Source organism: Paraburkholderia edwinii, assembly GCF_019428685.1.
In the GTDB taxonomy this organism is placed as follows: domain Bacteria; phylum Pseudomonadota; class Gammaproteobacteria; order Burkholderiales; family Burkholderiaceae; genus Paraburkholderia; species Paraburkholderia edwinii.
The window spans coordinates 461371-692056 of sequence record NZ_CP080095.1; the positions used below are offsets into that span (position 1 = coordinate 461371).

General features: G+C 63.1%; 200 protein-coding genes, 6 tRNA genes, 3 rRNA genes, 1 pseudogene and 1 riboswitch (2 of these 211 running past the window's edge). Of the genes and pseudogenes, 137 read left to right on the plus strand and 73 right to left on the minus strand.

Translation table 11 applies throughout. The features are described from left to right. From KZJ38_RS01930 to KZJ38_RS01945, 4 genes are all read right to left on the minus strand, one after another. Window positions 1-324, minus strand: partial view of an O-linked N-acetylglucosamine transferase family protein gene (locus KZJ38_RS01930; RefSeq protein ID WP_219798546.1) — the start only. The gene continues 2688 nt to the left of window position 1, outside the view; only the first 324 of its 3012 coding nucleotides appear in the window; the start codon lies at window positions 322-324; its stop codon lies off the left edge, out of view. 288 nt (window positions 325-612) lie between these two features. Further along, entirely contained in the window at window positions 613-912 is a 300-nt protein-coding gene (locus KZJ38_RS01935; protein ID WP_219798547.1) for a flagellar protein FliT, read from the minus strand. 66 nt (window positions 913-978) lie between these two features. Then, complete coding sequence (gene fliD / locus KZJ38_RS01940; protein ID WP_219798548.1) at window positions 979-2532, minus strand: flagellar filament capping protein FliD; 1554 nt, start codon at window positions 2530-2532, stop codon at window positions 979-981. 312 nt (window positions 2533-2844) lie between these two features. Continuing rightward, window positions 2845-4281: a flagellin N-terminal helical domain-containing protein gene (locus KZJ38_RS01945; protein ID WP_219798549.1), complete on the minus strand. Its 1437-nt coding sequence runs from the start codon at window positions 4279-4281 to the stop codon at window positions 2845-2847. A 26-nt stretch (window positions 4282-4307) separates the two neighbouring features. Here KZJ38_RS01945 and KZJ38_RS01950 point away from each other — a divergent pair, with 26 nt between their 5' ends. Together KZJ38_RS01950 and rpsU are read left to right on the plus strand one after the other, a co-directional pair. Next, a complete protein-coding gene (locus KZJ38_RS01950) occupies window positions 4308-4613 on the plus strand; it encodes a hypothetical protein (protein WP_219798550.1) in 306 nt (101 codons plus the stop codon). Window positions 4614-5016: 403 nt separating this feature from the next. Continuing rightward, entirely contained in the window at window positions 5017-5229 is a 213-nt protein-coding gene (gene rpsU / locus KZJ38_RS01955; protein ID WP_075155305.1) for a 30S ribosomal protein S21, read from the plus strand. A 97-nt stretch (window positions 5230-5326) separates the two neighbouring features. On the opposite strand, the gene KZJ38_RS01960 is transcribed toward rpsU, so the two are convergent. Further along, window positions 5327-5962, minus strand: a complete 636-nt coding sequence (locus KZJ38_RS01960; protein ID WP_219798551.1) for a DNA-3-methyladenine glycosylase I — start codon at window positions 5960-5962, stop codon at window positions 5327-5329. Between the two features lie 225 nt (window positions 5963-6187). On the opposite strand from KZJ38_RS01960, the gene KZJ38_RS01965 reads away from it, so the two are divergent. Together KZJ38_RS01965 and KZJ38_RS01970 are read left to right on the plus strand one after the other, a co-directional pair. Then, window positions 6188-7078 carry a glucosamine kinase nucleotide-binding domain-containing protein gene (locus KZJ38_RS01965; RefSeq protein ID WP_219800070.1) on the plus strand — a complete coding sequence of 297 codons (891 nt, stop codon included), beginning with the start codon at window positions 6188-6190 and terminating at the stop codon, window positions 7076-7078. A 57-nt stretch (window positions 7079-7135) separates the two neighbouring features. Continuing rightward, window positions 7136-7957, plus strand: a complete 822-nt coding sequence (locus KZJ38_RS01970; RefSeq protein ID WP_219798552.1) for a Cof-type HAD-IIB family hydrolase — start codon at window positions 7136-7138, stop codon at window positions 7955-7957. A 194-nt stretch (window positions 7958-8151) separates the two neighbouring features. Here the strand turns inward: KZJ38_RS01970 and KZJ38_RS01975 are convergent, their stop codons facing one another. Then, window positions 8152-8445 carry a PXPV repeat protein gene (locus KZJ38_RS01975; protein ID WP_219798553.1) on the minus strand — a complete coding sequence of 98 codons (294 nt, stop codon included), beginning with the start codon at window positions 8443-8445 and terminating at the stop codon, window positions 8152-8154. 738 nt (window positions 8446-9183) lie between these two features. Here KZJ38_RS01975 and KZJ38_RS01980 point away from each other — a divergent pair. Next, window positions 9184-9486, plus strand: a complete 303-nt coding sequence (locus KZJ38_RS01980; RefSeq protein ID WP_219798554.1) for an H-NS histone family protein — start codon at window positions 9184-9186, stop codon at window positions 9484-9486. Between the two features lie 498 nt (window positions 9487-9984). On the opposite strand, the gene KZJ38_RS01985 is transcribed toward KZJ38_RS01980, so the two are convergent. Then, window positions 9985-11052 carry a glycosyltransferase family 4 protein gene (locus KZJ38_RS01985; RefSeq protein ID WP_219798555.1) on the minus strand — a complete coding sequence of 356 codons (1068 nt, stop codon included), beginning with the start codon at window positions 11050-11052 and terminating at the stop codon, window positions 9985-9987. 714 nt (window positions 11053-11766) lie between these two features. Between KZJ38_RS01985 and flhD the strand changes: the two genes are divergently transcribed. The 20 genes from flhD (at window position 11767) to KZJ38_RS02085 (ending at window position 33817) form a co-directional block, all read left to right on the plus strand. Then, a complete protein-coding gene (gene flhD, locus KZJ38_RS01990; protein WP_281425809.1) occupies window positions 11767-12096 on the plus strand; it encodes a flagellar transcriptional regulator FlhD in 330 nt (109 codons plus the stop codon). 123 nt (window positions 12097-12219) lie between these two features. After that, the gene (flhC, locus tag KZJ38_RS01995; RefSeq protein ID WP_219798557.1) at window positions 12220-12765 is read left to right on the plus strand and encodes a flagellar transcriptional regulator FlhC; all 546 of its coding nucleotides are present in this window, start codon (window positions 12220-12222) and stop codon (window positions 12763-12765) included. Window positions 12766-12900: 135 nt separating this feature from the next. Beyond that, window positions 12901-13761 (plus strand): flagellar motor stator protein MotA, encoded by an 861-nt coding sequence (motA, locus tag KZJ38_RS02000; RefSeq protein WP_219798558.1) that lies wholly within the window; start codon window positions 12901-12903, stop codon window positions 13759-13761. A gap of 24 nt (window positions 13762-13785) precedes the next feature. Then, entirely contained in the window at window positions 13786-14880 is a 1095-nt protein-coding gene (gene motB, locus KZJ38_RS02005) for a flagellar motor protein MotB (RefSeq protein ID WP_219798559.1), read from the plus strand. Window positions 14881-14910: 30 nt separating this feature from the next. Continuing rightward, a complete protein-coding gene (locus KZJ38_RS02010) occupies window positions 14911-15282 on the plus strand; it encodes a response regulator (protein ID WP_219798560.1) in 372 nt (123 codons plus the stop codon). A 90-nt stretch (window positions 15283-15372) separates the two neighbouring features. Further along, on the plus strand, window positions 15373-17691 hold the full coding sequence (gene cheA, locus KZJ38_RS02015) for a chemotaxis protein CheA (protein ID WP_219798561.1): 2319 nt from the start codon (window positions 15373-15375) through the stop codon (window positions 17689-17691). A 72-nt stretch (window positions 17692-17763) separates the two neighbouring features. Further along, complete coding sequence (cheW, locus tag KZJ38_RS02020) at window positions 17764-18291, plus strand: chemotaxis protein CheW (protein WP_219798562.1); 528 nt, start codon at window positions 17764-17766, stop codon at window positions 18289-18291. Window positions 18292-18318: 27 nt separating this feature from the next. After that, complete coding sequence (locus KZJ38_RS02025; protein WP_219798563.1) at window positions 18319-20250, plus strand: methyl-accepting chemotaxis protein; 1932 nt, start codon at window positions 18319-18321, stop codon at window positions 20248-20250. A 147-nt stretch (window positions 20251-20397) separates the two neighbouring features. Beyond that, complete coding sequence (locus KZJ38_RS02030; RefSeq protein WP_219798564.1) at window positions 20398-21333, plus strand: CheR family methyltransferase; 936 nt, start codon at window positions 20398-20400, stop codon at window positions 21331-21333. Beyond that, window positions 21330-22100, plus strand: coding sequence for a chemoreceptor glutamine deamidase CheD (gene cheD / locus KZJ38_RS02035; RefSeq protein WP_219798565.1), 771 nt, complete (start codon window positions 21330-21332; stop codon window positions 22098-22100). The genes KZJ38_RS02030 and cheD overlap by 4 nt, the downstream gene beginning before the upstream one ends. A 5-nt stretch (window positions 22101-22105) precedes the next feature. Then, the gene (locus KZJ38_RS02040) at window positions 22106-23203 is read left to right on the plus strand and encodes a protein-glutamate methylesterase/protein-glutamine glutaminase (protein WP_219798566.1); all 1098 of its coding nucleotides are present in this window, start codon (window positions 22106-22108) and stop codon (window positions 23201-23203) included. A gap of 228 nt (window positions 23204-23431) precedes the next feature. Next, complete coding sequence (cheY, locus tag KZJ38_RS02045; RefSeq protein WP_219798567.1) at window positions 23432-23827, plus strand: chemotaxis response regulator CheY; 396 nt, start codon at window positions 23432-23434, stop codon at window positions 23825-23827. Between the two features lies 1 nt (window position 23828). Continuing rightward, window positions 23829-24536 (plus strand): protein phosphatase CheZ, encoded by a 708-nt coding sequence (gene cheZ, locus KZJ38_RS02050; protein WP_075155288.1) that lies wholly within the window; start codon window positions 23829-23831, stop codon window positions 24534-24536. Window positions 24537-24892: 356 nt separating this feature from the next. Continuing rightward, window positions 24893-25495: a DUF2844 domain-containing protein gene (locus KZJ38_RS02055; RefSeq protein WP_219798568.1), complete on the plus strand. Its 603-nt coding sequence runs from the start codon at window positions 24893-24895 to the stop codon at window positions 25493-25495. Window positions 25496-25537: 42 nt separating this feature from the next. Next, window positions 25538-26788 (plus strand): DUF3443 family protein, encoded by a 1251-nt coding sequence (locus KZJ38_RS02060; RefSeq protein WP_219798569.1) that lies wholly within the window; start codon window positions 25538-25540, stop codon window positions 26786-26788. A 208-nt stretch (window positions 26789-26996) separates the two neighbouring features. Then, window positions 26997-28259 (plus strand): flagellar biosynthesis protein FlhB, encoded by a 1263-nt coding sequence (gene flhB / locus KZJ38_RS02065; protein ID WP_219798570.1) that lies wholly within the window; start codon window positions 26997-26999, stop codon window positions 28257-28259. Then, window positions 28256-30364, plus strand: coding sequence for a flagellar biosynthesis protein FlhA (flhA, locus tag KZJ38_RS02070; protein ID WP_219798571.1), 2109 nt, complete (start codon window positions 28256-28258; stop codon window positions 30362-30364). The genes flhB and flhA overlap by 4 nt, the downstream gene beginning before the upstream one ends. Further along, on the plus strand, window positions 30361-32199 hold the full coding sequence (gene flhF / locus KZJ38_RS02075; protein WP_219798572.1) for a flagellar biosynthesis GTPase FlhF: 1839 nt from the start codon (window positions 30361-30363) through the stop codon (window positions 32197-32199). Before flhA ends, flhF begins: the two co-directional genes overlap by 4 nt. Further along, window positions 32192-33061, plus strand: coding sequence for a MinD/ParA family ATP-binding protein (locus tag KZJ38_RS02080; protein ID WP_219798573.1), 870 nt, complete (start codon window positions 32192-32194; stop codon window positions 33059-33061). The genes flhF and KZJ38_RS02080 overlap by 8 nt, the downstream gene beginning before the upstream one ends. A gap of 24 nt (window positions 33062-33085) precedes the next feature. Beyond that, entirely contained in the window at window positions 33086-33817 is a 732-nt protein-coding gene (locus KZJ38_RS02085) for an RNA polymerase sigma factor FliA (protein WP_219798574.1), read from the plus strand. Window positions 33818-33965: 148 nt separating this feature from the next. On the opposite strand, the gene KZJ38_RS02090 is transcribed toward KZJ38_RS02085, so the two are convergent. The 3 genes from KZJ38_RS02090 to flgA form a co-directional block, all read right to left on the minus strand. Next, window positions 33966-34412 (minus strand): flagella synthesis protein FlgN, encoded by a 447-nt coding sequence (locus KZJ38_RS02090; RefSeq protein WP_219798575.1) that lies wholly within the window; start codon window positions 34410-34412, stop codon window positions 33966-33968. 96 nt (window positions 34413-34508) lie between these two features. After that, a complete protein-coding gene (gene flgM / locus KZJ38_RS02095) occupies window positions 34509-34850 on the minus strand; it encodes a flagellar biosynthesis anti-sigma factor FlgM (RefSeq protein WP_219798576.1) in 342 nt (113 codons plus the stop codon). A 148-nt stretch (window positions 34851-34998) separates the two neighbouring features. Further along, a complete protein-coding gene (gene flgA, locus KZJ38_RS02100) occupies window positions 34999-36510 on the minus strand; it encodes a flagellar basal body P-ring formation chaperone FlgA (RefSeq protein ID WP_425518343.1) in 1512 nt (503 codons plus the stop codon). A gap of 571 nt (window positions 36511-37081) precedes the next feature. Here flgA and flgB point away from each other — a divergent pair. The 12 genes from flgB (at window position 37082) to flgL (ending at window position 49760) form a co-directional block, all read left to right on the plus strand. Then, window positions 37082-37573: a flagellar basal body rod protein FlgB gene (flgB, locus tag KZJ38_RS02105; RefSeq protein ID WP_219798577.1), complete on the plus strand. Its 492-nt coding sequence runs from the start codon at window positions 37082-37084 to the stop codon at window positions 37571-37573. 113 nt (window positions 37574-37686) lie between these two features. Further along, window positions 37687-38109: a flagellar basal body rod protein FlgC gene (flgC, locus tag KZJ38_RS02110; protein ID WP_246641615.1), complete on the plus strand. Its 423-nt coding sequence runs from the start codon at window positions 37687-37689 to the stop codon at window positions 38107-38109. A 79-nt stretch (window positions 38110-38188) separates the two neighbouring features. Next, a complete protein-coding gene (locus KZJ38_RS02115) occupies window positions 38189-38854 on the plus strand; it encodes a flagellar hook assembly protein FlgD (RefSeq protein ID WP_219800073.1) in 666 nt (221 codons plus the stop codon). 21 nt (window positions 38855-38875) lie between these two features. Further along, entirely contained in the window at window positions 38876-40129 is a 1254-nt protein-coding gene (gene flgE, locus KZJ38_RS02120) for a flagellar hook protein FlgE (protein ID WP_219798578.1), read from the plus strand. Window positions 40130-40179: 50 nt separating this feature from the next. Continuing rightward, on the plus strand, window positions 40180-40938 hold the full coding sequence (gene flgF / locus KZJ38_RS02125; protein ID WP_219798579.1) for a flagellar basal-body rod protein FlgF: 759 nt from the start codon (window positions 40180-40182) through the stop codon (window positions 40936-40938). 64 nt (window positions 40939-41002) lie between these two features. After that, window positions 41003-41791 (plus strand): flagellar basal-body rod protein FlgG, encoded by a 789-nt coding sequence (flgG, locus tag KZJ38_RS02130; RefSeq protein WP_219798580.1) that lies wholly within the window; start codon window positions 41003-41005, stop codon window positions 41789-41791. 71 nt (window positions 41792-41862) lie between these two features. Further along, window positions 41863-42552 (plus strand): flagellar basal body L-ring protein FlgH, encoded by a 690-nt coding sequence (flgH, locus tag KZJ38_RS02135; protein WP_425518344.1) that lies wholly within the window; start codon window positions 41863-41865, stop codon window positions 42550-42552. Beyond that, window positions 42552-43733 carry a flagellar basal body P-ring protein FlgI gene (locus KZJ38_RS02140; protein ID WP_425518295.1) on the plus strand — a complete coding sequence of 394 codons (1182 nt, stop codon included), beginning with the start codon at window positions 42552-42554 and terminating at the stop codon, window positions 43731-43733. The genes flgH and KZJ38_RS02140 overlap by 1 nt, the downstream gene beginning before the upstream one ends. A gap of 16 nt (window positions 43734-43749) precedes the next feature. Beyond that, window positions 43750-44712, plus strand: coding sequence for a flagellar assembly peptidoglycan hydrolase FlgJ (gene flgJ / locus KZJ38_RS02145; protein WP_219798582.1), 963 nt, complete (start codon window positions 43750-43752; stop codon window positions 44710-44712). A gap of 297 nt (window positions 44713-45009) precedes the next feature. Further along, a complete protein-coding gene (locus KZJ38_RS02150) occupies window positions 45010-45765 on the plus strand; it encodes a flagellar brake protein (RefSeq protein WP_219798583.1) in 756 nt (251 codons plus the stop codon). 728 nt (window positions 45766-46493) lie between these two features. Beyond that, window positions 46494-48506 (plus strand): flagellar hook-associated protein FlgK, encoded by a 2013-nt coding sequence (flgK, locus tag KZJ38_RS02155; protein ID WP_219798584.1) that lies wholly within the window; start codon window positions 46494-46496, stop codon window positions 48504-48506. 9 nt (window positions 48507-48515) lie between these two features. Continuing rightward, window positions 48516-49760: a flagellar hook-associated protein FlgL gene (flgL, locus tag KZJ38_RS02160; RefSeq protein WP_219798585.1), complete on the plus strand. Its 1245-nt coding sequence runs from the start codon at window positions 48516-48518 to the stop codon at window positions 49758-49760. A 66-nt stretch (window positions 49761-49826) separates the two neighbouring features. Here flgL and fliR read toward each other — a convergent pair whose 3' ends face one another. The 13 genes from fliR to fliF form a co-directional block, all read right to left on the minus strand. Continuing rightward, window positions 49827-50618 carry a flagellar biosynthetic protein FliR gene (gene fliR, locus KZJ38_RS02165; protein WP_219798586.1) on the minus strand — a complete coding sequence of 264 codons (792 nt, stop codon included), beginning with the start codon at window positions 50616-50618 and terminating at the stop codon, window positions 49827-49829. Between the two features lie 97 nt (window positions 50619-50715). Continuing rightward, window positions 50716-50985 carry a flagellar biosynthesis protein FliQ gene (gene fliQ, locus KZJ38_RS02170; protein WP_219798587.1) on the minus strand — a complete coding sequence of 90 codons (270 nt, stop codon included), beginning with the start codon at window positions 50983-50985 and terminating at the stop codon, window positions 50716-50718. A 73-nt stretch (window positions 50986-51058) separates the two neighbouring features. Further along, window positions 51059-51829, minus strand: a complete 771-nt coding sequence (gene fliP / locus KZJ38_RS02175) for a flagellar type III secretion system pore protein FliP (RefSeq protein ID WP_219800075.1) — start codon at window positions 51827-51829, stop codon at window positions 51059-51061. A 60-nt stretch (window positions 51830-51889) separates the two neighbouring features. Next, window positions 51890-52492, minus strand: a complete 603-nt coding sequence (gene fliO / locus KZJ38_RS02180; RefSeq protein WP_219798588.1) for a flagellar biosynthetic protein FliO — start codon at window positions 52490-52492, stop codon at window positions 51890-51892. Next, window positions 52489-52986: a flagellar motor switch protein FliN gene (gene fliN / locus KZJ38_RS02185; protein ID WP_425518296.1), complete on the minus strand. Its 498-nt coding sequence runs from the start codon at window positions 52984-52986 to the stop codon at window positions 52489-52491. Before fliN ends, fliO begins: the two co-directional genes overlap by 4 nt. Continuing rightward, entirely contained in the window at window positions 52979-53977 is a 999-nt protein-coding gene (gene fliM / locus KZJ38_RS02190) for a flagellar motor switch protein FliM (protein WP_219798589.1), read from the minus strand. The genes fliN and fliM overlap by 8 nt, the downstream gene beginning before the upstream one ends. A 60-nt stretch (window positions 53978-54037) precedes the next feature. Beyond that, on the minus strand, window positions 54038-54550 hold the full coding sequence (gene fliL, locus KZJ38_RS02195) for a flagellar basal body-associated protein FliL (protein ID WP_219798590.1): 513 nt from the start codon (window positions 54548-54550) through the stop codon (window positions 54038-54040). 194 nt (window positions 54551-54744) lie between these two features. After that, window positions 54745-56340 (minus strand): flagellar hook-length control protein FliK, encoded by a 1596-nt coding sequence (locus tag KZJ38_RS02200; RefSeq protein WP_219798591.1) that lies wholly within the window; start codon window positions 56338-56340, stop codon window positions 54745-54747. A 135-nt stretch (window positions 56341-56475) separates the two neighbouring features. Then, entirely contained in the window at window positions 56476-56925 is a 450-nt protein-coding gene (gene fliJ, locus KZJ38_RS02205) for a flagellar export protein FliJ (RefSeq protein WP_219798592.1), read from the minus strand. 2 nt (window positions 56926-56927) lie between these two features. Next, window positions 56928-58424, minus strand: coding sequence for a flagellar protein export ATPase FliI (gene fliI, locus KZJ38_RS02210; protein WP_219798593.1), 1497 nt, complete (start codon window positions 58422-58424; stop codon window positions 56928-56930). Further along, entirely contained in the window at window positions 58418-59095 is a 678-nt protein-coding gene (gene fliH / locus KZJ38_RS02215; RefSeq protein ID WP_219798594.1) for a flagellar assembly protein FliH, read from the minus strand. Before fliH ends, fliI begins: the two co-directional genes overlap by 7 nt. Further along, window positions 59082-60077: a flagellar motor switch protein FliG gene (fliG, locus tag KZJ38_RS02220; RefSeq protein WP_075158458.1), complete on the minus strand. Its 996-nt coding sequence runs from the start codon at window positions 60075-60077 to the stop codon at window positions 59082-59084. The genes fliH and fliG overlap by 14 nt, the downstream gene beginning before the upstream one ends. Continuing rightward, window positions 60067-61878, minus strand: coding sequence for a flagellar basal-body MS-ring/collar protein FliF (fliF, locus tag KZJ38_RS02225; protein WP_219798595.1), 1812 nt, complete (start codon window positions 61876-61878; stop codon window positions 60067-60069). Before fliF ends, fliG begins: the two co-directional genes overlap by 11 nt. Window positions 61879-62129: 251 nt before the next feature. Between fliF and fliE the strand changes: the two genes are divergently transcribed. From fliE to KZJ38_RS02250, 5 genes are all read left to right on the plus strand, one after another. Further along, a complete protein-coding gene (gene fliE, locus KZJ38_RS02230; protein WP_219798596.1) occupies window positions 62130-62462 on the plus strand; it encodes a flagellar hook-basal body complex protein FliE in 333 nt (110 codons plus the stop codon). A 212-nt stretch (window positions 62463-62674) separates the two neighbouring features. Then, window positions 62675-63109 (plus strand): flagellar export chaperone FliS, encoded by a 435-nt coding sequence (gene fliS / locus KZJ38_RS02235; protein WP_219798597.1) that lies wholly within the window; start codon window positions 62675-62677, stop codon window positions 63107-63109. Then, window positions 63106-63432 carry a flagellar protein FliT gene (locus tag KZJ38_RS02240; RefSeq protein ID WP_219798598.1) on the plus strand — a complete coding sequence of 109 codons (327 nt, stop codon included), beginning with the start codon at window positions 63106-63108 and terminating at the stop codon, window positions 63430-63432. Before fliS ends, KZJ38_RS02240 begins: the two co-directional genes overlap by 4 nt. A 186-nt stretch (window positions 63433-63618) precedes the next feature. Next, on the plus strand, window positions 63619-65151 hold the full coding sequence (gene fliK, locus KZJ38_RS02245) for a flagellar hook-length control protein FliK (RefSeq protein ID WP_219798599.1): 1533 nt from the start codon (window positions 63619-63621) through the stop codon (window positions 65149-65151). Beyond that, a complete protein-coding gene (locus KZJ38_RS02250; protein ID WP_219798600.1) occupies window positions 65148-65552 on the plus strand; it encodes an EscU/YscU/HrcU family type III secretion system export apparatus switch protein in 405 nt (134 codons plus the stop codon). The genes fliK and KZJ38_RS02250 overlap by 4 nt, the downstream gene beginning before the upstream one ends. Window positions 65553-65627: 75 nt before the next feature. Here the strand turns inward: KZJ38_RS02250 and KZJ38_RS02255 are convergent, their stop codons facing one another. After that, window positions 65628-67322, minus strand: coding sequence for an isovaleryl-CoA dehydrogenase (locus KZJ38_RS02255; RefSeq protein WP_219798601.1), 1695 nt, complete (start codon window positions 67320-67322; stop codon window positions 65628-65630). Between the two features lie 227 nt (window positions 67323-67549). Between KZJ38_RS02255 and KZJ38_RS02260 the strand changes: the two genes are divergently transcribed. Next, window positions 67550-69397, plus strand: coding sequence for an ABC transporter ATP-binding protein (locus tag KZJ38_RS02260; RefSeq protein WP_219800077.1), 1848 nt, complete (start codon window positions 67550-67552; stop codon window positions 69395-69397). 54 nt (window positions 69398-69451) lie between these two features. On the opposite strand, the gene KZJ38_RS02265 is transcribed toward KZJ38_RS02260, so the two are convergent. The 5 genes from KZJ38_RS02265 to KZJ38_RS02285 form a co-directional block, all read right to left on the minus strand. Beyond that, window positions 69452-69784 (minus strand): hypothetical protein, encoded by a 333-nt coding sequence (locus tag KZJ38_RS02265; RefSeq protein WP_219798602.1) that lies wholly within the window; start codon window positions 69782-69784, stop codon window positions 69452-69454. An 80-nt stretch (window positions 69785-69864) separates the two neighbouring features. Continuing rightward, entirely contained in the window at window positions 69865-71793 is a 1929-nt protein-coding gene (locus KZJ38_RS02270; RefSeq protein ID WP_219798603.1) for a TRAP transporter large permease subunit, read from the minus strand. Continuing rightward, a complete protein-coding gene (locus tag KZJ38_RS02275; protein ID WP_219798604.1) occupies window positions 71790-72425 on the minus strand; it encodes a TRAP transporter small permease subunit in 636 nt (211 codons plus the stop codon). Before KZJ38_RS02275 ends, KZJ38_RS02270 begins: the two co-directional genes overlap by 4 nt. A gap of 33 nt (window positions 72426-72458) precedes the next feature. After that, window positions 72459-73484, minus strand: coding sequence for a TRAP transporter substrate-binding protein (locus KZJ38_RS02280; protein ID WP_425518298.1), 1026 nt, complete (start codon window positions 73482-73484; stop codon window positions 72459-72461). Between the two features lie 288 nt (window positions 73485-73772). Further along, window positions 73773-74765, minus strand: coding sequence for a LysR family transcriptional regulator (locus KZJ38_RS02285; protein ID WP_219798606.1), 993 nt, complete (start codon window positions 74763-74765; stop codon window positions 73773-73775). Between the two features lie 196 nt (window positions 74766-74961). Between KZJ38_RS02285 and KZJ38_RS02290 the strand changes: the two genes are divergently transcribed. From KZJ38_RS02290 to KZJ38_RS02340, 11 genes are all read left to right on the plus strand, one after another. Then, window positions 74962-75429 (plus strand): CidA/LrgA family protein, encoded by a 468-nt coding sequence (locus tag KZJ38_RS02290; protein WP_219798607.1) that lies wholly within the window; start codon window positions 74962-74964, stop codon window positions 75427-75429. Window positions 75430-75481: 52 nt separating this feature from the next. Then, window positions 75482-76219 carry an LrgB family protein gene (locus KZJ38_RS02295; RefSeq protein WP_219798608.1) on the plus strand — a complete coding sequence of 246 codons (738 nt, stop codon included), beginning with the start codon at window positions 75482-75484 and terminating at the stop codon, window positions 76217-76219. Window positions 76220-76406: 187 nt separating this feature from the next. Beyond that, window positions 76407-76530: riboswitch (S-adenosyl-L-homocysteine riboswitch) on the plus strand. Between the two features lie 30 nt (window positions 76531-76560). Further along, window positions 76561-77982: an adenosylhomocysteinase gene (gene ahcY, locus KZJ38_RS02300; protein WP_219798609.1), complete on the plus strand. Its 1422-nt coding sequence runs from the start codon at window positions 76561-76563 to the stop codon at window positions 77980-77982. A 103-nt stretch (window positions 77983-78085) separates the two neighbouring features. Beyond that, complete coding sequence (locus KZJ38_RS02305) at window positions 78086-78439, plus strand: phage holin family protein (RefSeq protein WP_219798610.1); 354 nt, start codon at window positions 78086-78088, stop codon at window positions 78437-78439. 89 nt (window positions 78440-78528) lie between these two features. After that, window positions 78529-79359 carry a methylenetetrahydrofolate reductase [NAD(P)H] gene (gene metF / locus KZJ38_RS02310; RefSeq protein WP_219798611.1) on the plus strand — a complete coding sequence of 277 codons (831 nt, stop codon included), beginning with the start codon at window positions 78529-78531 and terminating at the stop codon, window positions 79357-79359. A gap of 332 nt (window positions 79360-79691) precedes the next feature. Continuing rightward, on the plus strand, window positions 79692-81323 hold the full coding sequence (locus KZJ38_RS02315) for an ABC transporter substrate-binding protein (protein ID WP_219798612.1): 1632 nt from the start codon (window positions 79692-79694) through the stop codon (window positions 81321-81323). 157 nt (window positions 81324-81480) lie between these two features. Next, window positions 81481-82494, plus strand: a complete 1014-nt coding sequence (locus KZJ38_RS02320; RefSeq protein WP_219798613.1) for an ABC transporter permease subunit — start codon at window positions 81481-81483, stop codon at window positions 82492-82494. Between the two features lie 113 nt (window positions 82495-82607). Further along, window positions 82608-83525, plus strand: a complete 918-nt coding sequence (locus KZJ38_RS02325) for an ABC transporter permease subunit (RefSeq protein WP_219800078.1) — start codon at window positions 82608-82610, stop codon at window positions 83523-83525. Between the two features lie 37 nt (window positions 83526-83562). Then, window positions 83563-84561, plus strand: a complete 999-nt coding sequence (locus tag KZJ38_RS02330) for an ABC transporter ATP-binding protein (RefSeq protein WP_219800079.1) — start codon at window positions 83563-83565, stop codon at window positions 84559-84561. Continuing rightward, on the plus strand, window positions 84558-85583 hold the full coding sequence (locus KZJ38_RS02335) for a peptide ABC transporter ATP-binding protein (protein WP_219798614.1): 1026 nt from the start codon (window positions 84558-84560) through the stop codon (window positions 85581-85583). The genes KZJ38_RS02330 and KZJ38_RS02335 overlap by 4 nt, the downstream gene beginning before the upstream one ends. Further along, entirely contained in the window at window positions 85576-86853 is a 1278-nt protein-coding gene (locus tag KZJ38_RS02340) for a TraB/GumN family protein (RefSeq protein ID WP_246641618.1), read from the plus strand. Before KZJ38_RS02335 ends, KZJ38_RS02340 begins: the two co-directional genes overlap by 8 nt. 114 nt (window positions 86854-86967) lie before the next feature. Here the strand turns inward: KZJ38_RS02340 and KZJ38_RS02345 are convergent, their stop codons facing one another. The 4 genes from KZJ38_RS02345 to pxpB form a co-directional block, all read right to left on the minus strand. Then, window positions 86968-88806 (minus strand): tetratricopeptide repeat protein, encoded by a 1839-nt coding sequence (locus KZJ38_RS02345; protein ID WP_219798615.1) that lies wholly within the window; start codon window positions 88804-88806, stop codon window positions 86968-86970. Between the two features lie 189 nt (window positions 88807-88995). Continuing rightward, a complete protein-coding gene (gene pxpA / locus KZJ38_RS02350) occupies window positions 88996-89748 on the minus strand; it encodes a 5-oxoprolinase subunit PxpA (RefSeq protein ID WP_219798616.1) in 753 nt (250 codons plus the stop codon). A 120-nt stretch (window positions 89749-89868) separates the two neighbouring features. Next, a complete protein-coding gene (locus KZJ38_RS02355; protein ID WP_219800081.1) occupies window positions 89869-91050 on the minus strand; it encodes a 5-oxoprolinase subunit C family protein in 1182 nt (393 codons plus the stop codon). An 8-nt stretch (window positions 91051-91058) separates the two neighbouring features. Continuing rightward, a complete protein-coding gene (gene pxpB, locus KZJ38_RS02360) occupies window positions 91059-91736 on the minus strand; it encodes a 5-oxoprolinase subunit PxpB (RefSeq protein WP_219800082.1) in 678 nt (225 codons plus the stop codon). A gap of 189 nt (window positions 91737-91925) precedes the next feature. Between pxpB and KZJ38_RS02365 the strand changes: the two genes are divergently transcribed. Then, a complete protein-coding gene (locus KZJ38_RS02365) occupies window positions 91926-92438 on the plus strand; it encodes a winged helix DNA-binding protein (RefSeq protein ID WP_219798617.1) in 513 nt (170 codons plus the stop codon). Window positions 92439-92457: 19 nt separating this feature from the next. On the opposite strand, the gene KZJ38_RS02370 is transcribed toward KZJ38_RS02365, so the two are convergent. Beyond that, a complete protein-coding gene (locus tag KZJ38_RS02370) occupies window positions 92458-93069 on the minus strand; it encodes a 5-formyltetrahydrofolate cyclo-ligase (protein WP_246641619.1) in 612 nt (203 codons plus the stop codon). Between the two features lie 80 nt (window positions 93070-93149). Between KZJ38_RS02370 and KZJ38_RS02375 the strand changes: the two genes are divergently transcribed. The 4 genes from KZJ38_RS02375 (at window position 93150) to KZJ38_RS02390 (ending at window position 98238) form a co-directional block, all read left to right on the plus strand. After that, a complete protein-coding gene (locus tag KZJ38_RS02375; protein ID WP_219798618.1) occupies window positions 93150-95117 on the plus strand; it encodes a lytic transglycosylase domain-containing protein in 1968 nt (655 codons plus the stop codon). Window positions 95118-95241: 124 nt separating this feature from the next. Then, window positions 95242-96198 carry a complex I NDUFA9 subunit family protein gene (locus KZJ38_RS02380; protein WP_219798619.1) on the plus strand — a complete coding sequence of 319 codons (957 nt, stop codon included), beginning with the start codon at window positions 95242-95244 and terminating at the stop codon, window positions 96196-96198. 91 nt (window positions 96199-96289) lie between these two features. Then, window positions 96290-96937, plus strand: a complete 648-nt coding sequence (locus KZJ38_RS02385; RefSeq protein WP_219798620.1) for a glutathione S-transferase family protein — start codon at window positions 96290-96292, stop codon at window positions 96935-96937. Next, window positions 96934-98238 (plus strand): multifunctional CCA addition/repair protein, encoded by a 1305-nt coding sequence (locus KZJ38_RS02390; protein WP_219798621.1) that lies wholly within the window; start codon window positions 96934-96936, stop codon window positions 98236-98238. Before KZJ38_RS02385 ends, KZJ38_RS02390 begins: the two co-directional genes overlap by 4 nt. Window positions 98239-98329: 91 nt before the next feature. On the opposite strand, the gene KZJ38_RS02395 is transcribed toward KZJ38_RS02390, so the two are convergent. Together KZJ38_RS02395 and KZJ38_RS02400 are read right to left on the minus strand one after the other, a co-directional pair. Further along, window positions 98330-98524 (minus strand): DUF2905 domain-containing protein, encoded by a 195-nt coding sequence (locus KZJ38_RS02395; RefSeq protein WP_219798622.1) that lies wholly within the window; start codon window positions 98522-98524, stop codon window positions 98330-98332. 25 nt (window positions 98525-98549) lie between these two features. Then, entirely contained in the window at window positions 98550-99749 is a 1200-nt protein-coding gene (locus tag KZJ38_RS02400; RefSeq protein ID WP_219798623.1) for a class I SAM-dependent methyltransferase, read from the minus strand. 13 nt (window positions 99750-99762) lie between these two features. On the opposite strand from KZJ38_RS02400, the gene KZJ38_RS02405 reads away from it, so the two are divergent. Continuing rightward, a complete protein-coding gene (locus KZJ38_RS02405) occupies window positions 99763-100632 on the plus strand; it encodes an SDR family oxidoreductase (RefSeq protein WP_219798624.1) in 870 nt (289 codons plus the stop codon). 85 nt (window positions 100633-100717) lie between these two features. Beyond that, entirely contained in the window at window positions 100718-101113 is a 396-nt protein-coding gene (locus KZJ38_RS02410; RefSeq protein WP_219798625.1) for a dihydroneopterin aldolase, read from the plus strand. Here KZJ38_RS02410 and KZJ38_RS02415 read toward each other — a convergent pair. Beyond that, window positions 101100-101645 (minus strand): RNA polymerase sigma factor, encoded by a 546-nt coding sequence (locus KZJ38_RS02415; RefSeq protein WP_219798626.1) that lies wholly within the window; start codon window positions 101643-101645, stop codon window positions 101100-101102. The two genes, KZJ38_RS02410 and KZJ38_RS02415, sit on opposite strands and share 14 nt — an antisense overlap. Window positions 101646-102452: 807 nt before the next feature. On the opposite strand from KZJ38_RS02415, the pseudogene KZJ38_RS02420 reads away from it, so the two are divergent. From KZJ38_RS02420 to ttcA, 8 genes and pseudogenes are all read left to right on the plus strand, one after another. Then, window positions 102453-103248 (plus strand): annotated as a pseudogene (locus tag KZJ38_RS02420) (alpha/beta fold hydrolase); the annotation flags it as partial. Window positions 103249-103468: 220 nt separating this feature from the next. Continuing rightward, complete coding sequence (locus KZJ38_RS02425) at window positions 103469-104038, plus strand: methyltransferase family protein (RefSeq protein WP_219798628.1); 570 nt, start codon at window positions 103469-103471, stop codon at window positions 104036-104038. A gap of 21 nt (window positions 104039-104059) precedes the next feature. Further along, a complete protein-coding gene (locus KZJ38_RS02430; RefSeq protein WP_219798629.1) occupies window positions 104060-105385 on the plus strand; it encodes a glycosyltransferase in 1326 nt (441 codons plus the stop codon). Further along, window positions 105382-106959: a DHA2 family efflux MFS transporter permease subunit gene (locus tag KZJ38_RS02435; RefSeq protein ID WP_246641620.1), complete on the plus strand. Its 1578-nt coding sequence runs from the start codon at window positions 105382-105384 to the stop codon at window positions 106957-106959. Before KZJ38_RS02430 ends, KZJ38_RS02435 begins: the two co-directional genes overlap by 4 nt. A gap of 35 nt (window positions 106960-106994) precedes the next feature. Further along, window positions 106995-107939 carry a glycosyltransferase family 2 protein gene (locus tag KZJ38_RS02440; protein WP_219800085.1) on the plus strand — a complete coding sequence of 315 codons (945 nt, stop codon included), beginning with the start codon at window positions 106995-106997 and terminating at the stop codon, window positions 107937-107939. Then, window positions 107936-109480, plus strand: a complete 1545-nt coding sequence (locus KZJ38_RS02445) for an efflux transporter outer membrane subunit (protein WP_219798630.1) — start codon at window positions 107936-107938, stop codon at window positions 109478-109480. The genes KZJ38_RS02440 and KZJ38_RS02445 overlap by 4 nt, the downstream gene beginning before the upstream one ends. Beyond that, window positions 109480-110676, plus strand: coding sequence for an HlyD/EmrA/EmrK family protein (locus KZJ38_RS02450; protein ID WP_219798631.1), 1197 nt, complete (start codon window positions 109480-109482; stop codon window positions 110674-110676). Before KZJ38_RS02445 ends, KZJ38_RS02450 begins: the two co-directional genes overlap by 1 nt. 155 nt (window positions 110677-110831) lie before the next feature. After that, the gene (ttcA, locus tag KZJ38_RS02455; protein WP_219798632.1) at window positions 110832-111752 is read left to right on the plus strand and encodes a tRNA 2-thiocytidine(32) synthetase TtcA; all 921 of its coding nucleotides are present in this window, start codon (window positions 110832-110834) and stop codon (window positions 111750-111752) included. Here the strand turns inward: ttcA and KZJ38_RS02460 are convergent. Continuing rightward, complete coding sequence (locus tag KZJ38_RS02460) at window positions 111749-113173, minus strand: cytochrome P450 (RefSeq protein ID WP_219798633.1); 1425 nt, start codon at window positions 113171-113173, stop codon at window positions 111749-111751. The two genes, ttcA and KZJ38_RS02460, sit on opposite strands and share 4 nt — an antisense overlap. A gap of 405 nt (window positions 113174-113578) precedes the next feature. Here KZJ38_RS02460 and glmU point away from each other — a divergent pair, with 405 nt between their 5' ends. The 6 genes from glmU to KZJ38_RS02490 all read left to right on the plus strand — a co-directional run bounded on the left by glmU (window position 113579) and on the right by KZJ38_RS02490 (window position 123271). Beyond that, window positions 113579-114940 (plus strand): bifunctional UDP-N-acetylglucosamine diphosphorylase/glucosamine-1-phosphate N-acetyltransferase GlmU, encoded by a 1362-nt coding sequence (gene glmU / locus KZJ38_RS02465; protein WP_219798634.1) that lies wholly within the window; start codon window positions 113579-113581, stop codon window positions 114938-114940. Between the two features lie 53 nt (window positions 114941-114993). After that, window positions 114994-116811, plus strand: a complete 1818-nt coding sequence (glmS, locus tag KZJ38_RS02470; protein ID WP_219798635.1) for a glutamine--fructose-6-phosphate transaminase (isomerizing) — start codon at window positions 114994-114996, stop codon at window positions 116809-116811. Window positions 116812-117222: 411 nt separating this feature from the next. Then, window positions 117223-117900, plus strand: coding sequence for a YozE family protein (locus KZJ38_RS02475; RefSeq protein WP_219798636.1), 678 nt, complete (start codon window positions 117223-117225; stop codon window positions 117898-117900). A gap of 157 nt (window positions 117901-118057) precedes the next feature. Further along, window positions 118058-122077: a PIN domain-containing protein gene (locus tag KZJ38_RS02480; RefSeq protein WP_219798637.1), complete on the plus strand. Its 4020-nt coding sequence runs from the start codon at window positions 118058-118060 to the stop codon at window positions 122075-122077. A 68-nt stretch (window positions 122078-122145) separates the two neighbouring features. Then, window positions 122146-122454 (plus strand): hypothetical protein, encoded by a 309-nt coding sequence (locus tag KZJ38_RS02485; RefSeq protein ID WP_219798638.1) that lies wholly within the window; start codon window positions 122146-122148, stop codon window positions 122452-122454. 583 nt (window positions 122455-123037) lie between these two features. Beyond that, window positions 123038-123271 carry a hypothetical protein gene (locus KZJ38_RS02490; RefSeq protein WP_219798639.1) on the plus strand — a complete coding sequence of 78 codons (234 nt, stop codon included), beginning with the start codon at window positions 123038-123040 and terminating at the stop codon, window positions 123269-123271. Between the two features lie 31 nt (window positions 123272-123302). Here the strand turns inward: KZJ38_RS02490 and KZJ38_RS02495 are convergent, their stop codons facing one another. Genes KZJ38_RS02495 through KZJ38_RS02515 form a run of 5 tightly spaced genes read right to left on the minus strand, consistent with a single transcriptional unit; the run spans window position 123303 to window position 129589 of the window. Further along, window positions 123303-124925 (minus strand): acyl-CoA synthetase, encoded by a 1623-nt coding sequence (locus KZJ38_RS02495; RefSeq protein WP_219798640.1) that lies wholly within the window; start codon window positions 124923-124925, stop codon window positions 123303-123305. Window positions 124926-124927: 2 nt separating this feature from the next. Beyond that, window positions 124928-125635 carry an ABC transporter ATP-binding protein gene (locus KZJ38_RS02500; RefSeq protein ID WP_219798641.1) on the minus strand — a complete coding sequence of 236 codons (708 nt, stop codon included), beginning with the start codon at window positions 125633-125635 and terminating at the stop codon, window positions 124928-124930. Next, complete coding sequence (locus tag KZJ38_RS02505) at window positions 125625-127442, minus strand: ATP-binding cassette domain-containing protein (RefSeq protein ID WP_219798642.1); 1818 nt, start codon at window positions 127440-127442, stop codon at window positions 125625-125627. The genes KZJ38_RS02500 and KZJ38_RS02505 overlap by 11 nt, the downstream gene beginning before the upstream one ends. Before the next feature lie 15 nt (window positions 127443-127457). Beyond that, window positions 127458-128333 carry an ABC transporter permease subunit gene (locus tag KZJ38_RS02510; RefSeq protein WP_219798643.1) on the minus strand — a complete coding sequence of 292 codons (876 nt, stop codon included), beginning with the start codon at window positions 128331-128333 and terminating at the stop codon, window positions 127458-127460. A 29-nt stretch (window positions 128334-128362) separates the two neighbouring features. Continuing rightward, window positions 128363-129589, minus strand: a complete 1227-nt coding sequence (locus KZJ38_RS02515; protein ID WP_219798644.1) for an urea ABC transporter substrate-binding protein — start codon at window positions 129587-129589, stop codon at window positions 128363-128365. A gap of 473 nt (window positions 129590-130062) precedes the next feature. On the opposite strand from KZJ38_RS02515, the gene KZJ38_RS02520 reads away from it, so the two are divergent. Both KZJ38_RS02520 and KZJ38_RS02525 read left to right on the plus strand, forming a co-directional pair. Further along, on the plus strand, window positions 130063-130287 hold the full coding sequence (locus KZJ38_RS02520; RefSeq protein ID WP_219798645.1) for a hypothetical protein: 225 nt from the start codon (window positions 130063-130065) through the stop codon (window positions 130285-130287). Next, window positions 130277-131692, plus strand: coding sequence for an amidase (locus KZJ38_RS02525; protein ID WP_219798646.1), 1416 nt, complete (start codon window positions 130277-130279; stop codon window positions 131690-131692). Before KZJ38_RS02520 ends, KZJ38_RS02525 begins: the two co-directional genes overlap by 11 nt. A gap of 61 nt (window positions 131693-131753) precedes the next feature. On the opposite strand, the gene KZJ38_RS02530 is transcribed toward KZJ38_RS02525, so the two are convergent. Both KZJ38_RS02530 and KZJ38_RS02535 read right to left on the minus strand, forming a co-directional pair. Beyond that, a complete protein-coding gene (locus KZJ38_RS02530; RefSeq protein ID WP_219798647.1) occupies window positions 131754-132737 on the minus strand; it encodes an AraC-like ligand-binding domain-containing protein in 984 nt (327 codons plus the stop codon). Between the two features lie 213 nt (window positions 132738-132950). Next, window positions 132951-133838 (minus strand): LysR family transcriptional regulator, encoded by an 888-nt coding sequence (locus KZJ38_RS02535; RefSeq protein ID WP_219798648.1) that lies wholly within the window; start codon window positions 133836-133838, stop codon window positions 132951-132953. Here KZJ38_RS02535 and KZJ38_RS02540 point away from each other — a divergent pair. Further along, window positions 133792-134895 (plus strand): DMT family transporter, encoded by a 1104-nt coding sequence (locus KZJ38_RS02540; RefSeq protein WP_246641621.1) that lies wholly within the window; start codon window positions 133792-133794, stop codon window positions 134893-134895. The genes KZJ38_RS02535 and KZJ38_RS02540 overlap by 47 nt on opposite strands. Before the next feature lie 39 nt (window positions 134896-134934). Here KZJ38_RS02540 and KZJ38_RS02545 read toward each other — a convergent pair whose 3' ends face one another. From KZJ38_RS02545 to KZJ38_RS02560, 4 genes are all read right to left on the minus strand, one after another. Continuing rightward, the gene (locus KZJ38_RS02545) at window positions 134935-136413 is read right to left on the minus strand and encodes a heavy metal sensor histidine kinase (protein ID WP_246641622.1); all 1479 of its coding nucleotides are present in this window, start codon (window positions 136411-136413) and stop codon (window positions 134935-134937) included. Beyond that, the gene (locus KZJ38_RS02550; protein WP_219798650.1) at window positions 136410-137084 is read right to left on the minus strand and encodes a heavy metal response regulator transcription factor; all 675 of its coding nucleotides are present in this window, start codon (window positions 137082-137084) and stop codon (window positions 136410-136412) included. Before KZJ38_RS02550 ends, KZJ38_RS02545 begins: the two co-directional genes overlap by 4 nt. Before the next feature lie 126 nt (window positions 137085-137210). Continuing rightward, a complete protein-coding gene (locus KZJ38_RS02555) occupies window positions 137211-137996 on the minus strand; it encodes an alpha/beta hydrolase (protein WP_219798651.1) in 786 nt (261 codons plus the stop codon). Window positions 137997-138269: 273 nt separating this feature from the next. After that, window positions 138270-138458: a CsbD family protein gene (locus KZJ38_RS02560; protein ID WP_219798652.1), complete on the minus strand. Its 189-nt coding sequence runs from the start codon at window positions 138456-138458 to the stop codon at window positions 138270-138272. A gap of 245 nt (window positions 138459-138703) precedes the next feature. Here KZJ38_RS02560 and KZJ38_RS02565 point away from each other — a divergent pair, with 245 nt between their 5' ends. Further along, entirely contained in the window at window positions 138704-139132 is a 429-nt protein-coding gene (locus tag KZJ38_RS02565) for a response regulator (protein ID WP_219798653.1), read from the plus strand. A gap of 52 nt (window positions 139133-139184) precedes the next feature. On the opposite strand, the gene KZJ38_RS02570 is transcribed toward KZJ38_RS02565, so the two are convergent. Further along, window positions 139185-139421, minus strand: a complete 237-nt coding sequence (locus KZJ38_RS02570) for a DUF2442 domain-containing protein (RefSeq protein ID WP_219798654.1) — start codon at window positions 139419-139421, stop codon at window positions 139185-139187. Between the two features lie 452 nt (window positions 139422-139873). On the opposite strand from KZJ38_RS02570, the gene KZJ38_RS02575 reads away from it, so the two are divergent. Next, window positions 139874-141442: a sensor domain-containing diguanylate cyclase gene (locus tag KZJ38_RS02575; RefSeq protein WP_219798655.1), complete on the plus strand. Its 1569-nt coding sequence runs from the start codon at window positions 139874-139876 to the stop codon at window positions 141440-141442. Here the strand turns inward: KZJ38_RS02575 and KZJ38_RS02580 are convergent. Together KZJ38_RS02580 and KZJ38_RS02585 are read right to left on the minus strand one after the other, a co-directional pair. Then, entirely contained in the window at window positions 141414-142250 is an 837-nt protein-coding gene (locus tag KZJ38_RS02580; protein ID WP_219798656.1) for a response regulator, read from the minus strand. The two genes, KZJ38_RS02575 and KZJ38_RS02580, sit on opposite strands and share 29 nt — an antisense overlap. Continuing rightward, window positions 142247-143569 carry a cytochrome-c peroxidase gene (locus KZJ38_RS02585; RefSeq protein WP_219798657.1) on the minus strand — a complete coding sequence of 441 codons (1323 nt, stop codon included), beginning with the start codon at window positions 143567-143569 and terminating at the stop codon, window positions 142247-142249. The genes KZJ38_RS02580 and KZJ38_RS02585 overlap by 4 nt, the downstream gene beginning before the upstream one ends. A gap of 168 nt (window positions 143570-143737) precedes the next feature. Between KZJ38_RS02585 and KZJ38_RS02590 the strand changes: the two genes are divergently transcribed. After that, the gene (locus KZJ38_RS02590; RefSeq protein ID WP_219798658.1) at window positions 143738-144022 is read left to right on the plus strand and encodes a hypothetical protein; all 285 of its coding nucleotides are present in this window, start codon (window positions 143738-143740) and stop codon (window positions 144020-144022) included. A 28-nt stretch (window positions 144023-144050) separates the two neighbouring features. Here KZJ38_RS02590 and KZJ38_RS02595 read toward each other — a convergent pair whose 3' ends face one another. Together KZJ38_RS02595 and KZJ38_RS02600 are read right to left on the minus strand one after the other, a co-directional pair. Then, window positions 144051-145805 (minus strand): phospholipase C, encoded by a 1755-nt coding sequence (locus tag KZJ38_RS02595; protein WP_219798659.1) that lies wholly within the window; start codon window positions 145803-145805, stop codon window positions 144051-144053. A 407-nt stretch (window positions 145806-146212) separates the two neighbouring features. Further along, the gene (locus tag KZJ38_RS02600) at window positions 146213-147748 is read right to left on the minus strand and encodes a UxaA family hydrolase (RefSeq protein WP_219798660.1); all 1536 of its coding nucleotides are present in this window, start codon (window positions 147746-147748) and stop codon (window positions 146213-146215) included. Window positions 147749-147934: 186 nt separating this feature from the next. On the opposite strand from KZJ38_RS02600, the gene KZJ38_RS02605 reads away from it, so the two are divergent. Further along, window positions 147935-148651, plus strand: coding sequence for a FadR/GntR family transcriptional regulator (locus tag KZJ38_RS02605; protein ID WP_219798661.1), 717 nt, complete (start codon window positions 147935-147937; stop codon window positions 148649-148651). Window positions 148652-148747: 96 nt separating this feature from the next. Here KZJ38_RS02605 and KZJ38_RS02610 read toward each other — a convergent pair whose 3' ends face one another. Further along, window positions 148748-149473, minus strand: coding sequence for a GntR family transcriptional regulator (locus KZJ38_RS02610; RefSeq protein WP_219798662.1), 726 nt, complete (start codon window positions 149471-149473; stop codon window positions 148748-148750). A gap of 284 nt (window positions 149474-149757) precedes the next feature. Here KZJ38_RS02610 and KZJ38_RS02615 point away from each other — a divergent pair, with 284 nt between their 5' ends. From KZJ38_RS02615 to KZJ38_RS02630, 4 genes are all read left to right on the plus strand, one after another. Beyond that, the gene (locus KZJ38_RS02615) at window positions 149758-151104 is read left to right on the plus strand and encodes a cation:dicarboxylate symporter family transporter (protein ID WP_219798663.1); all 1347 of its coding nucleotides are present in this window, start codon (window positions 149758-149760) and stop codon (window positions 151102-151104) included. Window positions 151105-151136: 32 nt separating this feature from the next. Further along, the gene (locus KZJ38_RS02620; protein WP_219798664.1) at window positions 151137-152303 is read left to right on the plus strand and encodes an enolase C-terminal domain-like protein; all 1167 of its coding nucleotides are present in this window, start codon (window positions 151137-151139) and stop codon (window positions 152301-152303) included. A gap of 141 nt (window positions 152304-152444) precedes the next feature. Beyond that, window positions 152445-153815, plus strand: a complete 1371-nt coding sequence (locus KZJ38_RS02625; protein WP_219798665.1) for a class-II fumarase/aspartase family protein — start codon at window positions 152445-152447, stop codon at window positions 153813-153815. Between the two features lie 106 nt (window positions 153816-153921). Continuing rightward, entirely contained in the window at window positions 153922-154221 is a 300-nt protein-coding gene (locus tag KZJ38_RS02630) for a hypothetical protein (RefSeq protein ID WP_219798666.1), read from the plus strand. A gap of 29 nt (window positions 154222-154250) precedes the next feature. On the opposite strand, the gene KZJ38_RS02635 is transcribed toward KZJ38_RS02630, so the two are convergent. Further along, on the minus strand, window positions 154251-155036 hold the full coding sequence (locus tag KZJ38_RS02635) for a FadR/GntR family transcriptional regulator (protein ID WP_219798667.1): 786 nt from the start codon (window positions 155034-155036) through the stop codon (window positions 154251-154253). 231 nt (window positions 155037-155267) lie between these two features. Here KZJ38_RS02635 and KZJ38_RS02640 point away from each other — a divergent pair, with 231 nt between their 5' ends. From KZJ38_RS02640 to KZJ38_RS02650, 3 genes are all read left to right on the plus strand, one after another. Beyond that, a complete protein-coding gene (locus KZJ38_RS02640) occupies window positions 155268-157049 on the plus strand; it encodes a gamma-glutamyltransferase family protein (protein WP_219798668.1) in 1782 nt (593 codons plus the stop codon). Between the two features lie 226 nt (window positions 157050-157275). Continuing rightward, complete coding sequence (locus KZJ38_RS02645) at window positions 157276-158718, plus strand: MFS transporter (protein WP_219798669.1); 1443 nt, start codon at window positions 157276-157278, stop codon at window positions 158716-158718. A 57-nt stretch (window positions 158719-158775) separates the two neighbouring features. Next, window positions 158776-159324, plus strand: coding sequence for a GAF domain-containing protein (locus KZJ38_RS02650; RefSeq protein ID WP_219798670.1), 549 nt, complete (start codon window positions 158776-158778; stop codon window positions 159322-159324). A gap of 77 nt (window positions 159325-159401) precedes the next feature. Here KZJ38_RS02650 and KZJ38_RS02655 read toward each other — a convergent pair whose 3' ends face one another. Next, the gene (locus tag KZJ38_RS02655; protein WP_219798671.1) at window positions 159402-159734 is read right to left on the minus strand and encodes a hypothetical protein; all 333 of its coding nucleotides are present in this window, start codon (window positions 159732-159734) and stop codon (window positions 159402-159404) included. A 244-nt stretch (window positions 159735-159978) separates the two neighbouring features. Here KZJ38_RS02655 and KZJ38_RS02660 point away from each other — a divergent pair, with 244 nt between their 5' ends. Beyond that, window positions 159979-161463, plus strand: coding sequence for an MDR family MFS transporter (locus tag KZJ38_RS02660; RefSeq protein ID WP_219798672.1), 1485 nt, complete (start codon window positions 159979-159981; stop codon window positions 161461-161463). 61 nt (window positions 161464-161524) lie between these two features. On the opposite strand, the gene KZJ38_RS02665 is transcribed toward KZJ38_RS02660, so the two are convergent. Next, window positions 161525-162388: a LysR substrate-binding domain-containing protein gene (locus KZJ38_RS02665; RefSeq protein WP_219798673.1), complete on the minus strand. Its 864-nt coding sequence runs from the start codon at window positions 162386-162388 to the stop codon at window positions 161525-161527. Window positions 162389-162528: 140 nt separating this feature from the next. Here KZJ38_RS02665 and KZJ38_RS02670 point away from each other — a divergent pair, with 140 nt between their 5' ends. From KZJ38_RS02670 to KZJ38_RS02715, 10 genes are all read left to right on the plus strand, one after another. Continuing rightward, window positions 162529-163575 (plus strand): ABC transporter ATP-binding protein, encoded by a 1047-nt coding sequence (locus tag KZJ38_RS02670; RefSeq protein WP_219798674.1) that lies wholly within the window; start codon window positions 162529-162531, stop codon window positions 163573-163575. Beyond that, entirely contained in the window at window positions 163572-164762 is a 1191-nt protein-coding gene (locus tag KZJ38_RS02675; protein WP_219798675.1) for an ABC transporter ATP-binding protein, read from the plus strand. The genes KZJ38_RS02670 and KZJ38_RS02675 overlap by 4 nt, the downstream gene beginning before the upstream one ends. Window positions 164763-164815: 53 nt before the next feature. Continuing rightward, window positions 164816-166315, plus strand: coding sequence for an ABC transporter substrate-binding protein (locus KZJ38_RS02680; protein WP_219798676.1), 1500 nt, complete (start codon window positions 164816-164818; stop codon window positions 166313-166315). A 5-nt stretch (window positions 166316-166320) separates the two neighbouring features. After that, window positions 166321-167265: an ABC transporter permease gene (locus KZJ38_RS02685; RefSeq protein WP_219798677.1), complete on the plus strand. Its 945-nt coding sequence runs from the start codon at window positions 166321-166323 to the stop codon at window positions 167263-167265. Next, complete coding sequence (locus tag KZJ38_RS02690) at window positions 167265-168191, plus strand: ABC transporter permease (protein WP_219798678.1); 927 nt, start codon at window positions 167265-167267, stop codon at window positions 168189-168191. The genes KZJ38_RS02685 and KZJ38_RS02690 overlap by 1 nt, the downstream gene beginning before the upstream one ends. A 75-nt stretch (window positions 168192-168266) precedes the next feature. Then, the gene (locus tag KZJ38_RS02695) at window positions 168267-169904 is read left to right on the plus strand and encodes a gamma-glutamyltransferase family protein (RefSeq protein ID WP_219798679.1); all 1638 of its coding nucleotides are present in this window, start codon (window positions 168267-168269) and stop codon (window positions 169902-169904) included. Between the two features lie 325 nt (window positions 169905-170229). Then, window positions 170230-171132 carry an aspartyl/asparaginyl beta-hydroxylase domain-containing protein gene (locus KZJ38_RS02700; RefSeq protein WP_219798680.1) on the plus strand — a complete coding sequence of 301 codons (903 nt, stop codon included), beginning with the start codon at window positions 170230-170232 and terminating at the stop codon, window positions 171130-171132. Between the two features lie 260 nt (window positions 171133-171392). Beyond that, window positions 171393-172586 carry a zinc metallochaperone GTPase ZigA gene (gene zigA, locus KZJ38_RS02705; RefSeq protein ID WP_219798681.1) on the plus strand — a complete coding sequence of 398 codons (1194 nt, stop codon included), beginning with the start codon at window positions 171393-171395 and terminating at the stop codon, window positions 172584-172586. Window positions 172587-172981: 395 nt separating this feature from the next. Beyond that, a complete protein-coding gene (locus KZJ38_RS02710) occupies window positions 172982-173179 on the plus strand; it encodes a hypothetical protein (protein WP_219798682.1) in 198 nt (65 codons plus the stop codon). Then, complete coding sequence (locus tag KZJ38_RS02715) at window positions 173176-173436, plus strand: hypothetical protein (protein ID WP_219800087.1); 261 nt, start codon at window positions 173176-173178, stop codon at window positions 173434-173436. The genes KZJ38_RS02710 and KZJ38_RS02715 overlap by 4 nt, the downstream gene beginning before the upstream one ends. Before the next feature lie 48 nt (window positions 173437-173484). Here the strand turns inward: KZJ38_RS02715 and KZJ38_RS02720 are convergent, their stop codons facing one another. Both KZJ38_RS02720 and KZJ38_RS02725 read right to left on the minus strand, forming a co-directional pair. Then, window positions 173485-174414, minus strand: coding sequence for a DMT family transporter (locus tag KZJ38_RS02720; protein WP_219800088.1), 930 nt, complete (start codon window positions 174412-174414; stop codon window positions 173485-173487). 121 nt (window positions 174415-174535) lie between these two features. Further along, entirely contained in the window at window positions 174536-175312 is a 777-nt protein-coding gene (locus KZJ38_RS02725) for a Mut7-C RNAse domain-containing protein (protein WP_219798683.1), read from the minus strand. Between the two features lie 116 nt (window positions 175313-175428). Here KZJ38_RS02725 and KZJ38_RS02730 point away from each other — a divergent pair, with 116 nt between their 5' ends. Both KZJ38_RS02730 and KZJ38_RS02735 read left to right on the plus strand, forming a co-directional pair. After that, window positions 175429-176298: an NAD(P)-dependent oxidoreductase gene (locus KZJ38_RS02730; protein ID WP_219798684.1), complete on the plus strand. Its 870-nt coding sequence runs from the start codon at window positions 175429-175431 to the stop codon at window positions 176296-176298. Between the two features lie 78 nt (window positions 176299-176376). Next, window positions 176377-176856: a hypothetical protein gene (locus tag KZJ38_RS02735; protein WP_219798685.1), complete on the plus strand. Its 480-nt coding sequence runs from the start codon at window positions 176377-176379 to the stop codon at window positions 176854-176856. Here KZJ38_RS02735 and argC read toward each other — a convergent pair. Next, window positions 176802-177749 (minus strand): N-acetyl-gamma-glutamyl-phosphate reductase, encoded by a 948-nt coding sequence (gene argC / locus KZJ38_RS02740; RefSeq protein WP_219798686.1) that lies wholly within the window; start codon window positions 177747-177749, stop codon window positions 176802-176804. The two genes, KZJ38_RS02735 and argC, sit on opposite strands and share 55 nt — an antisense overlap. Window positions 177750-177974: 225 nt before the next feature. Then, window positions 177975-178616 carry a YbhB/YbcL family Raf kinase inhibitor-like protein gene (locus KZJ38_RS02745; RefSeq protein ID WP_219800089.1) on the minus strand — a complete coding sequence of 214 codons (642 nt, stop codon included), beginning with the start codon at window positions 178614-178616 and terminating at the stop codon, window positions 177975-177977. 307 nt (window positions 178617-178923) lie between these two features. Between KZJ38_RS02745 and KZJ38_RS02750 the strand changes: the two genes are divergently transcribed. Further along, window positions 178924-179673: a response regulator gene (locus KZJ38_RS02750; protein WP_246641625.1), complete on the plus strand. Its 750-nt coding sequence runs from the start codon at window positions 178924-178926 to the stop codon at window positions 179671-179673. 171 nt (window positions 179674-179844) lie between these two features. Here the strand turns inward: KZJ38_RS02750 and KZJ38_RS02755 are convergent, their stop codons facing one another. After that, window positions 179845-180531 carry an orotate phosphoribosyltransferase gene (locus KZJ38_RS02755; RefSeq protein ID WP_219798687.1) on the minus strand — a complete coding sequence of 229 codons (687 nt, stop codon included), beginning with the start codon at window positions 180529-180531 and terminating at the stop codon, window positions 179845-179847. A 375-nt stretch (window positions 180532-180906) separates the two neighbouring features. Between KZJ38_RS02755 and KZJ38_RS02760 the strand changes: the two genes are divergently transcribed. Then, window positions 180907-182136: an MFS transporter gene (locus tag KZJ38_RS02760; protein ID WP_219798688.1), complete on the plus strand. Its 1230-nt coding sequence runs from the start codon at window positions 180907-180909 to the stop codon at window positions 182134-182136. Window positions 182137-182409: 273 nt separating this feature from the next. Beyond that, window positions 182410-184698, plus strand: coding sequence for an NADP-dependent malic enzyme (locus tag KZJ38_RS02765; protein WP_219798689.1), 2289 nt, complete (start codon window positions 182410-182412; stop codon window positions 184696-184698). Between the two features lie 152 nt (window positions 184699-184850). Here the strand turns inward: KZJ38_RS02765 and KZJ38_RS02770 are convergent, their stop codons facing one another. After that, the gene (locus tag KZJ38_RS02770) at window positions 184851-188474 is read right to left on the minus strand and encodes an indolepyruvate ferredoxin oxidoreductase family protein (RefSeq protein WP_219798690.1); all 3624 of its coding nucleotides are present in this window, start codon (window positions 188472-188474) and stop codon (window positions 184851-184853) included. 366 nt (window positions 188475-188840) lie between these two features. Between KZJ38_RS02770 and KZJ38_RS02775 the strand changes: the two genes are divergently transcribed. Beyond that, on the plus strand, window positions 188841-189065 hold the full coding sequence (locus KZJ38_RS02775) for a hypothetical protein (RefSeq protein ID WP_425518301.1): 225 nt from the start codon (window positions 188841-188843) through the stop codon (window positions 189063-189065). A 95-nt stretch (window positions 189066-189160) separates the two neighbouring features. Here the strand turns inward: KZJ38_RS02775 and hppD are convergent, their stop codons facing one another. Continuing rightward, window positions 189161-190276, minus strand: coding sequence for a 4-hydroxyphenylpyruvate dioxygenase (hppD, locus tag KZJ38_RS02780; protein WP_219798691.1), 1116 nt, complete (start codon window positions 190274-190276; stop codon window positions 189161-189163). Window positions 190277-190435: 159 nt separating this feature from the next. Between hppD and KZJ38_RS02785 the strand changes: the two genes are divergently transcribed. Next, window positions 190436-190957 carry an Lrp/AsnC family transcriptional regulator gene (locus tag KZJ38_RS02785; protein WP_219798692.1) on the plus strand — a complete coding sequence of 174 codons (522 nt, stop codon included), beginning with the start codon at window positions 190436-190438 and terminating at the stop codon, window positions 190955-190957. 37 nt (window positions 190958-190994) lie between these two features. Here KZJ38_RS02785 and KZJ38_RS02790 read toward each other — a convergent pair whose 3' ends face one another. From KZJ38_RS02790 to paaA, 7 genes are all read right to left on the minus strand, one after another. Continuing rightward, window positions 190995-191663 (minus strand): GNAT family N-acetyltransferase, encoded by a 669-nt coding sequence (locus KZJ38_RS02790; protein WP_219798693.1) that lies wholly within the window; start codon window positions 191661-191663, stop codon window positions 190995-190997. A gap of 229 nt (window positions 191664-191892) precedes the next feature. Beyond that, complete coding sequence (locus KZJ38_RS02795) at window positions 191893-192498, minus strand: TetR/AcrR family transcriptional regulator (protein WP_219798694.1); 606 nt, start codon at window positions 192496-192498, stop codon at window positions 191893-191895. A 215-nt stretch (window positions 192499-192713) separates the two neighbouring features. Beyond that, window positions 192714-193808 (minus strand): 1,2-phenylacetyl-CoA epoxidase subunit PaaE, encoded by a 1095-nt coding sequence (gene paaE, locus KZJ38_RS02800; protein ID WP_219798695.1) that lies wholly within the window; start codon window positions 193806-193808, stop codon window positions 192714-192716. Window positions 193809-193831: 23 nt separating this feature from the next. Beyond that, window positions 193832-194614 carry a 1,2-phenylacetyl-CoA epoxidase subunit PaaD gene (paaD, locus tag KZJ38_RS02805; RefSeq protein WP_246641626.1) on the minus strand — a complete coding sequence of 261 codons (783 nt, stop codon included), beginning with the start codon at window positions 194612-194614 and terminating at the stop codon, window positions 193832-193834. 114 nt (window positions 194615-194728) lie between these two features. Further along, the gene (paaC, locus tag KZJ38_RS02810; protein ID WP_219798696.1) at window positions 194729-195532 is read right to left on the minus strand and encodes a 1,2-phenylacetyl-CoA epoxidase subunit PaaC; all 804 of its coding nucleotides are present in this window, start codon (window positions 195530-195532) and stop codon (window positions 194729-194731) included. A 21-nt stretch (window positions 195533-195553) separates the two neighbouring features. Next, the gene (paaB, locus tag KZJ38_RS02815; protein ID WP_219798697.1) at window positions 195554-195838 is read right to left on the minus strand and encodes a 1,2-phenylacetyl-CoA epoxidase subunit PaaB; all 285 of its coding nucleotides are present in this window, start codon (window positions 195836-195838) and stop codon (window positions 195554-195556) included. Window positions 195839-195946: 108 nt separating this feature from the next. Then, complete coding sequence (paaA, locus tag KZJ38_RS02820) at window positions 195947-196957, minus strand: 1,2-phenylacetyl-CoA epoxidase subunit PaaA (protein WP_219798698.1); 1011 nt, start codon at window positions 196955-196957, stop codon at window positions 195947-195949. 245 nt (window positions 196958-197202) lie between these two features. Here paaA and KZJ38_RS02825 point away from each other — a divergent pair, with 245 nt between their 5' ends. The 20 genes from KZJ38_RS02825 to KZJ38_RS02920 all read left to right on the plus strand — a co-directional run bounded on the left by KZJ38_RS02825 (window position 197203) and on the right by KZJ38_RS02920 (window position 220495). After that, a complete protein-coding gene (locus tag KZJ38_RS02825) occupies window positions 197203-198474 on the plus strand; it encodes an SGNH/GDSL hydrolase family protein (RefSeq protein WP_219798699.1) in 1272 nt (423 codons plus the stop codon). Window positions 198475-198980: 506 nt separating this feature from the next. Further along, window positions 198981-200511 (plus strand): 16S ribosomal RNA (locus KZJ38_RS02830). 66 nt (window positions 200512-200577) lie between these two features. Then, a tRNA-Ile gene (locus KZJ38_RS02835) sits at window positions 200578-200654 on the plus strand. 92 nt (window positions 200655-200746) lie between these two features. After that, window positions 200747-200822, plus strand: a tRNA-Ala gene (locus KZJ38_RS02840). A 342-nt stretch (window positions 200823-201164) separates the two neighbouring features. Beyond that, window positions 201165-204048: ribosomal RNA gene (locus KZJ38_RS02845) — 23S ribosomal RNA — on the plus strand. A gap of 237 nt (window positions 204049-204285) precedes the next feature. Then, window positions 204286-204399, plus strand: a 5S ribosomal RNA gene (rrf, locus tag KZJ38_RS02850). Together the 16S, 23S and 5S rRNA genes with 5 tRNA genes alongside form the textbook arrangement of a ribosomal RNA operon. A gap of 150 nt (window positions 204400-204549) precedes the next feature. After that, a tRNA-Tyr gene (locus KZJ38_RS02855) sits at window positions 204550-204635 on the plus strand. 40 nt (window positions 204636-204675) lie between these two features. Continuing rightward, window positions 204676-204749 (plus strand) — tRNA-Gly (locus tag KZJ38_RS02860). Between the two features lie 13 nt (window positions 204750-204762). Beyond that, window positions 204763-204837, plus strand: a tRNA-Thr gene (locus tag KZJ38_RS02865). Window positions 204838-204901: 64 nt separating this feature from the next. Then, the gene (gene tuf / locus KZJ38_RS02870; RefSeq protein ID WP_219798700.1) at window positions 204902-206092 is read left to right on the plus strand and encodes an elongation factor Tu; all 1191 of its coding nucleotides are present in this window, start codon (window positions 204902-204904) and stop codon (window positions 206090-206092) included. Between the two features lie 64 nt (window positions 206093-206156). Beyond that, window positions 206157-206232 (plus strand) — tRNA-Trp (locus KZJ38_RS02875). A gap of 35 nt (window positions 206233-206267) precedes the next feature. Further along, window positions 206268-206648 (plus strand): preprotein translocase subunit SecE, encoded by a 381-nt coding sequence (secE, locus tag KZJ38_RS02880; protein ID WP_219798701.1) that lies wholly within the window; start codon window positions 206268-206270, stop codon window positions 206646-206648. 1 nt (window position 206649) lies between these two features. Continuing rightward, entirely contained in the window at window positions 206650-207207 is a 558-nt protein-coding gene (gene nusG, locus KZJ38_RS02885) for a transcription termination/antitermination protein NusG (RefSeq protein ID WP_026121916.1), read from the plus strand. 150 nt (window positions 207208-207357) lie between these two features. Continuing rightward, a complete protein-coding gene (gene rplK, locus KZJ38_RS02890) occupies window positions 207358-207789 on the plus strand; it encodes a 50S ribosomal protein L11 (protein WP_219798702.1) in 432 nt (143 codons plus the stop codon). Then, window positions 207790-208488, plus strand: coding sequence for a 50S ribosomal protein L1 (gene rplA / locus KZJ38_RS02895; RefSeq protein WP_219798703.1), 699 nt, complete (start codon window positions 207790-207792; stop codon window positions 208486-208488). It begins immediately after the preceding gene. Window positions 208489-208806: 318 nt separating this feature from the next. Next, complete coding sequence (gene rplJ / locus KZJ38_RS02900) at window positions 208807-209304, plus strand: 50S ribosomal protein L10 (RefSeq protein WP_219798704.1); 498 nt, start codon at window positions 208807-208809, stop codon at window positions 209302-209304. A gap of 72 nt (window positions 209305-209376) precedes the next feature. Continuing rightward, window positions 209377-209754 (plus strand): 50S ribosomal protein L7/L12, encoded by a 378-nt coding sequence (gene rplL / locus KZJ38_RS02905; RefSeq protein ID WP_219798705.1) that lies wholly within the window; start codon window positions 209377-209379, stop codon window positions 209752-209754. A gap of 369 nt (window positions 209755-210123) precedes the next feature. Continuing rightward, window positions 210124-214230 carry a DNA-directed RNA polymerase subunit beta gene (rpoB, locus tag KZJ38_RS02910; protein ID WP_219798706.1) on the plus strand — a complete coding sequence of 1369 codons (4107 nt, stop codon included), beginning with the start codon at window positions 210124-210126 and terminating at the stop codon, window positions 214228-214230. A gap of 21 nt (window positions 214231-214251) precedes the next feature. Further along, on the plus strand, window positions 214252-218499 hold the full coding sequence (gene rpoC / locus KZJ38_RS02915) for a DNA-directed RNA polymerase subunit beta' (protein WP_219798707.1): 4248 nt from the start codon (window positions 214252-214254) through the stop codon (window positions 218497-218499). Between the two features lie 316 nt (window positions 218500-218815). Continuing rightward, window positions 218816-220495, plus strand: coding sequence for a hypothetical protein (locus KZJ38_RS02920; protein WP_219798708.1), 1680 nt, complete (start codon window positions 218816-218818; stop codon window positions 220493-220495). 22 nt (window positions 220496-220517) lie between these two features. Here the strand turns inward: KZJ38_RS02920 and KZJ38_RS02925 are convergent, their stop codons facing one another. Next, the gene (locus KZJ38_RS02925) at window positions 220518-221057 is read right to left on the minus strand and encodes a nucleoside 2-deoxyribosyltransferase (RefSeq protein WP_246641627.1); all 540 of its coding nucleotides are present in this window, start codon (window positions 221055-221057) and stop codon (window positions 220518-220520) included. 191 nt (window positions 221058-221248) lie between these two features. Between KZJ38_RS02925 and recQ the strand changes: the two genes are divergently transcribed. The 10 genes from recQ to rplB form a co-directional block, all read left to right on the plus strand. After that, window positions 221249-223096 (plus strand): DNA helicase RecQ, encoded by a 1848-nt coding sequence (recQ, locus tag KZJ38_RS02930; protein WP_219798710.1) that lies wholly within the window; start codon window positions 221249-221251, stop codon window positions 223094-223096. A gap of 238 nt (window positions 223097-223334) precedes the next feature. Beyond that, complete coding sequence (gene rpsL / locus KZJ38_RS02935) at window positions 223335-223715, plus strand: 30S ribosomal protein S12 (RefSeq protein ID WP_173256831.1); 381 nt, start codon at window positions 223335-223337, stop codon at window positions 223713-223715. A gap of 195 nt (window positions 223716-223910) precedes the next feature. Continuing rightward, window positions 223911-224381 (plus strand): 30S ribosomal protein S7, encoded by a 471-nt coding sequence (gene rpsG / locus KZJ38_RS02940; RefSeq protein WP_006053291.1) that lies wholly within the window; start codon window positions 223911-223913, stop codon window positions 224379-224381. A gap of 134 nt (window positions 224382-224515) precedes the next feature. Continuing rightward, window positions 224516-226618 (plus strand): elongation factor G, encoded by a 2103-nt coding sequence (gene fusA / locus KZJ38_RS02945; RefSeq protein ID WP_219798711.1) that lies wholly within the window; start codon window positions 224516-224518, stop codon window positions 226616-226618. Window positions 226619-226666: 48 nt separating this feature from the next. Then, window positions 226667-227857, plus strand: a complete 1191-nt coding sequence (gene tuf, locus KZJ38_RS02950; protein WP_219798700.1) for an elongation factor Tu — start codon at window positions 226667-226669, stop codon at window positions 227855-227857. Window positions 227858-227986: 129 nt separating this feature from the next. Continuing rightward, entirely contained in the window at window positions 227987-228298 is a 312-nt protein-coding gene (gene rpsJ / locus KZJ38_RS02955) for a 30S ribosomal protein S10 (RefSeq protein WP_017777154.1), read from the plus strand. Window positions 228299-228507: 209 nt separating this feature from the next. Next, window positions 228508-229167: a 50S ribosomal protein L3 gene (rplC, locus tag KZJ38_RS02960; protein ID WP_219798712.1), complete on the plus strand. Its 660-nt coding sequence runs from the start codon at window positions 228508-228510 to the stop codon at window positions 229165-229167. Beyond that, the gene (gene rplD / locus KZJ38_RS02965; RefSeq protein WP_219798713.1) at window positions 229167-229787 is read left to right on the plus strand and encodes a 50S ribosomal protein L4; all 621 of its coding nucleotides are present in this window, start codon (window positions 229167-229169) and stop codon (window positions 229785-229787) included. Before rplC ends, rplD begins: the two co-directional genes overlap by 1 nt. Continuing rightward, window positions 229784-230098, plus strand: coding sequence for a 50S ribosomal protein L23 (gene rplW / locus KZJ38_RS02970; protein WP_075158350.1), 315 nt, complete (start codon window positions 229784-229786; stop codon window positions 230096-230098). The genes rplD and rplW overlap by 4 nt, the downstream gene beginning before the upstream one ends. 2 nt (window positions 230099-230100) lie before the next feature. Further along, window positions 230101-230686, plus strand: the 5' portion of a protein-coding gene (rplB, locus tag KZJ38_RS02975; RefSeq protein WP_219798714.1) for a 50S ribosomal protein L2. The gene runs 242 nt beyond the window's last position; 586 of the gene's 828 nt are visible here — the first part of the coding sequence; it begins with the start codon at window positions 230101-230103; its stop codon lies off the right edge, out of view.

Here is a 230686-nt window from a genome sequence, read left to right on the forward strand (position 1 = left end):
AAAACCTGCGTTCGCCGGCGTGCTGTGCGCACGGCCGGCGTCGCGCACGCGTGCGGCTTCATCGCGTTGCCCCGTCGCTTCGAGCGCGTCGATGTAGTCGCGCCGGAACTCGGCGTGCTGCGGGCTTGCCTCGACCGCCGCCTTCAAAAAGGGCAATCCCATCGCATGCTGCTCGAGCTGCACCGCGAGCATGCCGAGATGGTGATTCGCCTCCGGATGATCGGGCTGCGCTTGCAGGATCGAGCGGTACAGCCGTTCCGCTTCCGCGAAGGCTTCCGCCTGATGGTGTTGCACGGCCTGCTGCAGGGTGGCGTCGAGTGTCATGGGTTCCATTCCGGGCATGGGCATCGAACGTCAGGCCGACATGCCTGAGCGCACAGTGCCCCATATACAAGTCTAGAGACTTGAGTTCCGGACGATCCGGCGAGCAGATGCGGGATTCACCCGTTTTTCGGCGCGTAGGGGCGCGTACGGGTCGGGCGCCGCGCAGGCTCTTCCGGTCGCGCGCCCATAAAAAAAGCCCGCTGGTAGCGGGCTTGAGCTGAACGAGCACGCCTTGCAACCGGCGCGTTATTCTTATCGATATTCGCTTGGCACCTTACGTCTATGCCGTTACAGCATGCCAACGCGCGTGTACGCGTTGGCGGCCTGCACGCCGCGGACGGCGGTGCCGTATTCCGTTTCGAGTTCCTCGCGCGAGGTTTTCGCGCGCGAACGCAGCGTTTCGATCGATGCCTGCACGCGGCGCAGCGCTTGCAGCGCGGCGGGCGAGGTCGGCAACGTCAGCGATTCGAGCAGCGGCGTGCGCCGCTCCATCAAACGGGCAACGCGCGGCCAGTCGGAGATCGCCGCAGCTTCCTCGATCATCTGTGTCAGCCCGACGACTCGCTCGAGCAATTGATTCTGGTCCATGGCCTCGCGTACTCCTCGTTGGTGAACCGCCGCTTGGTTGCCGCTTAGTTACCGCTTACTTGCCACTTAGTGGCCGCTGTTCTGCGCCAGCGCGCCACTGCTGTTGCTGCCGCCGAACAGCGCCGTCAGGTAGCTCTGGTTCGACTGCGCCTGCGCCATCAGCGTGTTGAGCGCGGTGAACTGGTCGTTGTACTGCGACGTCAGGCGCGCGGCGTAATCGTCCAGATCGTCCTGCTGTTTCGAGAGTGCGGTGATATCCGCGGTGAGCGCGTCCGTGCGCGACGAGATAATACCTTTATCTTTCGTGTACGTGTCCACCAGCGCATTCAGCTGCGTCGCGATACCGTTCGTATCGTTGAACAGCGCGCCGATCAGCGCCGGATTGCTCGAGATCACGCTGTCGAGCGTCGGGAGGTTCGGGTCGGCGTCGATTTGCAGTTCCGCGAACGGCAGGCCGCCCGTGTTTTGCTGGAACGAAATGCCGAGCGCGGCGAGTGTGCCCTGCAAGCCGCCGCTCGACACCTTGCCGCCGACGATGCCGCCGAGCGCCGCGCCGATCTGGTTGATCATTTCGTCGCCGAGCAGCTGGCCGCCGCTGCCCTGTACGCCCGCCGTGCCCGGCGCGGCAAGCGTGTTCAGCTGGTCGATCACGGCGTTGTAGGCCGAGACGAACGCGGACACGTCGCCTTCTACCGAGCTGTCGTCCGACGCGACCGTGAGCGTTTGCGCGTCGAGCGTCTTCGGGTTGTTGGGGTCGAGCGTCAGCGTGACGCCGGGAATCGAGCCGGTAATCGTGTTCGTCGAGCTCGTGACGAGCGTGTTGTTGACGGTGAGCTGCGCATCCTGGGCGGCCGTATTCTGCGACCAGCCGTTGACCGTATCGATGGTCGACGGGGCGCCGGCCGCGCCGGCGGTCGTGCTCACCGCGAGTTGCGACAGCGGGCCGCTGGTGGCGCTCGACGTGACATCGATCGTTTTCGATCCGCCGGTGGTCGTGGACTGCAGCGTGATCGACTGGCCGTTCGCGCCCGTGATGACGGTCGCCTTGACGCCGGGGTTGTCGGATGCCGAGTTGATCGCGTCCGCGATCTGCTGCAGGCTGTCGTTCGACGAGTCGACGTTGACCTGGAACGACTTCGTGCCGGAGTCGCCGCCAAGCGAGATGGTCAGTGTGCCGGTGCCCATTGCGGCCGCGTCGGTGCTCGAGAACAGGCCGGACGTAATCGACTGTGCTTGCGCGACCTGCTTGACATCGATCTGATAGCTGGCCTCCGCGGCGCCATCGCCGGCTTTCGCCGTGATCCCTTCGCCGCTCAGTTTCGCGGAGAACGACGCAAGGGCGTTGCCGTTCAGAAACGGCGCCATCGCCGACTGCAGGCCGGACATGGCGGCGGACAGCGTCGCGAGTCCGGTGATTTCGGTCTGGTCGCTCTTGCCCTGCGCGAGAATCGCCGCTGCCGGACCCGCGGTTTTCGCCTTCACCAGCGCTGACACGAGCGAATTGACGTCCAGTGACGAGTTGCCGGTCGAGCCGCTGATCAGCGACTGGGCAGCGGCCTGAACGGCTGCGGCTGCGGCGGCTGCGGCGGCGGCTGCCGTGGAGTTAACGGGTGAACTCATCTGAGAGGCTCCATGCGGCCCCGCTGGGCCAGGCTAATGTGCAACGATCCGGGTTTGCGACGCGGCTTGCGTCGGGCTACTGCTTCGTTCGGTTGTTCTTTGCTTCGTCAGTATTGCAATGGCTTGACGGTCTGTTTGCGCAATCATTGCGCTCGCTTTCATACCGCCGGTATTCGAAACGGGGCTTTGCCCCCTCAAGACGCGCCCGCGGATGAGCCGTACTGCATGAACTGCCGGCTCACCCGCGTGCGTCACTGCTTGCTGCTCACTACAGACTACTTTCTACTGCCTTCAATTCGCTGGAGGCGAATCTTACTGCAGAAGCTTCAGCACTTGCTGCGGCTGCGAGTTCGCTTGCGCGAGCACCGAGATACCGGCTTGTTGCAGCACTTGCGCCTTGCTCAGGTTCGCCGTTTCCTGCGCGAAGTCAGCGTCCGTGATTTGCGACTGGGCGCTTGCGAGGTCGGTCGACTCGTTCTGCTGCGATTGCGCAATCGCGCCGAAGCGGTTTTGTGCCGCGCCGAGCGATGCCTGGATGTTGGCGATTGCGGCGAGCGCGTTGTCGATCGAGTTCAGCGCGTTGTTCGCACCTTCCGTCGAGCTGATGTCGATCTGCGATACCGACGTCGGCACGTTCAGCGTGTTGATATCCGCGAGTTCGGAACCCGCCGGCTGCGTGCCGGCCGCGGACGAACCGATCGTGCTGGTCGGCACCGTGGCGAACGAGACACCGCCCGTCGTGGAGAACAGGCCTGCCTGTGCGCTCGACGAGAGCGCCTTGCCGTGCTGGTCGACAAACTTCAAACCACCCTTGCCGTCCGACTCGACCGAGACCGACGTGATCGTGTTCGTGTCGCCAGTCGGCGCGTCCTTACCCGTTGACGCATCGACGTTGATGCCCGAGATCACGCCGTAGACCGTGCCGTCGGTTGCCGCGGCGGAACCGGCGCCATACGCAGTCGCGATCGCCGTGATTTCGGCTGCCGGCTGGAGCGCGCTGGTGCTGGAGAGCTTCAGCGACGAGACGCCGTTGGTCGTCGTCGTCGTGAACAGGGCCGCCGATGCGGTCGACGAGATTGCGTTGCCGTTCTGGTCGCTGAACGTGAAGCCGCCGTTGCCGTCCGAGACGATGTTGACCGACGTGATCGTGCCCGCGCCCGACGTTTCCGCGCCGTTTGCGTCGAGGTTCAGGTTCGTGATTGTGCCGAGGACGTTGCCCTTCTGCACGAAGCCGCCGCCGAGCGATGCCGCCGAAACGCCCTGGCTCAGATCGAGCGAAACCGTCTGGCCGACGTTCGCGCCGACTTGCACCTGGATCACGCCAGCGCCGCCGTCCAGCAGGCCGATGCCGTTGAACTGCGTTTGCGAAGCGATACGGTTCACTTCAGCGATCTGCTGCGTGACTTCCTGCTGCAGTGCTTGCTGGTTAGCCGTCGTCAGCGTGCCGCCTGCTGCTTCACCAGCCAGCGAACGGATACGCTGCAGGCTTGCCGTGATCTGCGCGAGGCCCGTGCTGGCCGTTTGCACCAGCGACACGCCGTTGTTCGCGTTCGACACGCCCTGGTTCAGGCCGTTGATCTGCGTTTGGAGCGAGGTGGAGATGGCGAGGCCAGCTGCGTCGTCGGCCGCGCTGTTGATACGCTTACCCGACGACAGGCGCGTGATGGCTTGGGACAGGGCGCTGCCGGAACCGTTCAGGTTTTCCTGAGCGACCAGCGACGGAATATTGCTGTTAATAGAAAGAGACATGTGGTTCTCCGTAGAGGCGTTAGTCTTTGAAACATGGCAACGTTGAGATCGGCGGAAGCACTCGTTCATTGCTGGCCGCCTCAGTGAAGGTTGACGGCGTTGAGAAAAAAAACTTGAGGGAGCGAACAAGATTGCTGGTGTTTATTGGAGAACCGCGCCAGCTAAGGCTTTCCGGGCCCTTTTTGCGCGCCGGGCCGAAAATCTTTGCGATTCAGGTGCTTGGAATCGGGCGCCAGGGTTGTAAGAATTTGTTAATGGCGGAGTTCGCGCCGGTCAAAAAAATAACGGCGCTGCAGCTTGAATGTGGCTCTGCCTGGGCCATCGTCGCGTGAGATAGCGTGGGGTCCTTGCGATTCCGGTCTTGATGATGCACATCGCATCGGTGAGTGCATCGGTTTCGGCGCGGACGGCTTCCCGGGTCCGAAAACAGGTCCGCAAGTCGTTGAACGGGTGGAAAAATGGCTGGTTCAACGTCCGAAATCCTGATAAGATCGCGGATTGGATTGAGATCGTCCTCTGGGCGATGGTGAGTTTTCCGCTTACGGTGACTTCCCACCTCTTTTCCGGCCTCCGGGCCGCTTCGCAAGCTGTTTGTCCCGCTCCGGCCCGTGTGGCTGCGAATTCAGCGGGACATCCCACCGGAGCGCCGGCGCGTGAGGATAACAACGAAGGTCGCGGCGCAGCCGCCTTACCTCACGCTGTTGAAACCGTATCAATGATCGAGTTAGGAACTCCATGACGACCATTTTTTTGAAGGAAAACGAGCCGTTTGAAGTGGCGATCCGCCGCTTCCGCCGCGCAATCGAAAAGAACGGCCTGATCGCCGAACTGCGCGAGCGTCAGTCGTACGAAAAGCCGACGGCCGTGCGTAAGCGCAAGAAGGCAGCTGCGGTCAAGCGCCTGCACAAGCGCCTGCGCAGCCAGATGCTGCCGAAGAAGCTCCACTAAGAAGTGGCGGCTTAACCGCGCGGTAGACCTACCTGGTCACCAACCTGACCATCGGGCGCGCGCGGGGCTCAGATTCAGAAGCGGGGTGAACTTCGGTTCACTCCGCTTTTTCTTTGTCTGTCTCTTTTGCCGCTTTGCGGCCGCGGCTCTTCTTGCCGAGCGCCGCGCATTTCGCGTGAAATTCGCAGTCCGCCTGATGGTCGTTGACCATGCCGACCGCCTGCATGAACGCATAACAGATCGTCGTGCCGACGAATTTGCAGCCGTACGCTTTGAGGCCCTTGCTGAGCGCGTCAGAGACTTCCGTCGACGCAGGCGCGTGCTGGTAGGACTTCCACGCATTCTGTATCGGCGTTTCGTCGACGAACGACCAGATGAAGTTCGCGAGCGACCCATGTTCGTCGCGAATCTGCTGAACCGCGCGCGCGTTGGCCACGGCCGATTCGAGCTTGCCGCGATTGCGGACAATCGACGCGTCGAGCATCAGCGTATCGATCCGCTTCGGCGTGAAGCGGGCGACCGTATCGATATCGAAGTCCTTGAACGCGCGGCGGTAGCCCTCGCGCTTGTTCAGAATGGTCGACCACGACAAGCCGGCCTGCGCGCCCTCGAGCACCAGCATCTCGAACAGATGGCGATCGTCGCGGGACGGGACACCCCACTCGTTGTCGTGATAGTGTGCGAGTGCTTCGCTTGTTGCCCAGGTGCAGCGTGCGATCTCGCGCTGTGTCATGTTGCGGCTCCGGCGTGGTGAATGTGTCGAATGGGTGAAGAAAGGCTTTGCAAGCATAGCCGATCGACATCGGTTCGCAAGCTGGCCATCCGGCCAATAGTCGATCGGCAGATGGCGGATTGGCCAATTGCCCGATCGCCCGATCTCACTGGCGCGTTGCGGCGCGGTTGCGCGATGGCGGCGTCCGGTTCGGGCCACCGCATGACTCTCAACAAACTTTATCCGATGGATACGCACTTCTATCTGATTGGCGTCGATGGTGGCGGCACGGGCACGCGCGTCGTGCTCGGCGATGCGCAAGGGCGCGAACTCGCCATCGCGACGAGCGGCCCGTCGGGCCTCGCGCTCGGCGTCGAGCGCGCGTGGCAGTCGATCGAAGCGGCCAGCGCCGATGCGTTTGCGCGCGCCGGTCTCGCGCTCGACTGGTCGCGTTGCGTGGTCGGTTGCGGGCTCGCCGGCGTGAACAATCGCGACTGGCTCGCCGCGTTTCGCGAGCGGGCGCCGGCGGTGGCCGGTCTTGCCGTCGAAAGCGATGCCTATACGACCTTGCTCGGCGCGCATGGCGGCGCGCCCGGTGTCGTCGTCGCGATCGGCACCGGCAGCATTGCGGCCGCGCTCGATGAATCGGGTGTCTGCCGGATTGCAGGCGGTTACGGCTATCCGACCGCGGACGAAGCCGGCGGCGCATGGTTCGGGCTGCGCATCATTGTGCATGCGCAGCGCGCGCTGGATGGCCGCGCGCCGCTCGACGATCTCGCGCGCGCGTTGCTCGAGAAGGTCGGCGCGGAGGACCGTGACAGCCTCGTGGTCTGGCTCTGTGCCGCGAATACCACGGCCTATGCGAGCCTCGCGCCGGTGGTGCTCGCGCATCGCGATCATCCGGTGGCGGCACGCTTGCTTGCCGAAGCCGGTCAGCAGATCGAACAGCTGGCGGATGCGCTCGATCCCGGTCACGGGTTGCCGGTCGCGCTGTGCGGCGGGTTGTCCGTGCCGCTGCGCGAGTTTGTGCCCGCGGGCTTGCAGGCGCGTCTACGCGCGCCGCTCTCGGACTCGGCGCACGGCGCGCTGCAGCTCGCGCAACGCGAAGCGGCGAAAGTATTCTCCGCGGGAGCATGACCGCAGGGCGGGCGACGATAAAATACGAACTCCGAAAGTCGTTCGCCGCCCACCTCTATGTATAGCGTCATCGCCACCGATCTCGACGGCACACTGCTCAACGCCAACCATCAGGTCGACCCGTTCACGGTCTCGACCGTGCGCAGTCTCGAGGCGCAAGGGCTGCATTTCATCATCGCGACCGGGCGGCATTATTCCGATGTGGCCGGCATTCGCGATGTACTCGGCATTCATCCGTATCTGGTCACGTCGAACGGGGCGCGCATTCACGCACCCGACGGCGCGATGATTCACGCGCAGAACCTGATGCCGGCCACGGTCAAGCGTCTGGTGCAGCCGGACATCACCGGCGCGCACGGGCGCGTGATCGCGAATCTGTTTGCGGACCATCAATGGTTTATCGATCGCGATGCGCCGCATCTGCTGCGCTATCACCAGGACTCGGGCTTCGCGTATGAAGTCGTTGATCTGAACGCGCACGACGGCCGCGATATCGCGAAGGTGCTGTATATCGGCGAGCCCGACGATCTCGCCGCGGTGTCGGCCAATCTCGAACGCGAGTTCGGCGCGTCGCTATACGTCACGTATTCGATGCCGGATTGTCTCGAGGTCATGGCGCCGAATGTGTCGAAGGGACGCGCGCTGCGTGTCGTGCTGAACCGCCTCGATATCGATGCCGCGCGCTGCGTTGCATTCGGCGACAACATGAACGACATCGATCTGCTCGAAACAGCGGGCCATCCGTTCATGATGAATAACGCGAACCCCGATCTGATCGCGAGACTGCCGGCGGTGCTGCGCATTGGCAACAACTTCGAGGCGGGCGTTGCTCACCACTTGCGCAGGCTGTTCGAGCTGCCTGACGAAGTGATGCCGTGAAGCACGGCCTTTCGTGATGCCTGCCGAAGCCGTGATTTAACGGCATCGAAGAAGAAAGCGCGGGCGCAGTATTTGCGCCCGCAATGGCTTGTTGGTCAGTTATGCAATCAGCCACGCCGTTAGCCGATCATGCATCGGCGGCGGTGCATTGATCCGCGCCCGCCACCGCCGCGACGCCTTTACCGGTTACCTTGCTAGTCGCGCCAGTTACCCCACGTACGGCCGTGATCCCAACTGCGGTGATTCCGGTCGCGGTATTCCCAGCGATGATCATCGCCGCGGTTCCAGTCGCGGCGATCCCGATCCCAGCCATGGTTCCAGTGCTGGTAGTAGACCGGCCGCGGCGCCGCATACACGGGCGCCGGCTGCACGTATGCCGGCGTGCCCAGCGAAATCCCGATGCCGACGTTGCTATGCGCCTGCGCGACCCCGCATGCGCCGGCCGCGAGGCCCGCTGCGATAAGCAGATGAGTGACGATGCGCTTCATGTGGATTCCTCCTGTGTCAGGCAGCGAAGTTGCCCCATGCAACCCAGCTGACCGAACGCGACATCTCTGTCGCACAGATTCAATCTACGCATTCCACCCGCAGCGTACTGAGACAGGATGTTACGGAGTGCAAGCCTGGGTTTGTCGTCCCGCGTGTGTGCATAGCGAGCACGCGGCTGCAAAACCGTATGCCCGGCGGGGCTCGCAGGTCTTTCGGGCGCACGGGCAAGGCAATTCACCACATCTGCCGTAAGCCAGCCTTACATCTGTGCCGCGCGATTAATCATCGAGGCTTCAAGTCTGAATAGCTGCGATGCGATGCGCGAGCGGAGCCCGAACGGGGCAACGAGTCTCGCTCGCTTCGTCCAATACAAAGCCGCGCCGCAAATCGCGAGACGATTTGCATGACGAAGCGCCGCCCAACCAAACGCACGACGAAGCGCACAACGCAAATCACAGACAAACGGTTGGTCGACATGTCCTAACAGGACACACGAATTTGCCGATATATTCGGATTGGAGCGTATTCGAACAGACGTATTCGGAATGAGGATGTCAACTTTTGTTAATTCCGCACTCCGGGAGCCCATATTCTTCGTAAAATTTGCAGCTCGTTTAATCGTTTCTTTCGTAAAAATTATCAGAGGATTTCGCGTAAAATGATAATGGTCCGTTGCGGACTTTATTAAACAACGCTAATCTCCGAACCGACGGGGTTGAACAAAAAGGGAGGCCGAAATGTCGCAATATGCTGATCTGAAGAGCCAGATTGCCAAGCTGCAAGCTCAGGCGGAGGAAGCCCGCCGTATCGAAGTCGGCAATGTGATTGCAGAGATTCAACGTCAGATTGCCGAGTACGGTCTGACGCCGCAAGACCTGGGCTTTGCTGCCGCCGCGCGGCGCGGGCGTCCGCCGAAGAAGGCACCGCTCCCGCCGAAATACCGCGATCCGAAATCCGGCAGCACGTGGAGTGGGCGCGGCAAGCCGCCGAAATGGATTGCCGGCAAGAGCCGTGACCGCTTCCTGATCGGCCAGGCGTAATCGAAGTGTATGGATATTGCGTAACCGTTCATGGTCTGATCCATACACGGTTACGCCAATGCTCACACATCTACTGAAATCTGACTCAAGTAGGAGTCAATTCGGAATTTGTGCGAACGCATCGAAGCAGTCTAATGCGTTCTGAAAGGCGATCCAAAAGCTTCGGGCAAACCGTTTGCCCAAAACCTGACCGGCTGCTCAGTGAGCTATACGCGCCTATAGCTCGCTCGAAGCCAACGTAATAAAAAAGCCGCCTTCCAAAGGCGGCTTTTGCATGTCATGCACACTTCTACTGCAATACGAAGGTGCGCAAACGTTTTACATCAGCTAATTCGCTGAAAGCGGACACCTGGTACATTCTCGGAAAGCCGCACAAAACATCGGGAAAACGCTTATTTCCGGGCGAACTAAACCAAACCAAAAGCGAAGCCAAACCAGAATTGAACCCGCACACCTGACGCCGAGGGCGCAAGCCCCGGCGCCATGCGTTGCGCTTCCTTAGCCCGCGGCGGCCACGCGGCGCAGGATCGGCCGGCGCTGCGCTTCGATCAACGTCATATAGCCGTCGACGTAGTTCTGCGCCATCGTCTTTGCGCTGAAGCGCTTCTCGAACTGCGTGCGAATCTCTTCGCGCGACAGTTCATCGATACGCTGGAGCGCGGCGACCGCGCCTTGCACGTCTTCGACGATATAGCCTGTCACGCCATGATCGATCACTTCCGGCACCGAGCCGCGGTTGAACGCGATAACCGGCGTGCCGCACGCCATCGACTCGATCATCACGAGACCAAACGGCTCGCTCCAGTCGATCGGGAACAGCAGGGCCTTCGCACCGGACAGGAACTCGGGCTTCTGCGCCTCGTTGATCTCGCCGATGAACTCGACATGCGCCTGCGACAGCAGCGGCTCGATTTCCGACTTGAAGTATTCCATGTCGACCTTGTCGACCTTCGCGGCGATCTTCAGCGGCAGCCCCGTCTGTGCGGCGATGCGGATCGCCGTGTCGACGCGCTTTTCCGGACAGATCCGGCCGAGGAAGGCCAGGTACTCGGGCTTGCGATCGGTGCGCGGCGTGAGCAACTGGTCCGGCAGGCCGTGGTAAATCGTGTTGAGCCAGTTCGCCTGCGGCAGCGGCTGGCGCTGCGAGTCGGAGATCGAGATGACCGGCGCTTCGCCGAAGGTGTCGAACATCGGCTGCAGCTCAGGCAAGTCGAGCCGGCCGTGCAGCGTGGTGACGAACGGCGTGTCCAGCTGCGAAAACAGCGGGAACGGCAGGTAGTCGAGGTGAAAGTGCAGGACATCGAACTCATGCGCCATGCGGCGTACGCGCTCGAGCAGCAGCATGTGCGGCGCCATCGCGTCGCGGATCGTCGGATCCAGACGCAGCGCACGCGGCCATGCGGCTTCGAGCTTCGCGGACGTCTCGGAATCGCCGCTCGCGAAGAGCGTCACGTCGTGACCCAGGTCGACCAGTGCCTCGGTGAGATAGGACACGACTCGCTCGGTGCCGCCGTAGAGCTTCGGAGGAACGGCTTCGTAAAGCGGCGCGATTTGTGCGATTCGCATTGTATGAACTCCTGTTCAAAGGGCTGGTTCGCACGACGGCGCGAAAGGCGCAGCGGAAGGCGAATGCCGGTCGGACGGATGGGCGGCGCGGACAGGCCACAATGAAACTGACCTGGCTGAAAGCTCCGGGTGCGCTCGCCCGATGGCGGCCTGAAGCCGAATCGGGTTATCCCTTAAGGCTCATTATCGGTATCCAGCGCGATAATTCGACCTATTTTTCAAACGCTTAATGTTGTTACAGCGGGAAACGACCGCCGTTGCAATTGTCACGATCAAGCCCCGATCCTTGCGCGACAAGGCTTTGCGGCCGCCCGACATGATGGGCGAGGCGACCGCATGATGGCAAGAGGCGCGTTTTCCGTTACACGTCGATTGTTGCGGCAGTGTGAAATCATCCTATAATTCGCTCGCCCATCTCCCGCCCAGGCCCGTCCGCCTCGCGCACCCCTATCCGCGAAGCATCCCCGTAGTTACGCCCCTGCTTTTGTAGGAAAAATTCCTACAGCATTAATGGACTAATCCGGCGTCGTGGCGGGCAAATGTCCGCTTTTCGTGCGAAACGGCCAGGGACACAATGCCAGCACGGTCATCACACTGCCGATCGTGTCCCTTGAAAAAAACAGCGGACGCGAAAGAGCAAACGATTTCGTGCAGGCCAGACAAGACCAGTCAAGACCAATCAAGCTTCAATCAGGATTCAAATTCGGGGGAATCATGAGCGCTACCGTCGCTAGTAGTGACATGCTCAATGAGATCAAGGAAGTGAACCTGTCGTATCTGTTGCTCGCACAACGTCTGTTGCGCGACGACAAGCCGATGGGCATGTTCCGCATGGGAATCTCGGAGCAGCTCGCCGACGTGCTCATCAATCTGACGCTCGCGCAGACCGTCAAGCTGTCGGCGTCGAACCAGCTGCTGTGCCGCTTCCGTTTCGACGATCACGCGATCCTTTCTTCGCTCGCCGACAAGGGCAAGCCGACTTCCGTGAGCCAGGCGCACTCGGCCATCCTCATGGCGGGCCAGCCCGTGGAGCAGATCGGCTGATGCGCGCTGCGTTGCAGGTTTGCACGCACTTCGCCGCCCGGCGCGGCCTGAGCGCCGCGATGCGGCCAGCCACGGCTACTGCGGTCGCTGCCGGCGGTTTCCACACGATGGGACGCATCGCGCATGGCCACTAAGAGCGTCGTGCTCGAGGTGCGCGAAATCACGCTGGCGATCGAGCTGATCGAGCTCGGCGCGCGTCTGCAATTGCTCGAGGCCGAAACGAGCCTGTCGCGCGACCGTCTGATCAAGCTGTACAAGGAATTAAAAGGCGAATCGCCGCCGAAGGGCATGCTGCCGTTCTCGACCGACTGGTTCATGACCTGGCAGCCGAACATTCACTCGTCGCTGTTTTACAACATCTACCGGTTCATGTCGGCGCGCGGCGGCTGCGAGACGATTCAATCGATCGTCAAGGGCTACCGGCTATACCGCGAGCATGTGCAAATGAACGGCGAAGAGCCGGTGCTGAGCCTGACGCGCGCCTGGACGCTCGTGCGCTTTTTCGACTCGGGCATGCTGCAGCTGACGCCGTGTACGCGGTGCGGCGGTCATTTCGTCGCGCATGCGCACGATCCGCGCGCGGGCTTCGTCTGCGGGCTGTGCCAGCCGCCTTCGCGAGCGGGAAAGACCCGCAAGGCCGCGGACGAACGGACGCGCGCGGCGGTTTGAGCTTTTCCCCGCAAAGCGCCGCCGCCCCGAGGTTTACACGGGGGCGGCCTGCCGCTTTTCCGTCAAAGGTTTTTCTTTTCCCTGCCGTAAACCCAATTAACGACGATCTCCGTCGCCTAATTTGGGGGCTCCGCGGTGCTGATTTTCCTGGGAACACTCGTGACGCTGCTGTCCGTCTTCGGCGGCTACGTGCTGGAGGGCGGCCATCTGGCTGCGCTTCTGCAGCCCGTCGAGGTGCTGATGATCGTCGGCGCGGGCGTAGGAGCTTTCATTCTCGGCAACGGGATGAAGACCATCAAGGCAACCGTCCGCGTGATCCCGACGCTGTTCAAGGGCTCGAAGTACAACAAGGACGTCTACATGGAGCTGATGGCGCTCCTGTACGTGCTGCTCGCGAAGGCGCGCAAGGAAGGCACGCTCACGCTCGAAGCCGATATCGACGATCCGGAAAAGAGCCCGATCTTCACCCAGTACCCGAAGATCCTGGCCGACCGTCACATCGTCGAATTCCTGACCGACTACCTGCGGCTGATGGTGGGCGGCAACATGAATGCGTTCGAGATCGAAAGCCTGATGGACGAAGAGATCGAAACGCATCACGCGGAAGGCGAAGCGCCGAGCCACGCGCTCGCGAAGATCGGCGACGCGATGCCGGCCTTCGGTATCGTCGCGGCGGTGATGGGCGTGGTCCACACGATGGCGTCCGCCGACAAGCCGCCCGCGATTCTCGGCCAGATGATCGCGCAGGCGCTGGTCGGCACATTCCTCGGCATTCTGCTGTCGTACGGCCTGATCGGGCCGCTCGCGAGCGTCGCGGAACAGCGCGTGACCGAGTCGACGAAGATGTTCCAGTGCATCAAGGTCACGATTCTCGCGAGCCTGAACGGTTACGCGCCCGCGATTGCGGTCGAATTCGGCCGCAAGGTGCTGTTCTCGACCGAGCGCCCGTCGTTCGCCGAGCTCGAAGAGCACGTGCGGCGCGTGAAAGCGAAGTAAGGCAGAGGCAGGCGGAGCAGCGAAATGAGCAAGGATAAAGATCGCGCGATCGTCGTCAAACGCTCCGCGCCGAAAAAAGCCGGACACCACGGCGGTGCGTGGAAGCTCGCGTACGCGGACTTCATGACCGCGATGATGGCGTTCTTCCTGCTGATGTGGCTGTTGAGCTCGGCCTCCACGGTCCAGCTGAAAGGCATTGCCGACTACTTCAACCAGCCGCTGAAAATCACCTTGTGGGGCGGCGACCGCAGCTCGACCGATTCGAGCGTGATTCGCGCGGGCGGCCGCGACGTATCGACCGACCGCCAGGGCGTGATGCGCCAGACCGACGGCCAGACGCGCAACGGCACGCATTCGGTCGCGCACAACGACGACGAGGCGGCCGCGCTGAGCCAGGGCCAGCTCGAGCGGCGCGAACAGGTGCGCCTGCACGACCTGCAAGTCAAGCTGATGGCCGCGATCCAGGCGAACCCGGTGCTGCGCCAGTTCAAGCAGCAGATCCGTATCGACTCGACGCTGCAGGGCTTGCGCATCGAGATCGTCGATTCGCAGAAGCGACCGATGTTCGCCACCGCGAAGGACGAAGTCGAGCCGTATATGCGCGACATCCTGCGCGAGATCGGCAAGACGCTGAACGACGTGCCGAACCGCATCGTCGTGCAGGGCCACACCGATGCCGTGCCGTACGCGGGCGGCGAGAAAGGCTACAGCAACTGGGAGCTGTCCGCGGACCGCGCGAGCGCATCGCGTCGCGAGCTGATCGGCGGCGGCATGGACGAATCGAAGGTGCTGCGCGTGATCGGCCTCGCGTCGACGCAGAACCTCAACAAGGCCGATCCGCTCGATCCGGAGAACCGGCGCATCAGCATCATCGTGCTCAACAAGAAGTCCGAAGACCAGATGAACCAGGACGACACGACGACCACCACGCTGTCGGACGATGCAGGCGGGTCCGCGTCGTTCGCACCGCCGCTCGTGCAGAAGATCGGCCAGGCGACGGCGGCCGGCGCGGCGCCGGCAGTACGGGCGCCGGGTGTTGTCGTGCCGGACGTTGCGGCGCCGGGCATCACGACGCCGCAGCCGGCGCCGGCCGCTCCGGCAGCAGTAGAGATCAAGTAAACCCAATATTCGAGACGCAGCGAGGTTTTCATGATCAGGCACATTCTCGCGATCGACGATTCGGCTGCCATGCGGGAGATTCTCTCCGCGACGCTGACGACCGCCGGTTACGACGTGACGGTCGCCAAAGATGGAGATGAAGGACTTGAGCACGCGCTCGCGATGGCGTTCGATCTCGTGCTGACCGATCAGCACATGCCGGGCAAAACCGGTGTCGATCTGATCGCCTTGCTGCGCGCGAACCCGGCCTACGAGGCGACGCCGATCCTGTTGCTGACAACGGAATCCGGCGAACCATTCAAGGAGGCGGCGCGTGCGGCGGGCGCAACGGGCTGGATCGAGAAACCGCTCGATCCGGATATGTTGACCGAGCTCGTTTCGACGCTCGATGCGCCCGCTTGAACCTGATGCAACCCTGAAGCACCGTCACGCAGCACCAGACAATCCGGCAGCACGAGCCCAGCAGACAGAAATATTCGCGGTGAACCAGGCATGACACTCGATATCACACAGTTCTATCAGACGTTCTTCGACGAAGCGGATGAACTGCTCGCGCAGATGGAGCAGCTGCTGCTCAATCTGAACGTCGGCCAACCCGATCCGGAAGATCTCGCTGCGATTTTCCGCGCCGCGCATTCGATCAAGGGCGGCGCCGCGACGTTCGGCTTTACCGCGCTGACGGAGACGACGCACATTCTCGAATCGCTGCTCGACCGCGCGCGCAACAACGAACTCGTGCTGCGCAAGGACATGATCGACACGTTCCTCGAAACGAAGGACGTGCTGTCCGGGCAGCTCGCCGACTATCGCGCGAGCCAGGAACCCGACGCGGCGGTGGCCGCGGCGATCTGCGCGAAGCTCGAGCGGCTCAATGCGGAGAACCGGTTCGGCGCGGACACGTCGGCAGCTGCCGCGCCTGCTTCCGCGGCGTCCGCTGCGCCAACGATTGCGCCGGCCACAGCGCCGGCCGCCGTGGCGCCCGCGGGCTCGCCGCCCGAACACGTGATCGACCAGGCCGTCGACGCAGCGAATGCGCGTCACGGCATCGACGCGGCAGCATCGGCAACACCAGCAACAGCAGCACCGGCATCGAGCGGCGCAACAGACGCCGCCGGGCCACATCTGAAAATTACGCTACGGGGAGTAGGTGAGAAGGACGAGGCGCTGCTCGCTGAAGAGCTGGGCAACCTCGGTCAGATCGTCGGACAGGTGAAGACCGGCAGCGATCTGACGCTGTGGCTCGAAACCGATGTGCCGTCCGACGACATCGTCGCGGTGTTGTGCTTCGTGATCGACGAGAGCCAGATCTCGGTCGGCCGCGGCAGTGCGCCCGCCGGCGATGAAGAGGCGCCAGCAGGTGCGCCGGCCGCTGCGGCCGCGCAAGCGGTAGAGGCCGCGCCGCAAGCAGCGGCACAACCTGCTGCTGCGCCGGCCGCGCAAACCGCGGCCGTTCCGGCTGCGCCGGCGGCGAGCGCCACGCCGGCGCCCGCCGCACCGGCAGCCGCAGCCCCGGCCGCACCGGCAACCGCAGTCGCAGCACCAGCACCGGCCGCCGCCGCGCAGCAAGCCAACGCATCCGGCGATGGCGACCGCAAGGCGCGCCCGGCTGCAGCCGCGAGTGCCGAGGGCAGCTCGATCCGCGTCGGCGTCGAGAAGGTCGACCAGCTGATCAACCTCGTCGGCGAACTCGTGATCACGCAGGCGATGCTCGCGGAAACCACGAGCACGTTCGATCCGGCCTTGCACGACCGCCTCTACAACGGCATGGCGCAGCTCGAGCGCAATGCGCGCGATCTGCAGGAAGCGGTGATGTCGATCCGCATGATGCCGATGGACTACGTCTTCAGCCGCTTCCCGCGTCTCGTGCGCGATCTCGCGGCGAAGCTCGGCAAGGAAGTCGAACTCGTCACCTTCGGTCAGGCGACCGAACTCGACAAGAGCCTTATCGAGCGCATCATCGACCCGCTCACGCACCTCGTGCGCAACTCTCTCGATCACGGCATCGAAACGGTCGAGGCTCGGCGCGCGGCGGGCAAGGACGGCACGGGTCAGCTCGTACTGTCGGCCGCGCATCACGGCGGCAATATCGTCATTGAAGTGAGCGACGACGGCGCCGGGCTGCGCCGCGACAAGATTCTCGCGAAGGCGATCAAGCAGGGCATGTCGGTCAGCGAATCGATGACCGACGAGGAAGTGTGGAACCTGATCTTCCTGCCTGGCTTCTCGACCGCCGAACAGGTCACCGACGTGTCGGGCCGCGGCGTCGGCATGGACGTCGTGAAGCGGAACATCCAGTCGATGGGCGGCCACGTCGAAATCACGTCGCATGCAGGCAAGGGCAGCACCACGCGCATCGTGTTGCCGCTCACGCTCGCGATTCTCGACGGCATGTCGGTCAAGGTGGGCAACGAGATCTTCATCCTGCCGCTGAACTTCGTGATGGAGTCGTTGCAGCCGCGCGCCGAAGATATTTACACGGTCGCGAACGGCGAGCGCGTCGTGCGCGTGCGCGGCGAATATCTGCCGCTCGTCGCGCTGCACGAAGTGTTCACCGTCGACGGCGCGCGCACCGACCCAACGCAGGGCATCGTCACGATCATGGAAACCGAAGGCCGTCGTTTCGCGATGCTGATCGACGAACTGGTCGGCCAGCAGCAGGTGGTCGTGAAGAACCTCGAAACGAACTACCGGAAGGTGCACGGCATTTCCGCCGCGACGATTCTCGGCGACGGCAGCGTTGCGCTGATTGTCGACGTGGCGGCATTGAACCGCGAGACGCGCGCCGCGCACGGCGCGCTCGCGATGGCCTGAGCGACCGGCGATTCGACCGCTCAATCGACCCTTAGATAAACCCATTCATACCCAACCCTTTTGGGGGCTAACGTGGCAGACATTCAATCGATCAACCCGGCGCTGGGCGGCGCAGTGAGCCGCCGCGGTGCAACGCAGGCCGACGCCGCCGGTCAGGAGTTCCTCGTCTTCACGCTCGGCGCCGAGGAATACGGCATCGATATCCTGAAGGTGCAGGAAATCCGCGGCTACGACAGCGTCACGCGCATCGCGAACGCGCCCGAGTTCATCAAGGGCGTGATCAACCTGCGCGGCATCATCGTGCCGATCGTCGATATGCGCATCAAGTTCCATCTGGGCCGCGTCGAATACGACCACCAGACGGTCGTGATCATCCTGAACGTCGCGCATCGCGTGGTCGGCATGGTGGTCGACGGCGTGTCGGACGTGCTGACGCTGACGGCCGATCAGATCATGCCGGCGCCCGAATTCGGCGCGACGCTGACGACCGAGTACCTGACGGGCCTCGGCACTGTCGACGGCCGCATGCTGATCCTGATGGACATCGAAAAGCTGATGACGAGCCGCGAAATGGAGCTGATCGAGGCGGTCAGTCTCTAAAGGCCGGGACGAGCAGGAGAACGACAAATGAACCGATGGTCGATCCGCGCGGCGCTGACCGTGGTCGGCGCCGTGCTCGTGCTGCTGACGGTGGCGGTCGGCGCGCTCGGCGTCTTTTCGCTGACGCGCGCCACCGGCGCCCTCGACGAAATCGCGAACGGCGATCTGGCGGCCACGCGCGCATTGAGCGATACGTCGACCTATCTGCTGCGCGGCCGCGTCTCGCTCGACCGCGCGAGCGGCCTGCTCAGCGACGGTGAGCTTGATCAGGCGAAGGTGGCGATCGATCGCGCGCAGGAACTGTTCAACAAGTCGAATGAAGGGTGGCAGACGTTTACGTCGCTGCAGAAGGGAGGCATCGATCAGGCGCTGATCGACGAGGCTGTTGCGCGCCGCGCATCACTGCTGCACGAAGGCGTCGAGCCCGAGATCACCGCGCTGCGCGAGGTCGACCTGACCACGTACCGCAAGATCGCGAATACGAAGATCAGCCCGATGTTCGTCGCGTTCGACAACGCAGCGGCGCCGATCGTCAAGGCGTTGCAGGACCGTGCGAACCAGCAGCAGACGGACGCCTCGCAATATATCGCGACCATGAAGGTGCTGATCGGAGTGGGCATTGCGGTTGCGGTGCTGATGATGATCGTCGTGCGCGTCGTGATGAGCCGCATGATCTCGAAGCCGCTCGACGAAGCGATCGAATGCTTCGAGCGCATTGCGACCGGCGACCTGACGCAGACCGTGCGCAATACGAGCCGCAACGAAATGGGGCGGTTGTTTGACGCGATCCGCAAGATGCAGGACGGCGTGGTCACGCTCGTGAAATCGGTGCATTCGAGCACCGAGTCGATCGATACGGGCGCGCGCGAAATTGCGATGGGCAATACGGACCTGTCGCAGCGCACCGAGCAGCAGGCCGCTTCGCTGCAGGAAACCGCGTCGAGCATGGAACAGCTGACCGGCACCGTGAAGCAGAACGCCGAAAACGCGCGGCAGGCGAGCCAGCTTGCCGTCAACGCGTCCGAAATCGCGACACGCGGCGGCGAAGTGGTCAGCGAAGTGGTCGTGACGATGCGCGAAATCGCGGCCAGCTCGAACAAGGTCGTCGACATCATCGGCGTGATCGAAGGCATCGCGTTCCAGACCAACATCCTCGCGCTGAACGCGGCCGTCGAAGCGGCGCGCGCGGGCGAGCAGGGCCGCGGCTTCGCGGTCGTGGCCGGCGAAGTGCGCAGCCTCGCGCAGCGCAGCGCGAGCGCGGCGAAGGAAATCAAGGAGATGATCGGCGACTCGGCCGCGAAGGTGCAGGGCGGCTCGGAACTCGTCGGCCGCGCGGGCACCACGATGGAAGAGATCCTGCAGGCCGTGCGGCGCGTGACCGACATCATGGGCGAGATCAGCGCGGCGTCGGAAGAGCAGTCGGGCGGCATCGAGCAGGTCAATCGCGCGGTCAGCCAGATGGACGACGTGACGCAACAGAACGCGGCGCTCGTCGAACAGGCCGCCGCCGCGGCCGCGTCGCTCGAAGAACAGACGCGGCAGTTGCGTGGCGTGGTCGGCGGTTGGCGCGTGTCGGCCAACGGCTCACCGGATTTCGGAAGCTTTGCGGCGCCGCTGTCGCGCACGGCTGTTCGCCCGCAGTCGGCGGCGCCCGCGGTTCAGGCGCGACTCGTTGCGTCCGCAACGAAGTCCGTGATGCCCGCATACATCGGTTCAAGCGGCGGCGCTGGCGTCGGCGCGGAAGCCGCGGAAACCACGGCGCCGAAGCAGGATGCAGCAAAGCACGACACCGCAAAGCCAGCCGCACCGGCGCGCGGCGATGTACCGGCTGCCCGCCGCGAGCCGGTGCTGAAGCGGCCGGCTATGCGTGCCGCAGCCGCTGTCAAGGCAACGGCAACGGCCCCGGCAGTTTCGACGACGGCAAGTGCAGGCTCCGACGCAGACTGGGAAACGTTCTAGAAGGATTGACGCAAACATGCAGTGGCACGGCTTCGCGCCCGCAATCGGGCGACACGGCACAGCGCGCTTTGTCAGCGCGGTGGGGCGAGGCCGTCCGTTGCCGGCGCACGCCCGTGGCACACACGCAGCGCGCAATCGGGGAATCCAATGAGCGACACGCGCGCAACGCAACGCGGCGGCCGCGCCGACGCACCGCGCGCCGGCGAGCCGGGCCGCGACTTCGAATTCACGTCGGCCGACTTCACGCGCATTCGCGAGCTGATCTATCGCCGCGCGGGCATTTCGCTGTCCGATCACAAACGCGATATGGCGTATAGCCGGCTTGCGCGCCGTTTGCGCACGCTCGGCCTCGATAGCTTCCGCGACTACCTCGACCAGCTCGAAGCGAACGACGATCCGGCCGAATGGGAGGCGTTCACCAACGCGCTGACGACGAACCTGACCGCGTTCTTCCGCGAAGCGCATCACTTTCCGATCCTCGCGGAGTTCGTGAAGAAGCGCCAGCAGCCGGTGTCGGTCTGGTGCTCGGCGGCCTCGACCGGTGAAGAGCCGTATTCGATCGCGATGACGCTCGTCGAAGCGCTCGGCGAATCGGCCGCGCGTCACGCAACCGTGCTCGCGACCGACATCGACACGCAAGTGCTCGCGAAATGCGATGCGGGCGTCTATCAGTACGAGCAGGTGCGGCATCTGTCGCCGGAGCGGTTGAAGCGCTTTTTCCTGCGCGGCACCGGTGCGCATGCGGGGCTCGTCAAGGTACGGCCCGAACTGCGCGCGATGATCCGTTTCGAGCGGATCAACCTGACCGATCGCGATTACGGCTTGCGCAATCCGTTCGATGCGATCTTTTGCCGCAACGTGATGATCTATTTCGACAAGCCGACGCAATCGCAGGTGCTCGCGCGCTTCGAACCGCTCGTCAAGCCGCGCGGCCTGCTGTTCGCCGGTCACTCGGAAAACTTCACCTATGTGACGCAGGCGTTCCGCCTCAAAGGCCAGACCGTCTACGAGCTGACGCGCGACAGCGGCGCCGCGCCGGCTCCCGCGCGCACGCCCGGCGCGATGAATGAGGTGAGTGCATGAGCGCCGCATTGCCGATCGCGAACAATCTCTACTACGACAACCACTTCAAGCGCCCCGGCGTGAAGCTGTTGCCGAACGAGTTCTATACGACGAACGAAGACATGGTGCTCGTCACCGTGCTCGGTTCGTGCGTCGCCGCCTGCATTCAGGACCGCACCGCGGGCATTGGCGGGATGAATCACTTCATGCTGCCCGACGACGGCGCCGAAGTCGTGCAGGCCGCCTCCGACGCGATGCGCTACGGCGCGTACGCGATGGAAGTGCTGATCAACGAGCTGATCAAGGCTGGCGGGCGCCGCGAGCGGTTCGAAGCGAAAGTGTTCGGCGGCGCCGCGGTGCTCGCGGGCATGACGACGATGAACATCGGCGATCGCAACTCGGAATTCGTGCGCCGTTATCTGGCGCTCGAAAAGATCCGCATCCTTGCCGAGGACCTGCAGGGCGCGCATCCGCGCAAAGTCGCGTTTCTGCCGCGTACCGGCCAGGTCATGGTGAAAAAACTCGGGTTGCAGCAGGACCCGGATGTGGCGGAGCGCGAACGCGTGCTGGCCCGGCAGACCGCCGAGCAGCGCGCCGAACGCCTGGCGAAAGCGCGCGCGCGTGTCGAGCTGTTCAGCGCCGGAAAGGCTGGCGGCAGCGCGCCGCGTGCGGGCAGCCCGGCAGCGGGCGCCGCAGCCGGTGGCGCAACGAAGCCACGTATCGAGCTGTTCAACGCGGGCGGCCGCGAGAACGATTCCAAAAATGCGCGGACCGCAGAGGAGGCGTAGCAACTGTGCAAAAGATCAAGGTACTGTGCGTCGATGATTCGGCGCTGATCCGCAGCCTGATGACCGAGATCATCAACGGCCAGCCGGATATGGAAGTGGTGGCGACCGCGCCCGATCCGCTCGTCGCGCGCGAGCTGATCAAGCAGCACAACCCGGACGTGCTGACGCTCGACGTCGAAATGCCGCGCATGGACGGCCTCGACTTCCTCGAGAAGCTGATGCGCCTGCGGCCGATGCCGGTCGTGATGGTGTCGTCGCTGACCGAGCGCGGCTCGGAAATCACGTTGCGCGCGCTCGAACTGGGTGCCGTCGATTTCGTGACGAAGCCGCGCGTCGGCATCCGCGACGGGATGCTCGAGTACTCGGAGAAGCTCGCCGACAAGGTGCGCGCGGCAGCCCGCGCGCGCGTGCGGCAGGCGGCGCCGGCCGCGCATCCGGCAGCGGGCGGTGCGCATCCGGCCGCGGCTGCAGCCGCGCACGCGCCGCTCTTCAACAATCCGCTCGTGTCGACCGAAAAGCTGATCATCGTCGGCGCGTCGACGGGCGGCACCGAAGCGATTCGCGAAGTGCTCGTGCCGCTGCCGCCCGATGCGCCAGCCGTGCTGATCGCGCAGCATATGCCGCCGGGCTTTACGAAGTCGTTCGCGCAGCGTCTGAACGGACTGTGCCGCATTACGGTGAAAGAAGCGGAGCACGGCGAGCGCGTGCTGCCGGGCCACGCGTATATCGCGCCGGGCCATGCGCACTTGCTGCTCGCACGCAGCGGCGCGAACTATATTGCGCACCTGTCCGACGAGCCGCCGGTGAACCGGCACCGACCGTCGGTCGACGTGCTGTTTCGCTCGGCCGCGCAGCATGCGGGCAAGAACGCGATCGGCGTGATCCTGACCGGCATGGGCCGCGACGGTGCCGCGGGTCTGCTCGACATGCGCCGCGCGGGCGCCTATACGCTCGCGCAGGACGAGGCGAGCTGCATCGTGTTCGGCATGCCGCGCGAAGCGATCGCGATGGGCGCTGCCGACGACATTTCCCCGCTTGCCGATATGAGCCGCCGCGTGATGGCGCGACTCAATGCAATGGGCGAACGGGTGCAGCGTGTGTAATCATGCCGGTCGCGGCGCGCTTGCAAACGCGAGCGCGCGGCGGCGGGGTCTTGTGCGGGTCACCTGGGTTACAGAGTAACCGCGGTGCGGCCGATAACCGTTCTATACGGCATATCGATGCGGCTCGCTGCGGTTTTGTCGCATGGGACCGAAGCGCGGACTGGGAACTGAATGACGAACGGGCGGCAGCAGGCCACCCGGCTAGATCAGGTAATTGAGGGGAATCAGATGGACAAGGGAATGAAAATTCTGGTGGTGGACGACTTTCCGACGATGCGCCGGATTGTCCGCAACCTGCTGAAGGAGCTCGGCTACTCGAACGTCGACGAAGCGGAAGACGGCGCGGCAGGTCTCGCCCGGCTGCGCGGCGGCAGCTACGAGTTCGTGATCTCGGACTGGAACATGCCGAACCTCGACGGCCTCGCGATGCTGAAGGAAATTCGCGCCGACGCGAGCTTGACGCACCTGCCGGTGCTGATGGTGACCGCCGAATCGAAAAAGGAAAACATCATCGCGGCGGCTCAGGCGGGCGCGAGCGGCTATGTCGTGAAACCGTTCACCGCGGCGACCCTCGACGAGAAGCTCAACAAGATTCTTGAAAAGATGGGCAAAACCGGGGGCTAATGTGAACCAGCCGACCAACGCGCAGGACGCGGTCGCGCGCGACGACAGCGATCACACCACCGACCGGATTCTCGCCCGGATCGGCCAGTTGACACGCACGCTGCGCGATTCGATGCGCGAGCTCGGCATCGACAAGCATGTCGAGCGTGCCGCGGAAGCCGTGCCGGACGCACGCGACCGTCTGAAATATGTCGCGACGATGACGGAGCAGGCCGCCGAAAAGGTGCTGACCGCGATCGAAGTCGCCAAGCCGATCCAGGAGCAGCTGCAGCAGGACGCGGGCAAGCTCGATGCGCGCTGGGCGCAGTGGTACGCGGCGCCGCTCGAGCGCGACGAAGTGCGCACGCTGATGGACGACACGCACGCGTTTCTCGGCAAGCTGCCCGACGCGACGGCGGCGACCAACCAGCAACTGCTCGAGATCATGCTCGCGCAGGATTTCCAGGATCTGACCGGCCAGGTGATCAAGAAGATCACCGAAATCGTCTACGTGATCGAGCAGCAACTGCTCGGCGTGCTGGTCGAGAACATCGCACCGGAGCGGCGCGAGCAGTTCGCGGCCACGGCCGCCGCGCTCGTCGCGGAAGTGTCGTCGACGGGCAGCCCCGAGGGTCTGCTCAACGGTCCGCAGATCAACCCGGAAGGCAAGGCCGACGTGATGCAGGATCAGTCGCAGGTCGACGATCTGCTCGCGAGCCTCGGTTTCTGAGGCGGATTCCTTCCTCATCATCCTGCTGTCAACCCTGAAGACTTCGCGGCTGCCGGAAGTGCGCGTTTATGCGGCCGCGGAATCTGTCCCACCATCGTATCCGCAGGCATACTAGCCATTACGCAACGCGGGATCCTTCAATGTTCTTAACAACGGGCATCAAGCTTGCGGACCGCTGTCGGGCGCTCGCCAGTCAGGTTACCGAAAAGCGGTCGGCGTAATTAGGAATACGGATCTGAAAGGGCACGTGGCGGTCGCGTGTTATTGCGTGTCACATGTATCGCCGAATATGCAAACCGGGTTCGGGCCGTATGCGACTCGCATGGCGAGCGCGGTCTTCATGGGGGAGGGTGCTGATGTTCGAATCAAACCAGTCGCGGCGTCACGTTTTCGCGCACGCCGCTGCCGCATTTTGCGCGGCCGGCATGCTGGCTGCCGCGCCGATCGCGAAGGCGGCGTTGGGCGGTAGTCCGATGGCGACGCCGCAAGGCGCGAGCGTTACCACATCGAGTTCTTCGGCCACACCGGCCACGTCGGGCAGTTCAGGTTCATCGACCATGGCGACGATGCGCAATGCCATTACCTCGGGCGCATCGGGCACCGCGCCGGCGTCTTCGTCTGGCGCGTCGGGCGCAGCGTCCTACACGGTGCGCTCGACCACGCTTGCAACCGGCACCGTCGTACGCGAATACGTGAGCGCGAACGGCGATGTGTTCGCCGCGTGCTGGAACGGCCCGGCCTATCCGAACATCACCGACATCTTCGGCAGCGACTATTACCAGCAATACGTGGAGGGTGCGCGTGCCGCCCAGGCGACACGCGGTGTCGCGCGCGGACCGGCGACGGTCGAGCACGGCGGCCTTGTCGTCAATGCGGGCGGCCATATGGGGCATTACGTCGGCTGCGGGTATCTGCCCGCGCTGATGCCGGCCGGTGTAACCGGTAACGATATCCGCTAACCGACCGACGACTGGAGAATCCTCGTGCAACGAACAACCAGAATGACGGCCTGGCTGAAAGCCGCCGCCGCTGCGCTTGCCGTAACGCTGATCGTCGCCGGTTGCGGCGGAGGCGGCGGCAGCAGCGACAACAACACCAGTCAGAATTCGCCGTCGAGCCCAGTGCCCGCCGGAGGGAATCAGGTGTCCGCGGTGATCAATCAGGGCGTGTCGGGTATCGCCAATATCCCGACCGTGACCGTCACCGTCTGCGCGCCCGGTTCGGCAAGCGCATGCCAGACCATCAACAACGTGCTGCTCGATACGAAGTCCTTCGGCCTGCGCGTGCTGAACTCATCGCTCGGTTCGACGGCGGCCAGCCTGCCGACGCTGCCGTCCGGTTCCGGCACGCTCGCGCAGTGCGCGCTCTTCGCGCAGAGCTTCACGTGGGGGACGATCCGCACGGCCGACGTTCGTATCGGCGGCGAGACCGCGAGCGGTATTCCGATTCAGGTGGTCGGCGATCTTCCGGACGCGACGATTCCGAGCGACAACTGTACGGACCGTGTGCCGCTGTCGGGTGCCGAAGAGACAGCCGGTACGCTCAATGCGAACGGCATTCTCGGCATCGGTGTCGCGATCACCGACTGCGGCACGGCGTGCGGGGCAGCGATGTCGGCGTCCAATCCGAGCACGTACTTTTCCTGCCCGCCGAACACGACCACGGCCAATTGCACGCGCGTGCCGGCCGGCGTGGCGCAGCAGGTCACGAACCCGGTGGCGCGTTTCGCGAGCGACAACAACGGCGTGATCGTCCAGTTCCCGACTGTGCCGGACGGCGGCTCGAAGACGGCGACGGGCCTCGTGACCTTCGGCATCAACACGCAGGCGAACAATGCGATGCCGGGCACGGTGACAACGATCGCATCCAGCCAGGCGGGCGACCTGCTGCACAGCACGTTCAGCGGCTTGACCAACGTCGACGCGTTCCTCGACACCGGCTCGAACGGTATGTTCTTCGGCCCGGCGCTCACGGCGTGCGGCAGTAATGCGCCGGACTTCTACTGCCCGACCAGCAAGCAGACGCTGAGCGCGACGCTGCAGGGCGAGAGCACGACCGCCCTGGCGGTGACGTTCTTCGCGGATAACGCAAACAATCTCTTTAACAGCGGCAACTTCGCGCTGCCCAACCTGACCGGCGCGGCCGCCAACGGGACGCTCGACCTCGGCCTGCCGTTCTATTTCGGCCGGACCGTGTACCACGGACTCGATCTGCGCGCGTCCGGCGGCCAGGCTCCGTTTATCGCGTTCTAGACCCACGCCTTCGCGAACCACGAAATAGCGGCCCCTCCCCGGGGCCGCTGGCGCGCCACTGCCGGGCTGCCGCCCGGCCGCCTCTTCCATCCGGCGAAATACCCCCGTTTAACGCCCTTTATCCGTCGATCAGCCCTTTACGTCTACGGGAATAATCGCTCTCACCCGGAAAACCGGCAATGGATGCCGTGACCGCCTGGAGAGCCCCGTGGCAGAGGACAGCGACCTCGAAAAGACCGAATCAGCCACCCCCCGTCGCCGTCAGAAGGCGCGGGAGGAAGGGCAGGTCGCGCGCTCGCGCGAGCTCGTGTCGTTCGCGCTGCTGTCGGCGGGCTTCTTCGGCGCCTGGGGCCTGTCCGGCCAGATCGGCGGTCATCTGGAAGGCATGCTGCGCAGTTCGCTCACGTTCGACCACGCCACCGTCTTCGAAACGCGCCGGGCGCTGATTGGCGCGGGCGCTGCCAGCATGGAAGGGCTGAAGGCGCTGGCGCCGCTGCTGTTTCTGACCGGCGTCGCAGCGCTGGTCGCGCCGATCGCGCTGGGCGGCTGGCTGCTGTCGTCGAAATCGCTCGAGCCGAAGTGGAACAAGCTCAATCCGATCTCGGGCCTCGGCCGCATCTTTTCGCCGAACGGCGTGCTGCAGCTCGGCATGGCGCTCGCGAAGACGCTCGTGGTCGGCGTGATCGGCACGCTCGCGGTCTGGAATCACAAGGACGACGTGCTCGCGCTCGTCACGCAGCCGATGGCGGTTGCGCTCGCGAGCACCGGCCATCTGATCGCGGTGTGCTGCGCGATGACGGTCGCGGGCATGTTCCTGATCGCCGCGCTCGATGTGCCGTACCAGATCTGGCAATACGAAAAGAAGCTGCGCATGACCAAGGAAGAGGTCAAGCGCGAGCACCGCGAAAACGAAGGTGACCCGCACGTGAAGGGCCGCATTCGCGCGCAACAGCGCGCGGCCGCACGGCGCCGGATGATGCAGCACGTGCCGAAGGCCGACGTGGTCGTGACGAACCCGACGCACTTCGCGGTCGCGCTGCAATACACGGACGGCAAGATGCGTGCGCCGAAGGTGGTCGCCAAGGGCGTGAACCTGGTCGCGGCGCGCATTCGCGATCTCGCGACCGAGAACAACGTGCCGTTGCTCGAAGCGCCGCCGCTGGCGCGCGCGCTCTATTACAACGTGCGCCTCGACGCCGAAGTGCCGGGCGTGCTGTACGGCGCGGTCGCCGAAGTGCTCGCGTGGGTGTATCAACTGCGCCGCTTCAATACGCACGGCGGCGCGGTGCCCGTGCGGCCGAGCGACCTCGACGTGCCGGCCGAACTCGACAAGCGCGGCCCGGCCGCTGACGAAGACGACGACATCGAAGATATCGAAGACGTGGAAGAAATCGATCCGCAAGCCCGCGGCAACGGCCGTGGCAACAACGGTGGCAACAGCAGTTCGCGCAATGACGGAGGCCGCGCATGAGCACGCCGCCCCGCGCCGGCTTCCTGTCGCGCCGCCCTGACGTGCTGCAGGGCGCGAACCTGCGTGCGCTCGCCGGGCCGATCCTGATCTGCATGATCCTCGGCATGATGATTCTGCCGTTGCCGCCGTTCCTGCTGGATCTGCTGTTCACCTTCAATATCGCGCTTTCCGTGATGGTGCTGCTGGTCAGCATGTACACGATGAAGCCGCTCGACTTTGCCGCGTTCCCGAGCGTGCTGCTGTTCTCCACGCTGCTGCGCCTGTCGCTGAACGTCGCTTCGACGCGGATCGTGCTGCTCGAAGGCCATACGGGCCCGGATGCGGCCGGCAAGGTGATCGAAGCGTTTGGCCACTTCCTCGTGGGCGGCAACTTCGCGGTCGGTATCGTCGTGTTCGTGATCCTGATGGTGATCAACTTCATGGTCATCACGAAGGGCGCGGGGCGGATCGCCGAAGTGTCCGCGCGCTTCACGCTCGATGCGATGCCCGGCAAGCAGATGGCGATCGACGCCGATCTGAACGCCGGCATGATCAACGAAGAGCAGGCAAGAAAGCGCCGCACCGAGATCTCGCAGGAAGCCGAGTTCTACGGTTCGATGGACGGCGCGAGCAAGTTCGTGCGCGGCGACGCGGTCGCGGGCCTGCTGATCATGGTGATCAACATCCTCGGCGGGTTTATCGTCGGGGTCGCGCAACACGGCATGAGCTTCGCGGACGCGGGCACGAACTACACGCTGCTCACGATCGGCGACGGTCTCGTCGCGCAGATCCCGTCGCTCGTCATTTCGACGGCGGCCGGCGTGATCGTGTCGCGCGTCGCGACCAACGAAGACATCGGCACGCAGCTCACCTCGCAGCTGTTCTCGAACCCGCGCGTGCTGATGATCACGGGCTCGATCCTCGTGCTGATGGGCCTGATTCCGGACATGCCGCACCTCGCGTTTCTGGCGCTCGGCGGCGGCGCGATCCAGCTCGGCCGTGTCATGAAGAAGCGCGCCGAGCGGCGCAAGACGGCCTCGGCGCTGGTCGAGGCGTCGCCCGCGACGCTGACCGCGCCGGAAAACACCGAGGCGAGCTGGGACGACGTGACGATGATCGACACGCTCGGACTCGAAGTCGGCTACCGGCTGATTCCGCTGGTCGACCGCAACTCGGACGGCGAATTGCTCAAGCGGATCAAGAGTATCCGCAAGAAGTTCGCGCAGGAAATCGGTTTTCTGCCGCCCGTCATTCATATCCGCGACAACCTCGAACTGCGGCCGAACGGCTATCGCATCACCTTGAAGGGCGTCGAGATCGGCATCGGCGAAGCGTATCCGGGCCAGTGGCTCGCGATCAACCCAGGCCAGGTGAGCGCCGCGTTGCCGGGCACGCCGACCACCGATCCGGCGTTCGGCCTGCCGGCCGTCTGGATCGACACGAATCTGCGCGAGCAGGCGCAGGTGTACGGCTACACGGTGGTCGACTCGAGCACGGTGGTCGCCACGCACCTGAACCATCTGGTGGTGATGCACGCGTCCGAACTGCTCGGCCGCCAGGAAGTACAGGCGCTGCTCGAACGGACCACGAAGAATTCGCCATCGCTCGTCGAAGAGCTGGTGCCGAAGCTGGTATCGATCACGACGCTGCAAAAGACGCTGCAAAACCTGCTCGAGGAAGGCGTGCCGATCCGCGATATGCGCACGATTCTCGAAGCGATCGCCGAGCACACGCCGAAGGTCAGCGATGCGCACGACCTCACGGCTATCGTGCGCCTCGCGCTCGGCCGCGCGATCACGCAGCAATGGTTCCCGGGCGTCGGCGACATGCAGGTGATGGGCCTCGATTCGAATCTCGAGCGCGTGCTCGCGCAGGCGCTGACGACTGGTCCGAACCCGGGTCTCGAGCCGGGCCTCGCGCAGACGCTGCTTACCGAAACACAACGGGCGATGACTCGCCACCAAAGCTTTGGCTATGCACCCGTGCTGCTCGTGCAGCACGCGTTACGCGCCATGCTCGCGCGCTTCCTGCGCCGCAGCCTGCCGCAACTGAAGGTGCTTTCGTACGCGGAAGTGCCGGACACAAGAAACATCAAGGTCGTTAACCTCATCGGGGGTCAAGCTTGAACATCCGTAAATTCACCGGCGCCACGAGCCGCGACGCATTGCGCCTCGTTCGCGAAGCGCTCGGCGCCGATGCGGTCGTGTTATCGAACCGGTCGCTCGCCGACGGCAGCGTCGAGATCGTCGCGCTCGCCGACAGCGAACTGGCGTCGATCGCGCCGGCCGCGGGCAAGAGCGCCGCGGCGGCCCTCGGCGGCGCAGCCGGCGAAGGCGCGGCGCGTGCCGGTGCCGTCTCCGGGTTTGCGAATCCGTATGCGAGCGGTCTGCCCGATGTGTTTTCGTCGGTATTCGGCGCAAGCCCCGAAGCCGGCGCCGACGGCGAACCGGGCATGCCCGAAGCGAAGACCGTGGCCGCGCTGATCGCGCCCGAAGTCGAACTGGTGCGGCCGCGTATCGAAAAGAGCGAACCGGCGCTGGTCACGAAGACGGCCGTGCCCGCGGCATCGATCATGAAGCCGGTGGAGCGGCACCCTGCACCAGCGCCGCGCCCGACGATGGCCGAAACGAATCCGTGGCTCATCGATCACGCGCAGGAGATCGCCGCGAAGCGCGATAGCCAGCCCGGCGATTACAGCTCCAAACAGCCGCCGCTCACGCCTGCCGCCGCCGCAGCGAAGGGCCTCGGCACGCCGGCCGATATGCCGGCGTCCATGTCGGCGTCCGCCGCGCGCCGCGACGATCCGCACGGTGGGGCGCTCGACGCGATCCCGACGCTGACGAACGAGGCGCCGGACTGGGCGCGCGAAGCGGCGCAGCTCGCCGCGCGCCGCGCCACGCAGCGCGTAGCGACGTCGTCCGGACTGCCGGGGCACGTGACCGCCGCCGTCACCGACGCGATCAACGCGCGCATGTCGCAGATCGTCAACGAAACGGTGATGAACGAGCTCGCCTCGCTGCGCGGAATGATGGAAGAGCACTTCGCCGGCCTGCTGTGGGCTGACGGCCAGCGCCGCAACCCGGTGCAGTCGGCGCTCACGCGGCACCTGTTCGCGGCCGGCTTCTCCGCGCAGCTCGTGCGGATGATGATCGACAACCTGCCCGAAGTCGAAAACTTCGACGCGGGCATGGAGTGGGTGAAGTCGGTGCTCGAGTCGAACCTGCCGGTGATGGAAAACGAAGACGCGCTGATGGAGCGCGGCGGCGTGTTCGCGCTGATGGGCCCGACGGGCGTCGGCAAGACCACGACGACCGCCAAGCTCGCCGCGCGTTGCGTGATGCGCTACGGCGCAAGCAAGGTCGCGCTGCTGACCACCGATAGCTACCGGATCGGCGGCCACGAACAGCTGCGCATCTTCGGCAAGATTCTCGGCGTGTCGGTGCATGCGGTGAAGGATGGCGCCGACCTGCAGCTCGCGCTGTCCGAGCTGCGCAACAAGCACATCGTGCTGATCGACACGATCGGCATGAGCCAGCGCGACCGCCTCGTGTCGGACCAGATCGCGATGTTGAGCCGCGCGGGCCAGCCGGTGCAGCGTCTGCTGCTGCTGAACGCAACCTGCCACGGCGACACGCTCAACGAAGTCGTGCAGGCCTATCAGAGCGCGCCGGACAAACAGCCGCTCGCCGGCTGCATTCTGACCAAGCTCGACGAAGCAACGAATCTCGGCAGCACGCTCGACGCGGTGCTGCGTTATCGACTGCCCGTCCACTACGTTTCGACCGGCCAGAAGGTGCCGGAAAACCTCTACGTCGCGACCAAGAAATTCCTCGTTCGCAGCGCGTTCTGCATCCCGCGCGACCATTCGCCGTTCGTCCCGCAGGAAGACGACGTCCCGGGTCTGCTCTCCGCGCTGTCCGCACGCTCGACTGCCGAGCAGCATGAGGTCCGGTTTGGCTAAGTTCGTGTCCGATCAGGCAGAAGGACTGCGGCGCCTGCTCGCACGCCACGGTTCGCGCGCGATCGCCGTGACCGGCGGCACGGCCGGCGTCGGCTGTTCGACGACGGTCGTGAATCTCGCGGCGGCGCTCGCGGCGCAGGGCAAGGATGTGCTCGTCGTCGACGAGCACGCGGGCCAACCGCACGCGATCGTCGCGCGGCCCGACGGCGCGGCGGCTGAACGCTTCGTCGCGTTTACGCGCGGCGAGATGTCGCTCGATGCGGCAACCGATCGCCACAGCGCGGGCTTTGCCGTGCTGGCCGCCCCGCGCAGCCATCGCGACATGTGCAAGCCCTCGCAACTGGCCGCGGTGTTCGACAGCACGGCCGACGTCGTGCTGATCGACGTGCAGTTCGAGCGCGACGGCATGCTGTCGGACCTCGCGCTGCAGGCGCACGACCTGATGATGGTCACGCGCGTCGCCGCGCAGGCGATCACCGATACGTACGCGTGCATGAAGCGCCTGCACTACGCGTACGCGATCGCGCAATTCCGCGTGCTCGTGAATCACGTGCACAGCGTCGCCGATGCGCAGCTCGCGCTCGACAACCTCGCGGCTGTCGCGGGGCGTTATCTGACCGTGTCGCTCGAAGGCGCCGGCTGCGTCGCGGCCGACCCGCTGATGACGCGCTCTGCGGAACTGTCGCGCTGCATCGTCGAAGCCTTCCCTTCGACACCTGCCGCGCGCGACTTCCGGCACCTTGCCGCGGAACTGCAGTACTGGCCGATGCGGCCAGCGATGTCATCGCGCGCGCCGTGGTCGGCGAGCGCGGCAGTCACGACGGCGTCACACGCCGAACAACCGTCCGCACAACACGCCTGACAGGCAGCGGACAAGGGGAGCTCGATGTACAACGCTCAAGGAAAGATTTCTCAGGCCGACGTTCTGACGAAATACACGCCGCTGGTCCGGCGGCTCGGTCTGCAGCTGGTGGCAAAGATGCCGGCGAGCGTGGACCTCGACGATCTGATTCAGGCCGGCATGATCGGCCTGCTCGACGCCGCAAGCCGCTACAAGGAAGATCAGGGCGCGCAGTTCGAAACCTATGCGAGCCAGCGCATTCGTGGCGCGATGCTCGACGAGCTGCGCAGCAACGACTGGCTGCCGCGCAGCGTGCGGCGCACGTCGCGCGAACTCGAGATGGCGGTGCACCAGGTCGAGCAGCAGCTCGGCCGTGCCGCGAGCGAAGCCGAAATCGCGCTGCACCTGAAGATGCCGCTCGACGAATATCAGGCGATGCTGCAGGACCTGCATGGCAGCCAGCTCATCTACTACGAAGACTTCGACCGCTCCGCCGACGACGAACCGTTCCTCGACCGCTATTGCGTCGATCACTCGGACCCGCTGTCGGCGCTGCTCGACGAGAGCCTGCGCGGCGCGCTGATCGAAGCGATCGAGCGGCTGCCGGAGCGCGAAAAGCTGCTGATGTCGCTGTACTACGAGCGCGGCATGAACCTGCGCGAGATCGGCGCCGTGATCGAAGTGAGCGAGTCGCGCGTGTGCCAGCTGCATAGCCAGGCGGTCGCGCGGCTGCGCGCGCGCTTGCGCGAAATGGCGTGGGCGGCTGAGGAGAGCTGAAAAGGGGAGTCCCGTCTGGCAAGGGTTTGCCGGGAATTTATACCCTACGATGAGATCGTGGGGTATAAATTTTTCGCGGGTTTATCGCTCTTGAAGAAGGCGCAGCAGGCGCGGCCACGATTGCGACGGTGACCGCGCCGCAGGTCGTTTACAGCCCCGAATACATCGGTACTTTGCCGTCCGGGCCGTAAAACGACGATGCTTTCTCAGGGGTGCCGCGCAGCACCGCCAGAATGCGGCGGTTGTAGTCCATGCGCGTGCGGATCATCAGGCCGTTGTTGAAGTTGAGCCTGCGGGCGCGTTCCGCCGATTTCTGCAGCAGGCTCCACTGTTCGTTCAGGCGCGCATCCTTGGCCGCGGCGAGATCCATGCCGCGCTTGCCGGCCGGCAGGCCGCGCTCGCGCAGATGTCCTTCGCGCGTGCGCTCGAGCATCGCGAGCTTGTCGGCCATCGAGGATTTCTGCTCGACGATCGGCTTCAGGATTTCGCCCGGGTACGCGGTGGTCAGCGCTTTCTGTTCGACGGCGAGCAAGGAGGCAAAAGCTTCGACCGTCGCGTATTCGTCGATGATGGTGTCAAGCAGGGCGTCTTTCATCTCTCACTCAAACGTTAATCCGCCCGCTGACGCAGGCGACGCAGGTTTCTACATGCGTCCGCCAGTGAGCGCGCCCTGAGAAGAACGTTCGGACGCTCAGCTGTCGGACGACGGCCGGTTGCCTTGCAGCAGGCTGCGTGCGGTTTCGAGCACGCCATCGGCAATCTTCGACGCATCGATCTTCAGCGAGCCATCGCGGATCGCCTGCTTGATCGACTCGACATGCCCGGTATCGATATCGTGCGAGCCTGACACCGCGAGGCTCTGCAGATGGCCCGCGAGCGCCGACAGGCTGACGTCAGCGGCCGCGCCGCCGCCGCTCGAGACCGGCGTACGCGCCGTGTTCGCGCCGGCAGCAGCGGGTTCGCCCTGCTGGCTGCGCTGCACGCCGTTGTTAAGCGGCGTCAGATTCGGGTTGGTGCTGGAATCGACTTTCACGATGGGCTTCCTGAACGATTTGACTGTGATATCGGCAGTCGCCGGCCGAAACTTTAGCGCAATCAAAGCCCGCCGTTTCCCGGTCTTCCGTCACCTTTTCCGTATCTGAAACCCGTTCGCGTCGCGCGGTAACCGCCCGCACGGCCATCTACATCTGGATCTCGACGGTCGAACCGTCCTTCACCACGCCGGTCACGATCTGGCCGTTCGTGGTCTTGACCCGCACCTGCTGGCCCGGCGTCGCGTTGTTCATCGCGCTGCCTTCCGCCGAAATCGAGAATCCCTCGCCCGCCGCGACAACGCGCACCGTTTGCCCGGCTGTGATCGACGACGTGCCGCGGATCGTGTCCTGACGCAGCGGCAGCCCGGCGCCGATGCGCACGAGCGCGACCGCGCCGACCGCCTGCGACGGATCGGTGATCACCGTTTGCGGCAAGGTCGCCAGATCGCCTTCGTGGGCGACGAGATCGGCGGCGGTCAACGTCTCGCCCGGCGCGATCTGCCGCGAGGCCGTGTAGTAGGTCGCCTGCAGCGAGATGCGCGCCTGCAGATAGAGCGTCCACGGGCGCGCGCCCGCGCAACGCACGCCGACCGATGTGCGTCCCCACAAGCGCGCACCGACCGGCATGAACGGCTCGAGCGACGTGCAGGCCGCGAGGCCGCGCGGGAAGGCGGGAGCGACGGTAATCGTGATCTTGCCGGGCAGTCCGGCCGTTTGCTGCTGCAGGAACGTGAACGCGGTGGCGCGGATCGTTTCGCCGTCCTGCTGGCCGGCCGGCACCGGGGCTGCGTTGGGCGTGCTCGCGGCAAGCGCGTTGGCGCCGCCGGCGTTGATCGTGGCGACGGCCGGAACGGTGCCGCCGGCCACGCCGGCGCGCGGGGTGTAACGCACGGGTTGCAATTGGGCGGCTTGTGCGGCTTGTGCGGACTGGGCGAGACGCTGGGGCGCCGGTGCAGTGGCTTGCGCGGTCATCGCCGGCGCCGTCGATTGCGCAGCCGTCCGCGCCGATGCCGCCGCTTGTGCCGCTTGTGCCGCTGCCGTCGCGGTGACCTGCCGCATGGCTTGCGCGTTCGAGCCGGCTTGTCCTGCCGACGCGGGCTGCGACTGTGCGGCCTGCGCCGCCCATTGCTGGGCGGCCTTGATCTGCGCCGCGTTCGCTTGCGCGACAGTTATCGGCGCACCCGTCGCGACATTCATCGGCTGTGCATTCGTCGCCTGCGTCCTGACCGCCGCGGTGCCGCCGGGGCCGCCGAGCTGCGGCGGCTCGCCGCGCGCCGAAAGCGGGTCGATCTGAACCGGCGCCGATGCATCGGCCGCATCGGCCGCGCGAATATCGGAAGCGGGCACGCTGTAGCGCGCTTGCGCATTGCTGACGACCACCGGCGCCACGCCTTGCGCCGGCTGCTGCACGGTCACGGGTTGCAGCGTCACCGGCACACCGGGCAGCGCGCCGGCGGTCATGACACGGCCGCTCGTCACGGTGCCGCTGGTTGCGTTCGCGGCATAGGCGCCGGCCGCCGTGTGCGCGCCCGGCTCGCCGGTTCCGGGAATCACGATCTCGCCGTTCTCCGCGTTGGCGGCGCGCTGTGCGGCCCGTGTCGGACGCAGCGCGGCAAGCGCTGCCGAAGTCGGCTGCGTGGGACGACCGGCCGTGCCCATGCGCGCGACGAGCGCTTGCGCATCGGCGGGATTCTTTTCGCCGGGGCCGGGGATCACGATCGGGCCGCCGTTGGCCTGCGCGTAGGCAAGCGCCGGCATCGCGCCGGCTGCGATCAATGCGACCGGCAAACTCGCGCCCGGCAACGCCACGCCGAGCAACGCCGCAACCGACGACACACGCATGGCGCGCCATACATGCGATGCGTGCAAGCGCAGCCGCGCCGCGCTGTGCAGCCGCGCGGCGCGAGACACGCCGGGCAGGGCAGCAGAAGCGGGCAGGGCCATGGCAACTCTCCAGAATCAGGGACGAACGCGCGAGCCGCGACGGCCCGCAGGTACTGAACGGTACAGGACGCATTCTAGGGAGCGGCCTCCCAGCGCAAACGTTGAATAGAGGGGGCCTTCCCCGGCTATTCGTTCAATTGGCCCTTGCATCGCGCCCCTAAGATGCAGTCCATGCGAAAAAGCCTTTGCGGATTGCTTTCACCGTTGCCGGACACGTGCCGCGGCAAGGATGCGCAAGGGCGGCAGGCGAATATGGCTGCGGACCGTTCATACGGAGAGATGCCCGATGCTTGACAGGCTCGATAACGATTTTGCGTTCAACAAGGAAGCGCTCGACGTGCGCGCGTACCGGCAGGAAGTGCTGTCGTCGAACATTGCGAACGCCGATACGCCGAACTACAAGGCGCGCGACATCAACTTCTCGTCGTCGCTCGCGGGCGCGTTGCGCAAAGCCGGCGGCGATTCGGGCGCGGGTTCGGGCGCCTCGCGGCTCCAGATGGCGCAACCGGCCGGCGTGACGAGCGGCATGACGCTCGCGACGACCGAGCCCGGCCATATGGCGGGCAAGGCAAGGCTGATTCCGACCGGCGGTCCGGTCGAAGACTACGGTCAGTTGAAGTACCGGATTCCCGCGCAGGCCGCGCTCGACGGCAACACGGTCGACCTCGACTCGGAGCGCGTGCAGTTCGCCGACAACACGCTGCATCTGGAATCGGGCATGACGCTCGTGTCGTCGCAGATCAAGGGATTGCTGGGCGCGATTACCTCAGGTAGCTAACCCGGCAGCAAACAGGGCAGCCAACCGGGCAGCTAACAGAACATACCGGCATAACCAGCCAGACAGCAGCACTCATTAAACGCTACGGGACCAATGAAGGAGGTCGGAAGACCATGTCATTAATGAACATCTTCAAGGTGGCGGGTTCGGCGCTGACTGCGGAATCGCAGCGCCTGAACGTCACCGCGTCGAATCTGGCGAACGCGGACAGCACGACCGGTCCGGACGGCAAGCCGTATCGCGCGAAACAGGTGGTGTTCGCAGTCGATCCGCTCGGCGGCGCGCGCTCCGCGTCGGGCCAGCAGGTCGGCGGCGTGCAGGTGACAGGCGTGGTCGACGATCCGACGCCGATGAAGACGACGTACGACCCGAGCAATCCGGCCGCCAACGCGGACGGCTATGTGACCGCTCCGAACGTCGATCCGGTGCAGGAGATGGTGAACATGATCTCGGCGTCGCGCTCGTATCAGGCGAACATCGAGACGCTGAACACCGCAAAAAATCTGATGCTGAAAACGCTGACGATTGGTTCGTGACCAGAAAACTGAGGAGATTTTCTTGAGCACGCCAATTGGAAGCAACGGCACCAATCAGACGAACTCGCCGACCGACACGATGGGCCCGAACGCGGGCACGTCGGCGTCCGATCTGCAGCAGACGTTCCTGAAGCTGCTTGTCACGCAGTTGCAGAATCAGGATCCGACCGCGCCGATGGACAGCTCGCAGATGACGTCGCAGCTCGCGCAGATCGACACGGTGAGCGGCATCGCGCAGCTCAACCAGTCGCTCGGTTCGTTGTCTGCGCAACTGTCGGCCAGCGAAGCCGGCCAGGCATCGTCGCTGATCGGGCGCAACGCGCTCATACCGGGCAATACGTTCACGGTCGCCGCGCTGCCGAACTCGGACGGCTCGGCAAGCGACACGGTGGGTGCGTCGCCGTTCGGTATCAAGCTGAGCGCGCCGGCAACGGACCTGCAGCTGCAGGTCACGAACGCGCAAGGCGTCGTGGTGCGCACGATCGATCTCGGCCAGCAGCCTGCGGGCGTTATTCCGGTGCCGAGCTGGACGCCGGTCGACAACAACGGCAACCCGCTGCCGGCCGGCAACTACACGTTCCAGGTAGCGGACGCGGGCGGCGCGGCCACCGGCAAGAACGCGCCGGTCACGCTGACCGGCATCACGATCATCAGCGTCGTTCAGCAGGCGGACGGCACACCGGGTCTCACATTGTCGAACGGCCAGACCATCCCGCTGAACGGCGGCGCGTCGGCCTTCCTTTAAGCATTCGATACGGAGCGCAACATGAGTTACCAATCAGCCTTGAGCGGTCTGGCGGCCGCGTCGAACGACCTCGATGTGGTCGGCAACAACATCGCCAACGCGCAAACGGTCGGCTTCAAGCAGAGCACGGCGGTGTTCGCCGACCTGTACGCGAACTCGATCGCGACCGCGGTGAACAACCAGATCGGTATCGGTACGCGTCTTGCCGGCGTGCAGCAGGATTTCTCGCAAGGCCAGGTCACGACGACCGACGTCGCGACGAACATGGCGATCAACGGCAACGGTTTCTTCCAGATGCAGAACCCGAACGGCACGGTGACGTACTCGCGTAACGGCCAGTTCGTGACGGACAAGAACGGCTTTATCGTCGACGCCGAAGGCAACAAGCTGATGGGCTTCGAGGCGAACACGCAGGGCCAGCTGCAGGCGGGCGCGGTGGTGCCGATCCAGATTCCGAATGCGAGCCTGTTGCCGCCGGTCGCGACCACCAACGTGACGTTCGGTCTCAACCTGGACGCCGCTGCAACGGCGCCGACCGCCACGCCGTTCGATCCGACCGATACGAGCACCTTCAACTTCTCGACGTCGGAGAACGTGTTCGACTCGCTGGGCGGGGAAACCAAGGTCAACATGTACTTCGTGAAGGGCGCGAACCCGGGCGAATGGGACGTGTTCGGCGGTCCGACGGGCAACGTCGCACAGATGGGCACGATGACGTTCGATTCGTCGGGCAAGCTGGTCTCGGCGACTGATGCGGGCGGTGCTCCGATTACGCCGGCCGGCCAATTCCCGTTGACGATCAACCCGACCGACGGTTCCGCGGTCCAGAACCTCACGATCGACCTGTCCGGCACGACGCAGTTCGGCGGCGGCAGCGCGGGCAGCACCGTGACGTCGGCGCCGACGCAGAACGGCTTCGGCACCTCGCAGCTCGCGACCTTCTCGATCGGCGATGACGGCACGATCACGGGCTCGTACAGCGACGGCCGTACCGCGGTGCTCGGCCAGGTGCTGATCGCCAACTTCACGAACCCGAACGGCCTGCAGAACCTCGGCAACAACCAGTTCGGGCAGACCAGCGAATCGGGCGATCCGCAAGTCGGCGTGCCGGGCTCGTCGAACCTCGGCTCGATCCAGGGTAGCGCGGTCGAATCGTCGAACGTCGACCTGACCGGCTCGCTCGTCGATCTGATCACCGCGCAACGCAACTATCAGGCGAACGCGCAGACGATCAAGACGCAGCAGACGATCGACCAGACGCTGATCAATCTGTAACGCGGCAACGCAAGCTGCCGCGCGAATCCTGAAGAGGACACGAGCTAGTCATGGACCGACTGATCTACACCGCGATGACGGGCGCCACGCAGGCGCTCGACCAGCAGGCCGTCGTCGCCAACAACCTCGCCAACGCGTCGACCACGGGTTTTCGCGCGCAGCTCGCGAACTTCCGTTCCGTGCCGATGAGCTTCGGCGACGGCTCGCAGGTCAACGACGTGACGACGCGCACCTTCGTGCTGTCGGCGACGCCGGGCTCCGACTACACGCCGGGTCCGATCTCGCAGACCGGCAACCCGCTCGACATCGCGATTCAGGGCCAGGGCTGGATCGCCGTGCAGACGCCGGATGGCAATGAGGCGTACACGCGCGGCGGCAACCTGCACGTCGACGAGAACGGCCAGCTCGTCACCGCGAGCAACCTGCCGGTGATCGGCAACGGCGGCCCGATTGCCGTGCCGCCGCAGGCGCAGGTGACGATCGGCAAGGACGGCAGCGTGTCGGTGATTGCCGCCGGCGACCCGCCGAACGCGATCGCGCTGGTCGACCAGATCAAGCTCGTGAACCCGGATCCGAACACGATGTCGCGCGGCGACGATGGACTTTTCCGCACGGCCGACGGTAATCCCGCCGATCAGGATCCGAATGTACAGATCGTCTCGGACTCGCTCGAAGGCAGCAATGTGAACCCGGTCGCCGCGATGGTCTCGATGATCACGAACGCCCGTCAGTTCCAGATGCAGACGAAGATGTTGCAGACCGCCGACCAGAACGAGCAGTCGGCCAATCAGTTGCTGAGTTTCAGCTGAGGCAGCCGGCCTCCAGCGGGCTAGCCCTCTGAAACACATGGTGTGACACCAGGAGAATAAGACCGTGAACCGTTCCCTCTTCATCGCCGCAACCGGCATGAACGCGCAGCAGGCGCAGATGGACGTGATTTCGAACAACCTCGCGAACGTGAGCACGAATGGCTTCAAGGGTTCGCGCGCCGTGTTCGAGGATCTGATTTACCAGACGCTGCGTCAGCCGGGCGCCAACTCGACGCAAAACACCGAGCTGCCGTCGGGCAGCCAGGTCGGTACCGGCGTGCAGCAGGTCGCGACCGAGCGTCTGTACACGCAGGGCAACCTGACGCAGACCGGCAACTCGAAGGACGTGGCGATCAACGGCAACGGCTTCTTCCAGGTGCAGATGCCGGACGGCACGATCGCCTACTCGCGCGACGGTTCGTTCCAGACCGACCAGCAGGGCCGGCTCGTCACCTCGAGCGGCTTCCCGTTGCAGCCCGCGATCACGGTTCCGCAGAACGCGACGAATCTGACGATCGGCCAGGACGGCACCGTGTCGATCACCCAGGGCAACTCGACGAATTCCGTGAACATCGGCTCGATCCAGCTCGCGACGTTCATCAACCCGACGGGTCTCGACTCGATCGGTCAGAACCTGTTCCAGGAAACGCAGTCGTCGGGCGCGCCGAACGTCGGTCAGCCGAGCCTGAACGGCATCGGTTCGCTGCAACAGGGGTTTGTCGAAACGTCGAACGTCAACGTCGTGCAGGAGCTGGTCAACATGATCCAGACCCAGCGCGCGTATGAAATCAACAGCAAGGCCGTGACCACGTCCGATCAGATGCTGCAGACGCTCAGTCAGATGCAGGTTTGAACGTACGTCGTCGCATCGAACAGGTGGTTATCCAGCAGGCGGTTACGAAGATGTCGCAGCTCATCAGATTCATGGTTCGCACCAGCGCCACGCATGCGGCGCTGCGGCTCGCGGTGGCGGGGGCGCTGGCAGGCGCGCTCGCCGGCTGCGCGCTCGTGCCGAAAGAACCGATTGTGCAGCAGCCGATGAGTGCGGTGCCGCCCGTTCCGCCGCAACTGCAGGCGCCCGGGTCGATCTTCAATCCGGGCACGGCGGGTCATCCGCTGTTCGAAGACCAGCGTCCGCGCAACGTCGGGGACATCCTGACCATCGTCATCGCCGAAAATATCAACGCGACCAAGCAGTCCGGCGCGAACGCGAACCGCAACGGCAGCACGACCGTCGCGGTGACGCAGGCGAACGTCCTGGCGGGCCTCCTCAACAAGGCGAACGTTGCCGCGAACGGACAGAATCAGTTCGCCGCGACCGGCGGCGCGAATGCGTCGAATACGTTCAACGGCGTGATCACGGTCACGGTGACGAACGTGCTGCCGAACGGCAATCTGATCGTGAGCGGCCAGAAGCAGATGCTGATCAATCAGGGCAACGAGTGGGTGCGCTTTTCGGGCGTCGTGAACCCGAATACGGTGGCGGGCGACAACTCGGTGTTCTCGACGGAAGTGGCCGACGCGAAGATCGAATACTCGGCGAAGGGCTATATCGACGAAGCCGAGCAGATGGGCTGGTTGCAGCGCCTCTTCCTCAATATCTCGCCGTGGTGATGACGATGAACGCCTCGACTCTTCGTCACGCTTTGACCCGCGCCGCGTTTTTTGCCGTGGCGGTGTTCACGCTCGTCGCCGCATCGCTGCAGCCCGCGCATGCGGAGCGGCTCAAGGATCTCGTCTCGATCCTCGGCGTGCGCGACAACCCGCTGATCGGCTACGGTCTCGTCGTCGGCCTCGACGGCACCGGCGACCAGACCACGCAAACGCCGTTCACGACGCAGACGCTTGCGAACATGCTCGCGAACCTCGGCATCGGCATCAACAACCAGCAGGCCGGCGCGACCAACGGTGGCGTATCGCCGCTCTCGAACCTGCAGCTGAAGAACGTCGCCGCGGTGATGGTAACGGCGACACTGCCGCCGTTCGCGCGGCCCGGCGAACCGATCGACGTGACCGTGTCGTCGCTCGGCAATGCGAAGAGCCTGCGCGGCGGCACGCTGCTGCTCACGCCGATGAAAGGCGCGGACGGCTCGGTCTACGCGCTCGCGCAGGGCAACCTCGCGGTCGGCGGCGCGGGCGCAAGCGCGAACGGCAGCCGTGTGCAGGTGAACCAGCTCGCGGCCGGCCGTATTACGGACGGCGCGATCGTCGAGCGCTCGTTGCCCGTCAATGTCGCGCAGGCTGGCGGCATGATGGAAATGAACCTGAACGACATGGACTACGACAACGCGCAGAAGATTGTCGCGACTGTCAACAATGCGTTTGGTCCGGGCACCGCGACCGCGCTCGACGGCCGCACGATCCAGTTGCACGCGCCAAGCGATCCGGGATCGCAGGTGTCGTTCCTCGCGCAGTTGCAGAACCTCGAGATCAAGCCGGCGAAGGCCGCCGCGAAGGTCATTCTGAACGCGCGCACCGGCTCGATCGTGATGAACCAGATGGTCACGCTCGATAGCTGCGCGGTTGCGCACGGCAATCTGTCGGTCGTCGTCAATACGCAGACCGTGGTGAGCCAGCCCAATGCGTTCTCGAACGGGCAGACGGTCGCCGCGCGCCAGTCGCAGATCCAGCTCAAGCAGGACAACGGCTCGCTCAAGTATGTGACGGCGGGCGCGAACCTCGCCGACGTGGTGAAGGCGCTCAACGCGCTCGGCGCGACGCCGGCCGACCTGATGTCGATCTTGCAGGCCATGAAGGCCGCAGGCGCGTTGCGCGCCGACCTCGAAATCATCTAAGCAGGAAGCACGACCGATGAACGCGGATTCCTCAAAGCCAGCCGATCTCGACCAGCGCTTCGCACTCGACGTGCAGGGCTTCGACGCATTGCGCATGCAGGCGAAGAACTCCCCGCAAACCGCCTTGAAAAGCGCCGCGCGCCAGTTCGACGCGGTGTTCATGCAGATGATGCTGAAAAGCATGCGCGAGGCGACGCCGCACGACGGCCCGCTCGATTCGCGGGAAGGCGACCAGTTCATGTCGATGCTCGACGAGCAGATGGCGCAGCAGATGTCGTCGAAGGGAATCGGCGTCGCGGACATGATGATCAAGCAGCTGGCGCGTCAGGCCAATATCCCGCTCGACGGCAGTGACGCGAGCACGGGCGGTATCGGGGGCGGTGGCATGGGTTCCCTTTCGACGCTGAACTCGCTCGCGCGCGCCTATGCGAATCCGGCCGCGAACGGCGCGCTCACGACGGGCCGCGGCTATTCGGCCAATAACGCGCTGACGCCGCCGTTGCGCGGCAACGGCCAGTCGCCAAAGGTCGACGCGTTCGTCGACAAGCTCGCGGCGCCCGCGCAGGCCGCCAGCGCGGCAACCGGCATCCCGGCGCGCTTCATCATCGGTCAGGCCGCGCTCGAGTCGGGCTGGGGCAAGAGCGAGATCAAGAAGCCGGACGGCTCGACGAGCCACAATGTATTCGGCATCAAGGCGACGAAGGACTGGACCGGCGACACGGTGTCGACCGTCACGACCGAGTACGTGAACGGCCAGCCGCAGCGCAAGGTCGAGAAGTTCCGCTCGTACGGGTCGTACCAGGAAGCGATGAGCGACTACGCGAGCATGCTGAAGAGCAACCCGCGCTATGCCGCGGTGCTGACCGCTTCGCGCGGCAAGAGCGCGGCGGGCTTTGCGGCCGGCATGCAGCGCGCCGGCTACGCAACCGATCCGCACTACGCGCGCAAGCTGATGTCGATCATGCAGCAGATGAGCTGAGTGCGAACTCAACCCGTCGCGTCGATCGGCTTCGATTGATGCGGCGAACCGGCTTTGAAGGCGCTCGCTCCACGCTCTTTCCTTCAAGCGCTGCGCATAATTCCTGAGACGCCGTTCGCTAATTGCGACCGGCGCATGTGCGCGCGCGAAATTTATTTACGGTCGCACTCTAAACTTCGCGGGATAATTGCCGCTATAGCGTAAAGATCGATTGCCGGAGGACACCGGCAAGGCGGTCATAGAATACGCGTTTCGCTGGCGAGGGCCGGCGGTTCGCATCGCGAGACTACGACCATCATGGAACCCAATCTGTCGACCGCACAGACGGATGAAGTCGAACCGACCGAGCATTTCGGCCGCCGCAATCCGCTGGAAATCGGCGTGCAGCTGCGCAACCTCTTCAACCGTGGCGACTTTTTGACCGTTCAGTACAAGGGCGGCCAGCTGGTCACGCGTATCCTCGACGTCGACGTGCGTACGCAGACCTTCGTGTTCGACTGGGGCGCGCTGCCCGAGCAGAACCGCGGCCTGCTCGCGGCGCCGCATTGCCATTTCCTCGCGGCGCCGGAAGGCGTGCGCGTCGAGTTCGGCACCGGCACGCCGCGCGAAACCTCGTTCGAAGGCCGTCCGGCATTCGAAGCGGCGTTTCCCGAGGTGCTGTACTACATTCAGCGGCGCGAGTATTTCCGCGTCGAGACGCCGATCCTCAACCCGTACTACTGCTCGGGCAAGCTGCCCGAAGGCGATTCGTTCCGCTTCGAGATTCACGATCTCTCGCTGGGCGGCATCGGGTTGCGCACGAACGACGACCGCGTGGCGACGCTGCCTTTGAGCACCGTGTTGCCCGATGTCGAAGTGAACCTCAATGGCAGCGGCACGCTTTCGCTCGATCTGCAGATCGTGTCGTTGCGCGCGACGCCGTTGCCGCATGGCGGTGGCACGCGCTACCTGCTTGGTTTGCGTTTCATGTCGTTGCCGGGCAGCGCGGAAAATACGCTGCAGCGTCTGATTACACAGCTCGAAATGAAGCGCCGCTCGCTCGTGCGGGCTTAAAAGTAATCGGAGTAACCTGAGTAACCGGGTAACACGCAAAAGCGCGGCGGCATGCCGCGCAGTCAATTCGACCGTTTGACCTAGGCCATCTGGCCGAACTGTTTTCGATTCACGGCGTCCGCGAAAAGCCGCCTACGTTCGCGACCCGGCCAAGAAAAAACCCGGCCTTCCGCGTAGCCGCCGCGGACGAATCAAGTTCGCTGTCATGGCCGCCAAGATTCTGCGCGGAGAACCGATTCGCGATCCTGGGCAAAACTGATAAGGATGGGATAGACAGCGGAAATTCGCGGCAGAAATGAGTGAGGCCCCGTGAAGGGGCCTCGGTATTTCGCGGGTACGCTTGCCTGGAGAACCAGGATTAACCGGCACGGCCGGAACCTGCTGGAGCAGGCGGTAGGTAGACGTCCTTGTGGAACCCCGAATAATCTACTTGCAAGGAGTATAACCGTTCCCGCGGTCCCTCGCTACTAGCCGAATGGCCTTTCGTCCCGCACACGCGCGATATAAGCCCCGATTCCCCGTCTCCTCCGCGTTTTGACTTGCGCGCCCGCTGCCGATAATGCAGCGTCGGCAAAGTCCGACATGGACCGCCGACTGCAGCGCCGACGTCGTTCGACTCGCGAGCTCTGAGTCCGCGCAATTTCTAAACTTCCGGCATTCGGCGCCGATATACCGCTTGTTCACGCACAATCGGCGGCCGTCGCTTGACCCGCCTTTCAGGAGCACGCATGTCAGGAGGAAACCTATTCGGCATTGCCATGAGCGGACTGAATAACGCTCAGCTGGGCATGTCGGTGACGGGAAATAACATCAGCAACGCGGCTACGCCGGGTTACAACCGCGAGCTCGTGCTGTCGGCCGAATCGAACGGGATGAATACGGGTTCGGGCTTCATCGGTGGCGGCGTGACCACGGTGACGATCCAGCGTCAGTTCAGTTCGACGCTGTTCACCGAACTCACCGGCACGCAGGCGCAAACCTCGTCGCTGAGTTCGTATTCGACGCTGATCACGAGCCTCAGCAATCAGATCGGCAGTCCGACCGCGGGGATTGGCGCGGACATCACCGCGTTCTTCAGCAGCCTGCAGACACTGTCGGGCAAGGCGACCGATGGTCCGACGCGCCAAACCGTGCTCAACAGCGCGCAGGCCCTGGCGAACGACATCAACGACATGGGGCAGCAGATCGACCAGATGCGGCAAGGTCTCAATACGACTTTGTCGAGCACGGTCACGCAGATCAACAACCTCACGAAGCAGATCGCGCAGCTGAACACGCAGATCGCGCAAGCCGGCTCGGCAGGCCAGCCGCCAAACCAGCTGCTCGATACGCGCGACCAGGCGGTCATGCAGCTGTCGCAGCTCGTCGGCGTGAACGTCCAGTCGGGAAGCGACGGTTCCTATTCAGTCACACTGTCGAACGGCATGGCGCTCGTGCAGGGCAACCAGAGCTACCAGCTCGGCACGACGCCGTCGCCGGGCAATCCGGCGGAACTCGCGGTGACCTATCAGGAACCCGATTCGACGAAGCCCGGCTCGTTCATCACGACGGTTCTGCCCGACACGTCGATCTCCGGCGGTTCGCTTGGCGGCACGCTGCAGTTCCGCAGCCAGACGCTCGATCCGGCGGCCCAGCAGCTCGGCGCGCTCGCGACCAGTTTCGCCGCGCAGGTCAATGCACAAAACGCACTCGGCCTCGACTCGGCCGGTAAGCCGGGCGGCCCGCTCTTCCAGGTCGGCGCGCCGAACGTGATCGCGAACCTGAAGAACACCGGCAACGCGTCGGTCGCGGCAACGCTCACGGATCCGGCCAATCCGCCGGTCGGCGACCTGAAGCTCACGTTCGACGGCACCAACTACACGCTCACGAATGCCTCGACGGGCGCGGTGCTCGGCACCTCGCCGCCGCCCACCGCAGGCAATCCGCTCACGATCGGCGGCGTGTCGATGACGATCACCAACACGCCGGCGGCCGGCGATTCGTTCACGATCCAGCCGACCGAGGGCGCGCTCGACAGCTTCGGCGTCACGAGTACGTTCGTGTCATCCAACGGCGGCGCGATCGCTGCGTCGTCGCCGGCGATCGCGTCGCCCGGTTCGGCGAACACCGGCAACGGCAACATCAAGATCGGGACGGCCAGCGCGGGCTTCTCGATCACGGCGTCGATGACGCTCACGTACAACAACACGACGAATCCGCCGACGCTGTCCGGCTTCCCGCCGGGCACGCAGGTCACCTTCGGCAACCCGCAGCAAACCGTCACGATCAATGCGACCACCGACACGGTGCCGTACGATCCGGCCAACGGCGATACGTACACCATTAACGCCGTGCCGCCGAACACGTCGCCGAACGGCATTTCGTTCTCGCTGTCGGGCACGCCAGGCAATAACGATACGTTCACGATCGCTCCGAACTCCGCGAGTTCCGCGGACGGAAGCAACGCAACGGCACTGTCGAACCTTAGCAATAGCACGGTGTTCGACGGCACGACGCTGACGAACGGCTACGCATCGTTCGTGAACAACATCGGCAATACGGCGAGCAACATCAATGCGATGGCGACGGCGACAGGCAGCAAGCTTGCGCAAATCACGGCGCAGCAGCAGTCGGTCTCGGGCGTGAACCTCGACGAAGAGGCGACCAACCTGCTCGAGGACCAGCAAATGTACCAGGCGTGCAGCAAGGTCATTCAGACCGCGCAGTCGCTTTTCGCAACGCTCCTGCAGGCAGTTGGGTAAGGGTCAATCATGCGAATCTCTACATCATCGATGTACCAGAACACCATCAACAACATGGATAACCAGCAGTCGACGCTTGCGCAATTGCAGCAGCAGGCTTCGACGCAGATCCGCGTTGCGACGGCCGCCGACGACCCGCTCGGGGCGGCGCAAGCCGTGCAGCTGTCGGCGGCTGGCTCGGTACTCGCGCAGTTCGCGTCGAACCAGAGTGCGGCGACGAGCGTGCTGCAATCGGAAGACACGACGTTGAGCGGCGTCTCCCAGACGCTGCAAGCCATCCTGACCCAGCTGAACGGGCTGGGCACGGGCTCGGACAATGACAGCAACCGGCAGGCGGCTGCGCAGGCGCTGCAGGGCCTGCGCGATCAGCTGATGTCGCTCGCGAATACCCAGGATCCCTTGGGCAACTACATGTTCTCGGGTTTCCAGGGCGGCACCGCGCCGTTTTCGAACTCATCGAATGGCGGCGTGACCTACAACGGCGACATGGGCACGCGGCAGATCCAGATCTCGAGCACGACCTCGGTGGCCACTGCCGACAACGGCGCGAGCGTGTTCCTGAGCGTGCTGCCCGGTCTGTCGGACCCGGTCGCGGCCGGTGCGTCGACCAACGCCGGCACGGGCGTAATCGGGGCAGTGTCGGTTTCGACGACGGGCTCGGCGGGCAGTAACACGCCTTACTCGATCACATTCCTCGCGGATCCGACGACGGGCGCGCTCGACTATCAGGTGAACGACACGTCGACCAACCCGCCTACGGCGGTCGGCACGCCGCAAGCGTACACGGACGGTCAGGCGATCACCCTCAGCGGGGGCGAAAGCGTGACGATCACGGGCACGCCGCAGGTCGGCGATTCGTTCACGGTCACGCCCGCCGCGCAGGGCAACACTGACGTGTTCCAGACGATCGACTCGGTAATTGCCGCGTTGAAGAACCCGGCGCAAGGCAATCCGGCCGCCCTGGCGACCATCGAGAATGCGATCAACACCGCGCATACGCAGATCGACAACACGATGACGAATGTCGCCACCGTGCACGCGTCGGTGGGGGGGCGCGAGCAGCAGGTGACCGCGCTCGGTCAGGCCAACACGAAAGAGGCGCTGCAGAACACTACGGTTCTGTCGTCGATCATCCAGGCCGATCCGGCTACGGTGTTCAGCCAGCTCACGCTGCAGGAGTCGATGCTGAGCGCGACCGAGACGACGTTTGCGTCTACTCAGAAGCTGTCGTTGTTCTCGGTCATCCAGCCGTAAGCGCCGGCGCGCTACACGCCAGGAAAAGGGCCACGAAACGGGCCACGAAACGGGCTATGAAGCGGGCTATGAAGCGGGCCGCAACGCAAGCGCGATGCGGCCCATTTCTTCGATCCCGTTATCGATCATCCGCGCGAACAGCGGAATCATATTCGGCAGCATCAGCTGGATCAGCAGCAGGCCGACGAGCATCGTGACGGCAAAGCCGATCTGAAAGATACCGATCTGCGGCGCCGCGCGGTTCAGAATGCCGAGGCACAGGTTCGCGATCAGCAGCGCTGCGACGACCGGCAGCGCGATCAGCATGCCGCCCGCGAACAGCGTCGCGCCCCATTCGGCGAGCATGCGCCAGCCGGGCGCGCTCAGGACGTTCGCGCTCACCGGCACCGACTGGAACGTCATGACGAGTGCGCTGATCACCTGCAGGTGACCGTCGAGCGCAACGAACGCGAGCAGCGCGATCATGTTCAGCAGCATCGACACCACATCGGTCGAGCCGTGCGATTGCGGGTCGATCAGTGTCGCGAAACCGAGGCCCATGCCAAGGCCGATAATGCCGCCGGCCGTTTCGACCGCGCCGAACACGATCTGCATCGTGAAGCCGAGCGCGAGGCCGATCAGCAGCTGGTTGACGAGAATCCATGTGCCGGCCGCCGAAAACACCGTGACTTGCGGCATGGCGCCAAGCGTCGGCGCGACGATCACGGCGATAAATGCCGCGAGCCCGACCTTCACGCGAATCGGCACCGACGCATGACCGAGAATCGGCGCGCTCGCCACGAGCGCGAGAATGCGCACGAACGGCCAGAGAAACGCGGTAAGCCACGCGTTCAGCTGCGCATAGGTGACGGTGAACATGGCGGTCGGATTCGAATGCGACGGCTAATACGTGAATACGTGCGCAAGAGCGGCATGCGCAACGGCGGCATACGCGCCGCGTCGCGTTCCGCTTCTTTCAGTTCGCGACGTTCGGTATGTTCATCAGCACCTGACGCATGTAGTCGATCATCGTCTCCAGCATCCACGGACCGGCGATCACGAGCGTGACGCCGACTGCGGCGAGTTTCGGAATAAAGGTCAGCGTGCTTTCGTTGATCTGCGTGGCGGCCTGAAAGAGGCTCACGATCAGACCGACGATCAGGGCGACGAACAGAAGCGGCGCGGCAAGTAGCAGCGTGACACGCATCGCGTCGTGCGAGAGGGTCATTACGGTTTCCGGCGTCATCGCGGTGGTGCTCCTGCGTCGGTTGAAAATACCGGTGAATATCGGTCGAAACCGGTGAAAAAGCGTGTGCGGGCTACGTGAAGCTTTGCGCAAGCGAGCCGATCAGCAGCTGCCAGCCGTCGACGAGGACGAACAGCATCAGCTTGAACGGCAGCGAAATCGTGACCGGCGACACCATCATCATGCCCATCGACATCAGCACGCTCGCCACGACGAGGTCGATGATGATGAACGGAATGTAGATCGTGAAGCCGATCTGGAACGCGGTCTTCAACTCGCTTGTGACGAACGACGGCACGAGCAGCGACAGCGGCACGTCTTCGGGCCCCTGCATCGGCGGCGTGTGCGCGATCTTCGCGAACAGCGCGAGATCGGTTTCGCGCGTCTGCCGCAACATGAAGGTCTTGAACGGTGCGACGCCGCGCTGGACGGCATCGTCCATCGAAATCGTGCCTGCGGAAAACGGCTTGTAGCCGTCGTTATAGGCCTTGTCGAGCACCGGCGACATCACGAACAGCGTCAAAAACAGCGCGAGGCCGACCAGCACCTGGTTGGGCGGCGTGGTCGTCGTGCCCATCGCCTGGCGCAGCAGCGACAGCACGATGATGATGCGCGTGAAGCTCGTCATCATCAGCACCATCGCCGGCAGGAACGACAGCATCGTGAGCACGAGCATCGTCTGCACGCTCAGCGAATACGTCGTGCTGCCGTTCGGGCCCGGCGTGGCGTTCAGCGCCGGCAGCCCTGCTACCTGCGCGAAGGAAAGGGACGGGAGCGCCAGTATCAGCGCCGGCAGCAGCAGCGCCACCAGATGCCGAAGCCGGACCGACGAGCGAAGCTGCATGAGCGAGGTCAATGCGCGGGCCGCGCCGTCGTGGCGCATCGCGGAACGAAGCACTTCCATCTATCGATCTCCGCCGCTGTGTCGCTGTAGACGTTTCGCCGCTTCGCTTTTCAGCGCCTCGCGAAAGCGCTGGCCGAAGGTGCCGGGCAGGCCGCTGCCGGCTGCGGAAGTGGAGTGGTGGCCGTCCGTGGAAGGCGCGCCGAAGTCGCCGTCGCTGGAACCGGAGCCGGTGTGGCCGGACCCCGCGTGGCCGGCGCCAGTCGAGCCGGCCGGCATCGCATACAGCAGCCGCACATTGCCGGGCGCCGCGCCGAGCACGAGCCACTGGTCGCCGATTTCGACAACCGCGACGCGTTCCTTGCCGCCGAGCGACGTGCCGCCGACCGTTTTCACGAGCCCGCTGCGTTGTCCCGGCTGCAGGCCGAGCCGGCGCGCAAGCCAGGCACAGCCGAACACGAGCCCGATAACGACGGCCAGTCCGACGATGGTTTGCAGCAGCGCACCCACACCCAGCGCCGGTACCGCGGATCCCGCGCCGACGCCCGAGGCGATCTGCGCAGCGTGGTTGACTGCATTGAGATCCGCCGCCCATACGGGCAACGGAACAAAAAGCGAAAAGGCTGCGAACGGAGCAAGCCGCATCGCGAGCACTGCGGGTTTCATCGGTTCAGCTTCCGGATCCGCTCGGACGGCGTGATGATGTCGGTCAAACGGATACCGAACTTGTCGTTGACCACCACGACTTCGCCCTGTGCAATCAGGCAACCGTTGACGAGCACGTCCATCGGTTCGCCGGCGAGACCGTCGAGTTCGACGACCGAGCCCTGCGCGAGCTGCAGCAGGTTACGGATCGCGATCTTCGTGCGGCCGAGCTCGACCGTCATCTGGACAGGGATGTCCAGGATCATGTCGATATCGTTGCGCGTCGCGGTCGACGTGACCTTCGACAGCGGCTGAAACACGCCTGCCGCCGCGGCGGGCGCCACGTCATTGCCGTTCTGTTCGGCCAGCGCGGCCGCCCAATCGTCGAGCGCGGCTTCGTCGGTTGCGTCGCCTGCCGCCTGACCCGCTACTTCCGCTTCCGGAGCGATTTCCGGCAGCGGCATTGCGGGTGCTGCGTTGGGGGTCGGGGTAGGGGTCCCGTTCAGATCACTCATATCCGCCTTCCTTCATCGTTTCCGCGGCGCTGATCATCTTCAGGACCCGCAGCGCGTATTGACCATTGAAAATTCCGTAACCGCATTCCATCACCGGCACGCCATCCACCTTGGCGGTGATGAACTCGGGGATGTTGATCGGCAGCACGTCGCCCGCCTTCATGTTCAGGATCTTCTCGAAGGTGATCGGGATCTGCGCGAGGTCGGCGGTCAGCTCGACCTCGGCGGCCTGCACCTGCTGCGACAGCACGCGCACCCAGCGGCGGTCCACTTCGAGCGCCTCGCCCTGAATCGGCGAAGACAGCACGTCGCGAATCGGCTCGATCATCGAATACGGCATGCAGATGTGCAGCGTGCCGCCGGTCGGCCCGAACTCGATCGAGAACTGCGTGACGACGACCACTTCGTTCGGCGTCGCGACGTTCGCGAACTGCGTATGCATTTCCGAGCGCACGAATTCGAACTGCAGCGGGCGCACGCTCTTCCATGCGGTCGTGTAGTGCTCGAACACGAGGCTCAACAGCTTGCTGATGATGCGCTGCTCGGTCTGCGTGAAATCGCGGCCTTCGACGCGCGTGTGGAAGCGCCCGTCGCCGCCGAACAGATTGTCGACCACGAAAAACACGAGGTTCGGATCGAACACGAACAGCGACGTGCCGCGCAGCGGCTTCACGTGCACGAGGTTCAGGTTCGTTGGAATCGGCAGGTTGCGTGTGAACTCGCTGTACTTCTGCACCTTCACCGGGCCAACTGAAATCTCCGCCGTGCGCCGCATGAAGTTGAAGATGCCGACGCGCATCAGGCGCGCGAAGCGCTCGTTGATGATTTCGAGGCCGGGCATCCGGCCGCGGACAATCCGTTCCTGCGTCGCGATGTTGTACGGGCGCACGCCCGCACGGTCAGACTGATCGGACTTCTCGTCGTGCTCGCCAGTGACGCCTTTCAGGAGGGCATCGACCTCCTCCTGGGACATGAACTCTTCGTGGCCCATCTCGATTCCTTGTGCGTCGGTTCGCCTATTGAGAGAGACGCGCTTGCGCGCGACGCAGCGTCACTGAACGACGAACTCGGTGAACAGCACGTCGTCGACATGGACCGGCGGGCTGCCGGCTTCGGTCGGCTGTTCGATCAGCGCGGCGAGTTCTTTCGCGAGCGCACGTTTGCCGTCGAGCGGCGCGAGTTCGTCGGGGTGTTTGTTCGACAGCGCGAGCAGCACGCGGCTGCGGATTTCCGGCATATGCGCGGTCAGATGTTCCTGGGTCTGCTGGTCGTTGAGCTTCAGCGTCAGGCCGATGCGCAGATAGTGCTGTTCGCCGTCGTCCGATTGCAGATTCACGGTCATCGGCTCGAGCGCGAAGAAGACCGGGATCGGCGAAGGCTTCGGCGCCTGCGCGGCGGGCTGGGCCGGCGCGGCGGTCTCGTGGCGGCTCATGTAGAACCAGGTGCCGCCGCCGGCGAGACCGGCCGCGACGAGTGCGATCAGCGCGATCACGAGCGTGCGTTTGATCAGCCCGGGCGAGCGCGGCGCTACGGCAGCTTGCGGGTTTGCGGTCGTGGTGGCCATGTGTCGTGTCTGTAAATGCGGCGGCTGTCCGAGGTCAGCTTGAAGTCAGTTTGGTAGCGTGCATTGTTCGTTAAATGCAAGCCGGGTGATGGGCCGAAAAGAGGGGAGATTCGTGGTTAGCTCGCTTGTTCGCTCATTTGCCAGCGCGTCTGCCCGCTCATTTGCCAACTCATTTGCCAACTCAATTGTCCAAATCACGCAAACGTATCGACGAGCCCCACCGTCCGGCGCGTCGGGCCCGACGTCGTCACCGTCGTCGCGGCCGTGTCGTTCGCGCTGCCGCCGTCATAGCCGCCGCGGTTGCCGCCGCTTCTTCCGCCGTCCTGCGCCTGCTGCCCGCTGTGTCGCGCAAAGCCGTCGCTGACGCTAGTGCTGCCAAGGCCGATGCCGTTCTGCTCCATTGCGTCGCGCAGCTTCGGCAGCGCGGCTTCGATCGCGGCGCGCACGTCCTGGTGCTGCGAGACGAACAGCGCGTGCGCGTGATTGTCCGCGATCTGTAGCGTGACTTGCAGCGGCCCGAGGTTCGCCGGGTTCAGCGTCAGTTCGGCGCTCTGCTGACGCATGTTCGACATGAACACGACCTTCTGGCTCAGCGCTTCGTCCCAGTCGTTGCTGCCCACTTCAGGCGCAAGCGCGTTGTCGGTGTAGGCCGCGGCCCCCGACTTCGCCGATTGCGACGCGCCCGTGCCGCTAGCTGCCGCACCGGCGCCGCCCGCTTGCGTGGCGGCCAGTGCGGCATTGAGCGCATCGATGCCGCCGGTTGCGGCAGGCAGGCTCGCCGCGGCGGTCGCGTCGGCGTTGGCGGCGGCTGCTGCCGCTGCTGCCGCGCTCGCGTTCGCTTGCGTGGTTTGCTGCGCCTGGGCAGCGGTTGCGGCGACGGACGCGTTGTCGAACTGCATGCCGTTGTTCGCCGCGCCGTTCGCGCCCGCCTTCGCGTCGCCGAGCATCGGGCCGATGCCGAAGCCCTTGCCGTCCGAATTGCCGTGGCCGCCGGCCGTGAGATCGGCGCTCGCCTTATCGCTGCTTGCACCGTTGGCCGCGCCGGCGGCGAAGTTCTGCATGGGCAGGGCGGCGACCAGATCGGTGCGTCCGCTGTTCAGCGCCGCCAGCGCCGAGTCGACTTTCTGATGCACGGACTTGCCGCCCGTCGACAGACCGCCGAGGCCTTTGTGATCGCCGGTGCCGTCGGTCTTCGCATTGCCGGCGAGCGCCGCCGCGTTGGCGTCCGCGGCTGCCGCGTCGGCAGCCGTGCTGGCGTCCTTGTTCGCATCGGCCGCCGCGTTCGCGCGGGCCTGCGCTTGCGCCGCCGCCGCCGCGGCTGCCGCAGCGGCCGCTGACGCGTCCGCGCCATTCGACGCCTGCGTGTCCTGCGACTTCGAATTCGCGTCGCCGGTCTTGTCGTTGTCCGAGTTGCCGGCCTGCTGCGCGCTGTTGTCCGTCGAAGACGAAGACTTCGTCGACGATGCATCCTGCGACGAGCCCGGCTGCGCCGGTTGCGACGCCTGCGCGCTATCGCCCGGATGCACGGTGCCGGTGCCGTTCGATGCGTTGGCGCTGTCCGCGCCATTGTTCTGCTGCGGCTGCGAGCCCGACGCGCTGGACGCGGACGACGGCTGCTGCGCGCCCCGCGCTGGCTGGGCGGAAGCGGCCGGATTGGCTGCATTCGTCTGCGCCGCGATGCTTTGCTGCAGCGTCTGCGCGAAAAGCGCCGCGTTACCCGCGCTTGCGGAATTCGAAACCGCCGCGCCTTGCGCGGACAGCAACGAATCGATCATCGAAATTTTCGACATGATGTTTCCCGTCGGTCAAAGCCCGTCTCCCGCCCTAGGCAGGGTTGGGGCACGATAGTCAAACCAGGTCCACTCAATCCGGCCGCCTTCAACGCGCGAACGCACGCGAGGCGCGATGCGCGTGACTTGCTTGCGTCAGGCGTTGCCGGTCCGCATCCTCAAAATCCGTGCGCCGAACTCGTCGGCGTCCTTCTGTTCGCGCCGCGCGACCTTGCGCGCTTCGGCCGCTTCGCCGCGTGCTTGCAGCACCTCATACGAGCCGAGTTTCTGCTTCTGCTTCTGCCACTCGGGCTTGGCCGCCTCGAGGCGCGCCGTCGCGTTCGCAAGCTGCCGGCGTTGCTGCTCGATCGCCGTGTCGAGCGTGTCGATAAACGCCTGGAAGTTGCGCATGTTGCCGGCCGCCATACCGAGCTGCGCGGACGTCGTAAAGCGCGTGTAGTACTCGTTGCGGTACTCGATCAGCGCATTCAGCTGCTTTTCGATGTCGTTGCGGTCGCGCTGCGCACGGCCAAGGCGCTGCGCGGCGGCGTCGAGTTCTTCCTGAGCCAGCTCGATCAGCATCTGCAGCGGGGTAGGGTCCGCCATCTTCAGCCTCCTTCGTTGAACAGCGCGCCAAGCGCCTGCAGGCTCGCGTCGAATGGTGCGCATTCGCGATAGCCTTGCTGCAGGAACGCCTCGATGCGGGGATAAAGCGCGATTGCCCGGTCGAGCAGCGCATCGCGCCCGCTCGAATAGGCGCCGACATTGATCAGATCGCGGTTGCGCTGATAGCGAGACAGCATCTGCTTGAACATGCGCGTCTTTTCCAGATGCTTGTCGTCGATGAGCGCGGTCATCGCGCGGCTGATCGACGCTTCGATATCGATCGCCGGATAGTGCCCGGATTCGGCGAGCGCGCGCGACAGCACGATATGGCCGTCGAGAATCGCGCGCGCCGAATCGGCGATCGGGTCCTGCTGGTCGTCGCCTTCGGTAAGCACCGTGTAGAACGCGGTGATCGAACCGCCGCCCTCGGGTCCATTGCCGGTGCGCTCGACGAGCGCGGGCAGCTTCGCGAAGACCGACGGCGGGTAGCCCTTCGTGGCCGGCGGCTCGCCGACCGCGAGCGCGATCTCGCGCTGCGCCATGGCATAGCGCGTCAGCGAATCCATCAGCATCAGCACGTGCTTGCCCTGATCGCGGAAATATTCGGCGAGCGACGTCGTGTACGCGGCGGCCTGCATCCGCAAGAGCGGCGAGACATCGGCCGGCGCCGCGACGACGACCGAACGCGCGAGGCCTTCCTTGCCGAGAATCTGCTCGATGAATTCCTTCACTTCGCGGCCGCGTTCGCCGATCAGGCCGATCACGATCACTTCGGCGCTGGTGTAGCGCGCCATCGTGCCGAGCAACACCGACTTGCCGACGCCCGAGCCCGCGAACAGACCCATGCGCTGGCCGCGGCCCACCGTCAGCAAGCCGTTGATCGCCCGCACGCCGACGTCGAGTACTTTGTGGATCGGTTCGCGGTGCAGCGGGTTGATGGTCGGCGCGGTCAGCGGCGCGTCGTCGGCGACGGCGAGCGGGCCGAGATCGTCGAGCGGCCGGCCCGATGCGTCGAGCACGCGGCCAAGCAGTCCCCAGCCGACCGGCAGGCGCTTTGCGCCCGTCATCGGGTCTTCGACCGGCGCGCTTTCGAGCGGAAAGACGCGCGCGCCGGGCAACAGGCCATGCACTTCGGTGGTCGGCATCAGAAACAGACGATCGCCGTTGAAGCCGACCACTTCCGCTTCGGCCATCGGCAGCGTGCTGCCGGGCGGCAATTCGATCATCACTTCGGAGCCGACCGAAAGCCGCAGTCCGACCGCTTCGAGCACCAGACCGGCTGCGCGGGTCAGGCGTCCGCATGCGCGCAGCGGCTTCGCGATCGCATTGCGCTCGCGCAATCCGTCGAGGCGCTGGCGCCATGCCTGCAAATGAAGGTTGTCCGCGGCGACAGCCGGCCGCGCGTGCGGCGGATTCGACCCGACCGACGCCAGCGCGATCTCGCGCTCGAGCGGCGTGAGATCGTTTGTGTGGATGTCGTCGAGGGTCGGCGTCACCATGTGCTCACCTTGCCGAGCGCGGCTGCGACGCGCTCCCAGCGCGTGCCGATGGTCGCGTCCACCTCGCCGGTCGCGGCCTGCGCGCGGCAGCCGCCGCGCTCGATCGCGGGATCGGTGCGCACGTTCCAGCCGCGCGCACGCAGTTCGTCCATCAGATACGCCTCGACGATCGGCAGATCGGCCGGGCTCACGATCAGATGCGGCGCGCCGGTAAGAGCCGGTTCGGCCGCGATCACTTCGCGCGCCGCGGCGAGCAGCGCGGTCGGGTCGTGCTGCACATGCTGGCGCACGACCTGCTGGGCGATATCGAGCGCGAGCGCGACCAGCGTCTCGGCCACTTCGCTTTGCGCGGCGCCGAGCGCGCCGGTAAACGCATCGGCGATCGCGATCACGCGCTCCGCTTCCTTGCGCGCTTCGGCCCGTCCCTGTTCGACGCCCTTCGCGTGTCCCTGCTCGTAGCCCGCCTGATAGCCGAGCGCCTGTCCGGCCACATGGCCCGACGCGACTCCCTCGGCATGCGCAGCGTCGCGAAGCCGCTGAATCTCGGCTTCGATGTCGCGTTCGTCTTCAACGGGTTCGGGTTCCGGCACCGGATCGAACGATGCCATCTCCCACCGCTGATACGCGGACAGCACGTCGCTGCGCGCGGGCTCACGTTCAGACATACGCATCTTCCGCCTTGCCGCCGATCACGATCTGGCCGCTCTCGGCCAGGTTGCGCACGATCTGCAGGATGCGGCGCTGCTGCGTCTCGACTTCCGAGACGCGCACCGGACCGCGTGCATCGAGGTCTTCGGCGAGCAGTTCGGCCGCGCGCTGCGACATGTTCGACAGGAACTTCTGACGCAGCGCCGGCTGCGCGCCCTTCAGCGAGATGATCAGCGCTTCCGATTCGACTTCCTTCAGCAGCAGCTGGATCGCACGGTCTTCCAGATCGAGCAGGTTCTCGAACACGAACATCTGGTCGATGATCTTCTGCGCGAGTTCCGCGTCGTACTGGCGCACGTTTTCGAGCACCGATTCCTCGTGATTGCTCGGCATGAAGTTGAGGATTTCCGCCGCCGTGCGGATGCCGCCCATCGGGCTGCGCTTCAGGTTGTCGCTGCCCGACAGCAGGCCGGTCAGGACGTCGTCGAGTTCACGCAGCGCGGCCGGCTGGATGCCGTCGAGCGTGGCGATCCGCAATAGCACGTCGTTGCGCAGGCGCTCGGTGAAGCAGGCGGCGATTTCCGAGGCCTGATCGCGGTCGAGGTGCACGAGAATCGTCGCGATGATCTGCGGGTGTTCGTTCTTGATCAGTTCGGCGACCGCAGCCGAATCCATCCACTTGAGGCCTTCGATGCCGCTCGTGTCGCTGCCTTGCAGAATCCGGTCGATGATCGCGCCGGCCTTGTCCTCGCCGAGCGCCTTGGTCAGCACCGAGCGGATGTAGTCGCTCGAATCGAGCGAGAGGGCCGTGTGCTGTTCGGCTTCGCGCGCGAATTCCTGCAGCACTTCGTCGACCTGTTCGCGCGTGACGTTGCGCAGCGCGGCCATCGCCACGCCGATCTTCTGCACCTCGCGCGGGCCGAGGAACTTGAATACCTGCGCCGCCTCTTCCTCGCCGATCGACATCAGCAGCAGCGCGCTCTTGGTTATGCCTTCAGCGTTCATCGGACACCCAGTTCTTGACGACGGTTGCGACGATCTTCGGATCCTGGCGCGCGATCTGGCGCGCGTACTCAAGATTCTTCTCGAATCGATGCTTCTCGTTTTCGAACGCGAGCAGCGCCGCGTCCGAGCCTCCTTCTTCAAGCCCGGCCCGCTCCGAGGCCGGCACACCGTCTAGCAGCATCGGCTCGTCCGCCGACGACGCGAGCGCTCCGGCGCTTTGCGTCTGTTCGGCCGGCGGCGGGAACGCGCGGCGCAGGGCCGGCTTCACCATCACGAAGTAGAGGAACAGCGCGACGGCAGCGATGCCGAGATACGTCGCAATCTGCTTGCCGAGCGCGATCATGTCCGGCTGGCGCCACCACGGCAGGTTCGCGTTCGGGTCGACCGGCAGCGTGAACGGGCTGTTGACCACGTTGACCGAGTCGCCGCGCTTCGCGTCAAAGCCCATCGCGTCCTTCACGAGCTGTTCGACCTGCGCGAGCTTGTCGGCCGGCAGCGCCTGCTGCGTCGTGTGGCCCTTCGCGTCGGTGTGCGGCAGGTAGTTCACGACCACCGCGACCGACAGCCGCTTGATACCGCCGCCGCCTTGCTGGAAGTGACGCACGGTCTTGTCGAGCTCGTAGTTCGTGGTCGAATCCTTGTGGTCGCTGATCGGCGTAGGCGGCGTCGCACCGCTCGCGCCATTCGGCGCGTCGATCGGCGCTTGCGTGGCCTGCGGCGGCTGGTTCGACAGCGCGCCCGGCACGCCCGAGGCGCCGGCCTGCTGCATCTGCGTGTCGCTGGTCGACTGCTGGCTGCGGATCGCCGCCTGTTGCGGGCTGCCGTTCGGCTGGTACGTTTCGGCGGTCTGCTCGACCTTCGCGAAGTCGATATCGGCGCTGACCTGCGAGTGCGCGTTGCCGGCGCCGAACAGCGGCGCGAGGATCGCATCGATGCGCTGCTGCGTGTCGCGCTCGACCTGTTTCACATATTTGAGCTGCGTCGCGTCGAGCCCGGTGCCGGCGCTCGGCTGCGTCAGCAGGTTGCCGTCCTGATCGACGATCGTCACGTTACGCGGCGACAGCTGCGGCACGGCCGAGGCGACCATATGCGTAATCGCGTTGACCTGGCCTTCGTCGAGCACGCGGCCCGGGTACAGGTCGACCATCACCGCGGCGGACGGCGGCTCGGCGTCGCGCACGAACACGGATTGCTTCGGAATGGCCAGATGCACGCGCGCCGACTGCACCGTCGAAATCGACTGGATCGTGCGTTCGAGCTCGCCTTCGAGCGCGCGCTGGTAGTTCACCTGCTCGGCGAACTGGCTGATGCCGAATTTCTGGTTGTCGAGCAGTTCGAAGCCGACCGAACCGCTTTTCGGCAGGCCTTGCTGCGCGAGACGCATGCGCATTTCATGCACCTGGTCGGCCGGCACCATGATCGCGCCGCCGCCTTCGGACAGCTTGTACGGAATATTGGCCTGCTGCAGGGCGGCGACGATCGCGCCGCCGTCGCGGTCCGACAGGTTGCTGTACAGCACCTTGTAGTCGGGCGCGCGCGACCACAAGACAAGGCCGACCACGACGGCAATCAGCACCGCGAGGGCGATGATCAGCGGCGCGCGCGGGTTGCCGCGCATCTGCGTAATCGACGACGGGAACGACGACAGCCGTTGCGCGAAGTTGCCGCCGAGGCCGCCAAGGTCGGCCGCGCCGGCCGACTGGCCGGCAGCGGCGCCCGCCGTGCCTGCGGCGGGCTGCGCGTTCGCGAGGCCCATGCTGCGGCTTTCGGGGTTGATCAGGGAATTGGCTGACGAATCCATGCGTCGGGGTTCTCCGGGATGCCTGGGTCTCGTCCGCGGGAGCCGCGCCATGAGCGTCGGGCGCGCGGACAGAGACTTTCACGATGCGCATTTTCCCCTGCGGGATGCAACGCGATTGGCCGAATAGAGCAGGGTTTTCCCCCTACTTTCACGACTGTCTGTAAGGCGTCGCCGTTTATGCTTCCCGTCAATCCGGTATGGCGGCCGCTCTTGGTTCGCGCAGCCGGTTCTTCTTCCTTCCTGGAGAAATCATGACCGTCGCGAATCCGCTTACTTCCGCGCTGCAGCAGATCCAGTCGATGGCGTCGGAAGCGGCCGGCGACCCCGCCGCATCGGGCGCACAGGCCGGTGGCGCCTATGCCGGCGGCTTCGGCGCCGCGCTCAAGGCGTCGCTCGACAAGGTCAGCAACGACCAGGTCGCGGCCGACAACCAGGCGAAGGCGTTCGAAGTCGGCGCGCCGAATGTGTCGCTGAACGACGTCATGATCGACGGCGGGAAGGCCAACATCGGCTTCCAGTTCGCGCTGCAGGTGCGCAACAAGCTCGTCACCGCCTACAACGACATCATGCAGATGCAGGTGTAAAAGGCGTCCTGAGCGGATTCCTGAGCGGCTTCCCGGATCGGCACCCTCAGCGGCGTCTCGCGCGCGTCAGTCAGTCCTCGCTTTTGCACCCTAAAGCTTTGTCCTGACCGTCCGATAACACGGACACACAGTCGCCGCACTGCGATTACGGGAGCGGAGGGACTGACTTTGTCTGATCCAACCGCAGCGCGCATCACACAGGAGGAGCGCCGATGTTTTCCCCAGGGCATGCCGGAGCCAACGCTTACGCACGCGTGGGCAACGAGACAGGGGTGATGGGCGCGAGTCCGCATCGTCTGATCGCGCTGCTGATTCAGGGCGCGCGCCAGGCGGTTGCGCAGGCGCGTTTCCATCTGCAGCACGGCGAGGTCGGCCGGCGCGGTGAGACGATCGGCAAGGCGATCCGGATCATCGAAAGCGGTCTGCAGGCGTCGCTCGACCGCAATGCGGGCGGCGAAATCGCCACGCGGCTCGATGCGCTGTACGGCTATATGGCAAGGCGCCTGCTGGAAGCGAATATCAAAAGCAACGAAGCGATGCTGATCGAAGTCGACGGACTGCTCGCAACGATCGAGGAAGCATGGACGGGTATTGGGCCGGAAGTGGCGCGGATGGCTGCACAGGTATCCGCGGAAGCGGTGAGATGACTGCAAATCAGGAATACTTCGCCCGCTATGAGGCGATCGCGGCAATATCGTGCCGGATGTTGACGGCCGCCCGCGATGCGCTGTGGGGCGAACTGGCTCACATGCAGAACGAGTACCGCAGTCTGGTTGACAGTCTTAAGGAATCTGAAGTGGGCGTGCATCTCGACGACGACGAGCGCGGCCGCAAATACGAGCTGATTCGTGAAATCCTCGCCAATGACGCTGCGATCCGCGAACTCGCGAATCCGCGTCTCGCGAAGCTGTCCGCACTGTTCGCGGGCCGCACGGCGAAGGTGCTGAAAGAGATCTACGGGGCGCGGTGAGACAGGCCAGCCGCCGGCGCACGTACGTCGGCGGCGGTTTGCCTTCCGCATTTTTGCGTGCTCATTATGCACGCTGATTTTGAGCGATTTCTTCGCACCGACCTAGTGCGCTTCGGTTGCGCACCGGCCGTTTCCAGGTTTTTGTTTCTAATTTCTGTTTTTTCCGAGCGACAACAGGAAGGATGCATGACCAACATCGACACGGCCGTAGCTGCGCTGCTTGCCAGCCGCGTCGACAGCCTGTTGTCGATCGCTTCGCGCGGCAACGCCACGACTGCGCAAACGGGTACGTCGGCACTGGCCGTCGATACGCCGACCTCCGGCACACCGGTATCGTTACTCGGTAACCAGCCGCAAGCTTCCGCCCAAACCATTCTGTCGCGCATTGCGCTGACGCTCGACGCGATCATGCGTGCGGGCGGCGACGCGACGCCGTCGCTCGTCGGCCAGTGGCCGATCTGGCCGGTCGTGCCGGCGCTCGACGATGGCGGCGGCATGCTGGCGGACGGCGCGCAAACGGGCGCGGCAAGCGGCAACGCGGCGCAAGCGAACGCGGGTGGGGCGGCTGCGTCCGGCGCGGCTGCTGCGGCGTCGCCGGCCGAGGCCGACGCCGAAGCCGGCGCCACGCAGGGCGCGGCGGGCGTCACGCCTGCAGCCGTGTCCGTGCCCGTCGACGCGCTCGCTGCCGCATTGCGCCAGACGGTCGGCGAAAGCGGGCTCTTTTACGAATCGCATCTCGCGCAGTGGCTAAGCGGGCAGCGCCCGCCCGCGTCGCTGTTCGACGAGCCGCAGAACCGGCTCGTGCTCGAAACCTCGCAAATGCCGCCCGACTGGGCGCTCGACCCGAGCACAGCCGACGAAGACGGCATCGCGCCGTGGTGGCGCGGTGGTTCCGCACAACAAGGCGGCGCGGCCCAGGCGAACCCGGGTTCGGCGCGCGAGGCGCAGGGCAATCCGATGCCAATAACGGCGCGCTTCGCGGCGGCCGTGCAGGAATTCGCCGGAGACGCGTTCGGCGCCGGGTCGGCCTCGTCCGCACGCGACGGTGCACAGGCCGGCAACGCGAACGCCGGGGTCAATGGCGGTGGCCAGGCCAACGCCGCGCAGGCCCAGCTTTCCACGCAAATGATGGCTTCGTCGGTGCATCCGGCGACGGTTACGCTTGTGCGTCAGCAGCTCGATCTGCTCGCGACCGGCGAATTCCGCTGGAGCGGCGAGGCTTGGCCGGGCGCGCGTCTGGACTGGACCATCGAAGAGCGCGGCGACCGCTGGTCGCGCGGCGGCGACGCCGACGCGCCCGATTCCGAAGCGCTGCGTCCCTGGCGCACGCGGCTCACGCTGTCGTTGCCTTTGCTCGGCACGGTCGACGCGGACCTCACGCTCGTCGGCACGCAATTGACCGCGCGTGTCCAGGCGAGCCCGTCGGGCGCCGCACGGCTCGCGGCGCAAGGCGAATCGTTCCGGCAGCGTCTGGCGGCGGTCGGCATTGCGCTCAATGCGCTGGCGATTCGCGAAATTGCCAGCGGACCTGACGAAGGCGCCGCGGGCCGGCCGGCCGGCTGGACCGGCGCGCCATCGATGCAGGCCGCGGCGGCTGCCTATGCGCGAGCCGCGGCTGCCGCTGCGGCACACGCCGCTGGCGCCGCGGGCGAAGTACAGGCCGGCAGCCATAGCGAAATGCCGCCGTTCGATCTCTTCGACGGAGACGTTCCGCTTTGAGCCGCACCACCCGCAGAAGCGCCGCAGCACTGTCCTACGACGACCAGCAACCGGGTGCGCCGCGCGTCGTCGCGAAGGGCTATGGGCTCGTCGCGGACATGATCGTGCAGCGCGCGAAAGAAGCGGGTCTCTATGTGCACGAGGCGCCCGAGATGGTGTCGCTGCTGATGCAGGTCGACCTCGACTCGCGGATTCCGCCGCAGCTTTACGCGGCGGTCGCGGAACTGCTCGCGTGGCTGCACCGGCTCGAAAGCGGTGCGGCCGACGCGACCGAGGCGGCGCCGCAAGACAAGGACATCAACGTGACGGTCGATGCCGCAAATCCGGCGGATCCGGCTGTCGATGCGGCGGCCGCGCGTCTGCCGCGCGGCGACGTGCCGGCGACGCGCTGGTTGAAGTAGCGCAGGCGCTCGCTCGCCCGGTTCCGCTGCGGCTGGACCGAGTGCGTGCCGCACCTCTCACTTCTGCTTCTCTATCTACCCCGCAAATGCGCGTTCGACGATCGCCGCATGATCGAGCGTCGCCGGCAACGTTCCATACACACGCCCGCTGTCGCCGCAACCGTCCGCGATTCGCGTCGCGATAAACGCATCGGCGACGACGGGCGGCGCGTGCTGCACGAGCAGCACCGCCTGCGCGATCAGCACCAGTTGCTGCGCGATGCGGCGCGCGGCGGCTTCGCGCGTATCGGGCGATGCGGCGAGCGCCGCGAGCAGCCGGTCGAGCGCGGCCGGGAGCGCCGAAGCGGGCGACGCGTGATGCTGTGCGACGTCGCGCCATTGCGTGAGCAGCGCCTGCGCGGCTTCCGGTTCCTTTTCGAGTGCGCGCAGCACGTCGAGGCACATCACGTTGCCCGATCCTTCCCAGATCGAATTGACCGGCGCCTCGCGATAGAAACGCGCCATCGGCCCTTCTTCGACATAGCCGTTGCCGCCCCAGACCTCCATCGCCTCGCCGGTGAATTCGAGTGCGCGCTTGCAGATCCAGTATTTCGCGGCCGGCGTAATGAGGCGCCGCCATGCGCGTTCCTCGAGCGTGCCCGTCGAGTCTTCGAATGCGCGTGCGAGGCGCATGACGAGGACGGTCGCCGCTTCCGCTTCGAGCGAGAGGTCCGCCAGCACGTTGCGCATCAGCGGCTGTTCGGCCAGCAGCCGGCCGAACGCGCTGCGATGCCGCGTGTGATGAATCGCCTGCACGAGCGCCGCGCGCATCAACGCCGTGCTGCCGAGCGCGCAATCGAGGCGCGTGTAGTTCGCCATTTCGATAATGGTCGGCACGCCTCGGCCTTCGTCGCCGACCATCACGCCGTAGGCCTCGAAGAATTCGACTTCGCTGCTCGCATTCGAGCGGTTGCCGAGCTTGTTCTTCAGACGCTGGATGTGTACGGCATTCCGGTTTCCGTCGGGCGTAAAACGCGGCACGAAGAAGCACGACACACCTGCGTGATCGTCGGTGCGCGCGAGCACCAGATGCGCGTCGCACTGCGGCGCCGAAAAGAACCACTTGTGACCGACCAGCCGATATTCGGCGCCGCGGCCCGAGCCGCTCGACCCGAGCGATGCAAATGCATGCGTGCGGTTGCTGCGCACATCCGAGCCACCCTGTTTCTCGGTCATGCCCATGCCGATCATCATCGATTTTTTCTGGGTGAGCGGCACGTCGCGCGGATCGTGCTCGCGCGTGTAAAGCTGGTCGCGCAGCGCCGCAAACAGTTGCGGTTCGCGCTGCAGCACGGGGATGCTCGCGAAGGTCATCGTGATCGGGCATAACGCGCCTGATTCGATTTGCGAATGCAGCAAGTAGGCGGCGCAACGCGCGACCATTGCGCCGGGTTGCGGATCGGAAAACGGCAGGGCGTGCACGCCTGCCGCGCGCAGTTGCGCCAGCAGCGTGTGCCATGCCGGATGGAATTCGAGTGTATCGATGCGTTCGCCGCGTGGGCTGTATGTCATCAGTTCGGGCGTGTGACGGTTCGCGAGGTCGCCGAGCGCGAGTACGTCGGGAGAACTCAGCGCCGCGCCGTCGCGCTCGAGTGCGGCGCGATGCCAGCCGGCGCCTTCGCGTTCGACGGCGGCGACGAGCGCCGCGTCGCTTGTGAACAGGTTGTATCCGGTGAGTTGCGGTACCTGGTTTGTCACTTCGTGCGTGTTGCCGGGTCCGAATGTTTCCATCAGATGTCTCCGTCTGCAACGTGGGCGAGCGTTGTCGATTGTCGCGCGGCCCGCGCCGCCGTGGTGATTTTTCGGAAGCGTGGGGCGGCGTCGCGAAAGTGGGGTGTCAGGCGAGCGGCTTGCTACGGGTGAGGACGCGGGCGGCCTGACGCCGCCACGCTCCGGTGCGCACGCGCGTGCGAACCCGCCAGACGAGGAGTCATCCAGCGATGCTCGAAAGCCTCGGAATGGGCAGTGTGAAGTCCAACGCGGCCAACGCGGCCGGCGGCCCGCGTGCATCGCGCACGCGCGGCCGCCGTGCGAAAACGCTCGCGCGGTACGCCGGAAAGCCGATTTTGCTGCTGCTGCAATACGTTGGCCGCCGTCCGCTTGCGCATGCATTCGTTCTGCTAGGCATCGTTGCGGCGGTGGGCTGCTCGCTCGCGTCGCAGTTTGCGATCCGGAATCTGATCGACGCGTTGCCGCACGGGCGCGCGCATCCTGCGGGCGTGATTGCCGCATTCGTGGTGATCGTCGTGCTGCTGTTTGCCGACAACCTGTTCTGGCGCGTGTCGGGCTGGATCAGCGTGCGCACCTTCGTCGCGGTGACGGGCGACGTGCGGCGTCAGCTGTTCGGCTACGTGACCGGCCATTCCTCGACGTATTTTTCCGAGGTTCGGCCCGGCATGCTGGCAAGCCGCGTGTCGGCGACGGCGAACGCGGTGTTTTCGATCGAGAACACCGTTGCGTGGGTTGCGCTGCCGCCGCTGCTATCGGTGCTCGGCGCAATCGCCATTCTGGGATGGGTGAACGTGTGGATGGCGCTTTGCCTGCTGCTGATCTCGGTCTGCATGGCCGCGGTCCTGTTCTGGCTTGCCGGCAAGGGAAGCAGCAAGCACATGCGCTTCGCGTCCGACGCGGCTTCGGTCGACGGTGAGCTCGTCGATGTGATCGGCAATATGGCGACGGTGAGGATGTTCGTCGCGACCCAGCGCGAGAGCGCCCGGCTCGACGCGTTTCTGTCCGGCGAGATGGCGTCGCGGCAAACGAGCCTGCGCTACCTCGAGAAGCTGCGTCTGCTCCATGCGGCGGCGACCGCGTTGCTGTCGGCGGGGCTGCTCGGCTGGGTGTTGTGGCTGTGGACGCAAGGGCGCGCGACGACCGGCGACGTGGTGCTCGTCAGCTCGCTCGGATTTGCGATTCTGCATGGCACGCGCGACCTCGCGGTTGCGCTTGTCGACGTGACCCAGCATGTGTCGCGGCTTGCCGAAGCGGCGCAGACGCTGCTCGTGCCGCGCGAGATGGACGAAGCGATCGGTGCGCCCGCGCTGCAGATCCGCGACGCGAATATCGACTTCGAGAACGTCACGTTCGCGTATCCGGGCCGCCGGCCGGTGCTCGATCACTTCAGCCTGCATATCGACTCGGGGCAGCGCGTGGGCCTTGTCGGTCCATCCGGTGCGGGAAAGACAACGATACTCGCGCTCTTGCAGCGTACGTTCGATCCGCCGCGGGCGTCGGGTGCGGTCGCGATTTCGGGCCAGCGACTCGCCGATGTGAGTCTGGCGAGCCTGCGCGACGCGATTGCGGTCGTGCCGCAGGACATCTCTCTATTCAACCGGACGCTGCTCGAGAACATTCGCTACGGCAAGCCCGATGCGAGCGAAGTCGAAGTGCTGCGTGCCTGCGAGCGCGCGAACTGTCTGGACCTGATCCGCTCGCTGCCCGACGGCCTCGAGACGGTGGTCGGCGAGCGCGGCGCGCGTCTTTCCGGCGGACAGCGGCAACGCATTGCGATTGCGCGCGCGTTTCTGAAGGACGCGCCGATTCTGCTGCTCGACGAAGCGACGTCCGCGCTCGATAGCGAATCGGAGGCGGCGATCCAGCATGCGCTCGACCGGCTGATGACGGGGCGCACCGTGGTGGCGATCGCGCACCGGTTGTCGACGCTGCGCAACTTCGACCGCATTGTGGTGATCCAGCATGGCCGTCTGGTCGACGATGGCACGCCGGGTGAACTGAGCAAGCGCGCGGGGATTTATCGCGATGTGCTGCTGCGGCGTGAGCGGCGCGCGGGGGCGGGCGTGTTTGATTGACTGTGTTGCGAGCTTGAGCGAAGCGGGCACGGGCAGGCGACCGGCGCGGGTGGCCTAGCGCTTTTTCCCGTATCTACCGAACACGAAGCCTGTGAGCAGGCCGGCGGCAAGAACGACACCCGTTACCCACGATGTCGAGACTAGCGGCGCAGTCGCGGATTGACTTGCCGGCGCAACGACGGCGGCGACGTCGCTTGCGCTGATTTGCGTCATCGTCGGAATCTCGTCGATGCCATAGACGCATATCTCGCCGGTCGGAAGCGCGCAGAACCGCGCGGCAGGGCATTGCGTCAGGATCTTTTGCGGGGCGCCTTCTCCGCAAACGGCTCCCGCTCCTTTCAGCACCTTCAATGTGACATCCGGGTACTTCGTGATCTGTTCAGGCATCGAATCGACCTCTCTACCATGGGCCGACGCCGCAGACCGCGCCGCGCCGGGCGTGCGCTGCCGCCGGCGCGTGGTGTGTGTCAGTCATAAAGCACCGACGGAAGCCACAGTCCAATGGCGGGAAACAGATAAAGCAGCACGACAGCGACGATCTGAATCGCCATGAAGGGCATCATGCCGGCGAAGATCTGGTTCAACGTTACATGCCGCGGCGCAACGCCTTTCAGATAAAAGGCGGCCATCGCGACCGGCGGTGACAGAAACGCGGTTTGCAGATTGAGCGCGACCAGCAGGCCGAAGAAAAGCGGATCGATATTGAAGTGCGCGAGCAGCGGGATAAAGATCGGCATGAAGATGACGATGATCTCCGTCCATTCGAGCGGCCAGCCGAGCAGAAAAATAATGATCTGCGACAGCACCATGAATTCGAGCGCCGACAGTTGCATCGACAGCACCCATCGCTCGATGAGCGCCTGTCCGCCGAGCAGCGCGAATGCCGCCGAAAAGATCGACGCGCCGACGAAAAGCCAGCACACCATTGCGCTGGTCTTAGCGGTCAGAAACACCGATTCCTTCAGTACCGTGAAATTCAGCTGCCGATACAGTGCCGCGAGTATTACGCCGCCCAATGCGCCGACCGCGGCGGCCTCGGTCGGCGTCGCGAGTCCGAACACGATCGAGCCGAGCACGGCGACGATCAACGCGGCAAGCGGGAAGAACGAGCCGAGCAGCATCTTGAAGATTTCGAGGCGCGCGAAATCGAACCACAGATAGAAGGCGATCGTCAGCAGCGCAACGATTCCGGTGCCGATCCAGAACCACTTTGACGGTTGATTGGCTGCATGCCTTTCCGGTTTGTCCACGGTGGCCGGCAGACTTTCCGCGTGCGGCGCATTGGGGGCCGCGCGCGCTGCCTCGTCTGCATTGCCGGGCGCCGCGCGAGCCGTCGCCGGCTCGGCGGGCGGCGCCTGCAGACTGTCGATGCCAGGCGGCGCAGCGTCGTCGGAAAAGCGTTGTTCGCTGAGGTCGATCGGCGCGGCTGCCGTCAGTGCCGGCTGAGGTGCCACCGACACGCGGTAGCCGAGCAGCGCGGCACCGAGCACGGTGATGGCGGGAATCAGCGCGATCGCAATTTGCCGATTGAGCATGCGCCGTGGCACGGCAATACCCGACCTGTCGTGCCGCAGCCGCATCAGCGCAAGCAGCGCACCGGGACCGCGCCTACCGGTGGCCGGTTGCGCGTATTCGGGCAACGGCACGCGGCGCTCGTCCTCGGACAGCGGCGGCGCGAGGTCTGGACGCAGCTTCGCGACGACGATCGTGTAGATAATGTAGAGCCCGGCGAGCATGAGCCCGGGAAAGAATGCGCCCGCATAGAGCTGCACGACCGACACGCCCGCGGTCGCGCCATACACGATCAGAAGGACGGACGGCGGAATCAGGATGCCGAGGCAACCTCCGGCGGTAATCACGCCGGCCGACAGCCGTGTGCCGTAGCCGGCCTTCAGCATCGCGGGAAAAGCGAGCAGCCCCATCAGCGTCACGACCGCGCCGACAATGCCGGTCGCGGTCGCGAAAATCGCACACGTCACGAGCGTGGCGACCGCGAGCGAACCGGGAATGCGCGCGAGCGCGAGGTGCAGACTCCTGAACAGGCGCGCGACGAGGTTGGCTCGTTCGATCAGATACCCCATGAAGACGAACAGCGGTATGGAGATCAGCACCTCATTGGTCATCACGCCATACGTGCGCTGCACCATCAGGTCGAGCGTCTGCCGGACCGCCAGCTCCGGGCTTGCACTTCGATAGGCGAGCCACGCGAACAGCACGCCCATGCCCATCAAGGTGAACGCGGTCGGAAATCCGAGCATGATGCAGATCACGATCAGCGCGAGCATCAGCAGGCCGAGGTGCTCGTTTGTCATCGCGGACGGCGCCGGCATCAGAAACACAATGCCGGCGAGCACCAGCGCCATCAGACAAAGTCCGAACCACGCCTCCTTTCTCATGGCGCGCTCCGCGTTTCGGTGGGGCTTTGGGCGTCCTGCTGCACCGAGGCCGCGGTTTCGCGCGGCGGTTCGCCGATCGACTGCTTGAGCTTCTCGACATCGACTTCCTCGACGTCGCCCGCGCGTCGCGGCCAGGTGCCGCGACGCAGGCAGATCGCGCAGCGCACGATTTCCGCCGCGCCTTGCAGCAGCAGAAACGCGCCCGCTATCGGTATGACAGCCTTGAACGGGTAGATCGGCGGGCCGTCTGCCGCAATCGACGAGTGCTCGTTCTGCCTGAGCGAATCGTTAAAGAAATCGATGCCGGCCCACACGAGCGCGACGGTGCCAGGAATAAAAAAAACGACGTACAGCACGAGATCGACGAGCGCCTGGGTGCGCGGCGGAAAAAAGCCGTACAGCACGTCGCCGCGCACATGGCCGTTGCGCGACAGCGTGTAGGCGCCCGCCATCATGAACAGCGTGCCGTAGAGCATGTTCGCCGCGTCGAATGCCCATGCGTGCGGCGCGCCCAGCGCGTAACGCGAAAAGACCTCGTAGGAAATCATCAGCGTGAGCGCGACGATCAGCCACGCGAACGCCTGGCCTACCCATGTGCTGATCGCATCGACACGCAGCAGCAGCTTTTGCATGGATCGCTCACAGCGGTTGCCCGCGAACGTCCTTCACGTCTTTTTGCCGAAGTAGTACGCGGCCGCCATCCGGTAGTCGACGTTCGTGTCGCTTTGCCAGCGTGTCGTACGCTCGGCGAATGTGCGCATTGAATCGTTGACTTTCCTGAACATCGGATTCTCTTTCTCCTTTCTGGCGACGATGTCGTCCCAGACCTTGAGTTGCGCCTGCAGCACCGCATTCGGCGTTGCGTAAAACTTCACGCCCTGTTTCTGCAATGCGAGGTAATCCTTCGAATAGCGGTCGATGGCCTTCCACGACATGTCCTGCGAGGCGGCTTCGACCGCGTTGCCGATGATCGCCTTCAGATGCGGCGGCAGCGCGTCGTATTTCGGCTTGTTAAAGAGAATCTCGAACGTTTCGGAGCACTGGTGGAAACTGCGCAACATGCAGATCTTCGACACATCGGGAAAGCCGAGCTGGCGATCGGAACTCGCATTGTTGAACTCGGCTGCGTCGAGCAGGCCGCGGTCCATCGCCGGAACGATCTCGCTGCCGGGCAGCGCGTTGACCGCTGCGCCCATTGCCGTAAAGATATCGATCGATAGTCCGACGGTACGAAACTTCGTGCCTTTGAGATCGTCCGGCTTCGTGATGGGCTTCTTGAACCAGCCGAGCGGCTGTGTCGGCATCGGTCCGTACAGATAGGACACGACGTTCAGATTGAGGTCGCGGTAGATCTCCGCGAGCAACTCCTTGCCGCCGCCGTACTTATGCCACGCAAGCAGCATGTTCGCATCCATGCCCCACGCCGGGCCCGAGCCCCACAACGCAAGCGCCGAGTTCTTGCCGTACCAGTAGGCGCACACGCCGTGGCCGCCGTCGAGCGTGCCCTTGCTGACCGCATCGATCAGATCGAACGCCTTGACGACGGCGCCCGACGGCAGCACGTCGATCTTCAGGTCGCCGCCGGTCATCGTGTTGACCTTGCCGGCGAAGTCGACGGCATATTCGTGGAAGATGTCTTTTTGCGGCCACGTGCTCTGCCAGCGCATCACGATTGGGCCTTGAGCCTTCACGATCGCCGGAAAGCCTAGCGATACAGCCCCGGTGGCGCCGGCCGCCGCCCCCGCGGAGGCGCGCCGAAGAAATTTTCGGCGCGCCGATTCACCTTTTCCCTTCCTGTCAGACGTGGCCACGGCGATCTCCCCAGAACTTGTTCTGCCGCGCGATGCTGCTGGACAGCGAGCTGTCGCTCGCGGCCCGGTCAGCCGTTCAGCTGCCACTGAATTCTAGGTAGGCCATTTTGTAATGCCAATGAAAGGTTAACCATTACGTTACCTGGCGCATGCTGGCGAGCATCGGCCTCATTTCTCGCCCTTGCTATGACTCGTGCTGTCGCCATTCCTCGCTGGCACTGCGGCGCCGCCACTCATCACGATCCCCAGAGCCGGCGCATGCATGAAGTCATCGCCGGATTGCCCGCGCAGCGTTTCTCGCGCGACATCGAGCCACGCGCGCGCCGCATGCGACAGGTAGCCGTTGCGCCGCCAGCCGATCGCGATTTCCCACAGAATTTCCGGCTCGACGACCGGCCGGCACGTGAACTCGGCCGCATCGAGCCGTCGGCAATACGGCGCCGGCAGCAGCGCGATACCGACACCCGCCAGCACGAGCGCCACCATAAAGTCCCAGTGCTCGCTGCGGCTCACGATGGTCGGTGCAAAGCCGGCGGTACGGCATGCGCGCTGCACGATGTCGTTGAGCGCGAGGCTTTCGCCGTAGAACACGAACGGCTCGTTAGCGAGATCGGCAAGCGGCACCTCTTGCACTGCGTCCCAGCGCGTACCCTTGCGCGCGACGAGCCACAGGCGCTGACGCGTCATCGGCAGCGCGTCGATCTTCTCCGGATCGACCGGCAGCAGCACGCCGCCGAGTTCAAGCTCGCCATCGATCAGCGCCGCTTCGACGGCACGCGAGCCTTCCTCGATCAGCTTCAGTTCGACCTTCGGGTAGCGCTGGCGGAACGCGGCGATGGCCGGCGTGAAGAGCGCGCCGCCCATCGGCGGAATGCCGATCGTCAGCGTGCCGCGGCCGAGCGTGCCGAGGTCGTCGAGTTCTTTCTGCAGCTGCGCCTGCGCGGCGAGCACGTCCTGGCCGCGCTGATAGACGATCCGTCCCGCGTCGGTCAGCACCATCTGGCGGCCGTCGCGCAGCAGCAGCGGCGAGCCGATTTCGTCTTCGAGCGCCTTCACCATCTTGCTGATGGTCGGCTGCGTCACGTACATCTGCTCGGCGGCAACGGTGAAGCTTTGCTGCCGGACGACCTCGATGAAGTAGCGAAGTGCACGCAGTTCCACGATAAGGCTCCCGATAGGTATCCCGGCCGACCCGACGCCGGCTTCGGGGCCGCAAGGCCGTGATTGCCGTACAGCGCACGCCGTGCAGTCCGTCGGATTCCATTATGGAATGATTTGAATGAGTCTAAGTCATTATATTTATATCAGGGATAACCCTATACTCGTCTGACCATAAAAGTTTCCAGGGAGTGGCCAGATGAGCGTTTCCATGACGAGGTTTGCCGCCAGCGCTCGATCGGGCGCGCTCGAGCCGGTCGTGCGCGTCGCGCGGATCGTCGCGCAGTGTCTGGCGCTCGCGGGCGTCTGGTTCGTCGCCGATTTTGCGGTGAAGCGCATCGGGTTGCCGGTGCCGGGCGGCGTGGTCGGGCTGCTCGCGCTGCTGGTCGCGTTGCTGTGCGGCGGCATCGCGCCGCGTTGGGTGAAGGCGGGCGCCGACTGGCTGCTGTCCGAATTGCTGCTGTTCTTTATTCCGGCTGCCGTCGCGGCGGTTCAGTACGGCGGGCTCTTTCGCGAGGACGGCTGGCGGCTTGCGCTCGTCGTCGCGGGCGGCACGCTGATGGTGATGGTCGCGGTGGCGTTTGCGGTCGAGCAGGCGTCGCGTTTCGAACGCCGGCTGGCGCTGCGCCGCGTGCCGGTGAGTGCGGGTCGCGTCGGTCGCGGTTGAGCGACGCTTCGAGCGATCAGTTGAACGCCACTACCATGCCCGCGCCCACGTCATGACCACGCTCCCCACGTCCGCGTTTTTCACGTCCCTGTTTGCCGACGACGCGTCGCGCGTGATCGCCGCCGCCTGTTTTGTACTGACGGTCGCGCTCTACTTCCTGTCGAAGATGCTCTACGCGCGCGTGAAGACGATGTGGCTCACGCCGCTCGTCGCCGTGCCGATCGTGCTCGTGGCAATCGTCGCGTTCGCGCATATTCCGTATCGCGTCTACTTCCAGGACACGCGCTGGCTCATGTGGCTGCTTGGGCCGGCAACCGTCGCGTTCGCGGTGCCGATCTACGAGTATCGCGAACTGATGAAGCGGCACTGGATTTCGCTTGCGGTTGGTGTGGTGGTCGGCATTGTCGTTGCGGTCGGCGGCTCGCTTGCGCTCGCGAAACTGCTGCACCTGTCGCCGGAATTGCAGCGCAGCCTGATGACGCGCTCCGTCTCGACGCCGTTCGCGCTCGCGGTCAGCGACAAGATTCACGCGCCGAAAGACCTCACGGCGCTGTTTGTGATCGCAACCGGCGTGTGCGGCATGATCTTCGGCGAACTCGTGCTCGCGCTGTTGCCGCTGCGCTCGCGGCTTGCGCGCGGCGCGCTGTTCGGTGCGGCCGCGCATGGTGTCGGCACCGCGAAAGCGCGCGAGCTCGGCAGCGAAGAAGGGGTGGTCGCGAGCCTCACGATGATGATCGCCGGCGTCGTGATGGTGCTGCTCGCGCCGCTGCTTGAAATGCTGCCAATTTGAAGCTGAAGCGTGAAGCTGAAGTGCGGATCTGGGGCGCGCATCTGAAGCGAGAATTGAACACACGAATGTCAGGCAGCGGATGCCTTGAACACGCCACCGCCGGCCTCGTTCCGGCGCGCATTTATCGGGCCCCATCACGGTAAATGCCGGTCGCACGCGCCATCCTGATTTGCTACAATCTGCCCTCGCCTTTGAGGAGCGTTGCGACGGGTTCCCGCCCGCCAGGCTCGAAGGTGGTCAATCCGAAGAGTGAACGCATGCGGTGAACCCGCCCTGCATTGGCTCTTCGCATCGAACGGCGCTCACGTCAATCTTCTAATTCTCTTAGAAAGGAGGGCGTGATGAACGCCGCAGTTTACGATTCCAAAGACTCGAAAGATTTCATCGTCGCAGACCTCTCGCTCGCAGGCTGGGGCCGCAAGGAACTGAACATCGCCGAAACGGAGATGCCGGGCCTCGTGCAGATTCGCGACGAGTACAAGACCCAGCAGCCGCTGAAGGGCGCGCGCATTGCGGGCTCGCTGCATATGACGATCCAGACCGGCGTGCTGATCGAGACGCTGAAGGCGCTCGGCGCCGACGTGCGCTGGGCCTCGTGCAACATCTTCTCGACGCAGGACCACGCCGCTGCCGCGATCGCTGAAAGCGGCACGCCGGTGTTCGCGTACAAGGGCGAATCGCTCGACGAATACTGGGAATACTCGCACCGCATCTTCGAATGGCCGAACGGCGAATTCGCGAACATGATTCTCGACGACGGCGGCGACGCAACGCTGCTGCTCATCCTCGGCTCGAAGGCCGAGAAGGATCGTTCGGTCATCGCCAAGCCGACCAACGAAGAAGAAACCGCGCTCTTCAAGTCGATCGCGCAGCATCTCGACGTGGACGCGACGTGGTACTCGAAGCGTCTCGCGCACATCAAGGGCGTCACCGAAGAAACGACGACCGGCGTGCACCGTCTGTATCAGATGGAAAAGGAAGGCCGTCTGCCGTTCCCGGCGATTAATGTGAACGACTCGGTCACGAAGTCGAAATTCGACAACCTGTACGGCTGCCGCGAGTCGCTCGTCGACGGTATCAAGCGCGCAACGGACGTGATGATCGCGGGCAAGATCGCGGTGGTCGCAGGCTACGGCGATGTGGGCAAGGGCTGCGCGCAGTCGCTGCGCGGTCTCGGCGCGACGGTGTGGGTCACCGAAATCGATCCGATCTGCGCGCTGCAGGCGGCGATGGAAGGCTACCGCGTCGTGACGATGGAATACGCGGCCGACAAGGCCGACATCTTCGTGACGGCCACCGGCAACTACCATGTGATCAACCACGATCATATGAAGGCGATGCGCCACAACGCGATCGTCTGCAACATCGGCCACTTCGATTCGGAAATCGACGTCGCGTCGACGCGCCAGTACCAGTGGGAAAACATCAAGCCGCAAGTCGACCACATCATTTTCCCGGACGGCAAGCGCGTGATTCTGCTGGCGGAAGGCCGCCTCGTGAACCTCGGCTGCGCAACGGGCCACCCGTCGTTCGTGATGTCGAACTCGTTTACGAACCAGACGCTCGCGCAGATCGAACTGTTCACGCAAGGCGGCAAGTACGAGAACAAGGTCTACGTGCTGCCGAAGCAGCTCGACGAGAAGGTCGCGCGCCTGCACCTCGCGCGCATCGGTGCGAACCTGACCGTGTTGTCCACGGATCAGGCGAGCTATATCGGCGTCGACAAGAGCGGTCCGTTCAAGCCGAACCACTACCGTTACTAAGCACGTTGCGGATGCGCGCGGTGTCGCCATATATATGGCATGCACCGCGCGTATTCATGTTCAATGCGGACCGTAAGCACAACGTGAACATAAGGAGCCTCCGATGACCGTGCTGTTGACCTGGCTGATTAATGCGCTTGCGTTGTTGATCATCACGTACCTCGTGCCGTCGATCCACATCCGTAGCTTCGGCACCGCATTGATCATTGCGCTCGTGCTCGGGCTCATCAACACGGTGTTGCGGCCGGTGCTGATCCTGCTGACATTGCCGGTCACGATCCTTACGCTCGGGCTCTTCATTCTCGTCGTCAACGCACTGTGCTTCTGGCTGTGCGCGTCGCTGTTGAAGGGCTTCGAAGTGTCGGGCTTCTGGTCGGCATTCTTCGGCTCGATTCTGTACAGCATCGTTTCATGGCTGCTGTCCGCGCTTATTCTCGGCAATCGCAGTTTCGCCTAGCCGTTGCCGCGTGAAACGTGACCTATGACACGTAACACGCGGCGCACGGCGGGCATTCGGCGACGGCCCATCGGATTCTGATCCGGACCATGAACCCCATCGAACTTTCATTCGAATTCTTTCCGCCTAAAACGCAGGAAGGCGTCGAGAAGCTGCGCGCGACGCGCGAGCAGCTGCTTCCGCTCAGGCCGAAGTTTGTGTCGGTCACATTCGGCGCGGGCGGCTCGACGCAGCAAGGCACACTCGATACCGTCATCGAGATGTCGAAAGGCGGGCTCGAAGCGGCGCCGCATCTTTCGTGCATCGGCTCGTCGAAAGACGACCTGCGTCGGATTCTCACCGAGTACCGCTCGCATGGCATTCGCCATATCGTCGCGTTGCGCGGCGATCTGCCGTCGGGTATGGGCTCGGTCGGCGAGCTGCGTTACGCGTCGGAACTCGTCAGCTTTATCCGCGCCGAATTCGGCGACTGGTTTCATATCGAAGTCGCCGCGTATCCGGAATACCATCCGCAGTCGCGCACGCCGCGGCACGATCTCGAGAATTTCGCGCGCAAGGTGAAAGCCGGCGCCGATTCCGCGATCACGCAGTATTTCTTTAATGCGGATGCGTACTTCCAGTTCGTCGACGACGCGCGCAAGCTCGGCGTCGATGTGCCGATCGTGCCCGGCATCATGCCGATCACAAACTACTCGCAGCTGATGCGCTTCTCCGAAATGTGCGGCGCCGAAGTGCCGCGCTGGATCGCGCGGCGGCTCGAGAGTTTCGGCGACGACCGCGAGTCGATTCGCGCGTTCGGGATCGACGTGGTAACCGGGCTGTGCCAGCGGCTCGTCGATGCGGGCGTGCCGGGCCTGCATTTCTATACGCTCAACGCCGCCGCGTCGACGAAGACGATTTGCGAGCGGCTCGGCCTGTAGGCTCGGGGCTGCATATCACCCGCTGCGCATAGCTCATGCTGTGATCCAAACGTCTTGCGCGAGATCGCGCAAGACGTTTGGCAGCACAAAGCGCTAATCAGGCCAACTCGAGGCCAACTCGAGGCCAACTCGAGGCCAACTCAAGACCAAATCAAGGTCAACCCGGAGCCTACCTCGGGCCAACCTGGGACCAACCCAGGGCCGCGCTGCCACCCCCTCCCTATACATGTTTCAACGTTTGCGCCACCGGATTTTGTCCGCTTGTGAGGGCCCGTAAAGCTCAGTAATATCGCGCTACGCTGGCTTTGACCGGTTAAAAACGTGGAGGAAACATGAAACAAAACAGACTGTTGCGCGCGCTCCGGCTCACGACGCTGAGCGCGGCCGCAGCGGCATCGATGGTGGGCGCCCAACTGGCGAACGCTGCCGATATCCCGAACAAAACCCTCGTCTACTGCTCAGAAGGCAGCCCTGCGGGTTTCGATCCGGCGCAATACACGACGGGCGTGGATTTCACCGCGAACACGTTCACCGTTTATAACCGTCTCGTCGAATTCGAGCGCGGCGGCACGAAGGTCGAACCGGGCCTTGCCGAAAAGTGGGACGTGTCGCCGGACGGCAAAACGTATACGTTCCATCTGCGCCACGGCGTCAAATTCCAGACCACTTCGTTTTTCAAACCGACGCGCGAGTTCAACGCCGATGACGTGATCTTCACGTTCCAGCGCATGCTCGATCCGAACCAGCCGTTCCGCAAGGCGTACCCGGTGCAGTTCCCGTACTTCAGCGACATGGGCCTCGACAAGCTGATCACGAAGGTCGAAAAGGTCGACCCGTACACGGTGAAATTCACGCTTGCCGAAGTGAACGCGCCGTTTATCCAGAACCTCGCGATGGAATACGCGTCGATTCTGTCGGCGGAATACACAGACCAGCTGTTGAAGGAAGGCAAGGCCGCCGACATCAACCAGAAGCCGGTCGGCACGGGCCCGTTTATCTTCAAGAGCTACACGAAGGACGCGACGATCCGTTTCGACGGCAATCCTGATTACTGGAAGCCGAACACGGTGAAGGTGTCGAAGCTGATCTTCTCGATCACGCCCGACCCGGGCGTGCGCGTACAGAAGCTGAAGGCCGGCGAATGCCAGGTGATGAGCTATCCGCGTCCGGCGGACATCGCGCCGCTGAAGGCGGACAACAACATCGCGATGCCGTCGCAAGCGGGCTTCAACCTCGGCTACCTCGCGTACAACGTCACGCACAAGCCGCTCGACAAGGTCGAAGTGCGCGAAGCGCTCGATATGGCGATCAACAAGAAAGCGATCATCGATTCGGTCTACCAGGGCGCGGGCCAGCTCGCGACGAACCCGATGCCGCCGACGCAATGGTCGTACGACAAATCGCTGAAGGTGCCGTCGTACGATCCCGACAAGGCCAAGGCGCTGCTCGCCAAGGCGGGCTTCCCGAGCGGCTTCGAGATCACGTTGTGGGCGATGCCCGTGCAGCGTCCGTACAACCCGAACGGCAAGCTGATGGCCGAAATGATCCAGGCCGACTGGGCGAAGATCGGCGTGAAGGCGAAGATCGTCACGTACGAGTGGGGCGAGTACATCAAGCGTGCGCACGCGGGTGAAGACGATACGATGCTGATCGGCTGGACCGGCGACAATGGCGATCCGGACAACTGGCTCGGCACGCTGCTCGGCTGCGACGCGGTGAATGGCAATAACTTCTCGAAGTGGTGTTACAAGCCATTCGACGAGCTCGTGAAAAAGGGCCGCGAAACCAACGGCCAGGACGCACGCACGAAGTTTTATGTGCAGGCGCAACAGATTTTTGCGGAACAACTGCCGTTCTCGCCGATCGCACACTCGACCGTTTATCAGCCGATGAGCAAGAAGGTCACCGACATGCGCATCGAATCGCTCGGTTACCTGCGCTTCGACGGCGTCGGCATGCAGTAGTGCGGCCCGTCGTGACACGCCGCGGCGATCATACGCATAACCCGCCGCGGTAAGTTTTTCGCACGGTTAAGAAGACTGGTCGAAACTGTCCGGCGACGGGGTCACGAGCCCTTGTCGCCGGTTGCATTTTTCCCCATCCAACCCATAGGGACGTTCCATGTTCCGATTCGTTTTGCGCCGCATCGGGATGGTGATACCGACTTTCATCGGCATTACGATCCTTGCGTTCGCGCTTATCCATCTGATTCCCGGCGACCCCATCGAGGTGATGATGGGCGAGCGCGGCGTCGACCCGGCTACGCATGCCGCGGCGCTGCACCGCCTCGGGCTCGACGAGCCGCTGCCGCTTCAATATTTGCACTATGTCGGCCGCGCGCTGTCCGGCAATCTCGGCACGTCGTTCATCACGAACACGAGCGTGATGGGCGAATTCCTGGCGCGCTTTCCGGCCACGGTCGAGCTGTCGATCTGCGCGATGCTGTTCGCGCTCGTGGTCGGCTTGCCGGCCGGCGTGTTTGCCGCGCTCAAACGCGGCACCGTCGTCGATCACGGCGTGATGGGCACCGCGCTCACCGGTTACTCGATGCCGATCTTCTGGTGGGGCTTGATCCTCATCATGGTGTTTTCGGCGAAGCTCGGCTGGACGCCGGTGTCGGGCCGCATCGCGGTCGAATACGACATTCCGCATGTCACAGGCTTTCTGCTGATCGACTCGCTTCTGCCCGGCACCGACGAAGGCTCGTTCCGCTCCGCGGTCAGCCATCTGATTCTGCCGGCGATCGTGCTCGGCACGATTCCGCTTGCGGTGGTTGCGCGCATGACGCGCTCGTCGATGCTCGAAGTGCTGCGCGAAGACTATATCCGCACCGCGCGCGCGAAAGGCTTGTCGCCGGTGCGTGTGGTCGTCGTGCATGCATTGCGCAATGCGCTGATTCCGGTCGTCACGGTAATCGGTCTACAGGTCGGCACGCTGCTCGCGGGCGCCGTGCTGACCGAGACGCTGTTCTCGTGGCCCGGTATCGGCAAGTGGCTGATCGATGCGATCAGCCGGCGCGACTATCCGGTCGTGCAGGGCGGTATCCTGATGATCGCCACGCTTGTCATTGTTGTGAACCTCGTCGTCGACCTGCTGTACGGCGTGTTGAATCCGCGCATTCGCCATACGAGGTAAAGAATGGACTACCCCCACGCTCACATTCGTTCCCTGTCCCCCAAGGGGACTTCCTATGGGGCGCCCCCCGAGGGGGCGCATGCCTCCCTTGAGGCGGCTCGGCGGGAGGCATGATGGCAGACATCCAGAACACAGTCCCCCAGTCGGTCACTCCGCCAAGCGGCCGGGCAATCGCCGCGCGTGAATTCTGGGCCAACTTCTCGCGCAATCACGGCGCGGTCGGCGCCGGCATCATCGTGCTCGTGCTGGTGGTGATCGCGATCTTCGCGCCGCTGATTGCTCCGCACAGCCCGATCGAGCAGTACCGCGATTCGGTGAAAATTCCGCCCGCGTGGCTCGACGGCGGCAACTGGAAGTTCATCTTCGGCACCGACGAAGCGGGCCGCGACATCCTTTCGCGACTCATGTACGGCGCGCGGCTGTCGCTCTGGATCGGTTGCGTATCGGTGGTGCTCGCGCTGGTTCCCGGCATCGTGCTTGGCCTGATCGCCGCGTTCTTCGACAAGTGGGCCGACACGCCGATCATGCGCGTCATGGACGTGCTGCTCGCGCTGCCGTCGCTGCTGCTTGCGGTTGCCGTGGTTGCAATCATCGGTCCGGGCCTCTTCAATACGATGTTCGCGATTGCGATCGTCGCGCTGCCGGGCTACGTGCGGTTGACGCGCGCATCGGCGCTCGGGGAACTGCACAAGGAATACGTGATGGCGTCGCGCGTCGCGGGCGCCGGCACGCTGCGGCTCATGTTCTCGCAAGTGCTGCCGAACTGCACCGCGCCGCTGATCGTGCAGGCCACGCTCGGCTTTTCGTCGGCCATTCTCGATGCGGCGGCACTCGGCTTCCTCGGCCTCGGTGTCCAGCCGCCGTCGGCCGAGTGGGGCGCGATGCTCGCGTCCGCGCGCGACTATATCGACAGCGCATGGTGGATCGTCACGATGCCCGGTCTCTCGATTCTGATCTCGGTGCTGGCGATCAACCTGCTCGGCGACGGGCTGCGCGATGCGCTCGATCCCAAACTGAAACGGATGGCCTGACATGAATGATCAAATGCGCGACCAGACGCGCGATCAGATGCGCGATCTGTTGACCATCCGCAATCTCGCAGTCGACTTCGGCGGCCTCGCCGCGGTGGACCGCGTCAATCTCAATGTCGCGCCGGGCGAAGTGGTTGGCGTGGTCGGCGAATCGGGCTCGGGCAAGAGCGTGACGATGATGGCGCTGATGGGCCTGATCGACGCGCCCGGCAAGGTGACGGCCGACGAAATCACCTTCGACGGCAGGAATCTGCTGACCGCATCGCCGAAAGAGCGCCGCAAGGTGATCGGCAAAGACATCGCGATGGTGTTTCAGGACGCGCTGACGAGCCTGAACCCGAGCTATACGGTCGGCTATCAGATCAAGGAAGTGCTGAAGCTGCACGAAGGATTGCGCGGCGATGCGCTCGACAAACGCGCGCTCGAACTGCTCGATCAGGTCGGCATTCCCGATGCGAAGAACCGCATCGGTTCGTTTCCGCATCAGATGTCGGGCGGCATGAACCAGCGCGTGATGATCGCGATGGCCGTTGCGTGCAATCCGAAGCTGCTGATCGCCGACGAACCGACCACCGCGCTCGACGTGACGATCCAGGCGCAGATCATGCAGCTGCTCGTGCAATTGCAGAAGGAGCGCGGCATGGCGCTCGTGCTGATCTCGCACGATCTGGCCGTGGTGTCGGAAGTCGCGCAGCGCGTTGCGGTGATGTACGCGGGCGAGATTATCGAAACGAACCGCGTGCCCGAGATCTTCGCGGCGCCTCATCATCCGTACACCGAAGCGCTGCTGGCCGCGATTCCCGAGCACAACGTCGGCGCGGTTCGTCTCGCCGCGCTGCCGGGCCTCGTTCCGGGCCGCGACGACCGGCCGAAGGGCTGCCTGTTCGCGCCGCGCTGCAAGTACGTCGTCGACGATTGCATGAAGGCGCGGCCGGCGCTTGGCGGCTTGCCCAATCACGACGACACGGTTCGGGTTCGCTGCATCAAGCCGCTGAACCTCGCGGCCGATGCGATTCAACACGGAGGCGCACGATGAATGCAGTACCTGAAACGCGCCGCCCGGGTGCCGCTGCCGGCGGCGACGCTGTGCTGGTGGCCGAGCAGCTTGCGAAGCACTACGACGTGAAGCGCGGCATGTTCGGCCACGGCACGGTGAAGGCGTTGAACGGCGTGTCGTTTTCGCTGACGCGCGGGCGCACGCTGGCGGTGGTCGGCGAATCCGGCTGCGGCAAATCGACGCTCGCGCGCCAACTGACGATGATCGAATCGCCCACCGCCGGGCGTCTGCTGATCGACGGCGAGGATGTGGCCGGCGCCGATCACGCGAAGATTGCGGCGTTGCGCCGGCGCGTGCAGATGGTGTTCCAGAATCCGTTTGCGTCGCTGAACCCGCGCAAGACCGTCGAGCAGACGCTCGGCGAGCCGCTCGCGATCAACACGCCGCTCACCGCGGCCGAGCGCGCCGAACGCATCGCGCACATGATGCGCACCGTCGGGCTGCGGCCCGAGCACGCGAAGCGCTACCCGCATATGTTCTCGGGCGGGCAGCGGCAGCGGGTCGCGATTGCGCGGGCGATGATTCTCGATCCGCAGATCGTCGTCGCCGACGAACCGGTGTCTGCACTCGATGTGTCGATCCAGGCGCAGATTCTTAATCTTTTTATGGATCTGCAAGACGAGTTTAAGACTAGCTACGTCTTTATCTCGCACAATCTGGCCGTGGTTGAGCATATCGCCGACGATGTGATGGTGATGTATTTCGGCGGCGTCGCCGAACTCGGCGACAATAAGACGATCTTCGAAAGGCCGCGTCATCCGTACACGCGGGCGCTGATGTCTGCGACGCCGTCGATCTTCGAAGCGGACCGGCGGATCCGGATCAGGCTGCAAGGCGAAATGCCGTCGCCGCTGAATCCGCCGTCGGGATGTACTTTCCATCAGCGTTGCCCGTATGCGATCGACCGGTGCCGTCAGGAGGAACCGAAGCTGCGTGAAGTGGATGGCCGTCAGGTGTCGTGTCACCGCGCCGAGGAGGTGGGGGACGCGGCGGATGCCTGAAACGGCGGCGGCGCGCTGCGCGGTGCGCCGCTGCGTCGATGGCGTGGGTCACCCGGTGCGCGCGTTGTGCTCAGTGCGCGTGTTGCGCGTGTTGCCGCAATGGTGCCTGTTGCATTTGTTGCATCTGTTGCGGCGGACCCGGGCCATGGTCGTCGCGCTTTGTTGTTTCCTGGTTCTGGCGGCCGGGCTGGCCTTGATCGCTTCGACGGTGCCGAGGTTAGCTGCGTGGGCGCCGGTTGCGTCGGCATACGCGGTCGGCGACGCGGCGGCGAACACGAACGCGCAGGGCGCGGCGCGCCCGACCTTGCCGCTTCCGCATCCACCGGCTGCGCCACCGCGCGGCGGGTCGGCGGCCGCTGGGGCGCCGGCCACCAATGCGCCGCCGCCGGCGCCGGCATCCTCAGGCACCACCACGGGCGGCCCGGTTCGCCCCGAGCCGGCCCGCATGCCGTTCTATGTCGCGACGCGCGGCGCGACGACCATCTATATTCTCGGCACGCTGCACGTCGGCGACCCGGTCGACTATCCGCCCGGGCAGCCGTTCCGGCGGCCGATTCTCGCGGCGCTCGCCGCGTCGCCGACGCTTGCGCTCGAACTGTCTCCCGACGATCTGCTCGTCTCGCAGGACGACGTATCGAAATACGGTGTGTGCCGGTATCCGTGCCTGCCGAAGCTATTGCCCGATCCGCTGTGGCGCAAGCTCGAGGCGCGCCTGCGCGACAACCCCGCGGCGCTCGACGAAATCCGCAAGATGCGGCCGTGGCTCGCGTCGCTGCTTGTCGAAACCTACGATTCGCTGAGCGCCGGGCTGCAGACCGAGTACGGCACGGAAGCGCAGTTGCAGAATGTCTATCTGCGCCAGCGTGGCAAGATCGTCGGCCTCGAGAGGCTGACCGAACAGATGCGCGCATTCACGAGCCTCACGCTCGCGCAGCAGCGCGAAATGCTGGCGCAGGATCTCGTGCAGACACCCGCGGAAAATGTGAGTGACGTGAAGACGCTGCACCGGCTATGGCGCGTCGGCGATGCCGATGCGCTCTCCGCGTGGGAAGCGGCGAAGTCGGAAAAGCTGGCGCGCGATAAGCGCGTGTCGGATTCGATCGACAACAAGATTCTTTATGAACGCAATCGCCGGTTCGTCACGCGGATGATCGCCATTTCGGCGCCCAACAAGCCTGTGTTCGTCGCGATCGGTGCGCTGCACCTGGGGGGCCGCAATGGCGTGCTGCAGTTGTTGCGGCAGCGCGGGTTCGTGGTCGAGCCGAGTTGAGGTAACAGGCCGGTCAGATCGGCGCGGCTCAGCGCGGGTTGACGCGGCATCACGCAACATCACGCGACGTCACGCTGCATGGCGCCAACCCACCTCGTTGAACATCGTTCGACGCTATTCGCCGCGCACCAGCGCGTCGCGCATGCATTCCACCACTGGCGCCCAGTCGCCGAGCGTCGTTTGCCGGAAGAGCCGCGCGGTCGGATACCACGGTGAGTCGCTGCGGTGCTCGAGCCAGCGCCAGTCCGAGTTGGCCGGCAGCATCACCCACAGCGGTTTGCCCAACGCGCCCGTCAGGTGCGCAACAGCGGTATCGACGGTAATTACGAGATCGAGATTTGCGATCAGCGCGGCGGTGTCCGAGAAGTCGTTCAGGTCCGCCGTGAAGTCGAGCGGACGGGTTGCCGCCGGCAGCGTGGCCAGTTGCGCATGCGCCGCGCCCTTTTGCAGATTGAGCCACGCGACGCCCGTCAGTTCGGTGAGCGGTGCGAGCGCCGCAAGCGGCATCGAACGATAGCGGTCGTTGCCAAAGGTCGGACTGCCAGCCCAGACGAGGCCAATCTTCGGCTGCGCACCGACGGTTTCATCGAGACGCGCGCGCCAGTGCGCGATTTTCCCGGGATCGGCGAACAGATACGGTACCGCGGCCGGGATGGTAGGCACTTCTGTGCCGATGACCGAAGGCACGCTCATCAGCGAGATCCAGAAGTCGTAATCGCCGCCGGGCGTGCCGGTCCATGCGCGGCGCACGCCGGGCACGCGCTGCGCAATGTCGAGCAACGGCGCGCGCACGCAGACGTCGACGATCGCGCCGCGCTCCGCGAGCACACGCGCATAGCGCAGGAACTGGAACTGGTCGCCGAAACCCTGCTCGCGCACGAGCAGCACGCGCTTGCCGTCGATCGACTCGCCGCGCCACTCGGGAATGCCTTCCACCGCAATCGCTTCGTAGTCGCTCGCGCGCCAGCGTCGTGCGTATTCGGCCCAGCCTTGACGGTAGTCGCCGCGCTTCAGATACAGCCACGCGAGATTCTGATGCGCGTCGGGCTGCTCGGGTTCGAGCGCGAGCGCCGCGCGATAGAACTGCTCCTCTTCGTTGTGGCGCCCTTGTGCGCCGAGCGACGCGCCGAGGCAGACGAGGTTGGTCGCATTGCCGTTCAGCGCGACGCCCTGGCGATAGTGCCGCTCCGCGTCGCTGTATTCGCCGAGCTTGCCGAGCGCGGTGCCGAGATTGACGTGCGCGTCGGCGAATGCGGGGGCTGCGGCGATCGCCTGCCGGAAGTGATCGGCGGCCGCGGCGAAGTTGCCGCGCGCCTGCTGCGCGTTGCCGGCGTTGAAATGCGCCTGCGGCGAATGCGGGTCGAGCGATAGCGCGAGCTGATATTGCGCGTACGCGTCGTCGTGACGGCCGAGTTTGTTCAGCGATGAGCCGAGATTCACGTGCACGTCGACGAGCGTCGGGTCGATGGCCAGTGCGCGGCGATAGTGTTCGATGGCTGCTTCGAGCGCGCCTTGCGCCTGCAGTGCGACGGCGAGGTTGTTGTGCGCGTCGGCGAAATCGGGTTTTAGTTGCAGCGCGTTGCGATAGCACTGCAGCGCGAACGCATGCTGGCCAGTTGCCGCCGCGACGAGCCCACGATTGCTCCAGCATTCGGCATTCGACGCATCGAGCGTCAACGCGCGATCGAGCAGCGTGGCGGCCGTCGAGTGCTCGCCGAGCTGATGCTGCAGCACGCCGTAGTAGTGCAGCGCCTCGGGATGATCAGGTATGCTTGCTAGCGTTTCGCGATAGAGCGCTTGCGCTTCGTCGAGACGGCCCGCGCGGTGCGCTTCGAGCGCGAATGCGAGGGCAGTGGGGATAAGTTGACCAGCTGGTTGACCAACCTGATCGGGTTGACCGGAGGAAGAAGCAGACGTGCCGTCGGCACGGACAGGCGTGGCGGAAGTGGACATCGCGGATCTCGGCTGAAAGCCGGCACGCGCGATACGGTGCACGCGCCAGACTGTGGATTTCGGATGCCCACAAGCTTAGGTTCGGCGCGCTTCCCGTTGCATCAGACGTATCCTAAATAGCGGCGACGCCTTTGTATTGCGGCCCACTCGGCGCGATCACTTATCTCGAAAACAACCGCACACGGGCTTTTACGCGCGCACGCTCGACGCCGCATGCACGCCAATCCCCGCCTCTTCGAGCGCGCTGCGAATGCGCCGCGCGAACGCAAGCGCATGCGGTCCGTCGCCGTGCAGGCAGATCGTCTGCGCGTTGAGCGGCACCCACTGGCCATCGACGGCCTTTACGCGCCGCTCGCGCACCATCGTCAGCGTGCGTGCGAGCACTTCGTCTTCGTCGTCGAGCAGCGCGCCCGGCTCCTTGCGCGGCACGAGCGAGCCGTCGGCAAGATAACCGCGGTCTGCGAATACTTCCTCGATCGCGAAGAGACCCGCCTCGCGCGCGGCCGTGACAAGACCGCTATTGGCCAGCCCGAACACGGCCACCGACGGGTCGAAGTCGTGCACCGCACACGCAATCGCATCGGCGATGCGCGCATCGCGCGCCGCCTGGTTATAGAGCGCGCCATGCGGCTTCACGTGCGCGATGCGGCCGCCTTCGGCCTGCGCGATCGCCGACAGCGCGCCAAGCTGATACAGCACGCCCGCGTAGATATCGCCGGTCGGCAGGTCCATCTCCTTGCGCCCGAAATTGTCCGGATCGTTGAAGCTCGGATGCGCGCCGATCGCCACGCCTTTTTGCACTGCCCAGCGCACGCAGTCACGCATCGCATTGGCGCCGCCCGCATGCCAGCCGCACGCGATATTCGCCGAGCTGACAAGATCGAGCAGCGCTTCGTCGGAGCCGCAGCCTTCGCCGAGATCGGCGTTCAGATCGATTTCCATAGTGCTCCTCCGCTCTTCATTCGCGCGAAGCGGTCTGGCGACGTTTCGCGTTATTGCTCACTGCTTCTCCACCTGGTGCTACGTAGCGCTGCGTGGTGTTGCATGGCGCTATTTGCCGCTTCATGCCTCGGCGGCTGGCGTCTCACGCGCTCGGCGTTCTTCACGCAACGCGATCGCGGCCTCGATCTGCCGCAGATACTGCCGTTCTTCGAGCAGCGCGGCACGCGCTTCATGCTGCGTCGTCGGGACAAACCGCACGGTGCCGTTGAGCCGGATTTGCGCGAGCTTCCAGAGATCAGCGTAGATCACCGAGCCGATCTTCGGGTAGCCGCCCGTGGTCTGGGCATCGCTCATCAGCACGATCGGCTGGCCGTTCGGCGGCACCTGTATCGTGCCGGGCATGACAGCGTGCGACAGCAGATCGATCTTTTCGTTGCGTTCGAGCGCCGTGCCCGAAAGCCGATAGCCCATGCGGTTGCTGTTCGGTGTGACGAGCCATTCGTCGGACCAGAATGCGTCATGTGCGGCTTTGCTGAAGCGGTCGTATTCGGGGCCGGGCAGCACGCGAACCGGCAGTGCCCAGGCGGCGCCCGACGAGTGACGGCCGCGCCGCACCGGCTCGTCGACGAGGACGAACTTGCACCACGCCGGCGACTTCACACCGAATGCGGGCGCGTCGGGGCTCAAGGCCTGCGGGCGTGCGGCTGGCGTGCCGGCGGCGATCGCAGCCGGCGCACCTGCGGTTGCTGCCGCTGCTGCTCCAGCTTGGGCACCCGCACCCGCACCCGCACCCGCACCCGCACCCGCACCCGCACCCGCACCCGCACCCGCACCCGCGACTACTCCGATCGGCAGCCTGTCGCCGTCGCGCAGCGCGCGACCGCCGAGGCCACCGAAGCACGCGCCGAGATCGGTGCTGCGCGAACCGAGCACCGGCAGCACATCGATGCCGCCCGCGACGCACACATAACAACGCATGCCGCGCTTCGCCGCATTGAGCGTAAGCGTCTGGCCCGCCTGCACGGGCAGGCTCCACCATGAATAAACGGGCGCGCCATCGAGCGTCGCGCCGAACTCGCTGCCCGTCATCGCAATGCGCGTCGCGCGCGGAAAGCGCAGCACGGTCGGGCCGAACGTGACTTCGAGGGCCGCCGCATCGGGCCGGTTGCCGACCAGCCGGTTGCCGACTTCGAGCGCGAGCCGATCGAGCGCGCCGCCGAGCGCGATGCCGAGATGCCGGTAGCCGTGGCGGCCGAGGTCCTGCACCGAGGTCAGAAGACCCGCGCGGATCACGTCGATCATCTGTGTCGTCATGCGTGCGGCTCCGCGATCGTGAAGCGCACGCGGTCGCCCGGTTGCAGCAAGGTGGGCGGCGTGCGGGCCGGGTCGAAGAGCGGCACCGTTGTGCGGCCGATCAGTTGCCAGCCGCCCGGCGAGGTAGCCGGATAGACGCCGGTTTGCGCGCCGCCGATGCCGACCGAGCCGGCCGGCACTTCGACGCGAGGCGCGGCGCGGCGCGGCGTGTGCAGTGCCGGATCGAGTCCGCCGAGATACGCGAAGCCCGGTTGGAAGCCGAGAAAGAACACGACATATTCGGCCTGTGTGTGGCGCGCCACGACCTCTTGCGCGGAAAGGCGCGCGTGCGCGGCAACCACGTCGAGATCGGGGCCAAACGAGCCGCCATAATGCACGGGTATCTCGATCTCGCGATCGGGCGAAGGTGCAGCGCCGGCGGCGTCCCAGGCGGCGCGCAACTGTGCGGCGAGCGCGTCGCGGTCCGCCGCGAGCGGGTCGAACACCAGCGTCAGATTGTTCATGCCGGGCACGACTTCAAGTACGTGCGGCCACGTACGTGCGGCTTGCGCCGCGGCCCAGACGCGCCGCTGACAATCGAGCGTCGCGGGCGGCGGCGATTCGCAGACGAGTGCCGTGTCGCCGAACGCGTAGATGCGGGGATCGCTTGAAGAGGGGCGCGTCGCTAGGCTCATGGGTCGCGTCGAGAGGTCGATGTGCGGATACGCAATCTCCAGTCCCGACGAGTTTTTCATCGGAATCGGCTGACGTATAGTCTCATTAAAATATCAATAACTTCTCCATAAGCGTTTTCGCCAGGCTTTCAGTCCAACGCGTGCGTCGTACACTTGGTGCCCTTCCTGCCGCATTCCGGGACCCTATACATGGCGCGTCATCCCACCAAGATAGTCTCATCGGAACATCTCGTTTCTGACGAAAGCGCGGAACTTTCCGAACTCGAATACGCGCTGATCATGGCGAGCAACGCATTCAGCCGGTGGATGGTTCGCTGCATGTCGGCGGCGGGCGAAAAGGACATGACGGCGATCGAAGTATCGCTGCTGCATCACGTCAGCCATCGCGAGCGCCGCAAGAAACTCGCGGACATCTGCTTCGTGCTCAACATCGAAGACACGCACGTCGCGACTTACGCCTTGAAGAAACTCGTCGCGCGAGGGTATGTGCATAGCGAAAAGAGCGGCAAGGAAGTGTTCTTCTCCGCCACCGACGCCGGCCGCGAACTGTGCGTCAGGTATCGGGAGGTGCGCGAAAGCTGCCTCATCGCGACGCTGCGTGAAAGCGGCCTGTCGAACCAGCAGATCGGCGAAGCCGCGCAACTGATGCGCAACGCGTCCGGACTTTACGACACCGCCGCGCGCGCGGCCGCCTCACTGTAAGAAGGGAAGAAGGAAGGGTTCAGCGGCGCGTGGAGCCGGGTGCCTGCGCGTTGCTGCCGTCACTGCCGCTGTTATCGCCACCGTCGTTGCCGCTGCCGCGCGGGTAACAGCCGGCATCGGTGATGATCGCGTCGAGCGGAAGGTCGTGCGGCTCGCGCGGCAACGCGTTCGTCCTGCATGCTTCATACGCGACGCCGATCGCGACCGGCGCCACGCCTGCCGCGCGCCATCCCGCAAGCGTGCGATCGTAATAGCCGCCGCCGTAACCGAGCCGGTAGCCATCCTCATCGAAGCCGACACACGGTACGAAAACCAGATCGGGCGTCACGTCGCGCACCGTGGCCGGCACGGGAATCCGATGCTCGCCGATTGCCATCGGCATGTCGGGCGTCCACGCGTGAAACGCGAGCGGCGTATGGCGTTGCATGACGACTGGAACACATGCTTCACGAGTGGCATCGAGCGCGAGCCATGTTGCAATCGCACCGCGCGCATCGAATTCGCCTTCGAGCGGCCAGTAAAAACCGACGCGCCGCGGCGCATGCTTCTGCAGCATGTCGAGCAGGCGCCGGTTCAACGCAGCGCTGACGTCCGGGTCGCGGCTCGCATGCAGCCGAGCCTCGAACAACATGCGCCGCAGTCCCTTTTTCGATGAATTGGCGTCGGGGTTGCATGCTATGCTTTCGTTCAATTCGCGCTCCAGAAACAACGATGTCCACACGCCTTTTCCGAGTATATCGCGCGGTCGGTCTGGCATTTGCCGCGGCGGCGCTCGTCGCGTGCAGCACGGCGTCCGCCGTGAAGCCCATCCCGCTTTCCCAGCTCACGAACGACGACCAGATCTTCGTTCAGTTGCGTGAAGCCGCGCGCAATAACGATCCGGTGCGCGCCGCGCAACTGGCTGCGATGATTCCGGATTACCCGGCGCCGTCGTATCTCGAATACTTCCAGTTAAAACCGCAGCTGTTCGATTCGTCGGGCCATGCGCGTATCGACGCGCCCGATGCGCCGGTGCTCGCGTTCCTGCAGAAGTACGACGGCCAGGCAATCGCGGACCGCATGCGCAACGACTACCTGACCGTGCTCGGCGCGCGGCACGACTGGCGCAACTTCGACGAGCAATACGCGCGCTTCGTGCTCAACGACGACACGCAGGTGAAGTGCTATGCGCTCGAATCGCGCGCGGCGCACGGCGAGAATGTCGCCGACGCGGCGCGCGCGCTGCTGGTCGAGCCGCGTTATTACGGCGACGGCTGCGTCGACCTGATCACGTCGCTCGCGATCAACCAGCAATTCACGAGCGATGACGTCTGGCAACAGATCCGCCTCGCTTACGAGCAGAATCAGACGAACACCGGCGCGAAGCTTGTCGATGCGCTCGGCAACCAGCGGCCCGACCCCGACCTTTTCAGTCAGGCAACCACGACGCCGCCGCTGTTGCTCGCGCGCGGCGTCGGCGCCGACCCGCAGTCGCATCAGCTTGCGCTGCTCGCGATCACGCGGATGGCGCGCAACGATCCGGCGATGACGGCAGCGACGTTCTCGTCGATCGCGCCGTCGCTCACCACGCCTGAGCGTGCGATCGGCTGGGGCACGATCGCCTATCAGGCGGCCGCAAAGCAGATGCCGGGCGCGGTCGACTGGTACCGGCTGTCGGCCAATGCGCCGCTGTCGAATCCCGCTTACGAATGGCGTACGCGCACGGCGCTTCTGTCGGGCGACTGGACGATGGTGCGCTGGTCGATCGAGCAGATGCCGGCCGCGCTGCGCAGTCAGCCGTCGTGGGTGTACTGGCATGGGCGCGCGCTCAAGCAGGCCGGCGACACCGCGCAGGCGAACGAGGAATTCGAGCAGATCGCGCCGGGCTTCAACTTCTACGGACAGCTCGCGAGCGAAGAACTGGGCCGCAAGATCACGGTGCCGCCGAAAACGACCGTGTCTGACGCCGAAGTGCAGCAAGCGGCGAACACGCCGGGCTTTGCGCTGGCTCAACGTTTCTACCGGCTGAACCTGCGGCTCGAAGGCAACCGCGAATGGAACTGGCCGTTGCGCACGATGAGCGACCGGCAGCTGCTGGCGGCGGCCGAGTACGCGCGCCGCATCGAGCTGTTCGACCGCACGGTGAACACCGCGGACCGCACGAAGACCGACCACGATTTCTCGCTGCGCTACCTGTCGCCGTTCCGCGATATCGTCGAGCGCGACGCGCAGTCGAACGGACTCGATATCGAATGGGCTTACGGACTGATTCGCCAGGAGTCGCGTTTTATCCTGAATGCGCGCTCGGAGGTCGGTGCAAGCGGCCTCATGCAGTTGATGCCCGGCACCGCGCAACTGGTGGCGAAAAAGATCGGCCTCGGTCCGATTTCACGCGAGCAGATGAACGACATCAACACGAATATCCTGCTCGGCACGAACTATCTGTCGATGATCTACAATGAATTCGACGGGTCGGCCGTGCTCGCCACCGCCGGTTATAACGCGGGTCCCGGCCGCCCGCGCAACTGGCGTCAGTCGCTGCAGCATCCTGTCGAAGGCGCGATTTTCGCGGAAGCGATTCCCTTCCAGGAAACCCGCGACTATGTGAAAAACGTGTTGTCCAACACGGTCTACTATGCGGCGTTGTTCGAAGGCCGTCCGCAATCGCTGAAGGCGCGTTTGGGTTACATCGCACCATAACAGCGCCATACCCGCCGCGCTGCCTGCGCTTTGCGCGCGCGGCGCGGCTTCAGTTTCAGCCATTGCCGCGCCTTCCCTGCTGAATGCGAGCCACCAGGCTTGCACGGATTAGTGGAGGTCGGAAATGCGACATCAAACCATCGCGGTGATCGGCGGGTCCGGTTTCATCGGCAGTCATCTCATCAATGCGCTCGTCGAACTCGGCAAGACGGTGCGCCTCGCCACGCGCCGCCGCTATAACGCGCGACATCTCACACTATTGCCGATCGACGTGCTTGAAGTCGACGTGTTCGATCCCGTGCAGCTTGCGCGCTTCGTCGAAAATGCCGATGCGGTGATCAATCTGGTCGGCACGCTGCATGGGCATCGCGGTAATCCGTACGGCCCGGAATTCGCGAAGCTTCATGTCGAATTGCCGACGAAGATCGTCGCCGCGTGCGAGGGCAAGGGCGTGCATCGGCTCCTTCATATGAGCGCGCTCGGCGCCGATTCGAACGGACCGAGCATGTATACGCGCTCGAAAGGCGACGGGGAGAAAGCAGTGCGCGCCTCATCGATGCTGGCGACGACCATCTTTCGCCCGTCGGTCGTATTCGGTCCCGAGGACGCGCTGCTGAACAAGTTCGCGTTTTTGCAGCGCATGTTTCCGGTTATCCCGCTTGCGATGCCCGATGCGAAGTTTCAGCCCGTGTTTGTCGGCGATGTCGCCAAGGCGATCGTCAACGTGCTCGATCTCGATGCAGCGAGCGGCCGTGTCTACGAACTGGGTGGGCCGGCCGTCTATACGCTCGAGCAGCTTGTCGAATACTGCGGCACGGTGATCGGCCGGCAGGCGCGCATTATGCGGCTACCCGATGCATTCGCACGGTTGCAGGCGCTGACCTTTGAAATGGCGCCCGGCGAACCGGTCATTTCGCGTGACAATCTCGATTCGATGAAAGTCGACAGCGTAATGACGGGCCCGCTTGCGCCGGAGCTCGATATCGAGCCGGCGAGCATCGAGACGATCGCACCCGTGTATCTGACGGGCGCGTCGCTGCGTTCGCGCTTCAATACGTTTCGCGCGAGCGCGGGCCGTTAAAGTGGTAGACGATGTGTGGTAGACGATGTTTAGCAAACAAGGTGAGCCTTAGAAGCTCCAACCATAACCCGCCTCTTTCATGGGACAAGGCATGAAACTCGTTATCGGTGACAAGAACTATTCGTCGTGGTCGATGCGCCCGTGGGTGCTGATGAAACATTTCGGCATTCCGTTCGAAGAAGTCGCGGTCCAGCTCGGGGAGCCGGACACGCTCGCGTCGATCCTCAAGCATTCGCCGTCGGGCAAAGTGCCGTGCCTGATCATGGACAACGGCGCATCGGTATGGGAATCCGTCGCGATCCTCGAGACGCTCGCCGAGCAATTCCCGGACGTGCCGATGTGGCCGCGCGATGCGGCCGCCCGCGCGCATGCGCGCAGCGTCAGCGCGGAAATGCACGCGGGCTTCGCTGAACTGCGCACGAATATGTGGATGAACATCCACGCGTCGTTTCCGGGCAAAGGCGCGACACCGGGCGCGCTCGCCGATGTCGCGCGCGTCGACGCGTTGTGGAGCGCCTGTCTCGACCAGTACGGCGGGCCGTTCCTGTTCGGCGAGTTTGGCATTGCCGATGCGATGTATGCGCCCGTTGTGATGCGTTTCAACACGTGGCAGCCGAGGTTGTCCGAAGCGGCCGCCGCGTACGCGCGGCGCCTGACCAATGCGCCCGCGGTGCAAGCGTGGATTGCCGACGCGATGCACGAAACCCATACGATCGATTACTACGAAACCCCTGCATGAAGATCTACGCAGTCGGCGGCGCCATTCGCGACAAATTGCTCGGGTTGCCGGTACAGGACCGCGACTACGTCGTGGTCGGCGCGACGCCCGAGCAGATGGCCGCGCAAGGCTTCAGACCGGTCGGCAAGGACTTTCCCGTTTTCCTGCATCCCGTCACGCATGAGGAGTACGCGCTTGCGCGAACCGAGCGTAAGACCGCGGCCGGCTATCACGGCTTCCAGTTCTTCTATTCGCCGGATGTCACGCTCGAAGAAGACCTCGAGCGCCGCGATCTGACGGTCAACGCGATGGCGCAGGAAGTGAGCCCGGACGGCGAACTGACCGGGCCGATCGTCGATCCGTTCAACGGGCAGGCGGATCTCGAGGCGCGCGTATTCCGCCATGTCGGCGATGCGTTTATCGAAGACCCGGTGCGGATTCTGCGCGTCGCGCGGTTTGCGGCGCGCTTCGCCGATTTCACGCTCGCACCCGAAACGCTCGAGCTGATTCGCACGATGGTTGCGGCCGGCGAAGTCGATGCGCTTGTGCCTGAACGTGTCTGGCAGGAAGTGTCGCGCGGGTTGATGGAAAAGAAGCCCTCGCGCATGTTCAACCTGTTGCGCGAAGGCGGCGCGCTGGCGCGCGTGCTGCCGGAAATCGACGCGTTATACGGCGTGCCGCAGCGTGCCGACTATCACCCTGAAGTCGATACGGGCGTGCACGTGATGATGGTCGTCGACTATGCGGCGAAGCGCGGCTACACGCTGCCGGTGCGGTTCGCGGCGCTGACGCACGATCTCGGCAAGGCAACGACGCCCGATCATGTGTTGCCGCGCCATATCGGTCACGAAGGCCGCAGCGTCGATCTGTTGAAGCCGCTCTGCGATCGGCTGCGCGTGCCGAACGAGTGCCGCGATCTCGCGGTGCTCGTCGCGCGTGAGCACGGCAATATTCATCGCGTGATGGAGATGGGCGCGGCCGCCCTCGTGCGGCTCTTCGAACGCAGCGATGCGTTGCGCAAGCCCGCGCGTTTTGCCGAAGCGCTGCAGGCCTGCGAAGCGGACGCACGCGGGCGGCTCGGCTTCGAGACGCGCGATTATCCGCAGGCCGAGCGGCTGCGCGATGCGCTGACGGCGGCGCGCGGCGTCGATGCGGGCGCGATTGCCGGCGCGCTTGACGACCAACGCACGGATAAACCGGCCGCGATCAAGGATGCGGTGCATCGCGCACGCGTGCGGGCGGTTGCGCAGGCGATCGGGGAAAAGGACGGGGAGAAGGACGCGGACGCGGATGGGACGCAGCAGCGGCCGCCTGGCAACTAGCGCGTTATACCCATCGCTCGCGTACGGGCGGCCGCGCTAGCGGCGAGCCGATCAGGAAGACAAGCAGCAAAAAAGCAAAAGCCGCCGCCTCTTAAAGCAACCGCGCAATCAACGACAACAGCATCGACAGCACGAGCGTCGACATAAACGGAAACGGGTACTCGCGCCCAAAGATCCGCAACGTGACATCGCCGGGCATGCGCCCAATACCGAATTTGCGTAGCCAGGGCCAGCATGCCGAGAGCACCGCAACGGCGACGAACGTGGTGAGCAGCCAGCGGATCATCGTGTGGTCCTTGGGTCGGTGCGTGTCACAGCGTGTGAGAGCGGTCGCCGCTTGCGAACGCGTCAAGCGTGTCGTCGATGCCGCGCGAGAACGCGATCACCTTGAAGAGCTCGCCCATTTCCGCTTCCGATAACAGCTTCTGCACCGCGTTCGCGGCGGGCAGAAAGCGCGCGGCATCGGATGGATCGAGTTCGGAGAGCGCATCGGTAATGCCCGCATTCAACAGAAAGCGCGCCTGCGACGTATAGCCGAGCAGATCCGCGCCGGTATCGGTGCCCGCTTCCGCGATGCCGCTGAATTCGACATGCGCGGTAATGTCCTGCAAGCCGGGATACAGAAACGGATCGCCATGCGCGCGATGCCGGTAATGGCACATCAGCGTGCCCTGCGCGCGTTGCGCATGGTAGTACTCGTGACGCGGAAAGCCGTAGTCGATAAAGAATGCGGCGCCGCGCGTCAGCATCCTGCAGATCGTGCGCGTGAACGCGCATGCGGCTTCGTGCGTTTCGGTCACATATTCGCCATGGTGGCCGGCTTCGATTTCGATTTCATGGAGAAAGGCGGCGTCATGTGTGGATTGCAGCGCGCGATCTTCGAACGCGAAGGCCTCGCCGCGGTAGACGACGCCACGTTCGCGCCACCCGCCGTTCGCATGCGCGAACAGGCGCACCGGCATCGCGTCGAGCACTTCGTTGCCGATCACGACGCCGGCGAATTCGTCGGGCAATGCGTCGAGCCACCGCACACGCGCGGCGAGGGCGGGCGCCTGCGCTTCGAGCATCGTCTGCTGGCGCGCGCGCAATTCGCCGGACAGATCGACGATCGAATAGCTGTCGAGCGGCGCGCCGAGCGCGTCGAGCGCATTGAGCAGACCGGCCGCGAGCCGCCCCGTGCCGGCGCCGAATTCGATCACGTCGCGCGTGCTGCTTGCTTCGAGCGCCTGCGCGACGGGCCGCGCGAGCGTCGCGGCGAACAGCGGCGACAGTTCGGGCGCGGTGACGAAGTCGCTGCCATCTTCGGCGCGCCGGCCGAATTTGATGGCGCCGCCGCTGTAATAGCCGAGGCGCGGCGCGTACAGCGCGCGGTCCATATAGCGGTCGAACGGCAGCCAGCCGCCGGCCGCATCGATGTCGGCGCGAATCCGCTCGACGAGCGCGGTCGATTGGGCGAGCGCGGCAGCGTCGGGAGCGGGTAAACTATCGGGTTCGTGAGCCTTCGGATTCATTCCCGCATTGTAAATGAGCGCCCGTTCCGACAATTCGTCAGTCAGCGAATCAGGCAACGCTGAGACCGGCCATAGCGATGCCGGTAGCCATCACCGCGCAGCGCCGCCGGCGCGTGTCGTGCTGATCACCGGCGCCGCGCGCCGTATCGGGCGCGCACTCGCTCTGGGTTTCGCGGCGCACGGTTGGGACGTGGCCGTGCACTACGGCGCATCGCGCACGGAAGCCGACGAACTGATCGCCGAGATCGAAGCGTTGGGGCGCCGGACGATCGCGTTGCACGCGGACCTCGCCAACGAAGCGGAAGTCGCGCGCCTGATCCCGGATTGCACGGCCGCGCTCGGGCGTCCCGTCTGCATCGTCAACAACGCGTCGCGCTTCGACGAAGACACGGCGCGCGACGTCGCGTACGACAAGCTGCTGCACATGATGTCGATCAATGTCGGCGCGCCGCTCGTGCTCGCGCGCATGCTGCACGACGCGACGCCCGATATCGCGCGGGAAGACGAAACGCAGCGCAGCGTCGTGATCAATATGCTCGACCAGAAGCTGCACAACATGAATCCGGATTACCTGTCGTACACGCTGTCGAAAGCGGCGCTCGAAGCCGCGACCGTCGCGCTCGCGCAGGCGCTCGCGCCGAAGCTGAGGGTAGTCGGACTCTCGCCGGGCCTGACGCTGCAGTCCGCCGAGCAGACGCCGACGAGCTTCGCCGCCGCGCACCGGATGACGCCGCTCGGCCGCGCGTCGCGTCCGGAAGACCTCGTTGCCGCCGCGCTGTATCTGGCCGATGCCGCAGGCGTGACGGGCACGACGCTCGTCGTCGACGGCGGCCAGCACCTCGTGCCGCTGCCGCGCGATGTGATGTTCCTGACCGGCAGCTGACGAGCACAGCACCTCATCGGGCGCTCACCGGGTGCTTATTCGGCGTGTCCACGGCACGCTTACCATCACGATCAGAGACGAGACCATGCACTCCGCCTTCTTTCATCCGAACCTCGCCGACTGCCGCCGGCTGTTTCTGCGCAACTACGAGGTGTTCATCAACATCGGCGTGCACGATTTCGAAAAGCGCGGCGAGCAGCGCGTCGTGATCAACGTCGATCTGTTCGTGCCGCTCGCGCTGTCGACGCCGCACGAAGACAAATTGCGCGAAGTGGTCGACTACGACTTCATGCGCGCGACGATCGCGCGCCGCGTCGAGCAGGGGCATATCCACCTGCAGGAAACGCTGTGCGACGACCTCGTGAAAATCATGCTCGCGCACCCGCACGTGCGTGCGGTGCGCGTGTCGACGGAAAAGCCGGACGTTTATCCGGACTGCGACGCGGTCGGCGTCGAGGTGTTCCGCATCAAGGACGCGTGACGGCGACCTCTTCAGCCTGAGGGCATGCGGTTCTGCGCGCGGGCACGTAAGCGCGCACCGGCGGCGCGTCGTTTTCTAGTGCTTTCCTGACGGCGGCATGCGCGCGCACCAGACGCCTCTCGAGTTCATCGGTCGTCAGGCCCCAGGCCCACGCCGCCTCGCTGGGCGTCAGGCGCTCCGCTTCGACCAGGATGATCGCAATGCGCTGCTCGTCGGGCAGCATCGCGACGACCTGCAGCAGGTGGCGGTTCGTTTCCGAATTCGCGCCGATGCGTGATGCGGCGCGTGCGGTGCGCGCTGCGCACGCTTCCGGGTGGCGCACCTTCTGTTGCCAGCGCCGCAGCATTGCCGACATCAGGTTGACGCGCATCGACATATACGGTGCGCACTCCCATGTTCCGGCCTGGATGCCGTGACACAGGTTATCAAGGAGTTTTTCCGCGTCTTCAGGTGTCGATGCAAGACGCAATGCGAATGTCCATAAATCAGGCAGTAATGCCTGCAATGCCGCGATCGTTCGGCCGCTTCCCATGTTGTAGATCCTTTGACGCTATTGAGCGACTAACTAGCGGCGCGACTTGATCAGGGGTAAGAGAATCCGCGCCGGTTAAGCTCGCGTCAAGGTTGCCCGGGTGGGGCAGAGAAGGCCTGGCTATTCGATGGTGAAATGAAAGCAGTCAGGACGGCGCGAGTGCTTCGGGTGTTACTTTATTTCAGTGAACGCGCCGAAGTGAACCGATATTTTTCAATGCAAGCGATGAGTATTCTCAATGATCCCATTGCACGCAAGCTTCGCGCGAGCTGAGCGTCTGTCAGACAAGCGGCTGACCCGGGTGTGATGTTTCGCGCAGGGCGGCTTGCATTGGGCGCAAAGAGTGTTATCTCACGCGATTTTGATTCTTGACAGGCGCGTTAAACAGAATCCGCTCTGAATGCGGAAATTGTGATGCCGCTCGGGCTCGCTGCCTTCCTTTGCCTTTGGACCTTTGCCTTCGGGCCTATTACATCGCGATTACATAGCGGTTCGTCACGCGCTGCACCATCCACTCCCTTACGCCCTTGTCAGGCGCATCAAAACTTCTTGCGTACGCAATGATATCGCCCGGCGCGATGCGAGCCGACGCGCGTTTCTCCACATCGAACTCCGCCGCCTGCAAACGCCCGCGCACGTAATAGAACTATGCATTACTTACTATCCGTTATTCGTCATTAGAATGCACGCCTGTTGCGTAAAGAGCGCCGCAGCAGCGCTCAGACGTCGCAACAGCACGCAAGCGGCCGTGTAGCCCGCTGCAGCGCGAGCGTTGGTCTTTCGGCATTGCTTGTGGAGAAAACTGTCATGTCTGTCGAGAAGCAGATCGTGCCACTGCCCAGTGGTCTGAAAATTTATGTCGAGCATCATCTATTCGACTCGTCGTTCGAAACGGTGCTGCTGGTCAATGGCGCGCTGGCGACCACCGCATCGTTCGGCCAGACCATTCGCTACCTGGGCGAGCGTCTGAATGCGCTGTGCTTCGACCTGCCGTATGCAGGCCAGTCGCGCCAGCACAACGTGCAGTGCACCGTGCTCACCAGGGACGACGAGATCAACATCCTGATGCACCTTGCCGATCGCTTCCATCCGGCGTATCTGCTGTCTGTGTCGTGGGGCGGCGTTGCCTCGCTGTTCGCGCTCGCGCGCGGCTGCAAGAGCGTGCGCCGTGCAGCGATTACATCGTTCTCGCCGTTTCTCAACGAGGCGATGATCGACTACATCACGCGCGCGCGCGACCACATCGCCGCGGGTGAGAACGTGCTGGCGTCCCAGTTGCTCAACGATACGGTGGGCCGTCACCTGCCGCGCATCATGAAGCTCTGCAACTATCGCTATCTGACGCGGCTGCCGCGCGACGAACTGGATCAGGTCGCGTTCCACGTGAACCAGATTCTCGAGATGGAGCCTGAGCGCTACCTCGCCGAATTCGCGCGCATTGCGTGCGATGTGAAGTTCATCAACGGTGACCTCGACGAATACACGACGGTCGACGACGTCCGGCGCCTTGCCGCCTATGTTCACCGCTCCGAATTCGCGACGATCCGCGGCGCGGGGCACTTTCTCGATCTTGAAGGACGCCCGCAGCAGGAGCAGATGCGCACGGTGCTCCACGACTTCTTCCGCAACGCGTGCGAAACCGTTCAGATACAGGAAGCGAGTACAAGCACGAGCGACGCGCTCGAGCCGATTCCATCGCTTGCAGGCACGAATGCGCTGCCGCGTGTGTCCGTGCCTGCGCCAGTGCAGTTGATCGCGCAGTCTCCAGATGGAAGCGCGCCGGACGCCACCGCATGTTTGCCTTCCGCCATCGAGGCCCGCTCATGAGCATCGCGCAAAGCATTGTCATCGCCGTCCCGTGGCTCCTGTGGCTCGCGTACTGGATCGCGACCGCGCAAGCCGTGAAGGCCACCGCACGCAAAGAAACACGCCGCTCGCGCACGTGGCAAGCGATTCCGCTGATCGTCGGCGGCGCGCTGGTGATCCTGCCCGATCCGGTGCGGCCCGCGCTGCTGCCGGATATGTCGAGTGTCGGCTACGTGCAGTTCGCCGGTTTTGCGATGCTCATCGCGGGCCTGCTGTTCTCGGTATGGGCGCGCGTGCATCTCGGTGCGAACTGGAGCGTGTCGGTCACGCTGAAGGACGGCCACGAACTGATTCGCACTGGACCCTATGCACTCGTGCGTCATCCGATCTATACGGGTTGTCTCGTCGCGCTGATCGGCTCGGCGATGATCGGCGGCACATGGCGGGGTGCGCTCGGTGTCGCGCTGATCTTCGCGTCGCTCGCCTGCAAGGTGCGCGTCGAGGAAAACTGGCTCACCGGCCACTTCGGCGAGGCGTACGTGCGGTATCGGCGCGAAGTCGCCGCGCTGATTCCCGGTATCTACTGATCTCCCGTCACGGTGCGCCTGATGGCACAGATCATCGTCACGGCGATCGGCTCGGCGGGCGACATCCATCCGCTCGTCGGCATCGGCCGTGCGCTGGCCGCGCGCGGTCATCGCATCGTGTTCTGCACGCATCCGCCATTCGAGCCGGCCGCGCGGCGCGAGGGATTCGAGTTCGTTGCGATCGGGCACGCGGACCACTACGCGGCGGCACTCGCCAACCCGGCGCTATGGAATCCGCGCACGTCGTTCAGGACGCTGTGGGAACTGATCGCACCGCTGCTGCGGCCGCATTACGACACGCTTGTCGCACTGACCGGTCCGGACACGGTGCTGGTCGGCACGCTGTGGGCGTTCTCCGCGCGCCTGATGCAGGAGCGGCACGGCACGCCGTACGTATCAGTGCAGGTGTCGCCTTCGACGCTGCTTTCCGCCTATGCGCCGCCGGTGCACAAGCAGTTGACGATTCCGCGTGGCCTGCCGCTGCCGGTGAAGGCCGCGCTGATGACGCTGATCGAGCGCACGGTGCTCGACACGGTGTGTGCGCCGCGCCTGAACGAATTACGCGCTGCGCTCGGGCTGCCGCCGGTCACGCGCATTCTCGGGCGCTGGCTGCATTCGCCCGAAGGCGTGTTGTGCCTGTTTCCCGACTGGTTCGCAGCGCCGCAGCCGGACTGGCCCAAGCCCTATGCGGTGAGCGGCTTTCCGCTGTTCAACGATCTCGCCGATGCGGCGCCGGATGCGGAACTCGAGGCGTTCCTCGCGGAAGGGGAGCCGCCCGTCGTGTTCACGGCAGGATCGACGCGGGTGGATGGCGAGCGGTATGCGCAGGCGGTCGCGCATGCGTTGCGTACCAACGGCGCGCGCGGCCTGCTGCTGGGCGGGGCACCGCACGACGACGGCTCGTCGTCGCCGCGCCTGCTGCGTCGTCGTTACGTGCCGCTGCGCTCGCTGTTGCCGTGCTGCCGCGCGCTCGTGCATCACGGCGGAATCGGCACTGCTTCGCTCGCGTTCGAAGCGGGCATCCCGCAGGTCGTCACGCCCTTCGCGCACGATCAGTTCGACAACGCGCAACGCGTCGCGGACACCGGCTGCGGCCTGCGGTGCGACGCGCCGCTCGACGGCGCCGGGCTGGCCCGCGTGCTCGGCCGTGTGCTGCACGATCCGCGTATCGCCGCGCATTGCGCACAGGCATGCGCGAAGCTCGCGGCCGCGCCGGATGGCTGCGAGCAGGCGGCGAATTTCATCGAGCGCTTCGTGCCGTCCGCCGCTCGCGATACGGCTGCAGCCGCGGCCGCACCGGCCCAGCCGGAACGGTCGCCCGAGTGTGCCATGGCGGGGCGCGCGTGAGCGCCACGCTCACATGGCCGCCGTCGACGTCCGCGCCCGTGCTGCGCGGCGCACGGCTTGCGCTGCTCACGTTCGCGCTATCGCTCGCGACCTTCATCGAAGTGCTCGATTCAACCGTGACGAACGTCGCGGTGCCCGCGATCTCGGGCAGCCTCGGCGTATCGAACAGTCAGGGCACGTGGGTGATCAGCTCGTATTCGGTCGCGGCGGCGATCGCGGTGCCGCTGACCGGCTGGCTGGCGCGCCGGCTCGGCGAAACCCGGCTTTTCGTCGGCGCGGTGCTGCTGTTCACGCTGACCTCGCTGCTGTGCGCGCTCGCGACCGATCTGCCCACGCTGGTCGCGTGCCGCGCGTTACAAGGGTTGTTTTCGGGACCGATGGTCCCGCTTTCGCAGACCATGCTGCTGCGCGCATTCCCGCCCGCGAAACGCACGCTCGCGCTCGCGCTGTGGGGCATGATCGTGCTGCTCGCACCGATCTTCGGGCCGGTGGTCGGCGGCTATCTGGTCGATATGTTCTCGTGGCCGTGGATCTTCCTGATCAACCTGCCGATCGGCCTGTTCTCGTTCGTCGTCTGCGTGACGATGCTGCGCGATGACGCACCGCGCGGCGCTGCGCCGCCCATCGATTTCATCGGGATCGCGCTGCTCGTGGCCGGCGTCGGCGCGCTGCAGGCGATGCTCGATCTCGGCCACGACGCCGGCTGGTTCGACTCGACGCTGATCGTCACGCTCGCCGTCGTTGCCGCGCTCGCGCTCGTCTCGCTGCTGCTATGGGAAGCGGGCGAGGGCCAACCGGTGATCGACCTGAGCCTGTTTCGCGACCGCACCTTCTCGTTCTGCGTGCTGGTCATCTCGCTCGGCATGGTGAGCTTCTCGATGGTGGGCGTGGTGTTTCCGCTGTGGCTGCAGTCGGTGATGGGCTACAACGCGTTTCACGCGGGCCTCGCGACCGCGCCGCTCGGCGTGCTCGCGCTCGTGTGCTCGATTCTGCTGGGCCTGCATGCCCACCGTTTCGATGCGCGCGTGCTCGCAACATTCGGCTTCCTGGTGTTCGCGGCGGTGCTGTGGTGGGACACGCATTTCACGCTGACGACATCCTTCACGCAGATCGTCACGCCGAACCTGATCCAGGGCATTGGGCTGCCTTGCTTCTTCATTCCGCTGACCGCGGCGACCCTGTCGCGCGTGCCCGATCACAAGCTCGCGGCTGCATCGAGCCTGTCGAATTTTCTGCGCACGCTCGCCTCGGCATTCGGCACCGCGATGAGCGTGACGCTCTGGGACGATCGCGCGTCGTTTCATTACGCGACGCTCGCGCAGTCGGTTACGAAAGCGTCCGACGGGACGCAGCACTTTGTCGCGTCGCTGCACGCGATCGGCGTAAGCGGCATGAGCGGCATAAGCGGCGGCGCAGGCGAGGTGGCCGCGCTGCATCAGGTGACGAAGCAGCAGGCCTACATGATGGCGACCAGCGACATGTTCCTGATTGCCTGCGTCACCTGTGTCGGGCTGGCGGCGTTGATGTGGCTCACGCGCCCGCGGCGCGGCGCCGCCATGCCGTCTGGACACTAAAGATCATGCAGGTCATTGAACGTGAACGGAGCAACATCATGCGGCTTGGCGCGCTTGTGATTCTCTATTACCCCAGCGTCGAGCAGCTGGCTCGGCTGGCGCCGCTGCACGACGCATGCGACGCGCTCGTCGTGGTGGACAACACGCCGCAGCCCGACTCCCGCGCGGCGGCCGCGGCTGCCCACGGCGGCTACACGCTGCTTCATCACGGCAATCGCGGCGGCATTGCGGGTGCGTATAACGCCGGGCTCGCGCGCCTGCTCGACACGGTCGATGCGGTCGCACTCTTCGATCAGGATTCGATCGTGCCGCCCGCCTACTTTCCGACCATGCGCGCGCTCGCTACGCGGTTCACCGGCAGGCCGTTCATTGCCGGGCCGCGCATCCTCGACGAAAACGACGGCCAGTTCCTGCCGGTGTTCGAGAGCAGCGGCATCTCCGTGCGGCATCTGCGGCTGGACGCGACGCCGGAACCGGTGCGCTGCGCGTTCCTGATCTCGTCGGGCAGCGTGCTGTCGCGCGAGGCGTACGCGGCGCTCGGCGCATTCAACGAAGCGCTCTTTATCGATCACGTCGATACCGAATATTGCTTTCGCGCGCTGGCGCGCAATGTGCCGGTCTACCTCGTGCCATCGCTGGTGCTGCGGCATCGCATCGGCGCGAAGACGTGGGTCCGTATCGGCCCGTTCCGGATCGCGACAATGAATCACTCGTGGACGCGGCGCTACTACAGCGCGCGCAACGCGATGCTGATCGCGACGCAGTACGGCGCACGCTTTCCGGTCGCGCTGCTGCCGAACCTGCTGACGCTGTGGCAGATCGTCGGGATCGTGCTGGGCGAGCGCGACAAGCTCGCGAAGCTAAAGGGCATTCTGTACGGCGTGCTCGACGGGCTCGCGTGCCGGTTCGGGCCGTTCGATGCCGCGCGTCCGCACCCAGGCATGCGTGCAGCGGCGCCGACGCGGGAGTACCGAGGATGAGCGCTCGCCCGGCGGCCGCCATTTTCGCGCTCTGTATAACGGCCTTGCTCGCGTGTGGCTGCGCGCCCGCCGGTGTCGCGCCGACTCTGGAACTGCGCGAACCGGATGCGAACGCACTCGCAACAACCACTGCCGACGTGGCGAAAGCGCTGAATGGCGGCGGCTGGCCCGCGCCCGACTGGGTACGCCAGTTCGGCGATCCGCAACTCGACGGCCTCGTGGCCGAAGCGTACGCGCACAATCCGGACCTGCAGGTCGCGAAGGCGCGCATCCATAGCGCGCAGGCGCAGTTGCAGCAGTTTTCGTCGCTGACCGGACTGAGCGCCACGGCGGGCGCGACGGTCAGCAAGGCACGCATGCCGCAGACGGACAGCGTCGCGAATGTGTCGGCCAATGGCTATGACATACCGGTGCAACTGTTCGGCGATGCCAGCCAGACGCCGTCGTCGTTGTTTGTCGGACTCGATTACCAGCTTGATCTGTGGGGGCGCAACAAGGCGGCGACACGCGGACTGCTGTCGCTGCGCGACGCCGCGCGCGTCGATGCGGAGCAGGTGAGGCTCACGCTTGCGGTCGCGATCGTCACGCTGTACTGCGAACTCGATCATGCGTATGCGCTGCGCGACCTGTGGGTCGAGAAGCGCGACGCAGGCGACCAGATCGCCGGCGCGCTGCGCGAGCGTGCGGCGCGCGGCATCGACAACCACTACGACGCCGAAGAAGCGGCCGTGCGCCGCAACAAGCTGATCGCGCAGATCGCGCTGGCCGACGAACGCATCCAGCTCGCGCAACTGCAACTGGGCGTGCTGTCGGGAGGCGGTCCGGAGCGCGGGCTCGCGTTGACGCGGCCGCATCCCGTCAATCTCGCCGATGCGCCGCTGCCTGCTCAATTGCCGGCCGACCTGCTCGGCCGGCGGCCCGACATCGTCGCCGCGCGCTTGCGTGTCGAAGCCGCTTACGCGGCGATCGACGGCACGCGCGCGGAGTTCTATCCGGATGTGAACCTGGTCGGCTTCGCGGGCCTGCTCGCGTTGACGCCGGGCGCGCTGTTTTCACGCCAGGCGCTGTCGGGCTCGATCGGCCCGGCGGTATCGCTGCCGATCTTCGACCGCAAGCGGCTGATGGCCAAACTCAACGGAAACACCGCGAACGCCGACGTCGCGATCGGCCTGTACAACAAAACTGTCGATGCCGCGCTCGGCGATGTGGCGCGCACGCTGGTATCGCTGTCGACGCTCGACCGGCTGGTGGCCGGCGAACGCGATGCCGCCGACGCCGCGCAGCGCAGCGTGTCGATTGCTGAAGAGCGTCACCGGCGCGGGCTGTTGATGCAGAAGGATGTGAACAGCGTGAAGCTCACGCTCTACGACGAACGCGCGCAGCTGATCGATCTGCTTGCACAAAGGCGCGCACTGCGTGTCGCGCTGATCGGCCTGCTCGGCGGCGGCTTCGATAAACGCACGCTGCCGGCAACGCCGATTTCCCGATTGAACGCGGCCTTTCCGACGTACGACGGGCTCACCGTTACACACTTCGACTGATGGCTCACGATCCAACCACTCTGCATTCCAACCCAGCCGTGCTCGAACCCGATGCGGCAGCGCTGGCCCTCAAACGCGCGACGCGCCGGCGCCGCTTCGCGATGTTCGGCGCGGCGGTCGCGCTCGCTGCGATGGCGGCGGCGGTCCACTGGTTCGCCAATGCGCGCTTTCGCGAAGACACCGACGACGCGTATGTGGCCGGCAACGTCGTACAGGTCGCGGCGCAGACCGCGGGCACCGTGATCGACGTGCTCGCTGCCAACACACAGCACGTGCGCACGGGGCAGACGCTCGTGAAACTCGACGATGCAGAGGCGTCGGTCGCGCTGGCACAGGCGAAGGCGCAGCTCGCGCAGGCGGTGCAGCAGGCCGCCAACGCGCGCTATTCGACGACGATGTACGCCGAAGCGGTGAAAGCACGACAAGCCGATCTTGACCTCGCGCGACGCGCGCTTGCCGCGCGCGATCATGCGCCGGTGGAAGTCGTGTCGCCGGAGGAACTGTCCCGCGCGCGCGCCGCGGCCGCGGGCGCGCAGGCGCAGCTCGCCGCCGCGCAGGCGCAGCTTGATGCGGCGCGCGCGCTCGGTAGCCGCCGCGCGGTCGAGGACAACCCGGCGGTCGTGCAGGCCGTCGCGCAGTTCAAGCTGGCGTGGCGCAACCTGAAGCGGACCGCGATCATTGCGCCGCTCGACGGCGTCGTCGGGCAGCGCACCGTGCAGGTCGGGCAACAGGTCGGGCCCGGCGTCGCGCTGATGTCGATCGTGCAACTCCACGGCTTGTGGATCGAGGCGAACTTCAAGGAGGGGCAGATCAGGAACATGCGCGTCGGCCAGACGGTGCGGATTCACTCGGATATCTACGGCTCGAATGTCACGTACCGCGGGCGCGTCGAAGGGTTTTCAGCGGGCACCGGCAGCGCGTTTTCGATGCTGCCGCCGCAGAACGCGGCGGGCAACTGGATCAAGGTCGTGCAGCGCGTGCCGGTGGTGATTTCGATCGAGCCGGCGGATCTCGCCGCGCATCCGTTGCGAATCGGTCTTTCGATGCGCGTGAGCGTCGATACGCACGCACGCGAAGGCCATGTGCTCGATGCCGGCGCGCCGCTCGCGCCGCTGGCGACGCGCGTGCATGACGGCGTGGCCGGCGAAGCGCAGGCCGAGGCCGACAAGGTGATCCGCGACAACCGGGGCGGGTAGTCGCATGGAAGGAACGGGCGGTAACCGTGCACATCGCGGCAAGTCTTTGATTTTGCTTCGATGTATCATATGCAGCTGGTCCGGCCGAGGCCGGACGACCGTCCGGTTGCCGCGTCGGGCGCCGTCACCCCTGCATCTGCGGACCCCCACGAACCATGAAAGCCTCAAACAATTTTTTCCGCCTCGAAACGCGTCTTCAATCGCTGGCAGGCAAGGCGATTGCCGACTTCAACATGATTGAAGACGGCGACCGGATTCTGACGTGCATGAGTGGCGGAAAAGATTCGTACACGATGCTTTCCGTGCTGCTGGCCCTTCAGAAACGGGCGCCGGTGAAGTTCGAGATCGTGGCGATGAATCTCGACCAGAAGCACCCCGGGTTTCCGGAGGAAGTGCTGCCGCAGTATCTCGAGTCGCTTGGCGTCGACTACCGCATTGTCGAGGCCGATACGCATTCGATCGTCAAGGAAAAGGTGCCCGAGGGCAAAACCACCTGCTCGCTGTGCTCGCGGTTGCGCCGCGGCGTGATCTACCGCACCGCCAAGGAAGTGGGCGCGAACAAGATCGCGCTCGGCCATCATCGCGACGATATCGTCGAGACTTTCTTCCTGAACATGTTCTTCGGTGGAAAGATGAAGGCGATGCCGCCGAAGCTGGCCACCGACGACGGCAAGCACATCGTGATTCGCCCGCTCGCGTATTGCAAGGAGGCGGACATCGCGACGTACGCGCGCGCGGTCGACTATCCGATCATCCCGTGCAACCTGTGCGGTTCTCAGGAAAACCTGCAGCGGATGAAGGTCAAGCAGATGCTGCAGCAATGGGAGCGGGAAACCCCGGGACGCGTCGACAATGTGTTCCGCGCGTTGGCCGACGTCGTTCCTTCTCACCTCGCCGATACCAGCCTCTTCGATTTCCGCGGCCTCGCAACCGGGCTGGCGAAAGTCGACGAAGCATCGCTGTTCGGCGACACCTCGTATGAGCAGGCGCCGCTCGTGTTCTCGCGCTCGAACGAGACACGGATCGAATTCGTTCGTCCGTCGCTGAAGGCGCAGCAGGCCGAAACCGAAGTCTAACGTCGCGCGTGGCGCGGCTTGAGCCGGAACCACAGCGGCCGGTCCGGAATGGTCGTCGCGCGGCCGATGGGCCGCACCGGCTCGTCGCTCGCGAGTTGCGCGTCGAACGCCTGCACCAGACGCGCAAGGGCGAGCGTCGTTTCCGCGAGTGTGAACTGTGCGCCGATACAGACGCGCGGCCCGGTGCCGAACGGCAGATACGTGAAGCGCTCCGGAGCCGGCGCACCGCGCAGAAAGCGCGTCGGGTCGAATGCGTCGGGGTTCTGCCAGAAGCCGCGGTGATGATGGAGCACCCACGGGCTGATCATCATCTGCGTGCCGCGCGTGACGGCCAGCCCTTCGAGCGCGTCGGGTTCGACGCAATGACGCAAGATCACCCAGGCGGGCGGATAAAGGCGCAAGGTTTCGTCGATGACCGCACGTGTGTACGGTAGCGCTTTGAGCGCGTCGCCGGCACGTTCGGGGCTTAGATCGACGTCGCGCACTTCGTCGGCGAGCGCGGCCTGCGCAGCGGGCGTGTTCGCCAGCAGATAAAGCGCCCACAGCAAGGTCAGGCCGGTCGGCTCATGGCCCGCGACAATCATCGTGCCGACCTGGTCGGCGAGTTCGACGCGGCTGAATGCGGCGCCGGTTTCCGGATCGCGCGCGGCCATCAGCGCATCGAACAGATCGCGCGGGCCGTCGGCGGCGGGCTGGCGTTCGCGCGCATCGATGATGCGCTCGACGAGCGCGTGCCAGCGCCGGCGAAAGCCGTTGCGCGGAATGTCTCGCGGCGTCGGCACCCAGTACGGCAGCACGAGTTCGGCGAGACTCGCGCGCGTGTGACGCTGCATGAATTCCTGCACGGCGGCGCGTACCTCCGGCCCGAATTCACGGATTTCGAGCGAGAACATCGAGCGTGCGGCGATCTTCAGCGCAAGCAGGCGCATGACCGGCAGCAAATCGACGGGCGCGCCGTCGAGCGCGGCCAGCGCGTGCACCTCGTCTTCGGTGCACGCGGCGACATGGCGCGCCAGCACGGGGAGCATCTTTGGCGCGAGCGTCGGCGCGATCGTGCGGCGCTGATGCTTCCATTGCTCGCCGGTCGCGAGTAACACGCTGTAGCGCCCGATCGGACGGATCAGGCGAACCGCATAGTCGGTGCGCGGGTAATTGGCGGCGTTCTCCACCAGCACGCGGTGAATCATGTCGGGCTTGTTGACCAGCACGCGCTTCTGGTGGAACAGGCGTTCTTCGACGTAGTCCGCCTCGTAGGCGTCGCGGGTCCAGAGCCGGAGACCGTCGTTGCGCATCGCATGAACGAAGCCTGTTGCCGAGACGCGCCGCGCCGGCAACTCGGGCATCGGCGGGGTGAATAACGGGGCGCGACGGGCGTCGATATCGGCCGGGGACGGCAGCGTATTGGGCGATGGCGCTTGCAAGGAGATCTCTCCGTCGGCGGTTCGGTCAATCGGGTCGGGGTGCGGGTCAATGCGGGCGTGGGTACAACCGAAAGAACGCTCGGCGCGGAGGGTTATTCCAACGTGCTTATTCGCGTTGCGCGGCGATGCGCGTAACGACGTATTCAGTGACACGCACGTGGCGACGTGCGCGGGTGATCTGCTCGGTGATCTACTCAGTGAGCTGTTTAACGTTTGCGATGTATCGTTTCTGCATCGGCAACGCGTAAAAGTGTGCTTGCGGATGCATCGATACCGCGCATTTGCACACGTCATTTTCTGTCAGAAGGCCCACATAAAAGCGCTGTTTTGCCGTTGTCAGCCGCGCTTTTGCCGCGAAGCAGCATGTTAGAATTGCGCACCTCAAACTCGACCAACGCCCACGACATGAACATCGTGATTCTGGCGGCAGGCACGGGCAAGCGGATGCGTTCCGCACTGCCAAAAGTGCTACATCCACTGGCCGGTCGGCCACTTCTCTCGCATGTCATCAGCACGGCTCGCACGCTCGAACCGACTCGACTTGTCGTCGTGATCGGCCATGGCGCCGAGGCCGTGCGCGCGGCCGTCGCGGCGCCCGATGTGCAGTTCGCCGTGCAGGAGCAACAGCTCGGCACCGGGCATGCGGTGCAGCAGGCGCTGCCGCTGCTCGATCCGTCGGTGCCGACGCTCGTGCTGTACGGCGACGTGCCGCTCACGCGCGCGAGCACGCTGCAGCGGCTGTGCGAAGGCGCCGGCCAGAACGGCTACGGTGTCCTGACGGTTACGCTCGACGATCCGCAAGGCTATGGCCGCATGGTGCGCAACGCAGCGGGCAAGGTCGAACGCATCGTCGAACAGAAAGATGCGACGCCCGAGCAGCAGAAAATTCGCGAGATCAATACGGGCATTGTCGTGATGCCTACTGCGCGTCTGCAAGCGTGGCTCGCGGCGCTGAAGAACGACAACTCGCAGGGTGAGTTCTATCTGACCGACGTCGTCGAGCTCGCGATCGAAGCGGGCCTCGAAATCGTCACCGCGCAGCCCGACGAAGAATGGGAGACGCTCGGCGTCAACAGCAAGCAGCAGCTCGCGGAACTCGAGCGCATCCATCAGCGCAACGTCGCCGATGCGCTGCTCGTCGCGGGCGTGACGCTCGCGGACCCGGCGCGCATCGATGTGCGCGGCGCGCTCGACTGCGGGCGCGACGTATCGATCGACGTCAACTGCGTGTTCGAAGGGCAGGTGAAGCTGGCCGACAACGTATCGATCGGCCCGAACTGCGTGATCCGCAACGCGACGATCGGCGCGGGCACGCGTATCGATGCGTTCACACATATCGAAGGCGCTGAAATCGGCGCGCAGGCAGTGGTCGGGCCCTATGCGCGGCTGCGGCCCGGCGCGGCGCTTGCGGACGAAGTGCATATCGGCAACTTCGTCGAAGTGAAGAACGCGGCGATCGGCCGCGGCTCGAAGGCGAACCATCTGAGCTACGTCGGCGATTCCGATGTCGGCACGCGCGTCAATATCGGCGCCGGCACGATCACCTGCAACTACGATGGCGCGAACAAGCTGCGCACGGTAATCGAAGACGACGTGTTCGTCGGCTCCGATACGCAACTTGTGGCGCCGGTGCGCGTCGGTCGCGGCGCGACGATCGCGGCCGGCACGACGGTATGGAAGGACGTCGAAGAAGGCGTCCTCGTGCTTAACGAGAAGACACAAACGGGCAAGCATGGTTATGTGCGCCCGACCAAAAAGAAAAGCTGATAGAAAAGCTGGCTTGAACTCAGCAGCCCAACTCTGCAAAAAGGATCATCGCTATGTGCGGTATTGTCGGCGCGGTTGCGCAACGTAACATCGTTTCGGTTCTGATCGAGGGGCTGCGGCGGCTCGAATACCGCGGCTACGATTCATGCGGTGTGGCCGTGCTGGCCAATGGCGAGCCGCGCCGCGCGCGCAGCGTCGCGCGTGTCGCCGATCTCGACGATCAGGTCCGCGAAACGAAGCTCGGTGGCGAAACGGGTATTGCGCATACGCGCTGGGCGACGCACGGCGCGCCGGTCACGGACAACGCGCACCCGATCTTCTCGCGCGACACGCTCGCGATCGTGCACAACGGCATCATCGAAAACTACGAGACGCTGCGCGAGATGCTGCGCGGCAAGGGTTACGAGTTCGTCTCGCAGACCGACACCGAGGTGATTGCGCATCTGATCCACAGCGTCTACCGTGGCGACCTGTTCGCGGCGGTGCGCGAAACGGTGCAGCAACTGCATGGCGCGTATGCGATCGCGGTGCTGCATAAGGACCAGCCGCATACGGTGGTCGGTGCGCGTCAAGGCTCGCCACTCGTGGTGGGCCTCGGCGAGGGTGAGAACTTCCTCGCGTCCGATGCGCTTGCGCTGGCGGGCAGCACCGATCGCTTTATCTTCCTTGAGGAAGGTGACGTCTGCGAATTGCGGCTCGATGGTGTGCGCATTGCCGATCGCGACGGCCAGGCGGCGCAGCGCGAAGTGCGGCAGGTGGCCGCGTACGGCGGCGCGGTTGAGCTGGGCCCGTATCGCCACTTCATGCAGAAGGAAATTTTCGAGCAACCGCGCGCGATCAGCGACACGATTCCGGCCGCCGATTCGATCGATGCGGCGCTGTTCGGCGAGAACGCACCGCAGGTGTTCAAGAAGATCGACAGCCTGCTGATTCTCGCGTGCGGCACGAGCTACTACTCGGGCCTCACGGCGAAATACTGGCTCGAATCGATCGCGAAGATTCCGACGCAAGTCGAGATTGCGAGCGAGTACCGGTACCGAGATTCGGTGCCGAACCCGAACGCACTGGTTGTGGTGATCTCACAGTCGGGCGAAACGGCCGACACGCTCGCCGCGCTCAAGCACGCGCAGTCGCTTGGCCACAACCATACGCTCGCGATCTGCAACGTCGGCACGAGCGCGATGGTGCGGCAGACTGAATTCGCGTTTCTCACGCATGCGGGGCGCGAGATCGGTGTTGCGTCGACGAAGGCATTTACGACGCAGCTCGTTGCGCTGTTCGTGCTCGCGGTGACCTTGGGCAAGCTGCGCGGGCATCTCGGCGCGTCGCAGGAAAGCAGCTATATCAAGCAGCTGCGCCACCTGCCGGCTGCGTTGAACAGCGTGCTTGCGCTCGAGCCGCAGATCATCGCGTGGTCGGAAGAGTTCTCGCGTAAGGAAAATGCGCTGTTCCTTGGCCGCGGGCTGCACTATCCGATTGCGCTTGAAGGCGCGTTGAAGCTGAAGGAAATCTCGTATATCCATGCGGAGGCTTATCCCGCTGGCGAGCTGAAGCATGGGCCGCTTGCGCTCGTTACCGAGGCGATGCCGGTGGTGACGGTGGCGCCGAACGATGCGCTGCTCGAGAAGCTGAAGTCGAATATTCAAGAAGTGCGCGCGCGCGGCGGTCAGCTTTATGTGTTCGCGGATTCGGATACGCGCATCGTCAATGCGGAAGGGCTCCATGTGATCCGGATGCCTGAACACTACGGCGTGCTTTCGCCGATTCTGCACGTCGTGCCGCTGCAGTTGCTTGCGTATCACACGGCGTGTGCGCGTGGGACGGATGTGGATAAGCCGCGGAATCTGGCGAAGTCGGTGACGGTTGAGTGAGGGAGTAACTGGAACCGCGCGATGTGTTGTGGCAATACGGATTAGAAGTCGTTACACAACAGTGAAATTTCCGCAGAAGAAGCTGTTACTCGACTTCATGCACTTGATTTCGCAAGGTAAACGCTTCTAATCCGTCGACCCGAAATCGCCTGTCTTCCATGGGAAGTTCCGAAAAGGCTGTCAAGGAATGATTCCGCCGAGCGGGCGTGCCGGTGCTGAAGTGAACGTTGCCTGCCTCGTGGGTACGTCGTGCTAAACTTAGATTCTGAGCCTTCGACGCAGGCTCGCCCGCCCACATTGGCGAAGTCGGTTTCGGCAGCGTAAAAGTCTCTTTTGTGCATGGCCAACTCTTTGGGCCGCGGTTGAATCCGTGTGTGGGTGCATAGGCTTCCTGCGGCTAAGGACAAAGCCATGAGCAATCCACTTTCCGCCGCTCAAGTCGAGCAACTGCGCCGCAACGCTAAGCGCCTTGCGCGCCAAGAAGCTATTCCGCTCCATCAAGCTCAGGATCACCTCGCTCGACAGCATGGGTTTTCAAATTGGGCTTTGCTCACAAAGCACACACCCGCTCACCCCGCTATAAAACCGAAACTCACCGTTCAGGCGGACTCGCGTCGGCGCTACTATTTTCACGGCGACCGAAATGAAGACGATGTCAGCCGGTATTACTGCGCCCAATGCGATTTATTTAGACCCTTAGACCACTTCGCGATTGAGCACGGCCCCAGGACAGTCGAACGCTACATCCGCGAGCTGGAGTCTTTGGATTCGCGGCCAACGTCGTGGCATCGAAGCTTTCATAGGCCGATGAATGCTGTGAACGCCCTCAACGAGGAGGCGCGGAACTTCCAGGCTGCAGCAGCGTTACGAGAAGCCTCTCGTAGCGCTTTTCATCGATGGATTGTGATGCAGGTTGACCGGGGGGATTGGGTTGGCGACCTTGCTCGAGACATCAAACATGATAAGGACTTTCCCGTCGAGGAGACTCGTCTCGACGAGCTTGTTGCCCACCTGAAAAGCGAACGCGCCGTCGATGAAGCGCTGACCGCTCTGCGGCAGGCGTACGGTGAATTCTCCGCTCTTGGTTAGAGGCGTTCTCCGGTCCCGTGTAAAGCCGCCTGACTGATGCCTCGAATCAAATCCCGTCCTGCGCCCGGCGCTGGGCGGGCTGTTTTCAGGGTCACGGCTCCCAGTCTTGGATGAAGCGCGGTAAGCTTGGCCTGACAAATACGCACAACACCACCACATGATTCCGTACAGCACCGGGGTACAGCCGCCTCGCACGGCCGAAGATTTTGAGGACTTCTGCCACACCGTTTACAGCGAGATCTTCGACGACCCGACCGCGACGAAGAATGGCCGGTCTGGGCAAAAGCAGAACGGCGTCGACATCTTTGCGATGCGCAAAGGCAAACGTTACGGGGTCCAGTGCAAACGAAAGACCTATGGCTCGCTGACGAAAAAAATCATTGATGAGGAGGTCGGACTCGCTGATGGTGGCAAAGTAAAAATTGAAGAACTGATTATCGCGACGACGGGACCCAACGACGTCGCGCTGGTCGAATACGCCGCGAATCTATCGGACGCTCGGCATGCGAATGGGAAATTTCGCGTCAGCGTCGCCTTTTGGGACACGCTTGAGTCATACGTCCGGCGTTTCCCGCAACTGCAAACGATGCTCGCTCCGCACATGCCGGGCGGTGCATTTTGGGAACAACGTCAAGCATTCGCTGAGCAGAAGGTTACCTTTGAGAGGTTCGCAGGCGAAATGCGGACGATGTTCCAATCATCCGAATCGCTGGCGCGCGGCATCCCGGAGGCTCGTGCGGGCTCGCTGGACAAGGTGATGGATGGCCAGCTCGATGGGGTAAAGGCGCTGTTGCTGGCTGGCAAGTTCGATGACGCGCTCGCCAATCTCAGCGTTCTGGGAAAAGACCTAAGTGTTCTCGACATCCATCAACGCGCCCGTTGGCATACCCAGCGCGCGCACTGCTACTGGCAGAAGGATGACTTCACCTCGGCTGCCGAAGAATTCGCGGCTGCATATCGCCTTACGCCACAGGATGAGAAGGTTGCCGGCAACGCCGTTCGAGGCATGCTGCTACTTGAGGATTACCCGGCCGCGCTGACTCTCGGTGACGAACTACGTCAACGCTTTCCTGCATCGGAAGGAGTATTCACTGCGTGGGCACAAGCGAGTGACAGGAGCGGCGCGACGCCGGAATGGAAGGCAGTACCGCCTGAAATGCGAGAGTCCGCAGACGTCTTGCATGTTTTCGCTTGGCTTCAGGTTCTTGCAGGCGACTACGCGGAAGCCGGCCGAATGGCTAAGGCTGCCCAGCAAAAAGGGGACAAAAGTTTTGAGGTCAACGCTCTACGGTTGCTTGCGACTGTCAACGAAGCGACGGAAGACGGGGTACTCGCGAGCAACGGCATCATAGCGCCCGCGATAAAAGCATCATTGGCAGAGCAGATTCCATCTTTTGAGCCGGTCGACAAGGTCTTATGGAGCCGGCAGAGCGTTTATTCGCTGAGTCAGGCCGCCGCGTGCCTCGGTTACGCGTACATGATGATTGACCGTGCCGACCTAGCGCGAGAAATCTTGCTTGAAGCCGTGAAGCGTTTCCCGGGCGAGGGGCAGCTTGGACGCGTTTGCCTTGAGAGTTGCTTCCGTAGTGGGTCAGGCGACGATGCTTTCGAGTTCGGCAAGCAAAACATCGCCAACCTCGACAGCGAAGGCAGACTTATCGTTGCTGAGATGGCTGCACGACGCGGCGACACGGCGGTTTTCGATGCGGTTGTATGCGCATTGAATGAAGAGGAGGAAGGCAAGCGCTGCCCAGATGATGTTGAAGCCTTCGGATGGCTTCTGCTTGCCCGGCAAGGTAAGACCGCAGAACTGGCTGGCGTGCTCACTGAGGCTTCCGCGCGGCAGTTGAAGTCGACTAGCGCGAAAGTTACAGCGCTAACGATTGCGAAGCGAGAGCAGATGCCTTGGGCTGACGCTGCGATTGAGGCACTGTCTAAATGCATCACAGGGGAGGCTTCGACGCGCGATGTCGTCTTGGCTTCACAGCTTTTCCTTTTTGCGAACCGATTCGACGATGTCGTTTTGTGCCTCGAAAAGCGACTGCCAACGGGGTATTTCAGCGAGCCTCACCGGCTACTTTTCAGCGCCTTGGTTCAGCGTGGCTCGCGAAAGCGCGCGCTGCAGATGCTGCGGTCATTCCCAGAGGACGCGCTCGAAGACTCAAGCGTCAGAGAGGACGCAGTGGAGTTGGCACGTGCCGCAGGCGACTGGGAGCAACTGTCCAAACTAGCAGAACTGCATCTAGTGGCGCATCCTGAGCGCGCAGACGCTTGGGGATTCGTGGCCTCGGTCTTCATCGCCCAAAAGCGCGCCAGCGCTCTGCGCGAATTCCTCTCACAAGATATTCCGTTAATGCTGGAGGGCCCGCTTCGGTATCGAGCCCAATTAGCGCGGCTAGAAATCGAATTCGGTGCCAAGGAGCGAGGCTTCAAGCGGCTCTACCAGGCCTTCCGAGAGGCATTGAACAGCACGGAAGCAGCATCGGCCTATCTCGGTCACATCCTCACCTTACCACCCGAGAGCATGCCAGCCGAGCCAACGCTGGTTTCCAGTGGTTGCGCTGTCACGCTTACTGACGAATTTGGTGACGACAAAAGTGTGGTTGTCGACCCAGACGGTCTGAACAACGTACCGGATGCCAGCAATTTTTTCCCGACATCTTCGCCGGTCTTCGAATCACTGAAGGGAAAGCGTGTCGGTGATGAAGTCATGGTCTCAGACGGGATGGGAGCACTCCAGAAGTACCGCGTCTCAGGCCTCACGTCGTCTTTCCGCTGGTTGGCGCATTCCGCACAAGAAGTTATGCGCAAATCGGTCGGAAAAAGTGGAAGCCTGACGTCAATAGACTTGCATCAAACTCCAGACGGCAACTACGACCTCTCGCGCATCTTGGGGATGCTCAAACAGCGTAGCGAGCGCGTACGCGACGTGTTTGACGCCTATCAGCACGGCCAGGTCACCGTGGGTATCGTGGCCAAACTCTTAGGAACGTCTGCCGCAGTGGTGTCCGGAGATTGGCCGCAGAGTGTTGAAGCGAATCTGTATGTCTGTAATGGGACGCACGAAGAGCGTTTAGCGGCGGAGACTCTTCTGAAGGTCCAAGACCAAGCAGTGGTAGTTGACCTTGCGACAATGAACGAACTGGTGGCGGCCGGACTTGAAAAGGTATTGGCCTACAGTCCCACTGTATTTCTTAGCGCCTCTGAATCCGGTGTTCTCGACAGCCTTATCACGGACGAAGAAGGCAACAAGAGCAGAGCGAATATGGCGGAGCAAGATGGTCGTATCGTACTCACGGAACTCGACGACTCCTATCATGAGAAGCGGCGCGCGTATCTCCTTCACCTGCGCGACTGCGTGGGCAAATACTGCCAGGTTGTCCCCGTCTACGGCGTTGAGGACCCGCCATCCGACCTTTTGAAATTTCGCGAAGTAATCGACGATGAGTCGTACGATGCGCTCCTTCTTGCTCTGGAGAAGAATGCTTTACTTCTTACGCTGGATGGTCGTCTTCGAGAGCTTGCCAGCGTACTCTGTGGCATCAAAGGGGCTTGGCCACAGGCGTACGTGGGCGCTGCGGGCCGAAGCGGTTTGTGTTCGCCTGGGGAGTATTCGAAGTTTGTATTCACGAGCCTTATCAAGCGTCGGTCGCATGTCTCACTAAACGCGATGGATTTCATGTGGCTACTGTCGCAACCGATGGACTTCCAGCATTTTGCGATGCGTGCCCTGTTGAAATATATCGTCAATCCCACGGTCGACTGGAGAAGCGTTGTGCTGTTCATTGGAGAATCGCTCAATCGCGCGGCACAAGCTGGTGCGACGCTTTTCGCCTTACGTCGAATCATCGAGACTTTCGCGCCGCTGCTGTTTGCGCGCGGAGACGCGAACGCCGACCTTGTTCATGCTTCGATTGATTTGGCTGTCGCCCAAATTGTCAATGCGGGGTTTGAGCCCGAGCGAGCGCACCCGATGGAAGCGCCGAAGGTTGCCGAAAACCAAGCTTTTTGGCAGCAAGTACTCTCTGCATCGATAGCGAAAGCTCGGCATTTAGCGACCGAGCGAACAGTAGATGAGCTTGTTGTGCGTTCGCTCGACGTTGCTCCCGTGTACTGTTGCGCCCGACCTATGTACCGGGTCAACGAGTCAGCCAAATCAGGCTGCGGGACACAATAGGACTCGGTGCGGAAGTCGCATGCTGGGAGCTTTTGCGTTCAACTTTTGAACTTCTCAAAGACCGCTCTATGCTCGTGAAAGCTGTAAAGCTTGAACGCAGCGACCAAGCTCGCCTGTTCGAGTTTGTCGACTCAATCGACCGACAACTAAGCGCGAAAGTTACCAAAAACATTACCGTTGCGGTCTGGATTGCCTACCCAAAACATGCAGTCGACGGAACCACGGCTTGGTTTGAGTACCGGGCAGACAACGTCGTCGTCAAGAATCCTGACGCGGCGATTCCAGGCGAGATGTGGACGATAGCTCAGAGGTTATGGGCACGTATGCAAGAAGACGATTGCGAGTTTTACAACGCTGAAAGGCATGTAGCTTCGTAGAGTTTTCGGCGGATCAGATCGAACTCCTCCCCGCTTGTAACATCACCCGTTGCGCGCGCGCCTTGAAAGGCGCAATCGGCAAACATCAATGCTGCCCCGCGTTCAGCAGCATCCAAATCTGCCTCGTCTGCGGCCCAGCAAGAATGCGCGCAAATACCCCGCCGCACCGAATGCAGGTGTAGTGCTCTTCGACTCGCGCATCTTTCACGGCGCCGCCGCCATTACGCGTTAAGTCATTGTGTGGAGGCTCGTCCGCCGCCTTTCCGTAGAGGTCGGCGCACCGCGCGCAGGGTTGAATCCAAAGGTCCATTCGTGTGTCGCCCCCAAATTGCGCGCTGTCGTGGCCGATAACTGCGGTTGCGCGAGTAAGCGGCGAGTAAGCGTCCGGTAACTATGTGTTACCAATCACGCGCCGCCGTTTCACCTCTGTCCGGCGATGCCTCCTAGACTCTGTGGCGTCGTCACCGAGCCTTGGCATCGCCAGCATAAGCACGAGCACAAGTGGCGCGAACATCGTGGCTGAGACAGAGATCGAATCAGTCAATTGCCACAACATCCGATTCACCTAACAGGTACGTGATTTATGAAATCCTGGAGCAAGTTTGCGTTGACTGCAACAGCACTGACCTTGCTAACAATCGAAACGGCGAGCGCGGCCGGCTGCCTCAAAGGCGCAGTGGTGGGTGGAGTGGCGGGCCACTATGCGGGGCATCACGCGGTCCTCGGTGCCGTCGGCGGTTGCGTAGTGGGAAGACACATGGCGAAAAAGCATGCCGAGGCACAGGCTGCCCAGCACAAGGAAGCGCAACCGCAATAAATGCACGGGACAGACCGGATGCAAACAACGCCTAGCGGTTGCGCAGTTCGCGCCGTATGAGCTTGCCTGTCGAAGTCATCGGAAGCGATTCCATGTATTCGACGAGTCGCGGATACTCATGCGCAGCGAGACGCATACGCACATGGTCCTGTAGTTCTTTCGTCAGTGCATCGCTAGCGGAAAACCCGTCGGCAAGCACGACACACGCTTTGACTATTTCCGTGCGCTCCGGGTCCGGGACACCGACAACAGCCACCAGACGCACGGCTGGGTGTCCAAGAAGACAGTCCTCAATCGGTCCCGGTCCAATCCGATAGCCGGCGCTCGTAATAACGTCGTCGTTGCGACCCACGTAGTGTATGAATCCGTCGGCGTCCATGCGACCCAGGTCACCCGTCAGCAGGAAATCTCCCGCGAACTTTTCGCGGGTCGCTAACGGGTTGTTCCAGTAGCCGAGAAACATGACAGGGTCCGGCGACCGAATCGCGATGTTGCCGATTTCATTGACTTCGACCTCCGTGCCCTGGTCGTCAACTACACGCACATCGTGGCCGGGCGCTGCGCGTCCGATTGCGCCTGGGCGAGCCGCAAACCAGTTGCCGCACGACGAAACGACCATGTTGCATTCGGTCTGGCCATAAAATTCGTTGATGGTCGCCCCGAGCGCTTCCTTGCCCCAACTAAGGAGTTCAGCGCCTAACGATTCCCCGCCGCTGGCGATGGACCGTAGACTCAACTTCCATCGCTCGCGAGGCGACTTCTCCGTGCGCAGCATCTTGAGCGCCGTCGGCGGCAGAAAGACGTGCGTAACACCGTGGCGACTCATCAAATCGAATGCTGCCGCAGCATCGAACTTCTCGAACCGGCGTGAGACGATCGTCACTCCGTGATGAAGCGCTGGGAGCAGTACGTCCAGCAGACCACCAATCCATGCCCAGTCAGCCGGAGTCCAAAATATATCGCCTCGACGCACTGCGCCGCCATGCGACATTTCCACGCCCGGCAGGTGGCCCAATAAAACCCGGTGACCATGCAACGCACCTTTCGGTTTTCCAGTGGTTCCCGACGTGTAGATGATGACTGCAGGGTCGTCCGCGTTCGTGACTACCGGTTCATAGGCGTCGGCTTCGGCGTCAAGCGCCGAGTCAAAGCCTTCGACCGCGGTCACTGAATTCTCGATGGACTCGGTAACGAGTATCGACCGCAAATCAGGGAGTCGCTCGCGGATACCCGCAACTTTCTGCAATCCCGCAGCATCGGTGACTAGCACGCTAGCGCCACTGTCTCTCAATCGATACTCCAGGGCTTCCTCGCCAAACAGCGAGAACAGCGGTACCGAGATAGCTCCAACCTTGAAGGCTGCAATGTGCGCAATCGCAGTCTGCGGAGACTGCGCGAGAAGTATCGCGACTCGACTTCCTCTCTCGATACCGCGTGCGCGCAAGCAGTTTGCAGCCTGATTACTCCTTCGACGCAGCTCCCCGAACGTCATGCGCACTACGCTTCCGTCTCTATGCTCATGAATCATGGCCATCTGAGCAGGGTCGATATCCGCCCACTTGTCGCACACGTCGACGCCAATATTGTATTTCTCTGGAACATCCCAGCGGAAATGACGGACTTCGTCTTCGTAGCTAGTGTGCCCGCGCAGCATAGTTACACTCCCAGATACTGTCGTTGCAACCCGGCATCGTTGATAATCTCTTCAGGGTGGCATTCAAAAACAATACGCCCCTTGTCGACCAATCGACAATGCGCGCCCATGCGCGCAACGAATTCGAGGTTCTGCTCAACCACAATGACGGCGATTTCTTCCCGACGGTTGATTTCTCGTACGGTCTCGGCTATCTGGTCGACGATTGACGGTTGTATCCCTTCGGATGGCTCGTCTAGTAGCAGCAGTGAAGGGCGAGTGATCAGGGCCCGGGCCAAGGCTAAAATTTGTTGCTGGCCGCCACTAAGCGAGTCACCGCGCTCATCGGCCTTCTGACGCAGCATCGGAAACGACAAAAACAACTCATCGATGGCTTCGCGCCAGTCTGACCGCTTCGTCCCAAAGGCCGCGGCCTTCAGGTTGTCGACAACAGAGAGCGAAGGAAAGATGTCCCGGCCCTGTGGAACATAGGCGATTCCTTGATGAGCGCGCCGGTGCATCGCTACGCCCTTCAGCGAGGCCCCGTCGAACAGGATGTCGCCTTCCTGCACGGCAATCGCACCGGCTATCGCGCGCAGGAGCGTCGTCTTTCCCACTCCATTGCGTCCGAGAATGGAGACCATCTGTCCGGGTTCAATCTTCAGGTCCAACCCGTGCAAGACAGGAGATTTTCCGTAGCCGGCGTGGAGATTCCTGATCTCAAGCAGCATGCTCTTTTCCATGTCGACCCAGGTAGATATCGAGGATTCGCTCGTCATGGCGCAGCACATCAAGCGAGCCTGATGCAAAAACGCTTCCCTGGTGAAATACCGTCACAGGAACATCCAGCGCTCGCACGAATTCCATGTCATGCTCGACCACGATGACAGAGACAGCTTGCCCCAGCAATCTCACCATCGCAGCCATACGTGCCGTCTCTTCTCTGGTCATGCCGGCTGTAGGCTCATCGAGCAGGATAACGGACGGTTCAGTGGCGACCACCATTGCAATCTCCAGCCATTGCTTCTGGCCATGCGACAGCAATCCGGCACTGTCGTCGGCACGTTCCTCAAGCCCTAGCCAGTCAATCAACTCCGCAGACCGGCGGTCGGCCGACGCGCTGTTTCTTAGTCGTCCATACGCAGCCAGCCACAGGTTCTCCCGCACGGACAGGTCGTTGAAGATGCTGGCAACCTGCAGCTTTATTCCTAGCCCGCTTCTAACCCTGTCATGCGATTTCATGCTGGTTATCGGGCGACCTTCGAGTTCGATTGCGCCGCGATTCGGCGGGAACCGGCCGACGAGGAGGTTGAAGAAGGTGCTTTTTCCGGCGCCGTTGGGTCCGATGAGGCAATGAACGCCGCGTTGCTCAAATTTGATAGTCGCTTCCTGTACAGCCCTTACGCCGCCAAAGCGCTTCTCGAGCCCAACAGCGGTCAGGGCGGCACCTCGCGAATGACTCTGGAACGGCAGCTCCTTTAATCGTTGTATTCCGGAATCAGTTTCCTGCGAGCTCTTCATCTGTGCGGCCTTGCTTCCGAACCTCGACGCGAAGTAACGCGTGAGCGTGGGAACGACGCCGACGGGCAAAAACAGGACCACCGCGATCAGGACGACGCCCAGTACGATCGGGGTTGCATCTCCGGCGCCGCCGCCCAGTGCGAATGAAACCGACTGCACCAGCAAGGCGCCTACAAATGCTCCCGCGAACGATACGCGACCGCCAACCAGTACCCAGATCACGACTTGAGCGGCTAACGACAGCCCGAACACCCCCGGGCTAATGAACATGGCCCATGCGGCGTATAGCGCTCCAGCAACGCCGGCTATCGCGCCGCCAGTCGCAAACACGATAAGCTTTCTTAAGCGAACATCGTATGCCAGCAGCTGCGTACGCAACTCATTTTCTCGGAGCGCGGTGAGAACTCGACCGAAGGGTCTCTGGAGAAGGATGTAGAGGCCCGCGGCAACAAGCGCACACACGAGGACCACAAGCGCGTAGGACTGCACGACTGTCAACGCGGTCCCGCCGTCGCCCAATGGCAGCGTGAGCGGTGGTACGCCGGAGATGCCGTTATATCCCCCAAGCTGTGCTTGTCCGATATGGTATTTGGGGTCGGCCGTGCTGGAGAGCACCGTAAAGAGAACGAGGGTCATCGCCAGCGTGATGATGCCCACGTAAACATCGCCGACGTTCCCATAGAAAATGAAATAGCCGACCAGAACGGCAAGCATTGCCGCGGCTAACGTGGCGACGACGACCGAAGACAATGTCTCGTTCGTGACAGGCAGGAAGTTGATCGCAGCGAGGCTGTAGGCATACGCGCCTATGCCGAAAAACGCACCCTGCCCGAAGCTGAATATCCCACCGTGACCCCAGACTAATGTCAGGCTGACCGCGAGCAGGCCATATAGCACCCAGCTCGTTGCCTGCATCACCGCGAACTCGGGCATCAGGACGCCTAGCGCGAGGCAAACGAGCGCCACGACTGCGCACGTGACCAGGCGTAGCCTCAACGTACTGTTCGAGGATTTCATGTGTCGGCGTCTCGCTCAGAGCTTGCGTCGCAGGCGGCCGGAAATTCCGGTCGGCATCACTCGAACAAGGCAAATGGCCAGAACCAGTAACGCCGCTTGCCCGAAGAAGGGGGTTGAGAGATAAGAGACCACGTTCTCGACACCGCCAAGGAGCGTCGAAGCCGCGGCTGCACCGGTGAGAACACCGGAACCGCCCACGACCACAGTCATGAAAGCACGGGCGATGTAAGCCTCGCCCATCGTTGGCATCACTCCCACCATCGGTGCGAGCAGCGCACCCGCGGCGCCAGCCAGACCGGCCCCGAGCATGAAGGTCAACGCGTTGATGCGCCGCGGGTCGATGCCGATTGCTGAAGCCATCTGAGGTCGCTGAACAGCCGCTCTTGCCATCACGCCGTATCGGGTTTGCGTGAAGACCGCATAGACCATTCCGAGCAGTGCGAACGCCGCAAGAATAAGGACAATCGAATAAACGGAGATGGAGTACCCGCCCACCTGAAGACTCCCTCCAGGCGTGGGAATGCCTTGCGTCGTAGGACCAAATACATAGACGGCGACCTGAGACATGATCAGGCTCAGCCCCCAGGTTGCAAGCATGCTGTCCGCAAGGCGTCCATACAGATGACGGATAAGCGCACGTTCAACGACCCATCCGAAACCAGCCACAACCGCAGTCGCCAATACCATTGCAATGGGAAGGGGGAGGCCACTCCTGACGCCTGCCAGTGTCGCGAAGGCACCGAACATCAGGAATTCGCCATGGGCCAGATTGATGATGCCCATCATCCCAAACAGAACAGATAGCCCTAAAGAGACCAGTACGAGAATCGCGATGCTGAGTCCGACGGACGCAGCCATATTTGCTACCCAACCTAAGGTCGATGCTTCCATCTTTAGGTCCTTCGAGGGCTATTGGTCATTCAGTTGGCGTTAGAAGGCGTGAACTGACGGGCCATTTTGGGATTGGCAATGAGATTGCAGACACTGCGTTCATAGCCCGGGGCAACAGACTGTTGGTCACCGATTACCGTGAAGCCATGACTCTCGTTCGCGCGGGCGATATGAACGCTCTGTACCAGATGGTGCGTACCGGCGTCGACCGACACCTTGCCCGAAGGACCGTCGAATCCAACGCCACTCTCAAGAGCAGCGATGACTTTATCGCGGTCAGTGCTGCCGGCCTTCTCAACAGCCATGGCCCACAGATGCCAGCCATTCCAGACAGCGACCGCGCTGTCCGTGATGTACGGATAGTTCGCACCGTACGCCTTCGTCCAGCTCTCGCGGAACTTGTCGTTGCTTGCGCCACCGAGCTCCTGGAAATAGGGGAACGCGACGACGATACCGCTTGCTTCCTTCGGGCTGAGAACGACCTGCTCGTTTCCAAGGCCAAAGGTCGCAGAGACAATCTGCATATGACTGGACAATCCTGCCGCTGCGAACTGGCGGTAGAACGCGATGTGATTGCCGCCCACCAGAAGAGAAAACACGACGTCTGGCTTGGCTTCCTGCAGTTTGGAAATGACCGAGCCGAACTCACTCACGTCCAAAGGGATGAAGTCGGTCCCGACGACACTGCCTCCGGCCTTCGTGACGTACTGTTTGACCCAGTCGGCGGAAATATGGCCGTAGTTATAGTCCGCCGCCAGCACATAGAACTTCTTCTTCCCATTCTTGATTGCCCAGTCGACAAGGGGCGCTATCTGTTGAGACGGCACGATACCCGTCGTGAAGACATTCTTGTCGCACACGCCACCTTCATATTGCTCGTTGTAGAAGTAGAGCGTCTTGTTGCGGTCCGCGACGGGTCTGATGGCTTCCCGTGATGCACTGGTGACGCCACCCATGATGACTGCCACCCGGTCACGAAGAGCAAGCTGGTTAGCGTAGGTCGTGTATTTTGAGTTGTCGGACTGTGCGTCGTACGTAACGAGCTTCAGCGGGCGGCCGAGAACGCCACCCGAATCGTTAATGGACTTAATGGCAAGCTTTGTGGCGTCTGCCATCGCTTTGCCGTAGACGTTGAGGCCGCCCGTTTCGTCAAGAACGCTCCCGACCATGATGGGCTCCTTGTCCGCCGCGATCGCAGGAGATTGCGTGAGGAACGCCAGGCAAAGCGCTGCCAGCCAGGGAAGTATTCGAATCATGGAAGCTCCGCGGAGTGGTTGAACGGGTTGAGGTCGATGGCCTCTTGTCCTCTTGACTGAGGGCGCGCTCTCCTTCGCCAGGCGATCGCCGATGTCGAAACGACCCGTGCGGGCACAGTCTGGTTAAGAGAAAGTGGTGTCTGGAAAAGTAACAGCGCCCCACGCAGCCCGCTTGCATATCAGAGACAACGCAATAGTCCCCGTCAGCCACACCAGGGTCATTCCCGATGCCGCGACTGCGGCGAATGAAGCGAGACAGACTGGCGGGGCTCACGTGCGGCGCACGTCCTTAGGCGTGGACACACGTGCGAGACGCGGATGGCGAGGATGACTTGCTATCGGTTAGCTGCAAGCGGATAGCCAGGACCGCGAGGCCTAGGTGACGCTATCGTTCCACGAGCATGGCACGCACGCACAAGCGCCGGGATATTGGGCGCGTTACGCTCGTGACGTCGCTAACGAAGGAGAAGGCAGTGTCAAATTCGCGTGTGGACGAGCTAGTCAAGACAATGGCAGAGGCGACGAATTTGCCTCTCGAACAGGGCCGGGTAACCGCAATCAGCCAGATTCTCGGAGTCTGGTTGAGTGACGCGAATGCGCTGTCAGCAAAGATGAGCGCGCCGGAGTTCGCGCAGGTGACGCCGATGACCGGCATTCTGCAGACGGTAAATCATGGTGAGGTGTCACATGGCGAGTGACCTTCCCGGGTTGTCCATAGCCGCCGCTGCGAGGCTCATACGTCAACGCGAAGTGAGCCCAACAGAGCTTTTCGATTCGTCCCTTCGGGAGATTGAGAAGCACAACAGCACGCTTCGAGCTTTCATATCGATAACCGAAGAATCAGGAAAGAAGGCGGCGGCCGCTGCAGAGTTGATGCTGTCGGCAGGCTACGACCTGGGTCCGCTGCATGGCATACCGCTAGGCATCAAGGACAACATTGCGATTAAGGGCGAGCGTACGACGGCCGGGGGCAAAATCCTCGAGAACTGGCATCCCGACAAGGACGCGACCATCATATCGAGGCTCAAACAGGCGGGAGCCGTATTCGTCGGCAAGACAAACATGCACGAGTACGCCTGGGGCGGGACCTCAGCCAATCCCCACTACGGACACGTGCGTAATCCATGGGATACCAGCAAGTTTCCGGCAGGTTCAAGTGGCGGCTCTGGCGCTGCCGTTGCCGCCAGTCTTTGCTACGGCGCGCTGGGAACCGATACGGGCGGCTCTATTCGACTTCCTTCGGCGATTAACGGTGTTGTTGGCCTGCGCCCAACGTACGGGCGGGTGAGCAATTCTGGAATTATCCCTCTCGCGTGGACCATGGACACGGCAGGGCCCATGACCCGGACCGTAGAGGATTGCGCGTTGCTGTTCAACGCGATTGCGGGCCCCGACCCGACTGACCCTGCCACGGCGTCAGTTCCTGTCGACGATTTTCTGTCGAGATTGAGCGTGGGTGTCAGGGGACTACGGATTGGAATCGTCCCAAGTTACTTCTTTAGTCACATCCAGCAAGATGTCAAGCACGCGGTTGAAAGCGCGCTAAAGACGTTCGAAGAGTTAGGCGCGCATATCGTTGAAGTCGACATCAAACATATCGAGGGAAACATCTCTGCGCAACTCACGATCGAATCGGCTGAGCCGAGCACGTATCACCAGAAGTCGTTGCGCGAAAGGCCGGGGGATTTTGGCGACGATGTCCGAACGTTGCTCGAGGTTGGCGAGATGCTTCTGGCCACACACTACCTGCAGGCGCAGCGCTATCGGACCTTGCTTCGGAATGAATTCCTCGAAGCTTTCAAACACGTGGATGTGTTCATTTGTCCCACGCTGCCGTTCACTGCTACGGACTTAGGTGCAACGACTGTCGAAATCGAAAGCGGTGTGCAAGAAGACATGCTCTCCGCGATCATGCAATTTACCGGTGTCGCAAGCCTAACCGGCCTGCCTTCTCTCAACGTCCCATGCGGCTTTGATTCCGGAGGGCTACCGGTCGGAATGCAAATTATCGGGGCCCCGTTCACCGAGTCGCGACTGTTCTCGGTCGGCCACTCATTCCAGTGCGCGACCGATTTCCATACAAGACGTCCGGACCTGCGTTGAGTCTGACGAAGGCTACGCCGCGCTTCATGCCGCTTGAGGCGCGGTGTTCCCGGCTCCTCTGTTAATCCCGTTCAGGCCGGGACTCATCGTCGTCGCATGCAGCGGGCCCCCTGCTTTGGAGCATGACGCTCTGAGGTGTGACGCCGTAGTTTCTCTTGAACGAGCGACTGAAGTGAGAGACATCGCAAAACCCGTATGTCATTGCGGCTTCGGTGACGCTTTTGACTGCCCCTTCACGGAGAGCGCAGTAGCTAGCCTCCAATCGCTGTTGCCAGATTGCTTTCATGGGCGTTGTCGCTTGTCTTGCGAAAGCCCGGGCTAACGTGCGCGTCGATACGTGCATCGATGTCGCGATATGGTCCACATCGAGGTCATGATATTCAATGTTCTCTTCGATGAATGTCATCGCCTTGCGATACAACGCGACTTGAGGCGTTGCAACGGGCGCTTCACCTCCATGAATCTCAATGACTGCACTGACGAGGTCGAGGATGGCACTGGCCACGCGCGATTCGGCATGGGATGACTGATTCAACTCTTTTGACTCGCACGCCTCCTTGATAACGGAGCCGAGTACTGCCCGAAACCCGGTGCCGGGACCGAGTGACGTAGCCACGACGTGTTCCGCGTTGGCCGTACGGCGAAGCAGCAGGTCTCGCGGAATCCGCAGGATGAAGAAGGATTCCGGCTCGATGGTGTAACTGAACGGACGAGCTGCGTCGTAAAGCAGGACGTCCCCCGCGCGCTGTACAACTCTTCGGCCGTTTTGCTCCAGAAAGGCGACGCCGCGCTCAAGGAACGAAAGCCACAGATTGGCTTCAGGTCCCGTTCGAATGCTATTGAAATCCCGCACCCATCGATGCTCGGGTCCAATCATCTTCGCAACATGGAGTGCACCGATTGATCGGCCGACTATGTCGGCATCGAATTGATTCCGGTGCGGAGAGTCGCTTGCCGCTGGGATGCAATGGCTGCACACAACGTCTCGCCAGTAATCGAAACGTTCAGGCGCTGCGACGGAGGAGGTAGAAAACAGGTATCGCATCGCAGCTCCGAAATCGGCCGATCAGTATGGGGCCGTAGTTCCACTGAAGAGTGGAGATATCTGTCTATGACGGGCGTGACAATGAGGGTTTGCGCCGATGTCTGGCTGCAACGCAGCATTCGCATCTATCTTGCCGGGCATTTTATGGTCGAAGCAACGATAGACTGCCAAATTGTCGAAAGCAAGATGCCTAACGCTTCACGTGTTACACGCTCAAGACTCCGTTCCGGTCAATCGCACCGGCGCCCGAACAGGAATCAGGTTTTCCCTGATCTGCTGAGCCAGTTCCAGCACAGCCGGCGAATCCTGCCCCTTCGACACATGAAGGTTAATCGCAAAGCTCGGCAACTCCGGAAGCCCGCTTTGCGGCGGCAGTATGTCGAGATCAGCCGGCACCGTCGACTCGAGAAAAGCCCCGATGGCCAGATCGGATCGCACCGTGGCGATGGTCGCATCGATGCTGCCGTTTTCGAACACGGTGCGCCACGGTATGTCGTGCTTTCGAAGCGTATCGAGTACCGGACGCCGGAACACGCACGTCTCGACGACCAGCGAGACGGGCACCGGACTCATCTGATGCGCGGTTCCCCCTTTCGCGCCGACCCACACTAAACGATCGACAGCCAGACATTCACCGCTCGAGGGGCCGGGAAGTTCTTCGATCAACGCGATGTCGATTTTGCCTTCGTTGAGCGTACGCAATAGCTCTGGCGACGCCGCGCAGACCATCGACAGTTCCACCTGCGGATGCGCCAACGTAAAGGCCTTCAAGATCGAGCCGAGATGCGTTCCGACCATGTCCGGCGGAGCGCCGAGACAAATCTTCCCTTCCAGTGTGCCGGCCGTCATTTCCGCCAGAATCACGTCATGCAGAGCCAGCAGACGCCTTGCATGGCCAAGCAACCGCTCTCCGAGCGGAGTCAACCGCATATCGCGATGGTCGCGGAAAAACAATGGGCCCGACATGGCCTCGAGTTTCGCCACCCGTTGGCTGATCGCGCCTTGCGTCAGATGAAGCGTATGCGCGGCCGCCGTCATGCTTCCGCGGTCCGCGATGGTGACGAATGCACGCAGTAAAGTGATCTCAAGATTGCGCGTCATATTGACATTAGCGAGGCTAATTAAAGGGATCAAAAACTTTCGCTATTGTGATCCAGGTCAAGCGGGTAAGGTTGCGGCCAAGCACCCGGAGATTTCAATGCAAGCTCAGTTAAGCGGCACCGCACGACGCCCACGATTCGGTGTCGCCGCGATTCTCGCCGTCGTATTCATATGGTCCGGCTGGATCATCGTTTCAAGTTGGGGCGTCCACCAGACGCTGACAGCATGGGACATCAGCTTTTTACGATTCACATCGGCAGCACTGGTTACGTTACCGCTGCTGCTCCGAAAGCGACTCCAGCTTCGCACGGTTTTTAACTGGCGCACACTCGTGTGCAGCCTCGGATGCGGCTTCCCCTATACGATGTTGAGCTTTATCGGCCTCGAGCACTCGCCCGCAAGCAATGCGGGCGTCGTCGTCAACGGCCTGATGCCGATACTCGTCGCGTGCTTGTCCTTCGTGTTGCTCAAGCAACGCATCGCACGCGCGAAACTGCTTGGCATTGCGCTGATTGCAATCGCAAACGGCCTGATCCTCGTCGACGGCGGACTTCACAACTTCCTCGGCATGCTGTGCTTTCTGATGGCGGCGATCTGCCTCGCAACCTACACGGTCTTCATGAGACGTTGGCACATCGCCACCGATGTGATGATCGTCTCCGTACCGTGGATCAACGCGATTCTGTTTTTTCCCATCTGGCTCTTTCTCGCGCCGTCGACACTGCATGAAGCAGGCGCGCAGGAAATGGTCCTTCAGGTACTGTTTCAAGGGGTATTGGTCAGCGTCATCGCGCTTTATCTGATGACTCACGCCATCCATGCGCTGGGATCCGTGACGGCGTCGACATTCATGGGGCTGGTGCCGGTGGTCGCGGCGGGTCTCGCCCTTGTCGTTCTTCATGAACCGATCAGCGCGCTGACTACTATCGCTGTGATCATGTGTTCCATCGGCATTGTGTTCTACAACGTATGGGGCACGCGGTTTTCGAGCGCGCCCGCGATGCCTGAAAAGACCCGCGCGACGCGTCTCGCCAGTGAAGAGACGTGCAGTGAATAGCAGTTGGAAGGAAAGGGCCAGGCGCGGGGTCGGGCGCGTCTAACGTACCGGCGATTGAGTGTGCTGCGCGGTTTGAGTACCCGTTCCCCCGCCGCCGTCCGCATCGTCGGGCGCCGCCTCAACCGCATGCGCTTGCCGCGGAAACAAGAGCGTAAATCGCGTCACGCCCGCATCACTCTGAGCCAACCCGCTGCCGCCATGCAATTGCATGATGCTGCGCACGATCGAAAGCCCGAGCCCGCTCGATTCCGACGACCGCTGCCGCGACGCATCGGCGCGATAAAACCGGTCGAAGAGCCGTTCGAGGTGATGCGGCGGAATCGTCGGGCCGCGGTTCTCCACGTGTAGCGCGACACCGTCCGCGCGCGCTTCAGCCGTCATCGAAATCGCCGTGCCGGGCTCCGCATAGCGGACCGCGTTGGCGAGCAGATTGCCGAGCGCGCGCCGCAGCAGCAACGGATCGGCGAACACCGTGCCTTCCCCGCGAGATTCGATGCGCACGCCGCGATCGTCGGCAAGGTCTTCGAAGTATTCGACGATGCGCATGAATTCTTCGGCGATCGATAGCGCCTTGCGCTCGATTGCATGGTCGGCGTGCTCGGCGCGCGCGAGGAACAGCATGTTGTCGATCATCTTCGACATCCGCTGCAGTTCCTCGAAATTCGAGCCGAGCAGCCGCTGGTAGTACGCGGCGTCGCGCGTCTGGCTCAGTCCCACTTCGGTTTGCCCGAGCAGATTGCCGATCGGCGTGCGCAGGTCGTGCGCCATATCGGCCGATACCTGCTTTAACTGCGTGAAGCCGCGTTCGAGCCGGTCGAGCATCGCGTTGAACGCGCCGATCAGCGCGTCCAGTTCGGGCGGCGCATCGCGCTGTTCGATGCGCGTCGACAGATTGCCGATGCCGATCGACGCGGTCTGAGCGGCGAGGCGTCGCAGCGGATTCATGCCGCGCCGCGCGAGGCCATACGCGAGGAGGGCGGCGAGCACGGCCGCAAGCGACGCGAAGAACAGGATCTGGTCGCGATAGTCGGCCAGCATTTTCGTGCGCTCCGCCATCAGCCGTCCCGAGATGATCTGCAGATCGCGCTGCCCGGCCGCGCCTTCAGCGGCGGCCGACACATAGATGAACGGCGTGCCGTCGTTCTGCGTCGTGTGATGCACGGCCGAAAGCGATAGCGCGGCGCCGGCCGGCACCGGCTCGACGTCGGGCACGGCAGTGTGACCCGGATTGACCGTGATGAGCGGCGTGCCGTCGGGCATGCGCACGACCAGCAGCGACTCGGTATTGCCGAGCATATTCGCGAACAGTTGCGGCTTCTCGCGAATCAGATCGCGCACGTCGACATCGTGCATCAGCGTGCGGATCTGGTCGACACGCGTGACGAGCGCGCCGTCGTCGCGCACTACGAGTTGCGCTTCGAGCTGCCGGTACAGCGCGAAGCCGACAATCCCCATCGCGCCGAACGCGATCAGCGCGAACAGCAGCGCGAGCCGGGTGGTCAGCGAAATGCGCTTCACGATTCGTCCTCGCAGCGATAGCCGACGCCATGCACGGTGTGAATCAGGCGCCGCTCGAACGGCTCGTCGATTTTTTGCCGCAGCCGGCGCACGGCGACGTCCACCACGTTGCTATCGCTATCGAAGTTCATGTCCCACACGCGCGACGCGATCAGCGCGCGCGATAGCACCTGCCCCTGGTTCTGCATGAAGAACTGCAGCAGGTTGAATTCCTTGTTGGTCAGCGAGATGCGCGTGCCGCCGCGTTCGACGCGGCGCTTAGGCACATCGACGCGCAGATCGCCGAGCGCGAGCACCTCTTCCTGCTTCTGCGGCTGCCCGCGCCGCAGAATGATGCGGATGCGGGCCAGCAGTTCGGCGAATGAAAAGGGCTTGACGAGGTAGTCGTCGGCGCCGAGGTCGAGGCCCTTCAGGCGGTCTTCGAGCGTGCCGCGCGCGCTGAGGAACAACACCGGCGTATCGGTGCGCGCGCCGAGCTTCTTCATGACGGTCCAGCCGTCCATCTCCGGCATCATCACGTCGAGCAGGATCAGGTCGTAGCGCATTTCCTGCGCGAGGTGCAGGCCGTCGATGCCGTTGTTCGCCACGTCGACCACGTACCCGGCTTCGGTCAGTCCGTTCTGCAGATAATCGCCGGTTTTTGCTTCGTCTTCGATGACCAGAATTCGCATATCGTCTACCGTCGATGTTCTGCTTCAGAGGCAACCGTGTGCTCGCGCCGGGCGCGCGTCGTAGCCGTCGACCGGCGGCTACGACGTACTCCAATGACGATCACGGCGGCGATTACCGCGCGTCGATCACTGCCCCGACTGCTGCGCCGCCTGCTCGATCAGCGCGGCGACTTCCTTCGGATGCGATTCATACACCGAATGGCTCGCGCCGTCGATTTCGACGGTATGCGCATGCGCGCGCGCCGCGTACATCCGCTCGAGGTCCGGGTTGATGATCTTGTCCGCCTTCGCGACCATATACCAGACCGGCTTGTTCTTCCACGCCGGGTCGGGAATCTCCGCGGTGAATACGGCAGCCGCCGTCGGCATCTGCGAGTGCGCTTCGAATTCCGCTTGTGCGCGCGGCAGATCGGCGGCGAAATCGGACGGATAGTTAGCCGGGTTCAGATACAGGAAACCGTCCGGCGTCTTGACGACGGCCTTCGTCGCGTTCGGGTATTTCTTGCCATTGCTCGCTTCGGTTTCGCCGACGTCGAGCGCATGCGCGGCGATATAGACGAGCGATTTCACATGTTCGTCGTTGCCCGCTTCCGTGATGATCGCACCCCCGTAGCTATGCCCGACCAGCACCACCGGACCGTCGATGCCGTCGATCACGCGCTTCGTGGCGGTCACGTCTTCCTTGAACGACGTCAGCGGTTCCTGCACGAGCGTCACGTTGTAGCCGTCCTTCGTCAGGATATCGTAGACAGGACGCCAGCCGCCGCCGCCGACGAACGCGCCGTGCACCAGCACGATGTTCTTGATGGGTGCGGCGAAGGCGGGCGTGGCGGCAGCGCCGAACAGGCAGACAGCGGCGGCCGCGCCGACTGCAACTGAGCGAACGGCGGAACTGAACGAGGGGATACGCATGGCGACTCCTTTAAACCGGATCACGTTGTTGGAAAGGGGTGAAACGTGATGCCAGTCTAGGGAGCGGCCTGGGACCGGGCCGTTACCCAGTCATTACGAAAAAATGACGAAGCGGTTCGGGCGGTCGGTAAAAGCGAGGGCGCCTGTGCAAAGCAGAGGCGCCCTCGTCGCCGTTGGGACCGTGATTTCGGGCCAGCGGGCTCGCCAGGCCCATCAGACCCACGAGACCCATCAGGCTAATGAGGCCAATGAGGCCCACCGGTCCACCGGCCTTTAGTGCTTACGCTTCTGGGAATCCTTGACGGCTTCCTTCATGTCGCCCACGTCCTTGCGGGTCTGGCCGACTTCCTGCTGCACGTCGCCCTTCAGCTCGCGGGCCGGATTGTTCGTCGCGCGACCAACCGCTTCGTTGGCCTTGCCCTTCACCTTCTCGACGGTGCCCTTCACCTGATCCTTATTCATGATGCCCCTCCTTTAAGACGACAAGGCGTCGCCAAGCGTCACTGCAGCATGAAGCGAGCCCGACATGAATCTCGCATGCGGCAACGCGATTGTGCAAAGCAGCAGAAGGACAGGCCGATGCGATGCGGCCACAGCGCGATATCGAGCCACACGCTCGAGCCGTACACGATGTCGCGCAAAGACGCATAAAAACTGTCGCGATTGGAATAGCACTTGCTAAAATCGGAAATAGTACGGAGGGCAATATGGCAGACATCCTTATTGTCGATGCCGACACAGGCGTGCTGAGTACCCTCGGCCTGCTGATCGCCGCGGAAGGCTACGTCGTCCGCACGGCCACCAACGGCAGCGACGCGCTCGATCTCGCGCGCGCGAGCCGTCCTGACGTGCTGATTTCCGACACGCGCACGCCCGGCCTTTCCGGTCCGGCGCTCGTGCGCGAAATGCGCAAAGACCCTGCACTTGCTACCGTGCCGGTCATCCTCGCTTTCAACGGCGCATTGCCGCCGCGCATTCGCGTCTTCAGTTTTTTGCGCAAGCCATTACGGTATGCCAGGCTTCTGAAAGTGCTGCACCGCGCAGAGCGCGCATGCGCTAAACGCGACGCGCGCCATTCGCCGTCGGACTGGAGAGTCGCCCGGCGCCATCTGAAGGGCGAGCCGAAACCGGGCTAACGGGGTTCAAGCGGGCGCAAGCGGGATTCAAGCGGGGTTCAAGCGCGCTCGATCAATGTCGCGCGTCCGGCAAGGAAAGCAGCAAAGCAGGCACGCTCATATCTTCGTCGAGCTCAGGCCAGTACAACTGCTGACGGTCCAGCGAAATCGCGAAGTGCTCGCGTTCGTCGGTTGTCGCTGCTTCCAGCACCGGAAACCAGCGTAGCGGAAACTCGATATCCCGCCCGTCGGATAGCCGCAGAAACAAGTGCGCGCTATCGAAGCTCACATCGACTGCATCGGCATACATGGCTCGCTCCTGAACGAAGACTTCCTACACGCCCATACACGATAGGTGGCGCGGCAGTCGCGTTCAAGTGAGCTTCGCGCTGCGGTAGCGTAGCCATTGCGCGGCCGTTGCACGGTCATAGCGCAACAGCGTTCGGCGCGGATTCGTTTGCGCAGTCGCAAACGTGTTTCCCGGCGTACTTGCAACACGTACGCATCGCCTTGCGCGAGGTTGCGTCGAGGTTGCGTGGTTACGGGCCGCATCGTGGCAGTTCCCGATACAATCCCCTGACGAAACACCCATGCCCGCATGCGTTGCGGGTGTGCTGCTTCGACCCGTCTGTGCTGTCCACGACTATCAAGTAAGTCGTTCGTCGCGCCGTAAACGTAAGGATCAGCGTCACGCTTCAGCCGCATCGATCGGGCCGTTCGACTGACTGCAGGCAGCCGATGCAGGGACAGCGCGGTGACTTCATGCCAGCCAGGCCGTCTATGTTCAACTTTCTTCTCGATACACCCGCATCGGGCAACGGCCAGGTCACAGCGTCGATACGCGCGTCGCTGCTGTCCACGCTATTCGAGAACACGCGCCCGCTGCTGATGTCGGGCCTCTCCAGCGCCTTCGTCGCCGTGGTGGCCTGCTTTCGCGTGCATCATGCATGGGCGCCGCTGTGGCTCGCTGCCGAGATCCTTTTTCTCGCTGCGCGGATGACCATCGCGCACCTGTACGTGGCGCGTAACCGCGTGCGTCCGGTTCATCCGGAACCGTCGGCCGCGCGCTATGCGCCGGTGTCGCTGCTCGCGTGTCTGACCTTCGGCCTCGGCACGATGGCGTCGATCATTTCCGGCGATATGGAACTCGCATCGCTGTCGCTGATGGTGACGGCCGGCATTCTCGGCGGCATCGCGTCGCGCAACGCCGCGCTGCCGCGCCTCGCGATCATGCAGATTTTCTTCGGCACGATTCCGATCGGTGTCGGCGCGCTGCTCGCGCCGCGCAGCGCATCGTGGATACTCGTGCCGCCGCTTTTCGCCTATCTCGTCGCGATGGTGTCGGTGGTGCGGCGCCACTACGAAGGTCTCGTCGCGCTGATGACCGCCGAGCAGCGGCATGCGGAACTCGCGGCCCGCTTCGATGCGGCGCTGACGCATATGCCGCACGGCCTGTGCACGATCGACGGCAACGGCCGCGTGATCGTCGCGAACCGGCGCGCGGCGGAACTGTTCGGCGCGACCGTCGAAATGTTGCGCCTGAACGTGCCGCTGCCTGAATTTATCGGGCAGGTGGGCGTCGCGAAGTTCGGCGAGACCTTGCGCAAGCAACTGGTCGAGCGCTGCACCACGTGGCTCTCGGGCGAGCGCCGGCCACTCGATCTCGACCTCGGCGACGGCCGCCAGCTCGAAATGACGCGTAACCCGGTGCCCGACGGCAGCGCGGTGATCATCATCGAGGACGTCACCGAGCGCCGCCAGTCGGAAGCGAAAATCCTGCATCTCGCGCGGCACGATCCGCTGACCGGTTTGCCGAACCGCCGCGATCTGTACGAGCGGCTCGAGCGGATTCTCGCGAGGTCGATGGGCGGCCGCGAGCCCGAAGTCGCGCTGATGTATCTCGATCTCGACGGTTTCAAGCAGGTCAACGACCGGCTCGGCCACCATGCCGGCGACGAAGTGCTGACCGCGGTCGCCGGGCGCCTGAAAGAATTGCTGTGGACCGGCGAATTCGTCGCGCGTCTGGGCGGCGACGAATTCGCGGTCGTTGTCGAAAACAGTACGTGCGCGGCGAGCGAAGCGCTCGCGCCGCGCATCATCCGCGAGCTTGCGAAGCCTTACATGCTGTCGACGGGCGAGGCGATCAGCATCGGCACGAGTATCGGCATCGCGTTCGCCGTGCACGGCGAATCGATCGAGCAGCTGTTGAAGCGCGCGGACGTCGCGCTGTACGACGCGAAAGAAGCGGGCAAAGGGACGTTCCGCTTCTCGGTGCCGGACAGCAGCCGCAAGGAGGGCGCGGTCAGCGAGCCGCGCTGGCCGGCGGTCTAGCGGTGGCGGGGGCGGCCGCAAGGACGGCGTCCGCGGCCTGCGGCGCGATGCGGTCCGTCAACCGGTAGCCGCGGCCGCGCACGGTTTCGATCACCGTGTCGTGCCCGAGCGCGCGCAGCGCCTTCCTCAGATGGAACACGTGATGATCGACGCTGCGATCGTCGTGGTGGCCGCCCGCTTGCGGACCGTAGAGTTCGCCGATGATTTCCCTGCGGCTGTACACGCGGTGGCCGTGAGTCAGAAAGAAGTGCAGCAGCTGGCATTCGAACGGGCTCAGCGGCAATGCCGCTTCGCCGCAGTCCGCTTCGCTCTCGACGCGCATCGCGGCCATGTCGAGCGTCAAGCCGTTCACCGAGATCCGCGTGGACGTCTCGGCGCGCGGCATCGGCCGCAGCAGCACGCGCAAACGCGAGAGCAGTTCGCGCGGCGAGAACGGCTTGCGTACGAAGTCGTCGGCGCCGGCGTCGAGTGCGCGTACGCAGTCGTCCGCGTCGTCGCGCGCGCTCAGCATGATGGCGGGCAGACGTTTGGTGCACGGCTCCGCGCGCAGATCGAGCAGGAACGATAGCCCCGAGCAGTCCGGCAACGACCAGTCGACAACGAGCGCCAGCGGTGCGCGCAAAGCGATCCGCGCGGCCGCGTCCTGCGCCGTGGACGCCACGCAGGGCTGGTAGCCCGCACCCTGGAACAGCGTCCACAGCGTTTCGCAGACGTGCAGGTCCGCGTCGACAATCAGTATGTCTTTCTCGACGCGGCACGGGCTTTCGCCCGATGCGAGGCTGCGGGCTGTCGCGGTCGGATTGCTCATTGCGACGCGACGGACCGTGCGTTTGGCGAGGCGCCGGCCGGTTGCCCGTTCAGTGGAGTGTCCGGCCGTGGGCCCGTCGATCCGCCCGGCCGGTAACCGTCGGTCAACGTGTTCAGGAACGCGATCACGTCGGCGATTTCCGCATCGTTCAACGCGGGCGCCTGTCCCGGTTTGCGATCGAGCGGCGCATCGACGACATCGATATTCGCGCCGTACTGCGGGGGCAGATCGTCGTACTTGTGCACCGTGCCGCGACGGTCTACCGGGTACCACTTGCGCGGGTCCGTATCGCGTTCGACGTACCAGTGCAGCACGTCGTCGAGCGTATGGAACACGCCGTTGTGAAAGAACACCTGACGCGTCGCGACGTTGCGCAGCGTCGGCGTCTTGAAGAGGCCGCAGTAGTTCTTCTGGGTGCGATAGTCGGCGCGCACCGGGCCGCAGAGCCCGAGATCGAAGTGATGCGGATCGCGGTTCTGCGCGAGCGCCCGGTTGCGCGGCACGCCGAGCGCTTCGAACTGGTAGTCGGTGAAGGCGGCCGGAAAGACGCCGTCGCGCGACGGCTTGTCGATGTGGCACGCGGCGCAGTTGCCTTTGGCGGGATCCTCGAACAGCTTGAGACCATGCATTTCCTGTGCGCTCAGCTGCGCCTTGCCCGCGAGATACCAGTCGTATTTGCTGTCGTACGGATGGAACGACGCGTCTTCGGCCTGATAGCGGCCGAGCGCGAACAGCGCCTCGCCGATCAGCTGTCCCGGGTTGTTCAGCACATTGGGCCCGAAGAGGTCGGTAAAGCGCTGCGCGTAGCGCGCATGGCGCAGCTTGCCGGTCACCACGTCGAGATTGCGGTTCGCCATTTCGTGGGGATCGAGGAGTGGGCCGGTCGCCTGTTCCTGCAGCGTATTGACGCGGCCGTCCCAGTCGAAGCCGCCTTGCGGAACCGGTGCGGGCGGCGCGGCCGACGCGGTTTGCGCTGCGCCGCTTTTCGCGCTCGCCGCGACCGTGCCGCTGACGGCGGTGGGCGGCACGTCGGGCGCGTCGGTGTCCGGCATGATGTTCGGCACGCCGATCGTAAACGTCGGGTTGTGGTCGAGATAGCGCAGCGACGGCACCGCGCGCGAGCCTTCGAGGTTCATACCGATGCCGCCGAACTGCGCGGGGCGCCCGTCGGGCGGACCGTATGCATGGTCGGGGCTATGACACGACGCGCACGACATGCGGCCCGATCCGGACAGGCTGCGATCGAAGAAGATCTCCTTGCCGAGCTGCGCCATCGCGGAGAGTGGCGGGTGAGGGCGTGTGGCCGGGTCGGTGGCCACGAGCGGCCTCGCCGTGGCGAGAGACGGCGCCGGTAACGCGCGTGGAATTGCCGCGCGAGGACCGTATGAGCCGGAGCCGGGTGCGCTTGAACTCGTGCTTAAGTTCGTGCTTGAGGCCGCGTTTGAACCGTCGGCGGAACCTGTGCTTGCGCCCGCATTCAGGCCGCCATGCAAAAAATGAACGCCCGGCCATCGCCAGGCGTTGAAGTGGTGTTTGCCATGACTGAACCACGCGAGCGCGGCGAACGCGGCGGCCGTCACCACCGCGAGTGTCGCGCACAGTCTGAAATCGGACCGCGAACCCAATACCTTCATGTCTTCTGCCAAACAGTTGCCCCGGTAGCGTCGATTGCCTCGGCCGCCCTCGTTGCATCACAAGCGGATAAGCGCGCGGCGCGGGCGCTTGACTGCGTGCCCGGCGCCGCGCGCCGCTACAACATTCAGCTGCGCTGATCTGTCTTGGTTGGCTGCCTTGCCTGCCTTATTTGCCCTCGAGCGCCGCTTGCGCCCCCGGCAACGCGCCGGAGTTCGGATCGAGAACCAGCGTCGGCGTATTCAGCGAAAAGTCGAACAGGTTCGTGAGCGGCCCCGACAACGCGTCGAACGAGCCTTGGCCGATCCGCTGTCCGTTGAGCCAGTTGTCTTCGATAAAGTGAATCAGCGAGGTCTGGTCGGTCAGCGTGTGATCGACGAAGTTCTGCTTCGCGAACGGCGAGATCGCGATCAGCGGCAGGCGCGGGCCATAGCCGCAGCGTCCGTTGGCGGGTAGACCGCTGACGCCCGGCAGCGGCGTCGTTGCGCCGCCGGCGACGGTCACAAGGCACGAGCCCGGGCCGCTCAGCTGGTCGGCGCTCGACGACGACGGATTGATCACGTGCGCCACGTGGTCGTACCAGCCGTCCGAGTCGTCGTACGTGATGAACACCGCGGTGTTCTTCCAGTCAGGCTGCTGTTCGAGGAAGTTCACCATGTTGACGAGGAAGGTCTGCTCGCTCAACGGATCGGATGTCGACGAGTGGCCGCTTTGCCACGACGGCGCCTTGATGAAGCTGACCGACGGGAAATTGCCAGCCGTCACGGCCGCGATAAAGTCGTCGGTGTCGTACTGGTGATTGGCGCCGCCGTCGTTTTTCGTGCCGATCGCCATCACCGACGACGGCCGCGTGTGCTGCGGGTTGCGCGTCGACGCGTAGTACTGGAACGGGCTGTGTTCGGCGTCGTAGTCCGGAATATAGCCGCCGACGACGGACGAGAAGGTCGAGCGCAAGCAGCCCGTGGTGCCGTTCGGATTCGTCTGCGTCAGATCGAAGCCGCCCTGGAACCAGCCCCACGTGACGCCCGCGGCGTTTAGCAGGTCACCGATGTTTTTGCTCGTCATCGAGCCCGTGGTGCCGGACGGCGAGCAGACATCGCCGGTCGGGAAGATATCGCTCTTCAGCGTGAAGGTGCCGGTGCCCGTGCCGTCATCCATCACGGAGCCGGTCGATGCGGTCGGGACGACGCCGTTGGTCTGTCCGGAGATGAGGTTGATCGCGCCTTGCGTCGACGAACCGAAGGTCGTGCCGAAGAAGTTGTCGCTCATCGCGAAGCTTTGGGCGTAGTTCCACAGCGCGGTCACCGTGTTGCCGTCGTAGTAGCCCATCACGAGGCCCGTCGTGAAGAACGGTCCGGTGCCGGAGGCCAGCGTGACCGCTTTGCCCGTGAATTTGGGAAACAGATCCATCGCTGGGCTCAGCGGCGTGGCGACGCCATCGAATGCTTCCTGCTCGGGCGTATAACTGTGAGACTGGTCGGCAGTCAACGCCTGCGTGCGATCGAGACGGAACGGATTGGTTGCGCCCGCGCCGTTTGCGGTATTGAGCGCATTCGGATTCATCGTCAATAGCGGGCTGGTCTTGATGTTGAAGCCCATGCCCGTTTCGAGCAGGTTATTGATATCCGTTGGCGTATTTTTTGCGGCAATAAATGGCAATTCGGCCGGACTGCCCGGATTTCCGGCAACCGGATAGGTGCCGAAATAGTGGTCGAACGAATTGTTCTCCTGATAAATAATGACGATGTGCTTGATCGGCGTCGCCGTGGCGATCGAGTCCTGTACGCTGGCCGTGGGGGTGGTGGTGGCCGGAGGCGTATTTCCCGACGCCGATGAGGAACTACCGGAGGAGTCCGACCCGCCGCAGCCGCTGAGCAGAAGGGTCGCGCCGACGATTGCGCCGGCGAGCATATTGCGTGTCATCTAGGCCAATCCTTTTATTTCGAACGCCGAACTGGAAAACAGCTTTGAGTGCCGCCGGAAGGAAGCAGGCGGAAGCAAGCGGCGAGGATGCCAGTCCGATATTCCTTATGGATGACAGTTATTTTTTTTGAAATCCACCCGGGGCTTTCGGATAGATAAAAGAAGTAATTCAGTTATAAAAACGAGACGCGAAAAAAATAAATGATTAAGGTAATTATTAAAGTTCGATGAAAATTGGCTGATTGCCGGCTTTATGGAATCCTGTCTGGCCCGGCAAACCCTTGGAAATGGCGGGACAAAAGCAAAGCGGCGGCCCTGAGGCCGCCGCATGCGTTGAACTACGCTACGTGGTGCTTAACTGATGCGTTAGTTTGGACGAAGCGTCCAAACTAACGCATTGCGTGCGATCACATCTGCGCGCCGATCATCCACGGAACAAACTCTTCGTTGCCGATACCCAGCGCTTCGCTCTTCGACTGCTCGCCCGACGCGACACTGACGATCGCGCGGAAGATCTCCTCGCCTTTCTGCTCGACGGTCGCGGTGCCGTCCATGATTTCACCGCAGTTGATGTCCATATCGTCGCGCATGCGGTGGTACATCTTCGAGTTCGTCGCGACCTTGATCGACGGCGCAGGCTTGGCGCCGAAGCACGAACCGCGGCCTGTCGTGAACACCACGAGATTCGCGCCGCTCGCGATCTGACCCGTCGCGCCCATCGGGTCGTAGCCCGGCGCATCCATGAATACGAGGCCGTGCTTGTCGATCGGCTCCGCATACTTGTAGACATCGACGAGCGGCGTCGAACCGCTCTTTGCGACTGCGCCGAGCGACTTCTCGAGAATCGTCGTCAGGCCGCCGGCCTTGTTGCCCGGCGTCGGGTTGTTGTCGATGCTGCCCTTTTCGCGCTCGGCATAGCCTTCCCACCAGCGGATGCGCTCGACCACTTTTTCACCGACTTCACGCGAGACCGCGCGGCGCGTCAGCAGGTGTTCTGCGCCGTAAATTTCAGGCGTCTCGGTCAGGATCGCGGTGCCGCCGTGCTTGACGAGCAGGTCGACGGCCGCGCCGAGAGCCGGGTTGGCCGTGATGCCCGAGTGCCCATCCGAGCCGCCGCATTGCAGTGCGACGCACAGGTGCGAAACCGGCGCGGGTTCGCGCTTCACATCGTTCGCAACGGGCAGCATCTTGTCGATCGCCGCGATCACGGCTTCGACGGTTTTCTGCGTGCCGCCGAGTTCCTGCATGACGAACGGCACAACCATCGGTCCCGGCGCCACGCCTTCGGCGACGAACAGGGCGCCCATCTGGTTTGCTTCGCAGCCGAGACCGACCACCACGATGCCCGCGAAATTCGCGTGGCGCGCGTAACCGCCGATCGTGCGGCGCAATTGCTGGATGCCTTCGCCGTTGTGGTCGATGCAGCAGCCGAAGCTATGCGACAGCGGCACGATGCCGTCGACGTTCGGGTAGGCGTCGAGCACACCCGGCGCCGAGAAATGCTGCGCAGCCATCTTCGTCACGCTGGCCGAACAGTTCACCGTGCTGACGATGCCGATGTAGTTGCGCGTTGCGACGCGGCCGTCGGCGCGCTTGATGCCCATGAAAGTCAGCGGCTCGGCCGCGCTTTGCACGGCTTTCACTTCGCTGCTGAACGCGTAGTCGCGTTCGAAATCTCCCATCGCGACGTTATGCACATGCACGTGTTCGCCGGGCGCGATCGGCTGCGTCGCGAAGCCGATGATCTGGCCGTAGCGGCGCACGGGGCTACCCTGCGCGACCGCGCGGATCGCCACCTTATGGGCTTCGGGAATATCGGCGAGCACGGTGAGCCCGTTCAGCTCGTCGAGGGTGGTACCGCTCGCAATGGCTTGACGCGCGATCGCGACATCGTCGTCGGCATGCAGTTTGATGACCGCCGAGGCGGCAGTGATACTTGTCATGGGGATCTCCGGTCTTATGCCGCAGTGCTCCGGGTTGGCGCTTTAGCGCTTACCCGGAGCGGCGCGGCGATATGGATACGTCGTGCACGCGTTCGCTGCGTCGTGCATCATGTGGGATTCATGAAGTATGCGAAGCCGCTCGTGCGGCCGCAAATTGGTCGGACCACATCGCGTCAGGAGATATCAATGGGACAGCACAGCGAGCGAAACAGCGCGCTGGGTCATGTCATCAGACAGATCGAAAGCAGGCTGCTCGACCCGGATCTGACGCCGGGTGCGCGGTTGCCGTCCGAGCGCGCCATGGCCGAATCGTTCGGCACCTCGCGCTCGACCGTACGTGAAGCCGTCGCGCGGCTCGTCGCACGCGGCGCGCTCGAAACGCGGCGCGGCGCCGGCGTGTTCGTCAGCGCGGCGCCGCAGGTCATGCCCGATTCGCTATGGCTGCAGCGCAGCGGCGAAGGCGCGCCGCAGCGCCGCGAAACGCTCGAATTCCGCGCAATTTTCGAATGCTGTGTCGCGCGCTTCGCAGCGGAGCGCGCGAGCGCAGACGAGCGCCAGCGCCTCGCCACCGTGCTGCGCGATATGACGCGCGCGGTATCGGCCGGCGATGTCGAAGCCGAAGCGCGCGGCGACGCGACCTTTCATCTGACGCTCGCGGCGATGGCGCACAACTTCATGCTGACGCGTTTCTATACGACGGTTGTCGATCAGCTGCGCGATCACATCACGCGCAATACGTATGCGGCGATGCTCGATCTGCCGCATGCGAAAGAGCGCTCGATGGCGCGGCTCGCACAGCATGAAAGCATCTATCAGGCGATCTGCGAGCACGCGCCCGATGGCGCCGCGCAGGCGATGGCGCAGCATCTCGCGTTTGTCGGCGAGCAGTTCAACGCAGGGTAAAAGCGCGGGGCGAAAGCGCGAGACAAAAGCGCGAGACAAAAGCACGAGACAAAAGCACGCGCGATGGAGCGCGGAGTGAGCGGCTGGCGTCGCCGCTCAGCCTTGCCGCCGCAACTGCAGCGCGTACGTAAACCGGTTCGCCGGAAACACGCTGACGGTCACCTCGAACACGGCCCCGTGCTGGTCCACGTAATGGCGCGTGATTTCGAGCGCATGACCATCCGCTTCAACCGCGAGCGGTTTCGCGAGCCGCGCGGGCACGCCGACCGCGCGAATCTCCTGGCGCACTTCGCGCACACTGCGACCGAAGCGTTCCTCGACCATTCCGCAGATCAGCCCCGAACTCTTGCGCAACTCGCGCCGGATACCGGCGCCGACCGTCGGTTCGAGATAGACGTCGGTCCAGCAGATCGGCTCGTCGGGCTTCGCGGCATCGACGCGCAGCAGTTCGACGCGCAGCCAGCGCGACCCGGTTTCGACGCCGAGCTGGGCAGCGAGCGTCGGGCTTGCCGACACTTCGCCGATGGATTGCACATGCCGTTCGGTGACCACCGCGAACTGGACCAGATCTTCGACGCTCGATAACGACTGCTCGTATGCGACACGCGGCTTGCTCGCTTCGACGCGAATGCCCGCGCGCTTGCGCCGCGAAATAAGCCCGAGTTCCTGGACCTTTTCGAGCGCGGAGCGCACGGTCGCGCGGCTCACGCCGAATTGCGCGGAAAGATCGAGTTCGCTCGGCAGTGCCGCGCCGACTTCGAATGTGCCATTGCCGATCGCCTCTATCAGTTGGTCCGCCAGCTCGGCGTATCGGGGTTTCATGACAATTTTCCTTGATCGATGAAGCGCCGGTGCCCGGCGCGCGCTAATGCTAGCCCGGGTGTCGCGCGCTGCCAAGTCAGGGCTGGCGCGGCGCCGGACGGGCCGCGGCGCCTACAGGTAAACCCGAGGTTGACCCGTCCCACATGCTGACAATATAGTCCGGACTTATTCTAAATGTACGGACTTATTCAGGCTTGCTTCGTGGCGCTTGTTTCTCGAAGATTGGTCAGTCGAATAGTCCAGTGCGTGCGCCGCCCCGAACGGCACGCCAAACGGAGACGAGCATGGCTTTTCATACCGACACCGCGAACCCCCGCAGCGCCGACGCGGAACGCGCCGCGGCGCGCGGCAAGCCGCCGGTCTACGCGCGGCTCGGCGTGCAGATCGTCGCGGGCATCGCCGCCGGCGTGGCGCTCGGCTTTATCGCGCCGAAGCTCGCGGTCGATATGAAAATTCTCGGCGACATCTTTCTGCGCCTGATCAAGATGATCGTCGCACCGCTCGTGTTCCTGAACGTGGTGCTCGGCATCGCGGCGGCCGGCGACCTGAAGAATGTCGGCCGCATCGGACTGCGCGCGCTGATCTACTTCGAGATCGTGTCGACCATCGCGCTCGCGTTCAGCATGGTCGTGGCGAATCTGTCCGGCGTCGGCGCGGGCATGCATCTGACGCAGAACGCCGCCGACGCCGCGGCTGCGCACGCACAGTACGGCAAGGCTGCGCCCGCGTCGTTCGAGCACTTCATGCTGACGCTCTTTCCCGACAACTTCGTCGGCGCGTTCGCGAACGGTTCGCTCCTGCAGGTGCTCGTCATTTCGATCGGCTTCGGCGCCGCGTTGCTGATGCTCAAGCAGGACACGCGCGGCAGTGTCGAGCACGCCTTGACGCGCATGTCCGAAGTGTTCTTCAAGTTCGTCGACGTGATCATGAAGTTCGCGCCGCTCGGCGCGTTCGGTTCAATCGCGTTTGCGATCGGCAGCAGCGGCATGAATGCGGTGATCTCGCTCGGCTATCTGCTGATCGTGATGTATCTGTCGCTGGCGTTCTTCGTTGTCGTGGTGCTCGGCATCGTGTTGCGCCTCTATGGCTTCAATGTGTTCCGCTTTCTGCGTTACTTCAAGGACGAAATTTTTCTGCTGTTCGCGACCGCATCGTCGGAAAGCGCGCTGCCGCGACTTTTCGAAAAGCTCGAGCGGCTCGGATGCTCGCGGCAATCCACGGGCCTCGTTTTGCCGACCGGCTATGCGTTCAACCTCGACGGCACGGCCGTCTATATGTCGCTGTGCGTGATGTTCGTCGCGAACGCCTACGGCATACCGCTGAGCCTGCACCAGCAACTCGGATTGCTTCTGCTGATGCTCGTCACGTCGAAGGGCGCCGCGACCGTGTCGGGTGGCACGTTCATTGTGTTCGCGGCGACCGTCACCGCGTCGGGCATGTTGCCGATCGAAGCGCTGCCGATCCTGTTCGGCATCAACCGCTTTACGTCGCAGGCGGTGGCGATCTGCAACTCGATGGGCAATAGCGTCGCGACGCTCGCGATCGCGAAGTCGTCGGGCGAGTTCGATCCGAACGCCGCGCGCGACGAGTATCAGCGTGTGTTCGGCGCGCGGCCCGGCAAGGTCATCTGATCATCGGATTCTGGTTCGTTCAAGGAAGGGTTATGCGTATCACTGCGGTCAGGGAGATGTCGGTCCCGCTTGAAGGCAATGTGGCGAATGCACTCGTCAGTTTTGCGGAACACGACGTGTCGCTCGTCGCGCTGCATACCGATGTGATTCGCAATGGCAAGCCCGTGACCGGCTATGCGTTCGATTCGATCGGGCGCTTCGCGCAGGGCGGCATTCTGCGCGACCGCATGATTCCGCGTTTGCTCGCCGCGCCGCCGGACAGCCTGCTCGACGCGAGCGGCGAATGTTTCGACCCGCAGAAGGTGCTGCAAACGATCCTGCGCAACGAGAAGCCCGGCGGTCACGGCGACCGCGCGGCGGCGGCCGGCGCGATCGAACTCGCCGTGTGGGATCTCAACGCAAAGCTCTTCGACGAACCCGCGCATGTCACGATCGCGCGCCGCTACGGGCGGCGCGGCAAGACCGAAGGCGTCGATGTGTATGCGGCGGGCGGCTACTACTACGCGGAAGACAGCACGCAGCGCATTGCCGACGAATTCAACGCGTATCGCGAGCAGGGCTTCGACGCGTTCAAGATGAAGATCGGCGGCGCGAGCCTCGAGCAGGACCTCGCGCGCATCGAAGCCGCACTCGGCGTGGCGGGCGAAGGGCAGCGGCTTGCCGTCGACGCGAACGGCCGCTTCGATCTCGATACGGCGCTCGCCTACGCCCAGGCGATCGCGCCGTACGACCTGCGCTGGTACGAGGAGATCGGCGACCCGCTCGACTTCGATCTGAACCGGCAGGTCGCCGAGGCTTACACCGGCCGGATCGCGACCGGCGAAAACCTGTTCTCGCTTCCCGACGTGAAGAACCTGACGCGCTTCGGCGGCATGCGCGCGGGCCTCGACGTGTTCCAGATGGATGCGGGTCTCGCTTACGGGCTCACCGAATACGCGCGAATGATCGAGTTGATCGAAAGCCATGGCTTCGATCGCGCGCAGGCCTATCCGCATGGCGGTCATCTGATCAACCTGCATATTGCGGTCGGGCTCGAGCTGGGCGGCTGCGAAGCGTACCCGGGCGTGTTTCAGCCGTTCGGCGGCTATGCGACCGGATGCGGTGTGGGCGGCGGGCTGGTGCGTCCGACCTCAGCGGCGGGATTCGGTCTCGAAGAAAAAGACGGGCTGCGCCCGTGGCTCGCGCGCCTCGCCGCGTGATGCAACCAGAGCAGTCTCAACGACGCAAAGAAGCAACGAAGCAACGAAGCAACGAAGCAACGAAGCAACGAAGCAACGAAGCAACGAAGCAACGAAGCAACGAAGCAACGAAGCAACGAAGGTCCAAGGAACCTGACGACAATGGCAACCACTGTTTTCGACTCTGCGCTTTTCCGCGACATGTTCGGTACGCCCGAGATGCGCGACGTGTTTTCCGACACCGCCTATCTGGCGCGCTGCATCGATGCGGAGACCGCGCTGGCGCGCGCCCAGGCGAAGGCCGGCCTGATTCCCGAACAGGCCGGGCGCGACATCACCGAGCGCGCCGATTTCGCGAAGCTCGACCTCGAGCAGTTGCGTCATGAGACGGAGATCGTCGGCTATCCGATCCTGCCGCTCGTCAAGCAGTTGAGCGACATGTGCGGCGAAGCGGGCCGCTATGTGCACTGGGGCGCGACGACGCAGGACATCATGGATACCGCGACGATGCTGCAATGCATGCGCGGCGTCGCGATCGTCGAGCGGCAACTCGATGAAGTACGCGACGCCTTGCGCGGTCTCGCGGACAAATACGCCGATACGGTGACGGCGGGCCGCACGCATCTGCAGCATGCGCTGCCGGTCACGTTCGGCTTTCGCGCCGCCGTGTGGCTGTCGTCGCTGCATCGGCATGCGGAGCGGTTGCAGCAGGCGAAGGCGCGCGTGCTGATGGCGCAGTTCGGTGGCGCGGCCGGCACGCTCGCGTCGCTCGGCGACCCGGTGCGCGCACTCGAGACGCGGCGGCTGTTCGCGCAGGAACTCGGCCTGCGCAATCCGGAGATTACGTGGCATGTCGCGCGCGACGGTCTGTGTGAACTCGTGTCGCTGCTCGCGAACATCGGCGGTTCGCTCGGCAAGATCAGCGTCGACGTGATGATCATGGCCGCGTCGGAATTCGGCGAAGTGGCGGAGCCGTTCGTGCCGGGCCGCGGCGCAAGCTCGACGATGCCGCAAAAGCGCAATCCGATTTCAAGCGAACTGATGTTCGCCGCGGCGAAGATGCTGCGCGAGCGCGCCGCGCTGATGCTCGACGGCATGATGCACGACTTCGAACGGGCGACGGGGCCGTGGCATCTCGAATGGAGCGCGGTGCCGGAAAGCTTTCTGCTCGTGTCGAGCGCGCTGCATCAGGCGAATTTCATGCTGCGCGGCCTGCATGTCGACGCGGCGAAGATGCGTAAGAACCTCGATCTGACCGGCGGCCTGATCGTGGCCGAAGCGGTGATGATGGGCCTCGCGCCCGCGCTCGGCCGTCAGCATGCGCATGACGTGGTGTACGACGCGTGCCGCGTAGCGATCGAAGAGAACCGCACGCTCTACGACGTGCTGTCGAAGCACGCGTCGATTCGCGAACGCTTCGACGATGCGCAACTGCGCGCATTGACCGATCCGTCGCAGTATCTGGGCGCCGCATCGTTGATGGCGCGTTATGTGGCGCATGCACCGCGCGATGCGCACGAGGCGCGTCGTTAACGTCCTGTTACGAATAAGCGAGCGATGTAGCACCTGTGTCAAACATCGACTTCTACACTGCGAACCGGGTTCACAGTCATGCACTTAACGTGCAAGGAGTCACAAAATGAACAAGAAGGTGCTTGGCGCGGTGGTTCTCGGTTTTGCGGCATTGGGCGTGTCGACGGCGGCGTCGGCGCATGTCGATGTGGCGGTCGGACTCGGTATTCCGGTGGCGCCGGTTTATGAAGTAGCGCCGCCTCCGCCTCCGCCGCCGGTGGTTGTTGCGCAGGCGCCGGTTGTGGTCGGCTACGGCGGGTATGGTCCGGACTGGCGCGAACGCCGTGAGTGGCGTGAACGCGAATGGCGCCGCCGTGAATGGCGCGAGCATCAGTGGCGCGAGCATCACGATCGCGACTGGCACTAACTCGGCACTGAGGCGGGACTAACGCGGAGTTAGCCGGCGTCCCGCTGGGATGAAGCAGGCCGGCCGCGCCGGGAGGGCGCGGCCGGTTTTGCTTCGGCAGGTGACGATTCGATGGCCGAGGGTCCGGCGGCTGCGGGCTCAACTGCAGCGCCCCTGTTCTTTTCTCGCGCCGTCACTCTTATCTGCACGCTCGACAGATGTTCGCGCATCCGCTGTTCGGCGAGTTCGCTATCTCGCGCGAGCATCGCGGTGACGACCGCCTGATGTTGTTCCGCGAAGCGTTTCCGTGTTTCCTGGTCGACGGTTTTTTCGCGCAGCGCCGGCTTCACGCGCACGCCGTTGATCGCCTCGAGCAGCGCGATGATGGCGGGATTGCGTGTGGCTTGTGCAAGCAGCAGGTGGAAGCGATGGTCCCACTGCTGCCATTCGTAGTCGTCCTTGGTGGATGCGTTTTTTTTGGCGACCTTTTCGAGTTCCGCGAGATCGGCGGGGCTTGCCTTCATTGTTGCAAGCGCGACGAGCGCGGGCTCGATCATAAGCCGCATTTCCGCGACGTCCGACGGACTGGTGCCGACAGAAAGGCCATTCAAGGTCTGCGCGAACCTGAGCGGCCGCGCGCCGAGATACGTGCCGCGGCCGACGCCGCGCCAGATGCGCCCCGCCGCTTCAAGCGACGCGAGCGCGTTGCGCAATTCGCGCCGGGTGACCGCCAGGTCTTCAGCGAGCTTGCGTTCTGCCGGAAGCGAGTCGCCGTCGCGCAGTTCGTGCTGTGCGATGTAGTCGGCGATGCGATCCAGCACCGAAATTTCAGTCATGGTTAAAGCCCCGAACCATTTTGATATTGGTTCGATATTAACATCGGTGGAAGCGCTTTCAATGTTTTTCTTGACTCCGGTTTATTGACCGTAAAACATGCAGTAAGCTGCGAAATAATGCAGCTGGAATGAATGAATCGGTAAGCGAACCAATTGAAATTGGTTCAGTTTGCCGTTTTCCGAAGTTCCCCCTGAAGTTGCGTGCAAGTCGCTTATCGCGAGATCGATTCAATGGCATTCACGACCCGACCCGAACTGATCGGCACCTTCGGCATGGCCGCGTCGACGCATTGGCTGGCCACAGCGTCCGCGATGGCGGTGCTCGAAAAGGGCGGCAACGCATTCGATGCGGCGGCGGCGGCGGGTTTCGTGCTGCAGATCGTCGAGCCGCATCTGAACGGTCCCGGCGGCGAGTTGCCCGTGGTGTTCTACAGCGCGCGTGACAAGCGCGTGCGTGTGCTGTGCGGGCAAGGCGTAACGCCGGCCACGATGACGATCGAGCGGATGCGCGCCATGGGTCTCGACGTGGTGCCCGGCACGGGCTTGCTGCCGGCGGTTGTGCCCGGTGCGTTCGGCGCATGGATGACACTGCTGCGCGATTACGGCGAGTTGCCGTTGCAAGATGTGCTCGGTTACGCGATTGGCTATGCCCAGAACGGCTACCCGGTGGTGCCGCGCATGGCTGCATCGATTCTCGCGATTCAGGATTTCTTCAGAAGCGAGTGGACGACGTCGGCGCAGCAATGGCTGCGCGACGGCGAAGCGCCGCGGCCGAACCAGCTGTTCAGCAACCCGTCGATCGCGGCGACCTACCGGCGCATTCTCGAAGAAGCGGGCAGCGGCGATCGCGCCGCGCAATGCGAGCGCGCGCGGCGCGTGTTCTATTCGGGCTTTGTCGCGGACGCCATCGATCATTACTTTCGTACCGCGGCGGTGCTCGATACGTCGGGCCTGCGCAATCGAGGCTTATTGACCGGCGACGATCTCGCGCGCTGGACGCCGTCGTACGAAGATCCGGTGTCGTACGATTACGCGGGCTTCACGGTGCACAAGACCGGCCCCTGGGGGCAAGGGCCCGTGTTCCTGCAGCAGCTCGCGCTACTGAAGGGCTTCGATCTCGCGAGCCTCGATCCGCTTGGGCCCGACTTCGTGCATACGGTCATCGAGTGCGCCAAGCTCGCGTTCGCCGACCGCGAAGTGTTCTATGGTGATCCTCAGCACGCCGATGTTCCGCTCGACACCTTGCTGTCGGACCGCTACAACGACGCGCGCCGCCAGTGCGTGGACCCCGCGCGCGCGTCGTTCGAATTCCGCCCCGGCGAGCTCGGTGACAGCCTGTTACGCGCGGAAAAGATCGTCGCGAGCGCGGGGCGTCAGCAGCCGGGCGGCTTCGGCCAGGGCGAGCCGAGTTTCGCGCCGCTGCCGGAATTGCGCGGCGACACGGTGCATCTCGATGTCGTCGACCGATGGGGAAACATGGTGTCGGCAACCCCTTCGGGCGGCTGGCTGCAGGCCTCGCCTGCGGTGCCGGGTCTCGGCTTCAACGTGACGACGCGCGCGCAGATGTTCTGGATGGAAGCGGGCTTGCCGTCGTCGCTCGGTCCTGGCCGCCGGCCGCGCACGACGTTATCGCCGACGCTCGTCACGCGCGACGGTGCGCCGTATGCGGCATTCGGTTCGCCGGGCGGCGATCAGCAGGACCAGTGGTCGCTGCAAATGTTTCTGCGGCATGTGCATGCGGGCATGGACCTGCAGGCCGCGATCGATGCGCCGTCGTTCCAGACCGCGCATTTTCCGGCGTCGTTTTATCCGCGTGCGATGCGGCTCGGCAAGATGTCGGCCGAAGCGCGTTTTCCGCAGCGCACGCTGGCCGAATTGCAGGCGCGAGGGCACGACCTCACCGTGGCGGAGCCGTGGGCGTTAGGACGCGTTTGCGCGGTTGGACTGCGCGATGGGCTGATGCGTGGCGCGGCGACGCCGCGGCAGATGCAGGCGTATGCAATCGGGCGTTGAATCCGGCGCCGAATCAGGCGCTGAATCCGGCGTTGGGTATGCGAGCTTGGGTTGGCGCCGCATGTTGCGATCCGATCGTGACATGCAGCCGTAGCGTTGCGTGTGTGTCGTGATGTTCTGCGGTGACGTTCGCGCGTCACGTCGGGCTGCGAGCATCGGACGCTTTGCACAATGAGTGCGCGTGACACGCGCCAGGTCATTCGAGTGTTTTCAAGGGGGTAGATTCATGTCTACAGTTGCGGCTCGACTCGAACGCTTACCGATATCGGGCTTTCATCGAAAGCTGCTGGTCATCGGCGGACTCGGCTATCTGTTCGACGGCCTCGACTCGTCGTCGCTGGCGTTTCTGCTGCCGATCGTGAGCAAGCTCTGGCAACTGAGCAGCGCGCAGACCGGCCTCGTCGCGAGCAGCACGTATATCGGTTACTTCTTCGGCGCGTTCCTGTCCGGCGTCGCCGCGGATGTGATCGGACGGCGCCGCATCATGATGAGCGCGCTGTCGATCTATTGCCTGGCGTCGTTCGCAAGCGGCCTTGTCGACGACTGGCACGCGTTCTTTGCGCTACGGATGGTCGCGGGCTTCGGCTCGGGCGCCGAAGCGGTCGTGATTGCGCCGTTTCTTGCCGAATTCGTGCCGCGCCGCTATCGCGGCGTGTTCTGCGGCGCGCTGGTCGGCTTTATGTCGTTCGGCTATCTGACGTCGTCCGTGCTCGGCTTTGCGGTCGTGCGCAATTTCGCGGACGGCTGGCGCTATGTCGCGATGCTGACCGCGGTGCCGGTCGTGATGCTGCTGTGGTGGCGGCGCTCGCTGCCCGAGTCGCCGCGCTGGCTCGAAAGCCGCGGGCGTCTGCGCGAGGCCGACGAAATCGTGACGAGCGTCGAAGACAGTTTTATCAAGCGCGGCATGACGCTCGCGCCGGTGCGCCAGGTGGTGCTCGACGGGCCGCCATCGCCGGGGCGCCGCATGCACGGCGCGCGCGACGTGAGAAGGGGCGGCGCATGGCGCAACATCGCCGAGCTATGGTCGACGCGGCTTGCCGGCGTGACCGCGATCAGCTGGGCGATGTGGTTTTCCGTCGCGTTCGCGTACTACTCGTTTTTCGCGTGGATTCCGAGCCTGCTCGTCAAACAGGGCTTCACGATCACGCAAAGCTTCGGATATTCGATAGCGATCTACGCGTCGCAGATTCCTGGCTATTTCTCGGCCGCGTTTCTGAACGAGCGGATCGGGCGCAAGGCGGTGGTGTCGTCGTATATGTTGCTCGGCGCGGTCGCCGCGATCTGTCTCGCGCTGTCGAGCGCCGAGCTCGAAATCATGGCCGCGGGCATGTGCCTGTCGTTCTTTATGAACGGCGCGTTCGCGGGCGTCTATGCGTACACGCCTGAAATTTTCCCGACGGCGGTGCGCACCACGGGCGTCGGTTCGTCGTCGTCGTTCGGGCGCATCGGCTCGGTCAGTGCGCCGATTCTGGTCGGCTTTGTCTATCCGGCGTTCGGCTTTATCGGCGTGTTCGGCATGACGACCATGGTGCTGGTGGTCGGTGCGTCGATTGTGTTTTTCCTCGGCATCGAGACGCGCAACCGCTCGCTCGAAGATATCGAAAAGCACGAACTGGCCGCGCGGCTGGACATCGAGGCGTTGCGCGGCTCGAGGCGCATTCACGGCTGATTCATCGAAACCAGCAGAAACATCGAAACCATCACAGGAACCCAGCGGACCATCGATATGCAACCCGACCCCCGCCTGCTCGATCTGCCGGATGTCTCGCGGCTCGCGCGCGCATTGCGCACCGCGCGTCAGCCCGACGCGATCTTCCGCGAGATCTACGCGGTCGCTTGCGAAACGCTGGGCTGCAAGCTCTTTACGATCATGTCGTTCGACGCCGAACGGTATGAGGTCGAACGGCTGTACACGAATATGCCGACCGTCTATCCGCTAGGCGGCCGCAAGAAGAAACGCGGCAGCGCGTGGGCCGAACACACGCTCGAAAATCTGCTGCCGTTCCGCGCCACCGACGCGGCCGGCATTCGCGCCGCATTCGACGATCACGCGGTGATCACCGGCATGGGGCTTGGCTCGATCCTGAACATTCCGGTTGCGTACGACGGGCAATGTGTCGGGACGATGAACCTGACGCACGTCGAAGGCTGGTACACGCAGGCGCACGAGGAAGCCGGGCTCGTGCTTGCGTCGTTTCTTGCCGCGCCGCTCGCGCTCTATCTGCGCAATGCGAAGCCGAAGACGACGCAGCACGTGCGAGCCGGCTGCGCCTGAAAGAAAGCACTGATGCGACTGGCGCCGCCGCCGCTCGCCGCGACGCGCTTTTTACGTCAAACCGCTTACCTCAAACTTCAAACGTAGATATCGACCTTCGAATCCGACGGCTTGTCGGTGTCGCCAGCGGATGCATCGGGCGACGCCGGCTGCTGCGGCTTATGCCCGCTCGTGTGGCCCGAATGGTGCGGCGCGTGCGGCGTCGAATGGCCGGTGGCCTGATGCGACGTCTGCCCGGACTGCGGATCGGACCAGAGCACGTCGAACAGCGACGGCTTCTTGATGTCCTGCGTAGTGACGACGTCGCCGTCCTTGCCGCCTTTGGTCGGGTTTTGCTGTTCGTCGCGCTTCTGCTGCACTTGCGCCGCGATGCGCTGCGCTTCATAAACCTGCCGGCCTGCAATTCTCATTGCTGCTCCTTCTTTTGATGTCGGCAAAAATGATTGGTCTGACTAAACCTTCCGAACAGTTTACGACGCTTTTAAAGATTTCTTTACCCTTTCGCAAACAAGATTGCTGCAAGGCCGCACGGCGGGTCACCCATGCCGAGGTCATGGTTAGCGCGAATCGCTTTGGGCTGGCAGAATTGCGCTCTTACAGCAAAGCGAAGCAGCTTCGCGTCGCCGTCCCCCCACTCGAATCCCTACACGTCAAATGGCCGAATCGCGCAATTCCGGGCGTGCGCTCGTCATCGCATCGGTCATGGCTTCCACGGCCATGATCGCGATCGAAATGACGATCGTCTCCACCGCCATGCCGCAAATCGCAACGCAGCTAGGCGGACTCGATCTTTACAGCTGGGTGTTCTCGTCGTTTCTGCTCGCGCAGACGGCAATGACGGTCGTGTTCGGCAAGCTCGCCGATCTGTTCGGCCGCAAGCCCGTGATGCTGGTCGGCATCGCGATCTTCCTCGCGGGCTCGCTGCTCGCGGGCTTCGCGTGGTCGATGCCGGCCATGATCGCGTTCCGGCTGATCCAGGGCATCGGCGCCGGCGCGATCCAGCCGGTCGCGATGACGATCGTCGGCGACCTCTATCCGGCGCACGAGCGCGGCAAGGTGCAGGGTTATCTCGCGAGCGTCTGGGCGATCTCGGCGGTGGTCGGACCGGTGGTCGGCGGCTTTATCATCCACGCGCTGTCGTGGGCATGGATCTTCTGGATGAACGTGCCGATCGGGCTGGCCGCGGCGGCTGGCTTTATCGCGTTTCTGCACGAAAAGCCCGGGCGTCAGCGGCCATCGATCGATATTGCCGGGGCGGCGCTCTTCACCGTCGCGGTTGCCGCGCTGATGATCGCGCTCACCGACGCAGGCGCGTCCGCGGGCCGGCATGCGCTGTATGCATGCGCGGTATGCGCGGTCGCGTCGGTGCTGTTCGTGATCCAGGAGCGGCGCGCCGCCGAGCCGATGATTTCGTTTGCGCTCTGGAGCCGCCGGCCGATCGCCGCGACCAATGCGTCGACGCTGCTCTCCGGCATGGTGCTGATGGGCGTGACGACGTTTCTGCCGATCTACGTGCAAGGCGTGCTGCAGCGCTCGCCGGTGGTGGCCGGCATGGCGCTGACGGTAATGATGGTCGGCTGGCCGGTCGGCGCGACGATTTCCGCGCGGCTGTTCCGGCGCTATAACCTGCGCTCGATTCTGGTCGTCGGCAGCGTGTTTATTCCGGTGGGCGGCGCGGTGTTTGCGCTGATGACCGTCGACAGCACGCCGCTGACCGCCGCGTTTGGCTCGCTCGTGATGGGCTTCGGCATGGGTTTGTCGGCCACGGCCGCGCTCGTGCTGATTCAGGAGATTGTCGAGGCGAACCAGCGTGGCAGCGCGACCGCGTCGAATCTGTTCTCGCGCAATCTCGGCAGCACGCTCGGCGCGACGGTGTTCGGCGCGGTGTTCAACTTCGGGCTCGCGCATGCGAAGCAGATCGGCGCGGTCACGCCTGATCAGCTGCGCGCGGCGCTCGATGCATCCGCGGAAAAGCTCGGCGCCGTCGATATGGGCGTGCGCGTCGCGTTGCAGCAGTCGCTGCATCTGACGTTCGCGGGTGTGCTCGGCGTGTCGATCGCGCTGTTCCTGCTGGCGATGCTCGTGCCGTCAGTGGTGATTCGCCACAAGCGTGAGGTTACGACGCCGGTCGCGCATTGAGCGGTTCATCCGGCCGCACCTGGCGACTCGCGCGTCGTGTCGTGCGGCGGACGCGCCGCGCTCACCCGTGCAGCGTATCGATGATCGCCTGCGTAATGCCCGGCCGGTCGTACGACGCGCGCTGAATCATCCCGACCGTGCGCAGCATCGGCGGATTCGAAATCGACAGCACGCGCAGCGACGGATCGTTGCGCCAGTTGCCCCGATGCAGGAGCGGCAGCACCGCGACGCCGACGTTCTCGCGCACGAGCGCGACGATCGTTTCGATCGAATTGAGTTCGAGATATTCGTTGACGGTGAGCCCCGCGTCGCGCAGCGCCTGATCGACGACGCGTCCGGTCCGCACGCGCCGGTCGAAACGCAGAAAGCCGTGACTACGCAGAATGCGCTGCGGGTCGCTGTCGGTCTCCTCGCTGCTCACGACTAACACCAACGGCTCGCTATACAGCGTGGTCCACTTCAGCGTGTCGGGCAGCGTCGCATCGGCGCGCGCAACGATCGCCGCGATATCGACGTCGCCCGCTTCGACCATCGCCGCGAGTTCGTCGGAGCGCGCCGACAGCAGCCGCACATCGAGCTGCGGGTGCGCGGTCTTCAAACGCGCGACGACGAGCGACAGCGCGCCGATCACCGACACCACCGCGCCGATCGTCAGCGGCCCGACCATCGAATCGGCCGGGTTCGCGTTGAGCTCGTCGAGCAGATCGAGAATCTGCTCGACCTTCGGCCAGATCTGCTGGCCGTCGCGGGTCAGCACGATCTGCCGCCCGCTGCGCGCAAAGAGCTGCCGCCCGAGCGCCTGTTCGAGCCCGCGCATCTGCAGGCTGACAGCGGCCTGCGTCAGCGCGACTTTCTCCGCGGCAGCCGCGAACGACCCGGTTCGCGCGACCGCTCGAAAGGTTTTCAACATCCGCATCGTGGGCATCAATCGCCTTGCTCAAGAAAAACTTAAGTATCGACAAGAAATATTAATATTTTCTGTTGTGTACCGCACCCCATAATCGACCCTTCAATTGACGCTTAAAAGCGTTTCGAGGACGACCAGCCCGTGGGGAGTGTCACAGCATGAGCGATGGCGAGCGCCGACCGGTACTCGAGGTCAGCGGCTTTTCGTTGAAGTTTTCGCGCTCGGCCGCGATGCCGAATCTTGTCGACAACGTGTCGTTTGCGGTCGGCAGCGGCGAAACGCTGTGCATCGTCGGCGAGTCGGGCTGCGGCAAGAGCGTGACGTCGCTCGCGCTGATGGGGCTGCTCGCGAGCCCGCCCGCGCAGCGCGTATCGGGCACGGCGCACTTCGACGGCAAGGATCTTTTTACCTTGCCCGAGCGCGAGCTGGCCGACATTCGCGGCAACCGGCTGTCGATGATCTTTCAGGAGCCGATGACGTCGCTGAATCCGGCGTTTACGGTGGGCGAGCAGATCGGCGAAAGCATCCGGCGGCATCGCGGTTTGAGCCGCGCCGAAGCGCGCGAGCAGGCGCTCGAGATGCTGCGGCTCGTGCGTATTCCCGCTCCGGAAACGCGGCTCGATGCGTATCCGCATCAGCTGTCGGGCGGCATGCGCCAGCGCGTGATGATCGCGATGGCGCTCGCCAACCAGCCGCGTCTGCTGATTGCCGATGAGCCGACCACCGCGCTCGATGTGACGATTCAGGCGCAGGTGTTGTCGCTGATCAAAAATCTGCAAGCCGAGACCGGCACCGCGATGGTGTTGATCACGCACGACCTCGGCGTCGTCGCGGAAGTCGCGGACCATGTCGCGGTGATGTACGCGGGACGGATCGTCGAATACGGCACGGTCGCCGATCTGTTCGACGATCCGCAGCATCCGTACACGATCGGTCTGATGGGCGCGATTCCGTCGACGGGCAAGCGCGAAGGCTCGCTCGCGACGATTCGCGGCTCGGTGCCGTCGCCGGAACAGATGCCAAGCGGCTGCCGGTTCGCGCCGCGCTGTCCGTTTGTCGAGCAGCGCTGTATCGATGCGGCGCCGCCCGATCAGCCGGTTGCGGGCGTGCATCGCGTGGCGTGCTGGCTCGCGCCGGTCGAGCAGTCCGCTTATGCCGCCGGCGGGCAGCAGCAAAGCGCGCCGATGCGCAGGGAGGTCGCATGACGACGAACCGCACCGGCATCATCACCCGCACTGCGCTGGCTTCAGACGTCGACTCCGGCTCCGGCAAAGTGTCGCCGCGCACACCGATCATCGAAGCGCGCGCGCTGACGAAGCACTTCGGCGGCGACCGTCATCTGTTTACGCGCACGCCGGTCGTTTATGCGGTCAACGATGTGTCGTTCTCGGTCAGCGCCGGCGAGACCTTCGCGATCGTCGGCGAATCGGGTTGCGGCAAGTCGACGCTTGGCCGCCTGTTGCTGCGCCTGATCGACTCGACCCAAGGCCGCGTGCTGTACCAGGGGCAGGACATCACGCATCTGCACGGCGCGCCAATGCGGCGGCTGCGGCGCGAGATGCAGCTGATTTTCCAGGATCCGTTCGCCTCGCTGAACCCGGGCATGACGGTCGGGCAGATCGTCGGCGAGCCGATCGCGTTGCACCGGCTTGCGCGCAATGGCGCCGAGCGGCGCGAGCGCGTCGCGCAGTTGCTGCGCACGGTCGGCTTGCAGCCTGCGTACGCGGATCGCTATCCGCACGAGTTTTCGGGCGGTCAGCGGCAACGGATCGGCATTGCGCGCGCACTGGCGGGCGAACCGCAGCTGATCGTCGGCGACGAGCCGGTGTCGGCGCTCGATGTGTCCGTGCAGGCGCAGGTGATTAATCTGCTCGAAACGCTGAAGCAGGATCTCGGCCTCACGCTGATCATGGTTGCGCACGATCTTGCCGTGATCCGCCATATGAGCGATCGCGTGGCGGTGATGTATCTCGGCGAGATCGTCGAACTCGCGGACGTCGATGCGTTGTTCGACGCGCCGCTGCATCCGTACACGCAGGCGCTGCTCGGCGCGATTCCGGTCAGCAGCCCGCATGAGCGGCGTGCGCGCGCCGCCCTGACCGGCGACTTGCCGAGCCCGACCGCACCGCCGCCCGGTTGCCGTTTTCATCCGCGCTGCCCGCATGCGAAGCCGCTGTGCTCGCAGGAGCGGCCGGCGAGCGAAACGCTTGGCGACGGGCGTCGCGTCGCGTGTCATTTCTGGCGTGAGATTCAGAACGCGGGCGGCGGTGCGCCGCTTGCCACGCCCGCCAGCACGAAGCTGACGGAACGGCTTGCGATTTATCGCGAGCGGCAGGCAGAGCAGGCGGCGCAAGCCGCACAGGCGGCACCGACCGCGCAAGCCGCGCAATAGAACAACCTGCATCAAACCGCTTTATTGAACCGGGAAAGAAAAGGAAAGACCGCATGCGAAGAATGTTGATGGCCGCGGCGCTCGCGCTCAGCGCATCCGCCGCGATGGCGCAGACCAGCCAGATCCGGATCGGCTTGCAGGACGACATCGGCACGCTCGACCCCGCACGCAGCGTGCAGTTCGTCGACCGCATCGTGTTTGCGTCGCTGTGCAATTCGCTCGTCGATATCACGCCGGACCTGAAGATCGTGCCGATGCTCGCGACCTCGTGGACCACCAGCGCCGACGGCAAGACGCTCACGTTCAAGCTGCGCCAGGGCGTGAAGTTCCAGGACGGCGAGCCGTTCAACGCGGCAGCCGTGAAGGCCAACATCGACCGCGCGATGACGCTGCCGACCAGCAACCGCAAGAGCGAACTCGCATCGATCGATCATGTGGATGCGATCGACGCCAATACGGTCGCGTTCGTGCTCAAGCAGCCGGACGCCGCGCTGCTCGCCACGCTATCGGACCGCGCGGGCATGATGCTGTCGCCGAAGACGTTCGCGGACGCCGCGGGCGTGGCGACGCATCCGGTCTGCTCGGGCCCGTACAAGTTCGTGCAGCGCGTGCAGAACGACCGCGTCGTGCTCGAAAAATTCGACGGCTACTGGGATGCCGCGAAGTACCCGATCCAGCGCATTACGTTCCTGCCGATTCCTGATGCGACCGTGCGTCTCGCGAACCTGCGCTCGGGCTCGCTCGATATGCTCGAGCGCGTCGCGCCGTCGGACGTGAACGCGGTAAAGGGCGATGCGAACCTGAAGCTCGTGTCGACGCCGGGCCTCGGCTACTACTACGTCACGTTCAACATCAACAACGGCTCGCGCGGCAACGCCGCGCTGCGCGACAAGCGCGTGCGCGAGGCCTTCGATCTGTCGATCGATCGCGACGCGATCAACCAGGTGATCGGCGCAGGTATTTTCCCACCGGCCAATCAGCCGCTGCCGAAGTCGAGCCCTTACTTCGATGCCGCATTGCCCGCGCCGCATCGCGACGTCGCGAAGGCCAAGGCGCTGCTCAAGGCGGCGGGGCATGAACATGTCGACGTCGAGTTCACGTATCCGAACAACACGGTGGCGAGCCAGATCGTGCAGATGCTGCAGGCGATGGTCGGCGAAGCCGGCTTCAACCTGAAGCTGCGGCCGACCGACTACGCGGCGCAGCTGAACGCCGCGCATAGCGGCGACTTCCAGGCGATGTACCTCGGCTGGTCGGGCCGCGTCGATCCGGACGGCAATCTGCATCAGTTCAATACGTGCGCGGGCAACCTGAACTACGGCAAGTACTGCAATGCGGAAGTGGACAAGCTGCTCGACGCCGCGCGCGTGAAGCTGACCGTCGCGGACCGCAAGGCGCAGTACGACGCGGCCGCGAAGGTGCTCGCCGACGAAGACCCGAACGTCTACATCTACATCCAGCCGTGGCCGTACGTGCTGTCGAACAAGGTGCAGGGCTTCACGCCGTATCCGGACGGCCTGATCCGTTTGCGCGGCGTCAGCATCAAGGGCTAAACGTCATGCTCAGGATCATCGCGAATCGCCTGCTCGTCGCGGTGCCGACACTGATTCTCGTGTCGATGCTGATTTTCGGCCTGCAGAAGCTGCTGCCCGGCGACCCGGTGATGGCGATGGCCGGCGAAGATCAGGACCCGCAGCTGATCGCGTCGCTGCGCGCGAAGTATCACCTCGACGAGCCGGTGCCGACGCAGTACGTGCTGTGGGTCAAGGACGTGCTGCACGGCAACCTCGGCGTGTCGCTGCGCACCGATGTGCCGGTCACGTCGCTGATCGAACAGAAGCTGCCCGTCACGATCCAGCTCGCGGTGATGGGCATGATCTTCGCGATCGGGATCGGCATTCCGGCCGGCGTGATTTCAGCGGCGAGCCGCGGCGGGCCGCTCGATTACGGCGCGAATATCCTCGCGCTCTCGGGCATGTCGATTCCGAATTTCTGGCTCGGCATCATGCTGATTTTTCTCGTGTCGGTGCGCTGGCATCTGCTGCCGTCGTCGGGCTATGTGTCGCCCTCCGAAGACTTCTGGCTCAGCATCAAGACGATGCTGATGCCCGCCTTTGTGCTCGGCGCTGCGCTCGGCGCGCAACTGATGCGGCATACGCGCAGCGCGATGCTGTCCGTGCTGCGCACCGATTACATTCGCACCGCGCGCGCGAAAGGGCTGCTGCGCGCGACCGTGGTGGTCAAGCACGGCTTTCGCAATGCGCTGATTCCGATTGTCACCGTGCTCGCGCTGCTGTTCGGCGAACTGCTCGCGGGCGCCGTGCTGACCGAGCAGGTCTTCACGATTCCGGGCTTCGGCAAGCTGATTGTCGATGCCGTGTTCAATCGCGACTATGCGGTCGTGCAAGGTGTGGTGCTCGTTACCGCGCTGTCGTTTATCGTCGTGAACCTCTTCGCCGATGTGCTTTATATCGTGCTCAATCCCCGTATGAGGCGCAGCTGATGGCTACTCCCGCGTCTCCTGTGCGTTCGCCTTCATCCGGCGCTGCCGGTGCCGTCGGCGCGGCCGCGGCCGGGGCTGCCGATACGCTGCCGCGCCGCAAGCGCCGCGGTCTCACGAAGTTCATGCGCAATCGCGCCGCGGTGTTCGGCGCGGTGCTCGTGCTGCTGGTCGTGGTTATGGCGGTGTTCGCGCCGTGGCTCTCGCATTACGACCCCGTGCAGGCGAGCTTTCTTACCGTACGTCAGGCGCCGTCCGCCGCGCACTGGTTCGGCACCGACGAACTGGGCCGCGATGTGTTCGCGCGGCTGCTCTACGGCGCGCGGGCATCGCTGCTGGCCGGTGTCGTTTCGGTCTGTATCGCGGTCGTGATCGGTTTGCCGCTCGGTTTGCTGGCGGGCTACTTCGGCGGGCTTGTCGACGGCGTGATTTCGCGCGTGGCCGATGCGCTGCTGTCGATTCCGTTTCTGATTCTCGCGATCGCGCTTGCCGCGTTTCTTGGCCCCAACCTCACCAATGCAATGGCCGCGATCGGCATCTCGGCGATGCCGCGCTTCGTGCGTCTGACGCGCGGTCAGGCGCTCGCGGTCAAGGCTGAAGAATATGTGGAAGGCGCGCGCGCCATCGGTCTCGGCCACGCACGGATTATCGTGCGCTACATCCTGCCGAACGTGCTGCCGCCGATCATCGTGCAGGCGAGCCTCACGATCGCAACCGCGATCATCGCCGAAGCGAGCCTGTCGTTTCTGGGGCTCGGGCAATTGCCGCCGGCGCCGTCGTGGGGATCGATGCTGAACACCGCGAAGGATTTCGTGAGCCAGGCGCCGTGGATGTCCGTGTTTCCGGGCGTCGCGATTTTCCTCGCTGTGCTAGGTTTCAATCTGCTAGGCGATGGTCTGCGCGATGCGCTCGATCCACGCGAATCGTAATTTGCGCGGCTCCTCGTTGTATTACACCGCTGCACCGCTGGCTTCTTTCAAACCTTTCATCCGTTTGAGTTTCACATGACACGTTTCAACTGGCAAAACCCTTATCCGACGCAGCGCCTGCCTGTGTTTGCGCGCAATATCGTTTCGACGTCGCATCCGCTTGCCGCGCAGGCCGGCCTGCGGATGCTGTGGAAAGGCGGCAACGCAGTCGATGCCGCGATCGCCGCGGCCGCGATGCTGACGGCGGTCGAGCCCGTGTCGTGCGGACTCGGCGGCGACGCATTCGCGCTTGTCTGGGACGGCGCCAGGCTGCATGGCCTCAATGCATCGGGCACGGCGCCCGCTGCGTGGAACGTCGACTACTTCAAGCGCAAATACGGTGAGGAAAACGGCCTCGCGATTCAACCGAAGCGCGGCTGGGACTCGGTGACGGTGCCCGGTGTGATCGCGGGCTGGGAAGCGTTGCACAAGAAGTTCGGCAAGCTGCCGTTCGGCGATCTGATGGAACCGGCCATCGAAGTGTGCGAGCGCGGCCATGCGGTGGCGAGCGTCGTGGCGCACAAGTGGGCGGCCGCGGTGCCGGAACTCAAGGACTTGCCGGGCTATGCGCAGACCTTTATGCCGCACGGCCGCGCGCCTGAAGTGAGCGAACTGATCCGCTATCCGGGCCACGCGAAAACGCTGCGTCTGCTCGCCGAAAAAGGCCCGCGCGTCTACTACGAGGGCGAGATCGCCGAGCGCATCGCCGCGTTCTCGCGCGAGCACGGTGGCGCGATGACGGCCGCCGACCTGCGCGACTATCGCGCGGACTGGGTCGAGCCGATCTCGAAGGAATATCGCGGCCACAAGGTGCACGAGATTCCGCCGAACGGGCAGGGCATTGCGGCACTGATCGCACTTGGCATTCTCGAACAGTTCGACGTGAAGTCGCTGACCGTGGACAACGTCGAATCGCAGCACTTGCAGATCGAAGCGATGAAGCTCGCGTTCGCCGATATCTATCGCTATGTGGCGGACCCGCGCTCGATGGAAGTGACGCCGGAGCAGATGCTCGACGACGCGTACCTGAAGTCGCGCGCGAAGCTGATCGACCCGAAGCGCGCGACGCATTTCAACTTCGGCATGCCGAAGTCGGGCGGCACGATCTATATGTCGGCGGCCGACGAAAGCGGCATGATGGTGAGCTTTATCCAGTCGAACTATATGGGCTTCGGCTCGGGCATCGTCGTGCCGGACTATGGCCTGTCGATGCAGAACCGCGGCTGCGGTTTCTCGATGGATCCGAAGTCGCCGAACGTGGTGGAAGGCGGCAAGCGTCCGTTCCATACGATCATTCCGGCGTTCCTCACGCAGGAAGTGAACGGCCGCGACGAAGCGGTGATGAGCTTCGGCGTGATGGGCGGCGATATGCAGCCGCAAGGCCATCTGCAGTCGATCGTGCGTATGCTCGATTACGGCCAGCAGCCGCAGGCCGCGTGCGATGCGCCGCGCTGGAAGGTCAACCGCGACTTCACGATCGATATCGAGTCGACACTGAAGGCCGAGACCGCGCGCGGGCTGCAGGAACTCGGTCACCAGATCAAGTCGTTCGACGATCCGTATATGGACTTCGGCTCGGGCCAGTACATCTGGAGGCTCGACCGTAACGATCCGGAACGCGGTTATGTCGCGGCAAGCGACAGCCGCCGCGACGGCTTGGCGGCCGGCTTCTAGGCGACGCGCGGCCTCGCGCCGCGCGGTTCATTGCCTGAATGTTTCACCCGCCGGGCAGGCGTTCGATTGCCTGCCCGTGTGATTTCTTCCTCTCTCCCTTCCTCCCCCTTCCTTCCTGTTCGATCGCGCAACCTTGGCTTTGCGCCAATCGCGCCCGCTTTCCCTCCCGTTGCTTCCGGTTTTGCCTGCATTTGCGGCCCTGCACTCGCACGTTTCTTCAGGCACGTCTTGTGCATCAATAGGTTAGCCAACATGCATGCATTCAATTCGCATCCACGCTAAACTTTTTTGACAGTTTCATTAAGAAGAATTTACCGGAGCTATCATGCGGTGGATCGTTCTGGCGTGGTTTGTAATAAGCGCGGTTTATGTGTTCAACCGCGGCACGCAACGCTTCAAATTCTGGCGGCAATTGTCCGACCATTCGACGTTTCTCGCACCGATCAATATCTGGTGTTATCTGCTGTCGCCGATCAAGCCTGGGCCTTATATCAGGTCGTCGTGGTTTCCCGAACTCGAGCCGCTGCGCGCGAACTGGCAGAAGATTCGCGACGAGGCATTGGCCGTCGATGCCGCGCAGAAAATCGCCGCGGCAGCCAGGTACACCGATATCGGTTTTAACTCGTTCTTCAAGACCGGCTGGCGGCGTTTTTATCTGAAATGGTATGACGCGCCGCATCCGTCGGCTGAGTCGCTTTGTCCGTACACGACCGCGCTGCTGCAAAGCATTCCATCGGTGAAAGCTGCGATGTTCGCGCAATTGCCGCCCGGTGCGAGTCTCGTGCGGCATCGCGATCCGTATGCGGGGTCCGTGCGCTATCACCTTGGCCTCGTTACACCGGCCGACCCGAAATGCTATATCGACGTCGACGGCCAGCAGTATTACTGGCGCGACGGCGAGGAAGTAATCTTCGACGAGACGTATATCCACTACGCGAAGAACGACACGGACATGTCGCGCATCGTGCTGTTTTGCGATATCGAACGGCCGATGCGGTTTCGCTGGGCCTCGGCATTTAACCGGCTCGTGTCGAATACATTAATGCGCGCGGCCGCGTCGCCCAATGAAGTGGGCGACCGTACCGGCTTGCTGAACCGGATGTTCAAGTATGTCTATGCGATTCGGCGCGCGGGCAAGACGATCAAGGCGTGGCATCGACCGACTTATTACGTCGTCAAATGGACGCTGTTCGGCTCGGTTATCGCTGGCGTGTTTTATTTGATCTGAATTCCTCCGTGCTGCTCTGCTTGCGCTTTCGCGAGCAACGCGGCGCGTTAAATTGAAAGCGTCAAACGAAAGGCAACGGTGCAGCCTATGCAGCCCGTTGCCTTTTTGTTTTTGCGACGCCTTTCGCGGTGCGGCGGTGGCGCTTTCACCTATCTGAATGGCTGACGCAAAGTTTTTGCGTCAGCCAGACGTTATATTATAACATTCGCGGATCGATACCCGGCTTTGTCCGTTCAATGAACCCTTTGCACGAGCGATCCATGAACAAGCTTCCTGTAACCGTGTTATCCGGCTTTCTAGGCGCCGGCAAGACGACGCTGCTCAATCACGTTCTGAACAACCGCGAAGGCAAGCGTGTCGCCGTCATCGTCAACGACATGTCGGAAGTCAATATCGATGCGCAACTCGTGCGCGACGGCAGCCAGTTGTCGCATATCGACGAGAAGCTGGTCGAGATGAGCAACGGCTGCATCTGCTGCACGCTGCGCGAAGATCTGCTCGTCGAGATCCAGCGTCTTGCGCAAGAGCGGCGCTTCGATTACCTGCTGATCGAATCGACGGGAATTTCGGAGCCGCTGCCGGTGGCCGAGACGTTCACGTTTCGCGATGAAGAAGGCCGCAGTCTCTCCGATGTCGCGCAACTCGATACGATGGTCACGGTCGTCGATGCGTACAACTTCGCGCGCGATTATGGTTCGCACGATTTTCTTGCCGACCGCGGCGAGACGATGGGCGAAGAAGATCGACGCACGGTCGTCGATCTGCTGACCGAGCAGGTCGAGTTCTGCGACGTGATCGTGCTGAACAAGACGGACATGGTGAGCGCGAGCGACCTCGAGCGGATCAAGGGCGTGCTGCGCGCGCTCAATGGCCGTGCGCAGATTGTCGAAAGCCACTTCGGACGTGTGCCGGTCGACCGCATTCTGAACACGGGTCTCTTCGATTTCGAAGCGGCCGCGCAAGCGCCGGGCTGGCTCAAGGAAATGCGCGGCGAGCATATTCCGGAGAGCGAGCAGTATGGGATCACGAGCTTCGTCTATCGCGCGCGGCGTCCGTTTCATCCGCGGCGTTTCTTCGACTGGATCCAGCGGGAGTGGCCCGGCGTCGTGCGCTCGAAAGGCTATTTCTGGCTCGCGTCGCGTCACGATCTGGTCGGCGAATGGTCTCAGGCTGGCGCGATTTCTCGTCACCAGCGCGCGGGTACATGGTGGGCCGCGGTGCCGAAAGCGTCGTGGCCGCAAAGTCCCGAAGCGCTGGAAGTGATTCGCAGCCGCTCCGAGATGCCGTTTGGCGACCGTCAGCAGGAACTCGTGCTGATCGGCACGAGGATGGATGAGGAGACGCTGCGCGCGGCGTTCGATGCGTGTCTGCTCGACGATTACGAACTCTCGCTCGGCGCCAAAGAATGGCTTCGCTTCGACGATCCGTTTCCTTCCTGGGCGGTACGACAGTAATCGCAGTTTCGCGCGTGTGTTTTCATGCGTAAATTGAACGCGGAGCATCGAACGATGCCGCGTTCAAAAGGTGAAGCGCTGGTTGTGCGAACAACCAATAAGACAACGAACGAAGCGGCAAAACACCACCCCTTATAGCGTGCGCGGCATTGGTCGCCGCGCACTGCATATCCCGCGCCAATCGCGCATTTTCTTGTCTGAAGTTCTTTCGTCGTTGCGGTCGTCAGCGCACAGACCGGCGATATCTCACGCGCGCAAAGTGAAGCCACTGACACGCAAGATCGATTAATTGAAATTCGACTGTTGCTATTTCGTCAAAAACTATACAGCGGCGTGTGATCAGGCATAAAGTTAAAGTGCTTTATCAAGTCTCTTGTGCAGTGCGGGGGTGTGCTATGAAACGCAGAACAACGCGACAGATGGTGAGGGTGCTTTCCGATATCCGTCGTTCAGCCAACTGCAGGGCATTACGTGCGGCCGCGGTGATTCGCGAGATGGAACTGGCGGAGATCGAAGCGGAAGAGGAAGAACGCGAGAGCCGCGACACCGCTCGCGAAGAGGCGTGGGACAAGCCGAGCTGGAGAACGTCGTGAAGGCGGCCGGCGATCAGTCGCTGCGCCTGCTTGTCGAGAAGTGGCTCGCGCCGCTGTCGGCGACACCGCTGCGCGTCACGCATTTCGGCCGTACACGTCACGACGGCACGCGTTATGTGCGCGTGGAGGCGTCGTCGGTGGATGGGCCGCGTGCGCTGTTTTTCTTCAGGCACGACGACGGATGCTGGTGCGTGTTTCCGCCGACCGTCGACAGGGTGACGCGGCTAAGCGAGCAGTTTGCGTTTGAGGCTGCTTAGCAGGAGTCGTGCGGGTAATGTGAGTAACGCGTGGCCCGCGACGTGCTCCTAGCCAACCGACGCCGACTGCCGGCGCGCATGCCATATCGGCATCACCTGGCAGACAATCAGTCCGATCAACATCAGCAGACAGCCGAATACGGCTCGCGCGGTGAGCGTTTCCCCGAGCACGAGCCAGCCGGCGAACGCCGCGAACACGCCTTCCATGCTGAAAATCACTGCCGCGTGCGCAGGCGCCGCGTCTTTCTGCGCGACCACCTGAATCGTGTACGCGACGCCGACCGACAGCGCGCCGCCATACAGGATGGTCGGCGCGGCGCGCACGATGTCAGCCGCGCGAACCGGCTCGAACGCCAGCGCGATCGCACTGCAGATCAGACCGCATACGACAAACTGCACGAGCGCAAGCACGAGCGGATCGTGCCGCCGCGCGAAGCGTCCGACGAGCACGACCTGCACGGAAATGACGAGCGCGCCGGCGAGCTGGTACCAGTCGCCGTATAGCATCGAAAAGTGCTCGTCGACGCTGAGGAAATACATGCCGATGGCCGCGAGCGCGGCGCCAAGCCAGGTGCCGAGCGCCGTCTGATGGCGCAGCACGACGCCCATCAACGGCACGATCACGACGTACAGCGAACTGATAAAGCCGGCATTCGCGATTTTCGTGTACTGCATGCCGATCTGCTGCACCGAAATTGCGATGGCGAGCACGAGGCCGAGCCAGGCACCGTCGCGCAGCAGCGTGAAGCAGACTGGTGATGGTGACGCGGGTGACGGTGCAGGTAGCGGCGCAGGCGACTGTCCTTCAACGCGCGGCTTCGCCGCGGCTGTCAATGGCCGCACACACGCGAGCAGCACGAGCACCACGCAAGCGCCGAGCAGAAAGCGCAAACCGGTAAACAGAAATGGCCCGATCGCGTCGAAGCTCAGACGCTGCGCCACGAAGGCGGAGCCCCAGATCATCGCCGCGACGAGCATCAGCAGGTTCGCGCGCAGGTGTTGTCGAGTCGTGGTTTTCAAGCGGACGGATTCTCACGGTCAAGCCGGACATGATAACGGACCGCACCATTGCGAAAATTGTGCAGCCGTCCTACGCGGTCTAGCGGCGCTTCGCGCTGTCTTTCACGTGGTCCGTCGCGCCGTCTGTCACGCTGTCCATCAACGCGCGCATCCGTTTCCAGTGCGAGCCTTCCCAGAACACGCGCCGGCATACGTCGCAGGTGACGAACTGCGAATGCCGCTCGAGCACGCCTTCGGGCGCGCGGCCCACGGCTTCGTCTTTCGAAATGCGGCGCAGCGGCACATTGCAGGTGAGGCACAGCCGGAAAGGGTGCGCGCTGCTGCCGAGGTCGAGGCGCCTGAAAATTTCGCGCAATTGCGCTTCGGGCTTCAGCGCGCGCACATAGCAGCCATGCGTGATTGTGCGGCGTTTGAGCAACTCGCGGTCGCGCGTCAGCACGATGCGTGCTTCATCGAGCGCGAGCGCTTCGATGCGCGCGTCTGCGTAATGGTTGTCGTAGAGCGTGTCGAAGCCCGCGAGGCGCAGCAGTTGCGCAAGACCGCCGAGGTGCGCATCGGCGATAAAGCGCAGCACGCGCAGCGGCCGCTCGCGCACGCGCAACAGCGGGCGGATATCGAGTGCCTCGAATTTTGGGTAGACGGCGACGCGGTCGCCGTCCTTTAACGGATGATCGAAACCGACCGATTCCCCATTCACGAGAATCAACTCGACTTCGGTATGCGGCACGCCGAGTGCTTCAATCATGTGTTTCGCGGTCGCGTCGCGCGCGCAGGCGCAACTGAACGACTGCCGGCGCAGCGGCCGGGCGAGAAAGTCGTTCAGCTCCTCGTAGAAGCGGAAAGTCGCGGTGACCATGCGTCAGTATCGCATTAGCGCGCGGGCCGCCGTCGACGCTTCGTGAATCGCCAAACGAATCTGCACAGGTCGTTGGCTTGTGCTTTACTTCCGGTTCTGTCGAAGAGGAGCCATAGATGGACATCGGTTTTATCGGTCTCGGCGAGATGGGCGCCGTGATGGTCGAAAACATTCTGAAAGCCGGGCACCAGGTTCGCGTCTGGAACCGCTCGCCCGAGCGCGCGCAGCGTCTCGCGCAAGCGGGTGCGCAAGTGGTCGGTTCGGTTGCCGAGGCATTCACCGGCGATGCCGTGTTCTCGATGCTCGCCGACGACGCGGCGGTGCGCGAGGTGATCAACGCTCGCGTGCTCGATGAGGCGCCGCGCGGGCAGATTCACGTGAACATGGCGACGATCTCCGTCGCGCTGGCCGAAGAGCTCGCGCACGAGCATGCGCAGCGCGGTCTCAACTACGTTGCGGCGCCGGTAATGGGGCGTCCTGACGTGGCCGCGGCCGGCAAGTTAACGATCGTCGCCGCCGGTCCGGCCGAAGCGATCGATCGCGTGCAGCCCGTGCTCGACGCGATGGGCCAAAAAACCTGGCGCATCGGTTCGCTCGCGCAGCAGGCGAATGTGATGAAGCTTGCAACGAACTTTCTGATCGGGTCGGCGATCGAGTCGCTTGGCGAAGCGTCGGCCATGCTGGCCGGCCACGGCGTCGCGATGCAGGATTTTCTCGACGTGATCACGAGCAATCTGTTTCAGGGCGTCGTGTATCAGGGCTACGGCAAGATGATTGCCGAGCAGCGCTATGAACCGGCGCTGTTCAAGGCGCGCCTCGGTATGAAAGACGTGCGGCTCGCGCTTGCCGCGGCGGAATCGGTGAATGCGCCGTTGCCGGTCGCGAGCGTCGTGCGCGACAGCCTGATCGAGGCGATGGCGCATGGGGACGGCGAGAAGGACTTTGCGGTGCTCGGGCAGGTCGCGGCGCGCCGCGCGGGGCGCTGAGCGCTGGGCGCTGGGCGCTGGGCGCTGGGTCGGGGCGGCATTTTCGCCGTGCGGTCGCGATTGCCCGGGATATGCGTCATGTGCGAACGATGTTTCGCGCATGACGCAGAGCACAAAAAAGCATCGCGCGACTGCCATATGAAACGGGGCTCTCCGGCGGTTGTGGCCGATCCACGACAGGAGAGCGGACGTTTTCACAAGTTGTTGCGTCGCACCAAACCTTTTGCTATAGTGATTCCTGTCTCCTCCATGTCTCCTCTGATATGGATTCAGCCCGCCACCTCGGCGGGCTTTTTTTTATCCGCTTTTTGCCGCCTGGATCATTGCCCGCCGGTCGCTTGGCGTGAAAGCCGGTCACCGCCCGGCGCCTGCCGATCGGTTGGCGTGAAAGCCGGAAAAGAAAAAGGCTGGCGTTTCATCGCCAGCCTTCATCAGGTCAATCCGTTGCTCGAACAACGCAAGCCGATGCGCACCGACGCTATCGGCCTGTGCCCGCTACCCGCTCAAGGCTTCAATCCGGCGCCCTCGTCGGCGCCAATCGCGAGATTCATACACTGAATCGCCGCGCCCGACGCGCCCTTGCCAAGGTTGTCCAGACGCGACACCGTGACGAAGCGTTCCTCGTTGCCGAACACAAACAGATCGACGCGATTCGTGTCGTTGTTCGCCTGCACGTCGAAGAAGCCCGTATCGAGGTTGTCGTCGGCATTGAACGGCGCGACGCGCACGAACGCCTCGCCCCGGTAGTACTCGGCGAACAGTGCCTGCACGTCTTGCGGCGTCACGCGTTTCGCGAGCTGCGACGGCGAGAAGTAGGTGGTGACCGCAAGCCCCTTGTAGAAGCTGCCGACGATCGGCGTGAACACCGGCGGCGACGTCAGGCCCGTATGCGCGGCCATTTCCGGCAGATGCTTATGCGTGAGACCGAGCGCGTACGGGCGCGGGCTATTGAGCTTCGCGTTGCCGCCCGCTTCGTACTCGGCAATCATCTTCTTGCCGCCGCCGCTGTAACCGGTCAGCGAGTAGCTGTGCGCCGCGAAATCGGGCGCGACGACGCCGGCGTCGACGAGCGGCCGCATCGCGAGCACGAAGGCCGATGCATGGCAGCCGGGCACGGCAATCCGCTTCGCATGGCGCACGCGGTCGCGCTGCGCGCGGGCCAGTTCGGGCAGGCCGTAGGCCCAGTCGGCGTGCGTGCGGAACGCGGTGCTCGCGTCGATCAGCACCGTGCGATCGTTTTCGACGAGCGATGCCGATTCGCGCGATGCGACGTCCGGCAGACAAAGAAAGGTGACGTCCGACGCGTTGATGAGGCGGCGGCGCTCGTCAAGGTCCTTGCGCTTCGCTTCATCGATGCGCATCACTTCTACGTCGCCGCGTTGCGACAGATATTCGAAGATTTTCAGGCCGGTCGTGCCTTCCTGTCCGTCGACAAAAACTTTCGTGCTCATCTCGATCTCGCTTGGGTGAACCGGGGCGCCTTGAAGGCTGCGATGGTCTGCGGGTGATCCGCTGTGGTCCATTGCGGCGCCGGACCGACATTTTAAGACCGGATGGCGCGACGTGCGCGACGCCGCGAGAAAAACGTGTAAGCAAACGTGGCGCACGTACCGCTGCTTGTGCCCTGACTCACACCGACACCCGCACCGCAACGTTCACGTGACTGTCATCAACGATCAGCGGCCGTACATGACCGTCATGCGTGCGAAGCCAATCGTCGCCGTGTTGATCTCGTGGTCGAACATCAGCGCGGGGCGGCCTGGTCCGAAGCGCAAGTCGGCGGTGTTGAGCGCATAGACGGTGATCACATAGCGATGCGGTTTGCCCGGCGGCGGGCAGGGGCCGCCGTAACCATCGACGTCGAAGTCGTTGCGCGCTTCGACCGCGCCAATCTTGCTGAGGTAACCGGATGCGCTTGCGTTTTCCGGCAAGTGGTCGACATTGGCGGGGACGCCGACGACGGCCCAATGCCACCAGCCGCGACCCGGAGCATCGGTGTCAAACATTGTGATGGCGAAGCCGCGTGTGCCCGCCGGCGGATCGCGCCACGACAGTTGCGGCGACCGGTTGCCGCCCTTGCAATCATCCTGGTTGAACACTTGCGCTTGCCCCACAGTGCCGCCGGGTTTGAAGCTCGTGCTCGACATAGTGAAGGCAACGGGTTGGGCCGGTTGGGCTGTTTGTGCGTTCGCCGATGTCAAAACATTTGGCGCGAGACACGCTGCAACAGCAATCAACAAAGCAGCAAACAAAAATGCGTGAAAGTTTGCAAAGAATCGAAACGTGGAAAGGCGAACGTTCGAGCAACGCATGCGCATGTGCCGATTCTCCTGAGCGACTAGCAAAATGGAGTGAACGCCTTTAGCGCTGACCCCGCTGCCATGTGACCACGATGATATTGTCCCTGTTTTGTACCGTGAAGCCGAATCGAGTCTAACATTACGCTTGTGCGAGGCCATTCTTTGTCGCTGTTGTTCCTGATAGAGACGGCCAGTGACGGGCGAAATCGGCTATAGTCGGACACCCGCTCACTGGCGGGCAGTGGCAAGCCCAAGACATTTAGAACTAAAGAATAGTTGGATGACTGAAGTTTCGGAGCGTGGGTTATCAGGCGAAGGGAGCGCGATGCAAAATCCAATCAAGGTCGTCGTGGCCGACGACCATCCGGTGATTTTGTTTGGCGCCGAGCAGGCGTTGCTCAAATTCCCGGGCATTCAGGTCGTGGCGCGTGCGCGCCAATCGACAGAACTCGTGAAAGTGCTGCAGACCGTCGCGTGCGACGTGCTCGTCACCGATCTCGCAATGCCGGGCGGTCAATACGGCGATGGTTTGCCGCTGATCGGCTACTTGCGGCGCAATTTTCCAGACTTGCCGATCGTCGTACTGACGATGCTCGAGAACGCGGCGCTATTGAAGCGTCTCTCGGAGCTTGGCGTGATCTCGGTGGTCAACAAGGCCGACGATCTGAGTCATATCGGCCTCGCGGTTCAGCACGTGGGGCGCAATATCGAATACATGAGCCCGTCGGTGAAGGCAGCGTTGGAAACGTTGCGCATGAACGCGGGCGGCAAAAACGATGAAGTGATCCTGTCGAAGCGCGAACTCGAGGTCGTGCGGCTGTTTGTATCGGGCATGACCATCAAGGAAATTTCTGAACAGTTGAGCCGCAGCATCAAGACGATCAGCACACAGAAGAATACGGCGATGCGCAAGCTCGGTCTCGAGCGCGATTCGGAACTCTTCCAGTATGCGCAAAGCAACGGGTTGATGAATCTGTCGTCCTATGCGCCGGGCGAGGCAAGCAATCCAGGTAATCCCGGCAAAGCCGGCGAGGCGGGAACGCCAGGCGAAGCGGGAGCGACGGACAAACCGTGATGGGAAACGGTGCGCTGCGCGTTCCCGAGTGTTCACGCATGTTCATTTAGTTAGCAAAGCAAAAAAGCCGCACATCGTGTGACGACGATGTGCGGCTTTCTCTTTCTTTAACCTGAAGCGGCGATATTCGATCTGATGCATCGACTCACCGCGTCAACTTATTACGTCACCTTATTGCGGTGCTGCGTTCGCCCCACCGTGCGCTGCCGACCACTCAGCCGGCGCATGCAGAAACTTCTCGACTTCGTCGAGCGTCTTCGTTTCGAAGTAGCCGGCTTCCTTCGCGACACGCAACACATCCCACCACGTTGCGAGCGCGTGCAGATCGACGTCGATGTCTTTGAGCACCGACACGCTTTCCTTGAAGATGTTGTAGTGGAACAGCACGAAGCAGTGGTTCACCGTCGCACCCGCGGTGCGCAGCGCGTTGATGAAGTTGATCTTGCTGCGGCTATCGGTGGTCAGGTCTTCGACGAGCAGCACGCGCTGGCCTTCGGTGAGCAGACCCTCGATCTGCGCGTTACGGCCGAAGCCCTTCGGCTTCTTGCGCACGTATTGCATCGGCACCATCAGACGGTCCGCGATCCATGCGGCAAACGGAATGCCGGCGGTTTCGCCGCCCGCGACGGCATCGATCTGCTCGTAGCCGACGTCGCGAAGAATGGTCGATTCGGCCATTTCCATCAGGCCGCGGCGCAGACGCGGATAAGAAATCAGCTTGCGACAGTCGATGTACACCGGGCTCGCCCAGCCGGACGTGAAGATATACGGTTTCTCAGCGTTGAAATGCACGGCCTGAACTTCGAGCAGCATTCGGGCGGTCGTGTCGGAGATCGTCTGGCGATCGAAGCCTGTCATGGGCGGTCCTTGGGTGTGGTGCACGCAACGCGTGCACGTAAATTGTGACGTAGCCAAGCGGGAGGGAAGGCGCTGTGCTCAGGCGTGTCGCGTGACTGCGAAGCCACTGCGCTCAAACGCTGTACAAAGCCGCCAGCGCAGAAGCGGGCGGCACTTCGGGCCGAACGCGGGCCAAACTGCGGCGAACCGGGCTGCTGCGCGTAGCCCGCAATTTTACCCGATTCGGGCTCGTCCGACGAGCGCTGCGCGGGCCGGTGGCCGCTTCGACGTGGGCGTCGCAGACGTTTTTGACCGCGCTTGTGACGCGCCCGCATGGCTATTAAACTCACGCGGCTTTCGCGAACGGCGCACAAGCATGCCTCCCTGACCGACCCCATGAACCTTGCCACTTCCGATACCGCCGGCCCCGCCGCCCGTCCCGGCTACGCCGCGCGAGCGCTGATCGCGTCCGCGCTCGGCTACGCGATGGACGGCTTCGATCTGCTGATCCTCGGTTTCATGCTGCCGGCCATCGCGGCGGAGTTGCATCTGTCGTCGGCGCAGGCGGGCTCGCTCGTCACGTGGACGCTGATCGGCGCGGTCGCGGGCGGATTGATCTTCGGCGTATTGAGCGACTACTTCGGCCGCGTGCGGATGCTGACGTGGACCATCCTGCTGTTCGCGGTGTTCACCGGCCTATGCGCGCTCGCGCAAGGTTATGCGGACCTGCTCGTGTACCGGACGATCGCCGGCATCGGCCTTGGCGGCGAATTCGGCATCGGCATGACGCTCGTCGCCGAAGCGTGGCCCGCGTCGCAGCGAGCGCGCGTCTCGTCGTATGTCGGACTCGGGTGGCAGACGGGCGTGCTCGCGGCCGCGTTGCTCACGCCGATGCTGCTGCCCATCGTCGGCTGGCGCGGCATGTTCGCGATCGGGCTGCTGCCGGCCGTGCTGTCGTTCGTCGTGCGGCGGCGCGTCGAGGAGCCGGCGCTCTTTAGCGAGCGCGTCGCGCGCGGCATGCGCACGCAGCCGCTCAGGCTGCTCGTGGCCGACTGTCATGCAATACGCACGAGCGTCGGGGTCGCCATCCTTTGCTCGGTGCAGAACTTCGGCTATTACGGCCTCATGATCTGGCTGCCCACGTACCTGTCGAAGACGTTCGGCTATTCGCTGACACGCTCCGGTCTATGGACTGCGGTGACCGTGCTTGGCATGGCCGTCGGCATCTGGCTGTTCGGCATCGCCGCGGACCGCTTCGGGCGCAAGCCGACGTTTCTGTTCTATCAGGCGGGCGCGGTGTTGATGGTGTTCGTCTACGCGCATCTCGGCACACCGTATGCGTTGCTCGTCGGCGGCGCCGTGATGGGCATGTTCGTCAATGGGATGATCGGCGGCTACGGCGCGCTGATTTCGGAGCTCTATCCGACCGAGGCGCGCGCGACCGCGCAGAACGTGCTCTTCAATCTCGGCCGCGCGGTCGGCGGATTCGGGCCGGTCGTCGTCGGCTCGCTTGCGGCGCGCTACTCGTTCGGCGCGGCGCTGGCGCTGCTCGCGTCGATCTATCTGCTCGACATCGTCGCGACCCTGCTGCTGATTCCCGAGCGCCGCGGCGCCGCACTTGAATGACGGGCTGAATCGAGCCGCTGCGGCGCCATCCACGGCGTCCCATGGCGTTCGTTTCGCATTGCAGCGTGACAAGCAGCCCGATCTTTCGCGATGCTATCTGCTGTTACCCCGCCGGTTCATGCCGATTCTTCATTTGTAAGCGGTACACTAGCCGACCCTGAATCGCGCGCGATTCCCCGCTTACGCTCGCCATGCCGCTCTCCCGTGTCCGCTCCCGGTCGAGAGAATCTGAGCGAACCGGGTTCGAATTCCTAACGTCTCGCAGGTCAAAACATGGACGAACAACTGAAGCAAAGCGCTCTCGCCTATCACCAGAATCCGCGGCCCGGCAAGATCTCGGTCACACCGACCAAGCCGCTGTCGAACCAGCTCGATCTGTCGCTTGCGTATTCGCCGGGCGTCGCAGCCGCGTGCATGGCCATTCACGGCGAGCCGCTCGATGCGCAGAAGTACACGTCGCGCGGCAATCTGGTCGGCGTCGTCACGAACGGCACCGCGGTGCTCGGCCTCGGCAATATCGGGCCGCTCGCCGCCAAGCCGGTGATGGAAGGCAAGGGGTGTCTGTTCAAGAAATTCGCCGGCATCGACGTGTTCGATATCGAGCTCAACGAATCCGATCCCGATAAGCTCGTCGAAGCGATCGCGATGCTCGAGCCGACGCTCGGCGGCATCAACCTCGAAGACATCAAGGCGCCCGAATGCTTCTACATCGAGAAGAAGCTGCGCGAGCGCATGAAGATTCCGGTCTTCCACGACGATCAGCACGGCACCGCGATCATCGCTTCGGCGGCAATCCTGAACGGCCTGAAGGTGGTCGGCAAGGATCTCGCGAAGGTGAAGCTGGTCTGCTCGGGCGCAGGCGCCGCGGCGATCGCGTGTCTCGATCTGCTCGTCAATCTCGGCCTCGGGAAAGAGCACATTCTCGTGACGGACTCGAAGGGCGTGATCTACGAGGGCCGCGACAATCTCGATCCGTCGAAGGCGCGTTATGCCGCGCATACCGATGCGCGTACGCTCGCCGATGCGATCAAGGGCGCCGACGTGTTCCTCGGCTGCTCGAGCGCCGGCGTGCTGAAGCCGGAGATGGTGAAGGAGATGGGCACGCAGCCGCTGATTCTCGCGCTCGCGAACCCGGAGCCCGAGATCCGTCCGGAAGAAGCGAAGAAGGTGCGGCCCGACTGCATCGTCGCGACCGGGCGTTCGGACTATCCGAACCAGGTGAACAACGTGCTGTGCTTCCCGTTCATCTTCCGCGGCGCGCTCGACGTCGGTGCGACGACGATCACCGAGGAAATGAAGCTCGCGTGCGTGCGCGCGATTGCTGAGCTTGCCGAAGAAACCGATCAGGGCGACGAAGTTGCGAAGGCGTACGAAGGGCACTCGCTCGAGTTCGGTCCCGACTATCTGATTCCGAAGCCGTTCGATCCGCGCCTGATCATCAAGATTGCGCCGGCCGTCGCGCAGGCCGCGATGGATTCGGGCGTCGCCACGCGGCCGATCAAGGATATGGACGCGTATCGCGAAGAGCTCGGCGCGACCGTCTATCGAACGGGTCTCGTGATGCGGCCCGTGTTTGCCGCCGCGAAATCGCAGCCGGCGGCGCGTATCGTGTTCGCGGAAGGCGAAGACGAGCGCGTGCTACGCGCCGCTCAGTTCGTGCTGCTCGAAAAGATCGCGCGCCCGATCATCATCGGGCGGCCGGCGGTCGTCGAGATGCGTCTGAAAAAGATGGGCTCGAAGCTCAAGTGTGGCGAAGACTTCGAGATCGTCAATCCGGAGGACGACCCGCGCTATCAGAAGTGCTGGCAGGAGTACCACGAGATCGGCGCGCGCGAAGGCGTGACGCCCGAAGTGGCGAAGGCCGCGATGCGCAAGTTCAATACGCTGATCGGTGCGATTCTCGTGCGTCTCGGCGATGCGGACGGGATGATCTGCGGCATGATCGACCAGTACCACACGCATCTGAAGTTTATCGATCAGGTGCTGGGCAAGTCGGAGAACGTGCGCAACTTCGCGGCGATGAACCTGCTGATGCTGCCGGGCCGCAATCTGTTTATCTGCGACACGTATGTCAATGAATGCCCGACCGCTGAAGAGCTCGCCGACATGACGCTGCTGGCCGCGCGCGAGATCGAGAAGTTCGGCATTGCGCCGAAGGTCGCGCTGCTGTCGAGCTCGAACTTCGGCAGCTCGCCTTCGTCGTCGTCGCAGCGGATGGCGGCGGCGCGCAAGCTGATTTCCGAGCGCGCGCCGAACCTCGAAATCGACGGCGAAATGCACGGCGACGCGGCGCTGTCCGAGGCCGTGCGCAAGGCGGCATTCCCCGGCACGACGCTCGCGGGCGAAGCGAACCTGCTGATCATGCCGAACGTCGAAGCGGCGAACATCACGTACAACCTGCTGAAGATGATCGGCGGCGACGGCGTGACGGTCGGGCCGTTCCTGCTCGGCGCCGAGAAACCCGTGCATATCCTGACGCCGGCCGCGACGGTGCGACGCATCATCAACATGACGGCAGTGGCGTCGGCGAACGTCGCGGTGCGGCAGGCGGTCGCGAAGTAAGCGATGTGCGCTGAGCGCTGCGTTGTCTGCGCCATAGAGCTGACGTAGGGCTTCGCAAAACAGAAGGGGCGTCTCGAACGGATCGGGCGCCCCTTTTTTACGCGTTCATGGCATTCGCCGTCGCTCAGCGTCGAGCGGCGGCGGTACAGCGGTTACGCGACGTGTCGCGTCCAGCCTCCAGCGGGCGCGCGCCATTTCGCGAGCAGTTGCGACCATTTCGACCGCACGCCTTTCAGGTTGTTTTCCTTCACGTGACCATAGCCGCGGATGCCGTCCGGCAGGTTCGCCAGTTCGAGGGCCAGCGCGCGTCGTTCCGCCGAGGCCGAGTTGCCTTGAGCGAGTCCGCTGATCAGTTCGCGCACGAGCGCCTCATATTCGACAATCAACGCGCGTTCGGTGCGACGCTCTTCCGTCTTGCCGAACACGTCGAACGCCGTGCCGCGCAGGAAGCGCATGTTCGCGAGTACGCGCATCGCGCCAAGCATCCACGGGCCGAACTGCTTCTTCACGAGATGACCGTGCGCGTCCTTCTTCGAAAGCGCGGGCGGAGCGAGGTGAAACTTGAGCTTCCAGTCGCCTTCGAAGTTTGCCTTCACCTTCTCGATAAACACCGGGTCCGTATAGAGGCGCGCGACCTCGTACTCGTCCTTGTAGGCCATCAGCTTGTGCAGATTCTTCGCGACGGCTTCGGTCAGCGGCAATTGAGTATCAAACGTACGGGATGGATCGAGCGCGGTTTCGGCCGCGCGCACTTCGTCCACAAGCTTTTTGTAGCGCGCCGCATAAGCATTGTTCTGATATGCGGCCAGATACTTGACGCGCTTGTCGATCAGCGTATCGAGCGCCTTCGGCGTATGCAGCGATACGATCTTGCTGCCGGCCGTGTCGGAGTCGGGCGTGCGGCCCTGCGATCCCGCGAGCGCGCGCACCGCGGCGAGGTCGTGCGCGGCGCGCCGGCCCCACTCGAAGGCAGCGAGGTTCTTCTCGACCTGCACCGCGTTCAGTTCGATGGCGCGACGCAGCGACTCGTGCGTGAGCGGCAGCCAGCCGCGCTGCCACGCGTAACCGAGCACGAACGGGTTCGTATAGATCGCATCGCCGAGCAGCGAAACTGCAAAGCGGTTCGCATCGACGGCGGACACATGTTCGTCGCCGGCCGCGGCGCGCACGTCGGCGTCGGTGCTGGCGCCGGGGAAGGTCCAGTCCGGATTCTTGATAAATGCCGCGGTCGGCGTCGGCGCGCTATTGAGCACGACGTGCGTGCGGCCGTTCTGCATCCGCGATACGCATTCGTCGCTGGCGGTCACGATCGCGTCGCAGCCGATCACGAGGTCCGCTTCCCCCATTGCGATACGCGTCGCGTGGATATCGTCGGGACGGTTCGCGATCTGCACGTGGCTCATCACGGCGCCGCCTTTCTGCGCGAGGCCCGTGACGTCGAGGACGGTCACGCCCTTGCTTTCGAGGTGCGCGGCCATGCCGAGCAAGGCGCCGATCGTCACGACACCGGTGCCGCCGACGCCCGTGACGAGCACGCCGTACGGGTGGCTGATCGCAGGCACGTCAGGTTCCGGAACCGGCGGCATCGTATCGCTCGCGACACCGGTGGCCGCGGGCTTGCGCAACTGCCCGCCCTCAACGGTGACGAAGCTCGGGCAGAAGCCCTTCAGGCAAGAATAGTCCTTGTTGCAGGTCGACTGGTTGATCTGCCGCTTCGTGCCGTACTCAGTCTCGAGCGGCTCGACCGACAGACAGTTCGACTGCACCGAGCAATCGCCGCAGCCTTCGCACACGGCTTCGTTGATCACGACGCGCTTCGCCGGGTCCGGATACGCGCCGCGTTTGCGGCGGCGGCGCTTCTCGGTCGCGCAGGTCTGGTCGTAGATCAGGATCGTCGTGCCTTCGATGTCGCGCAGCTCGCGCTGCACGTCGTCGAGCTGATCGCGGTGGTGCACGGTGATGCCGGGCGCGAGGCCGACGTTCGGCGTGTACTTGTCCGGCTCGTCGGTGACGATCACGATGCGCTTTGCGCCTTCGGCCGCGAGCTGATGCGTGATCTGCGGCACGGTCAGCGTGCCGTCGACGGGCTGGCCGCCCGTCATCGCGACCGCATCGTTGTACAGAATCTTGTACGTGATGTTGGCCTTCGACGCGATTGCCGCGCGAATCGCAATGAGCCCTGAGTGGAAGTAGGTGCCGTCGCCGAGATTCGCGAACACGTGCTTGTCGTTCGTGAACGGCGCCTGGCCGATCCACGCGACGCCTTCGCCGCCCATCTGGCTGAACGTGCTCGTGCTGCGGTCCATCCACACGGTCATATAGTGGCAGCCGATGCCGGCCATCGCGCGCGAACCTTCGGGCACATTGGTCGATGTGTTGTGCGGGCAGCCGGAGCAGAACCACGGCTTGCGCTCGGCTTCGACACGCGGCCGCGCGAGCGCTTTTTCCTTCGCGTCGATCACGGCGATGCGTGCCGCGATGCGCGCGCGCACATCGGACGGCAGATCGAACTTGTCGAGCCGTGTGGAGATCGCCTTCGCGATGATGGCCGGCGATAGCTCGTAATGCGCGGGCAGCAGCCAGTTGCCCATCGGCACCGACCATTCGCCGCCGGCGCCATCCTTCTCGTCGAACTTGCCGAACACGCGCGGACGCTGCGCATCGGGCCAGTTGTACAGCTCTTCCTTGATCGCGTATTCGAGAATCTGGCGCTTTTCTTCGACCACGAGAATTTCTTCGAGGCCGCGCGCGAACGCCTGCGCGCCTTGCGCTTCGAGCGGCCAGACACAGCCGACCTTATAGAGCCGGATGCCGATGCGCGCGCAGGTTTCGTCGTCGAGCCCGAGATCGAACAGCGCCTGGCGCACGTCGAGATACGCCTTGCCGCCGGTGACGATGCCGAAGCGCGCATGCGGCGAATCGATCTCGATGCGATCGAGCTTGTTCGCGCGCACGTAGGCGAGACCCGCATACCACTTGTAGTCGAGCAGTCGCGCTTCCTGCACGAGCGGCGCATCGGGCCAGCGGATATTGAGTCCGCCTTCCGGCATGGCGAAGTCGGTCGGCAGAACGATTTGCGTGCGGTGAGGATCGATATCGACCGAGGCCGACGATTCGACGACGTCGGTCACGCACTTCATCGCGACCCACAGGCCCGAATAGCGGCTCATCGCCCAGCCGTGCAGGCCGAAGTCGAGATATTCCTGCACGTTCGACGGGAACAGCACGGGCAGCCCGCAGGCCTTGAAGATGTGCTCGGACTGATGCGCGAGCGTCGACGATTTCGCTGCGTGGTCGTCGCCCGCCAATACCAGCACCCCGCCGTGCCGTGACGAGCCGGCCGAGTTGCCGTGCTTGAAGACGTCGGCCGAACGGTCGACGCCGGGGCCCTTGCCGTACCACATCGAAAACACGCCGTCGTGTTTCGCGCTCGGGTACAGGTTGACCTGCTGCGAGCCCCAGACTGCGGTCGCGGCGAGGTCTTCGTTGACGCCTGGCTGGAAAACGATTTGATGCGCTGCGAGGTGTTTCTTCGCCTTCCACAGCGAGAGGTCGAGGCCGCCGAGCGGCGAGCCTCGATAGCCGGAGATGAAGCCGGCCGTGTCGAGTCCCGCGGCCTTGTCGCGCTCCTGCTGCAGCATCGGCAGCCGCACGAGCGCCTGGATGCCGCTCATATACGCACGGCCGCGTTCGAGTGTGTATTTGTCGTCGAGCGTAACCGACGTTAACGCGGCTTCGAGCGAGGCTCGCTGACCTGCGTCCAGTGGGGCATTCATTATGTGTACTCCTCCAGCGACTTTGGGATCACCAAAAACTGCATGACGCCGCAGCATCTTGTGAATGCGTTGGCATCGACCGTCATGGCCTGGCCGCCATGATGACGGGTTTTAGTCGATGGTAGCACCCGGAAAAACCCGCCGCATTGCAACACGGCCCCTGCAATGCGCGGTTCGACACGGTTTCTCATGACGCAGGTATGACCTCCGGTATGACGTGCCGTTCTCCGGTGTAACAAGCTGTAAAAGCCGCCGGCGGCTGGAACTGGCTGTCGAACGCTTGTCTAACAGCCCACCTGCGCTTTCCCGGCAACGTTTCACATGGGGTGAAGCTTCGCAGCGCAGGCAATCAGAACAGGAGCAAGCATGATGAACAGCAAGCATGTCCAGACCTTCCTGATGGTCTCAGCAGCATTTTTCGCCATCAACGCACCGGTGCGCGCGAATAGCGCACAGCCTGCGTCGAACACCGGTTCGAACGGTATCGTTCGTACGGCGCAAACTGTGTCGCGCACATCGGCGGATGCCAATCGCGACGACGCTTCTTCCACAGGCAGTAGTGTTTCACTGCGCGCGCCGTCGGACGAATGACGGCGTTCGCTTCGTCATTCGCCTTGTCGTTGTCTGTACGCGCTGCACTTCGTTGATTCGCCGGTTTGTCCGGCACTTCGTCCCCGTCCTTCGATTCAAGCGTTGTCTTTCACCACGCCGCGGCGGATCTGATCGAGCTCGATCGATTCGAACAGCGCCTTGAAGTTGCCTTCGCCGAAACCCTGGTTTCCCTTACGCTGAATGATCTCGAAGAAGATCGGCCCGATCTGATTTTCTGTGAAGATTTGCAGCAACAGATCGTCGTGCGCGCCGTCGATCAGGATCTTCCGTTTGCGTAGTTCATCGAGCGGTTCGCCGTGGTTCGGTATGCGGCGCTCGACGAGTTCGTAGTAGGTATCGATCGTGTCGAGCAGCGCGATGTTCGATGCGCGCATGCCGTCGACGGTCCGGTAGATGTCGTTCGTGCCGAGCGCGATGTGCTGGATGCCTTCGCCGTGATAGGCGTCGAGATACTCCTGAATCTGGCCGGCCGTCTCCGAGCCTTCTTCGTTGATCGGAATACGGATCTTGCCGCACGGCGAGGTCATCGCTTTCGATTTCACGCCGGTTACTTTCCCTTCGATATCGAAGTAGCGAACTTCGCGGAAGTTAAAGAGGCGCTCGTAGAACTCGGCCCATTCGCGCATGCGGCCGCGGTGCACGTTGTGCGTCAGGTGATCGATGTAGGTGAGGCCATGGCCGACGGGCGGGCTGGTGCTGGTTGCGGCGGGGTCCGCGCCCGGGATCGGCTCGAAGTCGACATCGTAAATGCCGATGTCGCCGATGCTGCCCGGCTTCGCGCCGTTCTTGCCGCGCCAGCGGTCGACGAAATAGATCAGCGAATCGCCGACGCCTTTGATCGCCGGAATGTTCAGTTCCATCGGACCGGTCTTGTTGTCGAAGCCCCAGGCACCGAGATCGAGCGCGTGGCGGTACGCTTTCGCCGCATCCTGCACACGGAACGCGATCGCGCAGATCGACGGACCATGCAGCCGCGCGAAGCGTTGCGCGAACGAGTCGGGTTCCGCGTTGATGATGAAGTTGATTTCGCCCTGGCGGTACAGCGTCACGTTCTTGTGCCGGTGGCGCGCGATGGCCGTAAAGCCCATCTGCTCGAATACCTTGCCGAGCGCCTTCGGGTCGGGGGCCGTGTATTCGATGAATTCGAAGCCGTCGGTGCCGACGGGGTTGTCCCACGTTTGTACCTTCATGCGAGTCTCCATCCGGAATGCCATGAGATGCCCTACGCCCGAAACGGACGCGATGAAGCAAGTTTATCGATGGCAGTACAGCGGAAACTTGCGAAATTAATCGTCGATGGCTAGTGTTTAGCTATTTAATAGCGTGACTTCGCGTCAGGACGGCAGAAGATGGCTGAACCAGAACTCGATGCAATCGACCGGCGTATTCTCGCGATCCTTCAACAGGACGGCAGGCTGTCGAATCAGGAAATTGCGGAGCGGGTCAATCTGTCGCCGAGCCCATGCTTGCGGCGGATTCGCCGGCTCGAGGAGAGCGGTGTGATTCGCGGCTACGTCGCGTTGCTGGATGCGCAGCAGCTCGGGCTCAGTCTGCTCGCGTTCGTCAATGTGCGGCTTGAAAAGCGCGGAACGCCGGTAGGCGGCGGCGCACGAGGCGAGTCAGCCCATGTGCACGCGCGGGCGACGCATGCAGAGCTTTTTCGCGCGGCCGTGCAGACGTGGCCCGAGGTGGTGGCCTGTCACGCGATGACCGGTGAGATGGATTACTTGCTGCGCGTGCAGGTCGCCGATATGGCGCACTTTTCGCACTTCGTGCAGGACGTGCTGCTGCATCACCCGTCCGTCGTCGATGTGAAGTCGAGCTTCTCGCTCGAGACGTTCAAGGAGACGACGGCGTTGCCGATCAGGTGAATTCGCGCGCTGTGCTGCGTGTCGCCAAACGAAGAAATCAGGCGGCCAGTTCCGCCGGCAACAGCGATTCGAGCAGCGTCGACGTCTGTTGGGCCTGGCGCTTCAACGCATAGTCGAACGCGGCTGCCTGCTCTTCGAGCATCTCTTTGAGAATGCTGGACTGGTCCGCCGGCGCGAGCTTCAGATATGCGTCGGCTTCACCGTACGCGCGCTCGATCCGCATGCCCGCCTTCTTTGCGATATGCATCATCGTCTTGTTGCGCGACAGGCAATGCATGTAGAGCGTCGTGACATGCGTGTTGCGGCTGCGGATGGTCGCGCGCTCGAAGAGCTTCGTGCCGATACCACGGCCGCGCGCGCTTTCGAGCACCGACACGCCGAGTTCGGCCGTGCGCTCGCCGTCTTCCGGCGACAGGTACGCGAGGTGTGCGACACCGCTCAGCGCGAGTTCACTGTTGAAGACGCCGAAGACCCGGTCGCGGTCGAAGTCGAGCGTGCGAACGTAGTTTTCGATGACGTGGTTCGGCACGAACTGGCCGAAGCGCAGCAGGCGATCGTCTTCGCCGAGGCTCAGGAAGTGGGCGAGCAGGCGCTCGCGGTCTTTCGAGCTCAGTTCGCGAACCAGCGCAGGCGCAAGGCCGGCCGCGCTCGACGCGCGATCGGGCAGCGCGATCGGCTCTTTGGCTCGGGCAGTCGTCTTGCTCATGGCGGGTTCTCCTATTCATCTGACGGCATGATGCGCCGCAGCAGTGATTTTAACTGAAAGCTTCATTCATCACTAGGGAAAACCCGTATTTCGGACATGTCTGAGCGGCAACAAGGCTCAGCGTGTCGATGCAAATCCTTGTTTTTCAGGGGGTTGAACGTTAGTGAGCGCTCGCGTTATGCGCAGGCTTTCGTCGCAAAATAGCCACGCCGCATGCTGCTCTGCAAAATCATTTCGTCACCGAAAGGCCGTGATCGACCATCCCGACCACCTGCTCCGCGAACTCGCGGTAGCCCATCCGGCCGCCCGGCTTCAGCCAGGTGAAGGTCCAGTTGATCATGCCGAACACCATCATCGTCAGCGCGGTCTGGTTCTCTCGCGCGACGCGCTCGGGGTAGGCACGCGCAAGCTGGCGCGCGAACGCGGCCACCACGTCGCGCTGGCGGTTCAGGATCACGTCGCGTTGCGCTTCGTCGAGGTATTTCACGTCGTTGAGCAGCGCGACGTGGCGGCTGTGCGAAGTTTCGTATTCGGCGAGGAACGCGCGGATCAGCTCCGCGAACGTCTCGCGTTCGGTGAGCCCGCGTCGCTGGCTCGATCCTTCCACCTCGGCGATGATCAGCATCAGCCGCTTCGTGTAGCGGTCGAGCAGATCGAACAGGATCGCTTCCTTGCTCTCGTAGTAGTGGTAAAGGCGCGCTTTCGACGTGCCGCTCGCCGCGGCGAGATCGGACATCGACGTGCTCGGGTAGCTCGTCTGCGCAAACTTTTCCGCGGCAAGCTCGAGAATCTGGTCGCGCTGCGTTTCGTGGTCGGGGGCTCGGGTTCGGGCCATGGTTCTTGTTTTCTCGAAAGCTGAAAGGGCGGCCAGCGCGCGGCAATCGTGCGGCCGCGCGCGAGCGGCCCTAGTGTAAGCGGATCGCGAGTGCGCCGAAAGCGCTGTGGCGCCGGTTTCTGTGGGCAAGTTTGCGACGCTTTCCGGTTGCCTTTGGGTTTGCCCTCTGGTTGCTATCGCGTCGCTTTTGAGTGGTTATCCGCGGCTTGTTCGGCTTACCGTTCGTCGTAACTGACGACCACCTTATCCGTCACCGGATGGCACTGGCAGGTCAGCACGAAGCCGTCGCGAATCTCATGCGCTTCGAGCGTGTAGTTCCGGTCCATCTTCACTTCGCCCTCGAGCACCTTCGCGCGGCACGTGCAGCAGACGCCGCCCTTGCACGCATAGGGCAGCGCAAGCCCCGCGCGCAAGCCGACGTCGAGCAGGCTCAAGCCCTCGTACGGCAGGCGCAGCTTGCGGCGCTTGCCGTCGAGCACGATCTCGAGATCGGCGGTCGGCGTGTCGCCGGTGATCTCGGCGGGCGGCACGCCGGCTTGCGGCAGCGGCGAACCGAAGCGTTCGACGTGGACCTTTTCCTGCGCGAGTCCGGTCGCTTTCAACGCGGCTTCGGCGGCGTCCATCATCGGCGCCGGGCCGCAAATAAAGGCTTCGTCGATCGTCGCGGCGGGCACGAGCGTTTCGAGAAACGCCGTGCATTTGCGCTCGTCGAGCACGCCGTTGAAGAGTTCGACGTCCTGCAGGTCGTCCGACAGCACGTGATACAGCGCGAAACGGTTCATGAAGCGGTTCTTCAGGTCTTCGAGTTCCTCGGCGAACATGATCGAGTCGACGCTGCGGTTGCCGTAGATCAACGTAAAGTTGCTGCGCGGCTCGATTTCGAGCGTCGTCTTGATGATCGCGAGCACGGGCGTGATGCCGGAGCCGCCGGCGAACGCGACGTATTGCTGGCCCTGTTCGGCGTTCAGGTGTGTGAAGAAACGGCCGTCGGGCGTCATCACGTCGACTGTATGGCCGGCCTGCAGCACGTCGAACGCGAAGTTCGAAAAGCGGCCGCCGCGCACACGCTTGATGCCGATGCGTAATTCGCCGTCGCGATCGTAGTCGGTGACGCCGACGCAGATCGAATACGAGCGGCGCGTTTCCTCGCCGTCGATATGCGCCTTTAGCGTAACGAACTGGCCCTGCGTGAAACGGTAGTGGTCGCGCAGATCGGGCGGCACTTCGAATGCGACCGAGACCGCGTCGGCGGTTTCCGGACGGACTTCGCGGATGCGCAGCGCGTGGAATTGCGGAGTGGGGCTCGGCATGGCGGTCGGTTAGTTGGAGTGGGTCAGTAGGGCTTGAAGTAGTCGAAGGGTTCGCGGCAATCGACGCAACGGTAGAGCGCCTTGCATGCGGTCGAGCCGAATTGCGCGAGGCGTTCGGTGTGGGCGGAGCCGCAGTGGGAGCAGGGCGGGGGCGCGGAAGCGGTGGGTGCGGTGATTGCGGAGTGGGCCGGTGATGCGGCGGATGCGGAAAAGCTGGCGCGGGCGATCGATGCGGCCGCGGGTTCGGTTAGCGAGGCGAGGGTAGCCGATGCGGCAGGTGCGGTTAGCCCGGCGCAGGCGGTCGACGCGAGGGATCCCGCGGATGCGGAAGCGGCGCCGGATACGGTCGATGCGACGCGCTCGCGCGGGGCAAAGCGGACGACTTTTTCGAGCGCACGCGCGTATGGGCCGGACTCGATGTGGTTGATGCCATCAACCGCGCATTGATGTGTCGGCGGCGCGATGCCATAGGCGCGCAGTTTTTCGCGTGCCTCGGCGCCGATCCAGTCAGTGGTCCACGCCGGCGCGAGCACGGTCTCGATTCGATACGGCTTCAAGTGTGCGGCGTCGAGTGCAGTGCCGATGTCTTCGGCGATTTGCCACATCGCAGGGCAGCCGGAGTAGGTCGGCGTGATGACCACTTCGAGCACACCGTCAGACGCGCGGCGCACATCGCGCAAAATCCCCAGTTCACGGATTGAGACGACCGGGATCTCGGGATCCGGTACTGCTTCGAGCGCCGTCCATGCGCGGGCGAGTGCTGTGTCCTCGTCGTCCTCGCGGTGGCGTGCGATTGTCGTCGTCATTGTGGTGCTCCGTTTGGTGCTCCGTTTCGCGTGGTCTGAGGTAAAGCGATTCGTGCGATTGCGATTGCGATTCCGATTGCGGTTGTGGTGCATGGAGTGAGCGGCGACCGGCGATCACCAGGTCGCGCCCGGATACTGCCGCGCGACGCTCTGCATTTCCGCGAGCAAATAGCCCATGTGCTCCGAATGCTCGCCATGCTTGCCCGTGCTCACATGCTTGACGGGTTCGGGCAGCGTGAGCGTCGCTTCGTCGAGCGCGGCGCGTACATCGTCGAACCAGACGGCTTCGAGTTCCGCTGTCTTCGGTCCGATGCCCGCTGCCGCGATCGAGTCCTCGATTGCATCGGCGCTGAAAAATTCGCGCGTGTACGGCATCAGACAGTCGAGCGCGGCTTGCGCGCGGCGATGTGATTCGTCGGTGCCGTCGCCGAAGCGGATCAGCCACTCGCGCGCGTGGTGCACGTGATAGCGCGTTTCCTTTAACGACTTCGCTGCGATTGCCGCAAGCTGTGCGTCGGCAGAACGAGTCAGCGCGGTCCACAAGTGCGCCATCAATGCCGAGTACAGAAAGTTGCGCGCGATCGTCACGGCGTAGTCCTTGTCCGCCTGTGCGCTGCCGGCGAGCGGCCCGTAGTGCGGCAACTCGGCGAGCGTGTAGTTCGCGAATTCGCGTTCGGTGCGGAAATACGCGTAGTCGTCCTCGGTGCGGGGCTGGCCGTTGGGCGTCTCTTCGAGCGACGCCGCGTGCGTGTAGAGCAGGCGCGCCTGACCGATCAGATCGAGGCTCATGTTCGCAAGCGCGATGTCCTCTTCGAGTATCGGGCCGTGCCCGCACCACTCGGCATTGCGCTGACCGAGAATCAGCGCGGTATCGGCGAGGCGCAGCACGTAGGCGAGATGATGTGGCGTGGCGTTCATGTCTGTCATCCGGCTTTGCGCTTACATGTGGTTGACTTCGTCGGGCAGCGTGAAGAACGTCGGGTGGCGGTAGATCTTGTCGGCCGCCGGCTCGAACAGCTCGCCCTTTTGATCCGGTGCAGAAGCCGTAATCGCCGACGACGGCACGACCCAGATGCTCACGCCTTCCTGACGGCGCGTGTAGACGTCGCGCGCCATGCGCAGCGCCATCGACGCGTCCGCCGCGTGCAGGCTGCCGCAATGCTTGTGGTCGAGCCCCTGCTTGCTGCGCACGAAGACTTCCCAGATTGGCCATTCCTTGTTCACTGTCGATCTCCTTGCTTCGATGTCGGGCTGCTTGCTGGCTACCGGAGTTACCGGGTTCTGTCGGGCGTTACCAGGCTGTCGGGTGCTGCCGGTCTGTTCGCCGTGAGCTCACGCGGCCTGTTGCTGCGCGCGCCGGCGTTGTTTTTCCGCATGCGCGAGCGCGGCTTCGCGTACCCATGTGCCGTCGTCATGCGCCTTGATACGCGTCGCGAGCCGCTCGCGATTGCACGGACCGTCGCCATTGACGACGCGCCAGAACTCGTCCCAGTCGATCGCGCCATAGTCGTAGTGGCCGCGCGCTTCGTTCCACTTCAGCTGGTCGTCGGGCAGCGCGACGCCGAGCACCTTCGCCTGTTCGACGGTCGCGTCGACAAACTTCTGCCGCAGATCGTCGTTCGTGATGCGCTTGATGCCCCATTGCGCGGACTGATTGCTGTGCACCGAATCCTTGTCGCTCGGGCCGAACATCATCAGCACCGGCCACCACCAGCGGTCGACCGCCTGCTGCACGAGCTGGCGCTGCGCGTCGGTGCCCTTCATCATCGCGAGCAGCGCATCGAAGCCCTGCCGCTGGTGGAACGACTCTTCCTTGCAGATGCGGATCATCGCGCGGGCATACGGGCCGTACGTGCAGCGGCACAGCGGAATCTGATTCATGATCGCGGCGCCGTCGACAAGCCAGCCGATCACGCCGACGTCCGCCCAGCTCGGCGTCGGGTAATTGAAGATGCTCGAATACTTGGCCTTGCCGGCGTGCAGCGCATCGATCAGCTGATCGCGCGAGACGCCAAGCGTTTCGCACGCGCTGTAGAGATAGAGCCCATGACCGGCTTCGTCCTGCACCTTCGCGAGCAGGATCGCCTTGCGCTTCAGGCTCGGCGCGCGCGAAATCCAGTTGCCTTCGGGCAGCATGCCGACGATCTCCGAATGCGCGTGCTGCGAAATCTGCCGCACGAGCGTTTTGCGGTACGCGTCGGGCATCCAGTCCTGCGGCTCGATTTTTCCATCGGCGGCGATCACCGTGTCGAAGCGCTGCTGGTCCGGCGACGATGCGGCGACGTTGTCTGAAGAATCGGGCGGCGTGGCATGGCTCGCGATGTCGAGGGATTGCGTGTACATGGCTGGCGCTCGCTGGTGCGTGTTGCGGGTTTCTTGCGACGTCGTGCGCGGGTGGTGTCGACGATCTGTCGTCGTGCAGTATAAACCAACCGACCGGTCGGTTAATAGGCATTTCGGAATCGGGCGGTGGCGGCGGTCTCGTCTGGCTTGCGCGACTTACGTTACGGCGCAGGTGCGAAAGCGCTGAGCATGTCCGGATCGATCGTGCACAATGTGCGCTCCATTTTTCCGTCGATCCGATACCGATGCTCGTTCGCTCGCTTGCCGCCGCGGCTGCTGTTTGTGGCGCCGTATTTTTCTCCGCGACACCGGCTGTCGCCTTCGCAGCCGAAGCTCCCAGCCAGTGGACCACCGCATGGGCGACATCGCTGCAGCCCATTCCGCAACGCGCGGACTTGCCGACGCTCTATCGCGCACCGGACGTGGCGGGCCGCACCGTGCGGCAGATCATCTATCCGACGCTTTCGGGCGGCGCGGTGCGCGTGCATGTCGACAACGCGTACGGAAAAATGCCGCTTGTCATCGAAGAGATGAGTCTTGCGCGTGCCGGTTCGGGCGCGAAAACGCAGGGGCAGGCGATTCGTGTGACCTTTGGCGGGAAGAACGCGTTGACCGTGGCGCCGGGCGGCGCCACGGACAGCGACGCGGTCCACGCCGACGTGGTGGCCGGTGCAGCGTATGCGGTCAGCACGTATATGGGGCCGGCGCAGTCGATGACGGTCTGGCACCGGGTGTCGAACCAGGTGAACTATGTGTCGCTGCCCGGCAATCACGCGCAAGACGCGTCCGGTGAGGCTTACCGGCAGCGCTTCACGCAGTACGCGTGGATAAGCGGATTGATGGTCGACGCGGCCGCGCCGTCGGCCGTCGCCGTCGCAGCCGTCGGCGATTCGATCACCGATGGGATGCGCTCGAGCCTCAATGCAAATCGTCGCTGGCCGGATGGGCTGGCACGCAGACTGTCGCAGGCGGGCGATCGATCGGTTGCGGTGATCAACCTCGGCATCAGCGGCAACCGGCTGCTCAGCGATTCGCCTTGCTACGGCGAAGCGCTGCAGGCGCGCTTCCATCGCGATGTGCTCGAGCGGCCGGGCGTGCGGACCGCGATTCTGATGATCGGCATCAACGACATCAACTTTGCATCGATGCCGCCGCATGCGGGGCTCGACTGCGATACGCCGCATACTCAGGTGACCGCTGCGAGCCTGATCGAAGGTTACCGGCGGGTCATTGCCGCCGCGCACGCGCGTGGCATTCGCGTGATCGGTGCAACGCTGACGCCGGCGTCGCTGCCGCCGCAACGTGAGAGTACCCGGCTGGCGGTGAACGAGTGGATCAGAACCGGCCGCGCGTATGACGGCGTCGTCGATTTCGACGCGGCGCTGCGTGACCCGGCGCATCCGTCGCAGCTGCGGCGAACGTTCGACAGCGGCGATCACATTCATCCGAACGACGCGGGCTACGCGGCGATGGCGGATGCGATTCCGCTGCAGTCGATGACGGGCGCGGCGCGGTAAACGTGAGCGTGTCTGGGGCCGCGCGGGCGACACGCGAAAAATTCTTCGTCATTCGCTTGTCATATGGCGCTGGCTCGCCTAATATTCGCGTCTTCGTTCGCGAGCGAGGGTGTTGTCGGGGGCTGTTGTAGAAGTTTGCGGTGCCCGATGTTCCGAGCAGTTTTTAAGCGTGAGCGAAATAGGTGTTGACGAAGCGGGAGATAGCCTGCATAATCTCGCTTCTCTGCTGCAGCGAGCGGCAGACACGAAAGGGCGGTAGCGGCTGGGTGGTTTCAGCCGGGTTTTAAAGCCCTTTGCGTGATGCGATCTTTAACAATTCACAGCCGATAAGTGTGGGTGCTTGATGGCGACGCACGATGACCTCTCGGGGTCATTGCATAGCGAAAGTATCAAGTGTCTCACACAGTATTGAAGGGTCTCTTTAGAGAGATCCAACTGTCAGTACGTTGAGTGAGCGACCGGTTCTTTAGCAGGAAACTGCGGAACCGAAAACAGTAACAGGCATTGAACTGAAGAGTTTGATCCTGGCTCAGATTGAACGCTGGCGGCATGCCTTACACATGCAAGTCGGACGGCAGCGCGGGGGCAACCCTGGCGGCGAGTGGCGAACGGGTGAGTAATACATCGGAACGTGTCCTGGAGTGGGGGATAGCCCGGCGAAAGCCGGATTAATACCGCATACGCTCTATGGAGGAAAGCGGGGGATCTTCGGACCTCGCGCTCAAGGAGCGGCCGATGGCGGATTAGCTAGTTGGTGGGGTAAAGGCCCACCAAGGCGACGATCCGTAGCTGGTCTGAGAGGACGACCAGCCACACTGGGACTGAGACACGGCCCAGACTCCTACGGGAGGCAGCAGTGGGGAATTTTGGACAATGGGGGCAACCCTGATCCAGCAATGCCGCGTGTGTGAAGAAGGCCTTCGGGTTGTAAAGCACTTTTGTCCGGAAAGAAAACTTCGTCCCTAATATGGATGGAGGATGACGGTACCGGAAGAATAAGCACCGGCTAACTACGTGCCAGCAGCCGCGGTAATACGTAGGGTGCGAGCGTTAATCGGAATTACTGGGCGTAAAGCGTGCGCAGGCGGTGATGTAAGACCGATGTGAAATCCCCGGGCTTAACCTGGGAACTGCATTGGTGACTGCATTGCTGGAGTATGGCAGAGGGGGGTGGAATTCCACGTGTAGCAGTGAAATGCGTAGAGATGTGGAGGAACACCGATGGCGAAGGCAGCCCCCTGGGCCAATACTGACGCTCATGCACGAAAGCGTGGGGAGCAAACAGGATTAGATACCCTGGTAGTCCACGCCCTAAACGATGTCAACTGGTTGTCGGGCCTTCATTGGCTTGGTAACGTAGCTAACGCGTGAAGTTGACCGCCTGGGGAGTACGGTCGCAAGATTAAAACTCAAAGGAATTGACGGGGACCCGCACAAGCGGTGGATGATGTGGATTAATTCGATGCAACGCGAAAAACCTTACCTACCCTTGACATGTACGGAACCCTGCTGAGAGGTGGGGGTGCCCGAAAGGGAGCCGTAACACAGGTGCTGCATGGCTGTCGTCAGCTCGTGTCGTGAGATGTTGGGTTAAGTCCCGCAACGAGCGCAACCCTTGTCCCTGGTTGCTACGCAAGAGCACTCCAGGGAGACTGCCGGTGACAAACCGGAGGAAGGTGGGGATGACGTCAAGTCCTCATGGCCCTTATGGGTAGGGCTTCACACGTCATACAATGGTCGGAACAGAGGGTTGCCAAGCCGCGAGGTGGAGCCAATCCCAGAAAACCGATCGTAGTCCGGATCGCAGTCTGCAACTCGACTGCGTGAAGCTGGAATCGCTAGTAATCGCGGATCAGCATGCCGCGGTGAATACGTTCCCGGGTCTTGTACACACCGCCCGTCACACCATGGGAGTGGGTTTTACCAGAAGTGGCTAGTCTAACCGCAAGGAGGACGGTCACCACGGTAGGATTCATGACTGGGGTGAAGTCGTAACAAGGTAGCCGTATCGGAAGGTGCGGCTGGATCACCTCCTTTCCAGAGCTTTGCGTCTTAAGTTGAGCACTCACACTTGTCGGCTGTGCATTGAAGGACAGGCTGAAGGGGTCTGTAGCTCAGTCGGTTAGAGCACCGTCTTGATAAGGCGGGGGTCGCTGGTTCGAATCCAGCCAGACCCACCATGTCGGCTGCCGTTAGCGCTTCAGCGCTTACGGAAGCCCCACCCCCGAAGGGGGCGGAAGGTGGAGAGCAGATCCCTTGAAAGTTGTCGTGCGGGGGATTAGCTCAGCTGGGAGAGCACCTGCTTTGCAAGCAGGGGGTCGTCGGTTCGATCCCGTCATCCTCCACCAATCCCCAATACAGAATCTGCTGGTCAGCTGACCGGAGATTGCGTATTGGCGATTGCGCCAGTCAGTATCGAGTGCGGTAGTAGCGCATATCGGCTGTCGTTCTTTAACAATCAGGAAGAAGCAGTAGTAAGAGATCAATGAAAGCGTCTCGAGATGGACGTGAGTAGATTGATCAGGGTTGTGATTGTATCGAAGTATTTTTTAGGGTCCTCGATAAGAGGGCGCTTGGAATACGGCACAACGCGAAAACTCAGCCTGTAGCGGAATGTGTACCCCCTTCGGGGGCGAGCCCAGTGTAAGCGCTAAAGCGCTAACGCTGGCCGCGAGACACACCCGTTATAGGGTCAAGCGAACAAGTGCATGTGGTGGATGCCTTGGCGATCACAGGCGATGAAGGACGCGGTAGCCTGCGAAAAGCGGTGGGGAGCTGGCAAACGAGCTTTGATCCACCGATATCCGAATGGGGAAACCCACTCCGAATGGAGTATCCGTAGCTGAATACATAGGCTATGTGAAGCGAACGCGGCGAACTGAAACATCTAAGTAGCCGCAGGAACAGAAATCAACCGAGATTCCCAAAGTAGTGGCGAGCGAAATGGGACCAGCCTGTACTCTTTATCTGCAGTGTTAGCCAAACGCTCTGGAAAGTGCGGCCATAGCGGGTGATAGCCCCGTAGGCGAAAACAGTGTGGAAGAACTAGGTGTACGACAAGTAGGGCGGGACACGTGAAATCCTGTCTGAAGATGGGGGGACCATCCTCCAAGGCTAAATACTCGTGATCGACCGATAGTGAACCAGTACCGTGAGGGAAAGGCGAAAAGAACCCCGGGAGGGGAGTGAAACAGATCCTGAAACCGCATGCATACAAACAGTCGGAGCCTCGCAAGGGGTGACGGCGTACCTTTTGTATAATGGGTCAGCGACTTACATTCAGTGGCGAGCTTAACCGATTAGGGCAGGCGTAGCGAAAGCGAGTCCGAACAGGGCGATTTTAGTCGCTGGGTGTAGACCCGAAACCAGATGATCTATCCATGGCCAGGATGAAGGCACGGTAACACGTGCTGGAGGTCCGAACCCACTAGTGTTGAAAAACTAGGGGATGAGCTGTGGATAGGGGTGAAAGGCTAAACAAATCTGGAAATAGCTGGTTCTCTCCGAAAACTATTTAGGTAGTGCCTCGTGTCTCACCTTCGGGGGTAGAGCACTGTCATGGTTGAAGGGTCCATTGCGGATTACTTCGCCATAGCAAACTCCGAATACCGAAGAGTGCAATCACGGGAGACAGACATCGGGTGCTAACGTCCGGTGTCAAGAGGGAAACAACCCAGACCGCCAGCTAAGGTCCCCAAATATGGCTAAGTGGGAAACGAAGTGGGAAGGCTAAAACAGTCAGGAGGTTGGCTTAGAAGCAGCCACCCTTTAAAGAAAGCGTAATAGCTCACTGATCGAGTCGTCCTGCGCGGAAGATGTAACGGGGCTAAGCCATATACCGAAGCTGCGGATGCGTGCTTTGCACGCATGGTAGGAGAGCGTTCCGTAAGCCTGCGAAGGTGCACTGGAAAGTGTGCTGGAGGTATCGGAAGTGCGAATGCTGACATGAGTAGCGATAAAGGGGGTGAAAGGCCCCCTCGCCGTAAGCCCAAGGTTTCCTACGCAACGTTCATCGGCGTAGGGTGAGTCGGCCCCTAAGGCGAGGCAGAAATGCGTAGCTGATGGGAAGCAGGTCAATATTCCTGCACCAGTGTGAAATGCGATGGGGGGACGGATCGCGGAAGGTTGTCCGGGTGTTGGAAGTCCCGGTCGCTGCGTTGGAGAAGGTGCTCTGGCAAATCCGGGCACAGGATTCAAGGGCGTGGCGCGAGCTCCTTAGGGAGCGAAGCAACTGGAAGGGGTTCCAGGAAAAGCCTCTAAGCTTCAGTTTCACATTGACCGTACCGCAAACCGACACAGGTGGGCGAGATGAGTATTCTAAGGCGCTTGAGAGAACTCGGGAGAAGGAACTCGGCAAATTGGTACCGTAACTTCGGGATAAGGTACGCCCTTGTAGCTTGACTGGCCTGCGCCAGGAGGGTGAAGGGGTTGCAATAAACTGGTGGCTGCGACTGTTTAATAAAAACACAGCACTCTGCAAACACGAAAGTGGACGTATAGGGTGTGACGCCTGCCCGGTGCCGGAAGATTAAATGATGGGGTGCAAGCTCTTGATTGAAGTCCCGGTAAACGGCGGCCGTAACTATAACGGTCCTAAGGTAGCGAAATTCCTTGTCGGGTAAGTTCCGACCTGCACGAATGGCGTAACGATGGCCACACTGTCTCCTCCCGAGACTCAGCGAAGTTGAAGTGTTTGTGATGATGCAATCTCCCCGCGGCTAGACGGAAAGACCCCATGAACCTTTACTGCAGCTTTGCATTGGACTTTGAACCGGTCTGTGTAGGATAGGTGGGAGGCTATGAAGCGTGAACGCCAGTTTGCGTGGAGCCGTCCTTGAAATACCACCCTGATCTGTTTGAGGTTCTAACCTTGGACCCTGAAGCGGGTTCGGGGACAGTGCATGGCAGGCAGTTTGACTGGGGCGGTCTCCTCCCAAAGTGTAACGGAGGAGTACGAAGGTACGCTAGGTACGGTCGGAAATCGTGCTGATAGTGCAATGGCATAAGCGTGCTTGACTGCGAGACTGACAAGTCGAGCAGGTGCGAAAGCAGGTCATAGTGATCCGGTGGTTCTGTATGGAAGGGCCATCGCTCAACGGATAAAAGGTACTCTGGGGATAACAGGCTGATACCGCCCAAGAGTTCATATCGACGGCGGTGTTTGGCACCTCGATGTCGGCTCATCTCATCCTGGGGCTGTAGCCGGTCCCAAGGGTATGGCTGTTCGCCATTTAAAGAGGTACGTGAGCTGGGTTTAAAACGTCGTGAGACAGTTTGGTCCCTATCTGCCGTGGGCGCTGGATATTTGAAGGGACCTGCTCCTAGTACGAGAGGACCGGAGTGGACGAACCTCTGGTGTACCGGTTGTCACGCCAGTGGCATCGCCGGGTAGCTATGTTCGGAAGAGATAACCGCTGAAAGCATCTAAGCGGGAAACTCGCCTTGAGATGAGATATCCCCGGGGCTTCGAGCCCCTTGAAGGGTCGTTCAAGACCAGGACGTTGATAGGTCAGGTGTGGAAGCGCAGTAATGCGTTAAGCTAACTGATACTAATTGCCCGTAAGGCTTGATCCTATAACCGGTGTGTTTTACGTGACGGCTTGGCGCTTTAGCGCCTGGCCCGGAACCACCCCCGCAAGGGGGCAAGGTGACCGTTAGTGCTTCAGCACTTACGGACATCCCGCCCCCGTAGGGGGTAGCGCAAACAGACGGTTGAGTGATCAGTGTTGTGCCAGACAACACAACCTCTTACCAAAGCTTCTTCCCGATTGGTTCTGCTGCCCCAAAAACGCAGCAGAACAACCCGTCATGCCTGATGACCATAGCGAGTCGGTCCCACCCCTTCCCATCCCGAACAGGACCGTGAAACGACTCCACGCCGATGATAGTGCGGATTGCCCGTGTGAAAGTAGGTAATCGTCAGGCTCCCCAAAGCAAACACAAACCCCGCCCACCAAAGGCGGGGTTTGTGCGTTTACGGCAGGTGCATATAAGTGAGAACTGTCTCGGGGTGACGCCAAACAAGCTTGGTCTTGACAATGCAATGTTGCTCCCCCATAATCATCAGTTCTCTGCGGAGGGGTGCCCGAGTGGCTAAAGGGGGCAGACTGTAAATCTGTTGGCTTACGCCTACGTTGGTTCGAATCCAACCTCCTCCACCAGAATGCGGCTTGAGCAGTTGTCGGGAATCGATAGATCCTTGCGGGTGTAGCTCAATGGTAGAGCAGAAGCCTTCCAAGCTTACGACGAGGGTTCGATTCCCTTCACCCGCTCCAGCAAAGAAGTATCGCCCATGTGGCTCAGTGGTAGAGCACTCCCTTGGTAAGGGAGAGGTCGGCAGTTCGATCCTGCCCATGGGCACCAGCAGGTTGTCAGCGATTGTTTGCGCCCCGCGCAACGTACGGAAAAACCCTCTTAGGAGTCGAAAATGGCCAAAGGTAAGTTTGAGCGGACCAAGCCGCACGTGAACGTGGGCACGATCGGTCACGTTGACCACGGCAAGACCACGCTGACGGCGGCGATCACGACGGTGCTGACCGCGAAGTTCGGCGGCGAAGCGAAGGCGTACGACCAGATCGACGCGGCGCCGGAAGAAAAGGCGCGCGGCATCACGATCAACACGGCGCACGTGGAGTACGAGACGGCGAATCGCCACTACGCCCACGTTGACTGCCCGGGCCACGCGGACTACGTGAAGAACATGATCACGGGCGCCGCGCAGATGGACGGCGCGATCCTGGTGTGCTCGGCCGCAGACGGCCCGATGCCGCAAACGCGTGAGCACATCCTGCTGGCGCGTCAGGTCGGTGTGCCGTACATCATCGTGTTCCTGAACAAGTGCGACATGGTGGACGACGCCGAGCTGCTGGAACTGGTGGAAATGGAAGTGCGCGAGCTGCTCTCGAAGTACGACTTCCCGGGCGACGACACGCCGATCATCAAGGGTTCGGCGAAGCTGGCGCTGGAAGGCGACAAGGGCGAGCTGGGCGAAGTGGCGATCATGAACCTGGCCGACGCGCTGGACACGTACATCCCGACGCCGGAGCGCGCGGTGGACGGATCGTTCCTGATGCCGGTGGAAGACGTGTTCTCGATCTCGGGCCGTGGTACGGTGGTGACGGGCCGTGTGGAGCGTGGCGTGGTGAAGGTCGGCGAGGAAATCGAGATCGTCGGGATCAAGCCGACGGCGAAGACGACGTGCACGGGCGTGGAAATGTTCCGCAAGCTGCTCGACCAGGGTCAGGCGGGCGACAACGTGGGTATCCTGCTGCGCGGCACGAAGCGTGAGGACGTGGAGCGTGGCCAGGTGCTGGCCAAGCCGGGTTCGATCACGCCGCACACGCACTTCACGGCTGAGGTGTATGTGCTGAGCAAGGATGAAGGCGGCCGTCATACGCCGTTCTTCAACAACTACCGTCCGCAGTTCTACTTCCGTACGACGGATGTGACGGGCTCGATCGAGCTGCCGAAGGACAAGGAAATGGTGATGCCGGGCGACAACGTGTCGATCACGGTGAAGCTGATTGCGCCGATCGCGATGGAAGAAGGTCTGCGCTTCGCTATCCGTGAAGGTGGCCGTACCGTCGGCGCAGGTGTCGTCGCCAAGATCATCGAGTAAGCCAGCTAGTTCTCGTTGATCGGTTGTTTTCGGGGTTGGCGGCGTCGTCAGCCCCAAATGGTTTAGGGGTATAGCTCAACTGGCAGAGCGTCGGTCTCCAAAACCGAAGGTTGGGGGTTCGATTCCCTCTGCCCCTGCCAATTCTTGCGTCAATCTGACGCTCGTTTAAGGTGTTATGGCGAATCCATCCGTCGAAACTGTAAATACGTCCGGTGACAAGCTGATGCTGGTCGTCGGTGTATTGTTGGTCGTGGCCGGGTTCGTGGGGTTCTTCTGGCTCAACGGTCAGGAATGGTACGTTCGCGGCGCGGCTCTGATTGTCGGGTTGATCGCGGGCGTCGCAGTCGGTCTTCTTTCTGCGCCCGGCAAGGGTTTTATCGCGTTCGCCAAGGACTCGTATAAGGAAGTCCGCAAGGTGGTGTGGCCGACTCGTAAAGAGGCGAGTCAAACGACTCTTGTGGTCTTCGCGTTCGTGTTAGTCATGGCGCTGTTTCTGTGGATTTGTGACAAATCCATCGAATGGGCGATTTTCTCGGCGATTCTGGGTTGGAAATGATATGAGTGATACGCCGGCATCCCCGAGTGGAAAACGTTGGTACGTCGTGCACGCCTATTCCGGTATGGAGAAGAGCGTGCAACGTGCGCTTCAGGAGCGTATTGAGCGTGCCGGCATGCAGGATAAGTTCGGCCAGATTCTCGTCCCGACGGAAGAAGTCGTTGAGGTGAAGGGCGGTCACAAATCGGTGACGGAGCGTCGCTTCTTCCCCGGCTACGTCTTGGTCGAAATGGAAATGACCGACGAAACGTGGCACTTGGTTAAGAACACGGCCAAGGTTACCGGTTTCGTTGGCGGCGCGCGCAACCGCCCGAGCCCGATTTCGCCGCGCGAAGTCGAAAAGATCATGTCGCAGATGCAGGAAGGCGTGGAGAAACCGCGTCCGAAGACCCTGTTCGAGGTTGGCGAGATGGTCCGCGTGAAGGATGGTCCGTTTACCGACTTCAACGGCAGCGTCGAAGAGGTCAATTACGAGAAGTCGCGAGTTCGCGTTTCTGTCACGATTTTCGGTCGAGCCACACCGGTCGAACTCGAATTCGGACAGGTTGAGAAGTTGTGACCGATTTCTGCAGATCGCGCCGATGGGCGCGATCTGCGTTTCGCGCTTACGGTCCGCGTAATGGCCGTTGAGGAGCGTCAGTAGCTGAGGTTGGGCGAACGCGCGTTACTACTCACTGAACGCTCACGCGTTCCAAAGAGGTTTTCAGATATGGCAAAGAAAATCATCGGCTTTATCAAGCTGCAGATTCCTGCAGGTAAAGCCAATCCGTCGCCGCCGGTCGGCCCGGCACTGGGTCAGCGCGGCCTGAACATCATGGAGTTCTGCAAGGCATTTAACGCGCAGACTCAAGCGATGGAGCCGGGTCTGCCGATTCCCGTCGTCATCACCGCTTTTGCAGACAAGAGCTTCACGTTTGTCCTCAAGACCCCGCCGGCCACCGTGCTGATCAAGAAGGCAGCGAAGGTCGACAAGGGCTCGAGCAAGCCGCACACCGACAAGGTCGGCAAGATCACGCGCGCACAAGCTGAAGAGATCGCCAAGACGAAGATGCCGGATCTCACGGCAGCTGATATGGACGCAGCGGTCCGCACGATCGCTGGCAGCGCCCGCTCGATGGGCATCACCGTGGAGGGCGTGTAAATGGCCAAGCTTTCGAAGCGTCTGCAAGCATTTGCGACTAAGGTCGACAGTCAGAAGCTGTACCCGATCGACGACGCATTGTCGCTCGTGAAGGAATGCGCAAGCGCGAAGTTCGATGAGTCGATCGACGTCGCCGTGCAACTCGGCATCGATGCGAAGAAGTCGGATCAGGTGGTTCGCGGTTCGGTCGTTCTGCCGGCAGGTACCGGTAAGTCGGTGCGCGTTGCGGTATTCGCGCAGGGCGAAAAGGCTGAACAAGCTCGTGCGGCTGGTGCCGACATCGTCGGCATGGAAGACCTCGCTGAGCAGGTGAAGGCGGGCAACCTGAATTTCGACGTGGTCATCGCTTCGCCGGACACGATGCGCGTTGTCGGTACGCTGGGTCAGATCCTCGGCCCGCGCGGCCTGATGCCGAACCCGAAGGTCGGCACGGTGACGCCGGACGTGGCTACGGCTGTGAAGAACGCCAAAGCCGGTCAGGTGCAATTCCGCGTCGACAAGGCCGGGATTATTCACGCAACCATTGGCCGTGCATCGTTTGAACCGACGGCGCTGCGCAGCAACCTCGACGCGCTCGTCGACGCGCTGCAGAAGGCGAAGCCGGCCACGAGCAAGGGCGTGTATTTGCGCAAAATTGCTCTGTCGAGCACGATGGGCGTTGGCGTGCGCGTTGATCAGACGTCGCTGGCCGCGCAGTAATAGCGAGATTTACCGCTTCGCCGCATCAAGGGGCGAGGCGATATAAAGGGCTTTGGGCGGTCGTGCACTGCGCAGTAAGCAGTAGGCAGTAAGCGGCCGGTTGTCAAAGACCGTTGGCGGAAGCGCAGCAGTCAGGCGCGACCTTAATGCAAGCCAACGCAGATGGCGAACCCGAAAAGGTTTTGTGGTGATTGAAGCCGTTCCCACTCGCGGCGACGCGAGTGTGAAACGGTCGAGATACTCCTGGACTGGTCGGACGCCGTTGTTGAATGCGGTGCATGAAGCGCAAGTCGAGTGCACCGAATCTGGAGGTTAACCGTGCCACTGAACAAAGAAGGTAAGCAGGCCGTCGTGGCTGAGGTTTCCGCGCAAGTCGGGAAAGCTCAAACCATCGTTCTGGCCGAGTATCGTGGGATCACGGTTGGCGATCTGACCAAGCTTCGCGCGAAGGCGCGTGAGCAACAGGTGTACCTGCGCGTGTTGAAGAACACGCTGGCGCGTCGCGCTGTCGAAGGTACCCCGTTTGCTCCGCTGGCTGAGCAGATGACTGGTCCTTTGATCTACGGCATCTCTGAAGATGCAATTGCTGCTGCTAAAGTCGTCAACGAATTTAGCAAAAGCAATGACAAGTTGATCATCAAGGCCGGTTCCTATGAAGGCAAGGTGATGGACAAGGCAGGCGTGCAAGCGCTGGCCACCATCCCGAGTCGCGAGGAGCTGCTCTCCAAGCTGTTGTTCGTTATGCAAGCGCCTGTTTCCGGCTTTGCGCGCGCGTTGGCCGCGCTGGCTGAGAAGAAGCAGGGCGAGACTGCCTAACGTAACTTCGGCGCTTCGGTTGAGCGCAAAAGATCGCTGGCTGTATCCGAATTCAATCTAGGAGTATTTCAAATGGCAATCGCAAAAGATGACATCCTCGAAGCCGTAGGCTCGATGTCGGTTCTGGAACTGAACGAGCTGGTCAAGGCGTTCGAAGAGAAGTTTGGCGTGTCGGCTGCTGCTGTGGCAGTGGCGGGCCCGGCAGGCGGCGGCGGTGGCGCTGCTGCAGCTGAAGAACAAACCGAGTTCACGGTTATTCTGACCGAAACCGGTGGCAACAAGGTTTCCGTGATTAAGGCTGTTCGCGAACTGACGGGCTTGGGCCTGAAGGAAGCGAAGGATCTGGTCGACGGTGCACCGAAGCCCGTTAAGGAAGCGGTGCCCAAGGCTGCTGCTGAAGAAGCCAAGAAGAAGCTGGAAGACGCAGGCGCGAAGGCTGAAATCAAGTAAATTTCGGCGCGCTTTGCGGAGGCTGGCGGTTTTTCCACCGCCGGCCTTTTTGTGCTTTGTGGGGACGACGTTTTCCAACATCGTTTTAGGCAACAATGCACGACAAGAAGCCAAAGAAAACCGCCACATTGCAGGCTAAGTGACGTTTCTCTTTGTCTTCTGAAGCGACTGCAGAAGGCAAGTTTGGTCGGGTAGCGGGCAACACAGGCATCCGCTGCCGTCAGCCAGCGGTTGGTAGCGGCCAACCACCAAGCTTCTCGGCTCGTTCAAGCCATAGGACGGCCAACGGGTCTCAGTCGGTGAACACTCGGGTTGTCACATCAAGGTATCCCGCCTCGACAACAATGCCCGCCGTGATTCGGAGATCGTATGCAATATTCCTTCACCGAGAAGAAGCGTATTCGCAAGAGTTTCGCGAAGCGCCCCATCGTTCACCAAGTACCTTTCCTGCTGGCTACCCAGCTTGAATCATTCAGCACCTTTCTGCAAGCAGAAGTGCCGACCACGCAACGCAAGCCTGAGGGTCTGCAGGCTGCGTTCACGTCGGTGTTCCCGATTGTTTCTCATAACGGCTTCGCTCGTCTAGAGTTTGTCAGCTACATGCTGTCGCCGCCGGCATTCAACATCAAGGAATGTCAGCAGCGCGGCCTGACCTATTGCTCGGCGCTGCGCGCGAAGGTGCGCCTCGTCCTGCTCGACAAGGAATCGCCAAGCAAGCCTGTCGTCAAGGAAGTCAAGGAGCAGGAAGTGTACATGGGCGAGATTCCGCTCATGACGCCGACCGGCTCGTTCGTCATCAACGGTACCGAGCGTGTGATCGTATCGCAGCTGCACCGTTCGCCCGGCGTATTCTTTGAACACGATAAGGGCAAGACGCACAGCTCGGGCAAGCTGCTGTTCTCGGCGCGCATCATTCCTTATCGCGGTTCGTGGCTCGACTTCGAATTCGATCCGAAGGACGTGCTGTACTTCCGCGTCGACCGTCGCCGCAAGATGCCGGTCACGATCCTGCTGAAGGCCATCGGCCTCACGCCGGAACAGATCCTCGCAAACTTCTTCGTGTTCGATAACTTCGCGCTGATGCCGGAAGGTGCGCAGATGGAGTTCGTGCCGGAGCGTCTGCGTGGTGAAGTCGCGCGCTTTGACATCACCGACCGCGACGGCAACGTGATCGTCACGAAGGACAAGCGGATCAACGCGAAGCACATCCGCGACCTCGATAACGCGAAGACGAAATTTATTTCGGTTCCCGAAGATTATCTGCTCGGCCGCGTGCTCGCGAAGAACGTGATCGACGGCGATACCGGTGAAGTCATCGCGAACGCGAACGACGAAATCACCGAGACCGTGCTCGAGAAGCTGCGCGAGGCGAAGATCAAGGACATCCAGACGCTCTACACGAACGATCTGGACCAGGGTCCGTACATCTCGTCGACGCTGCGTATCGACGAAACGGCCGACCGCATGGCCGCGCGTATCGCGATCTACCGCATGATGCGTCCGGGCGAACCGCCGACCGAAGAAGCCGTCGAGGCGCTGTTCAACCGTCTGTTCTACAGCGAAGACGCATACGATCTGTCGAAGGTCGGCCGTATGAAGTTCAACCGCCGTGTCGGCCGGGACGAGATCATCGGCCCGATGACGCTGCAGGACGACGACATCCTCGCGACGATCAAGATCCTCGTCGAGCTGCGCAACGGCAAGGGCGAAGTCGACGACATCGACCACTTGGGCAATCGCCGTGTGCGTTGCGTCGGTGAGCTCGCGGAGAACCAGTTCCGCGCAGGTCTCGTCCGTGTCGAGCGCGCAGTGAAGGAGCGTCTGGGCCAGGCTGAAAGCGAAAACCTGATGCCGCACGACCTGATCAACTCGAAGCCGATTTCGTCGGCGATTCGCGAGTTCTTCGGTTCGTCGCAGCTGTCGCAGTTTATGGACCAGACGAACCCGCTGTCGGAAATCACGCACAAGCGTCGTGTTTCCGCACTCGGCCCGGGCGGTTTGACGCGCGAGCGCGCAGGCTTCGAAGTGCGCGACGTGCACCCGACGCACTACGGCCGCGTGTGCCCGATCGAAACGCCGGAAGGTCCGAACATCGGCCTGATCAACTCGCTCGCGCTGTATGCGCACCTGAACGAATACGGCTTCCTCGAGACGCCGTATCGGAAGGTCGTGGACGGCAAGGTCACGGACCAGATCGACTATCTGTCGGCGATCGAAGAAGGCCGCTACGTGATCGCTCAGGCGAACGCCGCAGTGGCCGACGACGGCTCGCTGACCGACGAACTCGTGTCGTCGCGTGAAGCCGGCGAAACGATGATGGTCACGCCGGACCGCATCCAGTACATGGACGTGGCGCCGTCGCAGATCGTGTCGGTCGCAGCTTCGCTGATTCCGTTCCTCGAGCATGACGACGCGAACCGCGCGTTGATGGGTTCGAACATGCAGCGTCAGGCTGTGCCGTGTCTGCGTCCTGAAAAGGCCGTGGTCGGTACGGGCATCGAGCGTACGGTGGCAGTCGACTCGGGTACGACGGTTCAGGCGTTCCGCGGCGGCGTGGTCGATTACGTCGACGCAGGCCGTATGGTGATTCGCGTGAACGACGACGAAGCGGTTGCAGGCGACGTCGGCGTGGACATCTACAACCTGATCAAGTACACGCGTTCGAACCAGAACACGAACATCAACCAGCGCCCGATCGTGAAGGTCGGCGACATCGTGTCGCGCGGCGACGTGCTGGCGGACGGTGCATCGACGGACCTCGGCGAACTCGCGCTCGGCCAGAACATGCTGGTCGCGTTCATGCCGTGGAACGGCTACAACTTCGAAGACTCGATCCTGATCTCGGAGAAGGTGGTTGCGGACGACCGTTACACGTCGATCCACATCGAAGAGCTGAACGTCGTGGCTCGCGACACGAAGCTCGGACCGGAAGAAATCACGCGCGACATTTCGAACCTCGCGGAAGTGCAGCTTGGCCGTCTCGACGAGTCGGGCATCGTGTACATCGGCGCGGAAGTCGAAGCGGGCGACGTGCTGGTCGGCAAGGTCACGCCGAAGGGCGAAACCCAGCTGACGCCGGAAGAAAAGCTGCTGCGCGCGATCTTCGGTGAAAAGGCATCGGACGTGAAGGACACGTCGCTGCGCGTGCCGTCGGGCATGAGCGGCACGGTGATCGACGTGCAGGTGTTCACCCGTGAAGGCATCCAGCGCGACAAGCGCGCGCAACAGATCATCGACGATGAACTGAAGCGCTATCGCCTCGACCTGAACGACCAGCTGCGTATCGTCGAAGGCGACGCGTTCCAGCGTCTCGCACGTATGCTCGAAGGCAAGGTGGCGAACGGCGGTCCGAAGAAGCTCGCGAAGGGCACGAAGATCGAACGCGCTTACCTCGAAGATCTCGACCACTACCACTGGTTCGACATCCGCCTCGCGGACGAAGAAGCAGCGGCGCAGCTCGAAGCGATCAAGGACTCGATCGAACAGAAGCGTCACCAGTTCGATCTCGCGTTCGAAGAAAAGCGCAAGAAGCTCACGCAAGGCGACGAACTGCCGCCGGGCGTGCTGAAGATGGTCAAGGTGTACCTCGCGGTGAAGCGCCGTCTGCAGCCTGGCGACAAGATGGCAGGCCGTCACGGTAACAAGGGTGTCGTGTCGAAGATCGTGCCGATCGAAGACATGCCGCACATGGCCGATGGCCGTCCGGCCGACGTCGTGCTGAACCCGCTCGGCGTGCCGTCGCGGATGAACGTGGGTCAGGTGCTCGAAGTGCATCTGGGCTGGGCCGCGAAGGGTCTCGGCTGGCGGATCGGCGAAATGCTGCAGCGTCAGACGAAGATCGAAGAACTGCGCGCGTTCCTGACCAAGATCTACAACGAGTCGGGCCGTGCGGAGGAACTCGATAGCTTCGGCGACGACGAAATCGTCGAGCTGGCAAAGAACCTGCGCGAAGGCGTGCCGTTCGCGACGCCGGTGTTCGACGGTGCGACCGAAGACGAAATGTCGAAGATGCTCGACCTCGCGTTCCCGGACGAAATCGCGCAACAGCTCGGCATGACGACGTCGAAGAATCAGGTGCGTCTGTACGACGGCCGCACGGGTGAAGCATTCGAGCGTCCGGTGACGGTCGGCTACATGCACTACCTGAAGCTGCACCACTTGGTCGACGACAAGATGCACGCGCGTTCGACGGGCCCGTACTCGCTCGTCACGCAGCAGCCGCTGGGTGGTAAGGCGCAGTTCGGCGGTCAGCGCTTCGGTGAGATGGAAGTGTGGGCGCTCGAAGCGTACGGCGCATCGTATGTGCTGCAGGAAATGCTGACGGTCAAGTCGGATGACGTGACGGGCCGGACCAAGGTGTATGAGAACCTGGTCAAGGGCGATCACGTGATCGACGCGGGCATGCCGGAATCCTTCAACGTGCTGGTGAAGGAAATCCGCTCGCTCGGTATCGATATCGATCTGGACCGCAACTAATCGGACTACGGAGAGAAAGCAATGAAAGCTCTGCTCGATCTATTCAAGCAAGTCCAACAGGAAGAAGTTTTCGACGCGATCAAGATCGGTCTGGCCTCGCCCGACAAGATCCGGTCATGGTCGTTCGGTGAAGTGAAGAAGCCGGAAACGATCAACTACCGCACCTTCAAGCCGGAGCGGGATGGTCTGTTCTGCGCGAAGATCTTTGGTCCGATCAAGGACTACGAGTGCCTGTGCGGCAAGTACAAGCGCCTGAAGCACCGCGGCGTGATCTGCGAGAAGTGCGGCGTCGAAGTGACGCTCGCGAAGGTGCGTCGCGAACGGATGGGCCACATCGAACTGGCCTCGCCGGTTGCGCACATCTGGTTCCTGAAGTCGCTGCCGTCGCGTCTGGGCATGGTGCTCGACATGACGCTGCGCGACATCGAGCGCGTGCTGTACTTCGAAGCATACGTGGTGATCGATCCGGGCATGACGCCGCTGAAAGCGCGGCAGATCATGACCGAAGAGGATTACTACAACAAGGTCGAAGAGTACGGTGACGAATTCCGTGCCGAAATGGGTGCGGAAGGCGTGCGTGAACTGCTGCGTGCGATCAACATCGACGAGCAGGTCGAGATGCTGCGCACCGAACTGAAGAACACCGGTTCGGAAGCGAAGATCAAGAAGTACGCGAAGCGCCTGAAGGTGCTCGAGGCCTTCCAGCGCTCGGGCATCAAGCCCGAGTGGATGATTCTCGAAGTGCTGCCGGTGCTGCCGCCGGAACTGCGTCCGCTCGTGCCGCTCGACGGCGGCCGTTTCGCGACGTCGGACCTGAACGACCTGTATCGCCGCGTGATCAACCGTAACAACCGGTTGAAGCGTCTGCTCGAGCTGAAGGCGCCTGAAATTATCGTCCGCAACGAAAAGCGGATGCTGCAGGAAGCCGTCGACTCGCTGCTCGACAACGGTCGTCGCGGCAAGGCGATGACGGGCGCGAACAAGCGTCCGCTGAAGTCGCTCGCCGACATGATCAAGGGTAAGGGCGGTCGCTTCCGTCAGAACCTGCTCGGTAAGCGCGTTGACTACTCGGGCCGTTCGGTCATCGTGGTCGGTCCGACGCTCAAGCTGCATCAGTGCGGTCTGCCGAAGCTGATGGCGCTCGAACTCTTCAAGCCGTTCATCTTCAACAAGCTCGAAGTGATGGGCGTGGCGACGACGATCAAGGCGGCGAAGAAGGAAGTCGAAAACCAGACGCCGGTGGTGTGGGACATCCTCGAAGAGGTGATCCGCGAGCATCCGGTGATGCTGAATCGTGCGCCGACGCTGCACCGTCTCGGCATTCAGGCGTTCGAGCCGGTGCTGATCGAAGGTAAGGCAATCCAGCTGCACCCGCTCGTTTGCGCGGCGTTCAACGCCGACTTCGACGGTGACCAGATGGCTGTTCACGTGCCGCTGTCGCTCGAAGCGCAGATGGAAGCGCGCACGCTGATGCTAGCGTCGAACAACGTGCTGTTCCCGGCCAACGGCGATCCGTCGATCGTGCCGTCGCAGGATATCGTGCTCGGCCTGTACTACGCGACGCGCGAAGCAGTGAATGCGAAGGGCGAAGGCATGTCGTTCACCGGCGTGTCGGAAGTGCTCCGTGCGTACGAGAACAAGGAAGTCGAGCTCGCCTCGCGGGTCAACGTGCGGATCACCGAAATGGTCCATAACGAAGACAAGTCCGAAGGCGCGCCGGCGTTTGTACCGAAGATCTCGCTGTACGCAACCACGGTCGGCCGTTCGATCCTGTCGGAGATTCTGCCGCCGGGACTGCCGTTCACGGTGCTGAACAAGCCGCTCAAGAAGAAGGAAATCTCGCGCCTCATCAACACGGCGTTCCGCAAGTGCGGTCTGCGCGAAACGGTGATTTTCGCCGATCAGCTGATGCAATCGGGCTTCCGTCTCGCAACGCGCGCCGGTATTTCGATCTGCGTCGACGACATGCTCGTGCCGCCGCAGAAGGAAACGATCGTCGGCGACGCCGCGAAGAAGGTGAAGGAATACGACCGTCAGTACATGTCGGGTCTCGTCACCGCGCAGGAACGCTACAACAACGTGGTCGACATCTGGTCGGCAACGTCGGAATCGGTCGGCAAGGCGATGATGGAGCAGCTGTCGACGGAACCGGTGACGGACCGCGACGGCAACGAAACGCGTCAGGAATCGTTCAACTCGATCTACATGATGGCGGACTCGGGTGCGCGTGGTTCCGCGGTGCAGATTCGTCAGCTGGCCGGTATGCGCGGCCTGATGGCGAAGCCGGACGGCTCGATCATCGAGACGCCGATTACCGCGAACTTCCGCGAAGGCCTGAACGTGCTGCAGTACTTCATCTCGACGCACGGCGCACGTAAGGGCTTGGCCGATACGGCACTGAAGACCGCGAACTCGGGTTACCTGACGCGTCGTCTGGTCGACGTGACGCAGGATCTCGTGGTGGTCGAAGACGATTGCGGCACGTCGCAAGGCGTGGCGATGAAGGCGCTCGTCGAAGGCGGTGAAGTCGTCGAAGCGCTGCGCGACCGGATTCTCGGCCGCGTCGCGGTGGCGGACGTCGTCAACCCGGAAACGCAGGAAACGCTGTACGAGTCGGGCACGCTGCTCGATGAAACGGCGGTCGAAGAAATCGAACGCCTCGGCATCGACGAAGTGCGCGTACGTACGCCGCTCACCTGCGAAACGCGTTATGGCCTGTGCGCATCGTGCTATGGCCGCGACCTCGGCCGCGGCTCGCTCGTGAACGTCGGCGAAGCGGTCGGCGTGATCGCGGCGCAGTCGATCGGCGAGCCGGGCACGCAGCTCACGATGCGTACGTTCCACATCGGTGGTGCGGCATCGCGTGCGGCGGTTGCTTCGTCGATCGAAGCGAAGTCGAACGGTACCGTGCGTTTCACGTCGACGATGCGTTACGTCACGAACGCGAAGGGCGAGCAGATCGTCATCTCGCGTTCGGGCGAAGCGATGATCACCGACGATCACGGTCGCGAGCGCGAGCGTCATAAGGTGCCGTACGGCGCCACGCTGCTGCAGCTCGACGGCGCGCAGATCAAGGCGGGCACGCAACTGGCCACGTGGGATCCGATGACGCGTCCGATCATCACCGAGTACGGCGGTACGGTGAAGTTCGAGAACGTCGAGGAAGGCGTGACGGTCGCGAAGCAGATCGACGACGTGACGGGCCTGTCGACGCTCGTCGTGATCGACGTGAAGCGCCGCGGTTCGCAAGCGTCGAAGAGCGTGCGTCCGCAGGTGAAGCTGCTCGATGCAACCGGCGACGAAGTGAAGATCCCGGGTACCGAGCATTCGGTGCAGATCGGCTTCCAGGTCGGCGCGCTGATTACCGTGAAGGACGGTCAGCAGGTTCAGGTCGGTGAAGTGCTGGCACGTATCCCGACGGAATCGCAGAAGACGCGTGACATTACCGGTGGTCTGCCGCGTGTGGCCGAGCTGTTCGAAGCACGTTCGCCGAAGGACGCCGGCATTCTCGCGGAAGTCACCGGCACGGTGTCGTTCGGTAAGGACACGAAGGGCAAGCAGCGTCTCGTTATCACGGACCTCGAGGGCAACCAGCACGAGTTCCTGATCGCGAAGGAAAAGCAGGTTCTGGTGCACGATGGTCAGGTCGTCAACAAGGGCGAAATGATCGTCGACGGACCGGCGGATCCGCACGACATCCTGCGTCTGCAGGGCGTCGAGGCGCTGTCGCGTTACATCGTGGACGAAGTGCAGGACGTGTACCGTCTGCAGGGCGTGAAGATCAACGACAAGCACATTGAAGTGATCGTGCGTCAGATGCTGCGCCGCGTGCAGATCTCCGACAACGGCGATACGCGTTTCATCCCGGGCGAACAGGTCGAGCGGTCGGACATGCTCGACGAGAACGACCGGATGAACGCGGAAGACAAGCGTCCGGCAACGTACGAGAACGTGCTGCTCGGTATCACGAAGGCATCGCTCTCGACCGACTCGTTCATCTCCGCGGCGTCGTTCCAGGAAACGACTCGCGTGCTGACCGAGGCGGCGATCATGGGCAAGCGCGACGATTTGCGTGGCCTGAAGGAAAACGTGATCGTCGGCCGTCTGATTCCGGCCGGTACGGGTCTCGCGTTCCACAAGGCGCGCAAGAGCAAGGAATCGTCGGATCGCGAGCGTTTCGATCAGATCGCAGCCGAAGAGGCCTTCGAGTTTGGTACGCCGGAAACGCCGGCAGCCGAGCAGCAGCAGACGCCGCATACCAACGAGTAAGCTGCGGATGACGGCGGGCGGCGCAAGCCGCTCTGCCCGAGCTTCGTAGTTGAGTTATCAGTTGGCCAAAAACCGCTCAGTCATTGCGACTGAGCGGTTTTTTTTCGTGCGTGCGAAAAGGAGTTCCACGATTTTTCGCGCCATTTGCGCAGCGTCAAGGAAGCCGCGAATCGGCATTCAAAGTCGGGTAGATATTACGGGTCGCGAGCGTCGTGCGTGCAATCTGCAAGCGTCGATTCCCTTTGAACGAAGACAGTTTCCGTGGGGGAATCAGCGAATGTGTGGATTCGTGCAACTTGCTTGGAGGACCGTTCCCATGCCCGGCAGCTTCATCTCTTCATTCCATCGTCTGCCTGATCCCGAGCCGCGTCGTTTCCAATCGATGGACGACAACCTCGCCCGTCCGACGCAACGCAATCTGGCAGCAGTTCGCAAAACTGAAATGGCTGGCGATCTGCGAAAGCAGATCGGCCGCGACAATATGCATACGTTCCCGCGAACAGGATCAGCTGTGTCAGCTTCAAGATCGCATCTCGTCGCGCTGCGCGTAATCGACCCATACGTGAAGCACCTCCAGAACACCGGGCAACTTGCGGATCAGGATCTGGCTGACATCTTGCGAAGTATGGTGAGCCGGCTCGGCAAATCCGCGCTCGATCAGCAGAGGGGCAATCCGCAGCAATATGTCTCGCATGGGTTCGATCACTCGGAGAGAGTGGCTGCGTACATGGGGATGATCGCGAAGGCGTATCCGGAAATAGCGGCGCAGGCTGCAAGTAAATACGAAGTCACTCCGGCGCTCGCGCGGTTTCTATTTCAGGTTCTCGCGCATTGGCACGATGTGGGCTATCCGGACCTCGATGGCCGGCCGAAGGCTACACATGGATTATCCGGCGCGTCGAGATTCGACAGTGTGGCCGGCGAATTGAACCGACTGATCACGCGTGAACATGGTCGAGCAGATCAGGCGCTTTCGGATATGAGAAAAGCGATTCAACTGCACTCTGCGGACGTCGATGCCGGAGCTTACCCGATCAACGTGAAAACCGATCGCGGGTCATTGCTGGTTCCTGACGTCGTAGCTCTGGAAAAGCTGTTGCATCACTATTCGGCGTCGTCGCGCCGTACCCATCAGGTTCTGGGAATAGAAATTCGCGGTGACCACGCGAGAGATCTGGAAAGACAGATCAATAGCGTTCTCAAGAGCAAGTCGCCCGATCAACCAATAAGGGTGGTGGCCGACGAAGAGAAGCCGGAATACACGGGCCGACCGACTTCGCTCGACAAAAATAACGAGGTGCAAGTGGGGTTGCGTTACACCGACCTGGAACTCACCAAAAACCCGTTCGCCATTATCCGTTTCGCGGACAACCTCGATATGGCTGCAGACCGTTTGAGCCCGCTCCAGCGAACGCCCGCATTTCGCGCCATGTATTGGAAGCTCGGCGATCACGGTCCGATTGGCCAGGCGCTCGCAGGGCTCAGCAAACTCGATGCTAACAACGCTTCTGACGTGCATACAATCCTGCGCGATCTGCGAGAAGCAGGCACGGCGCATGAGCCAACCGACGTTGATTCACTCATCCTCTGTAATGTCGCGCAGCAGTTCAGCCCGGATGTCGTTCGCAATCTCGATGCTTCGGCGGCTCGTCGGCTTCTCATCAAGGCGACTGTCGATAGCGTTCTGAGCAGCCCGATCGCCGAAGGGCTTTCTGACGCGGCGCGCGCTAGCCTGCGTGAAACGGGGTACCGCCTGAATGGCGAATCCATCCGGCACTTCGGCGGCTGCGAAGCGATCGAAGCCATCGAGGTGAAACGAGGCAAGGTACTGGTCACTGTTAACGGGCCGTTGTACCAGAGGCTAAACGAAGTAAAGGACCCGGATGGAACGGGTATCGGTGAATATCAGATCGAGCGCGCACGACAGGCATTTTCCAGTCTGACAATCAACGGCAGGCGCCTTGTCGTTGAGGTTGTTGAGCGGCGCACGACCTGAACTGATTTCCCGCGGATGCGCACTACCGCGGAGCCGCCCGCAGCGCTTCGCGAATCGCATCGAGACAGGTGGCGGCGTCGCCAACGATCAGTTCGACCGTGCAAGCCAGCATCAAATTAAGCGGAAGGCCGAAGTCTTCGACAATAAAGCCGCGGGAGCAAAATGCGGCCTCTTCGTCGGTGCGAACGGCCGCGCGCGCAACGAGCGGGAGTTCGTCCGACCGATAGCCCCAAACGGGCTTGCCCAGTGCAACGGCAAAGCCTACCTCGAACGCGGTACCGGTGTCGGGTTCTCCCGCGCCGCGAAAGTCGTTCAGGTTCGCCATCACGGCATCGGCTGCGCGAATCAAGGCAAGGTTCGCATCGCATATCCATCGAGCGGCGACTTGCGGGCTCAGGCCGGCCGGCAAGCCGCTGTCGCTTGGATACAGGCCGGTGAACCCCCGCTCGATGCAGAGCGCCTTGAGGTGCTCCCCGTGTTCGGCAGCATCGGGGCGAAACACGTCGAAGCCGGCCAGATAGATTCGCGGCGACCTTTCCGCCGCGCTTTGCGCCACCTGCATGCAATCTCCAAACAAATTAAATGTGAGCCTGACGTCGAGTGTATCCCGCATGCACATGCGCTTACACCCTGGCCATTTGGCCAACGTTGTTCTTAAAGCGAGGGCGCGGCCCGAATGCGTTGGTAAAATTCGTCACAGGGTTCCTCGCTGTCTTTTCATCTGCCGCCTCTCACTGTCATCTGCAATCGTTCATGTCCCGTCCGCTCGAAATTCTTGGTGATGTCTTCGGCTACCCCGCATTCAGGGGGCAGCAGGCCGAAATAGTCGAGCACGTGGCGGACGGCGGAGACTGCCTCGTGCTGATGCCGACCGGTGGAGGGAAGTCGCTGTGTTACCAGATCCCGTCGCTCGTGCGTCGCGAAAAGGGGCTTGGTGCAGGCATTGTCGTATCGCCCCTGATTGCGCTGATGCAGGATCAGGTTGCCGCGCTCACGGAGGTTGGCGTGCGGGCTGCCTATCTGAATTCGACGTTGTCCGGCGCGGAGGCAGCCGCGATCGAGCGCGCCTTGCGGCAGGGCGAGATCGATCTGCTCTATGTCGCGCCTGAGCGGTTGATGACGCCGCGTTTTCTCGAGCTGCTCGAGCGCACGCAAATCGGGCTCTTCGCGATCGACGAAGCGCATTGCGTGTCGCAATGGGGGCACGATTTCCGCCCGGAATACATCCAGCTGTCGGTGCTGCACGAACGGTTCCCGTCGGTGCCACGCATCGCGCTGACTGCAACTGCCGATGCGATCACGCGAGACGAGATCATTCACCGGCTTGCGCTCGACGACGCGCGCGTCTTCGTATCCAGTTTCGACAGGCCGAATATCCGCTATCGGATCGTCGAGAAAGACAACGCGCGCTCGCAACTGCTCGACTTTATTCGAGCCGAGCACACGAGGCCGGATGGCACGACTGACGCCGGCGTTGTCTATTGCCTGTCGCGACGCAAGGTCGAGGAAACGGCTGAGTGGCTGCAAGGGCAGGGTGTGCGCGCGCTGCCTTACCACGCCGGGATGGAGTTCGAGGTCCGGCAGCGGCACCAGGAGATGTTCCAGCGTGACGAGGGCGTCGTGATCTGCGCGACGATCGCATTCGGTATGGGCATCGACAAGCCCGACGTGCGATTTGTCGCGCATCTCGACTTGCCGAAGAGCGTCGAAGGCTACTACCAGGAAACGGGTCGCGCGGGCCGCGACGGCATGCCGGCGAACGCATGGATGGCCTACGGCCTCGGCGACGTCGTCCAGCAGCGCAAGATGATCGACGAATCGGAGGCCGATGACGCGCATAAGCGTGTCCAGACCGGGAAGCTCGATGCGCTGCTCGGCCTGTGCGAAACGGCCACCTGCCGGCGCGTGCGTCTGCTTGCCTATTTCGGTGAGTCGAGCGAGCCGTGCGGCAATTGCGACACCTGTCTCGAGCCGCCTGCGTCGTGGGATGCGACGCGCGAGTCGCAAATGGCGCTGTCGTGCGCGTTTCGCGCACAGCGCGCAAGCGGCTTCAACTTCGGCGCCGGGCATCTGATCGACGTTCTGCGCGGCAATCGCAATGAAAAGATCCTGCAGCGCGGCCACGACCGGTTGAGCACCTTCGGAATCGGTTCGGAGCTTTCCGAGCACGAATGGCGGGCCGTGTTCCGGCAGCTCGTCGCATTCGGATTTCTGACGGTCGACCACGATGGCTTCGGCGCGCTCGTACTGACCGAAGCAAGTAAGCCCGTGCTCAAGGGCGAGCAGAAGGTCACGATGCGGCGCTATGTGAAGCCGACGCGCTCGCGACAAGCGTCCGGACGCACGAGTGAACGCGCGGATCCGACCGTCGGCATGAGCACGCGCGAGCGCGCCCGATGGGATCGTCTGCGCGCATGGCGTTCTGAGACGGCAAAAAGCGACGGCGTACCCGCCTACGTCATTTTTCACGACGCAACGCTGGCCGAAATTGCCCGCAGCGAGCCAGGATCGCTCGAAGATTTGCGCCAGATTCCGGGCATGGGCGCGCGGAAACTGGATCGGTTTGGCGCCGACCTTCTGGAGGTCGTGGCTGCCGACTGAGCGAGGCGCTTTGCGGTCCACCAGATGGGCCGCTGTACTTCGCAACTTGTTGACTCTCTTAGTATTTTCGGAATATCATGCTAGGTTCCGGTTCTTGGGGTGCCTGCGCGCGTACTTGCATTATTTGAGTGCGTGCCGATGTCGCCACGTTTGTCGTCGAATCGGAGTTCGATGCGCAGTCGTTTTCGCTTTGCCCGGAAACAGATGCGTCGATTTTGTTCAATTTCAGGAATAAACAATGCCAACCATCAATCAACTGGTTCGCAAAGGCCGCACGTCGGAAACGGCGAAAAGCAAGAGCCCGGCCTTGCAGGACTGCCCCCAGCGTCGCGGCGTGTGCACCCGTGTGTACACCACGACGCCGAAGAAGCCGAACTCGGCACTGCGTAAGGTCGCGAAGGTGCGCCTGACGAACGGCTTCGAAGTCATTTCGTACATCGGCGGTGAAGGCCACAACCTGCAGGAACACTCGGTTGTGCTGATCCGCGGCGGCCGTGTGAAGGACTTGCCGGGTGTGCGTTACCACATGGTTCGCGGCTCGCTGGATACCCAGGGCGTCAAGGATCGTAAGCAGGCTCGTTCGAAGTACGGTGCGAAGCGCGCCAAGGCCGGCAAGTAAGTCTGCGGACAGTCGTTAAGTCGTTTCAGGTCGCCTGCAAAGGCGTTATAGGCGGTGGTGCCGGATAGCCGGTGCTGTCGAGTAAGTGGTCACCCGACCAGGCTGGTAAGTCTCAAAAGATGAATCGGGTTAGTTGGTGGCCGCGGAGCGGTACGCAACAAGCGTCGCTCCAACTGAAAAAGTAAAGGAAGAAACATGCCGCGTCGTCGCGAAGTCCCCAAGCGGGAAGTGTTGCCGGATCCGAAATTCGGTAATGTTGATGTAGCAAAATTCATGAACGTGCTGATGCTCTCGGGCAAGAAGTCGGTGGCCGAGCGCATCGTGTACGGCGCTTTCGAACAGATCCAGACCAAGGGTGGCAAGGACCCGCTGGAAGTGTTCACGGTGGCGCTCAACAACGTGAAGCCGGTGGTCGAAGTGAAGAGCCGGCGCGTTGGTGGTGCGAACTATCAGGTTCCGGTCGAAGTGCGTCCGTCGCGTCGTATGGCATTGGCGATGCGCTGGTTGCGTGAGGCCGCGAAGAAGCGCAGTGAAAAGTCGATGGCGTTGCGTCTGGCCGGTGAACTGAGTGAAGCCGCTGAAGGTCGCGGTGGTGCGATGAAGAAGCGCGACGAAGTTCACCGGATGGCGGAAGCCAACAAGGCGTTCTCGCATTTCCGTTTCTAAGCATCCCGACCCCGGGTTAGCAGTCAATAACGGAAAGAATTCCGGGCGGGTGCGCTAAACAGGCGCCTCGCCCGTTTGTGTTAGGGCGCACGGGTATTTCACTCCCTGTCGCGTCATTCCCATAGAGGATCAAAGTGGCTCGCAAGACACCTATCGAGCGCTACCGCAACATCGGTATTAGCGCTCACATCGACGCCGGCAAAACGACGACGACCGAGCGCATCCTGTTCTACACCGGCGTGAACCACAAGATTGGTGAAGTGCACGACGGTGCTGCAACCATGGACTGGATGGAGCAGGAGCAGGAGCGCGGCATCACCATTACGTCCGCTGCTACGACCGCTTTCTGGAAGGGCATGGGCGGCAACTATCCGGAACACCGGATCAACATTATCGACACGCCGGGTCACGTCGACTTCACGATTGAAGTCGAGCGCTCGATGCGCGTGCTTGACGGCGCATGCATGGTCTATTGCGCGGTCGGCGGCGTGCAGCCGCAGTCGGAAACGGTGTGGCGCCAGGCAAACAAGTACAAGGTGCCGCGTCTTGCGTTCGTCAACAAGATGGACCGTACCGGCGCGAACTTCTTCAAGGTCTACGATCAGCTGAAGACCCGCCTGAAGGCCAACCCGGTTCCGGTCGTGGTGCCGATCGGTGCGGAAGAGAGCTTCAAGGGCGTCGTCGATCTGCTGAAGATGAAGGCGATCGTTTGGGACGAAGCGTCGCAAGGGACGAAGTTCGACTACATCGACATCCCCGCTGAACTCGTTGAGACCTGCAACGAGTGGCGCGAAAAGATGATCGAATCGGCTGCGGAAGCCAGCGAAGAGCTGATGGAAAAGTACCTCGGCGGCGAAGAGCTGAGCGAAGCCGAGATCGTCAAGGCGCTGCGCGATCGTACGATTGCGTGCGAAATCCAGCCGATGCTGTGCGGTACCGCGTTCAAGAACAAGGGCGTGCAGCGCATGCTCGACGCCGTGATCGACTTCCTGCCGTCGCCGGTCGATATTCCGCCGGTGAAGGGCGAGCTCGAAAGCGGTGAGTCTGCGGAGCGCAAGGCATCCGACGAAGAGAAGTTCTCGTCGCTCGCGTTCAAGATCATGACCGACCCGTTCGTTGGTCAGCTGATCTTCTTCCGCGTCTACTCGGGCGTCGTGAATTCGGGCGACACCGTGCTGAATTCGACCAAGGGCAAGAAGGAACGTCTCGGCCGTATTCTGCAGATGCACGCTAACCAGCGAGAAGAAATCAAGGAAGTTCGCGCTGGCGACATCGCTGCTGCGGTCGGCCTGAAGGAAGCGACGACTGGCGATACGCTGTGCGATCCGGCTAACCCGATCGTGCTCGAGCGCATGATTTTCCCGGAGCCGGTGATTTCGCAGGCTGTCGAGCCGAAGACCAAGCCCGACCAGGAAAAGATGGGCATGGCGTTGAACCGTCTGGCGCAGGAAGATCCGTCGTTCCGCGTGCAAACGGACGAAGAGTCGGGCCAAACCATTATTTCGGGCATGGGCGAGCTGCACCTCGAAATTCTGGTTGACCGGATGAAGCGTGAGTTCGGCGTGGAAGCCACCGTGGGCAAGCCGCAGGTGGCGTACCGCGAGACGATCCGCAGCACGGCAGCGGACGTCGAAGGCAAGTTCGTCAAGCAATCGGGTGGTCGCGGCCAGTATGGTCACGCGGTCATCACGCTCGAGCCGAACGAGCAGGGCAAGGGCTACACGTTCCTCGACGAGATCAAGGGCGGCGTGATTCCGCGCGAATACATTCCGGCGGTCGACAAGGGCATTCAGGAAACGCTGAAGGCTGGCGTTCTGGCTGGCTTCCCGGTCGTCGACGTGAAGGTTCACCTGACGTTCGGTTCGTACCACGACGTTGACTCGAACGAAAACGCGTTCCGCATGGCCGGTTCGATGGCGTTCAAGGAAGCGATGCGCAAGGCGAGCCCGGTGATCCTCGAGCCGATGATGGCCGTCGAAGTGGAAACGCCGGAAGACTACATGGGCAACGTGATGGGCGACCTGTCGGGCCGTCGCGGCATCGTGCAGGGCATGGAAGACATGGTGGGCGGCGGCAAGATCGTCCGCGCGGAAGTGCCGCTGTCGGAAATGTTCGGTTACTCGACGTCGTTGCGCTCGCTCACGCAGGGCCGCGCAACGTATACGATGGAGTTCAAGCACTACGCCGAAGCGCCGCGTAACGTCTCCGAAGCGATCATCAACGCGAAGGCGAAGTAATCATTCGGCAACGCAAGCGCCGATCAACTTTTTTGAAAGAAGAGAAACATGGCTAAAGGTAAATTCGAACGGACCAAGCCGCACGTGAACGTGGGCACGATCGGTCACGTTGACCACGGCAAGACCACGCTGACGGCGGCGATCACGACGGTGCTGACCGCGAAGTTCGGCGGCGAAGCGAAGGCGTACGACCAGATCGACGCGGCGCCGGAAGAAAAGGCGCGCGGCATCACGATCAACACGGCGCACGTGGAGTACGAGACGGCGAATCGCCACTACGCCCACGTTGACTGCCCGGGCCACGCGGACTACGTGAAGAACATGATCACGGGCGCCGCGCAGATGGACGGCGCGATCCTGGTGTGCTCGGCCGCAGACGGCCCGATGCCGCAAACGCGTGAGCACATCCTGCTGGCGCGTCAGGTCGGTGTGCCGTACATCATCGTGTTCCTGAACAAGTGCGACATGGTGGACGACGCCGAGCTGCTGGAACTGGTGGAAATGGAAGTGCGCGAGCTGCTCTCGAAGTACGACTTCCCGGGCGACGACACGCCGATCATCAAGGGTTCGGCGAAGCTGGCGCTGGAAGGCGACAAGGGCGAGCTGGGCGAAGTGGCGATCATGAACCTGGCCGACGCGCTGGACACGTACATCCCGACGCCGGAGCGCGCGGTGGACGGATCGTTCCTGATGCCGGTGGAAGACGTGTTCTCGATCTCGGGCCGTGGTACGGTGGTGACGGGCCGTGTGGAGCGTGGCGTGGTGAAGGTCGGCGAGGAAATCGAGATCGTCGGGATCAAGCCGACGGCGAAGACGACGTGCACGGGCGTGGAAATGTTCCGCAAGCTGCTCGACCAGGGTCAGGCGGGCGACAACGTGGGTATCCTGCTGCGCGGCACGAAGCGTGAGGACGTGGAGCGTGGCCAGGTGCTGGCCAAGCCGGGTTCGATCACGCCGCACACGCACTTCACGGCTGAGGTGTATGTGCTGAGCAAGGATGAAGGCGGCCGTCATACGCCGTTCTTCAACAACTACCGTCCGCAGTTCTACTTCCGTACGACGGATGTGACGGGCTCGATCGAGCTGCCGAAGGACAAGGAAATGGTGATGCCGGGCGACAACGTGTCGATCACGGTGAAGCTGATTGCGCCGATCGCGATGGAAGAAGGTCTGCGCTTCGCTATCCGTGAAGGTGGCCGTACCGTCGGCGCAGGTGTCGTCGCCAAGATCATCGAGTAAAATCGCTGGTTTGCTGTAAGCAGTAGATGGTGCCCGGGGTGAGGGCGTCCGCTCCCGCGGAAGTCCTCGCCCTTCGTTCTTTTACTCATTGGCGGTGCAACATCGCCTCGCTCTTTTCAAGGAATCGTCATGCAGAACCAGAAAATCCGTATTCGCCTGAAGGCTTTCGACTACCGTCTGATCGACCAGTCGGCAGCTGAAATCGTCGACACCGCGAAGCGGACTGGCGCAATCGTTCGTGGTCCGGTCCCGCTGCCGACCCGCATTCAGCGTTTCGACATCCTGCGCTCGCCGCACGTCAACAAGACGTCGCGCGATCAGCTCGAAATTCGCACGCACCTGCGCCTGATGGACATCGTCGACCCGACGGACAAGACGGTCGACGCGCTGATGAAGCTCGACCTGCCGGCTGGCGTGGACGTCGAGATCAAGCTGCAATAAGCCTCGCAAGGCGCCCAGCATCAGGGGCGCCGCTAAGTCTTTGATTGCTTGCGGAAAACGAAAGGCCTCGCTATAATGCTAGGCTTTTCGCGCATTTGCGCAAAAAAGTCGTGGTAGTTTGCGTCGGGCAGATCGCACTGTCAGGCGTCGAGAAGCACGGCATTTTGTAAATTAGCCCCGACCAATCGCAGTCGGGAATGGAGAAAACGATGAGCCTTGGACTCGTAGGTCGCAAGGTTGGCATGACCCGTATCTTCACGGCCGAAGGGGACTCGATTCCCGTCACCGTGCTGGACGTGTCCGACAACCGCGTGACGCAGATCAAGACTGTTGAAACCGACGGCTACACGGCTGTTCAGGTTGCTTTCGGCACGCGCCGTGCATCGCGTGTGACGAAGCCGCTCGCAGGTCATCTAGCCAAAGCCGGCGTTCAAGCTGGTGAAATCCTCAAAGAATTCCGCATCGATGCAGCCAAGGCAGCCGAGCTGTCGAATGGCGCGATCGTTGGTCCGGATCTGTTCGAAGTGGGCCAGAAGGTCGACGTGCAAGGCGTGTCGATCGGTAAGGGCTACGCCGGCACCATCAAGCGTTATAACTTTGCTTCGGGCCGCGCATCGCACGGTAACTCGCGTTCGCACAACGTGCCGGGCTCGATCGGTATGGCGCAGGACCCGGGCCGTGTGTTTCCGGGTAAGCGCATGACCGGTCACCTCGGTGACGAGACGGTCACGGTGCAGAACCTCGAAATCGCTCGTATCGATGCTGACCGCAAGCTGCTGCTCGTCAAGGGCGCCGTTCCGGGCGCGAAGGGCGGCAAGGTTTTCGTGACGCCGGCTGTGAAGACGCCTGCGAAGAAAGGAGCGAAATAATGGAACTTAAGCTCCTGAATGCCAATGGTCAGGAAGGCGCAGCAGTCACCGCGTCGGACGTCGTGTTCGGTCGTGACTACAACGAAGCGCTGATCCACCAGATCGTCATTGCGTACCAGGCCAACGCTCGCAGCGGCAACCGTGCGCAGAAAGACCGTGAACAGGTCCATCACTCGACGAAGAAGCCGTGGCGTCAAAAGGGTACGGGCCGCGCTCGTTCCGGTATGACGTCGAGCCCGTTGTGGCGTGGCGGTGGTCGTATCTTCCCGAACTCGCCGGAAGAAAACTTTTCGCACAAGGTCAACAAGAAGATGCATCGCGCAGGTCTCTGCTCGATCTTCTCGCAGCTGGCCCGCGAAGGCCGTATCTCGGTGGTCGACGAGCTGACGCTCGAAGCCCCGAAGACCAAGCTGCTGGCCGAGAAATTCAAGGCGATGGGTCTCGATTCCGTGCTCGTTATTACCGACACGGTTGATGAGAACCTGTACCTCGCGTCGCGCAACCTCGCCCATGTGGCAGTTGTCGAGCCGCGTTATGCCGACCCGCTGTCGTTGATCTACTTCAAGAAAGTGCTGATCACGAAGGCTGCGGTCGCCCAGATCGAGGAGTTGCTGTCATGAGCGAGATTCGCAAAAACGATCATCGTTTGATGCAGGTCCTGCTCGCGCCGGTGATCTCCGAAAAGGCGACGCTGGTGGCCGACAAGAACGAGCAAGTCGTGTTCGAAGTTGCGCCGGATGCCACGAAGCAGGAAGTGAAGGCTGCTGTCGAGCTGCTGTTCAAGGTGGAAGTCGATTCCGTCAACGTGCTGGTTCAGAAGGGCAAGGCAAAGCGCTTTGGCCGCTTCATGGGCAAGCGCAAGGACGTGAAGAAAGCGTACGTCTGCCTGAAGCCCGGCCAGGAAATCAACTTTGAAGCGGAGGCCAAGTAATCATGGCAATCGTGAAAGTTAAGCCGACTTCGCCGGGTCGCCGCGCGATGGTCAAGGTGGTGAACAAGGACTTGCACAAAGGCAAGCCTTACGCACCGCTGCTCGACGTGCAAAAGTCGAAGGCAGGCCGTAACAACAACGGTCATATCACCACGCGCCATCAAGGCGGTGGCCACAAGCAGCACTATCGCGTCATCGATTTCCGTCGCACCAAGGACGGCATTCCGGCGAAGGTCGAGCGTATCGAATACGACCCGAACCGCAGCGCGAATATCGCGCTGGTGGTGTACGCAGACGGCGAGCGTCGCTACATCATCGCGCCGAAGGGCGTGGCGGTCGGTCAGCAGCTGATGTCCGGTTCCGAAGCGCCGATCCGCGCAGGCAACACGCTGCCGATCCGTAACATTCCGGTCGGTACGACGATTCACTGCATCGAAATGCTGCCGGGCAAGGGCGCGCAAATGGCGCGTTCGGCTGGTACGTCGGCGATGCTGCTGGCTCGTGAGAGCGTCTACGCGCAGGTCCGTCTGCGTTCGGGTGAAATTCGCCGCGTGCACGTCGAGTGCCGCGCGACGATCGGTGAAGTGG

What these genes read in the sequence shown, in the direction of transcription:
- KZJ38_RS02925 (WP_246641627.1), bottom strand. Translation starts at nt 221,057, where the DNA reads ATGCAGGTGGCGCAAAGCGCGGCGGAAAGGTCGCCGCGAATCTATCTG.
- KZJ38_RS02775 (WP_425518301.1), top strand. Translation starts at nt 188,841, where the DNA reads ATGATGAACAGCAAGCATGTCCAGACCTTCCTGATGGTCTCAGCAGCA.
- fliG (WP_075158458.1), bottom strand. Translation starts at nt 60,077, where the DNA reads ATGAACGCTGAAGGCATAACCAAGAGCGCGCTGCTGCTGATGTCGATC.
- KZJ38_RS02485 (WP_219798638.1), top strand. Translation starts at nt 122,146, where the DNA reads ATGCTCGTGAAAGCTGTAAAGCTTGAACGCAGCGACCAAGCTCGCCTG.
- KZJ38_RS02690 (WP_219798678.1), top strand. Translation starts at nt 167,265, where the DNA reads ATGGCTACTCCCGCGTCTCCTGTGCGTTCGCCTTCATCCGGCGCTGCC.
- KZJ38_RS02535 (WP_219798648.1), bottom strand. Translation starts at nt 133,838, where the DNA reads ATGACGCGCAATCTTGAGATCACTTTACTGCGTGCATTCGTCACCATC.
- KZJ38_RS02425 (WP_219798628.1), top strand. Translation starts at nt 103,469, where the DNA reads ATGAGCATCGCGCAAAGCATTGTCATCGCCGTCCCGTGGCTCCTGTGG.
- fliK (WP_219798599.1), top strand. Translation starts at nt 63,619, where the DNA reads ATGACCAACATCGACACGGCCGTAGCTGCGCTGCTTGCCAGCCGCGTC.
- KZJ38_RS02150 (WP_219798583.1), top strand. Translation starts at nt 45,010, where the DNA reads ATGGAACCCAATCTGTCGACCGCACAGACGGATGAAGTCGAACCGACC.
- KZJ38_RS02090 (WP_219798575.1), bottom strand. Translation starts at nt 34,412, where the DNA reads ATGAAAGACGCCCTGCTTGACACCATCATCGACGAATACGCGACGGTC.
- KZJ38_RS02115 (WP_219800073.1), top strand. Translation starts at nt 38,189, where the DNA reads ATGGGCCCGAACGCGGGCACGTCGGCGTCCGATCTGCAGCAGACGTTC.
- pxpB (WP_219800082.1), bottom strand. Translation starts at nt 91,736, where the DNA reads ATGAGCCTAGCGACGCGCCCCTCTTCAAGCGATCCCCGCATCTACGCG.
- KZJ38_RS02825 (WP_219798699.1), top strand. Translation starts at nt 197,203, where the DNA reads ATGCTCGTTCGCTCGCTTGCCGCCGCGGCTGCTGTTTGTGGCGCCGTA.
- fliR (WP_219798586.1), bottom strand. Translation starts at nt 50,618, where the DNA reads ATGTTCACCGTCACCTATGCGCAGCTGAACGCGTGGCTTACCGCGTTT.
- KZJ38_RS02615 (WP_219798663.1), top strand. Translation starts at nt 149,758, where the DNA reads ATGGCTTTTCATACCGACACCGCGAACCCCCGCAGCGCCGACGCGGAA.
- flgL (WP_219798585.1), top strand. Translation starts at nt 48,516, where the DNA reads ATGCGAATCTCTACATCATCGATGTACCAGAACACCATCAACAACATG.
- KZJ38_RS02770 (WP_219798690.1), bottom strand. Translation starts at nt 188,474, where the DNA reads ATGAATGCCCCACTGGACGCAGGTCAGCGAGCCTCGCTCGAAGCCGCG.
- KZJ38_RS02750 (WP_246641625.1), top strand. Translation starts at nt 178,924, where the DNA reads ATGCAAAATCCAATCAAGGTCGTCGTGGCCGACGACCATCCGGTGATT.
- KZJ38_RS02650 (WP_219798670.1), top strand. Translation starts at nt 158,776, where the DNA reads ATGCAACCCGACCCCCGCCTGCTCGATCTGCCGGATGTCTCGCGGCTC.
- rplW (WP_075158350.1), top strand. Translation starts at nt 229,784, where the DNA reads ATGAGCGAGATTCGCAAAAACGATCATCGTTTGATGCAGGTCCTGCTC.
- flhD (WP_281425809.1), top strand. Translation starts at nt 11,767, where the DNA reads ATGAGCGCTACCGTCGCTAGTAGTGACATGCTCAATGAGATCAAGGAA.
- KZJ38_RS02670 (WP_219798674.1), top strand. Translation starts at nt 162,529, where the DNA reads ATGAGCGATGGCGAGCGCCGACCGGTACTCGAGGTCAGCGGCTTTTCG.
- KZJ38_RS02500 (WP_219798641.1), bottom strand. Translation starts at nt 125,635, where the DNA reads ATGCTGCTTGAGATCAGGAATCTCCACGCCGGCTACGGAAAATCTCCT.
- KZJ38_RS01975 (WP_219798553.1), bottom strand. Translation starts at nt 8,445, where the DNA reads ATGAAGCGCATCGTCACTCATCTGCTTATCGCAGCGGGCCTCGCGGCC.
- rplL (WP_219798705.1), top strand. Translation starts at nt 209,377, where the DNA reads ATGGCAATCGCAAAAGATGACATCCTCGAAGCCGTAGGCTCGATGTCG.
- KZJ38_RS02370 (WP_246641619.1), bottom strand. Translation starts at nt 93,069, where the DNA reads ATGTTGTTCGAGGCTCGGCTGCATGCGAGCCGCGACCCGGACGTCAGC.
- KZJ38_RS02490 (WP_219798639.1), top strand. Translation starts at nt 123,038, where the DNA reads ATGAAATCCTGGAGCAAGTTTGCGTTGACTGCAACAGCACTGACCTTG.
- fliE (WP_219798596.1), top strand. Translation starts at nt 62,130, where the DNA reads ATGACCGTCGCGAATCCGCTTACTTCCGCGCTGCAGCAGATCCAGTCG.
- flgK (WP_219798584.1), top strand. Translation starts at nt 46,494, where the DNA reads ATGTCAGGAGGAAACCTATTCGGCATTGCCATGAGCGGACTGAATAAC.
- rplK (WP_219798702.1), top strand. Translation starts at nt 207,358, where the DNA reads ATGGCAAAGAAAATCATCGGCTTTATCAAGCTGCAGATTCCTGCAGGT.
- KZJ38_RS02580 (WP_219798656.1), bottom strand. Translation starts at nt 142,250, where the DNA reads ATGAGCAATCCGACCGCGACAGCCCGCAGCCTCGCATCGGGCGAAAGC.
- fliL (WP_219798590.1), bottom strand. Translation starts at nt 54,550, where the DNA reads ATGGCCACCACGACCGCAAACCCGCAAGCTGCCGTAGCGCCGCGCTCG.
- KZJ38_RS02380 (WP_219798619.1), top strand. Translation starts at nt 95,242, where the DNA reads ATGCGACATCAAACCATCGCGGTGATCGGCGGGTCCGGTTTCATCGGC.
- KZJ38_RS02365 (WP_219798617.1), top strand. Translation starts at nt 91,926, where the DNA reads ATGGCGCGTCATCCCACCAAGATAGTCTCATCGGAACATCTCGTTTCT.
- flgC (WP_246641615.1), top strand. Translation starts at nt 37,687, where the DNA reads ATGTCATTAATGAACATCTTCAAGGTGGCGGGTTCGGCGCTGACTGCG.
- KZJ38_RS02550 (WP_219798650.1), bottom strand. Translation starts at nt 137,084, where the DNA reads ATGCGAATTCTGGTCATCGAAGACGAAGCAAAAACCGGCGATTATCTG.
- KZJ38_RS02555 (WP_219798651.1), bottom strand. Translation starts at nt 137,996, where the DNA reads ATGCGTATCCCCTCGTTCAGTTCCGCCGTTCGCTCAGTTGCAGTCGGC.
- KZJ38_RS02305 (WP_219798610.1), top strand. Translation starts at nt 78,086, where the DNA reads ATGACCGTGCTGTTGACCTGGCTGATTAATGCGCTTGCGTTGTTGATC.
- flgE (WP_219798578.1), top strand. Translation starts at nt 38,876, where the DNA reads ATGAGTTACCAATCAGCCTTGAGCGGTCTGGCGGCCGCGTCGAACGAC.
- KZJ38_RS02410 (WP_219798625.1), top strand. Translation starts at nt 100,718, where the DNA reads ATGCACTCCGCCTTCTTTCATCCGAACCTCGCCGACTGCCGCCGGCTG.
- fliJ (WP_219798592.1), bottom strand. Translation starts at nt 56,925, where the DNA reads ATGGCGGACCCTACCCCGCTGCAGATGCTGATCGAGCTGGCTCAGGAA.
- KZJ38_RS02530 (WP_219798647.1), bottom strand. Translation starts at nt 132,737, where the DNA reads ATGCGATACCTGTTTTCTACCTCCTCCGTCGCAGCGCCTGAACGTTTC.
- KZJ38_RS02790 (WP_219798693.1), bottom strand. Translation starts at nt 191,663, where the DNA reads ATGAGCAAGACGACTGCCCGAGCCAAAGAGCCGATCGCGCTGCCCGAT.
- fliF (WP_219798595.1), bottom strand. Translation starts at nt 61,878, where the DNA reads ATGGATTCGTCAGCCAATTCCCTGATCAACCCCGAAAGCCGCAGCATG.
- KZJ38_RS02390 (WP_219798621.1), top strand. Translation starts at nt 96,934, where the DNA reads ATGAAGATCTACGCAGTCGGCGGCGCCATTCGCGACAAATTGCTCGGG.
- KZJ38_RS02400 (WP_219798623.1), bottom strand. Translation starts at nt 99,749, where the DNA reads ATGAATCCGAAGGCTCACGAACCCGATAGTTTACCCGCTCCCGACGCT.
- secE (WP_219798701.1), top strand. Translation starts at nt 206,268, where the DNA reads ATGGCGAATCCATCCGTCGAAACTGTAAATACGTCCGGTGACAAGCTG.
- KZJ38_RS02375 (WP_219798618.1), top strand. Translation starts at nt 93,150, where the DNA reads ATGTCCACACGCCTTTTCCGAGTATATCGCGCGGTCGGTCTGGCATTT.
- KZJ38_RS02445 (WP_219798630.1), top strand. Translation starts at nt 107,936, where the DNA reads ATGAGCGCTCGCCCGGCGGCCGCCATTTTCGCGCTCTGTATAACGGCC.
- KZJ38_RS02795 (WP_219798694.1), bottom strand. Translation starts at nt 192,498, where the DNA reads ATGGCCCGAACCCGAGCCCCCGACCACGAAACGCAGCGCGACCAGATT.
- pxpA (WP_219798616.1), bottom strand. Translation starts at nt 89,748, where the DNA reads ATGGAAATCGATCTGAACGCCGATCTCGGCGAAGGCTGCGGCTCCGAC.
- KZJ38_RS02475 (WP_219798636.1), top strand. Translation starts at nt 117,223, where the DNA reads ATGAGCAATCCACTTTCCGCCGCTCAAGTCGAGCAACTGCGCCGCAAC.
- KZJ38_RS01980 (WP_219798554.1), top strand. Translation starts at nt 9,184, where the DNA reads ATGTCGCAATATGCTGATCTGAAGAGCCAGATTGCCAAGCTGCAAGCT.
- tuf (WP_219798700.1), top strand. Translation starts at nt 226,667, where the DNA reads ATGGCTAAAGGTAAATTCGAACGGACCAAGCCGCACGTGAACGTGGGC.
- KZJ38_RS02525 (WP_219798646.1), top strand. Translation starts at nt 130,277, where the DNA reads ATGGCGAGTGACCTTCCCGGGTTGTCCATAGCCGCCGCTGCGAGGCTC.
- metF (WP_219798611.1), top strand. Translation starts at nt 78,529, where the DNA reads ATGAACCCCATCGAACTTTCATTCGAATTCTTTCCGCCTAAAACGCAG.
- KZJ38_RS02430 (WP_219798629.1), top strand. Translation starts at nt 104,060, where the DNA reads ATGGCACAGATCATCGTCACGGCGATCGGCTCGGCGGGCGACATCCAT.
- KZJ38_RS01965 (WP_219800070.1), top strand. Translation starts at nt 6,188, where the DNA reads ATGGATACGCACTTCTATCTGATTGGCGTCGATGGTGGCGGCACGGGC.
- KZJ38_RS02270 (WP_219798603.1), bottom strand. Translation starts at nt 71,793, where the DNA reads ATGAGAAAGGAGGCGTGGTTCGGACTTTGTCTGATGGCGCTGGTGCTC.
- KZJ38_RS02565 (WP_219798653.1), top strand. Translation starts at nt 138,704, where the DNA reads ATGGCAGACATCCTTATTGTCGATGCCGACACAGGCGTGCTGAGTACC.
- KZJ38_RS02510 (WP_219798643.1), bottom strand. Translation starts at nt 128,333, where the DNA reads ATGGAAGCATCGACCTTAGGTTGGGTAGCAAATATGGCTGCGTCCGTC.
- rpoC (WP_219798707.1), top strand. Translation starts at nt 214,252, where the DNA reads ATGAAAGCTCTGCTCGATCTATTCAAGCAAGTCCAACAGGAAGAAGTT.
- KZJ38_RS02030 (WP_219798564.1), top strand. Translation starts at nt 20,398, where the DNA reads ATGAGCGACACGCGCGCAACGCAACGCGGCGGCCGCGCCGACGCACCG.
- KZJ38_RS02765 (WP_219798689.1), top strand. Translation starts at nt 182,410, where the DNA reads ATGGACGAACAACTGAAGCAAAGCGCTCTCGCCTATCACCAGAATCCG.
- fliM (WP_219798589.1), bottom strand. Translation starts at nt 53,977, where the DNA reads ATGGGCCACGAAGAGTTCATGTCCCAGGAGGAGGTCGATGCCCTCCTG.
- KZJ38_RS02710 (WP_219798682.1), top strand. Translation starts at nt 172,982, where the DNA reads ATGAAACGCAGAACAACGCGACAGATGGTGAGGGTGCTTTCCGATATC.
- KZJ38_RS02735 (WP_219798685.1), top strand. Translation starts at nt 176,377, where the DNA reads ATGTGCGAACGATGTTTCGCGCATGACGCAGAGCACAAAAAAGCATCG.
- nusG (WP_026121916.1), top strand. Translation starts at nt 206,650, where the DNA reads ATGAGTGATACGCCGGCATCCCCGAGTGGAAAACGTTGGTACGTCGTG.
- rpoB (WP_219798706.1), top strand. Translation starts at nt 210,124, where the DNA reads ATGCAATATTCCTTCACCGAGAAGAAGCGTATTCGCAAGAGTTTCGCG.
- KZJ38_RS02335 (WP_219798614.1), top strand. Translation starts at nt 84,558, where the DNA reads ATGAATGCAGTACCTGAAACGCGCCGCCCGGGTGCCGCTGCCGGCGGC.
- KZJ38_RS01960 (WP_219798551.1), bottom strand. Translation starts at nt 5,962, where the DNA reads ATGACACAGCGCGAGATCGCACGCTGCACCTGGGCAACAAGCGAAGCA.
- hppD (WP_219798691.1), bottom strand. Translation starts at nt 190,276, where the DNA reads ATGAAGGTACAAACGTGGGACAACCCCGTCGGCACCGACGGCTTCGAA.
- KZJ38_RS02060 (WP_219798569.1), top strand. Translation starts at nt 25,538, where the DNA reads ATGACGGCCTGGCTGAAAGCCGCCGCCGCTGCGCTTGCCGTAACGCTG.
- KZJ38_RS02275 (WP_219798604.1), bottom strand. Translation starts at nt 72,425, where the DNA reads ATGCAAAAGCTGCTGCTGCGTGTCGATGCGATCAGCACATGGGTAGGC.
- KZJ38_RS02540 (WP_246641621.1), top strand. Translation starts at nt 133,792, where the DNA reads ATGGTGACGAATGCACGCAGTAAAGTGATCTCAAGATTGCGCGTCATA.
- KZJ38_RS02635 (WP_219798667.1), bottom strand. Translation starts at nt 155,036, where the DNA reads ATGACTGAAATTTCGGTGCTGGATCGCATCGCCGACTACATCGCACAG.
- paaC (WP_219798696.1), bottom strand. Translation starts at nt 195,532, where the DNA reads ATGAACGCCACGCCACATCATCTCGCCTACGTGCTGCGCCTCGCCGAT.
- KZJ38_RS02655 (WP_219798671.1), bottom strand. Translation starts at nt 159,734, where the DNA reads ATGAGAATTGCAGGCCGGCAGGTTTATGAAGCGCAGCGCATCGCGGCG.
- KZJ38_RS02140 (WP_425518295.1), top strand. Translation starts at nt 42,552, where the DNA reads ATGACGATGAACGCCTCGACTCTTCGTCACGCTTTGACCCGCGCCGCG.
- fliD (WP_219798548.1), bottom strand. Translation starts at nt 2,532, where the DNA reads ATGAGTTCACCCGTTAACTCCACGGCAGCCGCCGCCGCAGCCGCCGCA.
- recQ (WP_219798710.1), top strand. Translation starts at nt 221,249, where the DNA reads ATGTCCCGTCCGCTCGAAATTCTTGGTGATGTCTTCGGCTACCCCGCA.
- cheA (WP_219798561.1), top strand. Translation starts at nt 15,373, where the DNA reads ATGACACTCGATATCACACAGTTCTATCAGACGTTCTTCGACGAAGCG.
- rpsU (WP_075155305.1), top strand. Translation starts at nt 5,017, where the DNA reads ATGACGACCATTTTTTTGAAGGAAAACGAGCCGTTTGAAGTGGCGATC.
- KZJ38_RS02605 (WP_219798661.1), top strand. Translation starts at nt 147,935, where the DNA reads ATGGGACAGCACAGCGAGCGAAACAGCGCGCTGGGTCATGTCATCAGA.
- flgF (WP_219798579.1), top strand. Translation starts at nt 40,180, where the DNA reads ATGGACCGACTGATCTACACCGCGATGACGGGCGCCACGCAGGCGCTC.
- cheD (WP_219798565.1), top strand. Translation starts at nt 21,330, where the DNA reads ATGAGCGCCGCATTGCCGATCGCGAACAATCTCTACTACGACAACCAC.
- rplC (WP_219798712.1), top strand. Translation starts at nt 228,508, where the DNA reads ATGAGCCTTGGACTCGTAGGTCGCAAGGTTGGCATGACCCGTATCTTC.
- KZJ38_RS02055 (WP_219798568.1), top strand. Translation starts at nt 24,893, where the DNA reads ATGTTCGAATCAAACCAGTCGCGGCGTCACGTTTTCGCGCACGCCGCT.
- KZJ38_RS01970 (WP_219798552.1), top strand. Translation starts at nt 7,136, where the DNA reads ATGTATAGCGTCATCGCCACCGATCTCGACGGCACACTGCTCAACGCC.
- KZJ38_RS02640 (WP_219798668.1), top strand. Translation starts at nt 155,268, where the DNA reads ATGGCATTCACGACCCGACCCGAACTGATCGGCACCTTCGGCATGGCC.
- KZJ38_RS02200 (WP_219798591.1), bottom strand. Translation starts at nt 56,340, where the DNA reads ATGTCGAAAATTTCGATGATCGATTCGTTGCTGTCCGCGCAAGGCGCG.
- KZJ38_RS02570 (WP_219798654.1), bottom strand. Translation starts at nt 139,421, where the DNA reads ATGTATGCCGATGCAGTCGATGTGAGCTTCGATAGCGCGCACTTGTTT.
- KZJ38_RS02345 (WP_219798615.1), bottom strand. Translation starts at nt 88,806, where the DNA reads ATGTCCACTTCCGCCACGCCTGTCCGTGCCGACGGCACGTCTGCTTCT.
- KZJ38_RS02755 (WP_219798687.1), bottom strand. Translation starts at nt 180,531, where the DNA reads ATGACAGGCTTCGATCGCCAGACGATCTCCGACACGACCGCCCGAATG.
- KZJ38_RS02595 (WP_219798659.1), bottom strand. Translation starts at nt 145,805, where the DNA reads ATGACACGCAATATGCTCGCCGGCGCAATCGTCGGCGCGACCCTTCTG.
- fliS (WP_219798597.1), top strand. Translation starts at nt 62,675, where the DNA reads ATGTTTTCCCCAGGGCATGCCGGAGCCAACGCTTACGCACGCGTGGGC.
- KZJ38_RS02340 (WP_246641618.1), top strand. Translation starts at nt 85,576, where the DNA reads ATGCCTGAAACGGCGGCGGCGCGCTGCGCGGTGCGCCGCTGCGTCGAT.
- KZJ38_RS02255 (WP_219798601.1), bottom strand. Translation starts at nt 67,322, where the DNA reads ATGGAAACATTCGGACCCGGCAACACGCACGAAGTGACAAACCAGGTA.
- KZJ38_RS02450 (WP_219798631.1), top strand. Translation starts at nt 109,480, where the DNA reads ATGGCTCACGATCCAACCACTCTGCATTCCAACCCAGCCGTGCTCGAA.
- rpsG (WP_006053291.1), top strand. Translation starts at nt 223,911, where the DNA reads ATGCCGCGTCGTCGCGAAGTCCCCAAGCGGGAAGTGTTGCCGGATCCG.
- KZJ38_RS02010 (WP_219798560.1), top strand. Translation starts at nt 14,911, where the DNA reads ATGATCAGGCACATTCTCGCGATCGACGATTCGGCTGCCATGCGGGAG.
- KZJ38_RS02760 (WP_219798688.1), top strand. Translation starts at nt 180,907, where the DNA reads ATGAACCTTGCCACTTCCGATACCGCCGGCCCCGCCGCCCGTCCCGGC.
- flgA (WP_425518343.1), bottom strand. Translation starts at nt 36,510, where the DNA reads ATGGGCACGGCCGGTCGTCCCACGCAGCCGACTTCGGCAGCGCTTGCC.
- KZJ38_RS02290 (WP_219798607.1), top strand. Translation starts at nt 74,962, where the DNA reads ATGAGCGTTTCCATGACGAGGTTTGCCGCCAGCGCTCGATCGGGCGCG.
- KZJ38_RS02660 (WP_219798672.1), top strand. Translation starts at nt 159,979, where the DNA reads ATGGCCGAATCGCGCAATTCCGGGCGTGCGCTCGTCATCGCATCGGTC.
- KZJ38_RS02680 (WP_219798676.1), top strand. Translation starts at nt 164,816, where the DNA reads ATGCGAAGAATGTTGATGGCCGCGGCGCTCGCGCTCAGCGCATCCGCC.
- KZJ38_RS02515 (WP_219798644.1), bottom strand. Translation starts at nt 129,589, where the DNA reads ATGATTCGAATACTTCCCTGGCTGGCAGCGCTTTGCCTGGCGTTCCTC.
- KZJ38_RS01935 (WP_219798547.1), bottom strand. Translation starts at nt 912, where the DNA reads ATGGACCAGAATCAATTGCTCGAGCGAGTCGTCGGGCTGACACAGATG.
- KZJ38_RS02730 (WP_219798684.1), top strand. Translation starts at nt 175,429, where the DNA reads ATGGACATCGGTTTTATCGGTCTCGGCGAGATGGGCGCCGTGATGGTC.
- KZJ38_RS02260 (WP_219800077.1), top strand. Translation starts at nt 67,550, where the DNA reads ATGGGCAGTGTGAAGTCCAACGCGGCCAACGCGGCCGGCGGCCCGCGT.
- motB (WP_219798559.1), top strand. Translation starts at nt 13,786, where the DNA reads ATGAGCAAGGATAAAGATCGCGCGATCGTCGTCAAACGCTCCGCGCCG.
- KZJ38_RS02315 (WP_219798612.1), top strand. Translation starts at nt 79,692, where the DNA reads ATGAAACAAAACAGACTGTTGCGCGCGCTCCGGCTCACGACGCTGAGC.
- glmU (WP_219798634.1), top strand. Translation starts at nt 113,579, where the DNA reads ATGAACATCGTGATTCTGGCGGCAGGCACGGGCAAGCGGATGCGTTCC.
- KZJ38_RS02645 (WP_219798669.1), top strand. Translation starts at nt 157,276, where the DNA reads ATGTCTACAGTTGCGGCTCGACTCGAACGCTTACCGATATCGGGCTTT.
- KZJ38_RS02385 (WP_219798620.1), top strand. Translation starts at nt 96,290, where the DNA reads ATGAAACTCGTTATCGGTGACAAGAACTATTCGTCGTGGTCGATGCGC.
- KZJ38_RS02675 (WP_219798675.1), top strand. Translation starts at nt 163,572, where the DNA reads ATGACGACGAACCGCACCGGCATCATCACCCGCACTGCGCTGGCTTCA.
- flgH (WP_425518344.1), top strand. Translation starts at nt 41,863, where the DNA reads ATGGTTCGCACCAGCGCCACGCATGCGGCGCTGCGGCTCGCGGTGGCG.
- KZJ38_RS02320 (WP_219798613.1), top strand. Translation starts at nt 81,481, where the DNA reads ATGTTCCGATTCGTTTTGCGCCGCATCGGGATGGTGATACCGACTTTC.
- KZJ38_RS02325 (WP_219800078.1), top strand. Translation starts at nt 82,608, where the DNA reads ATGGCAGACATCCAGAACACAGTCCCCCAGTCGGTCACTCCGCCAAGC.
- fliH (WP_219798594.1), bottom strand. Translation starts at nt 59,095, where the DNA reads ATGCGTATGTCTGAACGTGAGCCCGCGCGCAGCGACGTGCTGTCCGCG.
- KZJ38_RS01945 (WP_219798549.1), bottom strand. Translation starts at nt 4,281, where the DNA reads ATGTCTCTTTCTATTAACAGCAATATTCCGTCGCTGGTCGCTCAGGAA.
- KZJ38_RS02480 (WP_219798637.1), top strand. Translation starts at nt 118,058, where the DNA reads ATGATTCCGTACAGCACCGGGGTACAGCCGCCTCGCACGGCCGAAGAT.
- KZJ38_RS02405 (WP_219798624.1), top strand. Translation starts at nt 99,763, where the DNA reads ATGAGCGCCCGTTCCGACAATTCGTCAGTCAGCGAATCAGGCAACGCT.
- glmS (WP_219798635.1), top strand. Translation starts at nt 114,994, where the DNA reads ATGTGCGGTATTGTCGGCGCGGTTGCGCAACGTAACATCGTTTCGGTT.
- argC (WP_219798686.1), bottom strand. Translation starts at nt 177,749, where the DNA reads ATGAGCACGAAAGTTTTTGTCGACGGACAGGAAGGCACGACCGGCCTG.
- KZJ38_RS02725 (WP_219798683.1), bottom strand. Translation starts at nt 175,312, where the DNA reads ATGGTCACCGCGACTTTCCGCTTCTACGAGGAGCTGAACGACTTTCTC.
- paaD (WP_246641626.1), bottom strand. Translation starts at nt 194,614, where the DNA reads ATGACGACGACAATCGCACGCCACCGCGAGGACGACGAGGACACAGCA.
- KZJ38_RS01985 (WP_219798555.1), bottom strand. Translation starts at nt 11,052, where the DNA reads ATGCGAATCGCACAAATCGCGCCGCTTTACGAAGCCGTTCCTCCGAAG.
- KZJ38_RS02785 (WP_219798692.1), top strand. Translation starts at nt 190,436, where the DNA reads ATGGCTGAACCAGAACTCGATGCAATCGACCGGCGTATTCTCGCGATC.
- fliN (WP_425518296.1), bottom strand. Translation starts at nt 52,986, where the DNA reads ATGAGTGATCTGAACGGGACCCCTACCCCGACCCCCAACGCAGCACCC.
- KZJ38_RS02240 (WP_219798598.1), top strand. Translation starts at nt 63,106, where the DNA reads ATGACTGCAAATCAGGAATACTTCGCCCGCTATGAGGCGATCGCGGCA.
- fliO (WP_219798588.1), bottom strand. Translation starts at nt 52,492, where the DNA reads ATGAAACCCGCAGTGCTCGCGATGCGGCTTGCTCCGTTCGCAGCCTTT.
- flgJ (WP_219798582.1), top strand. Translation starts at nt 43,750, where the DNA reads ATGAACGCGGATTCCTCAAAGCCAGCCGATCTCGACCAGCGCTTCGCA.
- KZJ38_RS02700 (WP_219798680.1), top strand. Translation starts at nt 170,230, where the DNA reads ATGCGGTGGATCGTTCTGGCGTGGTTTGTAATAAGCGCGGTTTATGTG.
- KZJ38_RS02025 (WP_219798563.1), top strand. Translation starts at nt 18,319, where the DNA reads ATGAACCGATGGTCGATCCGCGCGGCGCTGACCGTGGTCGGCGCCGTG.
- rpsL (WP_173256831.1), top strand. Translation starts at nt 223,335, where the DNA reads ATGCCAACCATCAATCAACTGGTTCGCAAAGGCCGCACGTCGGAAACG.
- KZJ38_RS02600 (WP_219798660.1), bottom strand. Translation starts at nt 147,748, where the DNA reads ATGACAAGTATCACTGCCGCCTCGGCGGTCATCAAACTGCATGCCGAC.
- ttcA (WP_219798632.1), top strand. Translation starts at nt 110,832, where the DNA reads ATGAAAGCCTCAAACAATTTTTTCCGCCTCGAAACGCGTCTTCAATCG.
- KZJ38_RS02685 (WP_219798677.1), top strand. Translation starts at nt 166,321, where the DNA reads ATGCTCAGGATCATCGCGAATCGCCTGCTCGTCGCGGTGCCGACACTG.
- cheY (WP_219798567.1), top strand. Translation starts at nt 23,432, where the DNA reads ATGGACAAGGGAATGAAAATTCTGGTGGTGGACGACTTTCCGACGATG.
- zigA (WP_219798681.1), top strand. Translation starts at nt 171,393, where the DNA reads ATGAACAAGCTTCCTGTAACCGTGTTATCCGGCTTTCTAGGCGCCGGC.
- KZJ38_RS02720 (WP_219800088.1), bottom strand. Translation starts at nt 174,414, where the DNA reads ATGCTCGTCGCGGCGATGATCTGGGGCTCCGCCTTCGTGGCGCAGCGT.
- KZJ38_RS02495 (WP_219798640.1), bottom strand. Translation starts at nt 124,925, where the DNA reads ATGCTGCGCGGGCACACTAGCTACGAAGACGAAGTCCGTCATTTCCGC.
- tuf (WP_219798700.1), top strand. Translation starts at nt 204,902, where the DNA reads ATGGCCAAAGGTAAGTTTGAGCGGACCAAGCCGCACGTGAACGTGGGC.
- KZJ38_RS02665 (WP_219798673.1), bottom strand. Translation starts at nt 162,388, where the DNA reads ATGCCCACGATGCGGATGTTGAAAACCTTTCGAGCGGTCGCGCGAACC.
- KZJ38_RS02085 (WP_219798574.1), top strand. Translation starts at nt 33,086, where the DNA reads ATGTACAACGCTCAAGGAAAGATTTCTCAGGCCGACGTTCTGACGAAA.
- KZJ38_RS02620 (WP_219798664.1), top strand. Translation starts at nt 151,137, where the DNA reads ATGCGTATCACTGCGGTCAGGGAGATGTCGGTCCCGCTTGAAGGCAAT.
- flhA (WP_219798571.1), top strand. Translation starts at nt 28,256, where the DNA reads ATGAGCACGCCGCCCCGCGCCGGCTTCCTGTCGCGCCGCCCTGACGTG.
- KZJ38_RS02505 (WP_219798642.1), bottom strand. Translation starts at nt 127,442, where the DNA reads ATGAAATCCTCGAACAGTACGTTGAGGCTACGCCTGGTCACGTGCGCA.
- KZJ38_RS02395 (WP_219798622.1), bottom strand. Translation starts at nt 98,524, where the DNA reads ATGATCCGCTGGCTGCTCACCACGTTCGTCGCCGTTGCGGTGCTCTCG.
- flgB (WP_219798577.1), top strand. Translation starts at nt 37,082, where the DNA reads ATGCTTGACAGGCTCGATAACGATTTTGCGTTCAACAAGGAAGCGCTC.
- fliI (WP_219798593.1), bottom strand. Translation starts at nt 58,424, where the DNA reads ATGGTGACGCCGACCCTCGACGACATCCACACAAACGATCTCACGCCG.
- KZJ38_RS02355 (WP_219800081.1), bottom strand. Translation starts at nt 91,050, where the DNA reads ATGATCGACGTGATCCGCGCGGGTCTTCTGACCTCGGTGCAGGACCTC.
- KZJ38_RS02590 (WP_219798658.1), top strand. Translation starts at nt 143,738, where the DNA reads ATGCAAAAAATGAACGCCCGGCCATCGCCAGGCGTTGAAGTGGTGTTT.
- fliP (WP_219800075.1), bottom strand. Translation starts at nt 51,829, where the DNA reads ATGCAGCTTCGCTCGTCGGTCCGGCTTCGGCATCTGGTGGCGCTGCTG.
- KZJ38_RS02695 (WP_219798679.1), top strand. Translation starts at nt 168,267, where the DNA reads ATGACACGTTTCAACTGGCAAAACCCTTATCCGACGCAGCGCCTGCCT.
- KZJ38_RS02610 (WP_219798662.1), bottom strand. Translation starts at nt 149,473, where the DNA reads ATGAAACCCCGATACGCCGAGCTGGCGGACCAACTGATAGAGGCGATC.
- KZJ38_RS02630 (WP_219798666.1), top strand. Translation starts at nt 153,922, where the DNA reads ATGAACAAGAAGGTGCTTGGCGCGGTGGTTCTCGGTTTTGCGGCATTG.
- rplD (WP_219798713.1), top strand. Translation starts at nt 229,167, where the DNA reads ATGGAACTTAAGCTCCTGAATGCCAATGGTCAGGAAGGCGCAGCAGTC.
- rplA (WP_219798703.1), top strand. Translation starts at nt 207,790, where the DNA reads ATGGCCAAGCTTTCGAAGCGTCTGCAAGCATTTGCGACTAAGGTCGAC.
- KZJ38_RS02415 (WP_219798626.1), bottom strand. Translation starts at nt 101,645, where the DNA reads ATGGGAAGCGGCCGAACGATCGCGGCATTGCAGGCATTACTGCCTGAT.
- KZJ38_RS02265 (WP_219798602.1), bottom strand. Translation starts at nt 69,784, where the DNA reads ATGCCTGAACAGATCACGAAGTACCCGGATGTCACATTGAAGGTGCTG.
- KZJ38_RS02745 (WP_219800089.1), bottom strand. Translation starts at nt 178,616, where the DNA reads ATGCGCATGCGTTGCTCGAACGTTCGCCTTTCCACGTTTCGATTCTTT.
- KZJ38_RS02330 (WP_219800079.1), top strand. Translation starts at nt 83,563, where the DNA reads ATGCGCGATCTGTTGACCATCCGCAATCTCGCAGTCGACTTCGGCGGC.
- KZJ38_RS02920 (WP_219798708.1), top strand. Translation starts at nt 218,816, where the DNA reads ATGCCCGGCAGCTTCATCTCTTCATTCCATCGTCTGCCTGATCCCGAG.
- flhC (WP_219798557.1), top strand. Translation starts at nt 12,220, where the DNA reads ATGGCCACTAAGAGCGTCGTGCTCGAGGTGCGCGAAATCACGCTGGCG.
- KZJ38_RS02560 (WP_219798652.1), bottom strand. Translation starts at nt 138,458, where the DNA reads ATGAATAAGGATCAGGTGAAGGGCACCGTCGAGAAGGTGAAGGGCAAG.
- KZJ38_RS02575 (WP_219798655.1), top strand. Translation starts at nt 139,874, where the DNA reads ATGCCAGCCAGGCCGTCTATGTTCAACTTTCTTCTCGATACACCCGCA.
- KZJ38_RS02625 (WP_219798665.1), top strand. Translation starts at nt 152,445, where the DNA reads ATGGCAACCACTGTTTTCGACTCTGCGCTTTTCCGCGACATGTTCGGT.
- paaE (WP_219798695.1), bottom strand. Translation starts at nt 193,808, where the DNA reads ATGCCGAGCCCCACTCCGCAATTCCACGCGCTGCGCATCCGCGAAGTC.
- ahcY (WP_219798609.1), top strand. Translation starts at nt 76,561, where the DNA reads ATGAACGCCGCAGTTTACGATTCCAAAGACTCGAAAGATTTCATCGTC.
- paaA (WP_219798698.1), bottom strand. Translation starts at nt 196,957, where the DNA reads ATGTACACGCAATCCCTCGACATCGCGAGCCATGCCACGCCGCCCGAT.
- KZJ38_RS02295 (WP_219798608.1), top strand. Translation starts at nt 75,482, where the DNA reads ATGACCACGCTCCCCACGTCCGCGTTTTTCACGTCCCTGTTTGCCGAC.
- fliQ (WP_219798587.1), bottom strand. Translation starts at nt 50,985, where the DNA reads ATGACGCCGGAAACCGTAATGACCCTCTCGCACGACGCGATGCGTGTC.
- rpsJ (WP_017777154.1), top strand. Translation starts at nt 227,987, where the DNA reads ATGCAGAACCAGAAAATCCGTATTCGCCTGAAGGCTTTCGACTACCGT.